Source organism: Sulfitobacter sp. R18_1, assembly GCF_017743915.1.
In the GTDB taxonomy this organism is placed as follows: domain Bacteria; phylum Pseudomonadota; class Alphaproteobacteria; order Rhodobacterales; family Rhodobacteraceae; genus Sulfitobacter; species Sulfitobacter faviae.
In genome coordinates this window covers 1-228233 of record NZ_JAGHRG010000006.1, presented here as the reverse complement: position 1 = coordinate 228233, position 228233 = coordinate 1, and the positions used below count along the sequence as shown (strand labels likewise).

Sequence of the window (228233 nt, the reverse complement as noted above, 5' to 3'; positions counted from 1 at the left end):
CGCCATCGGGCCCAAGGTCGAAAGCTGGTGCAGAAACAGATCGCCGTCATTGCCCGAAGGCACCGTGCCCCAGCTGGGCCGCATGCCGTAGACGTTGTTCCACCCCGCCGGATTGCGCAGGGAGCCCATCATGTCGGACCCATCGGCCACGGCCAGCATCCGCGCCGCCAGCGCCGCCGCCGCCCCGCCAGAGGAGCCGCCAGCCGAGCGGCCGAGGTCATAGGGGTTGCAGGTCGCCCCATGCACCGGGTTGAAGGTATGGCTGCCGAGGCCAAATTCCGGGGTGTTGGTCTTGCCGATCACAATGGCCCCGGCGGCCCGTAGACGGGCCACCGCCGGGTGATCCCGCGTGGCCGGGGCCGCGCCGAACAGCGGCGAGCCCTGCGAGGTGGGCAGCCCTTCCGCATCTGCCAAATCCTTGATCGCCATGGGAATGCCGTGCAGCCAGCCCCTGCGCGGGGCCGCGTCGGCGGCCTCAGACTCGGCCAGCAAAGCGTCGCGGTCGCGGAGGGAGACGACCGCATTCACCCTGCCGTTCACCGCCTCGATCCGGTCCAAGGTCGCCTGCATCAACTCGACCGCGGAAATCTTTCGCGCGGCCAGCGCCTCGGACAGTTCTGAGGCGTCCCAATTTAGCAATTCCATCATGTCCCCCTATTGATCACTGTCATTCCATGAAGGGGACAGCATGGGCTCAGTCGCCCTGCGCCTCGGCCCGGCTTTTGCCCGAGACTGCCAACGCCAACGTCGCCCCCATCAACCCGTCGAGATCGCCGTCGAGCACGCCTTTGGTGTCCGAGGTCTCGTAATTGGTGCGCAAGTCTTTGACCATCTGGTAGGGCTGCAGAACGTAGGAGCGGATCTGGTTGCCCCAGCCCGCGTCGCCTGCATTCTCATGCGCCTCGTTCACCAGCGCCGAGCGCTTGTCCAACTCCATCTGATAGAGCCGCGATTTCAGTGCTTTCATGGCGATGTCGCGGTTCTGGTGCTGCGACTTCTCCGAAGAGGTCACGACAATGCCCGTGGGGTGGTGGGTGATCCGCACCGCCGAGTCGGTGGTGTTGACGTGCTGACCGCCCGCGCCGGAGGACCGGTAGGTATCGATGCGGATATCGGAGGGGTTCACCTCGATCTCGATATTGTCGTCGACCACCGGGTAAACCTTCACGGAGGTGAAAGAAGTGTGCCGTTTGGCTGCCGAATCGAAGGGCGAGATGCGCACCAGACGATGCACGCCGCTCTCGGACTTCAGCCAGCCATAGGCGTTATGGCCTTCGATCTTATAGGTCGCGGATTTGATGCCCGCCTCGTCACCGGGGCTTTCGGCCTGAAGATCGACCTTATAGCCCTTCTTCTCGGCCCAGCGGACATACATCCGCGCCAGCATGCTGGCCCAATCGCAGCTTTCCGTGCCGCCTGCGCCTGCATTGATCTCAAGGAAGGTGTCGTTGCTGTCGGCCTCACCATTCAGCAGCGCTTCGAGTTCTTTCTGCGCGGCCTTTTCGGCCAGCGCCTTCAGCGCCGCCTCGGCGTCAGAGATGACCTCTTCGTCCTCTTCCATCTCGCCCAGTTCGATCAGTTCGAGATTGTCGGCCAACTCCTGTTTGATGCCCTCATAGGTGTCGATGGCATCGACCAGCGACTGACGCTCGCGCATCAGCTTTTGCGCCGCATCGGGGTTGTCCCAAAGGTTCGGGTCTTCGACACGGGCGTTGAATTCTTCCAGCCGGTAGGGCGCGGTCTCCACATCCAGTCGCTGGGCCAGCAATTCCAGCGATTTGCTGATCTGGTCCGCGGTATTCTGTGCCTCTGCGCGCATGTGTGCCTGCCTTTGATAAGTAATGCGGCCCCGAAAACCGGAGCCGCACGAGAGATAGACCAGCCCGCCAGCGGCGGCAAGTGGGGGGCGGCAAAGCGCAGCTTTGCCCCGCCCCCTTTGGCCTGATTAGTAAAGACCGCCCGAGCTCAGCGTGCCAAAGCTCGCCTTGGGGCCGACGGTGGCTTTCTTGCCGGTCGATGTGGTGACCTCACGCGAGGAGGAGCCACCCAATTCTTCGACCAGCGGCAGGTCCGCCCCCATGGCAAAGCCGCCATCGAAAGAGATGCCAAAGAGCGGCTCTTCGCCATCGCGGAAACATTCCGACACGACATTGGCGCCGGTGGCGCTGTCGCTCAGCCGCGCGCCGGTGAAACGGTCGATCTTGATAAAGCGGCACTGGTCGGGGACTGCGAAGTCACCGCCGCCGTATTTCTTGATCGCTTGGCTCATAAAGCGTTGGAACACGGGCGCGCAGAGCCGCCCGCCCCCCGCGCCCCGGCCCATCGGGCGCGGGGTGTCGAAACCGATGTAGCAGCCCGCCACCACGTTGGAGGAGAAGCCCACGAACCACGCGTCTTTCTCATCATTGGTGGTGCCTGTCTTGCCCGCGATCGGCACCGGCAGGTTCACCGCATTGCGCGCCGTGCCGCGCTCAACCACGCCGCGCATCATGGAGGTCAACTGATAGGCGGTCACCGGGTCCATCACCCGCTCGCGGTTGGAAATGATCCGCGGCGCTTCACCGGGGGCGAGGTTGATCTGCTCACAGTCGTAGCATTTGCGCTCATCATGTTTGTAGACGGTGCGGCCATAACGGTCTTGCACCCGGTCGACCAAAGTGGGCTGCACCCGCTCACCGCCATTGGCGAACATCGCATAGGCCGAAACCATTTGATAAAGCGTGGTTTCCTGACTGCCGAGCGCGTTCGACAGCAAGGGCGCGAGGTCGTCGTAAACGCCGAAACGCTCCGCATAGCTGCCGACCACATCCATGCCGACCTCTTGCGCCAGACGGATGGTCATCAGGTTGCGCGACTGTTCGATGCCCGTACGCAGGGGCGTCGGCCCGTAAAATTTATGCGAAGCGTTCTGCGGCCGCCAAACGCCCTGCGGCGTGTTGATCTCAATGGGCGCGTCGACCACGATGGTCGCGGGGCTATAGCCGCTGTCGAGCGCGGAGGCATAGACAAAGGGCTTGAAGCTCGACCCCGGCTGGCGCTTGGCCTGTGTGGCCCGGTTGAACACGCTCGCCTGATAGGAAAAGCCGCCCTGCATCGCGATCACGCGGCCCGTGTGCACGTCCATCGCGACGAAACCGCCCTGCACTTCCGGCACCTGCCGCAATGTCCAGCGGATGAAAGAGCCGTCGCTGTCCGAGGTCATGCGGCGGACCAAGACGACCTGACCCACCTCAAGCAGGTCGCCAGCCACCTGAGCCTTGCGCCCGAGAGAGCCGTCATCCAGCCGTTTGCGCGCCCATTGCACGTCTTTGGCCGGGATCCAGTGGCCGTCTTCGTCATCCTCGACGCCTTCGATGCCGATGCGGGCGTCATTGCTGCCGACCTCAAGCACCACCGCCGGATACCACTGGTTCTCCAGATCGATGTCGCGCGGCACCCGCAGGTCCGCCAGCGCAGCGCGCCATTCCTCTTCGCTGTCCAATTGATCGGCGGGGATCTCAAAACGCGTCCCGCGCCAGATGCCCCGCCCGCGGTCATATTGCTCCAGCTGACGGCGCAGAGCGTTGGCCGCGATAGGCTGCATCTCGTTGTCGATGGTCGCGCGCACGGTCAGACCGCCGGTAAAGAATTCCCCCTCCCCGAAATCCTCGCTCAACTGGCGGCGAATTTCGTCGGTGAAGTAATCCCGCGGCGGCAGTTCGGCCTTGAAGCTCTCGAAATCACCGTTCTGGACCGAGCGCAGCGGCTGCGCCACTTCGGTTTCATAGACCGCTTCCGAGATATAGCCGTTCTCTTTCATCTCGCGCAGCACGAAGTTCCGCCGCGCCAGCAGCCGGTCCTTGCGACGCACCGGGTGGTAATCCGAGGGCGCCTTGGGCAGCGAGGCGAGGAAGGCCGCCTCATGCGGGGCCAGCTCGCTCAAGGTCTTGTTGAAATACGTCTGGCTCGCCGCCGCCACGCCATAGGAGTTCTGGCCGAGGAAAATCTCGTTCAGATAGAGCTCGAGGATTTTCTCTTTGCTCAAGGTCTCCTCAAGGCGCGAAGCAAGGATGATCTCCTTGATCTTGCGCTCGGCCCGGCGGTCGCCCGACAAAAGGAAGTTCTTCATCACCTGCTGGGTGATCGTCGAGGCCCCGCGCACGTCGCGCCCGCGCGATTTGACCGCATCCACCGCCGCCGCACCGATGCCGCGCAGGTCATAGCCTTCGTGGGTGTAGAAGTTCTTGTCCTCTGCCGAGATAAAGGCCTGTTTCACCAGATCCGGGATGGTATTGGCCGGGGCGAAAAGACGGCGTTCCTTGGCGAATTCGTCGATCAAACGGCCTTGGCCCGAGTAAATCCGGCTGATCGTCGGCGGCGTGTATTGCGCCAACGACTCATGGCTGGGCAAATCCCGACCATACATCCAGAACACAGCCCCGATGGTCAAAGCCACCATGCCGACGCTCAGGGTCAGGGTGGTAAAGATCCCCCCGAAAAAAGACAGAACAAATCGAAACACGCGCGCGGACCACCATTGGCTAGGGACAGTTCCGAGCCTATACAGGATGCGCTGGCGCGGGTCAAAACACATGGCCGCCAGCGGGGGCGAATCTTCGCCCATCGCCACAGCGGCCACATCTTTTCATTTTACTTTCTGATCAAAGGCTTGAGCGCCGCATCCTGATCACGCCACGTCACGATCGCATCCGCCATCGCGCTCACCATCGACGCGCGCCACACCGGATCACGCAGATTGGTCAGATCGCGCTTGGAACTCAGGAACCCCACTTCGACCAAAACCGAAGGAATATCGGCAGACTTCAAGACCGAAAAACCCGCCCGCCGCAGGGGCCGGTTGTTCAACGGCCCGCCCGCCGCGCCCATGCCATCGACCAGAATCTCGGCCAGCGCATCTGAGCGCGGCTCGGTCTCTTGCCGGGCAAGGTCCAGCAGGATGCCCGCCACCTGATCATCCGAACCGGTTAAATCCGCCCCCGCGATGATGTCCGACCGGTCATGCCGCGCCGCGAGATGTTCGGTCGCCACATCGCTGGCATCATCGGAAAGGGTATAGACCGTCGCCCCGCTGGCCCCGCCCTGCGACAGGCTGTCGGCATGGAGCGAGATGAAAAGGTCCGCTTCGGCCTGATGGGCGATGGCGACCCGGTGCTCTAAGGCGACGAAAATATCCTCATCCCGGGTCAGCAAGACATCCACGCCCTTGCGCCGCAGCGCATCGCGCAGGTCGCGGGCGAAGTTGAGCATCAGGTCTTTCTCGTCCAACCCCTCGCGCTGCGCACCCGGGTCGATGCCGCCGTGGCCGGGGTCCAGAACGACGGTGAAACTGTCCTTGTCTGCCACCTCAGGTTTCGGCGACGCGGTGAGCGCGGTGGTCCAATCGGGGTCCACCGGCGCGCCTGCGGCCTCGGCAAAGATCGCAGGCTCGACCGTCTCCAAGGTAATCTCAAGCCGCGCCTTGCCGCTGCTTGCGTCCACCGGCATGCCAATCTCAGCGGGAACCATCGGCTCGGCCAAATCCGCCACCAGACGCGACCATCCGGGCTGAAACGCGCCAAACCGCAGGGCCGAGATACGGCCCGGTTTTTCCAACAGATCTCCCCGGGCGACATTTGACCAATCCGCCTCGCGGAAATCGACGATCAGGCGGGCGGGATCATCCAGCAGAAAAACCCGAAAAGGCACGCCCTGGCTCAGCGCCACGGTCAAATCGGTCTTGCCGAACCAGCGATCACTCACCGCGCTCTCAACCGGATCGACCCGCGCCAGCGCCGTCAACTCCTGCGCCGCGACGGTGACCGGCCCCGCGCAGGCCAACAAGACTGCCAGTCCCCTAAAGATTGCCCGCATGATCGATCACCCTGCCCGTTTTCGCCCTTTTATCACCTGCCGCGCGGCCAAACCAGCGCTCAGCGCGCCGCCATGAAGGCTTTGAGCCGGGCGATGCCCTCCTCCATATCCGCCGTGCTGCGCGCATAGGAAAAGCGCAGCGTCTTATGCCCCCGCGCCGGGTCGAAATCGAGCCCCGGGGTCACGGCGACGCCAGCCTTCTCCAGAATTTCCGCCGCGAAGGCGCGGCTGTCATCGGTAAAGCGCGAGACATCGGCATAGACGTAAAACGCCCCATCGGGCGGCGCGATGTCGGTAAACCCCGCCTCTTGCAAACCGGTGATCATCAAGTCGCGATTGCGCCGATAAACCGCGAGATTGGCCTGCAATTCGTCGTCACAGTCCATCGCTGCTAGCGCGGCAATCTGGCTGGCATGGGGTGCGCAGATGAACATGTTTTGCGCGATCCGCTCGACCACGCGCACCTGATCCTCGGGCACCACCATCCAGCCCACGCGCCAGCCGGTCATCGAGAAATACTTCGAGAAGGAGTTGATCACATAGCAGTCATCGGTGACCTCCAGCGCGGTCACGGCCTTCTTGTCATATTCGATGCCATGGTAAATCTCGTCAGAGATGAAGGACATGTCATTGGCCGCACAGGCATCCGTCAGCGCCGTCAAGGCGGGTCGGTCGAGCATGGTACCCGAAGGATTGGCGGGGGAGGCCACGAGCAAACCGCGCAGGTCTTGCCCCGCGAAATCCGCCGCGACGGGCTGATATCTGTTCTCCGGCGCGGCGGGCAGATCGACGGGCTGCATCCCCAAGGCGCGTAGGATCTGACGGTAGCTGGGATAGCCCGGCGCCCCGATGCCCACCCGATCCCCTGAATCGAAGAGCGCTGTAAAAGCCAGCAAAAACCCGCCCGAGGACCCGGGGGTGATCACCACCCGCGCCGGATCGAGATCGACGTTATACCATTCGCCATACATCTGCGCGATCCGCGCGCGCAAAGCAGGCAGCCCAAGCGCCACAGTATAGCCCAAAGCCCCCTCACCCATCGCCTTGGTCAGCGCGGCCGCCGCCCCTTTCGGCGCGCCCGTGCCGGGCTGGCCAACCTCCATATGAATGATGTGACGGCCCGCCTCTTCGGCGGCGCTGGCGGCCTGCATCACGTCCATCACGATAAAGGGATCAACGGCGGACCTGGTTGAATTGCGCATGGGCTTGCTCCTACTGTCGGCATGTGCTTTCACCGCGCCTGATGCCGGGCGTCAACCCTTGGCCCCTATTTCGCAGCTTTACCGAAAGGACCGCCCATGTTCGCCCGCCTCCTCGCCCCTGCCCTTGCCGGCGCAGTCACCCTTGCCGCTCCCGCCGGGGCGATGGACCTGACCGAGCTTACGGACGCCGAACGCGCGCAGTTCCGGGCCGAGGTCCGCGCCTACCTGATGGAAAACCCCGAAGTGATCCTGCAAGCGGTGGAGCAGATGCAAAACCGTCAGGCCCAAGCGCAGATGCAGGCGGATTTCGATCTGGTCTCGGCCAATGCCGATGAGATTTTCGACGATGGCTACTCTTGGGTCGGCGGCAACCCGGAGGGGGACATCACGCTGGTCGAATTCCTCGACTACCGCTGCGGCTACTGCAAACGCGCCCATGGCGAAGTGGCCAAACTGCTGGAAACGGACGGCAATATCAAACTGATCGTCAAAGAATTTCCGATCCTTGGTGAGCAATCGCTGCTGGCGTCGCGCTTTGCCGTAGCGACCAAACAGGTCGCGGGCGATGACGCATACAAACAACTGAACGATGCGCTTATGGCCTTCAACGGAGCGGTCACCCTCCCCGCCCTGCGCCGCTTGGGCGAAAGCTTCGATCTGGATGTCGCTGCGATCGAGGCCGAGATGGACAGCGACGCGGTCACCCAAGAGATCGCCCAAACCCGCGCGCTGGCCCAAAAGCTGCAGATCACCGGCACGCCCACCTTCGTCATGCAAGACGAAATGCTGCGCGGCTACCTGCCCTATGATCAAATGATGGTACTGGTGGAAGAAAAGCGCGGCTAAAGATGCGCGCCCCGGCAGTCTTGGCCGCGCTCGCGCTGGTCCAGCCCGCCGGGGCCGATGAACCCACCGCGCGTGATGCGTTTGAAACCGAGCTCCGCGCCGCGATCCTTGCCAATGGCGATGTCATCGCCAAAGCGCTGGCCGGCCCAACGCAGATGCAACGGCATATCCATAACGACCTGTCCCTGCTTGAACAGCTCGCTCCCGACCTTCTGGGGGGCCACCCCATCGCGCTTTTTACCGCAGAAGACTGCAAGACCTGCGCTGCCGCCGTCCACGAATTGACCGCAATCACAAAGCGTTACGGCATCGCCTTCATCCAACACGATCTCAGCCACCCCCAGCCCGCCCGCTGGGCCGCCGCCCTAGGGCTCACCGACGCCCCCTTCTACGTGCTGCCCGAAATGATCCTAAACGGCCACATGCCCCCCATCGTCCTCAAAAAACACCTCACCCCAAACAAGGTGAAGACGCCCCCCAACCCCCTGATTAATAAATCATTCCCACAACAGACAAAGCGCGCCAACCTCCCGGCTCACGCGCTTCCCCCCATCTTCATCCTTTTAAAAATACCTCTGCGCAGCCTCTCAACCAACGCAGCGCCAGCGGCCCAGCCCCCAACCTACTCAGCCGCCTTCACCGCCTCAGCCTCAATCTGCGCCGCGCGTTCCTCGACCTGCTCGACGATATGGTCAATCATACCCTCGTTGCCGAGCTTATGGCTTTGTTTGCCCGCCAGATAGACCATGCCGAACCCGGCCCCGCCACCGGTAAAGCCCACGTCGGTCATCAGCGCCTCACCGGGGCCGTTCACCACGCAGCCGATGATCGACAGGCTCATCGGCGTCTTGATATGCTCCAGCCGTTTCTCCAAGGTCTCAACGGTTTTGATCACATCAAACCCCTGCCGCGCGCAGGAGGGGCAGGAGATGATGTTCACCCCACGGTGCCGGAGCCCGAGGGATTTAAGAATTTCATAGCCAACCTTCACCTCTTCCACCGGATCGGCGGAGAGGGAGACGCGGATGGTATCGCCGATGCCACTCCACAAAAGGTTGCCCAGACCGATGGCCGATTTGATCGTGCCCGACATAAGCCCGCCCGCCTCGGTGATGCCAAGGTGGATGGGCGCGTCGGTGGCATCGGCAAGCTGTTGGTAGGCCGCCGCGGCCATGAAGACGTCCGAGGCCTTGCAGGAAATCTTGAACTCGTGGAAATCGTTGTCTTGCAGGATTTTGATGTGATCCAGCCCGCTTTCGACCATCGCATCGGGGCATGGCTCGCCGTATTTCTCCAGCAGATGGCGCTCCAGCGAGCCCGCGTTCACGCCGATGCGGATTGAGCAGTTGTGGTCCCGCGCGGCTTTGATGACCTCACGCACGCGCTTTTCATCGCCGATGTTGCCCGGGTTGATGCGCAGACAGGCGGCACCGGCCTCGGCGGCTTCGATCCCGCGTTTGTAGTGAAAGTGGATGTCCGCAACGATGGGCACCGACACTTCGGGAACGATCTCACGCAGGGCTTTGGACGAGTCCTCATCCGGGACCGAGACCCGCACGATATCGGCGCCTGCGTCGGCGGCGGCTTGGACCTGTGCGATGGTGGCGGCGATATCGGTGGTCAGCGTGTTGGTCATGGTCTGCACGGTGATCGGCGCGTCACCGCCCACCGGCACATTGCCCACCATGATCTGCCGGGACTTGCGACGCGGAATATCGCGCCAAGGGCGAATGGAATGAAGCGACATGAAGACACCTTTCGCGGGATCAGGGGCTTTGGCCCCCTACCTATTCAGCCGGGGCCTCATGTGCAATGGGAAGCGGCGGCCCGCGCGTTTAGCTGCCCTGACAGGGCATCGCCGCCAGAGCGGAGGGGTCGAGCGAGCCTTCGAGGTCGGCAAACATCCGGCTGAGCGATTGCTCCGCCGTCGGATCGACCGGCTCATAAAGCTCAGCCAGCGCCTGCGCGTGGAGCGGCACGTTGGAGGTCACTGCTCCGCGCGGCCCCACGGGGCCGAAACAGCCATCTGCCATGGCGAAATAAAGCGCACCGGATTCGCCCGTCCGAAGGGAGGGCGGCTCTTCAGTGACGGGGACATCCCATGTGTCGCCCTTGTTCATCACGCCTTCGAAAATCACCGTGCCGTCAGCCGCGCGCACTCGGACCCAAGAGGGGTAAGCGGCGACCATGCGCACTTTCTCGCCCAAAGGCTCCACAACCTGCGGTTTGGGCAGGTCGGTATCGGCATTGGCGAGCATCACCGCCTCGTCGATGGCGCTGGTAATGCTGTCATCACCCTCCGTCGCCTCGGCCACCACGGTGCCTTGCGCGGCGGTATCGGGGCGGTCCGGCGTCGGGAAATTGCTGACAGAGCGCGGGTCGATGGAAGCAATCGGCGCGTCACGCGCCACCAGCACCGGCACGTCAAGCGCTTGGGGGCGATAAAGCCGGTCCAGCGCCTCGGCCCGGGGGCTTTCCACGCTTTGCGGCGCGGCGGAATCGTCTTCTGTGTCAGGCGCGCTGGCCAGGGCCCCATCCAGCGGGTCGAGATCGGAAAGCACGATTGGGGTCTGATCCACCGGGGCCACCTGCACGCGCTGCACCTCTTTCAGCACGGTCCAGCCGCCAAAACCAATGGCGGAGATCAGCGCGATCAGCACCAGCGAAGAGCCAACCGCCCCCGGCTCAATCCGGCTGAGCAACCCGTCGCCCGTGGGCACGAAGGGCGTGTTGGGCCGGGCGAAAAGATCGTCTTCTTTCGGGGTCTTACGGCGTTCCTCAAAGCTCGGCTTTTTGACCACAGAGGCTTCGGCGGACATGCCATGGGCCACGGCGAAACCGGATTCCTTGCAGAAAGCGGCAAAGGCCTGATCGGGGTCCATATTGAGGTAGCGCGCGTAGGAGCGCACATAGCCCGCGATGAAGCCGGGCGTGTCAAATGCGCCGGGATCGCAGTTTTCGATTGCGGCGATATAGGAGGCTTTGATGCGCAATTCGCGCTGCACGTCGAGCAGGGATTTACCAAGCGTGGCCCGTTCGCCGCGCATGACATCCCCCAACCGCAATTCGAATGCATCGAACCCTTTGGGTTCGACTGTTTCGTCCTCAGCGGTTCTGGAGGCCCATCGCCCGATCATCAATATGCCCTGTCCCTGTTAGCCTGTAGCTTTGATCCAAACACGCCCCAACGATTCGGATGTAGCCTTTTCTTGACAAAAGGCTACCACAAGACAACGCAAAACACGAATAGCGCTGCGTTAGCCCGCAGCTTCGGCACGATTCAGCGCACAATGCGACCAGAGCACGTCCATCCCCCGGACAAGCGCGTCCATCTCTTTGGGCCCGTGCACCGGTGAGGGTGTGAAGCGCAGCCGCTCCGTGCCGCGCGGCACGGTGGGGAAGTTGATGGGCTGGACGTAGATCCCGTGATCTTCGAGCAGCATGTCCGACAGAAGCTTGGTGTGGACAGGGTTGCCCACCATGACGGGCACGATGTGACTGCCATGGTCGATGATCGGCAAGCCCAGCCCCTTCAGCCGCAGCTTCAACGCCTTGGCCTGCTGCTGGTGTTTCTCTCGCAGCTCGGGCGCGCGTTTGAGATAGGCGACCGAAGCGGCGGCACCCGCGGCGACGGCAGGCGGCAGCGAAGTGGTAAAGATGAACCCCGGGGCATAGGAGCGGATCGCGTCGCACATCTTGGCCGAGGCGGCGATATAGCCGCCCATCACGCCGTAGGCTTTGGCCAGCGTGCCGTTGATGATGTCGAGCCGGTGCATCAACCGGTCACGCTCGGCCACCCCTGCCCCGCGCGGGCCGTACATGCCAACCGCGTGCACCTCATCGATATAGGTCAGCGCGCCAAATTCATCCGCGAGATCGCAGATCTCTTCGATGGGGCCGAAATCGCCGTCCATCGAATAGATCGATTCAAAGGCGATTAGCTTGGGCGCGGCAGGGTCATCCGCCTCCATCAACTCGCGCAGATGGGCCACGTCATTGTGGCGGAAGATACGCTTAGCCCCGCCATTGCGGCGCACGCCTTCGATCATGGAGGCATGGTTCAGCGCGTCGGAATAGATAATCAGACCCGGAAAGAGTTTGGGCAGGGTCGAGAGCGTGGCGTCATTGGCGATATAGGCCGAGGTGAACAGCAGCGCCGCTTCCTTGCCATGCAGATCGGCCAGTTCGGCCTCTAGCTGCTTGTGATAGACCGTTGTGCCCGAGATGTTGCGCGTCCCGCCAGAGCCTGCGCCGGTGGCGCGCAGCGCTTCTTCCATGGCTTCGATCACCACGGGGTTCTGCCCCATGCCCAGATAGTCGTTGCCGCACCAAACGGTGATATCCTGCTGCGACCCGTCGGGTTTGGTCCAGACGGCATGGGGGAACTGACCATTGCGACGCTCGATGTCGATGAAGGTCCGGTAGCGTCCTTCGTCATGCAGGCGCGCAATCGCCGCGTCGAGCTTCTCGTTATAGTCCATGCGCGTCTCCATCTTTTGGCGCGAACAGGAGGGGACCCCTCCATATTCAGCTTTTAGAATGATTACAGATCCAAAGCCGAAGCTTCAATCTCTTATCCCGGCCCCTTTGCGGGGCGAACTGTCGCAGGCGCGGCGCGTTCTACGCTCGATTTAAGATTGTTCGCTTGTATTGCCAGCCGCTTTCATGTTTCCAAAGGACCAACCCAGAAAGGGCAGTTTGTTTTGCGCGCCACTCCACATCCCCAGCAGGACCAGCGCCTGCGGACGCTTTATAATTACGAGATTCTCGACACCCCGCGCGAGGAGGAGTTCGACGAGATCGTCGAGCTTGCGGCTGAGATCTGTGACGCGCCGATTTCAGTGATCAACCTGATCGACAAGGACAGACAGTGGTTCAAAGCCGAAGTGGGGCTGGGTGCGCGCGAGACGCCGCTCGAAACCTCGCTCTGCTCTCACGCGATTCTGGAAGAGCGCTTCGTTGAGATTCCCGACACGCTGAAAGACCCGCGCATGGCCGACAACCCGCTCTGCACCGCAGGCGACGGGCTGCGGTTTTATGCAGGTGCCCTGCTGATTGCGTCCAACGGGCTGCCGCTCGGCACGCTGTGCATCCTCGACACCAAACCCCGCAGACTGACCGCGCTGCAACGCAAGGCGATCTCTGTCTTGTCGCGTCAGGTAATGAAGCAACTCGACCTGCGCCTTTCCCTGCGCAGCCAAGCCGTGCTGATGAGCGAGGCCGACCACCGGGTCAAAAACTCGCTCCAGACACTGTCGGCCATGGTTCGGCTCCACACCCGGCAATTGGATGACACGACCACGGTCAATGTGCTGAACGACATTCAGCGCCGGGTCAACGCCATGGCAACGCTACATGGTGAGCTGCAATCCGGACAAGGGCGCGACGAGGTTGATGCGGGCAAATACCTCGACAAGGTCCTAGAGCTTTTGCAAGAAACCGCACCGGGGCATGTCAAAATCAGCTACCGGTCGGACCCTGTGACCCTACGATCCAGCACGGCTTCGTCCTTGAGGCTGATCATCAGCGAGTTTGCCGCCAATTCGATCAAACACGCCTTCCCGGATGGCGCGCCCGGCCATATCGAAATCGACCTCAGCCTGCGGGACGGGCATTTCCACCTTGAGTGCAAAGACGATGGCATCGGGGCCGCGAACGAGGGCAAAGGGCGGGCCGACAGCATTGGGCAAACCTTGATGGCGGCGGCGGCGTCGCAGTTGAATGCGCAGGTCGACAGCCAGCTTACCGCCGAGGGCAGCCGCCTCTCGCTCACCTTCTGAACGCGGGCCCTGCGGCCACTGGACACGCCCTGCCCGCCTGATACCTTCGCGCCAAATTCACAAGCGCAAGGAATTATGCCCATGTCCCTCGACGATGTTCTCGCCCGGATCGACAACGATCTGCCCGCCGCCACCGACCGTCTGTTGGACCTGCTGCGCATCCCGTCAATCTCGACCGATCCGGCCTATAAGGCCGATTGCGACCGCGCCGCCGATTGGCTGGTGGCCGATCTTACATCCATGGGCGTGGACGCCGAAAAACGCGCCACGCCGGGGCATCCGATGGTCGTGGGCCATGTGGGCGAAGGTAAGCCGCATCTGCTGTTCTATGGCCATTATGACGTGCAGCCGGTCGACCCCCTGAACCTTTGGGACCGCGATCCCTTCGATCCGGCGGTTGAGGAGACGGAGAAGGGCCGCGTGATCCGGGGCCGCGGGGCCGCCGATGACAAGGGCCAGTTGATGACCATCATCGAAGCCCTGCGCGCGTGGAAAGAGGTGAAAGGCGATTGGCCCTGCCGCATCACCTTCTTCCTCGAAGGCGAAGAAGAATCTGGCTCCCCCTCCCTCGTTCCATTTATGGAGGAGAACGCGGAGGAGTTGAAAGCCGATGTGGCGATGATCTGCGACACCGGGCTGTTCGAGAGCAAGACCCCCGCCATCGTCACCATGCTGCGCGGGCTTTTGGGCGAAGAGCTGACCGTCACCGCCCCGTCGAAAGACCTGCATTCAGGCATGTATGGCGGCATTTCGATGAACCCGATCCGCGCGCTGAGCAAGGTGATCGCCGCGCTGCATGACGACGAAGGCCGCATCACCATCCCCGGCTTCTATGACGGCGTGCCGGACCTGCCCGAGGATCTGGAAGCGCAGTGGCAGGGCCTCGCCTTTGACCATAGCGCCTTCCTCGGCGACGTGGGGCTCAGCAAACCGGCGGGTGAGCAAGACCGCACCCCGCTTGAGATGATCTGGTCGCGCCCGACTTGTGAGGTCAACGGCATCTGGGGCGGCTATACCGGCGATGGCTTTAAAACGGTGCTGCCCTCCGAGGCACATGCCAAGATCAGCTTCCGCCTCGTCGGCACGCAAGACCCGCTCGCCATCCGCGAGAACTTCCGCAAGATGGTGGCCGAGATGCTGCCAGAGGATTGCACGGTGGAATTCTCTGGCCACGGCGCGAGCCAGGCCTCGGGCGTCGAAATTGGCCATCCAATGTTCGAACCCGCCCGCCAAGCGCTGAGCGACGAATGGCAGGTGCCTGCGGCCTATATCGGCTGTGGCGGCTCGATTCCGATTGCCGGGCATTTTCAGAAGATTCTCGGAACCGAGCCGATGCTGATCGGTTTCGGCAAGGATGACGATCAAATCCACTCCCCGAACGAGAAATACGACATGGAGAGTTTTCACAAAGGCATCCGCTCCTGGGCGCGCATCATTGATGCGCTGACCTAAGCAGCTTGGCGATCGGGCCTGCCTGGTCGCCATATATTCCACTGTCAGGGCCTCAAAAGGCAACGCTGAATAAGCCTGCGCGAACTAGGGCTTAGCGCTGCACGTTACGAAATAGAGGGGGGAAAGTGGCGCGGTTGACGGGGCTCGAACCCGCGACCCCCGGCGTGACAGGCCGGTACTCTAACCAACTGAGCTACAACCGCGCGATGTGGGCGGAATAGGCCACGGGGCGCGGGGCGTCAAGCGCATTCGCGCGAGAAAATGCGCTTTCTCGAAAGAAGTTTTTTGCGTGGCATTTAAGGGGATTTGAAACGAAAAAAGGGACCTCAGAGAGGTCCCCTTTTCAGGCAGCGGTGGCGCGGTTGACGGGGCTCGAACCCGCGACCCCCGGCGTGACAGGCCGGTACTCTAACCAACTGAGCTACAACCGCCCGCTGCACTCTCCAGGTCGCCCCGGAGCGTTTGGGTGTTCTATGGTGAGGGCGCTCCGCCGTCAAGCGCGGTTTGCGCGAAAATGTGAAATTTTCGTAAGTTGTTTTGGGGGCGTTTGATGGGCTGGGTTGGAGGCGGGAAACCGGGTGGTTTTCGCTGACGGATCGCGGCGCTTTTACTTGGCCGCCCCGATGGTCAGGACTGACGAAGGCTATGGCTTGAAATACTGCGACGCTGCGTGGGAAATCCGGGCGATGGCCCAATACCAATCTCTGAACGAGACGATCGTGACAGTCTCGAACTCCCGACCCAGACTGACCGCGCAGCGGGCGGGCGTCGGTCGGGCTCACGACTAGGGCAGCCGGTTGATCCAAATAAATAGGTTGGAGGGATGGTGGGTCGTGAGAGGCTCGAACTCCCGACCCAGACTGACCGCGCAGCGGGCGGGCGTCGGTCGGGCTCACCCCTAGGGGGAACCGGTTGATCCAAATAAATAGGTTGGAGGGATGCTGGGTCGTGAGAGGCTCGAACTTCCGACCCAGACTGACTGCGCAGCGGGCGGGCGCCGGTCGGGCTCACCACTGGGGCAACCGGTTGATCCCAATAAATAGGTTGAAGAGGGATGGTGGGTCGTGAGAGGCTCGAACTCCCGACATCTTCGGTGTAAACGAAGCGCTCTACCAACTGAGCTAACGACCCGACTTGGACCTGATAGCCCAAGGTGGGGGCGGGCTTCAAGCCTATAATGTCAGCCTTTCCTGCTGGCCGTTTTCAAGACGGAAAACCACCCCCTGCCCGCCTTGCATCTCCCGCAGCGCGGCGGGCGTGCGGCCCAGTAAAATAAGGCGCAACATACGCGATGTGATGCCGTGGGTGATCAGCACATGGGGGCCGGTCAGGTTGTCCAGAAAGCGCTGGCAGCGCTTATGCAGCGCCGCGAATCCCTCCCCCTCGGGGGCCTGTTCGTAAAGATCGTAGGAATCACGCGCGGCGGGGGTTTGGCGCAGCAACGTCTCGCGCGACTGTCCGGCCCAAGCGCCGATGCCGATCTCCCCCAAACGGGGATCAGGCGCAGCCTCGAGCCCCGTCCCCGCTAGTGCGATTTCGGCTGTGACCACCGCTCGCCCCTGCGGGCTGCTGAGCGCCGAGAACCCCGCCAGATCGCAGCGTTTCAGAATCGCATTCTGCGCCGCGGCCTGTTCGCGCCCCCGCTCGGTCAGCGGGGAATCGAAATGCCCTTGGAGCCGATTGGCGAGGTTCCACTCCGTCTCCCCATGGCGCAGAATATAGAGCGTCGGGTAACGGCTCATGCGGGGGCTTCCAAGATGCGCTCGGTCCCGTTTTCCAACAAGTAGACGCAGCCTTGCCGGTTGCTGAGCCGACCGGCCTCTGCCGGATCGACGCCGCATACCTCTGCGCGAAGCACCTGCCCCCAGAGCCCGTGGGCGACCAGCACCGTGGGCGTGGTCAAACTGTCGAGCACCGCCCGTATCCGCCCGCGAAAGGCCGCCAGCCCCTCCCCGCCCGGCGCGGCGGCGTAGATCTCCAACGGGGCCGGGTCGCGGGCCGCGAGATCGGGATGCGCGGCGAATATCTCATCCCGGGTTGCCCCCTGCCAATCGCCTGCATGGATTTCTTTCAGCCGGGCATCCGTTTGAAAAGCGGCCCCATTCAACGCAATCCGCGCCGTCTGCTGCGCGCGGCCAAGGGGAGAGACGAGGATATCCGGCTTTTGCGCAAGGATCGCTGGCATGATCTGCGCCTGTCGCTCAGCCTCGGCGATGCCCTGATCGGTCAGCGGTGAATCGAGATGCCCCTGCAGACGAAACGCGCGATTCCACTCGGTCTGCCCGTGGCGCAGGAACCAGATTTTAGGATGTGCCGACATGCTCTCTCCGCCCGTGGTGCCCGTGGTATGGGCCGATGGGGATAAGGATCACTCCGACGCAGAGAAGGCAAGCCATGGGACATGGGCACAGGCTCGGAGCGGCAAGCTAATCCAACGCGAACTAGGGGGAAAATGGTGGGTGATAAGAGATTTGAACTCCTGACATCTTCGATGTGAACGAAGCGCTCTACCACTGAGCTAATCACCCTTGCGGGGCGAAGTAGCCAATTGCGGCGCGGCTTGCAAGAGGGTTTGGCGCAAAAACTGTTGCGGGATGCGGCACGGCCTGCCCCACGGTGGATACGAAAAACGCGCGCCCCGGAAGGCGCGCGTTTATGACATTCTGACAGGCCGCTCGCCTTAATGCGTGGTCGTCGCGTCCACGCCTGCGGCACGGGCCTTCATCGCGGCGGCCTCGGCGGCCTCTTGGGCGGCTTCGTCCCAATCGATCGCTTTCGGCTTGCTCACCAGCGCATGCTCCAGAACTTCGGAAACATGGCCCACCGGGATGATGGTCAGCCCCTCTTTGACGTTATCGGGGATGTCCGGCAGGTCTTTCTCGTTCTCCTTGGGGATCAGCACCGTGGTGATGCCGCCGCGCAGGGCCGCGAGAAGTTTCTCCTTCAATCCGCCGATCTGCATGGCGTTACCGCGCAGGGAAACCTCGCCCGTCATGGCAATGTCGCGCCGCACCGGGATCTGGGTCAGCACCGAGACGATCGAGGTCACCATCGCTAGACCGGCCGAGGGGCCATCTTTCGGGGTGGCGCCGTCGGGCACGTGCACGTGGATATCCAGCGTGTCGAACTTCGGCGGCTTGACCCCGATCTGCGGAGAGATTGACCGGACGTAGGAGCTGGCTGCGTCGATGCTTTCCTTCATCACGTCGCCAAGCTTGCCGGTGGTTTTCATCCGGCCCTTGCCCGGCAGGCGCAACGCCTCGATGCTCAGAAGCTCACCGCCGACGGAGGTATAGGCCAGCCCGGTCACGACGCCGATCTGGTCCTTCTCCTCGGCCAGGCCGAAGCGGTGCTTGCGCACGCCGAGGAAGTCTTCGAGGTTGTCGCCGGTCACGGTGACGCTCTCGGCCTCCTTCTTGACGATCTTGGTCAGCGACTTGCGCGCCACCTTAGCGATCTCGCGCTCAAGATTCCGCACGCCGGCCTCGCGGGTGTAGTAGCGGATCATGCCGGTCAGGGCGGAATCCTCGATCTCGAATTCCTTCTTCTTCAGACCGTGGTTCTTGATCTGTTTTTCCACCAGATGCTGCTTGGCGATCTCGCGCTTCTCGTCCTCGGTGTAGCCCGAGAGCGGGATGATCTCCATCCGGTCCAGAAGCGGGCCGGGCATGTTGTAGCTGTTCGACGTGGTCAGGAACATCACGTTCGACAAATCGTATTCCACCTCAAGATAGTGGTCCACGAAGGTGCCGTTCTGTTCCGGGTCGAGCACTTCGAGCATGGCCGAGGCCGGGTCGCCACGGAAGTCCTGCCCCATCTTGTCGATCTCGTCGAGCAGGATGAGCGGGTTCGTGGTCTTGGCCTTTTTCAGCGCCTGGATGATCTTGCCGGGCATGGAGCCGATGTAGGTCCGACGGTGGCCGCGGATCTCGGATTCGTCGCGCACGCCACCCAGCGAGATGCGGATGAACTCGCGCCCCGTGGCCTTGGCGACCGATTTGCCCAAAGATGTCTTGCCGACGCCCGGAGGGCCGACGAGGCACATGATCGGGCCTTTCATCTTGGTCGAGCGCTGTTGCACGGCCAGATACTCGACAATGCGCTCCTTGACCTTCTCAAGGCCATAGTGATCGTCATCCAGCACTTTTTGCGCGCGGCCCAAGTCTTTCTTCACGCGGGATTTCACGCCCCACGGGATCGACAGCATCCAGTCGAGGTAGTTGCGCACCACGGTGGCTTCGGCCGACATGGGCGACATGTTCTTGAGCTTCTTCAGCTCGGCCTCGGCCTTTTCGCGGGCTTCCTTGCTCAGCTTGGTCTCGGCGATCTTGGCTTCGAGTTCGGCAACCTCGTTCTTGCCGTCCTCGCCGTCACCCAGCTCCTGCTGGATCGCCTTCATCTGTTCGTTCAGATAGTATTCGCGCTGCGTCCGCTCCATCTGGGATTTCACGCGGGTCTTGATCTTTTTTTCGACCTGCAACACCGACATTTCGCCCTGCATCAGGCCGTAGACCTTCTCAAGACGCTCGGAAATACTCAGCGTTTCGAGCAGGTCCTGCTTTTGCTCGACCTCAATGCCAAGGTGACCGGCAACAAGATCGGCCAGACGTGCAGGCTCAGCGCTTTCACCAACGGCGGCGAGCGCTTCTTCGGGGACGTTTTTCTTGACCTTGGCGTAGCGCTCGAACTCATCAGCCACGGTGCGCAAGAGCGCCTGCGTGGTGGCCGCGTCGCCCGGCATCTCGGTCAGATACTCGGCGCGCGCCTCGAAGAAGTTGTCATTCTCGAGGTATTCGGTGATGCGCACCCGCGCTTGGCCTTCGACCAGCACTTTCACGGTGCCATCGGGCAGTTTCAGCAGTTGCAGCACATTGGCCAGCACACCGGCCTTGTAGATGCCAGATGTGTTGGGATCATCCTCGGCGGGGTCGATCTGGCTCGACAGCAGGATTTGTTTGTCGTCTGCCATCACCTCTTCAAGGGCGCGGACGGATTTTTCGCGGCCAACGAAAAGCGGCACGATCATGTGGGGAAACACGACGATGTCGCGCAGCGGAAGCACCGGGTAGGATGCGTTCAGTGGCTCTAACATGCTCAATTCCTTATCTTAGCAAGACATCCGGGCCCCTGTCATAGGCGGCCTCTGACATCCCCTTTTCTGGACAGGACATGTGTGCATCCCATCCGCCTGTTTCAATCCCTTGCGGGGTATTAGGCCGCCATCATCGCGCTTCGGCGGGGTGGAGGCAAGCGCGCGTTGGGTTGATTTCACCCCAATTCCGCGCGCCGTGGCACGGGGCGCCGCATGGGCGCCCCGAAATTGATCTCGCAATTGATCAGGCGTCGGCCTGTTCCAGTGTCGGGTAATCGGTAAAGCCTTCGCGTCCGCCCCCGTAGTAGGTATCGGTATCGCCCTCGTTCAGCGGCCCGTTCATCTGCCAACGGCGCGGCAGATCGGGGTTGGCGATGAAGGGGCGGCCCACGGCGATCAGATCGGCCTTGTCATTGCCCACGGCCTCAATCGCCATCTCACGGTCATAGCCGTTATTGGCCATATAGGGCCCCTCAAAGAGCGCGCGCAGGGCGGCGATGCTTTCGCCTTCGTCCAACTCACGCGAGCCGCCCGTCGCACCTTCGACGAGGTGCAGATAGGAGAGGTTGTAGCGGTTCAGCCCTTTGACGACATATTCAAACGTCTCCTGCGGATTGGCGTCTTCGATCCCATTGGCGGGCGAGAAGGGTGAGAGCCGCAGGCCGACACGTTCACCGTCCCAGACCTTTGTCACGGCATCCAGCACCTCGAACAGCAACCGCGCGCGGTTTTCCACACTGCCGCCATAGGCGTCATCGCGTTTGTTGCTGCCGGTTTTCAGGAATTGATCCAGCAGATAGCCATTGGCCCCATGCACCTCGACCCCGTCGAAACCGGCTTTTTTGGCCATTTCGGCGGCATGGGCGTAGTCCGCGACCAGACGCGGCATCTCATCCAAATCCAGCGCGCGCGGCTCTGAAGTATCCTCAAACCCATTGGCGGTAAAGGTTTTCACCCCAGCAGCGGTGGCGGAAGGCGCGACAGGCTTGGCGCCCTCGGGCTGCAGGGAGGTATGGCTGATCCGGCCCACGTGCCACAGTTGGATCACGATGCGCCCACCTTCGGAATGCACCGCATCGGTCACTTTGCGCCATGCGGCGACTTGGCCTTCGGTATGGATGCCGGGGGTTTGGAAGTACCCTTTGCCCTCGGGGCTGATCTGGGTGGCTTCGGTGATGATGATGCCCGCGCCCGCCCGCTGGCGGTAATAGTCGACATGCATGTCCGAGACTTCGCCGGTCTCATTATCCGCGCGATTGCGCGTCAGGGGGGCCATCACCAAACGGTTCTCGGCCGCGATCTCACCGGCGGTGAAAGGGGTAAAAAGCTTCTCGGTCATATTCGGGCCTTTCCTTGCAATAGAATGTGCAAGGCACCTAAGACCCTGCCACCTTGCAGCAAGGATCATCCGCACAAATTCCCGTGAGGGCGAAGCGCCCCGCCCTTCAGAGCGGGTCGATGTCGCCCTGTTCGCGGCCTGCGTGGAAATCGGCCTGCCATTGGGTGAATCGCCCCGCCGCGATGGCTGCGCGCATGCCGGCCATGATGTCTTGGTAATATTGCAGGTTGTGCCATGTCAGCAGCATGGACGAGATGATCTCTTGGCTGCGGAAGACGTGATGCAGATAGGCGCGCGAATAGTTGCGGCAGGCCGGGCAACTGCAATTCTCATCCAGCGGGCGCGGATCATCCTGATGCCGCGCGTTCTTGATGTTGAGCACGCCCCTCCGGGTAAAGACCTGCCCCGTGCGACCAGAGCGGGAGGGCAGCACACAGTCCATCATGTCGATGCCGCGCGCCACGGCACCGACGATATCGTCGGGTTTGCCCACGCCCATCAGGTAGCGCGGCTTGTCCTCGGGCAGCATATCGGTCGAGAAATCCAAGGTGGAGAACATCGCCTGCTGCCCCTCCCCCACGGCCAGACCACCGACGGCATAGCCGTCAAAGCCGATCTCGCGCAGCGCCTCGGCGCTTTCTTGGCGGAAGTCTTCTTCCAACCCGCCTTGCTGGATGCCGAACAGCATGTGACCGGGGCGGTCGCCAAAGGCCTCCCGGCTACGCTTGGCCCAACGCATCGACAGACGCATGCTTTCGGCGATGCGGTCCCGGTCGGCGGGCAGCGCCGGGCATTCATCGAAACACATGACAATGTCGGAACCCAGAAGCTCCTGAATCTCCATCGAGCGTTCCGGCGTGATCTCATGCTTGGAGCCGTCGATATGGCTTTTGAAGGTCACGCCACGTTCGGTCAGCTTGCGCAGCCCGGCAAGGCTCATCACCTGAAAGCCGCCACTGTCCGTCAGGATCGGCATGTCCCAGTTCATGAACTTATGCAGCCCGCCTAAGGCGGCCACCCGCTCTGCCGTGGGGCGCAGCATCAAGTGGTAGGTATTGCCCAACAGGATATCCGCGCCGGTGGAGGCCACGCTTTCGGGCATCATCGCCTTGACCGTCGCCGCTGTGCCCACCGGCATGAAGGCGGGCGTGCGGATCTCGCCGCGCGGGGTCTGGATCACGCCACTGCGTGCCTTGCCGTCCTGCGCGTGTTTGGTGAATCCGGTACTGGTCATACGCTGCCCTCTCTGCCTGCGACTGGCGCGATAAACCAGTGGCGGGAAACATGCAATAAAGCCGAAATAGCTCAGATTGCATGAGAATGGTATCGTTCAAAGGATAACGGGCTTAGGGCTTGGTCGTCGCCACTTAATCCCCCCCAACGCATTCCTGCGCAGGCTTTGAAGGCCGCAATCCAACTATGCGCGGCTCGCTACGCGCAAGCCCAACGCAGCCCAAAGCCCGCAAATAGCGTTTCAAAGCGCCGCGCAGCCTTGAATTGCCCGAACCCCCGCTACATTGCGCTATCCATGCAGCGGCTTGCCTTACTCTCACGCGCTTTCGCGACTGTGTTTCCTCGTTTTCTGGGGGCCTTCGTGCTGGCGATTGCGCTGCTGACGGGGGCCGCCACCGGGCAGGCGCAGGAGAAATGGTTTCAAACGACCGAGCTGAACCCCGGCCTACCGCCCCCGCCTGAGACGCTGGACCGCGGTACGCCAATGGCGGCGTTAGAAAGTTTCATCTACCTCACTGACAATGGGCACTATTCGGACGCGGCCCATATCCTTGACCTGTCAGACCTGCCCCAAGGGGATCAGGCGGTTATCGGGGCCGAGCGCGCTTTTCAACTTTCCGTCCTGATGGAGCGCAAGGTCGTCGTGCCATGGCGCAGGTTGGCAGACCGGCCCGACGGCTGGCTCTCAGGCTCGGCCGAGGACAATGACACGGGGCGCGTGCGCCGCTCGCTCTTGATCGATAGGCTGGAACTGGGCGGCCATGACGTGCCACTGCGGCTCAACCGGATCAAACCCGGTGAGGATGCCGAACCGGTCTGGGTCTTCTCGCGCCAGAGCATCGACAACATTCCGCATCTTCACGCGCAGTATGGGCCGACGGACCTTGAGACGATGCTGCCCGACTGGCTGCGCATCCGCGCCTTTTGGGGCATGTATCTGTGGGAGGTGCTGTTCCTGCCCCTGCTGGTCGTCGTCGCGCTAACAGCCGGTTGGTTCGCCTTTAGCATCATGCGCCGCCTCGGGCAGGCCGCCAAACGCCGCTGGATGCGCTTTGTGCTGCGCTCCTTCCGCTGGCCCGCCGCCATCGTGCTTTGCGCGGCGATCATCGGCACGGCCACCAGCAGGGTCTTGGTTGTCTCGGGCTTTATCGACGCGGTGCTGAGCCCGATTTTGCTGATCGCCTATGTTACCGCCGCCGCCCTCGCCATTGTCTTTACCTTTGACGAGATCTTTGACCGGATCAGCCCCAACAACGCCTATGAGCTTGCCGATCCGATGAACGCCCATATGCGCTCTATCGCCACGACAATCGCGGCGGCGCGTAAAGGGGTGATCGTAATCGCCGTGCTGGTGGCCTCAGGGGTGATCCTCGTTTCCAGCAATGCGGACAACACCCTTGGCCTGTCGCTGCTGGCCTCTGCCGGTGCGGTGACCATCGTCTTGGGTTTCGCCGCGCGTGAGGTTTTGGGAAATATCCTCGCCTCCATCCAGATCGCGCTGAACCGTTCTGCACGGATCGGGGATCAGCTGATCTTCGAAGGGCATTTCTGCACGGTCGAGCAAATTCACTTTACTTACGTGCAACTGCTCAACTGGAATGGCACCCGGCTGATCGTGCCGGTCAGCTATTTCGTCTCCGACGCTTTTGAAAACTGGTCGATCGAGGATCACGCCATGGTGCGCCCCATCATTCTGACCCTGTCGCAAAACGCTGATGTGGCAGCACTGCGCCGCGTGTTTTTTGACCTCTTGGCCCGCGAAGACCCCGATGACGTCAAACCGATGGACAAGGCCAAGGTGCATGTGCTCGACCAAGATGCCTTTGGCATCAAGGTGCGCTTCGAGTTGCCCACCGACAATGCCGCCACCTTTTGGGATATCGAATGCCGCGTGCGTGAGGAACTTCTTGCCGCCGCCGCGCGGATGGAGAAAGAAGACGACGTCCGCATGTTGCCCCCCGCCCCTGCGGATATGGGCACCCCCTGACATCGCGCCGCTTGATGCAGCCCCTGCCGCAGGTTAGGCAGGCAGACCAATGACCCAAGGAGCAGGCAATGGAAAAACTCACATTTGGTTGGGAAGAATGGGTTGCCCTGCCCGATCTTGGCCTGCCCGCGATCAAAGCCAAAGTCGACACCGGCGCGCGCACCTCGGCGCTGCATGCCCATGACATCGAAGTTTTCGGCCCCGCCTCTAAACCCAAGGTGCGATTCAACGTGCATCCCATCGCCGGGCGCGAGGATATCTCGATCACCTGTTCCGCCCCGATCATCGACCGGCGCGAGGTGACCTCTTCCAACGGCGAGTCTGAGCAACGTTTCGTCATCGCCACCACGCTTGAGGTCGGCGGCCAAAGCTGGCCCATCGACGTGACCCTGACCAACCGGGGCACCATGACCAGCCGCATGCTGCTGGGCCGTCAGGCGCTGACCGAACATATCAACATCTCCGCAACCGAACGACGGCTGCAACCTGACCTGAATTACGACGTTTACCACACCGCCAGCCTGCGCCACAAAGCGCCGCAGCGGGCGCTGCGCATCGCGGTGCTGAGCCGGGAAGACAACTATTCCACCCGCCGTCTGGTCGAAGTGGGCGAAGCGCGCGGCCATGTGGTTGAGGTGATCGACACCACGCGTTGCTATATGGCGATCAACCAACTCGCCCCCGAGGTGCATTACGACGGCAAGCGCCTTCCGCGCTATGACGCCGTGATCCCACGCATTGGCGCGTCCATCACCCCCTATGGCACCGCCGTCATCCGCCAGTTCGAGACGATCGGCACCTATTGCGTCAACGGCTCTGCCGGGATCACCGCGAGCCGCGACAAGCTGCACGCGCATCAGGTCTTGGCCGCGAAAAAGATCGGCATGCCGACCACGGCCTTTGCCGCATCGCCGAAAGACACCTCCAACCTGATGGCGTTGGTGGGCACCGCGCCGCTGATTGTGAAGCTGCTGGAATCGACCCAAGGCAAGGGCGTCGTGTTGGCGGAAACCAAGAAGGCCGCAGAGAGTGTGATCGACGCCTTCCGTGGCCTGCGCGCCAACTTCCTCGTGCAGGACTTCGTCAAGGAAGCCGCCGGTGAGGACATCCGCAGCCTCGTGGTGGCGGGCAAGGTCGTGGCCTCCATGAAACGCACGGGCGCCGAGGGGGACTTCCGCTCGAACCTGCACCGGGGCGGGTCGGCCAAGGTTGTGCGCATCTCGAAAGAGGAACGCGATACCGCCGTGCGTGCCGCCCGGGCCTTTGGCCTCGGCATCGCCGGGGTCGATCTGCTGCGCTCGGAAAGCGGGCCGAAAGTGCTTGAGGTCAACTCCTCCCCCGGGTTTGAGGGGATCGAGAATGCCACCAAGAAAGACATCGTCGGCAAGGTCTATGATGAGATCGAAGCCCGGGTGAAGCCACAGCCCGCGCGGCGTCGCAAAGGCGGCTAGCGGGGGCGGCATCGGCCCCGCCCGGCTTGGGCCCACTTTACGCCCCTGCCCGCAATCCCTATATAAAACGTCGAGAATGATGCGAGGCAAGAGATGACCGAACAGACCCAACCGCTCGAAGGGACACCGCTGATTGCGCCCTCCTCCACCGATCACCCGCTATACGAGCAGGTCGTTGAGGCTTGTCGCACGGTCTATGACCCTGAGATCCCGGTGAATATCTATGAACTGGGGCTGATCTACACCATCGACATCAACGACGAGAATGAAGTCGACATCAAGATGTCGCTGACCGCGCCCGGCTGCCCCGTGGCCGGTGAGATGCCCGGCTGGGTTGCCGATGCGGTTGAGCCGATCGCCGGGGTCAAGCAGGTCAATGTGGCACTGGTTTGGGAGCCGCCTTGGGGCATGGATATGATGTCGGATGAAGCCCGCCTTGAACTGGGCTTCATGTAAGCGCGAGCTTTACAAAGCGAAGAACAGACGCCGTCGATGCAGGGCATCGACGGCGTTTTCTTTTGGCCGCATCCCGCCGAGCGGGGCTGCCGTGGATTGTTCATTTGACTGACATGATCCGGTCGTGAAACCGTTACATCGGGCACCCATAGAAGCCCCAGAACTTCATTCACGAACGGATAACATTATGCGAACACTTGTTTCTCTCGCCGCTCTGGCCCTCGCGCCCGGCATGGCGCTGGCCCAGGCCGATGCTGCCGCGACCCCGGTCGAATACGGCCCCCGCCCGGCCTATCTGGTGGACAAGCTGCCCGAGGGCGCATTGAAGGACAAGCTGGCCTCCTGCATGGGGCAAGACGCCACCAAAACCGATTTCTCCATCGGCCACCGTGGCGCGCCGCTGATGTTTCCTGAGCATACCGTGCAATCCAACGTTGCCGCCGCGCGTATGGGCGCGGGCATCTTGGAATGCGACGTGACCTTTACCGCCGATCATGAGCTGGTCTGCCGCCACGCGCAGAACGACCTGCACACAACGACGAACATCCTTGTCTCCGATCTGGCCGAGAAATGCACCACCGGCTTCACCGCCGCGTCAGGTGACACGCCCGCCAGCGCCGAATGCCGCACCTCTGACATTACCTTGGCCGAGTTCCGCACTCTGACGCCCAAGATGGACAGCGCCGACAAGACCGCCACCACCGCCGAAGACTATCAGGGCGGTGTCGCGAATTGGCGCACCGAGCTTTACAGCGACAAGGCCGATCTGATGACCCATGCGGAATCGATTGAACTGTTCAAATCTCTGGGCGCCAAGTTCACGCCTGAGCTGAAATCCCCCTCCGTCGAGATGCCGCACGAGGGTTTCTCTCAGGAAGACTACGCGCAGAAGCTGGTGGATGAATATGTCGCCGCAGGCATTCCCGCCTCCGACGTTTGGCCGCAGTCCTTCAACCTCGAAGACGTACTGTACTGGGTTGAGAACACACCCGAATTCGGTAAGCAGGCCGTCTATCTGGTGCAATGGTCCGACGGTTTCGATGAGCAAAACCCCGAGACTTGGGCCGAAGATTTCGCCGATCTGAAAGCCAAGGGCGTGAACTACCTCGCCCCCTCGCTCAACATGATGCTGACCAATAAGGACGGCGCCATCGCCGCATCCGAATACGCCATGGCCGCGAAAGAAGCAGGGCTGACCCTGATCGCATGGACGCTGGAGCGCTCCGGCCCGCTCGCCTCCGGTGGTGGTTGGTACTTCCAGTCGGTCAATGACATCGTGAAAGACGACAGCGACTATCTGGTGGCGCTGGATGTGCTGGCCCAAGACGTGGGCGTGGCCGGTGTCTTCTCTGACTGGCCCGCGACCGTGACCTATTATGCGAACTGCATGGGCCTCTGATCGGTCCTAGCCGTTAAAACGCCATCAGGGCCGCCCCCTTTCGGGCGGCCCTTTTCCGTGGCCGGGCTTGCATGGATTTCGCCTTCCTGCGACATTGCGGGAAACAAGGGGCAAGCCATGGAAACTTGGGCAATTTTTACCGGCGATATCGTGAAATCCTCCGCGATGAGCCGGGCGGAGTTGGATGCCATTTTCGCGCGCCTCGATGACGCCTCCGAGGCGCTGACTGCTTGGCAAGGCCAGCCCGCCCGGATGACCCGTTTTCGCGGAGATGGCTGGCAGATGGCCGTGGCCCCCACTTTCACCTTCCGCGCAGCCCTCGTCCTACGCGCCACCGTGCGCCGCTGCGGCAAGACCGCCGACACCCGCTTTGGCATCGGTATCGGCCCCGCGCATTTCGCGGGGGGCGACCTATCTCGCGCGGATGGAGCGGCACTGGTCAGCTCCGGCCACGCGCTCGACAACCTGCCCCGCGCGCGACGCATGCACGCGCCCGACGCCCACCTCGCCCTGCGCACGGCCCTGCCCCTCGCCGACCGGATCGCGGGCGGCTGGACCAAGCGCCAAGCCGATGTCGCCTATTACATGCTGGCCCCCGAGCCGCCCGTCCAAGCAGAGCTTGCGAGGCAGTTTGACCTGACGCAGCAGAGCGTGCAGGGCCATGTGGAGGCGGCGGGGATCGATGAGTTGCGGGAGGTCTGCGAGGTTCTGGAAATGCATAAAACAGCCCTTTAAGCCTGTTTTATCAAATTACAGCCAAATTAGGCTGCTTAATACCATAAGAAAACGCTTGCCCCGGCTCGCCATGGCTTTTCAAATGGACGCCATCACCAACTACCGGAATTTCTATGACCGAACAGGCCATCGCCACCGCTCTCGCCTGCCTGATCGCTCACTTGCTGGCCGATTTCGTTTTTCAAACCAATGCCATGGTCGCCGCCAAGCGCAAGCCGGGGGTGCTATTGCTGCACGGCGCTATCGTCTTTGGCCTGACAACGCTGGCCCTCGGCGGCAGCCTGATCCCCGCCGCATTGCTGGCCCTCGCCCATATCGCGATCGACGCGCTCAAGACCTACGCCGTGCCAGAGCGGCAGCGCGACCGGCTCTGGCCCTACCTTAGCGACCAGATCGCCCATCTCATCACCATCGTGGCCCTTGTCCACTATGCCCCCGACGCCTTTGCCAGCGGCATCTGGGCCGACCACAGCAGCGCGCTCATCCCGCCTGCCCTGTTCATCGCGGGGCTGGTCACTGCAACGCTCGCAGGCGGTCCCGCCGTGGGTGGTTTGATGCTGACACACAAGGCGCAGGCCCAACCGGATGGGCTGGAGAATGCGGGCCGGATGATCGGCTTGCTGGAACGCGCGTTGATCTTCCTCATGGTCATGATCGGAGAGCCTGCGGGCATCGGTTTCCTCATCGCGGCAAAGTCGATCCTGCGCTTTGACACCGTCAAAAAGAACCAAAAGATCAGCGAATACGTCATTATCGGCACGCTGGCCTCATTCGGCTGGGCGCTCATCGCCGCCTTCGTCACCAAGGCCGCAATGAATTCCTTCTGACGGCTTGAGATCGCCGCGCCGCACCCCTATCTTGGCCGCATAGGAGATTTGTGATGTTTGGCATTCCCGGCAAGCAAGCCGTTACCATGACCCCCAAAGCCGCTGGCCAGATTGCGAAGTTGATGCAATCGGCGGGCCACGCCGGGCTGCGCATTGGCGTCAAGAAAGGCGGCTGTGCTGGCATGGAATACACCATGGAATACGTCGAAGCGACCGACCCCAACGATGAGGTGGTCGAACAAGACGGCGCGCGGGTGATGATCGCCCCCATGGCGCAGATGTTCCTCTTCGGCACCGAGATCGACTATGAAACCACGCTGCTCGAGTCCGGCTTCAAATTCCGCAATCCCAATGTGACCGAAGCCTGCGGCTGCGGCGAATCGATTAAATTCGACGAAAGCCTCGGCGCGAAGTAAGCGCGCTGATCGGCCCCGGCCTTGACGAAAGGCCGCGGGCCTGCGAACTGATCTGGCAACATTAACAGATCAGGACGGAACCGATGCGCCCCAAAATCGCCGCCGGCAACTGGAAAATGAACGGCACCGCCGCCGCGCTGACAGAGCTTCACAGCCTTGCCACCGGCCTGCCTGACAACCCGCCGCAGGTCGTGATCTGCCCGCCCAGCACTCTCCTCTTTCGCGCCACCGACGCCACCCATGGCAGCCCGATCCAGATCGGCGCACAGGATTGCCATGCCGAAGAAGCGGGCGCCTACACCGGCGATATCTCTGCCGCGATGGTTGCCGACAGCGGGGCCACCCATGTGATCCTCGGCCATTCCGAGCGCCGCGATGCCCACCGCGAGACCGATGCCGATGTGCAAGCCAAGGCTGTTGCCGCATGGGGTGCCGGTCTCACCGCCATCATCTGCATCGGCGAAAGCGAGGCTGAGCGGGACGCGGGCCAGACCCTCGACATTATCGGCGCGCAGCTCGACGGCTCCCTGCCCGATACCGTGGAGGCCGGGAACACCGTTATCGCCTATGAGCCGATTTGGGCCATCGGCACCGGCAAGGTCCCCAGCATTGCGCAGATCAAAGAGGTGCATGACTTCATCCGCACCCGCCTGATCGACCGTTTCGGCGCGGAGATCGGCAATGCGCTCCCCCTGCTCTACGGCGGGTCGGTAAAGGCTGCCAATGCGGTCGAAATCTTTGCCGTCGAAAACGTCGATGGCGCGTTGGTCGGCGGGGCCAGCCTCAAGGCCGAGGATTTCGCGCCCATCGTGACGGCCCTCGCCCAGTCCTAAGCCAATGCGGGGCGGCGAAGACACCCGCCGCCCCGCCCTCTTACAACGGCAGCATCGTCGTCGATTTGATCTCTTCCATCGACAAAAGCGCCGTGACGTTATGCACTTTCACCTCAGAAATCAGCGCCTGATAAAAGACATCATAGGCCCGCGCGTTCTTGACCCGCACCTTCAGGATATAGTCGATATCCCCCGCCAGACGGTGCGCCTCCTGCACCTCGGGCCGGTCTTTCAACGCCTGCAAAAACGCCGCCTGCCAAGCCGCCTCATGCTCTGACGTGCGGATCAGGACAAAGAAACAGGCCTCAAACCCGAGCGCTTCGGAATCCAGCACCACGGTCTGTTGGCCGATGACCCCGGCTTCGCGCAGCTTGCGTATCCGATTCCACACCGGCGTTTTCGAAGACCCCACTTCACGGGCAATATCGTCCAGCGATTGGCTCGCATCCCGTTGCAGCTGCGCCAAAATCTTCCGGTCGGTCTCATCAATTCGGACAGTCATTCTCTTCTCTCTCGTCCCGACAGGACGTTCATACTCAACCTGCGACTAAAGCGAACGCATGTTCTTATCTGCGCCAGCATATAGCCAATTATCGGGAATATTTCCTATATAGGAGGCCACGTCAAACAGAATACAGGGCGCATCATGGATCACTTTCCCATCTTCCTCGCCACCCGCGGGCAAAAGATCCTCCTTTCTGGCGGCGGCGAAGCCGCTCTGGCCAAGCTGCGTCTGCTGATGAAAACCGAAGCGGCGCTGCATGTCTTCGCCCCCGACCCGGCGGCAGAGATCGTAGATTGGCAAGCGGCGGGCAAGCTCACCCTGCACCACCGCGCCCTCACCGCCGCCGATCTCCCCGGCGCGCGGCTGTTCTACGCGGCGGACGAAGATGACACGCTGGATGCCGAGAATGCCGCGCTGGCCCATGCGGCGGGCGTGCTGGTCAACATCGTCGACAACCTGCACGACAGCGAATTCATCACCCCCGCCATCGTCGACCGCGATCCGGTGACCGTGGCCATCGGCACCGAAGGCGCCGCCCCGGTGCTGGCCCGCGCCATCAAGGCCGATCTGGAAGAGCGTCTGCCCGTCACCCTCGGCCCGCTGGCGCGCATCGGCAAAGGTTTTCGCAAGCTGGCCGATGCCCTGCCCATGGGCCGCGCGCGCCGTGATTTCTGGCGGGAGTATTATTTCGCCACCGGTCCCCGCGCCATGGCCGAGGGCAAGGATACCGTGCGCCCGGCGCTGAAAACCCTGCTGCACACCCACCTCACCCGCAAAGCCCGCGCTGGCCATGTGGCCTTTGTCGGCGGTGGCCCGGGCGACCCGGAACTGCTGACGCTCAAGGCCCGCCGCGCGTTGGATGAGGCCGATGTGGTGATCTACGACCGGCTGATCAGCCCCGAGATCCTCGAACTCGCCCGCCGCGAGGCACTGATGATCGACGTCGGCAAAGAGGGTTTCGGCGCCTCCACGGCCCAAGAGCACATCAACGCCCTGCTGGTCGAACACGCGCAAAGCGGCGCGCAGGTGGTGCGGTTGAAATCCGGCGATGCCACGGTCTTTGGCCGTCTCGACGAAGAGATCGACGCGGTCGACGCCCATGGCATCGGCTGGCACATCGTGCCCGGCATCACCGCCGCCTCCGCCGCCGTGGCGGGCATCGGGCAGAGCTTGACCAAACGGGGCCGCAATGCCTCAGTCCGCTTCCTCACGGGTCACGACATGAAAGGTTTCGCCGATCACGACTGGGCTGCCCTCGCGCGCCCGAATGAAGTCGCCGCGATCTATATGGGCAAGAAATCCGCCCGTTTTGTCCAAGGCCGCCTGCTGATGCACGGCGCCGACCGCGCCACACCCGTCACCGTGATCGAAAACGCCTCGCGCGCCGATCAACGGGTGCTGTCTACCACGCTGAACGATCTGCCGCGCGATCTGGCCGATGCCGAAATGACCGGCCCCGCGCTCACCTTCTACGGCCTCGCCCCGCGCGCCGCCGTCCAAGTTGCCACCGAAACCCCGCTAGAGGAGCTGGCCTGACATGCCCAAACCCTTCACCCCCAAGGTCATCACCGCCAATGCGCTGCTCGAAGGCGATGTCGTCTATCAAACCGCCACCGGCTGGACCCGCAAGCTCAGTGAGGCCGAAGTCCTCACCGATGAGGCCGACGCCGACTTGCGCTTGATCGACGCGCTGAGCCAACAAGACTTGGTCGTCGGCGTCTACCTTGCCGATGTGGCCCCCGAAGCAGGCGGCCCCCGCCCCACCCATTTCCGCGAAGAGTTCCGCGCCACCGGCCCCTCGAATTACGCCCACGGCAAACAGGAGACCGTCTGATGTACAGCTACACCGAATTCGACGACAAATTCCTCGCCGAGCGCAACGCCCAGTTCCGCGCCCAAGTCGAGCGCCGCATCGACGGCTCGCTCACCGAGGATGAGTTCAAACCCCTGCGCCTGATGAACGGGCTCTACCTGCAACTGCACGCCTATATGCTGCGGGTGGCGATCCCCTATGGCACGCTGAACAGTGCCCAGATGGAGCAACTCGCCTATATCGCCGAGCGGTGGGACAAGGGCTACGGCCACTTCACCACGCGTCAGAACATCCAGTACAACTGGCCCGAGCTCCGCGACGTGCCCGACATGCTTGATGCCTTGGCCGAGGTGAAACTGCATGCGATCCAGACCTCCGGCAACACGATCCGCAACGTGACGGCGGATCATTTCGCCGGGGCCGCCGCCGATGAGGTCGCCGATCCCCGCCCCGTGGCCGAACTGATCCGCCAGTGGTCCACCGACCACCCCGAGTTCCAGTTCCTGCCGCGCAAGTTCAAGGTCGCCGTCACCGGCGCCGCCGCCGACCGTGCGGTAATCAAAGCCCATGACATCGGCCTGCGCATCGTCGAGCGTGACGGCGAACAGGGTTTCGAAGTCATCGTCGGCGGCGGTCTTGGCCGCACCCCGATGATCGGCAAGGTGCTCTATGAATTTGTCAGCGCCGACGATCTGCTGCCCACGCTCGAAGCCATCGTCAGCGTCTACAACGTGCTGGGCCGCCGCGACAACAAGTACAAGGCGCGCATCAAGATCACCGTCCACGAGAACGGCATCGAAGACATCCGCGCCCGGGTCGATGCGCAATATGCGCTGATCCGCGACCAGTTCACCGGCGTCGACCAGCAAATGCTCTCGCGCATCGAAGCCGACTTTGCAGCGCCGCAATTCAAAACCGCATCCCTCGCGGCTTACGAATCCGCCTATACCAACGATCCGGTCTTCCGCGCCTGGGCCGACACCAACCTCGCCCAGCACCGCGCGCCGGGCTATGCCATCGTCTCGATCAGCCTCAAGGCCCATGGCGCCACGCCGGGCGACGCGACGGCAGACCAGATGCGCGTGATGGCCGACCTCGCCCGCCGCTTTGGCCATGACGAGCTGCGCATCAGCCATGAGCAGAACGTGATCCTGCCCCATGTGCACCGCAGCGACCTGCCCGAACTGCACGCCGCGCTGAAAGAGGCGAAACTCGCCACCGCCAACATCGGGCTGATCTCCGACATCATCGCCTGCCCCGGCATGGATTACTGCGCGCTGGCCACCGCGCGTTCCATCCCCATCGCGCAGGAAATCGCCACCCGTTTCGACGAGCTGAAGCTCGAACATGACGTGGGCCCGCTGAAGATCAAAATCTCCGGCTGCATCAACGCCTGCGGCCACCACCACGTGGGCCATATCGGCATCCTCGGCCTCGACCGCGCGGGCGTAGAGAACTACCAGATCACGCTTGGCGGTGACGGCACCGAGGACGCAAGCCTCGGCACCCGCACTGGCCCCGGCTTCTCGGCAGAGGAGATCATCCCCGCCATCGAACGCCTCGTGCGGGGCTATCTCGACCTGCGCAACGATCCCGGCGAGACGTTCTTGCAAGCCTACCGCCGTCTCGGCCTAGCGCCATTCAAAGCCGTGCTCTACCCCGAAGCGGCAGAGAAGGATCGAGCCAATGCCGCTTGACACCCCTGAACTTCATCCTTTCTCAAATACCGATGCGCCGCCCCCCGAGGGGCTGCGCGCGGTCGAGGAAAAGGTGGCACGGCTCAACGCCGAGTTGCGCCACCACGGGGCGACGGATGTGATCCGCCGCGCCGATGCGGAGATCGAGAACCTTACCCTCGTCTCCAGCTTCGGCGCGGAATCAGTGGCGCTGTTGCACCTCGCCTCCATGGTCTCGCGGGACATCCCGGTGCTCTTCATCGACACCGAGATGCTCTTTGCCGAAACCCTCGTCTACCAGCAGGAGCTGAGCGAGCGCCTCGGCCTGCGCAATGTCACCACCCTGCGCAGCGCCGAGATCGCAGCACAGGATCCCGATGGCACGCTGCATCAGTATGACACCGATGCCTGCTGCGCCCTGCGCAAGACCCGGCCCCTGCAAAGCGCGCTGGCGGGCTATGACGGCTGGATCACCGGACGTAAACGTTTTCAATCGGGCAGCCGCGCGACCTTGGAGTTTTTCGAGACCGAGGTCCCCAAAGACGGTGCAGCACCCCGGATCAAAGTGAACCCGCTGGCCTATTGGGCCAATTCCGATGTGGCCGACTACATCACCGAAAACCGCCTGCCCCGGCATCCGCTGGTGGCCAAAGGCTACCCATCGATCGGCTGCGCGCCCTGCACCTCGCCCGTGGCCCCGGGCGAAGACCCGCGCGCGGGGCGCTGGCGCGATCAGAACAAAGAAGAATGCGGCATCCATTTTGTGAACGGCAAAGTGGTCCGAACAGGAGACAAATCATGAGCGTACTCGTCACCGACACAGGCTTCACCGCCGACGACTGGACCCAAGGCTATCGCGAGGATGGCGCCGCGAACGATTGCCGCGCCGTCGATCTGGCCTCTGACGCCGATGCCCATGCCCTCACGCTGACCCCGGCGCTTGAGATGATCCGCGTCGATTTTCCCTCTTTCGCGGATGGGCGCGGCTTTACCATCGCCCGCGTCCTGCGCTTGCGCGGCTACAAGGGCCGCCTGCGCGCCCGTGGGCATGTGCTGGCCGATCAATATGCCATGGCCCGCCGCGCCGGGTTCGATGAGGTCGAGATCGACGAGGATCTGGCCGCCCGCCAGCCTGAGGACCAATGGCTGGCCCGCGCCGATTGGCAGGCCCATGACTATCAGTCCCGCCTGCGCGGTGCCGCATCCGGACCGGCGACCGCGGCCAAATAGGCCGCTTCATTGCCCTCCCCCCTTCCTTGCCATAAGTAGAGGCCGCAACCCGATTTGCGGAAACCATGATGACCGAGCAGAGCACAGTGAACCAAACCGCCGCCAAGCCCGTCCCGACATTGCCCGACGCCCAGACCGTGACCGCGGTCACCCACTGGACCGATCAGCTGTTCTCGTTCCGGGTGACCCGGCCTGCAAGCCTGCGGTTCCGCTCGGGCGAGTTCGTGATGATCGGCCTGATGGGCGATCCGCATCCCGAAACCGGCAAGCAGAAACCACTACTGCGCGCCTATTCCATTGCCTCGCCCGCCTGGGACGATGAGTTGGAGTTCTACTCGATCAAGGTGCAAGACGGCCCGCTGACCTCCAAACTACAGCACATCCAGCCCGGCGATCAGATCATCCTGCGGCCCAAACCCGTGGGCACGCTGGTCCATGACGCGCTGCTGCCCGGCGACCGGCTTTGGATGTTCGCCACCGGCACCGGCTTTGCCCCCTTCGCAAGCCTGCTGCGCGAGCCTGAGACCTATGAGAAATTCGACGAGGTCATCGTCACCCACACCTGCCGCGACGTTGCAGAGCTTGAGTATGGCCGCCAGTTGATCGAAGGGCTGAAGGCCGACGAGCTGATGCAGGAACTCATCGGCCCGGAAAACCTTGCCAAGATTCGCTATTACCCGACCACCACCCGCGAAGAGAGCCCCAAGATGGGCCGGATCACCAACCTCTTGCAGGATGGCACGGTGTTCAAAGATCTGGGCGTGCCCCAGATCAATGCCGCCCATGACCGTGCCATGGTCTGCGGCAGCCTTGGCTTCAACAAGGATATTATGGAGATTCTCGAAGGCTTTGGCCTGACCGAGGGTGCCAATTCCGACCCCCAGCATTTCGTCGTCGAAAAGGCATTCGTCGGCTGAGCCGAATTAAGCCTTACGAAAGGTCGCAGCGTTATAACCAAGGTGTCGGCGCAGCTTTGCCGACGCTTTGGCAGAACCCTGCGCATCCCGAAAACGCCCCCTTCCGCTGCACTGCGGCAGGGCTTAGCTGACGCCTTGCGAGCGCGGGGGACTGCCGCGCGAAACGCAACCACAGGCGAAAGGCATATCAATGGCGAGCAATGGGACCCCGACCCCAAAGAAAGTCTCCGATCTGGCAACTCAAAAGGCCGACCTGTCCAGCACGGCGCTAATCGGCATCTTCGGCAGCGACAGCACGCCCGGCGCGCTGATCCGCGAAGGTGGCGGTAAAATCTCGCGCGTCGAAGTGGGCGATCAGGTCGCTGGCGGCGTCGTCTCCGCCATCGGGCAAGGGACCTTGGTGCTGTCCAGCCGTCGCGGCAATCAAGTGCTGCGCCTGCCGCAGGGCTGAAACCTTGGGGGAGGCGCGGCGCGCGCCTCTTGACCTGCCGCGCGGGGCAGTGCACATCCCGCGCATGAGCAAGACAGCATTGATCACCGGCGCATCGCGCGGCCTTGGGGCCGCATTGGCAGAAGCCTTGGCCCCCACCCATCACATCATCGCGGTCGGTCGCACGACCGGCGCGCTCGAAGAGTTGGACGACCGTATCCAAGCCAAGGGCGGCAGCGCCACCTTGGCGCCGATGGACATCACCAACGCCGATGCCATGGCCGTGCTCTGCCGGGGCATCCATGACCGCTGGGGCGGGCTTGACCTGTGGCTGCATTGCGCCGTCCATGCCGCTCCGCTGACGCCCACCGATCACATCGACGCCAAGGATATGGAGAAATCCATCGCCGGAAACGTCACCGCCACCGCGCGGCTGATCACCTTTGTCTCGCCGCTCTTGGGGGCGGATGGCACGGCGGTCTTCTTTGACGATCCGCGTGCGGGCACGAAATTCTTCGGCAGCTACGGCGCCACGAAGGCCGCGCAGATCGCGCTGGCGACCTCTTGGCAGGTCGAGACCGCGCAGATCGGCCCCCGTGTCCATATCCTTACGCCCAAGCCGATGCCCACCGCCACCCGCGCGCGCTTCTTCCCCGGTGAAGACCGCGCGGCGCTGAGCGACACCGCCACGCAGGCCGCTGCGGTATTGGCGCAACTGTCGGAAAACTCCGCCTCCTGAACCGCGCGGCACCGGCGCGCTGCGCTTGCCGCCGGTCCGCCCCTCGCCTATCAAGGCAAAAAGGGGCCATTCATGCGTATTTTGATTACAAACGATGACGGCATCAACGCGCCCGGTCTGGCCGTGCTGCGCGCCATTGCCGAGGAACTGGCCGGGCCCAAGGGCGAGGTCTGGACCGTTGCACCTGCGTTTGAGCAATCCGGCGTGGGCCATTGCATTAGCTACACCAAGCCGATGATGATTTCGCAACTGGACGAGCGCGTCTTTGCCACCGAAGGCTCCCCCGCTGATTGCGTTCTTGCCGCGATCCACGACACGATGACCGCCGCCCCCCCCGATCTGGTGCTCTCCGGCGTGAACCGGGGCAATAACGCGGCTGAAAACGCGCTCTATTCCGGCACGCTTGGCGGCGCGATCGAAGCGGCGTTGCAGGGGCTTCCGGCCATCGCCCTGTCGCAATACTACGGCCCCGCCAACCGCGATCTGGCCGATCCTTTCGAGGCCGCCGCCCAGCACGGCGCCGAGACCTGCCGCCGCATTCTGGACCACAGCCCCAGCGAAGACGCGGCCTATGGGCTTTTCTACAACGTGAACTTCCCCCCCGTAGCGGGCGCTGATGTGCGTGGGATCCGGCTGGCCCCTCAGGGCCGCCGCCCCGGCACCGGGTTTTCGACCGAAGCACATCTGTCGCCCTCGGGCCGCCGCTTTTTGTGGATCAAGGGCGGCGATCAACGCGTGCAAACGGCACCGGGCAGCGATGCCTGCGTCAACCTTGACGGCTATGTCTCGGTCACCCCGATGCGCTGCGACCTGACGGATCACGCGGCCCTCGAAACGCTGGCGGGCATCAACGGATGAATGAGCCACCCATCTCTGAAGCGGAACGCAAGATGCAGTTCCTCTACGCGCTACGCTCCAAGGGCGTGACCGATGCGCGTGTGCTGACAGCGATGGAAGCGATCGACCGCGGCCCCTTCATCCGCGGCCTCTTTGCCAGCCGCGCCTATGAGGATATGCCCCTGCCCATCGCCTGCGGCCAGACCATCAGCCAACCCTCTGTCGTCGGGCTCATGAGCCAAGCCTTGCAGGTATCGTCGCGCGATAAGGTGCTCGAAATCGGCACCGGCTCGGGCTATCAGGCCGCGATCCTCAGCAAGCTCGCCCGGCGGGTCTATACGATCGACCGGCACCGCCGTCTGGTGCAAGAGGCGCGCGGCGTTTTCGAGGCGATGGATCTGACCAATATCACCGCGATCACCGCCGATGGCAGCTTTGGCCTTGCCGAACAGGCCCCCTTTGACCGGATCATCGTGACCGCCGCCGCCGAAGACCCGCCCGGCCCCCTGCTCGCGCAGCTAAAAGAGGGGGGCATCATGGTGCTGCCCGTCGGCCAATCCGACACGGTCCAACACCTTATCCGCGTGCGAAAGACCGCTGATGGGCTGGAATACGACGAATTGCGTGCCGTGCGCTTTGTCCCCCTGCTGGAAGGCTTGGGCAAGGACGGCTAATAGGTTACAGAGACACGGACAACGCCCCATACCGTCTGGGGGCGAAGATGAGGACTTGCAGATGCGCCAAACACGCTTGCGCCGCCCCATGCGGCTGACCCTAATGGCCGGGACCAGTGCGATACTGCTGGCAGGTTGCGAAAATCAGCCCTTGGATTACGACATGCGCAGCACCTTTGGCGATGGGTTCTCCACCGCTGAAGCCGCGCGCGGGCCTTTGGCAGACCGGCCAAAACCCGACGCGCGGGGCGTGATCTCTTACCCCAATTACCAAGTCGTCGTCGCCCGCCGGGGCGATACGCTGAAAGACGTGGCCGCGCGTGTGGGCGCCGACAGCGGCGAATTGGCCCGCTACAACGGGATTGATCAGGGCGTCCCGCTCCGCCAGGGTGAGATCATCGCCCTGCCCCGCCGCGTCTCTGAGCCTGCGCCAGGCACCAATGGCGCCGTGGACATTACCACCCTTGCCGGCAGCGCCATCGACCGCGCCCCGGCGACCCCCAGCGTGCAGACCCAAAGCCTGCCGCCCGCAGGCACCACCAGCACGCCCGCGCCGCAGCCTGCGGCACCGCAGGCGAAAGAGCCTGTGCGCCACCGGGTCGAGCGGGGCGAGACCGCCTATACCGTGGCGCGTCTTTACAACGTGCCGGTCAAGGCACTGGCCGAGTGGAACGGCCTCGGCCCCGATTTCGCGATCCGCGAGGGCCAATTCCTGCTGATCCCGGTCGAGAAACAGGCGCCCCCGCGTCAGGCGGCCAACACCGCGTCGAGCGCCGCCGCCTCGCGCCCCGTGCAGCCGGTCACCAGCGCACCCGGCGCAGGCACCCCCACGCCCACGCCGCCCTCCGCCGCCAAACCGCTGCCGCAGGATGAGACCGCACAGCCCCTGCCGCCCAAGGTCGAGCCGAAAGAGCCTGTGGCCGATGTGGGCAAGCCCACTGCCCCGGCAAAGGCGACCAAGATGACCCCGCCGGTCCAAGGCTCCATCATCCGCGCCTATTCCAAGGGCAAGAACGAGGGCATCAACATCAAGGGCAGCCCCGGCGGGCCGGTGAAGGCCGCCGAGGCGGGCACCGTCGCCGCGATCACCAAAAGTGCCGAGGGCATCCCGATCGTCGTGGTGCGCCATGCCAACAACCTGCTCACGGTCTATGCGAATGTCGACGGCGTGAATGTGGCTAAGGGCGATAGCGTCAGCCGGGGCCAGCAGATCGCCAAACTGCGCGGCGGTTCGGAATCGCATGTGCATTTCGAGGTGCGCAAAGGCTTTGAAAGCGTCGATCCGACGCCCTATATTCAGTAACCAAACGACAAAGGGCCCGCAGAATATGCGGGCCCTTTCGCTCATACCGTCCGGCGCTCAACCGCCCGAAACGGGTACGCCTTTCCGGCCAGCCAAATCCACGAAATACTGCCAAGCCACCCGGCCCGAGCGGGCGCCGCGTGTGGCCTGCCATTCGACAGCCTCGGCGCGCAATGTGTCGTCGTCGATCTCCACGCCGAAGGCATCGCAATAGCCGCGGATCATCGCCAGATATTGGCCCTGATCGCAGGGATGGAACCCCAGCCAGAGCCCGAACCGGTCAGAGAGAGAGACCTTTTCCTCGACCGCTTCGGAAGGATTGATCGCGCTGCCGCGCTCGTTCTCGATCATGTCTCGCGGCATCAGGTGGCGGCGGTTCGATGTGGCATAGAGCACGACATTCTCGGGCCGCCCTTCGATGCCCCCATCCAACACGGCCTTCAGCGATTTGTAATGCGCGTCGTCATGGCCGAAGCTCAGGTCGTCGCAAAACAGGATGAACCGCTGCGAGGCACCGCGCAGGAGGGACAGAAGCCGCCCGACCGACGGCAGGTCTTCGCGCTGCAATTCAACGATGCGCAATGCTTCATGTGATGCTTGAACATCCGCGTGTATCGCTTTGACAAGGCTGGATTTTCCCATGCCCCGCGCACCCCAGAGCAGCGCGTTGTTCGCAGGCAGCCCCGCCGCAAATTGGCGGGTGTTGGCCAAAAGCGTATCCCGCGCCCGGTCCACCCCCACCAGAAGCGGCAGGTCGATCCGCGCGACCTGCGGCACTGGCATCAGACGGTCGGGGTCGGTGTGCCAGACGAAGGCAGTGGCCGCATCGAAATCCGGGGCGGCGAGCGGCGCGGGAGACATACGCTCCAGCGCCGCCGCGATACGGTCCATCGGATCATTGATCACAGCAGGTCTTCCTCGTCTTCGTCGTCAAAGTAGCCCTCTTCGCGCAGCTTTTCGTTGCGCTTTGTCTCGACCCGGCGCACGAGGAAGATCGAGATTTCGTAGAGGCCATAGACCACCACGAAAAGGATCACCTGCGTGATCACATCCGGCGGCGTGACCAGCGCGGCCAGCACGAGGATCGCCACCACCGCATATTTGCGCACATTGGCCAGTCCTTCGGAACTGACCAGCCCCGCCTTGCCCATCAGCGTCAGCAGAACCGGGAGCTGGAAACACAGGCCAAAGGCCACGATGAATTTGATCGTGAGCGACAGATACTCCTGCGCCGAGCCTTGGAAGGCGATGGCGGCGATGCCGTTCTCACCATCCGGCCCACCGACCAACGTACCGGCCTGCTGGAAGCCAAGGAAGAAGTCGAAGGCCAGCGGCGTGACGACGTAAAAGGCGAAAGCCGCGCCAAGGAAGAACATCACCGGCGAAGAGATCAGGAAGGGCAGAAAGGCCCCCTTCTCGTTCTTGTAAAGCCCCGGTGCCACGAAGCGCCACAGCTGGTAGCTGATGAAGGGGAAGCCCAGCACCAGACCGCCCAGAAGCGAGATCGAGATGGCGACGAAGAAACCCTCTTGCAGCTTGATCAGGATCAACCCGCAATCCTCTTGCCCGCGTTCGGCCATGGCCGAGCAGAGCGGTTCGGTCAGGAAGTTGAAGATCGGGTTCCAGACGGTAAAGCAGATCACCATCCCGATGATGAAGGCGATGACCGAATGGATGAGCCGCGTGCGCAGCTCGGCCAGATGCTCGATCAACGGGGCGGAACTGTCGTCGATCTCGTCATAATCGTCGGTGGCGCTCATTCAACTCACTCTTTCTTGGCGGCAGCTTTGGGTGCCGTTGAGGTCTTGGCGGCGGCATCGTCCGATGCCGCTTGGGCCTGACCTGCGTCTTTCTCGATCACAGGCCGCGCCGGGGCTTCCTTGGCCGGGGCGGCGTCCGAAAGCTTCGCCTCTGCCGCTTCGGCCTCGGCCATAGCCTCCGCCGCTTCGCGTTGCTTGCGTTCGGCGGCGGCCCGCGCGGTGCTGGCTTGGATCTTCTTCACATCCTCGGCCTTTTGCGCCGCAAGTTTGCCGGTCTCGCTCTCAGGGTCGAAATTGGTCAGTGACCGGGTCGCATCCTTGACCTCATCCATGGCGCTGCCCAGCGGGTTGCTGGCCGTTTTGAGCGATTTGTTCAGCGACGATGACATCTCGCGCATGCCGCTTTCATCGGCGGCATCATTCATCGCTTGGCTGAATTCACGCGCCATGCCTTTGGCCTTGCCCACGACTTGCCCGACGCGCCGAAACAGCACGGGCAAGTCCTTGGGGCCGACCACGATCAGGGCCACCACGCCGATGACTAAAAGTTCCGTCCAACCCAGATCGAACATCGGGTTACACCCGGTCCTTGTCGGCCTTCAGCTCGGTCTTGGGATGGGCGCCCTGATCGGCATGTTCCGGCAGGTCAGCATGGTGCACGTCTTCGACATGTTTGATCTCGTCGCGCTTGTTCTCTTCTTCGCCTTCGCTGATGCCTTTCTTGAAGCTGGTGATGCCCTTGCCGACTTCGCCCATGAGCGAGGAAATCTTGCCCCGGCCAAAAAGCACCAGCACGACAACCGCGATCAGCAGCAGGCCCGGCAGTCCGATATTGTTCAACATGTCTGTTCTCCCATCATGTTTGGCGCAATCTCGTCGCGCCGGTCTGCACCGTGATAGCGGGCGGCGCCGGGACCATGAAGGGGCAATGCGGCGGATGGGCGGTGCTGCGGGCGAAGGACTGCCGATTTTCGGGCGTGCAATTTGGGTTGCGACATGTTTTTGTCAGGAGCGTCAGGAGGCATCATGGTATCAGCGAGAACCGAAGATCGGCTTGTCCGGCTGATTGACAGGCTGCGGGATGGGCGGCTGCACCGGGCCGAGGATCTGGCCCGGCAGTTCGGCGTTTCCCCCCGCACGATCTACCGCGATATGGGCAAGCTCAGCGCGGCGGGCCTGTCCATCGCTGGGACGCGGGGCGAAGGCTATCGGATCATCCCTGCGATCACCCTGCCCCCGCTGACCCTGACGGCGGCGGAGTTGGAGGCGCTGAACCTCGGCCTCGCTGTCGCGGCGGAGGTAGGCGACCCCGCCCTGCAAGCCGCGGCAGAGACATTGGCCGCCAAGTTCGACGCGGTGCTGCCGACCGAGACCATTGCCGAGGGTGCCGCATGGGCGCAGGCGCTGAGGTCGCAGGGCAAAGCCACGCGGGTTTTCACCCATCTGCCGGTGCTGCGTGCCGCGGTGCAGGCCCGCCAAAAGCTGCGGATTGCGGTGATCGGCGAGGCGCCGCAGGTGGTGCGCCCGCTTGAGGTGCGTAATTGGGGCCGGTTCTGGCTGCTGACGGCCTGGAGCGAGGGCGCAGCGGATTTCGTGACCCTGCCGCTTGATCAGATCGAGAGCGCTGAGCCGCTACCGGAGTTGTTCGTGGACGAGCCGAGCAGAACGCTCGCGGACCATCGCCCCTAACCCCAGATCAACGCCGCCTCAGCCCTTCAATTGCCAGCCGGTTTGCGGGGGCAAAAACGCCTCGACACTGGCCTGCGCGATCACGATGGTATCCTGTCCCGTTTCCACGTTCAGCCCGCCCTTTACCGCGCACACCTCGGCGCGACCACGGGGTAGTTTGGCCACCAGCGCGTCGACATCCACCTTCTCAGGCTCCTGCACCGCCACGGTAACCTGCACGCGCATCTGATCAGGCGTCACCTCCAGCGCGCCGAACAGCGGTAGGGAGGAATGGCGCAGGGCATCCTCGATCGCGCGGGCGGCAGCCTTGGTATAGTCCATCCCGTGCAGATCGTTGCCCATGCCCATTTCGATGATGATCCGCTGCTCAGTCATCGGCACGCTCCATCTCGAAGCCGACGGAAAGCGCCACATTGGCCATAACAGTTGGGTTCCCTTCCCCTTCGGGGCGCGGCACGTTGAGGCCGCCGTGATGCAGCTTCACCGTCACCTCGCCATAGGGAAAGACCGCGCGCAGCGCTTCGGCATCCACCAGATCCGGGCGCTGCACGCCCACGTCGAGGGTGATGCGCATGGCCGACTTATCAAAACCGAAAAGCTCGGCCAGATTGATCGAATTGTGCCACAGCGCATCCTGCACCGCACGTTTCGCGGCCTGCGTATAGTCACCGCGGCGCAGGGAAGAGCCCATGCCGAATTCCACCAACAGCGGCTTCATGAGGTCACCGGAAAGACAAAGCAACGGTCGCGGCGCACGGTCAGCCACATGACGGCGCCGGGTTGCGGCAGAAAGACATTGGGCACCGTGGCCTTGAGCCGCGATCCGTCCTCTTCCAACACAAACTCAACGAGGCTTTCGTTGCCCATGAAGCGCGCGCGTTCCACCACCGCCCGGGCCGGGGTGCCATCGGTCGCCGTGGGGCGCGGCCCCTTGCCCGCCCGGTCAAAGTCGATGCGCAGGTGTTGCGGGCGAAAGACTATATTCACCGGCGTGCCATCGGCCACACCGGGGGCGAGGAATTGGCCGAAAACCGTATCGGCCAACGCCCCGGTCACCGTGGCCTCAAGCACATTGGCATCGCTGAAAAAGGCGACGGAGGCGCGGTCGACGGGCCGCGTATAGACGTTGTAGGGCGCGCCTTGCTGCACGATCTTACCGTCGCGCATCAGCGCAATCTCATCAGCCATGCGCATCGCCTCGTCCGGCTCATGGGTGACCAGCAAAACGGCGGTGTCCTCTTCCTTGAGAATGCTCAGCGTCTCGTCGCGGATGCCATCGCGCAGGCGGTTGTCGAGGCCGGAAAACGGCTCATCCATCAGCATGATACGCGGCTGCGGGGCCAGCGCGCGGGCCAGCGCCACGCGCTGCTGCTCCCCGCCCGAAAGCTGATGCGGATAGCCGTCGATGTAGCGCAGCAGGTCCACCCGTTCGAGCAGTTCTTCGATCCGCGCGCGTTTCTCCTCACGCGTCCCTTTTTTAAGGCCAAAGCCCACGTTATCGGCCACGCTCAGATGCGGGAACAGGGCAAAATCCTGAAACATGAGGCCGATCTCGCGTCGCTCGGGCGGGACACGGAACATGGTGTCGCAGATCAGTTTGCCGTCGACATGGATCGTGCCGCTGTCTTGCATCTCCACCCCCGCGATCATGCGCAACGTGGTGGATTTGCCGCAGCCCGAGGGGCCAAGCAGGCAGGTCACCTGCCCCGGCAAAATCTGCAAGGATACGTCATCGACCACCTGCCGCCCGCCATAGGCGCGGCGCAGGTTACGGATTTCCAGACGGGGGGTGGGGTCACTCATGAAGGCTGCGGTATCCGATCAAATCGCTCGGAAACCCAGCTATCAGCCCCGCCGCGCCCCCGCAAGCACCGCCGCGAAACCGGCCAGCAGCACGAAGATGCAGATCACCAACAATTGCTCGTATTTATGCCCCTCGGGCAGAAGTGCCGCGACCCATCCCCAGCCCCGCGCGAAATAGGCCGCAGCCCCCAGCATCGCGGCGGCAAAGGCGGCAAGGTAGCTCCAGACCGGGATCGCGCGCCCCGCCACCAGCCCCACCAGCAGCACGGGGGTGAGGAACATCGAGGCGGTGCCGCTCACCGCCACGGCATCAAAGAGCGTGGCGCTGCCCCAAAGCGTCAGCAGCGCACCAAGCGCCATGAACCCCGCCATCACCAGCCGCCCGCCTCTCAGGCTGCGCGGCGCGATGCGCCATTCCTCAACCATCAGCCGCGCCGCCGAAGCCAGCGCCGAGTCGAGCGTCGAGAGGGCCGAGACCAACAGCGACAGCATCAGCGCCACGAAGATCCAGCCCGGAAACATCAGCCCCCATGTGCCGATCAGCTCACCCTCATAGGCCGCGCCGGTCAGGCTGGCTTGGATGCCGAAAAAGCCAAAGCCGATGATACAAAGCGTCGAAATCCAGAAGGCATGGAGGAAGGACACCCGGGTGGTCGCCTCATCCGCGAGAAAGCCGCGGTCCATCATCACCGGGTCATGTGCCGGGTAGGAAAAGACCTGCAACAGCGCCACGACCAAGAGCACCCAGCCGTTGTAGGGGCCAGAGACTCCCGGCGCGCTTAGCACCGCGCCAAGCTCGAACCCCGGGCTGAGCAGCAGCGCCCCGAGCGCAAGGCCGAAGACGATGAGAAAGACCAGCATTTGCACCACATCCGTGCGCAGCGCGGCGGAGAGCCCGCCCCATGCCGAATAGCCAAAGCCGAGGGCGGCGACGATCAGCACCGCCAGCGTGCCCGACCCGGGCCAGACGGCCTCGAAAATCAGCGCGACGACCAAGAGATTGGCAAAAACCTCAGACAGCAGCCGCAGCCCGATCACCAGGTTATAGGCCGCCGTGCCCGCGCCCCCGAAATGCCCCGCAAGCCAGTCCTGCACGGAGCGCGCGCCGCCGCGCCGCAGGTGGCCGACGATGAAACCGCCCGTCAGGAAAGACCCGTAATAGGCCGCATAGGCCAGCGTGCCCGCGATGCCGTAAAAATAACCCAAGATCGCCGCGTTCATCAGGCTGCGGGCGAAAATCCATGTGGTGACTTGGCTCAGCACCAGCACCCAAAGCCCCGGCGCGCGGCCCGCCGCACTGGCGCCGCCAAAGAAGCCTTCGACCGTCGCGCGGCGCGGTGCCACCAACAGGCTGGCAAGGATCACGGCAGCGAAAAGAAGGACAAGAACAGTGGTTTGCATGGGCGGCGGACCTTTTGCGAGAAGCTGATCCACAAGGGTTAGCCGCCGTCTGCAATCCGGGCCAGCACTGAAACCGCTGCTGTCAGAAAAGTGATCCGCCGCGACATGCCATGGCCGGGACACACGCCCCGGCCATGAAGGGTTTACATGGTCAGATTGGTGCCGCCGCCATCGAGCAACAGGTTCTGCCCCACGATGAAGCCCGCGTGCTGCGAACAAAGGAAGGCACAAGTCGCGCCGAATTCCTCACGGGTGCCATAGCGCCCTGCGGGGATGCCCGCCTGCCGCTCGGCGCGGGCTTCGTCCAGCGTGATGCCCTTTTGCTTGACCACATTGGCGTCGAGCGAATCCGCCCGGTCGGTCGCATGGATGCCCGGCAGAAGGTTGTTAATCGTGACCCCCTTGCCCGCCACCTGCCGCGCGGTGCCCGCGACATAGCCGGTAAGCCCGGTGCGGGCGGAGTTGCTGAGCCCCAAGACGGGGATCGGCGCGCGCACCGACTGGCTGGTGATGTTGACGACCCGGCCCCAGCCGCGCTCCATCATGGCCGGCACCAGCGCTTTGATCAGCGCGATGGGGGCCAGCATATTGGCGTCGAGCGCTTTGATGAAATCCTCGCGGTCCCAATCCTGCCACATGCCGGGAGGGGGACCACCCGCGTTGTTGACCAGAATGTCACAGCCCTCTGCCGCCTTGATGACCAGCGCCTGCCCCTCTTCCGTGGCCACATCTGCCGCGACGGTGGTGACCTCGACGCCATGTTCCTGACGGATGCGCTCCGCCGAGGCCTCAAGCGCCTCTGCGCCGCGGGCGTTCATCACAAGGTTCACCCCTGCCGCCGCCAGCGCCTCGGCGCAGCCAAGGCCGAGCCCCTTGGACGAGGCACAGACCAGCGCCTTCTTCCCTTTGATTCCCAAATCCATTTTGATTCCTCCTATGCATTTGCATATGCCTACCACGCCGCGCCGCCAATGCCAGCAAATCACCCGAGCCTTGACCCATCCGGGCCATAATTCTAGCTTAGCTCACTGGCGAAAGCCCCAGAACCAAAGGCCCGTCATGTCCCCCAGCCGCACCGCCCCCGCACAGAACCTCGTCGTCTACCGCGCCGGGCAATTCCGCGCGAGCGATGGGGCCAATATGGGCGATGCGCTATCCTTTGCCGCCGAATTGGTCCTTGATGATGTCTATGAGTTGGACCGCGCGGCAGAGCCGCAGCGCCTGTCCCTGTTGACCCTGCCCGGCGATCAATTCCGCCTTGCCGAGGATACCGGCGTGGGCCGCCCCGGCGGCGATCTGCATCTCGACAGCTTGCTGACGCTGATGTCGCCCGACGGGCAGACCCAAGAGGCGCTGCTGCTGGTGGAGGTCGATCAACACGGTCACGCGGCAGAGGTTTACCTTCTCCCGCTAGGCCCGCTGACACCGCAGACAGGCTACCGGATCGTGGGGATCGACACTCAGACCGCGCGGCAAAAGTTCGGCCAGCTCGCCTGCGTCTCTTTCACGCGCGGCACCCATATCTCGCTCAGCACGGGTGAATTGCGGCCTATCGAAGACCTGCGCGTGGGGGACCGTATCCTGACCCGCGATGATGGCGTGCAAACCCTGCGCTGGATCGGGCAAAGCACCCTGCGCGCGGTGGGCGAATTCGCCCCGATCCGCATCCGGGCAGGCACGCTCAACAACGAACACGACCTGATCGTCAGCCCAGATCACCGGCTGTTCATCTATCAACGCAGCGATGAAATGGGCGCGGGCCGGTCCGAATTGCTGGTCAAGGCGCGGCATCTGGTCAACGGCGACAGTGTGACGGTGCAGGACGGCGGATTCGTCGACTACTTCCAACTGCTCTTTGACGGGCATCAGATCATCTATGCCGAAGGGATCGCCGCCGAATCCATGTTGGTCGACAGCCGCACCCGGTCGGTCCTGCCGCCCGAAATGGCCGAAGCCTTGGGCGAGGTGATCCCCGGCCATTCCGATCTGCCCCATGCCGGGCTCGATCTGGCAGAGGCACTGCTTGACCGCCCCGACGCGGCGGCGCTGCTGCGCAAAGCCTCAACCCGTTAAGGTGCTTCGACGGCGTAGTGGAACTCCTCCCGGACGATCTTGCCGTCTTTGACGTGGTAAACGCCGATCTCTTCCATCTGGAACCGCTCACCGCTTTGCTTGTCGGTGGCATCGACCTTGAACATCGCGCTGAACTGACTGTCGCCAAAGTAGAACGGGCCGATCACTTCGGTACTATGTTCCTCCATCGCGTTTTCCCACCAGTCGTGCTTGCCATGGATTGCCTTGACCCCATGGGTCTCTCGCCCCTGCCCGCCCATATCGGCCGCCTCGACCGAGACGGCATCGTCGGCATAGAGCCGATCAAGGTTCGCACGCACCGCAGCATTTCCCGCCCGGCAGCCCGCGACCAATTCGCAGGCAATCTCTTTCAGTTCCATCGCATCCCCCCATGTACCCCTTATGTTCTCATCCTACGCCACCCAGCGATTCGCAGCAATGGCCAGATTGCGCCCGGTCGCGGCGCGGCCTATATGGGTCGGATGTTGGACACGCCGCAAAACCGCCCCGCCCTGCCGCCCGAGATCGCGCGCCGTCGCACCTTTGCGATCATCAGCCACCCTGACGCGGGCAAAACCACGCTGACTGAAAAGTTCCTGCTGTTCGGCGGGGCCATTCAGATGGCCGGACAGGTACGCGCCAAGGGCGAGGCGCGACGCACCCGCTCGGACTTCATGGCGATGGAAAAGGACCGGGGCATTTCCGTCTCGGCCTCGGCCATGTCCTTTGATTTTCATAGCGGTAACACCAACTACCGGTTCAACCTCGTTGACACGCCCGGCCACTCGGACTTTTCGGAAGACACCTACCGCACCCTGACGGCAGTGGACGCCGCCGTGATGGTGATCGACGGCGCGAAAGGCGTGGAAAGCCAGACGCAAAAGCTCTTCGAAGTCTGCCGGATGCGCGACCTGCCGATCCTGACCTTCTGTAACAAGATGGACCGGGAAAGCCGCGATACCTTTGAAATCATTGACGAGATTCAGGAAAACCTCGCCATCGACGTGACGCCCGCAAGCTGGCCCATCGGCGTGGGCCGCGATTTCGTGGGCTGCTATGACATGCTGCGCGACCGGCTGGAACTGATGGACCGCGCCGACCGGAACCGCGTCGCCGACAGCATCAAGATCGAAGGGCTGGACGACCCAAAGCTGGCCGAACACGTCCCCGCCGCGCTGCTGGAGAAACTGCGCGAAGACCTTGAAATGGCGCGCGAATTGCTGCCACCGCTGGACCTCAAGGCGATGCACGAAGGCACGTTGACCCCGATCTGGTTCGGCTCGGCCATCAACTCCTTCGGGGTGCGTGAATTGATGGAAGGCATCGCCAAATACGGGCCAGAGCCGCAAATCCAAGCTGCCACCCCGCGCCAGATCCTGCCCGAAGAGAAAAAGGTCGCAGGCTTTGTCTTCAAGGTGCAGGCCAATATGGACCCCAAGCACCGCGACCGCGTGGCCTTTGTCCGCCTCGCCTCCGGGCATTTCGAGCGCGGCATGAAAATGACCCATGTGCGCACGAAAAAGCCGATGACGGTGTCCAACCCGGTCATGTTCCTCGCCTCCGACCGCGAGTTGGCAGAGGAGGCTTGGGCCGGTGACATCATCGGCATCCCCAACCACGGGCAGCTGCGCATCGGTGACACGCTGACCCAAGGCGAAGCGCTCCGCGTGAGCGGCATCCCCTCCTTCGCGCCCGAACTGCTGCAATCGGTCCGCGCGGGCGATCCGCTGAAGGCGAAACACCTTGAAAAAGCGCTGATGCAATTCGCCGAAGAAGGTGCTGCAAAAGTCTTCAAACCCTCGATCGGTTCGGGGTTTGTCGTGGGCGTTGTCGGCCAGTTGCAATTCGAAGTGCTCGCCAGCCGGATCGAGTTGGAATATGGCCTGCCGGTTCGGTTTGAGCCGTCTCAGTTCACCTCGGCCCGCTGGGTGAACGGCACGAAGCAAGCCGTTGATAAGTTTATCGATAGCAACAAACAGCACATCGCGCATGACCATGATGGCGACATCGTTTACCTGACCCGCCTGCAATGGGACATCGACCGGGTCGAGCGCGATTACCCGGATGTGAAGCTGACCGCGACCAAGGAAATGATGGTGTAAAACGGCCCGCCCCCGGGGGCAGAAAACCTTGATTTCGGGGCCGATCATGGCATTCTAACCCCAACTGGGGAGACGCGATGACGACGACGACGAAATGGGGGCTGGTGGCCACGATCCTGGCCCCCGCAGAGGAGATACGACGCTTTGCCGCCTACCATTTGGAGGCGGGCGCGCATCGCCTCTACCTATACCTCGATGCCGAAAACCCAGAGGCTTTCGAAAGCCTGAAGGCCCATCCGAAAATCCGTGTCACCACCTGCGATGAGGCCTATTGGCAAAGGCTCTGCGGCAAACGTCCGCAAAAGCACCAAGTCCGTCAAAGCCAGAACGCCACCCGCGCCTATAACCGGGCGGATGATGTGGATTGGTTGATCCATATGGATGTGGACGAATTCCTCGTCTCTGACCGCCCGGTGCACGAGGTGCTTGCCACCCTGCCCCCGGCACAAAAAATCACCCGCATCCGCCCGATGGAGGCTTTGGCTGGGGATGGCACGGCCTTCAAAGCCTTCATTCCCAACGGCCCCGAGCGCGCCCAGATCGTCTCGGCGCTTTACCCGACCTATGGTAACTACGTCAAAGGTGGCTTTCTGAGCCATTTGGCCGGGAAAGTTTTCGTTCGCACCGGGATGGCAGAGGTACGGCTCCAGATCCACAATGCTTTTCAGGACGATACGATGATCGACGGGCCAGAGCAGCAGCCCGGCATTGATCTGGCGCATCTTCACGCGAAAAGCTGGCCGGAGTGGCTCGCCGCCTATCGCTACCGGCTGGAAAAAGGCTCCTACCGCGCCGATCTGGCCCCGAACCGCCCCCGCGATCGCGGCGGATTGTCGATGCATGAACTCTTCTCCATGATCGAATCCGAAGGGGGTGAGCCGGGATTGCGGGCCTTTTTCGATGAGGTCTGCGCCGATACGCCTGAGCTGCGTAAAACCTTAGATGCCCACGGTCTGCTGCGTCTCGCTGATCTCGACCTTGATGCAAAGGTGTCGCGCCATTTCCCAAGTTAAGCGCTTGAGAGGGCAAGTGTTTGACGGCTGGGCCGCAACTTGCTATGCGCTTTCGCAACATGCCGCGGCAAATGCCGCCCCTTGGGCCATTCGGGCCGGCTTGTATTGCTGCCGCGGGCCAAGTCAGTGTCCGCTCAACTCGGACGCACATGACAAAATTTACCGATCTGAACCTGAATGCCAAGGTCCTCAAAGCTATTGATGAGGCTGGCTACGAATCGCCCACACCTATTCAGGCGGGCGCCATTCCCCCCGCTCTCGAAGGTCGTGACGTTTTGGGCATCGCCCAGACCGGCACCGGCAAGACAGCCAGCTTCACGCTGCCGATGCTGTCACTTCTCGCCCGTGGCAGGGCGCGCGCGCGGATGCCGCGGAGCCTCGTGCTCTGCCCCACGCGGGAGTTGGCCGCACAGGTGGCCGAGAACTTCGACACCTATTCCAAGCACCTGAAGCTCACCAAAGCGCTGCTCATTGGAGGCGTTTCCTTCAAAGAGCAGGACAAGCTGATCGACAAGGGCGTCGACGTGCTGATCGCCACCCCGGGCCGCCTGCTTGACCATTTTGAACGCGGCAAACTGATCCTGTCGGACGTCAAGGTCATGGTCGTGGACGAAGCCGACCGGATGCTCGACATGGGCTTCATCCCTGACATTGAGCGGATCTTCGGCCTCACACCCTTCACCCGGCAAACGCTGTTCTTCTCGGCCACCATGGCGCCCGAGATCGAGCGGATCACCAACACCTTCCTCAGCAACCCTGAGCGGATCGAAGTGGCGCGTCAGGCGACCACGAGCGAGAATATCGAACAGGGCGTTGTCATGTTCAAAGGCTCGCGCAAGGACCGCGAGGCGAGCGAGAAGCGCAAGCTGCTGCGCCTGCTGATCGATGCCGAAGGCGAGAAATGCACCAATGCGATCATCTTCTGCAACCGCAAGATGGACGTGGATATCGTCGCGAAATCGCTGAAGAAATACGGCTATGACGCAGCCCCGATCCACGGCGATCTGGACCAGAGCCAGCGGACCCGCACGCTCGAAGGGTTCCGGGGCGGCGAGTTGCGCTTCCTCGTGGCTTCCGACGTCGCCGCGCGTGGCCTTGATGTGCCAAGCGTGAGCCATGTCTTCAACTTCGACGTGCCGAGCCATGCCGAAGACTACGTTCACCGCATTGGCCGCACCGGCCGCGCGGGCCGCGATGGCAAGGCGATCATGATCTGCCAGCCGCGCGACGAGAAGAACTTCGAGGATGTCGAGCGTCTGGTGCAAAAGGAAATCCCGCGCATCGAAAACCCGCTCGGCAAAGCCAAACCCGCCGAGGAGACCTCCGACGCACCGGCCAAGTCCGATGACAAGCCCAAGCGGACCCGCTCGCGCAGCCGCAAGGCCGACAAACCTGTCGAGGCACCCGCCGAGGACAAGCAACCGCAGGCCCAGAAGGCTGAGGCCAAGGTCGACGCTAGAACCGACGACAAAGCGCAGCCCGAAAAGGCAGAGGCCGCGCAGGACGAGCGCAAGTCGGGCCGCGGCAACAAGGACGAGAAGAAGTCGCGCGGCGGACGTGGCCGGGGCGACAAACGGGGCGGCAACGACAACCGTGTCGTCGGTCTGGGCGATCACACGCCAGACTTCATCGGTTTAAGCTTCCGCGAACGCATCTAAACCGCACCACAGCGGGCATGAATTCGCCGCCGATCCCCGCCGGGATTGGCGGCTTTTTCGTCTGTGCTATGTGAGGGGAAACCACTCACATAGGACCATCATGCTGCGCCCCGCCCTCTTCGCCCTTGCCTTTGCCCTGACCGCACTTACAGCCGCCCCCGCCAGCGCCGAACGCTGCCGGGCCGAGGTCAATGGCGCCGAAGTTGTGGTGGAAGCCGAGAATTTTGCCAATTTCGCCGAAGAGGTCGGCACCCGCGAGCGTCTGATGAATTGGCCGGCGCGGAAGTGGAGCAGGCTCTGGGGCACGCCGCCCGCCTGCGACAGCGGGGTGCTGTTCGACTACCTCGCCACCACCGTGCCGCTGGATCAGATCGACGGCTATTGCCTGACCGCCACGCCCGAAGACGGGCATTTCCTGATCCCCGGCACGCGGAACTACCGCGGCTATTGCAAGAAGACTTTCTGCGAGCGGGTGAACACCACCAAGGAAGAGACCGTCGAGATCAGCAAGAACATCGCGCGCTCCGCCGTGGACAGGCTCAGCCAGCCGGACAACCTCCGCGCCGTGGCGCATAAATCAGGGGCGTTCATTTTGACGGGAGGGGCCTCTGCCCTCAGCGCCAATTTGGCGACGACAGGCAGCACGCTGGCCACCGCACTCTCGACCCCCGCCGCCCTTGCGGCCACGGGGGTAAGCGTGGTCGCGGTGGGCGGCGCGGTCTATATGTGCAGCGGTGAGGCAGAGGTCAGCTCAGACGGCTGACCACCACGGTGACTTCGGGCTTCTTGCCGATTTCGTCATAGGACGACTGGCGCGCGACCTTTTTCAGACCGTCATTCAGCTTGTCGTCATCCCGCAGGGTGGCGGCTTTCTGACGGTTCAGCCATTGGCTGAGGTCTTGTTCCAGCACATCGACGAGCGGCGCGTTGGAGCGGCCTGCTTCCGGCAGGCCCATCAGATCGACCCAAGGCTCGCCCAAGGGCTCGTCATCTGTATCGAGGATCAGCGTCACCGTGGCATGGCCGTTCAGCGCCATGCGGATACGGTCGCGGATCACACCATCCAGCGCGCCGACCTGAACCGAACCGTCCAGATACATGCGGCCCGTGTCGACATGTTCGACGACCTTGGGCTGATTGCCCGACAGGTCCACCATCATCCCGTTCACCGCCAAAACGCCGGTGATGCCCTTGGCATCGGCGATCTTGACGTGTTCGCGCAGGTGGCGGTGCTCCCCATGCATGGGGATCAGAACCTGAGGTTTCACAATGGCATGCAGCGTTTCCAGATCGGGACGGTTGGCATGCCCCGAAACGTGGTAGAGGCCCGAGGAATCATCGACCACATCGACGCCCTTTTCCGAGAACTGGTTGATGATGCCGATCACGCCACGCTCATTGCCCGGAATGGTTTTCGACGAAAAGAGGAAGAGATCGCCGTCTTTCAACTCAATCCCCTGATACTTGCCCCGCGCCAGTTGCGCCGAGGCCGCGCGGCGCTCCCCCTGGCTGCCGGTGACCAGCAACATTAGGTTCTCACGCGGGATGGCGCGGGCGTTCTCGGGCGAGATGACGGGCGGGAAGTCTTTCATCACACCGGTCTGGATCGAGGCTTCGACCATGCGGTTCATCGCACGACCCAAAAGCACGATGGACCGCCCTGCCCGCGCACCGGCTTCGGCCAGCGTTTTGACCCGCGCCACGTTGGACGCGAAGGTGGTGGCAACGACCATACCCTCGGCGCTGCTCACGAGCTTTTCGATCTCCGGGCCGACGGTGGCTTCGGAGCGACCGGGATGGGCGGAGAAGACATTGGTGCTGTCGCAGATCAGCGCCTTCACGCCATCCTTGCAGACCTCGGCCCAAAGCGCGTCGTCAAAGGCTTCGCCGACGCCCGGCGTGCGGTCGATCTTGAAGTCGCCGGAGTGGATCGTGCGCCCCTCGGGCGTGTCGATGACCATGGCGGAGGATTCGGGGATCGAATGCGAGATCGGCAGGAAGCCCACTTTGAACGGGCCTGCGGTGATCTGCTCGGGCCATGCGCTGACCGTTGTGACCGCATCCTCGGGGTGGCCGTGTTCGGACATCTTCCGGCGGGCGATATTGGCGGTAAAGGCGCGCGCATAGATCGGCGCCTTCAGCACCTCATAGGAATGCGCGATGGCACCGATGTGGTCTTCGTGGGCATGGGTGATAAAGATCGCCTCGATCTGGTCACGGCGCTCCTTCAGCCAAGTGATGTCGGGCAGGATCAGGTCCACGCCCGGCGTGCTGTCCATGTCCGGGAAGGCGACACCGATGTCGACGACGATCAGCCGCTCTTTCCCGGGCTTGCCGTAGCCATAGACATAGGCGTTCATGCCAATTTCACCCGCCCCACCGAGGGGCAGATAGATAAATCGTTCGCTGCTCATATTATTCAGCTTTGTCCTTATTATAATCGTGGATCACGGTCAGCCCGTGCATCGTGAGTTCATCTTGATAATCATCGAACAGGTCGACTGCCTGCTGAAACAGCGGTGCCAGACCCCCCGTGGCGATAACGCGCATGGGTCTTGCACGTTCCGCCCTTATCCGCTCACATATCTCACGAACCAGCCCGACATAACCCCAAAAGACACCGGACTGCATGCAGGCCACCGTATTGGTGCCAATGACGGAGGGCGGTTTCGAGATATCGACATGCGGCAGGGCGGCGGCTGCGTTGTGCAGCGCCTCTAGGCTGAGGTTCACCCCCGGCGCGATCACCCCCCCGATATATGCCCCGTCATCGGCCACCACGTCAAAGGTCGTGGCCGTGCCGAAATCCACCACAATCAGGTCGCCGCCATAGAGGTCATAGCCCGCCACGGTGTTCACCAACCGGTCCGGGCCGACCTGCGTGCCCTCGTCCACACGCACGTCGATGGGCAGTGCACAGCCCGGTTTCCCGACAACGAAGGGCCGCGTGTTAAAGTAGCGATCCGCCAGAACACGCAGGTTGAACACCACCCGCGGCACCGTCGAGCTGATGATCATATCGGTGATGTCGGCGTCGATATTCTGAAGCCGCATCAATGTGTTGAGCCAAACGTAATATTGGTCGGCGGTGCGTTTCCATTCGGTTGACGTGCGCCATGTGGCGATGAACGCGTCCCCATCCCAGATAGAGAAAACGGTGTTGGTATTGCCGCAGTCGATTGCCAGAAGCATGGTGCCTCCCCTCCCCCGATTTTAGAAAAACACGTCCGCCGCGGTGATGGGCACCGGGCCGTCGCGGGTGCGCAGGATCAGATTGCCTGCGCTGTCTACATCTTCGAAAACGCCGGTCATCTCGTCGCGCATGGTGCGCGCGGTGATGACCTCTCCGAGCCGCGCGGCATGGGCGAGCCATGCGCTGCGGATCGTGCTGAACCCATAGGTCGTGAACTGCTCTTCCAGACCGGCGTATTCCCGCGCAAGCACGTCGAGGAACTCTTCTGCGCTCACGTTCGCCCCCGCTTCGCGCAGGGTCACCGCAGGTAAGGCGCGCGCTTCAAGGCTGTCCGCCGCCGGTCCATGGGCAAGGTTCACGCCGATGCCGATGGCCAAATGCTCACCTACGCTTTCAAGCAGGATGCCAGCGACCTTGCCCCCGCGCAGCAGAACGTCATTCGGCCACTTGAGCGCAAAAGCGTCCTCCCGCCCCGTCACAGCCACGAATGCACGGTAAAGCGCGAGCGAGGCCACGAAAGAGCGCAGCGCGGCAACGCCCGGCGGCTCTTTGCGCGGCATCATCAGGGTGGCCGCGAAATTGCCGCGGGGGGTTGCCCAGCTCCTCCCCCGACGCCCGCGCGCCGCCGTCTGCTCCAGCGCCAAGATCCAAGTCGGCGCGGTCAGCTCTTGCTGTAACCGCGCCGCCTCTGAGAGGGTGGAATCGAGCGTGTCATAGACGCGCCGGCCATAGCCTTCCGGCCAAGGGGTCATGCGCGTCTCTGGCCGATCTCGTGCCGCACCGCTCAGTTCACCAGCGATGCCGCCGCCGATGCGGCCAAGCCTTCGACGCCGAACATATTGGCAATGCCGACGATCATGATGACGGCAGAGGCCATCAGCACCACGGTCAGCACGCCGCCGTTTTGGTGGTCGAGCGTGTCCGAACGCTCTTCGCCGAAGTACATGTAAAAGACGATGCGCAGGTAGTAATAGGCACCGATCACACTGGCGATCACGCCCGCGATGGCCAGCCATGTCATATTGGCGTCATAGGCCGCGCGCAGCACATAGAACTTGCCGAAGAAGCCCAGCATCGGCGGCACGCCCGCAAGGCTGAACAGCAGCACCAGCATCGCCAGCGCCCGGCCCGGGTTGGTCTTGGCATACATGTTGAGCAGGGTGATATCGGTCACCGGCGCGCCGTCTTTCTGCATCAACAGAATAAAGGCGAAGGTGCCGAGGTTCATGGTCACATAGATCGCCATATAGACCAGCATCGCCTGCACGCCAAAGGCGGTGCCTGCGGCCAGCCCCATCAGCGCATAGCCAATATGCGCGATGGAGGAGAAGGCCATCAGACGTTTGATGTTGGTCTGACCGATCGCCGCGACCGAGCCAAAGAACATCGACAATACCGACAGCAGCGCGACGATCTGGGTCCAATCGCTGACGATCTGGCCAAAGGCGTCATGCATCACCCGGGCGAAGAGACCCATCGCCGCGACCTTAGGGGCCGTGGCAAAGAAGGCCGCGATCGGCGTGGGCGCGCCCTCATAGACGTCCGGTGTCCACATGTGGAAGGGCACGGCGGAGACTTTGAAGGCAAGGCCCGAGATTAGGAAGACCAGACCAAAGAGCAGGCCAAGCGATGTGCCGCCCGTCTGCGCCGTGGTGATGATGCCCGCGAACAGCGTGGTCCCGGCGTAGCCATAGACCAGCGATGCGCCATAGAGCAGCAGGCCCGAGCTGAGTGCGCCGAGTACGAAATACTTCAAACCCGCTTCCGTGGACTTAACCGAGTCGCGGCGCAGGGAGGCCACGACATAAAGCGCCAGCGATTGCAGCTCGAGGCCCATGTAGAGGGCCATCAGGTCGCCGGCGGAGACCATCATCATCATGCCAACGACAGCCAAGGCGACAAGCATCGGATACTCGAACCGCAGCAAGCCGCGCAGTTTCATATAGTTTTCCGACATGACCAAGACGGCCGCGGCCGAAAGCAGGATCGTCACCTTGGCGAAACGTGCGAAAGTGTCCTCGATGAACATGCCGTGGAAGGCGATATTGGTGGTGCCGTCGCCAGACATGGCCACCCAACCGGCCAGCAGCACCATCACCACCGCGGTCACCCAGACGAGCACCCCGGCGGCCTTGTCTTTCGACGTATAGACCGCGCCGAGAAGGCCAAGCAGGGCAAACCCCGCAAGGACGATCTCAGGCAGAATGATGTTCAGATCAGCGGATATCATGCGCCAAGTCCTTCTTAATGCGAGGCATCGGCGGTCTGCACGGCGGTATCAGCCGCCTCCAGCGCCATGTCGTAATTTTCAATCAGGGCCGCCACGGAGGGCCCGATCATGTCCAGCACCAGCGCCGGGTAGACGCCGAGGATCAGGGTCATCGCCACCAGCGGGGCAATGATCCACTTCTCACGCGGGGTCATGTCGGTGATCGCCTTGAGGCTTTCCTTGATCAGGTCACCCATCACCACGCGGCGGTAGAGCCACAGCGCATAGGCGGCGGAGAAGATCACCCCCGTAGTCGCCACAGCCGCCACCCAAGTGTTCACTTGGAAGGTCGCCATCAGCGTCAGGAATTCACCCACGAAACCCGATGTGCCCGGAAGGCCCACATTGGCCATGGTGAAGAACATGAAGACCAGCGCATAGGCGGGCATCCGGTTCACCAGACCGCCATAAGCGTCGATCTCACGGGTGTGCATCCGGTCATAGATCACGCCGACGCTGAGGAAGAGCGCGCCTGAGATGAAACCATGGCTGATCATCTGGAAGATCGCCCCATCGACACCCTGCTGATTGGCCGCAAAGATACCCATGGTCACGAAACCCATATGCGCGACCGAGGAATAGGCGATCAGCTTTTTCATGTCCTGCTGCACCAGCGCCACCAGCGAGGTATAGACGATGGCAATGGCCGACATCCACAGGATCAGCGGCGTCATCACCTCGGCCCCCACTGGGAACATCGGCAAGGAGAAGCGCAAGAAGCCGTAGCCGCCCATCTTGAGCAGGATCGCTGCCAGCACCACGGAGCCTGCCGTCGGCGCCTGAACGTGGGCGTCGGGCAGCCATGTGTGCACCGGCCACATCGGCATTTTCACCGCGAAGCTGGCGAAGAAGGCGAGGAACATCAGCGTCTGCATGCCGCCGACGATCTGGATGCCCAGAACCTCGAAGCTTTCGGAGCCGAAGTTATGCGTGAGCAGGCTGATCTCGCAGCCGCCGATGCAGGTGGTGCCCGCTTCGGTGAACATCGCCACCATCGCGACCAGCATCAGCACCGAGCCGAGGAAGGTGTAGAGGAAGAACTTAAAGCTCGCGTAGATACGCTCTTTCCCGCCCCAGATGCCGATGATCAGGAACATCGGGATCAGGCCCGCTTCGAAGAAGAGGTAGAAGAGCACCAGATCCAGCGCCATGAAGACGCCCAGCATCAGGGTCTCCAAGAGCAGGAAGGCGATCATGTATTCCTTAACGCGATGCTCGACGTTCCAGCTTGCCGCGATGACCAGCGGCATCATGAAGGTCGTGAGCATCACGAAAAGAATCGAGATGCCGTCGACGCCGAGGCGGTACTTCAGGCCGAGAAGCCAGTCGGCCTCATCCACGAATTGGAAATCGGTGTTCGACGGGTCGAACTCGAACAGCACGAAAAGCGAGATCAGGAAGGTGACCGTCGTGGTGATGAAGGCCAACCATTTCGCATTGCGCCCGGCGGCGGCATCGTCGCCCCGCAAGAAGACCGCGAGGATCAGCGCTGCGAATGCCGGAATGAATGTGATGATTGAAAGCAGATGCGTATCCATCAGTTCGCTCCTCCGCTCATCGTCATCCATGTCACCAGAACGGCGATGCCGATCACCATGGCGAAGGCATAGGTGAAGATATAGCCCGTCTGAGCCTTACCCGCGAGGCGGGTGAAGAAGGGGATGATCCCCATGGCGACGCCATTGAGCGTGCCGTCGATCACAGTGCCATCGCCGCGTTTCCACAGGAACCGGCCGATCGTTTTGGCAGGACGCACGAAAATCACGTCGTAAACCTCATCAAAGTACCATTTGTTTTTCAGGAACAGGTAAAGCGGGCGTTGGTTTGCCGCCAGCCGTCCCGGGACGGTCGGGCTCCAGATATAGAACCACAGGGCCATGACCAGACCGGCCAGCATCGCGATGAAGGGCGAGACCTTGACCCATTTCGGCGCGGCATGGGCATCTTCCAGCACATGGTTGTCGGGTGCGAAGTAAAGCGCCCCCTCGCCCGGCGCACCGCCAAAGGCTTCGTGATGGGTGCCTGCGTCTTGGTGGCCTTCGACCAGCGCATCCGCGCCATGGTCGCCATCAACCGGACCAGTTGCGCCGTGGTCATCCTCGGCCCCTTCGACATGATCGTCGCCGTGGCCTGCCATCTCGGCCATCGGGATGCCATAGAACTTGCCGACCTGATCCGCATGACCAAAGAAGCTGCCGTACCAGATCATCCCGGCAAAGACCGAGCCGAGCGCCAGAACACCAAGCGGGATCAGCATGACCATCGGGCTTTCATGCGCATGCTCATGCGTGTGTTTGTTGCCGCGCGGCTTCCCAAAGAAGGTCAGGAAGATAAGGCGCCAGCTGTAGAAGCTCGTCATCGCCGCGGCGATCACAAGAAGCCAGAAGCCATACATAGACCCACCGCCCCAAGCGCTCTCGATAATCGCGTCCTTCGACAGGAAGCCCGCGAAACCGATATGCGTGAGCGGAATGCCGACGCCGGTGATGGCCAGCGTGCCGATCATCATCGCCCAGAAGGTATAGGGGATTTTCTTCCGCAGACCGCCGTAGTTGGTCATGTCTTGCTCGTGGTGCATCGCGTGAATGACCGAGCCCGCGCCCAAGAACAGCATCGCCTTAAAGAAGGCGTGTGTGAACAGGTGGAACATCGCCGCCGAGTACATGCCCACGCCCGCCGCCACGAACATATAGCCAAGCTGCGACATGGTCGAATAGGCGATCACACGTTTGATGTCGGTTTGCACAAGGCCGATGGTCGCCGCGACAAAGGCGGTGGTGGCACCGATCACGGTGACGAATGCCATCGCTTCGGGTGCGAATTCCATCACCGGCGACATGCGGCAAACAAGGAAGACACCCGCGGTCACCATGGTCGCCGCGTGGATCAGCGCCGACACCGGGGTCGGGCCTTCCATCGCGTCGGGGAGCCAAGTGTGCAGGAACAGTTGCGCCGATTTACCCATCGCCCCAAGGAACAGCAGGAAGGCGATCAGGTTTGCCGCATTCCAATCGTTCCACAGGAAAGTCACCGTCTGCTCGGCCAAGTCGGGTGCCGCGGCAAAGATATCGTCAAAGCGGATCGAGTCCGTCAGCATATAGAGGCCGAAGATACCCAGCAGGAAAGCAAAGTCCCCCACCCGGTTGACGACAAAGGCTTTCATCGCGGCGGCATTGGCGCTTGGCTTGCGGAAGTAGAAACCGATCAGCAGGTAGGAGGCGACACCGACGCCCTCCCAACCAAAGAACATCTGCACGAGGTTGTCGGCTGTCACCAGCATCAACATCGCGAAGGTAAAGAACGACAGATAGGCGAAGAACCTGGCGCGATAGCTCTCGTTATCGCGGAAGTTCTCATCGTGGGCCATGTAGCCGAAGGAGTAGAGGTGCACGAGGCTCGATACCGTGGTGATGACGATCAGCATCAGCGCGGTCAAACGGTCCATGCGGATCGCCCAATCGGTGCTCAGCGTGCCGCTTTCGATAAAGCGCAGGATCTGGATTTGCTCGGTCGGGCCGTCCAGCGTCAGGAACACCACCCAAGACAGGAAGGCGGCAAGGAATAGCAGCCCGGTGGCGATCCACTGGGCGGCCTTCTCACCGGTGATCTTCCAGCCGAAACCGCAGAGGATGGCACCCACCAGCGGGGCGAATAGGATCGTGGTTTCCATTGCCTCAGCCCTTCATCACGTTGACATCTTCCACCGCGATCGAGCCACGGTTGCGGAAGAAACAGACCAAAATGGCGAGGCCGATGGCAGCCTCGGCGGCAGCGACGGTGAGCACGAAAAGCGTGAAGACCTGCCCCGTCAGATCGCCAAGGAAGCTGGAAAAGGCGACGAGGTTGATGTTCACCGCGAGCAGCATCAATTCGATGCTCATCAGCAGAATGATCACGTTCTTGCGGTTCAGGAATAGCCCGAAGATGCCGATGACAAACAGCGTCGCCGCCACTGTCAGGTAATGCTCAAGTCCGATCATGTCGTCCCTTACGTTCCCGCCCCTTGATGGGCTTTGGTCGCGCCCCATCTGAGGGGGCTTTTAGTATCACTTTGCCCCGGCTGCCACCGGGATTGCCGAGGGTTTAGCCGATAAAGCTGTAGCCGCCGAAAAACACGACGATCAACACCACGACCAGTACCACGATTGTTGTTCTCGACATTTCGACGTCCCTTCTCTCTCTTGGTTCAGCCGTTCTCTTTCAAAGAGAACGGCCCCGGAATTTTCAAAAAATTCCGTTTGTTACAGGCCCTGCCCCGACTTCACGTCCCGCAGCTCCATCGCCTTGGCCGGGTCGCGCATCATCTGGGCCACCACGTCTTGGCGCTTCACATCCTTACGGTGACGCAATGTCAGCACGATCGCCCCGATCATCGCCACCAGCAGGATCAGACCTGCCAGTTGGAACAGCAGGAAGTAACGGTCATAGAGCAGCAGGCCGAGGGCTTCGGTGTTGAACCGCGCGGGATCAATTGCATTGGCCCGCAGGCTCTCTGCCGCCGCGCTCTGCTCCCATGCGCCGAAGGCCATGACGAATTGCATCAAAATCACCAGCCCGATCAGCAGCGCCAGCGGCATGTAGCGCGCCATCTCGGCCTTGAGTTCGGCGAAGTCCACGTCGAGCATCATGACGACGAAGAGGAAGAGCACCGCCACCGCGCCCACATAGACGATGACCAGCAGCATCGCCACGAACTCCGCGCCGAGCAGAACAAAGAGCCCCGCCGCCGAAAGGAAGGACAGGATCAGCCAGAGCACCGAATGCACCGGATTGCGGCTAATCACCGTAAACAGCCCGCCGGTGATGACGCTGATCGCGAAGAGGTAAAATGAAAAGACCGTCATGCGCCGTCTTCCTTCTTGGTGTCTTGTTCGTCGTCAAGGACCGATTGCGCCAGTTCCAAGGCCCGGGTCATCGCGGGAAGCCCGGCAAAGACCGACATCTGGCTGATCGTCTCGACGATATGTTGTTTCGTGGCCCCCGCCTCGCGCGCGTGGCGCACGGTTTGGCGAAGGGCCATATCATTCTGCGCGCCCTGCATGGTCAGCCCCGCGAGGGTCAGAAGCAGCCGCGTCCGCGCGTCCAGCCCGCCCTTGTTGACCGTGTCGCCGAACCAGAAGTCCATCATGTCCTTCGGCATCGTGCCCATCATCGCCTCGAACCCTTTGGGCGAAAAAGCATCCATCGCTGGAAAGGCTTTCGCCATCTCCTGCGCTTGCTTCATCATCGCATCAAAAGGGTTCTTGGGGTCGCTCATCTGTAGGGCGCGTCCATTTCGAGGTTGCGGGCAATCTCGGCTTCCCAGCGTTCGCCGTTGTCCAAAAGCTTGGCCTTGTCGTAGTAAAGCTCTTCGCGGGTCTCGGTCGAGAATTCGAAGTTCGGGCCTTCGACAATGGCATCCACCGGGCAGGCTTCTTGGCAGAAACCGCAGTAGATGCATTTGGTCATGTCGATGTCATAGCGCGTTGTGCGGCGGCTGCCGTCCTCGCGCGCCTCGGCGTCGATGGTGATCGCCTGCGCGGGGCAGATCGCTTCGCAAAGCTTACAGGCAATGCAGCGTTCCTCCCCATTGGGATAACGGCGCAGCGCATGCTCCCCACGGAAGCGGGGCGACAACGGCCCCTTCTCATGCGGGTAGTTCAGCGTGGTTTTCGGCGCAAAGAAATAGCGCATCCCCAGCATGAACGCCTTGGCGTAATCTGCCAGCAGGAAATATTTCGCGGCGCGGGTGTAATCAGTCGCAGCCATATCAGCCCCCTACGGTCCAGCGGGCGTAGATGCCCCAGAACCAATCGAATTTTGCAGCGAATGCCACGAAGACCACCCAGAAGAGCGAGAAGGGAAGGAAGACTTTCCACCCCAGCCGCATCAGCTGGTCATAGCGGTAGCGCGGCGTGATAGCCTTCACCATGGCAAACATGAAGAAGACCATCAGCATCTTGATGAACATCCAGAAGAAGCCATCGGGCAGGAACGGCACCGGCGACAGCCAGCCACCGAAGAACATCAGCGACACCAGCGCGCACATCAGCACCACGGCCACCAGCTCGCCAATCATGAAGAGCAGGAAGGGCGTCGAGGAATATTCCACCTGATACCCCGCCACCAGTTCCGATTCCGCTTCCGGCAGGTCGAAGGGCGGGCGGTTGGTCTCTGCCAGCGCCGAGATGAAGAACAGGATCAACATCGGGAAATGCGGCAGGAAGTACCAGTTCAGCAGACCCCAGTCGCCATCCTGCGCCGCCACGATGGAGGAGAAGTTCATCGACCCGGTCGAGAGGATCACGCCGATGATGATCAGGCCAATCGAGACCTCATAGGAAATCATCTGCGCGGCAGAACGCAAAGAGCCCAAGAAGGGATATTTCGAGTTCGACGCCCAACCGCCCATGATCACGCCGTAAACCTCGAGCGAGGAGACGGCGAAGACATAGAGGATCGCCACGTTGATGTCCGACAGGATCCAACCGTCGTTAAACGGGATCACCGCCCAGGCGATCATTGCCATGACGAAGGAAATCATCGGCGCGAGGAAGAAGACCCCCTTGTCTGCGCCCGCCGGAACCACCACTTCCTTAACGATATATTTGAGGAAGTCGGCAAAACTCTGCAGCAGGCCGAAGACGCCCACAACGTTGGGGCCGCGGCGCATCATCACGGCGGCCCAGATCTTGCGGTCGGCATACATGAGGAAGGCCAGCGCCAGCAGCAACGGCACCACCAGCAGCAACACCTGCCCAACCGTCAGCAGGGCAATGCCAAGCCCGGTCGTGTAAAAGAAATCAGCCATAAGTCCTCACACCGTCGGAATGCCGCGTTCCGCGCATTGAAACGCGGTCACTTCGGCATCAATTGTCTTCAAGCCTTTGGGCAGGCTCGGCGAGATTGTGTAAACAGCATCTGCCCGCCATATGCCACCCTCTTCGCTCACATTTGTCCTCACATGACGCGCAAAACCGTAGCCCCGGATCAGCGTGTATTGCGCGGCGGCACATTCGGCGTAATCCGACACGTCTTGGTTCGACAACGCCTTAGTCATGGCCACGTTAAACTGCACCAAATCACCGTCCAAAAGCTGGGTTTCGACCCCCTTGTAATCGGGGATAAAATCCTCGGCCACCGGCACCTGCGGTTCGCAGGCGGCCAGTAGCATCAAGGGGGCCAGCGCCATTGTTCTCACTCCGCCGCCATCGGCTCGGCCCGGCGCGCGGCGGCCAGTGCCGACAGTTCCGCCATCAACTGGCTGGCCCGCGCGATCGGGTTGGAGAGATAGAAGTCACGCACCGCAGGCGCGAAAGACGCATTGCCCAGCTTGCCCGCAGGCAACGCGTTCCATTCGTTTTCCGGCACCTCATCGACATTCGCCAGATGCGGCACGGCCTCGACCAGCTTGCGGCGCAGTTCGGCAATGGAATCATAGCCCAGTTGCGCGCCCATCTCAGCCGAAAGTGCCCGAAGAATCGCCCAATTCTCTTTCGCCTGCCCCGGTGCAAAGCCTGCGCGCAGCGCCAGCTGCGGACGGCCCTCGGTATTGACGAAAAGCCCCGGCTCCTCGGTATAGGCCGCCCCCGGGAGAATGATGTCGGCACGATGCGCGCCGCGGTCGCCATGGCTGCCTTGGTAGATCACGAAGGGGCCTTCGCCGATCTCGATCTCATCAGCGCCGAGGTTGTAGATCACCTCCGCCGCGTTCACATCGTCCATACCGTTTTCGGCCACGGCACCGATGTCCATCGCGCCGACGCGCGAGGCGGCGGTGTGCAGGACCATCAGCTTGCTCTTGGTCTTCCCGGCCAGTTCCATCGCTTTCGCCAGAACCGCCGAACCATCGGCTTCGCGCAGCGCGCCTTGGCCCACGACGATCACCGAAGGCTGCTCCAGCACTTCGTCGAAGTCGCTGCCCATCAGCTTGTCGAGCGTGGCGCGGTCGTTGCCCAGATGGTGATGCGGATAGGTCAGATCAGCCGCTTCGCCGATCAAGCCGATCTCGGCGCCATTGCTCCATGCCTTACGGATACGCGCATTCAGCACCGGCGCCTCGACGGCGGGGTTCGTGCCGATGAGCTGGATCATCTTGGCATCATCCAGATCCTCGATCCGGGCGTTGCCGACATAGCCGAAACGGTTGCCCGCGGGCAGTTTCGCGCCATCGGTGCGGCATTCGACGACACCGCCCTGCCCTTCGATCAGCTGTTTCAGGGCAAAGGCCGCTTCCACCGGGGCCAGATCGCCAATGAGACCGGCAAGCTTCTTGCCCTTCATCGCGGCGGCGGCAGAATTCAGCGCCTCGGGCCAGCTGGCTTTGCGCAGCTTGCCGTTCTCCCGGATGTAAGGTGTGTCAAGACGCTGGCGGCGCAGACCGTCCCAAACGAAGCGGGTCTTGTCCGAAATCCACTCCTCGTTCACGCCGTCGTGGTTGCGCGGCAGGAAGCGCATCACTTCGCGGCCCTTGGTGTCGACGCGGATGTTGGAGCCGAGGGCATCCATCACGTCGATGCTCTCGGTCTTGCTGAGCTCCCACGGGCGCGCGGTGAAGGCGTAGGGTTTGGACACCAGCGCGCCCACCGGGCAAAGGTCGATGATGTTGCCCGACAGGTTGCTGTCGATCAGCGCGCCGAGATAGGTCGTGATCTCCGCATCCTCGCCGCGGCCGGTCTGGCCCATCACATGCTGGCCCGCGACTTCGGTGGTGAAGCGCACGCAGCGGGTGCAGGAAATGCAGCGCGTCATATGGGTTTCTACCAGCGGGCCGAGATCGAGATCTTCGGTCGCGCGCTTGGGCTCGCGGTAGCGCGAGAAATCGACGCCGTAGGCCATCGCCTGATCCTGCAGATCGCACTCACCGCCCTGATCGCAGATCGGGCAATCCAGCGGGTGGTTGATGAGCAGGAACTCCATCACCCCTTCGCGGGCCTTCTTGACCATGGGCGAGTTGGTTTTCACGACCGGCGGCTGGCCTTCCGGCCCGGGGCGCAGGTCGCGCACCTGCATGGCGCAGGAGGCGGCGGGCTTGGGCGGCCCGCCGACGACTTCCACAAGACACATCCGGCAGTTACCGGCGATCGACAGACGCTCGTGGTAACAGAAGCGCGGCACCTCGATGCCAACCTGCTCGCAGGCCTGAATGAGCGTCATCGCCCCTTCGACTTCGACTTCCTTACCGTCGATGATGATCTTGCGGATATCGCTCATAAGCTCACTTTGCCTTCAGTAACGAACCGATCCGGCTCGATTTTTGAATCTCTTCGCGTCCAAGCGCACAATAGCTTTGCGGGTCCGAAGTATCGACCCCCTTGGCCTTGAAAAACGCGGCGCCCCGCGCTCTCATGCGCGCTTTTTCAGCGTCACTATCAATATAGGCGTCGATCTCGGCGTCGGAGTAGCCCAGATCGGTTGCCTTGCCTTTCAAGTCCCAAGCCATCTTGACCGCGCGCAGCATCCGCGCGCTGATGTCGGGGCAGTTTTTGCGGATGATGTCGGCGACGCCCATGTCCAAGAGTGCATCGTCGATGGCGGCCACCTCGCGCAATGGCGGTTTTGCGGCGACCGGTGTCACGGTGGCGGCGGTCAGGCTCAGGCCCATCACGGCGATCATCAGGGTGCGCATATCAATTCTCCTTCATGCAGCGGGCCGGAACGGCCCGTCTGACAGATGGAGATTGCAGGCCGTGATATTCAATATCACCGCCCCCAAGGCCCGCAGGCCCGCGATATGCCGCCGATGTGATCACTGGGGGCAGCGCCCCTGAAAGGTCAGTGCCCCGCCATCGAACCGCAGCGCGCTTGCCGGGGCATCGGGGCCAAAGGTCCAGTCGATCTTCGAGTTGCCGTAGTTGCCGACACAGTATTTCACCGCCTCATAGCGCGCCGCCGCGCGGGCGCCGTCGATTGATTTTCCGGCGTCCTTGACCGTCACTTGAAAGACATCCCGCTGGCCGTCGACCTTGCGCAGTTTGGTATTGAAATACTGCCCGTCAAAGGCAATCCGCTCACCATCATTGGCGCAGCCCGCCAGCAGGGCGCTGAGCGTCAGAACCGTCAAAGCATATTTCATAGACCTACTCCGCTGCGCCATCGCCCGGCCTTGCCGATCGCCCCGCGCCTGTTGTGGACGGACGCGCCTGACGCGCGCCCGCTATCGCCGCTCCTGCGTCACGCGTCAAGCCGGTGAGGCCCGCCGCCGCGCAGGGTTTCACTCTGCCGCGACCGCGCTAACGCGGCCCGTGCGCTTGTGTTTGATCCGATCTTCGATCTCATCGCGGAAGTGGCGGATCAGACCTTGGATCGGCCAAGCCGCCGCATCGCCGAGCGCGCAGATCGTGTGGCCCTCGACCTGTTTGGTCACGTCGAGCAGCATGTCGATCTCTTCCGGCTCGGCATCGCCCGAGACCAGACGGTCCATCACCCGCATCATCCAACCGGTGCCTTCGCGGCAGGGCGTGCACTGACCGCAGCTTTCGTGTTTGTAGAACTTCGACAGCCGCCAGATCGCCTTAATCACGTCCGTCGAGTTGTCCATCACGATCACCGCCGCGGTGCCGAGGCCCGAACGCTGCTCGCGCAGGTAGTCGAAATCCATGATCGCGTCGCGCATATCCTTGCCGGGGATCAGCGGCACCGACGACCCGCCGGGGATCACCGCCTTGAGGTTGTCCCAGCCGCCGCGAATGCCGCCGCAATGCGTCTCGATCAACTCTTCAAAGGAGATCGACATCGCCTCTTCAACGACGCAGGGATTGTTCACATGACCCGAGATCGCAAAGAGCTTGGTGCCCGCGTTATTGGCGCGGCCAAAGCCCGCGAACCACTCAGGGCCACGGCGTAGGATCGTCGGCACCACGGCGATGGATTCGACGTTGTTCACCGTGGTCGGGCAACCGTAGAGGCCCGCGCCCGCCGGGAACGGCGGTTTCATCCGGGGCATGCCCTTCTTGCCTTCGAGGCTTTCCAGCAGCGCGGTTTCTTCGCCGCAAATATAGGCCCCTGCCCCGTGGTGCAGGTAGATATCGAAATCCCAGCCCGATTTGCTGGCGTTCTTGCCCACCAGACCGGCCTCATAGGCTTCATCAATCGCGGCCTGCAGGGCTTCGCGCTCGCGGATGTATTCGCCGCGCAGGTAGATATAGCAGGTGTGCGCGTTCATCGCGAAAGAGGCGATCAGGCAGCCTTCGATCAGCGTATGCGGATCGTGGCGCATGATCTCGCGGTCCTTGCAGGTGCCCGGCTCGGATTCGTCGGCGTTGACCACAAGATAGGCCGGGCGGCCATCGCTTTCCTTCGGCATGAAGGACCACTTGAGCCCCGTGGGGAAGCCCGCCCCACCCCGGCCCCGCAGGCCAGAGGCTTTCATCTGGTCGACGATCCAATCGCGGCCCTTTTGAATGATCCCGGCGGTGCCATCCCAATGGCCGCGCGCCTGCGCGCCTTTCAGGGTGCGGTCATGCATGCCGTAGATGTTGGTAAAAATGCGGTCTTTGTCCTGAAGCATGATGCCTACCTTTGGTTCTCACGGCTGGCCCGGCGGGCCTGCCACATTTGATATATCACGACCATCGCCCAGAAAAGCGCGGCCAGTGCAGCAAAGTCGAAGAGCAGCGCATAACGCCCCGGCAGGCCGAGCGCCGGGCCGGCCCATTGCATGGCCAGCCACAAGCACATGGTCACGGCAATGACCAGCCCTGCGGTGCGGCCCTTGCGGGCAAGCGCTCTGTCTTCGGCTTCGCTCATGTCTCTCTCTTACCCCGATCAGCCCTCGGCCTTGCCGTCACTGGCAAGTGCCTTGGCCTGACCGATCCAATCGTCGCGCCGGATACGGCCCTTGAAACGCAGGCGGGAATCGACCCAATCGATCTCCTCACCCTGAAGCGCCGCGATCTGGTCGAAATGGAAGATGCCCAATTCATTCAGCGTCTGCTCCAGCTTCGGCCCGATGCCGCCAATGCGCTTGAGGTCATCCGCCCCGCCCGCACGGGGTGCATCCAGCAGCGCGGGTTTTCCATCAGTCCATGCGCCACCTGTCGCCCCCTTGGGCGCGGTTTCGACGGTCTCTTCCGGGGTGGTCACCACCGCGGGCGCCTCTTCGGCTTCGACAACCTGTTCCGGGGCAGCTTCAACGGCGGCTGTGTCGGCCACGGGCGGCGTCGGCACTGTTTCCTCGGAGGTTTCGGCGGGTTCTTCCTCGCCCGTCACATCGACCTCGGCAACATCATCCGGCGCGGCCTCAACGGCAGCCGTATCGGCCACGGGCGCATTCGGCGGTGTCTCTGCCACAGGCTCAACCGGCGCGCTGGCCTTTCGCGCAGCCCCGATGCCCGCGTCACCGGCTGGGACGGTGCCTACCGCTGGCGAGACGCTGTCCGATGCCGTCGGTGCCGCCGCAACCGATGCTGCCGCCGCGCTGCGGGTGCTGTCTTGCGGTGCGGCGGCTGGCACGTCTTTGCACAGCAGGGTCATGGCCAGATAGCCCACAATCACCGCCACCAGCACACCGGCCAAAATAGACATCAACAGACCCCAGATGCCGAAAGCCAGCAACAGGAATGCCACGAGCAAACCGACACCGGCACCCAGCCACCAGCAGCGCTTGGTGCAGGCTTCTCGTTCCGAAATATCCGTCATGACTGTCCTTCTCTCCCTTGATGTGGGCGATGCGGCTTATGGCTCTGCGGGGTGGTGTGGGTGCCGTCCTTGGCCCGATGTTAATCTCCGTCTTATTCTTCTGCGAGGCGCGCGGCCTGCTCTACCCAATTGTCGCGGCTGACGCGGCCTTTGAACCCTTCGAGGTTCTGGTCGACCCAAGCGACCTCCTCAGGGCCCCATTGGGCGATCTGATCAAAGTGATAGAAACCCATGCCGTTGAGCATCTGCTCCAGCTTCGGACCGACGCCTTTGATCTTTTTCAGATCATCCGCCTCGCCCTCACGCGGGCCGTCCAATTGCGCAGGCTTTTGGCCGGGCGTCGCGGGGGTGTCGGTCTCGGCCTCGGCGGCATCGACGGTTTCACCCGCGGGGTCGCGCTTGGAACGCGGCTTGCTTTTCGAGGCGGCCTCGGCCTCCTGCTCGGTGATACCGGTCTTGTCGGCGCTTTCGCCCTCGGCGGGACGCGGCTCTTCGGCTTCGACCTCTTCCACGGTTTCAGGCTGCGGCGCGTCGGGCTTGCGCTGCCATGGGGTCAGCAGCGGCACCTCGGTGCCGTCGATGCGCTTGACCGTATCGCCGATATCGACCGCCGCTTGCGCGCTGGCGTTATACTGCGTGCGCCCGCTTTCGTGATCCGTGAGGCTGGTCAAACCGCCCAGAGGCTCGGAGGCATAGCGCCCGTTCTGAGGCCCGGGCACGGGCACGCGCCCGTCGCTCAACTCATCAAGGATTTCGTTCAGCCGCGCGGTGGTCAGGTCTTCGTAATAGTCCTTGCCGATCTGCGCCATGGGGGCGTTGGAACAGGCGCCGAGGCATTCGACCTCTTCCCAAGAAAAACGTCCGTCTGCCGACAACTCATGCGGCTTGGCGGCAATACGTTCTTTGCAGACGGCGACCAAATCCTCGGCCCCGCAGATCATGCAGGATGTGGTGCCGCAAACCTGAATATGTGCAACGGAACCAACAGGTTGCAGCTGAAACATGAAGTAGAATGTCGCCACTTCGAGGCCCCGGATATAGGCCATGCCCAGCATCTCCGAGACATGTTCGATCGCGGGGCGGGTCAACCAGCCCTCTTGCTCCTGCGCGCGCCACAAAAGCGGGATGATCGCGCTGGCCTGACGGCCTTCGGGGTATTTGGTGATCTGCGCTTCGGCCCATTCTTGGTTGGCGGGCGTGAAGGCAAAACTGTCGGGCTGGTCAGGGTGTAGACGGCGGAGCATTAGTTCGAACCTATGGTCAGGCGGAGGCCAATGATGCCCCCGGCGTAAATTTCTTCAAAACGGGGTGACGCCAGCGGCATCACCGGTCAATCTCTCCAAAGACGACGTCCATGGTGCCGATGATCGCGGCCACATCGGCAAGCTGGTGACCGCTGGCCACATGGTCCATCGCCTGCAAGTGCAAGAAGCCCGGCGCGCGGATTTTGGAGCGATAGGGTTTGTTGGAGCCATCGGCCACGAGGTAGACGCCAAACTCGCCCTTGGGCGCTTCGACGGCGCAGTAAACCTCGCCCTTGGGGACGTGGAACCCTTCGGTGTAAAGCTTGAAGTGGTGGATCAGGCTTTCCATGTCGGTCTTCATCGCGGTGCGCGATGGCGGGGTGATCTTGCCCCGGGCCAGCACATCGCCCTGCCCTTCGGGGGCGCGCAGCTTCTCGATCGCCTGCTGGATGATGTAGATCGACTGGCGCATCTCTTCCATCCGGCAGAGGTAGCGGTCAAAGCAGTCGCCGTTCTTGCCCACGGGGATCTGGAAGTCGAATTCATCGTAGCATTCATAGGGCTGCGCGCGACGCAGGTCCCAAGCAAAGCCCGACCCGCGCACCATCACACCGCTGAAGCCGTAGTTGAGGATGTCCTCCTCGGTCACGATGCCGATGTCGACGTTGCGCTGTTTGAAGATGCGGTTCTCGGTCAGCAGCTCATCGATGTCGACCATGAACTTTTTGAGGAACTGTTCACACCAAGCTTCGATATCGTCCAGCAGCGCCGGTGGCAGGTCTTGGTGGACGCCGCCGGGGCGGAAGTACGCCGCGTGCAGACGCGCGCCGCAGGCCCGCTCGTAAAAGATCATCAGGCTCTCACGCTCTTCAAAGCCCCAGAGCGGCGGCGTCAGCGCGCCCACGTCCAGCGCCTGCGTGGTGATGTTGAGAAGGTGGTTCAGAATGCGCCCGATTTCCGAGAACAGCACGCGGATCAGCGAGGCACGGCGCGGCACCACCGTGTCGGTCAGCTTTTCGATGGCCAGACACCAAGCGTGCTCTTGGTTCATCGGGGCCACGTAATCCAGCCGGTCAAAATACGGCAGGTTTTGCAGGTAGGTGCGGCTTTCCATCAGCTTTTCGGTGCCACGGTGCAGCAGGCCGATATGGGGGTCGCAACGCTCTACCACCTCACCGTCAAGCTCAAGCACCAGACGCAAAACCCCGTGTGCGGCAGGGTGTTGCGGGCCGAAGTTGATGTTGAAGTTGCGAATCTTCTGCTCGCCGGACTCAAAGTCGGTCGACCCGTCGTCAAAGGCTTTTGTGCGAATGTCGCCGTCCATTACCGTTTCTCCAGTTCTTGCAGCTTCATGCCCATCCACCACAGCAGGGCAATCGTGCCCAGCGGGATCAGACAGGCCACCGCCCAGTATTTGTTGATGCCGAAGAACGGCAGCAGTTTGACCATCGGAATGGCGGTCAGCGCCGAGAGGATCAGCCACCAAAGCCCGCCCATTACTTCGCGTCCTTGCTCACATGACCGTCGGGTGCCGACTTGTCGTCGCCGGGCAGGATGTAATCGGCCCCTTCCCATGGCGACATGAAGTCGAACTGGCGGTATTCCTGAACGAGGCTCACAGGCTCATAGACCACGCGTTTGGCGCCTTCGTCATAGCGCACCTCGGTATAGCCCGTGGTCGGAAAATCCTTGCGCAGCGGGTGCCCGCGGAAACCATAGTCCGTGAGGATACGGCGCAGGTCCGGGTGGCCGGAAAAGAGGATGCCGAACATGTCAAAGACTTCACGCTCGAACCAATCGGCACTGGGATGCACGCCGGTGATCGAGGGCACCATGTCCTTCTCCCGCGCGGCGGCGCGCAGGCGAATGCGCTGGTTCTGGTACATCGACAGGAAGTGGTAAACCACGTCAAAGCGCTTGGCCCGGCCCGGATAATCCACCGCCGTAATGTCCACCAAAGTCGAGAAGCGGCAGGTCGGATCACCTTTGAGGAACTCGACAAGCCCGGCGACATTGGCCAGCGCCACATCCATGTTCAACTCACCCTTGGTGACATCCCATCCGAGCACGCAATCGGGGCGTTTGGCTTCGATATAGGCCCCAAGTTCCTGCAGTTGTTCGCTCATCGCAAATCTTCCTTCCACGCGCCGATCAACGCCATCTCACTGTCCCGCGCCTCTGGCGCTTTGTCCTTCTGCCTGCCCCGCTTGCGGCGCAGGCGGTTGCCTTAGCGCACGATCGTCCCGGTGCGGCGAATTTTGCGCTGCAACTGGAGGATACCATAAAGCAGTGCTTCCGCCGTCGGCGGGCAGCCGGGCACATAGACATCGACTGGCACGATGCGGTCACAGCCGCGCACGACAGAATAGCTGTAGTGATAGTAACCACCGCCATTGGCGCAGGACCCCATCGAGATTACATAGCGCGGCTCGGGCATCTGGTCATAGACCTTGCGCAGCGCCGGGGCCATCTTGTTGGTCAGCGTGCCCGCGACGATCATCAGGTCCGACTGGCGCGGAGAGGCGCGTGGTGCTGTGCCGAAACGCTCAAGGTCATAGCGCGGCATGGAGCTGTGCATCATCTCAACCGCGCAGCAGGCCAGACCGAAGGTCATCCAGTGCAAGCTGCCCGTGCGGGCCCAGTTGATGATGTCTTCGGTCGAGGTCAGCAGGAACCCCTTGTCCTGCAACTCGGCATTCAGGCTCTGGGTGGCGAACTCAGGGTCCGGCCCCGCGCCATATTGGCCGTAGGCCGCAGGGGCGGAGGCACCGGATTTCACCCGTGGGCTTTGGTGGCCATCGCCCATCACCGGGGTGACGAGTGCGTCATCTTTTACTGCCATTCCAGCGCTCCCTTCTTCCATTCATAGGCGAAGCCCGCCGTCAGCACGCCCAAGAACACCATCATCGACCAAAAGCCCACCATGCTCACCTCTTTGAAGGCCACGGCCCATGGGAAGAGGAAGGCGATTTCGAGGTCGAAAATGATGAAGAGGATCGAGACCAGATAGAAACGCACGTCAAACTTCATCCGCGCATCGTCGAATGCGTTGAACCCGCATTCATAGGCCGAGACCTTCTCCGGGTCGGGATTGCGCACGGCCACGACCACGGCGGCGAGGATCAGCACAAGGCCAAGGCCAATCGCCACGGCCAGAAAAACGAGGATGGGCAGGTATTCCCGCAGCATGTCGTCCAAGGGGATGCTCCTTTCGCGGTGCGCGTCATGAGGCAAAGGCCAAAAGCCCGCGCAGACAAACTTGGAACGGGTTTAACTCTGCCCGTGGGTAGGGTCAACGGGCCAAGCCCGGTTAATGCCGCCCACGGGCCCGCAATAGAGCCATTTCGCCAAAGCCTTGAGCTAGACCACCCAAGCGGCTTTGCGCTTATCAAAGAAGGCACCGATTCCCTCGGCGGCCTCATCGGTTTCCCAACGCGCCGCGAGGGCGTTGATGGACATTTCCACCGCCTCGGGCGTGGCGATTCCACCCAAGTCTTGCGCCAGCTTCTTGGCCGCCGCCACCGCCCCCGGCGCGCAGGAGAGGTAAGGCACGGCCTCGGCCTCGACTGCCGCGTCCAACTCCTCGGCCGGTACGGCGCGGGCCAACAGCCCCAGATCGACAGCCTCCGCCGCATCGAACAGACGCGCCGACATGAAGACCCGCCGCGCGCGCCCCTCGCCCATCCGCGCCAGCACATAGGGCCCGATTGTGGCCGGGATGATGCCCAGACGGGTCTCGGTGAAGCCCATCTTCAGCGTATCGACCCCCACGGCCACGTCGCAGACCGAGGCCATGCCGACGCCGCCGCCAAAGGCGTTGCCTTGTAGCTTGCCGATCACCGGCTTCGGCAGCGCGTTGAGCGCGCCCAGCATCGTCGCCAGCTTACCCGCCTCGGCCGAGCGTGTCTCGGCATCCATATCGCGCTGGTCGCGCATCCAGCCCAGATCGCCGCCCGCGCAGAAGGATTTGCCCGCGCCGGTCAGTACCACCACGCGCACCGCGTCATCCTCGGCCAGCTTGCCCGCCGCCGCGGTCAGGTCGGCCAGCATCTGCGCCGACATGGCGTTGTGTTTCTCTGGCCGGTTCAGGGTGAGCGTCGCCACCCCGCGCGCGTCGGTTTCGATCGTCAAAGTCTCGTACATGTCAGCCTCGCATTGCCCGTGCCATTTCGGCGGCCTCCAGCACCACCGCCTGATCGACGCCGGTGTCGTAGCCAAGCGCCGTCAGATGTTCGTTCACCGCCTCGGTGGCGACATTGCCCGCCGCCCCCGGCGCATAGGGACAGCCGCCCAAGCCACCGACCGCCGCGTCGAAGACCCGCAGGCCCATCGACAATGAGGCGTCGATATTGGCCATCGCCCGCCCGTGGGTGTCATGGTAATGCCCCGCGAGCCGCCCCGCCGGGACCACGTCGCGCACCGAAAGCAGCATCCGCGCGATGCTGTCGGGCGTGCCGGCGCCGATGGTATCGCCGAGGGAAATCTCGTAGCAGCCCATGGCAAAGAGCTTGTCGGCCACGCGGGCCACTTCGCCGGGATCGACCTTGCCGTCATAGGGGCATTCCACCACGCAGGAAACATAGCCGCGCACCGGAATGTCCACGTGCCGCGCCTCTTCAAGGATCGGCGCGAAACGCTCGAAGGCCTCGTCGATGCTGGCGTTGATGTTCTTCTGGCTGAAACCTTCGGAAGCGGAGGCGAAGATCGCCACCTCGTCGGCGCGGGCCGCCACCGCATCCTCATAGCCGCGCATGTTGGGCGTCAGCGCCGCATAGCGCACGCCCTCGGCACGGGAGATCTGCTCCAGCACCTCGCCCGAACCGGCCATCTGTGGCACCCATTTGGGGCTGACGAAACTGGCGCATTCGATGCGGGCAAAGCCCGCTTGGCTCAGCTTGTCCGCCAGCGCCACCTTCTCGGCCACGGGGATCTCGCGTTTCTCGTTCTGCAGACCGTCCCGCGGGCCGACCTCGAAAATCTCACATGGTCCAAGGCTCATTGGCCGCACTCCTTCCCTGTGTGGGCCATGGTCATTCGACCGGCCATGGCGCGTAGAAATCCTTCTCGTAGAGCTTCGCCCCCTCGGGCAGCGCCTGCGCGAAGCTCTCGCGCTCCGTGATCCGTTCATACCACGCCGCGACCGAGGGGTGGTCATCCAATTTCACGAAATGCCGCGCCATGTAGACCGCCTGCCCGACCGAGATGTCGGCAGCCGAAAAGCCGGAGGTCAGCAGGTAGTCGCGGTTTTCCAGCGGCGTCGAGAGCCGCGCCTCCAGCGCATCATAGCATTTGCCGATCCGCGCGGCTTCGAGCTTCATCACGATGGGGCTGCGCATGGAATCGTCGCGCAGGGCGATGTGCTGCTGGGTTAGCGCCGCAGTGTGCTGGCTGACGGTTTCCGCAAAATGCACCCAGACCAGCCAAGCCATCCGGTCCGGGCTGCCGACAGAACGGCCCATGCGGTCGGGGCTGTAGCGTTCGCAGAGGTACTGCGTGATCGCGCCAGTCTCGAACATGCGCTCGCCGTCGATTTCCAGCGCCGGAACCCGCCCCGCGGGCGAGAGGATTAGATATTCCGGGTCGCGCAAACTGCGGTCAAAGGCATGAACCTTGACCTGAAACTCCACGTCGTCGAGTTCGTGCAGCAGCCAGAGTGTGCGCATTGAGCGGGTCTGGGGGCAGTGGTGCAGCGTAATCATGCGTCTTCCTCGGCTTCCAGCCGCACCAACGCGGCACCGGCTTCGACCTGATCACCGGGCTGTGCCAGCACCTCAGCCACCACGCCGTCGCGTGCGGCGAGCAACGAATGCTCCATCTTCATCGCCTCTAGCACCGCCAGACGGTCGCCTTTGGCAACGCTTTGGCCAACCTCGGCGTCGATGGCGCGGACCAGACCGGGCATCGGGGCCTCAACGATGTTGCCATCGCCATGGGCTGCGGCGGCCCGCGCCAGCGGATCGATCACATCAAAAGCGATACCATAGGCGTCAAAGACCGTGACCACGTCGCCAGCAACCGAGACCGCCGGCGCGACATGGCCGTCGATCTTCCAGCGTCCGCCAATCCGCTCGGCGCGCAGCTCGTGATCGGCCACGGTCCAAAGCTGCATGTCCTCGGACAGCACCCGCACCTTCAGCAAATGCTCTTCGCCGTCACGGCCCAGCATCACCTGCCGCCGCAGAGGTCGCCAGAGGTTGAACCCGGCCTCCGGTTGCGGCTGATCCAACCCAAGCGCCGCCATCCCCGCCAGCGCGAAATGCCGCCCCGGCACCTCTGGCTGCGCAGTCAGCGCGTCGATATCTCGCGCAATCAGCCCGGTGTCGACATCGCCCTTGGCAAAGCCCTCATGCCCCGCCAGTGCGCCGAGGAAGGCGAGGTTGGTGACCGTGCCGCCCACCTCGCAGCCCTTGAGCGCCGCGCGCAGGCGCGACAGTGCCACGTCGCGTGTAGGCCCGTGCACGATGACCTTGGCGATCATCGGGTCATAAAAGGGGCTGATCGTGTCGCCCGCCCGCACGCCGCTGTCCGCGCGGGTCTGGGGCGTGAAGGACAGATGCGTCAGCGTGCCGGTTGCGGGCAGAAACCCCTTCGGCACATCCTCGGCATAGAGCCGCGCCTCGAAGGCATGGCCGTCGATGTTGAGGTCTTCCTGCGCCTTCGGCAGCGCCTCTCCGGCCGCCACCCGCAGCTGCCATTCCACCAGATCGGCGCCGGTAACCAGTTCGGTAACGGGATGTTCCACCTGCAGGCGGGTGTTCATTTCCATAAAGAAGAACCCGTCGGTCGACAGCCCATCTGACCCGTCGACGATGAATTCCACTGTCCCTGCCCCGGCATAGCCGATCGCTTCGGCTGCGCGCACCGCCGCTTGGCCCATGGCCGCGCGCATATCTTCTGTCATGCCTGGCGCAGGCGCCTCCTCGATCACCTTCTGGTGGCGGCGCTGCAGCGAGCAGTCCCGTTCGAACAGATGCACCGCATGGGTGCCGTCGCCAAAGACCTGCACCTCGATATGGCGCGGCTTGGTGACGAACTTCTCGACCAATACATCCGGGTTGCCAAAGGCGGTCTTGGCCTCCGAGCGTGCCGAGTCGAGCGCCGCCTGAAAGCCCTTGGGCTCCTCGACCAGTCGCATGCCTTTGCCACCGCCGCCCGCGACGGCCTTGATCAACACCGGATAGCCGATCTTGTCGGCTTCCTTAGCCAAAAGCGCATCGTCCTGATCCGCCCCGTGATAGCCCGGCACGACGGGCACGCCCGCCTCGACCATCAGCGCCTTGGCGGCGTCCTTGAGGCCCATGGCGCGGATGGCCTTGGCCGAAGGCCCGATGAAGGTCAGCCCCGCGGCTTCGACCGCCTCCACGAAATCGGGGTTCTCGCTGAGAAACCCGTAGCCCGGATGGATCGCCTGCGCGCCGGTATCGCGCGCGGCTTGGATGATCACATCGCCTTTCAGATAACTCTCGGCCGGTGCCGAGCCGCCGATGTGCACCGCGGCATCCGCCATGGCGACATGTTTCGCGCCCGCATCGGCGTCGGAATACACTGCCACGCAGCGCACCCCCATGGCTTGCGCCGTTTCCATCACCCGGCAAGCAATCTCACCCCGGTTCGCAATCAGGATCGTGTCAAACATGCCCTACCCTTTTCATCTCTTTCTGGCTCCAAATATGGCGCGCGTTCCGGGGGGTGCCCCCCCGGAGCCGCGCGTCGATCACATCCGGAACAATCCAAATTTCGTCGGCTCGATCGGCGCGTTCAGGCTGGCCGAGAGGCTCAGGTAGAGCACGTCACGGCTCTTGCGCGGATCGATGATCCCGTCATCCCACAGGCGTGCCGAGGCATAGAGCGGGTGGCTCTGTTCCTCGAACATGTCGATCGTCGGCTGCTTGAAGGCGGTCTCTTCTTCCTCGGTCCAAGTCTCGCCCGCGCGTTCCATGGCGTCGCGCTTGACGGTGGCCAGAACCCCCGCCGCCTGCGCGCCGCCCATGACGGAAATGCGGCTGTTGGGCCATGACCAGAGGAACCGCGGCCTATAGGCCCGGCCCGACATGCCGTAGTTGCCCGCGCCAAACGAGCCGCCCACCAGCATGGTGATCTTGGGCACATTGGTTGTGGCCACCGCCGTCACCATCTTGGCGCCGTGGCGCGCGATGCCCTCGTTCTCGTATTTGCGGCCGACCATGAAGCCGGTGATGTTCTGCAAAAAGACCAGCGGGATGTTACGCTGACTGCAAAGCTCCACGAAATGCGCGCCTTTCTGGGCGGCTTCGGAAAATAGCACGCCGTTGTTGGCGATGATGCCGATCGGGCAGCCTTTGACATGGGCGAAACCGCAGACCAGCGTCTCGCCGAAGCGCGCCTTGAACTCGTCGAAGCGGCTGCCATCCACCAGCCGCATGATGACCTCGCGGATGTCATAGGGCGTGCGCAGGTCGGCGGGCACCACGCCCAGCATCTCGGCGGGGTCATAGGCCGGCTCTTCGGGGCTTGCCCAGTCCACCGTGGTGGGCTTGGTCTTGTTGAGCTGCCCCACCGCACGGCGCGCCAGTGCCAGCGCATGGGCGTCGTCCTCGGCGAGGTAATCGGCCACGCCCGACAGACGGGTGTGCACATCGCCACCGCCGAGGTCTTCGGCGCTGACCACCTCACCCGTCGCCGCCTTCACCAGCGGCGGGCCGGCGAGGAAGATCGTGCCCTGTTCCTTCACGATGATGGTGACGTCCGACATCGCGGGCACATAGGCGCCGCCCGCGGTGCAGGAGCCCATGACCACGGCGATCTGCGCGATGCCCTTGGCGCTCATCCGCGCCTGGTTGTAGAAGATCGCGCCGAAATGGTCGCGGTCAGGGAAAACCTCGTCCTGGTTGGGCAGGTTCGCACCGCCAGAGTCCACCAGATAGATGCAGGGCAGATGGTTTGCCTCGGCGATCTCCTGCGCGCGGAGGTGTTTCTTCACCGTCATCGGGTAGTAGGTGCCGCCTTTCACGGTGGCGTCGTTGCAGACCACCATGACTTCGTGCCCCTGCACCCGCCCGATGCCCGCGATCACCCCCGCGCAGGGCGCCGCCCCGCCGTAAAGGCCATGCGCCGCCGTCGCGCCGATCTCCAGAAACGGGCTGCCGGGGTCCAGAAGGTTCGCCACCCGCTCACGCGGCAGCATCTTGCCGCGGCTTTCATGCCGGGCGCGGCTCTTTTCGCCGCCACCGAGGGCGGCAGCTTCGGCGGCCTCGCGGACCTCGCTCAGGGCTTTGAGATGCGCCATCTCGTTGGCCTTGTAGGCATCCGAGGATGGCAGGGCTTGGGATGTCAGTTTCATGTTACGTCCTCATTTTCTCGCGCCGCCAGACGCTTCAACTCCTTGCGGATCACCTTGCCAGTGACGGTCATCGGCAGGTTATCCACGAATGCGATCTCGCGCGGGTAGGAATAGCTGGCGAGCCGTTCCTTCACCCAGTCCTGCAGTTCCTTTGCTTCGACCTCCGCACCCGGTTTCAGCACCACGTAGGCCTTCACGATCTCGGTGCGCAGCGCATCGGGCTTGCCGACCACGCCGCAGGTCGCCACGGCCGCGTGCGTAAGCAGGCAATCCTCGATCTCTGCCGGGCCAATGCGGTAGCCGGCGGAGGTAATCACGTCGTCCTCCCGCCCCACGAAACGCAGGTAGTCGCCCTCCCAGATGCCGCGGTCGCCGGTCAGCAGCCAGTCGCCGTGGAACTTCGCCGCCGTCTCTTCGGGCCGGTTCCAGTAGCGCAGCATCATCGAAGGCGCGCCTTTGCGCACCGCTACGTCGCCCTCCGCATCGGTGGGCTCACCGTTTTCGTCCAGCACAGCCAGTTCGAACCCCGGCACCGGCTTGCCGATGCAGCCCGGCTGCGCGGGGAAATCGACGCCACAGCTCGAGGCGACCATGTTGCATTCGGTCTGGCCGTAGAACTCGTTGATCTCAAGCCCGAAAGCCTCGCGGCCCCAGGCTAGCATCTCGGCGCCCAGAGGCTCACCGCCGCTGGCGACCGAGCGCAGACCCGGCAGCGCGACATCCGCCGCTTTCAGCATCCGCAACGCGGTCGGCGGGAAGAACACATTGCGCACCTCGCCTTTCGCGATCACCTCGGCGCAGCCCTCGACGGTGAACTTGGGCATCCGCGTCGCCACCACCGGCACGCCGAGCGCCAGCGCGGGCATCGCCACGTCGAAAAGCCCGCCGATCCAGGCCCAATCCGCCGGGGTCCAAAGGCAATCGCCCGCCTGCCCCAGATGGTCATGGCTCACCGACACGCCCGGCAGATGGCCCGAGAGCACCCGGTGCCCGTGCAACGCGCCTTTCGGCGTGCCGGTGGTGCCGGAGGTGTAGATCAGCACGGCGGGATCTTCGGGGCCGACCTCGGCGAAATCCACCGCCTCGCCCGCCACGCCCGCCTCCGCCGCGATCCACGGGGTGGCCAGATCGCCGAGCAGTTCCGCCCCTTCCGCATCGGTCAGCACGATTTCGCAGCCGGCGTCGCCCACCCGGCTGGCCAGCGCGTCCCGTTTGAACAGTTTGAACAGCGGCACCGAGATCGCGCCGATCTTCCAGATCGCCAGATGCGCCGCTGCACACCACGGCGACTGGCTGAGCAGCACGCCCACCCGGTCGCCGCGCGCGACTTGGCTTTTCATCGCACGGGCCAGACCGTCGGCCATTGCGTGCAAATCCCCGGTGGTCACATCGCGCCGCGCGGGACCGGTGAGGTCGATGATCGCCAGTGCATCGTCGGGCTGGGCGAGGCATTGCGCCGCCATGTTGCCCTGCCAGATGGGCCAGTCGCCTTCGTTCTTCATATCAGCTTCGGTACTCCGGATTTTCGAAATCGAACCGCGCGCCCGCGTCCCAGGCGTTGCGGTCGTTGCCCTCGCGCGGGTAGCCGCCCGCGTGTTTCAGCATCCGCGCCAGATGCAAGGCGTTCCATGTCATGATGGTGGTGTTGCGCTGCGTGAACTCGTTGTCGAAACCCGCGCGCTTGCCGTCCACCTCATCGCCGTAAGACGGCCCCGGCCCGGCCTCGCCGATCCAGCCACAATCGGCCTGCGGCGGGATCGTGTAGCCAAGGTGGTTCATCGCGAAACCGGTGGTCATGGCGACATGTTTGATGCCGTCCTCATTGCCCGTCACCACGGTGCCGCCGACCTTGCCGTAGAAGACCGACTGGCCCTTATCGTTGAGCTCACCGCTCATGGCATAGAGCCGCTCGATCAGCACGCGGCAGACACTGCTCTCCTCGCCCAGCCACAAAGGCGTGCCGATGATCAGAATGTCGGCGGCCAGCACCTTCTCCCAGATCGCGGGCCAGTCGTCGCGGTCCCAGCCGTGTTCGGTCATGTCCGGATAGACGCCCGGCGGCACTTGGTGGTCCAGCAGGTAGAGATGCTCCACCCCCACGCCCTGCGCCTCCATGATGCCGGCGCTGGCGTTCATCAGAAGCTGGGTGTGGCTGTCGCCCGGGGTCTTCTTGAGCGAGCAGTTGACGTAGAGCGCCTTGAGATCGGAATAGTCAGTCACGGCCAAGTTCCTTCTTCAGTTGCTCCAGTTCCCGGTCAAGGAAGTAGGAGGTGATGGAGCGGATGATGACCAGCATCAGCAGGAAGAGCAGGTCCGCAAAACGCAGGCTGATCGCGGTGTGTATCACATCCGAGACGATGAAAAGCTCCAGCCCGGCAAGGATGTAGCGCCCCAGTTCGATCCGCTCGCGGTTGGTGCGGCGCACGCGCTCCGGCCCCTTCTGGGCGATCTCGGCGATCGTCACCCCGGTCAGGAAACGTGCCGCCCCGATCAGCAGCAGAATGATGGCGGCAATGTCGATGACCGCAGCGAGGATCTCGAAACCCTCGATCAGCCAAGGCAGAAAGTGGTGCAGGACACCGCCTTCTGTCTCCAGTTCTATCAGGTTTTCCATCCTGATCCCTCCGTCCTGTTTGGCCGACACAGCGAGACGCGGTTAATAGGCCGCCCCCAAACGCAGCGCCTGTTCCCCCGTCATCTGCATCAGGCAGGCCAAGGTTGCAGGCCCGCCGCCTGTGCCACCGCCCCATTGGCTGCGTTCATAATCGCAGGCGGCATCGCGGAAGGTAATCCAAGCGCGCTGCATGTCACGCAGGGCCTCGGCCTGCGAAGGCAGTTGCGGCTGGTAGAGGGCATTCTCCTCATCGGCGGATTTCGCCTGCACCATACGGGCGCGGTAATTCTCGTTCAGCAGGCCGTCCCAAAAGGTCAACTCGGCATCAAGACACCCGCCCATGCCGACGGTCGAATAGCCGCCCGGCCCTTCCATGCAGAGGTTGGCCGAAAGGCCGATACAGGCGCGCTGGTCGGCAAACTCTTCGGCCCCGGCCAGACAGTCCGCCGTGGCGGCATCGGAATAGGTGATATCCTGCGCGGATACCGGCCCCGCCAGAAACGCGCAGGCCAGCAGGAGGGCGCGCATCACATGGACCCCATCATCTCGCGGCCCACCAGCATGCGGCGGATCTCGGACGTGCCGGCGCCAATCTCCATCAGCTTGGCGTCGCGGAAGATGCGGCCCACCGGGTTGTCGGACAGATAGCCCGCGCCGCCCATCGCCTGCACCGCCTGATGCGCCTGCACCATGGCCTGTTCGGAGGCATAGAGACAGCAGGCCGCCGCGTCCTGACGGGTCACGTCGCCCCGATCACAGGCCTGCGCCACGCTGTAGACATAGGCGCGGGCCGAGTTCATCGCGGTGTACATATCCGCCATCTTGCCCTGCATCAGCTGGAAATCCCCGATGCGCTGGCCGAACTGCTTGCGCGCGGCCATGTAGGGCATGATCTCGTCCAGACAGGCGGCCATGATGCCGAGGCCGATGCCCGCCAGCACGACCCGCTCGTAATCAAGGCCCGACATCAGCACACGCACGCCCTTGCCCTCTTCGCCGAGGATGTTCTCGAAGGGCACTTCGCAGTCTTCGAAGATCAACTCGGCGGTGTTCGAGCCGCGCATGCCGAGCTTGTCGAAATGCTTGGAGGTCGAGAATCCCTTCATCGACTTCTCGATCAAAAAGGCGGTGATGCCCTTGGAGCCCGCCTCGGGGTCGGTCTTGGCATAGACCACCAGCGTCTCGGCGTCGGGGCCGTTGGTGATCCAATACTTGTTGCCGTTCAGGCGGAAGTGATCGTTCCGCTTCTCGGCATGCAGCTTCATGCTGACCACGTCGCTGCCCGCGCCCACTTCGGACATGGCCAACGCGCCGACATGCTCGCCAGAGCAGAGTTTGGGCAGGAACTGCGCCTTCTGCTCCGGGGTGCCGTTCAACTTGATCTGGTTCACGCAAAGATTGGAATGCGCGCCGTAAGACAGCGAGACCGAGGCCGAGGCTCGGGCGATCTCTTCCACCGCGACGGTATGTGCGACATAGCCCAGCTCGGAGCCGCCGAACTCTTCCTCGACTGTCATGCCCAGAAGGCCCAACTCGCCCATTTCCTGCCAAAGCTCGGCGGGGAATTCGTTCTTGCTGTCGATCTCGGCGGCCATCGGCTTGACGCGCTCCTGCGCCCAGCGGTGCACCATCTCCCGCATGGCCGCGACGTCTTCCCCCAGATCAAACTGCATACTTGCGTTGAACACGGCTTCTCCCCCCGATTTATTGAACGCTTGTTCATTACCTACCGCCCCGCCCGCTTTGCGTCAAGCGGCGCGATATGGAACCGCCCCGCGCCGCGGCGGGTTGGCCCTGCGACCAAGCGAACACTACAACAAAGCGAGATGCAAATGAGCGATGATCTGAAAAAAGAGTTCTGGGACCGTCTGGACGACACCCGCGCCGGGATGCTGATGACCAAGACCGCCCGCGCGATCCCAATGACCCATTACATCGACGAAGACGATCGCGCGGCCGTGCTGTGGTTCATCACCGCCAAAGGCACCGATCTGGCGCAATCCGCCGAAGGACGCGCCGCCGCCGAATATCTGATCGCCAGCAAAGACGAATCCCTCTGGGCGCGGATCGACGGCCATGTTTCCGCCGTGACCAATCCGACCGAGTTGGACAAGATTTGGAACGCCATCGCGGGCGCATGGTTCGAGGACGGCAAGCAGGACCCGGACGTGCAATTGATCCGCTTTGACCTCACCGAAGCCGAGGTTTGGGCGACCGATGGTGGATTCAAGTTCCTCTATGAGATCGGCAAGGCGCAGATGACCGGCCAAAAGCCCGACATGGGCAAACACGGCACCATCCGCTTCTAAGCCTAGTCCCCTTGAAAAACGGCGCTGACCTCGGCCCGGATAATCCGCGCGATCAGGGCGCAATCCTCCAGCGAAAAGGTCAGCGGCACGCGCATGTCGATCAGCCCCGCCAGCACCGCATCGCTGGCGGGCATTTTTTCAGCCTGCGCATAGCGCCACGTGTCGTAGCGGCTGGTGAAACCCATAGGCTCGGCCCTGCCGAACCATTTCAACTCCACCCCGCGGGCGGCGCAGCGCGATAGTACCGCCTCGACATCCTCCGCCGACCAGCCCTTCAGCAGGAATTGGATCGACGAGCCAACGATGCTCTCTGCCTCGGGCCGGTCGATGACCGTGAGCCCCGGCGTGTCGCGCAGCCCCGCCTCGATAATCCGATAGCGCTCATTCCAGCGGACCACCTGTTCCGGCAGCCGCCGTAACTGCGGGCGCAGGACCGCGGCGCGCAGGTTGTCCATCCGGCCCGAGATATTGGGCGTCTCATAGCGGATCGTCTCAAAGGCTTCCGGCCCCGGCGCGGCGGCGTGGCGGTCATAGAGCATGTAAGACCCCGACAGCATGATCGCCCGCGCCGCGACCTCGGCATCATCGGTGATCAGCAGCCCGCCCTCGCCCGCGTTCACATGTTTATAGGTCTGGCAGGAAAAACACCCCAGTTTCCCCTGCGTGCCCGATGGCTTGCCGTTCCACGCCGCCCCCATCGTATGGGCGCAATCCTCGATCACCGTGATGCCGCGCGCATCGCAAAGCGCTATCAGAGCGTTCATGTCTACCAGATGGCCACGCATATGGCTGAGCAGCAGCACATCGGCCTGATCCGCCTTGGCGGCGAGGTCATCAAGATCGATCACCAGCTGCTCCGTCACGCCGACGAAAACCGGGACCGCCCCCAGCGACGCAATTGCCCCCGGCACCGGGGCGAGCGTGAAGGCATTGGTCAGCACCCGGTCGCCCGGTTTCACCCCCACCGCGCGCAGCGCCGTGGCCATGGCATAGCCGCCCGAGGCCACGGCGAGGCAGTATTTCGCCCCCGTCATCGCGGCGAATTCCTGCTCCAGCAGGGCGACCTCGGCAACCTCCCCCGGAGCTGTGTTATAGCGGTGCAACCGTCCGTGACGCATCACCGCCACAGCCGCCTCAATCGCATCTTCGGGGATCGGCTCTTGCTGCGTGAAACTGCCGGTGAACCGCTCGGCCATCAGGCGGCTTTGCCGATCAGACGTTCGATGACCTCCGGCAGGTCGGCGAAATCGTCCAACAGCGCTTCGGGCTCCAGCGCGGCCATGTCTTCGCCCGAGGGGCCGAAGGTCACCAGCACGCAAGGAACCCCTGCGGCTTTGGCGGTTTTGCGGTCGGTGTCGCTGTCGCCGATCAATACGCATTGCGCCGGATCGCCCCCGGCGCGGCGGGCGGTTTCGAACAGATGTTCCGGGTCAGGTTTGCGCACGGCCAGCGTATCGGCCCCCAGCATCGCACCGAATGCATCGCGCACGCCAAGACGGGTCAGCAGCAACTCCGCCAAAGCCTCGGGTTTGTTGGTGCAGACCGCCACGCGGTAGCCCGCGGTTTTGAGCGCGGCCACAGCCTCCATCGCGCCGGGGTACATGATGGTATGGGTGTCGATGTCCCGCCCATAGGCTTCGAGGAGCATCGGGTAATAGCGGTCGATCGTCGCCGCATCATCGGCACGGCCCAGCTTTTGCATCCCCAAGGTCAGCATCGCCCGCCCGCCGCGCAGCGCGGTGCCCGCATCCTCGGCATGGACCAGCACATCGCCCTCGCCCATGTCACGGAAACAGGCATTGGCAGCGGCGATCAAATCGCCCGAGGTATCGGCCAAGGTGCCGTCGAGATCGAAAACCACTGTCTTCACTGGATACTCCTTGGGCGGAACCCCGCCTTGCAAAATGGCATCGTGTTGCAGTCCGCAACCTAGTTTGATGGGCCGCAACCTTGCGCCTTTGTGCGAAGCGCGTAAAGAGAATGCAAGCTGAAGGACAAAGAGATTTACATGGAAACTGCATTGATCATCCTCGCCGCGGGCAAGGGGACACGGATGAACTCGGACCTGCCAAAGGTGCTGCACCGCGTGGCCTCTGCCCCGATGCTGGAACACGCCATGGCCGCGGGCGCCATGCTCGGCCCGCGCCATACGGTCGTGGTAGCCGGGCACGGCGCTGATCAGGTCCGCGCCGCCGCCACGCTTTTTGACGAAGACGCGCAGGTGGTCGAACAGACCGAGCAGTTGGGCACGGCCCATGCGGTGGCACAGGCTCGCCCGGCGCTGGACGGGTTCGATGGCATGGCGCTGGTGCTCTACGGTGACACGCCCTTCGTCCAGCCCGAGACGCTTGAGAAGATGCAAGAGGCGCTGGCGACACATGACGTGGTGGTTCTGGGGTTCGAGGCCGCCGATCCCGCCCGCTATGGCCGTTTGGTGATGCAGGGCGACGCCTTGGAACGGATCGTCGAGTTCAAAGACGCCTCCGCCGAAGAGCGCGTCATCACCCTATGCAACTCGGGCGTGGTGGCCTGCAAATCCGAACTGCTCTTCGATTTGATCGACAAGGTCGGCAACGACAACGCGTCGGAAGAATACTACCTCACCGACATCATAGGCATCGCCCGCGCCGAGGGCCGCAGCGCCACGGTCGTTACCTGCGACGAGGCCGAGACCATGGGCGTGAACTCCCGCGCCGATCTGGCGAGGGCCGAGGCCGCGTTCCAATCCCGCGCCCGCGATCTGTTGATGGAAGACGGCGTGACCTTGGTCGCCCCCGAAACCGTCTTCCTGTCGCGCGACACTTTCATCGGGCGCGATACGGTGGTGGAGCCGAATGTCGTCTTCGGCCCGAATGTCACCGTGGAATCCGGCAGCACCATCCGCGCCTTCTCGCATCTCGAAGGGTGCCATGTCTCACGCGGCGGGGTCGTCGGCCCCTACGCCCGGTTGCGCCCCGGCGCGGAACTGGCCGAAGACGTGCGCATCGGCAATTTCGTCGAGGTTAAGAACGCGCAGATCGCCGAAGGGGCCAAGGTCAACCACCTGAGCTATATCGGCGACGCCACCGTCGGCGCGCGCAGCAACATCGGCGCGGGCACGATCACCTGCAATTATGACGGGGTGATGAAACATCACACCACCATCGGCGCGGGCGCATTCATCGGGTCGAACACCATGCTCGTGGCCCCGGTGACCATCGGCGAGGGTGCGATGACCGGCTCCGGCTCGGTCATCACTTCGGACGTAGAACCCGAGGCGCTGGCCCTGTCGCGCGCCCCGCAGGTTGAGAAACCCGGCATGGCGCGCAAGATGTTCGAAATTTTAAAGGCCAAGAAGGCAAAATTGCAAAGAGGCAGCTAATTATGTGTGGAATTATTGGGGTGCTTGGCACCCATGAAGTCGCGCCGATCTTGGTCGAAGCGCTGAAACGGCTGGAATATCGCGGCTATGACAGCGCGGGAATCGCGACCCTGAATGAAGGCAAGCTTGAGCGCCGTCGCGCCTTGGGCAAGCTGGTAAACCTCTCGGACGCGCTGGTGCATGAGCCGCTGGCGGGCAAGTCGGGCATCGGCCACACCCGCTGGGCCACCCATGGCGCGCCGAGCGTCACCAATGCCCACCCGCATCAGGCGGGACCAGTTGCCGTGGTGCACAACGGGATCATCGAAAACTTTCGCGAATTGCGGGCCGAACTGGCCGAACATGGCGCGCAATTCGTGACCGAGACCGATACCGAGACCGTCGCCCTCCTGACCCAGCATCACATGGCGCAGGGCGCAGGCCCGGTAGAGGCCGCCAAACAGACGCTTGCCCGGCTCGAAGGCGCTTTTGCGCTGGCCTTTCTCTTTGACGGTCACGACGACCTGATGATTGCGGCGCGCAAGGGCTCTCCCTTGGCCATCGGCTATGGCGAAGGTGAGATGTATGTCGGCAGTGACGCCATCGCGCTTGCCCCGCTGACCCACCAGATCGCCTACCTCGAAGAAGGGGACTGTGCAGTCATCACCCGGACCTCGGTTGAGGTCACCGACCGCAACGGGGCGCTCGCCAACCGCGCGATCAAATCCGTGCAGATCGACAATACCCGCATCGACAAGGCGGGGCACAAACACTTCATGGCCAAGGAAATCGCCGAGCAGCCCGGCGTGATCGGCGCGGCCATCGGCCACTACCTCACCCCCGAGGGTGAGATCAACATCAGCGCGCAGGACATTGATTTCACGCAGTTTGACCGGATCCTCATGGTGGCCTGCGGCACGGCCTCCTATGCCTGCTTCACCGCGAAATACTGGTTCGAGCAGATCGCTCGCCTGCCGGTCGAGATCGATGTTGCCTCGGAATTCCGCTACCGCGAACCGCCGATCCCGCCCCGCACGCTGGCGGTCTTCGTCAGCCAATCGGGTGAGACTGCCGACACGCTCGCCGCCCTGCGCTATTGCGAGGGCAAGGCCGCGCGCATCCTGTCGGTCGTCAACGTGCCCGAAAGCTCCATCGCCCGCGAAAGCGATCTGGCGCTGCCGATCCACGCCGGTGTCGAAGTCGGCGTGGCCTCAACCAAGGCTTTCACCTGCCAGTTGGTCGTCCTCTTCGCGCTGGTGCTCAAAGCCGCGCGGGACCGCGAGGTGATCAGCGCAGACACCTTCGCCGATCACATCTCAGCCCTGCGCGGGCTGCCCGCGATCATCAGCACCGCACTTGAACAAAACGACGCGATGCAGGAGGCCGCGCTCAAGCTTTCCCATGCCCGCGACGTGCTGTTCCTTGGCCGGGGCCAGATGTACCCCCTTGCCCTTGAAGGCGCGTTGAAACTGAAAGAAATCAGCTACATCCACGCCGAAGCTTATGCATCGGGTGAGTTGAAACACGGCCCCATCGCGCTGGTGGATGAGCATGTGCCGGTGGTCGTCATGGCCCCGCGCGACGCGCTCTTCGACAAGACCGTCAGCAACATGCAAGAGGTCATGGCGCGCAAGGGCAAGGTGATCCTGATCTCCGATGCCAAAGGTCAGGCCGAGGCCAATGACGGCGTCTGGTTCAGCATCGAGATGCCCCCGGTGCCAGATGCGCTGGCGCCGATCCTCTATGCGGTTCCGGCGCAGTTGCTGGCCTATCACACCGCCGTGGCGAAAGGCACGGATGTGGACCAGCCGCGCAATCTGGCGAAATCGGTGACGGTGGAATGACACCCGAAACCGCATTGGAAGAGCTCGAAGCGCAGGCCAACCCGGCCCGCGCGGAAGAGATGCGCGCCTATCACAAGGCCGATCGGCGCTATCTCGGCCTGACCAACCCGCAAATCGCAACGCTTGCGCAAAGCTGGCGCGCGGCGCTGGATGTCGAAGGCCGTGTCGCCCTCGCCGGTGGGCTCTGGCAGTCCGACATTTTCGAGGCGCGTGTGGCGGCGGCCAAATTGCTGACCCAAGCGCGGCTGCGCCCCGATGATCAGACCGCTTGGGCGTTGATCGCAAGCTGGACCGCGGATTTCGACAGTTGGGCGATTGCCGATCATGCCAGCATGGCGGCGCAGAAACGTTTGGTGGCCGACCCCACCCGTTTGGACGAGGTGGAAGATTGGGTCGCCTCGGATCACCTTTGGACGCGGCGCGCGGCACTCGTCTCTACCCTGCCATGGACCAAGCAGAACAATCCTAAGCCTGAGGAACTGGCCGCGCGCGACCGCATCCTCGGCTGGGCTGCGACGATGGTGCCGGATCACCGCTGGTTCATTCAAAAATCCATCGGCTGGTGGCTGCGCGACCTGTCAAAACACGACGCTGACCGCACCCGCGCCTTCATCGCCGCCCATGGGGAGGCAATGAAACCTTTTGCGGTGAAAGAAGCCCTGCGCCTGCTGAAAAAGGCAGAAGGCGCAGGCTGACCCTTAACCTTCGGTCGAGACCTCGACCGTTGTGAGGTCGGCCAGCGACGCCCCGATCAAACGCGAGGCAGGCAGCGACATGCGGCTGCCTGCGGTTGCGGGCCCCTCCAGCGGGATCAGCGTCACGGCGGCGGATTTGCCCGTCGCGGGGTTGGTCACCCGCCCCGGCTGTTCCGCGTCGACCAGAGGCGTTTTCAACCACAGCCCCGGCTCCGTCGCGCTGCCCAAGCTGACCACGGTCGACCCCAAGGCGGCACCGGCACTGGCGGGCGCGCGGGTGGCCGCTTCGCGCTCTGCCGCCGTGGTGGTATCCAGCGCCTCAGCGCTGCTGCCCGCGGTGGCGATCGGAGAGGCGGCGGGCGGCGCTGCAGGGGCCGGTCCGCTCGGCGTTGCGACCTCAGCCGTGGCTTCGACCGATACGGGTGCAGGCTCAGACTGGCTGGCATCCATCCCGAGGCGTTCCGTCAGGTTGCTGCAACCGGCGGTGGCGGCGGCGATAAAAAGCGGTAAGATTATACGTGTCATCCGCGCAGCCTATCCGCGCCCTGCCCCCTTATCAATCGCCCAAATGGCGCTTGCCCCGGGTTGGGCGGGGCATTACCTATGAAGCATGACAGCACCCCTCATTGACCCCTTCATGCGCGCGATCACCTATCTGCGCGTCTCCGTCACCGACCGCTGCGATTTCCGCTGCGTCTACTGCATGTCGGAGAACATGACCTTCCTGCCGAAGAAGGAATTGCTGACGCTGGAGGAGCTCGACCGCCTGTGCAGCAATTTCATCGACCTCGGCGTCGAGAAGCTGCGCATCACCGGGGGTGAGCCGCTGGTCCGGCGCGGCATCATGACCTTCTTCGACGGCATGAAACGGCATCTCGACAGCGGCAAGCTGAAGGAGCTGACGCTGACCACCAACGGCAGCCAGTTGGAGCGGTTTGCCGACGATCTCTATGCCGCCGGGGTGCGCCGGGTGAATGTCTCGCTCGACACGCTGGACGAGCAGAAATTTGCGGACATCACCCGCTGGGGCCGCCTGCCGCAGGTGCTGCGCGGGATCGACGCGGCGCAGCGCGCAGGCCTGAAGATCAAGATCAACGCCGTGGCGCTCAAGGGCTTCAACGAGCCCGAATTGCTGCATATCACCGAGTGGTGCGCCGAGCGGGGCATAGATCTCACGTGGATCGAGGTCATGCCGATGGGCGATTTGGGCAACGAGGATCGTTTCGGCCAATACTGGTCGCTGCGCGACGTGCGCGCCCGTTACGCCGAACATTACACCGTCACCGATCTGGCCGAGCGTACGGGGGGCCCCGCGCGTTATGTGCGGCTGGAAGAGACCGGGCAGAAGATCGGCTTCATCACCCCGCTGAGCCATAACTTCTGCGAAAGCTGTAACCGCGTGCGGGTCACCTGCACCGGTGAGATCTTCATGTGTCTGGGCCAAGAGGACGTGGCCGATCTGCGCAAGCCTCTGCGCGATCACCCTGACACGGATGTGCCGCTACAGGAGGCCATTCGCGCGGCCATCGACCGCAAGCCCAAGGGGCATGACTTCGACTATTCGCGCCAGCGTGTCGACGGGCAGATGCCCCGCCACATGAGCCACACGGGCGGCTGAGCCTTTGGCGGTGCCGTTTCTCTACCGGGCATGGGTCGCGGCGAGCCGTGTGATCTTGCCCGTGGCCGGGCGGCGCTCCATGGCCAAACTGCGCCGCGCCGAGGTCGCACCGGAACGCGCGCGCGAAAAGCTGGGCCATGCCAGCCAACCCCGCCCCGAGGGGCAGTTGATCTGGTTTCACGCAGCCTCGGTTGGGGAGAGCCTGTCGGTTCTGGCGCTGATCGACCGGATGGGGCACGCCCTGCCGCAGGCGCATTTCCTCATCACCTCCGGCACCGCCACCTCGGCCCGTTTGGTGGGCAGCCGCCTGCCCCCGTGCACACGGCATCAGTTCGCCCCGCTCGACGCCCCCGGCCCGCTGAAGCGGTTCCTTGACCATTGGCGCCCCGATGCGGCGCTCTTCGTGGAAAGCGAACTTTGGCCGCAGATGCTGCGGCGGACCCATGCGCGGGGCACGGCGATGGCGCTGATCAACGCCCGCCTCTCGCAACGCTCAATCGAAAGCTGGCAGAAACGGCCCGCACTGGCGGGGTTCCTCTTTGGCGTGTTCGACCTGATCCTGACACAGAATGACGCGATGGCTCGGGCCATGACCACGATCAACGCCCCAGCTAACCGGGTCACGCCCGGGATCAACCTCAAGTCCATGGCAGGCCCCCTGCCGCAGGACGAGGAGACCATTGCCGAGGCGCGGGCGGCCTTGGAGGGCCGCCCTGTCTGGATCGCCTCCTCAACCCACCCGGGCGAGGAGAAAGCGGTGTTAGAGGCGCATCGCCAACTGCTGGAGCGCATCCCCGAGCTGTGCTTGATCCTTGCCCCCCGCCACCCCGAGCGCGGTGACGAGGTCGCCGGTCTCATCGCCAGCTACGGTCTGACGCATGGGCGTAGAACACGGGGCGACATGCCGCGCGAACAGGTCTATCTGGCCGACACTCTGGGCGAGTTGGGCACATGGTACGCGCTATCCGACATCGTCTTTCTGGGCGGGTCGCTGCACCCGATCGGGGGGCACAACCCCTATGAGGTCGCGCAGGCCGGGGCGATGGTGCTCTCAGGCACCCATGTCGCCAATTTCGCCGAGACCTATGCCGAGATGGAAGCCGCAGGTGCAGCGCGGCTCGTCGCCGGCACGCAGGACTTGGCGGACCGTGTGGGGGATCTGATGCGCAACGACATCGCCCGTGCAAGTGGTGTGGCGGCGGCCAAGGCCTATGCCGCCGGGCAGACCGACAAGCTCGACAGTATTGCCGAGCGCCTGATCACGGCCCTGCACCTGCGAGAGGACAGCGATGCCTGAGCTTTTCGTCACCAACTACAACCGCAATTTCACCGGGGTCTCGGCCACGGCGGCCAATGTGGTCCGGCAGCAGCTCGACCGGCATGACTTGGCGCTGGTGGGCCAGCCCCTGCCCGGCTGCCCGGTGCCACTGACCCGCGTCGCGGCGGGGCGGATCACCCGCAAACATCCCCCCCAAGGCCGCCCCTTCGCCATTTGGCATGTGCGCCGCAACACCGAAATGCGCAGCGCGCTTTGGCTGCGCGATGTGCGCGGGGCGAATATCCGGATCGTCTTTACCTCTGCCGCGCAGCGCCTGCATTCGGCCTATCCGCGTTGGCTGATCCGGCAGATGGACGCGGTGATTGCCACGACCGAACGCGCGGCGGAGTTTGTGCCACACGTCCGCGCCGTGGTGCCGCATGGGGTGGACACCGATGTCTTCTCCCCCGCGACGAACCGGGCGAACGCTTGGGAGCAGTTGGGCTTTGGCGGCACCCATGGCATCGCCACCGTGGGGCGCATCCGGCCTGAGAAAGGCACCGACCTTTTCGTCGAGGCCATGCTGCGCCTGTTGCCCCAACGCCCCGGCGCGGTGGCGCTGGTGATTGGCCGGGCGGGCGGCAAACATGAGGCGTTTTTGACCAAGCTCAAGGCGCAGGTCGAGGCCGCGGGCCTTGCCAATCGGCTGCTTTTCATCGGCGAGTACCCCGCCGCCGACCTGCCGAAACTGATGCGCGCCCTGTCGCTGGTGGTGCAACTGCCGCGCTACGAGGGCTATGGCATGGTCCCGCTCGAAGCGCTCGCCTCGGGCGTGCCTTTCGTGGGCAGCGATGCGGGCTATTACGGCGCCTTCTCGAACGGGGGGCGCGTGGGCAAGGTCGTGCCACTGGGTGCGGCGGAGGCGGCGGCCCAAGCCGCCCTGTCCCTGCTTGAGCGCGATGACCAAGCCGCCCTCTCCGAGGCCGCGCGCCACTGGGCTGAACAGCGTTTCAGCGCCCGGGCCGAGGCCGATGGGATCGAAGCCGTCTACAACGCGCTTTGGGAGCGCGGCTAGCCCCCAAAGAGAAACGCGCCCCCCGAGGGAGGCGCGCTCGCACGTCTTTCGCCGCTATTAGGCCGCCGGCATCCGCTGCTCGACGATGCCTGCCCACCAGCTACACCCCGCCGGAATGGCTTCGTCGTTGAAGTTATACTCCGGGTGGTGCACCGCCGCCGTGTCGCCGTTGCCGACGAGGATATAGGCGCCCGGACGCTCTTCCAGCATGAAGGCGAAGTCTTCGCCGCCCATGACCAGCGGCGCTTCCTCGCATTGGCCGGAGATCGAGCGCGCCACGTCAGCGGCAAACTCAGTCTGCTCCTCGTGGTTCACCATGACCGGGTAGCCGCGATGGTAGGTCACATCGGCGCTGCCGCCGAAGGTGCCCGCGATGCCGGTGCAGATCTCGTTGATCCGCTTTTCGGCCAGTTCCCGCATCTCGGCGGACATGGTGCGCACGGTGCCTTTGATCTGCACCTTCTGCGGGATCACGTTGAAGGCTTTCGAAGAGGTCTCGAAAGAGGTGACGGAGACCACGATCTGCTCCACCGGGTCGGCGTTGCGCGCGGTGATGGTCTGCAGCGCCAGCACGGCCTGCGCGGACATCACGGTGGTGTCAACGGTCTCATGCGGCTTGGCGGCATGGCCGCCGCGGCCTTCGAAGGTGATGTCGAACTGATCGGTCGCGGCAAAGAACGAGCCTGCGCGGATGCCGAAGGAGCCCGTGGGCATGCCCGGCCAGTTGTGCATGCCGTAGACTTCCTGAATGCCCCAACGCTCCATCATGCCGTCTTCGCACATCTCGCGACCGCCGCCGCCGCCCTCTTCGGCGGGCTGGAAGATCACCACGACAGTGCCGTCAAAATTGCGGGTCTCGGCGAGGTATTGCGCGGCACCTAAGAGCATGGCGGTGTGACCGTCATGGCCGCAGGCATGCATCGCGCCATCGGTCTTGGAGGCATAGTCCAGCCCGGTTTGTTCGTGGATCGGCAGCGCATCCATGTCGGCGCGCAGACCGATGACCTTGCCCGAGCCGGTCTCCTTGCCCTTGATCACGCCGACGACACCGGTGCGGCCAATGCCCTCGACAACCTCGTCGCAGCCGAAGCTGCGCAGCTTCTTGGCCACGGTGGCCGAGGTGCGGTGGGTCTCGAACAGGATCTCGGGGTTTTCATGCAGGTTGCGGCGCCATGCGGTGATGTCGGCGTGCAGCTCGGCAAATCGGTTCTTAACGGGCATTTAGGAAGTATCCTCCGGAGTTGGGTTGGGCGCTGTTTTCATGCAGTCGCATTTATCTGCCACATGCTTACGCCCTTGCCAGCCGGTCCTCAACCACCTGCGCGAACCACGAACAGCCCGCCGGGATCGCGGCGTCGTCAAAGTCATATTCCGGGTGATGGACCGTCGCCCCTTCGCCGTTGCCGATCATAATATAGGCACCCGGTCGCGCATTGAGCATATAGGAAAAATCCTCTCCCGCCATGATCGGCGGGGTGTCGCGATCGGTGCCGGGGGTGACCTTGTCGGCGGCCTCAGCGGCAAAGCGGGTTTGATCGGCATGGTTGCGGGTGACCGGGTAGCCGCGCTGGTAGTCGATCTCGGCCCGGCATTGATGTGCCTCCGCCGTCAGGCGGGTGAGGTCGTGCAGACGACGCTCGGCCAAATCCTGAACCTCCGAATCCAGCGTGCGCACCGTCCCGCGCAATAGCACCTGATGCGGCAAGACGTTGTGGCTGTCGGTGTCGCTGCGCAGGGTGCAGACCGAGACGACGACCTGTTTCAGCGGATCGGTGTTGCGGCTGGCGATGGATTGCAGCGCGATCATCACATGCGCGGCGGCGAGGTTCGTGTCCACCGCCTCATGCGGGGCCGCGGCATGGCCGCCTTGGCCCGTCAGCATGATGGCAAACTCGTCCGCAGCCGCCAGCAGCGCGCCCTCGCGGATGGCGAATTGCCCGGTCGGGTGGCCGGGCATGTTGTGCATGCCGTAGACCTCGTCGATGCCCCAGCGGTCCATCAGCCCCTCCTGCACCATGACGTTGCCGCCGCCGCCGCCCTCCTCGGCGGGCTGGAAGATCAGCACGACGCGGCCATCGAAGTTGCGCGTCTCGGCGAGGTACTGCGCGGCCCCGAGCAACATCGCGGTATGGCCGTCATGGCCGCAGGCATGCATCTTGCCGGGGGTCTTCGAGGCATGGGGCAGTCCGGTCGCCTCGGTGATCGGCAGGGCGTCCATGTCGGCGCGCAGGCCGATGGTGCGGCCTGATGTGTTGCTCTGCCCTTCGATCACCGCGACCACGCCGGTCTGGGCGATGCCGGTGGTGATGTCGGTGATGCCAAAGCTGCGCAGCTTCTCCTCGACGAAGCGCGAAGTCTCGGGCAGGTCGAACATCAGCTCCGGGTGCTGGTGCAGATGGCGGCGCCAGGCGGTGATCTCGGCATGGGTCTCGGCAAAGCGGTTCTTGATCGGCATGAAATGTCCTTTTCGAAATATGCTCAGAACGTCGGACCGAGGCGGATGGCACTGCCATCGCTGAAACGGTCGGCGCGGAATCTGCGCAGATCATGGCCCGGCGCGTCGCCCATGACCAGTGCCGAGAGCACCCGCCCCATGGCCGGCCCGATGCCAAAGCCGTGGCCCGACATGCCGGTGCCGATCACAAGGCCGGGGATCTGCGCGCAAGCATCCACTACCGGCACGATATCCGGCATCGTGTCGATCATGCCGGCCCATGAGGCGCGGGCGGTGACGGGCGGCAGATCGGGATAAAGCGCGGCAAAGCGTTTGCGCGCCCGGCGCAGGGCGCGGTGGTCCGGCATGGGGTCGAGGATGCGCATCGCCTCAAAGGGGCTGTGCGCGTCAGCCGCCCAGTTCCGGGGCGTGCGCCACGCATCGGGAAAGCCGCGCGGGGCCGCGGCGCGCAGACGCTGGCCGAAGGGGCTTTGGCGCAGTTGCGGCAGGTAGTGCCGCAGGGCGCGGAAGGCATCCGGTCCGACATAGAGATCGGGCCGCCCGCCGGGGGCGAGCGTATAGCCGCCATCGGCGCGGCGGCGGAAGGCAAGACCTGCCTCGGCGGCGGCCCCGACGTGAACCTCGGGCAGCACATTGGTGGCCAGCACGCTTTCGCGCACCGAAAGCTGCGGCAGGCTGACGCCATGGGCGCGCAGGAACAGCGCCGACCACGCCCCGCCCGCCAGCACGACCGAGGAACAACGAATCGCGCCCGCTTCGGTCACCACGCCCGCCACGTGACCGGCGCTAATGTCGAGGCGCCGCACCGCGCAATTCTCGATGATCTTCACGCCTTCGCGCGCCGCCAGCGCCGCAAGCGCGGGCACGGCGGCCCAAGGCTCGGCGCGCATGTCCGAAGGGGTGGTCAAGGCGCCCGCATAGGTTCCGGCCAGCCCCGGAAAGGCCTTGGCGACCGCGTCTGCGTCCAGCAACCGGCTGTCGACGCCATGGGTCTTGGCATGGGGCAGCCAGCCGGCAAAGCGCTGCATCTTGGCCTCGGTCTCGGCCAGATAGGTGACGCCGGTCTGCTGCAACCTGATGTCGCGGTCGAGGTCGGGGGCCAGTTCACGCCAAAGCCGCGCGGCCTCCACCATAATCGGCAATTCGTCCGGGTCGCGCCCCTGTTGCCGAATCCAGCCCCAGTTGCGGCTGGATTGCTCTGCGGCGATGCGGCCCTTTTCCAACAGCGTGACCTGCCGCCCGGCGCGGGCGAGGAACAACGCGGTGCAGACCCCGATCACCCCGCCGCCGATGACGACGACCTCGCTCTCGCGCGGCGGGGTGCGCGGATAGCTGCCGGGTGTGGCAAGGGTGATGGGAAAGGCGGACATGCGGACCCCGGGGGCTGACGCCGCGCGGCTGCACCGGGCGGCCGTGGAACGGACAGGCCCCGGGGGGCCTGTCTTCGGTCTGTCAGGGTTGGCTCAGCCCTGCAAGCGGGTCAGCAGGCGGCGCATGAAGTCGTGACCGGCCTCGAACTGCACAACCTTGATGTATTCGTTGGGCTGATGCGCCTGCGCGATGTCGCCCGGGCCGCAGATCACGGCGGAATAGCCCGCCTCCTGAAACTGCCCGGCCTCTGTGCCATAGCTGACCTTGTGGCTGGCGTTGTCCCCGGTGATCTGGCGCACGATCTGTTCGGCCTCGCCGTCCTTTTCGGGCTGCAGCGCGGGCACGTCGAAACGGGTCGAAGTCTCGATATAGGTTTCGGGCACCACGTCCTGCATCTGCTTTTCGACCTCACGGACCTTCTTGAGGTAGGCGGTGCCCCATTTGTCTTTGTCTTCACCCGGCACCACGCGGAAATCCATGGCGAATTTGCAGTCCTTGGCGGTGATGTTGTGGGCCGTGCCGCCTTCGATCACGCCGACATGGGCGGTGGTGAAGGGCGGGTCGAACATCGCCGCCGTCTCGGTCGGTTTGGCGGCCATGTTGTCGCTGTTTACGTCGTTGGCCCATTCGATGAGCTTGGCACCCGCCATGATCGCATTGACCCCGGTATGCAGCAGCGAGGAATGCACCTCAAAGCCCACAAGGTGCGTGTTAAAGCCAATGCCGCCCTTGTGGCCAGTCACCGCCTGCATGGTCGAAGGCTCGCCCACGATCACCGCCGAGCCCTTGGGCACCACGCCCTGCATCGCTTGGATCATCGGCGGCGCGCCGGTGCAGCCGATCTCTTCGTCAAAGCTGAGCGCGATCTGTAGGGGGCGTTTTACCTCTGCATAATGCGCCTCGACCAAAGCCCAGATCGCCAGCGCGTCAAAGCCCTTCATGTCGCAGGTGCCCCGGCCATAATAGCGGCCGTCTTTCTCGGTCACGGTGAAAGGGTCGGTGTCCCATGCCTGCCCGTCGACCGGCACCACATCGGTATGGCCCGACAGGACGACGGCCCCCTCCTCCCACGGGCCCGCATGGGCGAAAAGCGCATGTTTGGGCTGATCAGGATCGATGTAGCGGTGGCTCTCGATCCCGTGGGAGGCGAGGTACTCGGCCACCCAGTCGATCAGCGGGATGTTGGTGTCCCGCGACACGGTGGGGAAGCTGATGAGTTTGGTCATCAACTCAAGCGGGGTCAGGCGTTCGGTCATTGGTGTTCTTTCAATAGCCACTGTCGGTGGTCAGCACATGGTGCCCCGGCTCCACCTCGCGGTAGACCGAAGGCTCGGCCCGATAGCTGACAGGGTGGATCGGCGAGGGAATCGGTTTGAAGTTCAGGTCCTTCTCGGACTTGCGCCGGCGAGGATCGGCGATCGGCACGGCCTTCATCAGCGCTTGGGTATAGGGGTGCTGCGGGTTCTCAAACACCCGCTGGCGCGAGCCCATCTCGACGATGCGCCCCAGATACATGACGCCGACATAGTGGCTCACCCGCTCCACCACCGCCATGTCGTGGCTGATGAAGAGGAACGACAGTTCCATCTCGGCCTGAAGCTCCATCATCAGGTTGAGCACCTGCGCCTGCACAGACACGTCGAGGGCCGAGACCGCTTCATCCGCGATGATCAGCTTGGGGTTCAGCGCAAGCGCGCGGGCGATGGCGACCCGTTGGCGTTGGCCGCCCGACAGCTCATGCGGGAAGCGGCGCATGAAACTCCGCGGCAGTTCCACCCGGTCGAAGAGCATTTCGATCCGTTTGGTAATCTCGGCCCCCTTAAGGGTCGCAAAATTGTGGATCGGCTCGGCCACCTGATCGGCCAGCTGCATCTGCGGGTTGAGCGAGGCGAAGGGATCCTGAAAGATCATCTGCATGTCGAGCCGCGCGGTGCGCAGGGCCGATTGGTCCAGCGACATGATGTCGACACCATCAAGGTTCACCTCTCCCGACATCGGCTCCACCAGCCGCAGGATCGACCGTCCGGCGGTGGATTTGCCACATCCCGATTCGCCGACGAGGCTCAGCGTCTGACCTTTGTTGAGCGTAAAGGACAGGTCTTCGACCGCATGCACATTGGCCACAGTGCGGCGCAGGAAACCGCCCTGCACCGGAAAGCGCGTGGTGAGGTTTTTGACCGACAAGAGCACCTCTTCGCGGCCCTTGATCGGAACGATTTCCTTGTCCTCACTGCCCAGAAGCTTCATCGGCTCAGGGTATGGCTTGCCCGTCATCTCGCCCAGTTTCGGCACGGCGGCCAAAAGCGCCTTGGTATAGGGATGCTGCGGGTTCTCGAAAATCTCTTCGACGGTGCCTTCCTCGACCTTCTTGCCGCGGAACATAACGACGACCCGGTCAGCCATCTGCGCCACCACGGCCATGTCATGGGTGATAAACATCACCGCCGTGCCGGTTTCGCGCTTAAGACGATCCATCAGGGCGAGAATCTCGGCCTGGATGGTCACGTCGAGCGCGGTTGTGGGCTCATCGGCGATCAAGAGGCGCGGCTCGCAGGCCAGCGCCATGGCGATCACCACGCGCTGCCGCATGCCGCCTGAAAGTTCGTGGGGGTACTGCTTGAGGCGGCGCTCCGGCTCGGGGATGCGGACCTGTTTCATCAGTTCCAGCGCGCGGGCCTCGGCCTCTTTGCGGGTCATGTTCAGATGCAGGCGCAGACCTTCGGTCATCTGCTTGCCGATGGTGAAGACCGGGTTCAGCGCGGTCATCGGCTCTTGGAAGATCATGCCGATCTCATTGCCGCGAATCTTGCGCATCAGATTGCCGCCGCTGGCCGCGAGATCGACTTGGCCTTCTTCACCGCGCTCAAAAAGCAGGCGACCGCCTGCAATTTCACCGCCGCCATACTCAACCAGTCGCATCAGCGACAGGGAGGACACCGATTTGCCCGATCCTGATTCCCCGACCACGCAAACCGTCTCACCGGGATTGATGTCGAAACTGACATCCTCAACACCGACCACGGGGCCATCTTTGGTTTGAAATTCGACGCGCAGGCCCTGAATTTGGGCGATTGGCGCCCCATTGGTGTGATCCAGCATCTGTTTCCCTGTTGTTTTTATTGGCGCAGATTTTGCCCGACGCTACGGCGAATGTCACGAGACTGTCAAACCTGACGCGCAGACTTCGAGCTTTGTCATAATTGCGCCACGTCCGCCCTTGCAATTTCCGGCAAACCTGTTTCGATATAGCCCATGCGGTTTGGAAAGAGTGCTTCGATCACAGGTTGAATATTGCTTGTTTTGTTATGTTTAGCTGGCGAAGCTCATGTTCTTTCCGGGGCGACAACAACAAGGCGGGGAACATCCCGTCGACAATAAGCGGCACGCCCACGTGTCCAACATGGAGTAAGATATGAAATTGAAGACCCTATTGATGGGGGCTGTCGCATCGACGGCGCTTGCCCCTATGGCCTTTGCCGAAGCCCATGAGGGCGAGCGGGGCCGCGACGGCGAAGTCAAGATCATCTATTGGCAGGCGCCTTCGATCCTGAACCCCTATCTGTCGAGCGGCACAAAAGACGTCGAAGCCTCCTCGCTGGTTCTCGAACCGCTGGGCCGCTACGACCAGAACGGCGCGCTGGTGCCCTATCTGGCGACCGAGATTCCGACGCTGGAAAACGGCGGCGTCAGCGAAGACCTCAAGACCATCACATGGAAGCTGAAAGACGGGCTGATGTGGTCCGACGGCACCCCCGTCACTGCCAATGACGTCAAGTTCACCGCCGATTACTGCATGAACCCCGAAGGCGGCTGCGCGCAGTTGGCTAAATTTGAAGGTGTCTCCTCGGTTGATGTGGTCGACGACCAGACGGTCAAAGTTACCTTCTCCGAGCCGATGCCGAACCCCTACGGCCCCTTCATGGGCGGCCAATCCCCGATCATTCAGGCGGCACAGTTCGCTGATTGTACCGGCGCCAAAGCGCCTGAGTGCACCGAGGCCAACTTCAACCCCATCGGCACTGGCCCCTTCACCGTCACCGAGTTCCGCCCGAACGACGTGATCACCATGGCCGCGAACGAGAACTACCGCGACCCGAGCAAGCCTGCCTTCGCCACGCTGACCTTCAAAGGCGGCGGTGACGCGACAGCGGCGGGCCGTGCCGTGATGGAAACGGGTGAGTTCGACTACGCCTGGAACCTGCAACTGGCCCCCGATGTCATCGCCAAGATGGCCGAAGGCGGCAAGGGCAAGCCCATGTCGGCTTTCGGCACGCTGGTTGAGCGTCTTGAACTGAACATGACCGATGCCTCGCCAGACCTTCCCGAAGGTGAACGCGCCACAGCTAAACATCCGCACCCGATCCTGAGCGATGAGAAAGTCCGCCGGGCGCTCTCCATGGCGATCGACCGCGAATTGCTGGTCGAAGTGGGCTACGGCCAAGCGGGCCGCGCGACCTGCAACATGGTGCCCGCGCCCGAGCTTTACGCCTCGGACAACACCGACTGTCTGACCCAAGACATCGAAGGCGCCAAGGCGCTGTTGGACGAAGCGGGCTGGGTTGACAGCGATGGCGACGGGGTGCGTGAGAAGGATGGCGAGAAACTGTCCCTGCTCTACCAGACCTCGACCAACGCCGTGCGTCAGGACTTCCAAGCGCTGATCAAGGATTGGTGGAGCCAGATCGGTGTTGAAACCGAATTGCGCAACATCGACGCTTCGGTCTTCTTCGGCGGCGACCCCGGTTCGACCGACACGTTCCAGCGTTTCTATGCAGACGTTGAAATGTACGCCAACAACTTCGACGGCACCGACCCGCAGAGCTACCTTGCCCAGCGGACCTGCGCCAAGTTCCCCAGCCCTGAGACACAGTGGCAGGGCGAGAACATCAACCGCTTCTGCAACGAAGAGTATGATGCGATGGTGGCCGAACTGGGCCGCACCGGCGAAATGGAAAAGCGTGGCGAACTGGCCAAGAAGCTGAACGACATGCTGACCAAAGACAGCTACTCGATCTTGCCGCTGGTGGACCGTGGCCGCGTCTCGGCTGCTTCCAACACCCTTGGTGGCGTTGTGCTGAACACATGGGACTCCGAACTGTGGAATGCCGCCGATTGGTACCGCATGGAAGAGTGATCTAGGACGGAGGCGCGGCAGGCCCGCGCCTCCCTTCACCGACCTTCGGGGGTGTGCGTCATCCGCGCGCCCCCGTCTCGCCCCCACCCCCTCACAGACTGACCTACAAAGGCGACGCCCATGTTGACCTTCACCATCCGACGACTTCTTTTGTCGATCCCGACGCTTTTGTTTATCAGCCTGGTGATTTTCCTGCTGCTGCAACTCGCCCCCGGCGACCCGATGGCCCAAGTGCCGCTGACGGTCCCGCCCGAGGTGAAAGAGAAGATGCGCGAAGCGCTCGGCCTCGGCCAGCCGATCTATATCCAATATTGGAAATGGCTCGTGCAGGTCTTCTGGATCGAGCCGCAGGTTTTCATCGACTATCTGACCAACCACTCCGCCCTGTTCAGCTGGCTGCCCGATACGGCGCTTTCCGAAGGCAAGCTGCGCGTGATCTCTTGGCAGACCCGTTCGCCGGTGATGGACATCGTGATCCAGCGCATGCCGCAGACCCTCTGGGTCGTGGGGCTGGCCTATATCGTGGGCATCGTCATCGCGATCCCCATCGGCATCTACTCGGCCTACCGGCACTATTCGGTCTTCGATCAGGCCGGGACGTTCATCACCATGATCGGCTTTTCGATCCCGCCCTTCTTCACCGGTCCGCTGCTCATCGTGATCTTCTCGGTCTCTCTGGGCTGGCTGCCGTCGATCTACGATACGACCCATGTCGTGAACGACTGGGAAAGCTTCAAGGTGCAGTTCTTTCAGATGATTATGCCGGTGATGGTGCTGGCGCTGCAAACCACGGCGCAGATCAGCCGCTACATGCGCGGTGCCATGCTCGACAACCTGAACCAAGACTACGTGCGCACCGCCCGCGCCAAGGGTCTGAAGGAAAGCGTCGTGGTCATGGTGCATGTGCTGCGCAACTCGATGATCCCGGTGGTCACCGTCATCGCGCTCGGCATGCCCGCAATCTTTGGCGGCGCCATCATCACCGAGAACGTCTTCAAGGTGAACGGCATCGGCCAACTGCTGCTGACCGCGCTGCGCGCCAACGACCTGCCGATGGTGATGACCCTGACCTTCATCTTCGCGGTGCTGATCGTGCTGTTCAACCTGATCGCAGATATCCTCTACGGCCTGCTTGACCCAAGGATCCGTTATGACTGAGCAACCCATTCCCGCAAGCCCGGTCGAAGCCGACCTCGAGTTCATGAAGGCCCTGCAAGACAAAGGCCCGCAAAAGCCGCCGCGCAGCCAATGGCGCGACGTTTGGGACCAGTTCCGCAAACACAAGGGCGCGCTTTTTGGCGGTGGTTTCCTGATCTTCATCACGCTGGCGGTGATCTTTGGCCCCTATCTGTGGGACATCGACGCCAAGAAGCTGGACATCCGCAACAAAAACTGGCGGCCGATCTATACCCTGCTGTGGGATGGCGATGCCAAGGCGGGCTGGGCCCATCCCTTCGGCACCGACCAGTTGGGCCGCGACATCCTTGCGCAGATGCTCTTTGGCGGGCGCGTGTCGATGGCCGTGGGCTGGATGGCAATGGCGCTGGCGCTGATCATCGGCACCGCCGTCGGCGTGCTCTCGGGCTTTTTCAAACGTATGGATTTCTGGCTGATGCGGTTCACCGACCTGATCCTCAGCCTGCCGATCCTGCCTCTGGTCCTGCTTGCCGTGACGCTCTTTGGCCAACCGCTGCGGGCGCAGTTCGGGCCGGAGGGGGGCATGTTCATCCTCATCGTCTCGGTCATCAGCTTGACCTCATGGATGCAGACCGCGCGGATCGTGCGCGGCGACATTCTGGCGCTGAAAGAGCGTGAGTTCATCCTCGCCGCGCGCTCCATCGGGACGACGCCGGGCAAGATCATCCGCCGCCACCTGCTACCCAACGTGATCTCGCCCATCATGGTCTCGGCGACCCTTGGCCTCGCCACGGCAATCATCACCGAAAGCGCGCTGAGCTTCCTTGGCGTCGGCTTCCCGTCGGACTTCCCCACATGGGGCAAGCAGCTGGCCGATGCCGTGGACCGGATGCAGGAGTTCCCCGAGCGGGTGATGCTGCCGGGCATCGCCATCTCGCTGACCGTGCTTGCGGTGAACTACCTCGGCGACGGTCTGCGCGACGCGCTCGACCCGCGCATTCGCGGACGCTGAGCAAAATAGGAACCGACCGGCCCCTGCCCCCTGTGGCAGGGGCCGGTTGTTTCGCGCCCCATGACGCAGGGTGAACAGCGTCGCCCCTTTTCCCATCAATACGGAATTTAATTCACCCCTCCGGGGGTCGACCCTGTGCGCTTTCACTTGATTGTGACCCTCACCCGCTCCAAATGGGAAATAATTCCGTTTTCGAGGGTTTTCGCGATGTTTGAGTCTTTCGGCTTTGAAGAGACGACAGCAAAAGAGGCGTCCGTTCTGCTGGCGGCCCTCATCGGGCTGGCGTTCGGTGTGCTGGCGCAGCGCACGCGATTTTGCTTTCGCCGCAGCCTCGTGGGCGAAGACCGACGCCAAGCGCTCGGCGTCTGGCTCACCGCGTTGGCGCTGGCGGTGATCGGCACGCAGGCCGCCGTGGCCGCGGGTTGGATCAGTTTCGACGCGCATCGTTTCATGACCTCTGAAGTGCCGTTTCTGGCGATTGGCATCGGCGGGCTGCTGTTCGGCGCAGGCATGGTGCTCACGCGCGGCTGCATCTCGCGCCTTACGGTGCTGACAGGCGGCGGCAACCTGCGCGGGGCGCTGGTGGTGCTGGTCTTTGCCGTGGTGGCCCATGCCACCCTCAAAGGTGTTCTGGCACCGCTGCGCGTGGCGCTTGGGTCCGTGACCGTGGACATGGGCGAGAGCGTGAGCCTTGCTGCCCTGCCCGGCGGTGCGCTGGTTTGGGGCGGTCTGATCGCCGTGGCGGCGCTGGCCTATGCGCTGCGCTCGGGCAACCGTCCGGGGCAACTGGTGATGGCCGGTTTGATCGGGCTTTTGGTGCCTGCCGCATGGGTCGGCACCGGGTTTATCCTGCTGGATGAATTCGACCCGATCGCGATGGAGAGCCTTAGCTTCACCTCGCCCTCTGCCGATACTCTGTTCTGGACCATCGCCAGCAGTTCAATCCCCGCAGGCTTTGGCACCGGGCTATTGGGCGGCGTCTTTGTCGGTGCGCTGATCGCCAGCCTCTTCGCGCGGGAGTTCCGGTGGCAGAGCTTTGACGCCCCCCGTCAGACCGGGCGCTACCTGACCGGGGCCGCCATGATGGGCGTGGGCGGCGTGTTGGCCGGGGGCTGCACCTTGGGCGCGGGGCTCTCCGGCGTGCCGACGCTTTCGGTCGCGGCTATCGTGGCCATCGTGATGATCGCTTTGGGCGGTTTGGCCATGCAGGCGCTGCTCAACCGATCTTCCGCCGCAAACGGCGCAGCGTCCACCACACGCCAAGCACAACCGGCAGAGTGACGGCGGCGGTCAGCAGCCCCTTGCTGACCCCAAGTGGCGCAGCGAGCGGGTAGAGCAGATAGCCCGCCAGCGACACCGCGTAATAGCTGATCGCCACGACCGACAGCCCCTCTACGGTATGTTGCAGCCGCAGTTGCAGATCGGCGCGGCGGTCCATACTGGCAAGGATCGCTTGGTTCTGGGCCGAGCGTTCCACATCCACGCGCGTCCGCAAAAGATCCGCTGCCCGCAGTGCCCGCGCGGCGATGGTCTGCAAGCGCGTCTCGGTCGATTTTACCGTGCGCATCGCGGGCGCATAGCGGCGCATCATGAACTCCCCAAAGCCCTGCCGCCCCAGAAAACGGGCCTCACGCAGGGCCGAGATACGTTCATAGACGATGGCCTCATAGGCACCCGTGGCGGCGAAACGATAGGCGGTCTCCGCCGTCAGCGCCTCCAGTGCGACCGACACGTCCAAAAGCGCGTGCAGCGTTTCCTCAGCCGCCGTGCCCGCCCCGCTGCGCATCGCCCCCATGAGCGTCGATAGCTGTCCGTCCAAATCGTTCAGCGCCCCGGCCATGTCGCGGGCCTGCATGAACCCCAGCATCGACATCGCCTTATAGGTCTCGATCTCGCAGAGCCGCTGCACGATCCGCCCAATCCGCCGCTGGCCTGTCGTTGCATCGGTGAAAAGCGCGAGGCGCAGATGGCCTGCGGGATCAATCCGAAAGTCACTGGCCACCACCGCCGCCCCATCCAGCACCTCCGCCACGGCGAGGCTTTCGGGCACGAACCAGTCTTGCAAATGCGCCGCGATCTCATCGTCGGCTTCCGGCTTCGGCAGCACCGCAAGCAGGGCCGAGGTGATCCGCTCCCCCTGCACTTCGGCCAGCCAATCCTCTGGGAAGGCGTCGAAATCCGTGGCGGCGAAGGGCAGGCTCCGGCCTGAGGGGGCGATGACCGTATAGGTGACGAACTCGGTATGCTGCTCCCATTTCAGGGTGAAGCGGCCCATCTCTCCGTAATAATGCGTGGCCGCCGCATCGGCGCGTGGGGCGCCGTAATGGGCCAGCAGCGCGTTCAACTCGGCCTGCGGCATGGCATCGGGCGCGGGTTTTACCGCGAGAAAGGCAACCCGAGAGGGCGCGGCAAGCTGCGGAAACGGGCGCGCGTGCATTTCGCCGGTAAGGGCAAGCCGCTGCGGGTGGTCTTTGATCGGGGCCATAATGGGGTCCGCTGTTGGGTGTATCCCGTCAAGAATAGCGTCATTGCCGCCGATGAACAGTAAAAAAGTCACGCCTTTTCAACGGGTTGATGCATACCGAGGTATACCGCAAGGCCATAACGGAAAACGCCCCACCGTTTCCGGCGGGGCGCTCATGGGATGGGCGGGGAATTTTTCAAAAATTCCCGGCCGTTTTCTTTGAAAGAAAACGTCAGTCGATCAGCGGCAGCAACTTGTCGAGGCTGGCCTTCGCGTCACCGTAGAACATGCGCGTATTCTCCTTAAAGAACAGAGGGTTCTCGATGCCGGAATAGCCCGTGCCCTGCCCGCGTTTGGAGACGATGACGGTCTTCGCCTTCCAGCATTCCAGCACCGGCATCCCGGCGATGGGGCTGTTGGGATCGTCCTGTGCAGCGGGGTTCACGATGTCGTTGGAGCCGATGACGATGGCGACGTCGGTGTCGGGGAAGTCGTCGTTGATCTCCTCCATCTCCATCACGATGTCATAGGGCACCTTGGCCTCGGCCAGAAGCACGTTCATGTGCCCGGGCAGACGGCCCGCCACCGGGTGGATGGCGAAACGCACGTTCTTGCCCTTGGCGCGCAGCTTCTTGACCAGATCGCTGACAGCACCTTGCGCCTGTGCCACCGCCATGCCGTAGCCGGGGATGATGATGACGCTGTCGGCCTCGTTGAGCGCCTGCGCCACACCGTCGGCCTCGATCGCCACCTGCTCGCCCTCGACCTCCATCGCGGGGCCCGAGGTACCGCCGAAGCCGCCGAGGATGACGCTGATGAACGAGCGGTTCATCGCCTTGCACATGATGTAGCTGAGGATCGCACCCGAGGAGCCGACCAGCGCGCCGACCACGATCAGAAGATCGTTGCCGAGCGAGAAGCCAATCGCCGCCGCGGCCCAGCCGGAGTAGCTGTTCAGCATCGAGACAACCACCGGCATGTCCGCGCCGCCGATGCCCATGATCAGGTGATAGCCGATGAACAGCGCCGCCAGCGTCATGATGAACAGCGGCAGGAAGCCCCCGGTGTTGAAGTACCAGATCAGGCAGAGCAGCGAGATCACCGCCGCGCCCGCGTTGAGCAGGTGACCACCCGGCAGCTTGGTGGCCGCAGAGCTCACGCGGCCCGCGAGCTTGCCATAGGCGATGACCGATCCGGTGAAGGTCACGGCACCGATGAAGACGCCGAGGAACAACTCAACCCGCAGGATCGCGATCTCGACGCTGTCCTTCTTGGCCAGAAGTGCTGCGAAACCCTCGGTCGCCTTGCGCGCCACATCGTCCATCGCCAGCACGTTGCCCAGTTCGATATGAGCGTTGTAGCCCACGAAAACCGCAGCGAGACCGACGAGGCTGTGCATGGCCGCGACAAGCTCGGGCATCTGCGTCATTTGCACGCGGGTGGCCAGTTGGTAGCCGACGGCACCGCCGGCGGCGATTAGGATCAGCGAGAGGAGCCACAGCCCCGCCCCCGGCCCGATCAGCGTGGCGATGACCGCCAGCGCCATGCCGGCGATACCATACCATACCGCGCGTTTCGCGCTTTCCTGCCCCGACAGACCGCCGAGCGACAGGATGAAGAGAACCGCTGCGACCACATAGGCCGCTGTCGTGAATCCGTATTCCATGATGCTCGCTCCTTCAGGATTTCTGGAACATGGCGAGCATGCGCCGTGTCACGAGGAAGCCGCCGAAAATGTTGATCCCACACATAAAGACCGACAGGGCAGCAAGAAGGATCACCAGCCACGAGCCAGAGCCGATCTGCATCAGCGCGCCCAGAATGATGATCGAGGAGATCGCATTGGTCACCGCCATCAGCGGGGTGTGCAGGCTGTGCGCCACGCCCCAGATCACTTGGAAACCGACGAAGACCGCCAGAACGAAGACGATGAAGTGCTGCATGAAGCTGGCGGGGGCGACGAGGCCGACACCGAGCAGCAACGCCGCGCCGACGGCCAAGAGCGTGACTTGGTTCTTGGTCTGCGCTTTGAAAGCAGCCAATTCGTCAGCACGCTTCTCCTCCGGGGTCTTTTCTTTAACCTTTTCCTTTTTCGGCGCAGCCGCGATGGCTGCGACCTTGGGCGGTGGCGGCGGGAAGGTCACTTCTTTTTCGTGGGTGATGGTCGCGCCCCGGATCACGTCATCTTCCATGTCGTGGTTGATGACACCGTCTTTCTCGGGCGTCAGATCCGTCATCAGGTGGCGGATGTTGGTGGAATAGAGTGTCGAAGCCTGCGTCGCCATGCGCGAGGGGAAATCGGTGTAGCCGATGATCGTGACACCGTTGTCAGTGACGATCTTCTCGTCCATCTTGGTGAGCTTGCAGTTGCCGCCCTTCTCCGCGGCGAGGTCCACGATCACCGAGCCGGGCTTCATCGCCTGCACCATGTCCTCGGTCCAAAGCTCCGGCGCTTCGCGGTTGGGGATCAGCGCCGTGGTGATCACGATGTCCACATCGGGCGCCAACTCGCGGAACTTGGCCAGCTGCGCTTCGCGGAATTCGGGAGAGGAAACAGAGGCATAGCCGCCCGAAGCGGAGCCGTCTTGCTGTTCTTCCTCGAAGTCGAGATAGACGAACTCGGCGCCCATGCTCTCGACCTGTTCGGCCACTTCGGGGCGCACGTCGAAGGCCAGCGTGATCGCGCCGAGCGAGGTCGACGTGCCGATGGCGGCAAGACCCGCGACACCAGCGCCGACGACCAAAACCTTGGCCGGGGGCACCTTGCCCGCCGCGGTGATCTGACCGGTGAAGAAACGACCGAAGTTGTTGCCCGCCTCGATCACCGCGCGGTAGCCCGCGATGTTCGCCATCGACGAAAGCGCGTCCATCTTCTGGGCCCGGCTGATGCGCGGCACCATGTCCATCGCCATGACGGTCGCGCCCTTCTCGGCCGCGGCCTCCATCAACTCGGTATTGCCGGCGGGGTTGAACATGGAGATCAGCGTCTGGCCTGCGCGCAGGTACTTGACCTCATCCTCAGAGGGCGGGCGCACCTTGGCAACCACATCGGCGGCCTCGTAAAGCGCGGCGGCAGATTGCACCACCTCGACATCCGCGGCTTCATAGGCGGCATCGTCAAAGCCCGCAGCCGCCCCGGCGCCCGTCTCGATGACGCAGCTATGCCCGAGTTTTTGCAGTTGCAGCGCGCTTTCCGGGGTCATCGCGACCCGGTTCTCGCCCTCAAATATTTCTTTTGGTGTCCCGATTTTCAAACCAAGAGTCCCCCTTTGCTGGCCCGTCGCGCCGCTCTGGCGCAACTTTGTTAGTCAGAGCGATAGCGCGCGCGCAGCAATAGTACAAGCAAACCGCGGGGTGAAACGGTGCAAAATTGCTGCACCGCGACATCGGAAGAACGGTTTGCTGTTCTCGGCGCAGAGATAGAACAGCCGTTCCACCCCGCGCCAGTAGCATGGCCCGAGGGCCATGCCGAAGTGTCAAACGACGGCTAAGTCGCGATCAAAGACCGGGGATCAGACGCGCCAAGCCGCGCTGGTCAAAGGTGGTGCCACGATCCGCGCCGAAGTTGATTTCGCCGCCCAGACCGACGAAGGGCTCGGACTCGCTGATGCCGCCCACGTCCACCTTGGCAGACCCGACTTCCAAGAATAGATTGGTGGTCGGGGAAACCTCACGATCAAGCCGCATAGCAAAACGCGACAGGTCGTCTCCATCGCTGCCTAGCCGATCATAGGAGCCGCTGATGCCAAAGCCTTCCGCCAGCGCATAACGCGCCTTGATACCGCCAAGCGTGCCGTCGCCTGCATCGGTATCGACATGGGCCAGATAGCCTTCGAAGTCCCAATCTAGCATTTCATAGCCTGCTTCGAGACCCAAGATATCCGCATCTCCGCCCAAGGCTTCCTCCCGGGTGTAGAAGGCCCCGAAAGAGGTTGCTTCGTCCCAGTGGTAAATGCCGTGCAGGCCCAGCAAATGGCTGTCTTCATCGACAAAGTCGAAGTCGCTGTAACCGGCGTCGAACTGCAAGCTAAGGTTGCGGTTAAAGCCAAGCTCTACCGACCCATCAAGGCCAAGCCGGCTGAAATCGGTGTCGTCCGCGAATGCGGAATAGGAAAGCCCGACCGATCCGCCCGTCACTTCGACCGCCCGCGCTGTGGTTGCCCCAAAAGCGAGGGCTGCGGAAAGGGCGAGAACTGAAAATTCTATGTGTTTCATTTTACTGCTCCAATGGTTCTGGCAGGGCCCTGCCATCAGGTTACCCATCCGACCAGTGCGCCAAGGCGGCGAGCGCTGCAATAGTCAGGCGTAAGGCTTCCGCAAATGTGATCGGCGGGCGGCAAGATTTGGCCTATCGCCGTGCCAGCCGCCCCGAAAATAACGCCCCGTTATCAAAAGCTGCCTATTGTACTGCCGCCCCCACCGCGCCACCCTGCCCACAAAGGGGAGGCATTATGACATTGCAGAACAAACACGCATTCATCACCGGCGGTGGCACCGGCATCGGGCTGGCCATCGCGCAGGACTTGGCCGCGAAGGGCGCGAAGGTCACCATCACCGGGCGGCGTCAGGAGGTGCTCGACGCCGTGTCAGGCGATGACATCAGCGGCATGGCGATGGACGTGCGCGACGAGGCGCAGGTCACCGAGACCATCGCCCGCGCGGTCGAGGCCAATGGCCCGGTGCAAATCTGCGTGGCCAATGCGGGCGTGGCCGAAGGCCGGTCACTGCATAAAACCGACCTCGATTTCTGGCGCGACATGATGGCGACCAATCTCGACGGGGCCTTTCTCACCATCCGCGAGAGCCTGAAATCCATGCGCCAGACCGATTGGGGCCGGGTCATCGCCGTGTCCTCCATGGCCGGGCTGCGCGGCCTGCCGGGGGCGGCCTGCTACTCGGCCTCGAAACACGGGATGATCGGGCTGATCCGCGCGCTCAGCGAAGATTACATGGGCCAGCCCTTTACCTTCAACGCCCTCTGCCCCGGTTATGTCGATACCGAGATCATCGCGCGCAACACGCAGGCGATCTCCAAACGCGCCGGGCTCTCCGAGGAAAAGGCCCGCGATGTCATGGTCAATGCCAACCGCCACAAACGTCTGATCGCCCCCTCGGAAGTGGCTGCTGCGGCGGCATGGCTGGTCGGCGAAGGCTCCGAAAGCATCAACGGCCAGTCGATCGAGATCGCTGGCGGGCAAATGTAGCGGCGTTAAGGTTGCTTTAACCAAGCTGGGCCAAGCTCAGGGCCATGAAAGACAGCCCTCCATCCCATGGCCCGAACAGCTATTTCTTTACCCTGCGCCTCGCGCGGCGCGATGATGACGCGCTGCTACGGCATATCACGGCCCTGCGCCAAGCGATGCGTGAGACTTTGGCGCGCAAACCCTTCCGGATCGATGCCATCGCCATCTTGCCGGATGTGCTCCATACGGTCTGGACCCTGCCGCCCGACGATACCGATTACGGCAATCGGATCGGCATGTGGAAGGGGCGGTTTTCCCGGCATCTCCCGCCAGCCCCGCATCGCAGTCTGCGGCAGATCAAACGGGGCGAGAAAGGGATTTGGCAGCGGCGATTTTGGGAGCATCGGATCCGTGACCACGCGGATTTCGAACGGCATTGCGGCTTGGTGCACCTCAGCCCCGTGCACGCAGGCTATTGTGACCGTCCTGAGGCTTGGCCTTACAGCTCCTATACCCGCGCCTGCTCAGGTCCGCCAGCGCCTCAGGGCGCGGAGGCGGGGCCGCTAGAGGAGGACGCGGTTTTGGATGATGATGTGACGCCGCTGAACCACGCGGCCCCACCTGTTACGCCACTCAACGGGCTGCACAGTTGAAAGGCGTTGAGGCTATGCATCCGTTGACGGCGCGATTGGGGTCGCGGGGAATTGACAGAACGACTGCGTTGCGATGCAGGCTGCCGCGCCCCCCGAGAAGCGCGGCGCGCGTTTATCGAGAGTGCAACGCGCGCGCCCTGCGCCCCGCCCTACTGCGCGGCGGTCATCACCGGCATGGCCGATCCATCTGCCGCCCAAGCCCGCACTGCCGCGCCAAAATGTTCGAACAGCGGGCGCGAGACCGGGTCATTGGCCGCGTTCCACTCGGGATGCCACTGCACGGCGAGGGTAAAGCCCGGCGCGTCTTTGATATAGATCGCCTCGGGCGTGCCATCATCCGCGTGGCCGTCTATCACCACGCGCGGGCCGGGTTCCTTGATCCCCTGCCCGTGCAGCGTGTTGGTCAGCACTTTGGACGCGCCCATCACACGGTGGAACACACCACCTTCGGTAAAGCTTACGTCATGGCGTAGTTCGAACTTCTCTTCGATGGTGCCATCGGGGGGCATCCGGTGGTTCATCCGCCCCGGCAGATCGCGAATCTCAGGATAGAGCGACCCACCCATGGCGACGTTTACCTCCTGAAACCCGCGGCAAAGGCCGAGGAAGGGTTGGCCCCGCGCCACACAGGCCCGCACAAGCGCCAGCGCCACCGCGTCGCGCGCGCGGTCAAAGGCACCATGGGCCTCCGTCTCAGGCTCACCATATTCTTCGGGATGCACATTGGGGCGCCCGCCGGTCAACAGGAAACCGTCGCAGACCTCCAGCAATTCCTCGACCGAGACAAAGCGCGGATCGCTCGGCACGATAAGCGGCAGACAGCCTGAGACCTCGGCAATCGCTTCGGTGTTCATCTGCCCGCCCGCGTGGACGGGGTATTGATCGTTCAGCAGGTAGGAATTGCCAATGATACCAACGACGGGTCGGGCCATGAGTTACCTCTTGTTCACCATGGCCCGAACATAGGCGCTTCGCGCGGCGGTCTCAACCTCAGCTCTGCGCCTTCAGCTCCAACCGGCGCGCGTGCAGCACTGGTTCGGTATAGCCCGAGGGCTGTTCGCGCCCCTTCAGCACCAGATCGCAGGCCGCCTGAAAGGCCACCCCGTCAAAGCCCGGCGCCATGGGGCGATAGCTAGGATCGCCCTCGTTTTGACGGTCCACCACGGCTGCCATTTTTTTAAGCGCAGCCTCGGCTTCTTCGCGGCTGATGACACCGTGATGCAGCCAATTCGCCAGCGCTTGGGCCGAGATGCGGCAGGTCGCGCGGTCTTCCATCAGGCCCACGTCGTTGATGTCCGGCACTTTGGAACAGCCGACGCCCTGATCGATCCAGCGGACCACATAGCCCAGAATGCCCTGCGCGTTGTTCTCAATCTCGCGGGTGATTTCCTCGGTGCTGAGGTTGCGGCCTTCCATCACCGGAATGGTCAGCAGCGCATCAAGCGTGGCGCGTGCGCCGCCCTCTTTGATCTCTTCCTGCCGCGCCAAGACGTTAACCTTGTGGTAATGTGTGGCGTGCAGGGTAGCCGCGGTGGGCGATGGCACCCATGCGCAATTGGCCCCGGATTGGGGATGGCCGATCTTGGCCTCCAGCATCTCGGCCATACGGTCGGGCATGGCCCACATGCCCTTGCCGATCTGCGCGCGGCCCTGCAAGCCGCAGGCGAGACCGATATCGACGTTGCGATCCTCATAGGCGGCGATCCAAGCGCTGTTCTTCATCTCGCCCTTGGGCACCATCGGCCCGGCTTCCATACTGGTATGGATCTCGTCCCCCGTACGGTCGAGGAAACCGGTATTGATAAAGGCCACGCGGTGTTTCGCGGCGCGGATACATTCCATGAGGTTGGCGCTGGTGCGGCGCTCTTCGTCCATGATGCCAAGCTTCACAGTATATTGCGGCAGGCCGAGTGTCTTTTCCACATGGGTGAAAATCTCATCGGCAAAGGCCACTTCCTCGGGCCCGTGCATTTTGGGCTTCACCACATAGACGCTGCCGGTGACCGAGTTGCCGCCCGCGCGTTTGAGGTCATGAATGGCGATCAGCGTGGTCACCATGGCATCCATCAGCCCTTCGCCAATCTCGCGCCCTTCGCGGTCGAGTACGGCGGGGTTGGTCATCAGATGGCCGACATTGCGCACCAGCATCAGCGAACGGCCCTTCAGCGTGACCTCCCCCTCCCCATCGGGCGCGGTATAGCGACGGTCCTCGGCCATGCGGCGGGTGACGCTCTGGCCGCCTTTTTCAAAGGTCTCGGCAAGGTCCCCTTTCATCAGCCCCAGCCAATTGCCATAGGCCAGCACTTTGTCTGCGGCATCCACCGCCGCGACACTGTCTTCGCAATCCATGATGGTCGAAAGCGCGGATTCGATGATCACATCCGCAACGCTGGCGGGGTCGTCCTTTCCAATGGCATGCTCGGGGTCGATCTTGATCTCGATATGCAGACCATTGTTGCGCAGAAGTACCGCGTCGGGCGCCTCCGCCGCGCCTTGGTAGCCCGCGAACTGCGCCGGATCGGCCAAGCCGCAGGGCGCGGCATCCTGCGCCATCACAGCTTCAAGGTGCCCATCCACAACGCGGTATCCCGCCAAATCTGCATGGCTGCCCGCCGAGAGCGGCACGGCGTCATCCAAAAAGGCTTTTGCCCGCGCCACCACCCGCGCGCCGCGTTCTGCGTCATAGCCCTTGCCCACCGGCAGATCGCCCAGCGCATCGGTGCCATAGAATGCATCATAAAGGCTGCCCCAGCGCGCATTGGCAGCATTGAGCGCAAAGCGTGCGTTGGTGATCGGGACGACAAGCTGCGGCCCGGGCACCTGCGCGATTTCGGGGTCTACGTTTTGCGTCTCAATCTGGAACGCCGGGCCTTCGGGCAGAAGATAGCCAATCTCGCGCAGAAAGGCGGTGTAGCTTTCCGCGTCATGGGGCTGGCCTGCGCGCGCGCGATGCCACTCATCAATCTTGGCCTGAATTTCGGCCCGTTTTTCAAGCAACGCACGGTTCTTGGGCCCGAGGTCATGCACAAGGTCCGACAGCCCCGCCCAAAAGACATCCGCGTCTACACCGGTGCCCGGCAGCGCCGATCCTTCGATGAAGTCGACCAGCGCGGGCTCTACCTGCAAACCGTTCTTGTCAATTCTACCCGTCATTCTCCGCCCTCTCCCGCGCTGGATACCTTTGTGAAAGGTCTAGCAGAAAGGCAAAGCGGCGCAAGCGCGGGCAGGCAGGCGGTAGTGGCGCTAGTCGGCAACCGGCTCCGGAGTGGCGATCACCGGCTCGGCGTCCGCCGGGCCATCGACGGGCTGCACCTCACCTTCCGGCGAGGGGTCGGTGGCCTGCAACACCGCGTAGACGATGCCGGCAATCATCAAGAGCGCCCCTGCGATGATCGCGGTTTTGATACCGATCAAAGCGGGGCGATGACGTTTCTTCTGCGTTTCGGTATCGGTGTCGGGGGCGGACATGGATACACCTCATTGCTCGAAGTTGGGGCAGCTCGGCTTGCAGGCCGCCTTCTGGAGACATAACATTTCCCAGACCAATTACGTTCCCGCGACTGGAGGCCCAATGCGCGACGCCACCCCCCAAACGATCTATCTCAGTGACTACCAGCCCTTCGGCTTTCTGGTGGATGAGGTGGCCCTGACCTTTGACCTCGATCCTCATAAGACACGGGTCAAAAGCCGCATCGCCTTTCGCCCCAACCCGGCGGCGCAGGAGGCTGAGTTTTTCCTGCATGGCGAGCAACTCAAGCTCATCTCCGCGCAGATTGACGGCAAGCCGGTCACCCCGAAGGTGACGGAACGCGGTCTGACCTGCGATGTGCCCGACGGCCCCTTCGTCTGGGAGGCCGAGGTCGAGATTGACCCAAAGGGCAACACCGCTCTCGAAGGGCTTTATATGTCGGGCGGCATGTATTGCACCCAATGCGAGGCCGAAGGCTTTCGCAAGATCACCTATTACCCCGACCGCCCCGATGTGATGAGCGTCTTCACCGTGACCATCAACGGTCCGCATCCCGTTCTGCTGTCCAACGGCAATCCGGTCGCGCAGGGGCAGAACCATGCCGAGTGGCATGACCCGTGGCCCAAGCCTGCCTATCTTTTCGCGCTGGTGGCGGGCGATCTGGTCGCCCATTCCGACCGTTTCACCACCATGTCGGGCCGCGAGGTCGATCTGAACCTCTATGTGCGCCCCGGCGACGAAGGCAAATGCGCCTTTGGGATGGAGGCGCTCAAAGCCTCGATGGAATGGGACGAAGAGGTTTACGGTCGTGAATACGACCTCGACATCTTCAACATCGTCGCGGTGGATGACTTCAACATGGGCGCGATGGAGAACAAGGGGCTGAACATCTTCAACTCCGCCGCCGTTCTCGCCTCCCCCGAAACCTCGACGGATGATAATTTCGAGCGGATCGAAGCGATCATCGCTCATGAGTATTTCCACAATTGGACCGGCAACCGCATCACTTGCCGGGATTGGTTCCAACTCTGTCTCAAGGAAGGGCTGACCGTCTACCGCGACGCGCAGTTCACGTCGGACATGCGCTCTCCGGCGGTGAAACGCATCGGCGATGTGATCGACCTGCGCGCGCGTCAGTTCGCCGAGGATCAAGGCCCGCTGGCCCACCCGGTACGGCCCGAAAGCTTTCAGGAGATCAACAACTTCTACACCGCCACCGTCTATGAGAAGGGCGCCGAGGTGATCGGCATGCTCAAAACCTTGGTGGGCCATCACGCCTATGCCAAGGCGCTGGACCTCTATTTCGAGCGTCACGACGGCGATGCGGCGACGATCGAAGATTGGCTGAAGGCCTTCGAAGACACCACGGGCCGCGATCTGACCCAGTTCAAACGCTGGTATTCGCAGGCGGGCACGCCGCGTCTTTCGGTGGCAGAGGCTTGGGATGCGGGCAAGGGCATCTTTACGTTGACCTTCACCCAGCACACCCCGCCCAGCACCGCCACGCCTGAGCCGAAACCGCAGGTTCTGCCCATCACCGTGGGGCTGATCGGCGCGGACGGGGCCGAAGTGGCCCCCTCTCGCGTGTTGGAGATGACCGAGGCCGAACAGAGCTTTACCTTCGACGGGCTGGATGCGCGCCCCGTGGCCTCGGTGCTGCGCGGTTTCTCCGCCCCGGTGGTGCTGGAGCAAGACCTCTCGAAAGAAGAGCGCCTGCTGCTGCTCGCCTATGACAGCGATCCTTTCAACCGGTGGGAGGCCGGGCGCACCTTGGCGCGGCAATCCTTGCTGGCGACGATCACCGAAGGCAGCGCACCGGATGCTGAATGGCTTGCCGCCCTGCGGGCCGTGTTGGAGGATGAAACGCTTGAGCCTGCCTACCGCGCGTTGATGCTGGGGCTGCCCAGCCATGCCGATCTGGCCAGCACCCTTCATGACGCAGGCAAAACGCCGGATCCGGCGGCGATCCATCAGGCGGTGGAGGCCACCCGCGATGCCATGGCCGAGCGTTTTGCCGCGCTGCTGGGTGATCTCTATGACCGCCACAGGGTCGACGCCCCCTATCAGCCCAATGCGGCGCAATCGGGCAAACGCGCCTTGACCAATGCAGCACTTGCCCTGCTGACCCGCGTTGAGGGACCAGCGCGCGCGCAAGCGCAGTTCGACGATGCCGACAATATGACCCAACAACTCAGCGCCCTCGCCGCCCTGCTGCGTGCGGGCCAAGGCGACAAGGCGCTGGTTGCCTTTGAGGCGCAGTGGCGCGATGACCGGTTGGTGATGGACAAATGGTTCGGGCTGCAAGTCAGCCAAGCCGCCCCAGAAGAGGCGGCCGAAGTGGCGCGCAGGCTTACCGAGCATGCCGATTTCAATTGGAAGAACCCCAACCGCTTCCGCGCGGTCTTTGGCAGCCTTGCCATGCATCACGCCGGGTTCCACCATGAAAGCGGCAAGGGCTACGCCCTGCTGTCCGACTGGCTGATCAAGCTTGACCCGGTGAACCCGCAGACCACGGCGCGGATGTGCTCGGCCTTCCAGACATGGCGACGCTACGACATGGCGCGGCAAGAGATGATCGAGGCCCAACTCGACCGCATCCTCGCCAGCCCCGATCTCAGCCGGGACACCTCTGAGATGCTCAACCGTATTCGCGGTGCCTGACACGCCTATTCAGACAAAGGGCATGGCGGCCTATACCTACCGCCGCCATGCCCGCAACCGAACGGCCCTTTTGCTGTTGCCCGTGATCTGGCTGGCCCTCGCGGCGGCGTGGCTCTGGCTCGACGCCTCGGGCTGGATCATCGGGATGCTGGGGCTCTTTACCCTGCCCGCACTATGGGAGATCTTCAGCAATCCAGCGAGCGGCCTGACGCTCGACCAGCACAGCCTGTCGTGGTTCACCGGCAAACGGGATGCGAAAATCGCGCTGGCGCAGGTCGACCGGGTTCGGCTCGATACGCGCCTTGATATGTCCGTGCGCGCCACGGTCATTCTCCGCACCGGGCGCAAGATCAACCTGCCCTTCGAGGCCACCCCGCCGCACCGCGCATTGGAAGCCGCGCTTCAGGCGCGCGGCATCACGACGGAACGGCATCACTTCACGCTGATCCAGTAATCTACGGGCGGCTGCGGGGCCGGGTCGCATTCAACGGTTTGCAATAGGACTGCCGCCGCAGCCAGCGGGACATATCCGCCCGTTTGGACGCGCTGCGCATCGGCCCCCAATCGGCCCCGACGCCGCGCCGCCCGTTTCCGGCGATCACCCCATCGCGCGGCACGGTCGTCGCCATGATGCGCACGGCACAGCTGAGGTTCGCGGCGCCGTTCTTGAGCGCATCACCGCTGCCGACATTGCATTTATACCCCCGCGCGGTGCCCGGCAGAATTTGCAACAAACCGTACCAGCGGCCCCCGCCACCCACGGCCCAAGACCGATAGGTGCTTTCATGTTTGGCCAGCGCCGACATGAAGCCGACCCAAAAGGCGCGGCGTTGACTGTCGGATGCCGTGGGATAGGCCGGGCACCACTCCGCCACATCACCGGGCACCATATCCACCAAGGGCTTGCCATGGGATTTCAGCGCCGAGATCGCCGCGCGGGTCCAAAGCGAATGCCCCCGCATATGCTGCCAGCGCGTGCGCGGCAGGTTGCCCGGACGCGCGGGCGGGCGCAGCGTTGTGGTAAAGGGCGCGGTTTCAAGCGCGGGCGGTTCGTCCTCGGCCTCGACCTCATCGGGGAAGGACAAAGACGTGGCGGCGGTCTGCACCACATTATCCACCTCCACCACCGGGGCGGGCTGTTTGGGCAATTCGGCCCAAATCATGGTGGGGCCGGCGCAGAGCAATAGGGCAATCATGGCAGGTTTCATGGCGCGCATAAGACCGCCCCAAAACGCGCTTGGCAAGCGCGGCAGGGGCGCGGGATCGGCAGATTTCCTCTGATCGGGAAACAGCGCGCGCCGCGCCGCCGGATTGTCGCGAAGGATCGCCCCCGCCTGCCCGACTGCGCTGCAGAATTTTCCCGAAAGCTCCGCACGCCGGACACGGTTCCGCCCCATTGCCCGGTCAAACCTAAATCATCGACAAACAGCAGGCAGGACCGGCCCCAGATGAAGAAACTCTCGCATATGATCCCGTCCGCCCTGCAAGCGTTCTTTGCCAAGCCCGCACCGCAAGCGCCCGAGTTCGAGCCGCTGGAAATGCCGCTTCTGCGCCGCCGCGCGCCGCGCGACGCGCTGCTGCGCATTTCCTGCCCCGACCCCACCGCCGAAGAGATGCAACGCGACCGTCACCAGTACCGCGCGCAATGGCTGGTCCGCCAAGAACGTTGGGAGGAGATGGCAGAGCTTTTGCAAGAAGCCGACGAGAACCGCGAGATGACACCGGGTGCGATGCCGGTGGCCGAGCTGATGGCCTTTGGCGCGCGGGCGGATGTGATTCTCGCCGCGGAACACGCGCTTTACGACGGCAAACCGGCCAGTGACGCGCCCCTGATGGCCGGGATCGAAGCGCTGGAACATGTGTTGGAAGATCACGCCGGGAGCGCCATGATCGCCGCCATCGTGGCGCAGGCGCATATGGACATCGGCTGGGCGTGGCGCGGCACGGGCTGGGACAGCGACGTGCCTGCCCGCAACCACGCGGCCTTTGCGGCGCATTTTGAACGCGCGGAGCAGATCCTCGCGCCATTCGACAAGGACACAGCCGCCTCGCCCCTGCTCGCGGCGACGCACTGTGCCCTTCTGGGGGGAACTGGCGGTGACGCCCGCGCCGTGGCCGACCGCTACGCCCGGCTCATCGACCTGAACCCCGAAAACCCGCGCCCCATGCGGGCCATGGGCAACCACCTTCTGCCGCGGTGGCATGGCTCATATGACCAATTGGAACTCGAAGCCCGTCGCACTGCCGCGCGGACCGAAGAGACATGGGGCGCGGGCGGCTATACATGGGTGCAATTCGACGCCATCAGTTGCGATGCGCGGGCCTGTGCCAATCTTGATGTGCCGTTTTTCATCGAAGGGCTGCGCGATATCCTCGCGCGTCGCCCCGATCCGCATAGCGCCAACTTGTTGGCCGCCTATTGTGCCAGCGCCATCGGTCAGGCCACCCCGTCCGAGGATGCCGCAGGGGCCGTGCGCGCCGAGATCGCCGATTGCGCCCGCTGGATCGTCCGGGATCATATGACGGAATTGCACCCGATGCTCTGGGCCCATGCCGCACGCGGCTTCGACAACAATCTGCGCGTCCGCTCCGCCCGGCGCTTTGCCGCCTCGGGCCGGGATGAGGCGATGCGCATCATCACCGGCCTGTTCCAACGCGAGATCGAAGCGGGCAAACGGGTCATTTTCACCGAAGGTCGCCGCCAGATTGCCATGCCGAGCTAAGCCTGCCTCTTGAAGCGCGTGGTGCGCTCCAGTATGACCGGCCAAGTTCCAATTGACCGAAGGCGGCCGCGATGCTTGATCTGAGTTACGACACCCCGAAACCGCGCGTGATTGCCGGTGCCAAACATGACTGGGAACTGGTCATCGGGATGGAGGTGCACGCGCAGGTCGCGTCGAACGCGAAACTCTTCTCCGGCGCCTCGACCAAATTCGGCGCGGAGCCCAACAGCAACGTGGCCTTCGTCGATGCCGCGATGCCCGGCATGCTGCCGGTGATCAACGAATATTGCGTCGAACAGGCCGTGCGCACCGGGCTGGGCCTCAAGGCCGAGATCAACCTGAAATCCGCTTTCGACCGCAAGAACTACTTCTACCCCGACTTGCCGCAGGGCTATCAGATCAGTCAGCTTTATGAGCCCATCGTGGGCGAAGGCGAAGTGCTGGTCGAGATTGGCGACGGCACCGCGCGGCTCGTGCGGATCGAGCGCATCCATATGGAACAGGACGCGGGCAAATCGATCCACGACATGGACCCGAATATGTCTTTCGTCGACCTGAACCGTACCGGCGTCTGCCTGATGGAGATTGTCTCGCGCCCCGACATTCGCGGCCCCGAAGAGGCCGCCGCCTACCTTGGCAAACTGCGCCAAATCCTGCGCTATCTGGGCACCTGCAACGGCGACATGCAGTCCGGCGCGATGCGTGCTGACGTGAACGTGTCGATCTGCCGCGTGGGTCAATATGAGAAGTATCAGGAAACGCAGGACTTCTCGCATCTCGGCACCCGCTGCGAGATCAAGAACATGAACTCCATGCGCTTTATCCAGCAGGCCATCGAAGTCGAAGCCAAACGCCAGATCGCGATTGTCGAAGCCGGTGGCGAAGTGGTGCAGGAAACGCGCCTTTTCGACCCAGACAAGCAAGAAACCCGCTCCATGCGCTCCAAAGAAGAAGCGCATGACTACCGCTATTTCCCCGACCCCGATCTGCTGCCACTGGAAATCGAGCAGGCCTGGGTGGACGAGATTGCCGCAAACCTGCCGGAACTGCCTGACCAGAAGAAAGCGCGTTTCATCGGTGACTTTGGCCTGTCGGACTACGACGCCTCCGTGCTGACGGCTGACCTCGACAGCGCGGGCTACTTTGAGGCCGTGGCGCAGGGGCGCGATGGCAAGATGGCGGCGAACTGGGTGATCAACGAACTCTTCGGGCGTCTCAAGAAAGACGACAAGGGCATCACCGAAAGCCCGGTCACCCCGGCGCAGCTTGGCAGCATCGTCGATCTGATCGCGTCAGATGCGATTTCCGGCAAGATCGCCAAGGAAGTATTTGAAATCGCCTATACAACCGGGCGCGAACCGGAAGAGATCGTGGAGACTGAGGGCCTCAAGCAGGTGACCGACACCGGCGCGATTGAGACGGCAGTGGACGAGATTATCGCCGCCAACCCCGCGCAGGTCGAAAAGGCCCAGCAGAACCCGAAGCTGGCGGGCTGGTTCGTCGGTCAAGTGATGAAAGCCACGGGCGGCAAGGCCAACCCTAAGGCCGTCAACGAAATCGTGTCGCGCAAGCTCGCCCAGCAATGAGCGACGCCCCGGCCCCCTTCCGTTCGGACGAGATGACGGTTCTCCCCGAATGGATCGATTTCAACGGCCATTTGAACATGGCCTATTACAACGTCCTGTTCGATCAGGGCGTTGACCAAGCCTATGGCGAAATCGGTCTGGGGCCGGAGTATCAACGCACGGGTTGCACCACCTATGTGGCTGAATTCCACGTCTGCTACCTGCGCGAACTGCATGAGGGTGACCGCGTCCATACCACCTTCCAATTGCTCGACCATGACGAGAAGCGGTTTCACAGCTTTCAGGAACTGTGGCATGTCGACGGCTGGCTTGCCGCCACCGCCGAGGGGCTGACGCTGCATGTGGACCAGTCCGGCCCGCGTGTGGCCCCCATGCCGGACCATATCCTGACCCGTCTTGACGCGATGCGCCGCAGCCATGCCAAACTGCCCAAGCCGGCGCAGGCCGGTCGCAGCATCGGCATCCGCCGCAAATCCGCCTGAAACTCACCTGACGCGGCTTATGTCGCCAACCCAGCCGAGGCCCCTATGCGCTACGAATACAAGATCCTTCCCGCCCCCAGCAAAGGGCAGAAAGCCAAAGGTCTGAAAGCCCCCGAAGCGCGTTTCGCCAAAACCTTGGAAGAATGCCTGAACGAACAGGCCGCCGAGGGCTGGGAATACCAGCGGGCCGAGACCTTGCCTTCGCAAGAGCGGTCGGGCCTGACTTCGACCACCACGGAATGGCGCAATGTGCTCGTGTTCCGCCGCTTGGCGACCGCCGCGGGCCAGCAGGAGGATGGCGATCTGCTGCCGCCCGCCACTGCTGCCGCAACGCCCGCCTTGGCCGCCACGATCGAAGGCGAAGACACCGCGCTTCAGGCCGATGCGCCCGCCTCTATCACGCCCGAGGATGACGCGCCCGCGAAAGAGGGACCCGCCAAAGCGGCGACGCCGCCTGCGTTTCTGTCCGGCCCCTCAGCGGATGAAGCTTCGCCGCAGGGCAGCGACGAAGACGACGATAAAACAAAGCCCTGAACGCGGCGCTTATTCGTCCAGGTCAAGCGCCAGCGCGTGAATGCGCCCCATCAGATCCGGCCCCAACGCGCTGTGCACCGCCCGGTGCCGCGCCAGCCGGTTTTGGCCCTTGAAACGCTCTGACCGGATGCGCACGTTAAAGTGGCTTTCGCCCCCCTCCTGAAATCCGGCATGACCGCGATGGCTTTCGCTGTCATCCACCACCTCCAGTTCACGCGGCGCAAAAGCGGCTTCCAGCCGATCCGAAATCTCTTGTGTTGTGGACATGTTTTTACCCCCGGCCCCCTTCAATCCTGCGACGCAGGGTATATGGTGACCGGCCTGAGTCGGAAAGGTCTATCCACATGCCAAAACCTGATCCCTTCGGATTCGACATGTCCGTGTCGTCCTCCAAAAAGAAAAACCCCCGCGGCCGCCGCGGCATGTCCGGTGCGTCGGAAACCTCGACCCGGATTTGCGACCACGAAGGCTGCGACGAGCCGGGCAAGTTCCGCGCGCCCAAAGCGCCCGATGTGCTGGATGACTACTTCTGGTTCTGCCAGAAACACGTGCGCGAATATAACGCGAAGTGGAGCTTCTTTGACGGCACCACCGAGGCCGAGATGAACGCGCAGATGTCCAAGGACAAGGTCTGGGAGCGCACCACCAAACCACTGGGCGACCCCGAGCAGCGCGCATGGGCCCGTCTTGGCATCGAAGACCCGCATCAGGTCTTGGGCAAGAACGCGACCCAGAACCCCGGCAAGGGCCAGCAAGCGGGCCGCCGCCTGCCGCCCACCGAACGCCGCGCGATCGAGATTCTCGAAGCCAAGGACACTTGGACAAAGCCCGAGGTTCGCAAAGCCTACAAAGCGCTGATCAAGGTGCTGCACCCGGATATGAACGGCGGTGACCGCAGTCAGGAAGAGCAGTTGCAACTGGTCGTTTGGGCATGGGACCAGATCAAGGGCAGCCGCAACTTCAAGGACTGATCCCGCGACCGGACCAGCGGCCGGTTGCGGATAATGCCAGTTGCCCCCTTCCCCTTGCGGATATGCACGATATGTTGCACCAGATACGCGCGCGGCCCCGACCGCGCGCCTAAGGAAAAGGATGACGAGCGATGGCCGACGGTGCACTGGAACATGACATGAAACCCACCGAAGAGGTCTCGGTGCGCGATGTCTTTGGCATCGACACCGATATGGTCGTCAAAGGTTTCCCGCAGCGCACCAGCCGCGTGCCGGACATCGACAGCACCTATAAGTTCGACCCTGATACCACGCTGGCGATCCTCGCAGGTTTCACCCACAACCGCCGCGTCATGATTCAAGGCTATCACGGCACGGGCAAATCGACCCATATCGAACAGGTCGCCGCTCTGCTGAACTGGCCCACCGTGCGCGTCAACCTCGACAGCCACATCAGCCGGATCGACCTCATCGGCAAAGACGCGATCAAACTGCGCGACGGCAAACAGGTCACCGAATTCCACGAGGGCATCCTGCCTTGGGCCCTGCGCAACCCGACCGCGATTGTCTTTGATGAATACGACGCGGGCCGCGCCGATGTGATGTTCGTGATCCAGCGCGTGCTGGAGCATGACGGCAAGCTTACGCTGATGGATCAGAACGAGATCATCACCCCGCACCCCTATTTCCGTCTGTTTGCCACCGCGAACACCGTGGGTCTGGGCGACACCACCGGCCTTTACCACGGCACCCAGCAGATCAACCAAGCGCAGATGGACCGTTGGAGCCTTGTCGCCACGCTGAATTACCTCAGCATCGACGCCGAGACCGCGATCGTGCTGGCGAAAAACCCGCATTACAACACTGAGAAGGGCCGCAAGACCCTTAAGCAGATGGTCACCGTGGCCGACCTTACCCGCACCGCCTTCATGAACGGCGAGCTTTCGACCGTGATGAGCCCGCGCACCGTGATCGCTTGGGCGCAGAACGCCGAGATCTTCCGCAACGTGGGCTATGCCTTCCGGCTGTCCTTCCTCAACAAATGCGATGAGCTTGAGCGCCAGACCGTGGCCGAGTTCTATCAGCGTTTGTTCGACGAGGAACTGCCCGAAAGCGCGGCCAGCCTGAGTTTGGGCTAAGCCGCCCCGGCGGGTTCGCCCGCCGCCCTGCAGGACGCGTTTCGGCACGCAAAGGCGCCCTGCCCTTCCCAGACGCGCGCCTGCCTGACAGACAAGGGGACCGGCATGAGTAAACAAAGCGACAACCCCGCTGACGCGTTCAAAAAGGCGCTGGCCGAGGCGACCAAGGTCATGGCCGATGACGCCGAACTGACGGTCAGCTACTCGGTCGACCCCTCGGGGCTTTCGGGCGATGCGATGCGCCTGCCGCAAGTGAGCCGCCGGATGACCCGCGAAGAGGTGCTGCTGGCGCGCGGCACCGCCGATGCGCTGGCTCTGAACCGCCGCTACCACGATGCCGCGACCCACGCCCGCTATGCGCCGCAAGGCGACATGGCGCGCGAGCTTTACGAGGCGATGGAGACCGCGCGTTGTGAGGCCATGGGCGCACGCGACATGCCCGGCACCGCCGGCAACATCGACGTCAAGATCAAGCACGAGGCCCTGCGCCGGGGCTACGATCAGGCCAAACAGGCCAGCGACGTGCCGCTTTCTGTCGCGGCGGGCTATATGGTGCGGCATCTGGCCACCGGACGGGACCTGCCCGCGGGGGCCGAGAACGCCATGGAACTCTGGCGCGGCTTTATCGAAGATCAGGCGGGCGGCACGCTCGAAGGGATCGACGGCAGCCTTGCCGATCAGGCGGATTTCGCGCGGCTGGCGCGCAAGATGATCTCGGACCTCGGCTATGGCGATCAGTTGGGCGACGATCCCGACAGCCAAGATGAGGATCAAGAGGATCAGGCCGAAGAGGGCACCGAAGAAGAGCAGGATCCCGACAGCACCGGCCAAGACGATCAGGACGAGGAAGAGGCCGAAGGCACCCCCGAGAACAGCCAAGAGCAGCAGCAGGACGAAAGTCAGGCGCAGGTCTCGATGGATGACGAGGCCGATCAGGAGCTGGGCGACGAGGCGGAGATGCCCGAGGGCGATGCGCCGATGGACCCGCCGCCGCCGCCGCCCGTCTCAGACGCCGACCCGGAATACCGTGTCTATCAGGGCGAGCATGATGAGGTGATCGGGGCCGAGGAACTGGCCGAGCCAATCGAATTGGAACGCCTGCGCGCCTATCTGGACCAGCAGCTCGAGCCCCTGAAAGGCGCTGTGGGCCGTCTGGCGAATAAGTTGCAACGCCGATTGCAAGCGCAGCAAAACCGCTCGTGGGAATTCGACCTTGAAGAGGGCACGTTGGACGCGGGACGTCTGGCGCGGGTGGTGGCCAACCCCACGACTCCTCTCAGCTTCAAGATCGAAAAGGACACCGAGTTCCGCGACACCGTGGTGACGCTGCTGTTGGACAACTCCGGCTCCATGCGGGGCCGCCCGATCTCCATCGCCGCGATCTGCGCCGACGTGCTGGCACGCACGCTGGAGCGCTGCAACGTCAAGGTCGAAATCCTCGGCTTTACCACCCGCGCGTGGAAGGGCGGACAGGCCCGCGAGGCTTGGCTGAACGATGGCCGCCCCGCCCAGCCCGGACGGCTGAACGACCTGCGCCACATCATCTATAAAAGCGCCGACGCCCCATGGCGCCGGACGCGCGACCACTTGGGTCTGATGATGAAAGAGGGTCTGCTGAAAGAGAATATCGACGGGGAGGCGCTGGAATGGGCCCACCGGCGGATGCTGGCACGGCATGAGGCGCGCAAGATCCTTATGGTGATTTCCGACGGCGCGCCGGTGGATGACAGCACCCTGTCGGTAAACCCGGCCAACTATCTGGAAAAACACCTGCGCGACGTGATCGCCATGGTCGAGAAACGCCGCGCGGTTGAGCTTTTGGCAATCGGGATTGGCCATGATGTGACGCGTTATTACGACCGCGCCGTCACGATCACGGATGTGGATCAGCTTGCCGGGGCGATGACGGAACAGCTTGCAGCGCTCTTTGACAGCGATCCGCGGAAACGGGCGCGTGTCATGGGCATGCGCCGCGTGGGCTGAACCGTCGGATCGGTATTTGAAAAAGGATGAAGGAGGGGCCGCGTGTTCCAGAGTTTCGAGGTCACCGCGCGTCCGGAACAGGGTCCCCCGCGTTTGGCGGCGCTGCGGGCGGAGTTGCAGGCGGCGGGGTTGGACGGGTTTCTCGTGCCGCGCGCCGATGCGCATCAGGGTGAGTATGTTGCCCCGCGGGATGATCGGCTGGCTTGGCTGACGGGGTTCACCGGCTCTGCCGGGTTCTGCGCGGCGCTGCGCGATGTGGCGGGGGTTTTCATCGACGGGCGCTATCGGACGCAGGTCAAAGCGCAGGTGGCGGATGTCTTTACCCCGGTGCCTTGGCCCGAGGTGTCTTTGGCCGATTGGCTGAAGGATCAATTGCCCGCGGGCGGCGTGGTTGGTTTCGATCCGATGCTGCATACGCCCGCGCAGATGGATCTTTTGTTCGAGGCCTTGGCGGGGTCTGGCATCGAGATGCGGCGCGTCTCGAATATGGTCGACCGTATTTGGGAAGACCAACCCGAGGCCCCGATGGGCAAGGTGGCGGCGCATCCTGAGCGTTTTGCCGGGGAAAGCCATGAGGCCAAGCGCCGGCGTTTGGCCGCGGATTTGCGCGCGGCGGGGCAGAAGGCGGCGTTGATCACCCTGCCCGACAGCCACAACTGGTTGCTGAACATTCGCGGGCAGGACATTCCGCGCAACCCGGTGGCCCATGGTTTTGCCGGGTTGCATGACGATGCGCGGGTCGATCTGTTCATGGCGGCTGAGAAACTGGTGGATGTGGAGGACCATCTGGGGCCAGAGGTGGTGCAGCGGGATCCTGAGGGGCTGCCCGATTACCTGCGCGCAATCGACGGGCCGGTGCGGCTTGATCGGCAGTCGGCCCCGCTGTTGTTCGCGGATTTGCTGGGGGATCGGGCGCAGGCTGGTGAAGACCCCTGCGCCTTGCCCAAGGCCTGTAAGAATGACGCCGAGGTTGCCGGGGCGGCTGAGGCGCATTTGCGCGATGGGGCCGCGATGGTCGAGCTGCTCGCCTGGCTGGATGCGCAGGCGCCCGGCACGGTCACCGAGACGCAGGTGGTGCAGCAGCTGGAAGGCCTGCGCCGCCGCGACCCTGCGCTGCGCGACATCAGTTTCGAGACGATCTCGGGCACCGGGGCGAATGGGGCGATCATCCATTACCGGGTGAATGAAGAGACCGATACCGTTTTGCAGGAGGGGCATCTTTTTGTGCTCGACAGCGGCGGTCAGTATCTGGACGGCACCACTGATGTTACCCGCACCATCGCCATCGGCAGCCCCGATCCGGAGGCGCGCGCGGCTTTCACCCGGGTGCTTTCGGGGATGATTGCCATGAGCCGCCTGCGCTGGCCGCGCGGGCTTGCGGGCCGGGATATCGAGATGCTGGGCCGTTTGCCGCTTTGGATGGCGGGGCAGGACTTCGATCACGGTTTGGGCCATGGGGTGGGCGCCTATCTATCGGTCCATGAGGGGCCGCAGCGGTTGAGCCGGATGAGCCATGTGCCGCTGGAACCGGGTATGATCCTCAGCAATGAGCCGGGTTATTACCGCGAGGGGGCCTTTGGCATCCGGATCGAGAACCTATTGGTGGTGCAAGAGGCGCGCGCCCTGCCCGGCGGGGACGCGCATCGCAAGATGCTCGATTGGCGCACCCTGACGCTGGTGCCGATTGATCGGCGTCTGATTGATGTGGCGGCGCTCAGCCCCGAGGCGCGGGATTGGCTAAACGCCTATCACCGCGACGTGGCGGAAAAGATCGGGCCGCGGGTATCACCTGTTACAAAACTGTGGTTGGATGCGGCAACGGCGCCCCTGTGAGCGTCCGATTTAAGTAAAGGGGGGTACGGCATGGCCGACCATATCAAGATTACTCCGGCTGAGGGCACATGGGTTGTTCGCGCTGGCGGGGCCGTATTGGGCGAGTCCACCGGCGCGCTGGAACTGCACGAGGGGGACTATCCGCCGGTGATCTATTTCCCGCGTGGCGACATCGCCATGGCTTTCCTCGACGGCACGGATAAGACCAGCCATTGTCCGCATAAGGGCGATGCGACCTATTTCTCGGTGGTGACCAAGAACCGCACCTTGCAGGACGCCGTTTGGTCTTATGAAGACCCGAAAGCCGATGTGGCCGCGATCAAGGGCTATTTGGCTTTCAACCCGATGGAAGAAATCGCCATCGAACGGATCTGAGCGCGGCTCAGGAATGCTCCTCTGCCGCCGTGGCGGCGAGGGCGCGGTTATAGGCCTTCAGCGCATCGACATGGAACAGCGCGCCCAGCAATTCGGGCGGCGCATCCGCGCTGAGGGTGACCACCGGGATGAAATTGGAATGGGTCTGATCGAACAGCGGCAAAGCGGCCTCTAGCGTGGCGCTGCCGTCGATATAGGTGCCCTTGTCGATCAAATCCCAACAGGCGTCTTCCGCCGCCGCGTCTTCATCATCGGGGCGGCGCATGATGCGGCCCACCATGAACATCGAGAGCAGATAGGCCTGCGGACCTGCGGCCAGATGAATGCCGCGCCGCTCCATCTGGGTGAGGAAGAAGGACCGGTCGACCAGCCGGGAGGCCAGCGCGGTCGACATGCTGACGGCGACCATCACCGCCAGTCCGGTCTGCCAGTCGCCCGTCATCTCAAACACGATGAGTGTGGTCGAGATCGGCGCGCCCAGCACGGCGGCGGCCACCGCGCCCATCCCCGCCAGAGCATAGAGCGAGGAAGACCCCGAAATCTCGGGGAAGACACCGGTGGCGATGATCCCGAAGCCAAGGCCGGTCAGGGCGCCCAGCATCAGCGAGGGCGAGAACACCCCGCCGCCCATCCGCCCGCCAAGCGTGATCGCCACGGCGGCGACCTTGAGCACGGCAAAAATGATCGCCTCATGCAGCACCAGTTCGCCGACCAGCGCGCGGGAGGTCGTCTCATAGCCCACGCCGATGATATGCGGGAACCAGAGCGCGATGACGCCGAGGATCGCCCCCGCCACCGCCGGGCGCAGCCAGCGGGCAAGGCCGGTGCGGGCTTGCAGATAGTTGCCGAAATCCTCGGCCCAGAAGATCGCGCGCATCAGCACGACCGACACCAGACCGCAGGTCAGCCCCAAAAGCAGGAAGGCGGGCAGTTCGACGTAGAATTGCACGTCGCCAAGGCCGGGCAAGACGAATTCCGTGAGCCCGCCGAACTCCAGCCGGTTGATCACCGTGCCTGCGGCGGAGGCGATGACGATGGGGGCAAAGGCATGGACGGCGAAATGGCGCAGCACCACTTCGAGGGCGAAGAGCGCCCCGGCGATCGGGGCGTTGAAGCTGGCCGAGACCGCCGCCGCCACGGCGCAGCCCAAGAGATCCCGCCCGGTGATCCCATCGGCCTTGATGAAGCGGCTGACCTTGGTCGAGATCACGGCGGCCAGATGCACCACCGGCCCTTCGCGGCCCGAGGAGCCGCCCGTGGACAAGGTGATAAGCGAGGCCAGCGCCGAGGCCACCCCGGCGCGCGTCTCGACCCGACCGTCGTGCATGGCAGCGCCGAGGATCACATCGCCCACGCTGCGTGCGCGCCCGTCGCGGGTGAAACGGTGCAGGATCAACCCCACAAGGAGCCCGCCCAAGGTCGGGATCAGCACCACCCAATACCACGGCAGCCCGGCAAGGAAGCTGTGCAGGAATTGCACATCGTCCGTGCCGTAAAGCGTGGCCTGCAACCAGTTGATCCCCTTGCGGAAGAACAGGGCGGCAAAGCCCGCAGCGATGCCCACCAGCAGCGCGATAAACCAAAATGTCACTTTGCCCGGGCCGCGGGTGCGCAGCACCGTCCAGCCCTGTTTGCAGCCGCCAAGCGCCTGCTGAAGTTGTTGGGAAAAGAAAGCGTTATCTTGCGAAGGCATGGGACTAAGACCAGTTGAACCCTTTCTGTCTAGGGCAAGCTGACCTTGGGTAAAACCGCCATTTAAGAAGTCGTCGCGCCCTGTTGCCCGTTGAGCAATGCCTCCGCCGCCGCGCGGGCGGCATCGGTGATGGTATCGCCCGCGAGCATTCGGGCGACTTCATCAACGCGCTCTTCGGCGGCAAGGGGGGTGACGGTGGAGGTGGTCATGCCCTTGGTCACCGATTTCGCCACACGCCAGTGATGCGCACCAAGGGCTGCGACCTGCGGCGAATGGGTGACGACCAAGACCTGCCCCTCGGCGGCCAATGCCTTCAGGCGGCGGCCCACGGCATCGGCGGTGGCGCCCCCTACCCCACGGTCGATCTCGTCAAAGATCAGGGTGAGGCCGGATTGGGTCTGGGTCAGGCAAACCTTCAGCGCCAAGAGGAACCGGCTCAACTCCCCGCCCGAGGCGATTTTGCCCAAGGGTCCGGCAGGCGCGCCGGGGTTTGTGGCGACGGTGAAAGAGACCGCATCGCGCCCCTCGGGGCCTGCGGGTTCCTCGGTCAATTGCGTCTGGAACACTGCGCGTTCCATCTTGAGCGGGGCAAGCTCTGCCGCCACGGATTTGTCGAGCTTGGCGGCGGCCTTGCGCCGCTTCTCGGTCAGCGCAGTGGCCCGTTCGTCGTAAAGCGCCTGCGCGTCGCGAACGGCTTTCTCCAGCCCCTCCTGCGCCGCTTCGCCCGCATCGAGCGCATCGAGCTTGGCGCGCAGCGTGTCGGCGAAACCGGCCAGTTCATCGGGCTGCACGTCATGTTTGCGCGCGAGGCCGCGGATTGCAAAAAGCCGCTCTTCGCAGGCTTCCAACTCATAGGGGTCGAACGACATGCCGTCGATCGCATCGGCCACGCCGGACATCGCCTCGTCCAATTCCACCATGGCGCGGTTGAGCGCGGCGAGCGGGCCCTCCAGCGCGCCTTCGGCCTTGTCGGCCACCCCGTCGAGCCAGCGCAGCGCGTCGCCCATGGCCGTCTCTGCCCCGCCTTGGCCCAACAACTCATAAGCGTTGACCACATCACGGCGAATTTTCTCGGCCCCCTGCATCTGGCGGCGGCGGGTGTCGAGGGTGGCCTCCTCCCCCGCTTCAGGGTCGAGCTTGTCCAACTCGGCCACGGCGTGGCGCAGGAACTCTTCCTCAGCGGCGATGGCCTCGCGTTCGGCGGCAGCGGCGGCGGCGGCTTTGCGCGCGGCGCCGAGGGCGTTCCACGCCTCGCGCAGCTTGGCAATCGCCCGGGCATTCCCGGCGTAATCGTCCAAAATGGCGCGGTGTCCCCGCGGGTTGAGCAGGCCGCGGTCATCATGCTGGCCGTGCAGTTCCACCAATGTTTCGGACAGGCGGCGCAGCACCTCACCCGAACAGCGGCGGTCATTGACCCACGCGGTCTTGCGCCCGTCGGAAGTGTTGATGCGGCGCAGGATCAATTCGTCACCAGCGGGAAATCCCGCCTCTTCCAGCACCGCATGGGCCGGGTGGCCGGGCGGCAGATCGAACCACGCGGTCACCTCACCCTGTTCGGCCCCTTGGCGCACCAGATCTGCACGCCCGCGCCAGCCCAGAACGAAACCGAGCGAATCCAGCAAGATAGACTTGCCCGCGCCCGTCTCACCGGTCAGCACGTTCAGCCCCGGCTGGAAGCCAAGCTCCAGCCGGTCGATGATCAGCATGTCTGAAATATCAAGTCCGCGCAGCATCTAGAACCGTCGGGTGGGCGATCCCACCCCCCTTAAAGCCACTCGCCCTTGATGGTCTGGCGATAGGCTGCACCCAGCCAATTGTCTTTGTAGAAGGCAGGCTCAAGGCCGCGCCCGGTCAGCAGTTTGTAGCTGTCCTCATACCACTCGGAGCCCCGGTAGTTGTGGCCAAGGATGGCGCCCGCCGTCTGCGCCTCATGGTTCAGGCCGAGCGAAAGATAGGCTTCGACCAGACGGTGCAGCGCTTCGGCGGTGTGGGTCGTGGTCTGGAAATCCTCGACCACGACGCGGAAGCGATTGATCGCGGCGGTATAGTGATCGCGGCGCAGGTAGTAGCGGCCAATCTCCATCTCCTTGCCCGCCAGATGGTCGAAGGCGAGGTCGAATTTCAGGATCGCGGAGCGGGCATATTCGCTGTCCGGGTAGCCTTCGATCACGGCGCGCAGGGATTGCAACGCTTGGAAGGTCAGCCCTTGGTCGCGGCCCACTTCGTCGATCTGGTCGTAATAGCTCAGCGCCAAGAGGTACTGCGCATAGGCGGCATCGTCATCGGCGGGGTAGAAATCAATGAAGCGCTGCGCGGCGGAGCGGCTGTTGGGATAGTCCTGATCCTTGTGATAGGCGAAAGCCTGCATGATCAGGGCGCGTTTGGCCCATTCGGAATAGGGATAAAGGCGCTCGATCTCGGCGAAATAAAACGCCGCCTCACCGGGGTTGTTGTTGGTCAACTCATATTCGCCGCGCTCAAAGATTTGCTCGGCTGAATAGGTCTCAAGCGGGATTTCCTGCGGGTTGAAAAAGCTGCCGTCCGATCGTCCGTCACCACTGCCGCAGGCTGCCAATGTCGCGACCAGAAGCACCGCACTGATCGTCCGCTTGCGCGATCCCGCTACCGTCATGCCCGCACCCCTTGCATCGTCCAACCCATGGTCTTTGACCCTCTTGCGCATGTGACTAGCACAATAAACTGCGTTGCAAAACGCCCATTCCGCCCCCGTCCGCAGGCGGCTGCGCGGCGGCGCATCGCTGGGTTAGGCTTGTCACTTCGGCTTAGTGAATACAAGGCATTGGCAGGGCGTTCAATGGCACTTCGCCGCCTAAGCGCCCTGCGCTTTGCGGTACTGCTCCCCTGCCCCGGGATCAGGCAACCTGCGGGATTTCGTCCCAGATCAGGCCGGAGCCGGGCAGCCGCGCCGTTTGCGCCGCATCGCAGGCCACAAGACGCACGGCATCCGGTGTCGCAAAGAGCGCGCGCAGCAGCGTGTTGGTCAGCGAATGGCCCGCGCGTTTGCCTTCGTAATGGCCCAAGAGCGGTGCTCCGGCCAGCGCCAGATCGCCGAGCGCGTCGAGCATCTTGTGGCGCACAGGTTCATCCGCGTGGCGCAGGCCGCCGGGGCTGACCACGGCATCGCCGTCGAAAACCACCGCGTTCTCGCCCGCTTCACCGCCGAGCGCCAGACCATTGGCCTGCATCGCTTCGACATCGGCCTGACGGCAGAAGGTGCGGCTGTCGCAGAGTTCGCGCGCGAAAGAGCCGTTGTTCATCACCAGCGACTTGCGCTGCTGGCCGATGGCGGCATCGGCAAAATCGATCTCAAAGTCGATGCGCAGCGTATCGGCGGGAGAGATGGTCGCGACCGCGTCGCCATCCTGCACGGTGACGGTTTTCAGCACTTCGAAGGCCATCACGGGGGCTGCAAGCTGGCGCAGCCCGCGCTGCATGATACCGCGCACGAAAGGCACGGAGGAGCCATCGAGGATCGGCACTTCGGGGCCGTCGATCTCGATCAAAAGGTTGTGGATGCCACAGCCCGCCACGGCGGCCATCAGATGCTCGACGGTCGAGATCGACAGGCCAGTGGGGTTTTCCAGCTTGGTGCAGAGCGGCGAGCGGTTCACCGCGTCCCAGCGGGCGGGGATCAGACGGTCACCGACCGCCACATCGCTGCGCGAGAACCAGATGCCGTGATGGGCCGACGCCGGGCGCAGTGTCACCGTCGCAGGCAGACCGGAGTGCAGGCCTGTGCCAGTAAAACTTACCGCTGATCTGATCGTTGTCTGCACCGGGTCATCCTCAAGCTTCGAACATCTTCTTGTGTGTTAAACTCTGGATTAAGGGGCGGGTTCGTTTTGCTCAACTCAATCTTTGCAACGGTCTGAAACATCACTGCAACATTTGAGCACGGCTACGCTCACCCGGAGGCAAGGCGTTGTTCTAAAAAGAAAAAGGGCCGCCCCAAGGCAGCCCTTTCGTCATCTATCGTGATCAGTTCAGTTGGCCTGACGGCGCAGGAACGCGGGGATTTCGATGCGTTCTTGATCGGGATCGTTGTTTTCCTGCGGCTGCGGCGCGGCGGCAGAGGCGCGGGTTTGCACCGGCGGCTGCTGACGCGCGGGGCGGGCCTGCGCTTCACCTTCGGCGTGGCCGGTCATCCGGTTGATTAGGGAGTTGATGCCGAAACGGCCCTTGTCGCCCTGCTCACCCTGCTGCTGCTGCGCCTGACGGTGCTGCTCGGGCGCGGCTTTCTGTGCGGCGGCGCGCAGGCGGGCCAGCGCTTCGGGGGACGGCGTGCCGGGTGTCGGGGCGCGCGGTGCAACGAAGGCTTCGGGCTCGGCCTCAATGGCTTCTTCCTGACGCGGCTCGAATGCGGCGACCTCAGGCTGGTAGGCCGGTGCGGGCAGACCGTCGTCGTCTTCGACAACGTTCTCGTCCTCATACTGATCCTGCTCGCGCTGTGTCGGCTGGAGGTCTTGGAACAGAGCTGCCTGCTCAACTTCCTGCGGCGCTTCGGCGGCCACGGAGGCAGCGACCGGCGCCTGCGCGGCGGACACCTGCGCCACATCGTCAACCGATACGTTCTGACGCAAAGGCTGGCTCATAGAGCGGCGCGGGACCGGGATTTCGGTATTCACATCAGTGGCGTCGATGCCGGTGGCGACAACGCTGACGCGCATCAGGCCACCAAGGCTTTCGTCCAGCGTGGAGCCGACGATGATGTTCGCTTCGGGGTCCACTTCCTCGCGAATGCGGTTGGCCGCTTCGTCGAGTTCGAACAGGGTAAGGTCCTGACCGCCGGTGATGTTGATGAGCACGCCCTTGGCACCGCGCAGGCTGATTTCGTCCAGCAGCGGGTTGGCGATGGCTTTCTCGGCGGCTTGGATGGCGCGATCTTCGCCCTCGGCCTCGCCTGTTCCCATCATCGCCTTGCCCATCTCGTCCATCACGGCGCGGACATCGGCGAAGTCGAGGTTGATGAGGCCCGGACGGACCATCAGGTCGGTCACGCCCTTCACACCTTGGTACAGCACGTCATCGGCAAGCGAGAAGGCTTCGGTGAAGGTGGTCTTTTCGTTCGCCAGACGGAAGAGGTTCTGGTTCGGAATGATGATCAGCGTGTCGACGACCTTTTGCAGCGTCTCAACGCCGTCTTCGGCCTGACGCATGCGCTTGGCGCCTTCGAATTGGAAGGGCTTGGTCACGACGCCGACGGTCAGCACGCCCAGTTCACGCGCGGCCTGCGCGATGATCGGAGCCGCCCCGGTGCCGGTGCCGCCGCCCATGCCAGCGGTGATGAAGCACATATGCGCGCCAGCAAGGTGGTCGACGATCTGTTCGATGCTCTCTTCAGCCGCGGCGGCGCCGACAGAGGCGCGCGCGCCCGCGCCCAGACCTTCGGTCACTTTGATGCCCAGCTGCACGCGGTTCTCGGCCTGCGCCTGCTGCAGCGCCTGTGCGTCGGTGTTGGCCACAACGAAATCAACACCGTCAAGTTGCTTTTCGATCATGTTGTTGACCGCGTTGCCGCCTGCCCCGCCAACACCGAAGACGGTGATACGGGGTTTCAGATCATCATGTCCTGGCATTGAAAGGTTGAGTGTCATGTGCTGTCCGCCTGTCCAGTTATCCGCGTTCTGCGGGAGTTTTTCGACCAAATTTACCCGACCCTACCGGGCTAGGGCCGCATCGTCACCTAAAAAACATCGTTTTGACGCTAAATATGGGCAGAAACTTGCCAGTTTCCGCCTCATCTCGGGCTTCTCACCCGATATTGGGGTCACCAGTTGTCTCTAAACCATTTCACCGCGCGTTTGAGCGAGCGGGATGGGTAGCGATCGGCGGGAATGTCGAAATCCCACCATTCGTCCTGCGGATGCGCCGCGAAAAGCGCAAGCCCCACGGCAGAGGCAAAGCCCGGCCCTGTCGCGGCCTGCGGCAGCCCATGCACGCGCAGCGGGCGTCCCAGACGAACCTGCTGGCCAAGGATCTTGCTGGCCAACCCGTCAAGGCCCGGTATCTGACTGCCCGCCCCGGTAAGCACAATCTGTTGGCTTGGCAAGTGGTCGAAACCGGCGGCATCCAGCCGAACGCGGACCTCTTCGAGGATCTCTTCGACCCGCGGGCGCATGATGCCGATCAACTCCGCCCGGCTGGCGGTGCGGCGGTCGTGTTCGTAATCACCGGTCTCGCCGCCGATCTCGATCATGTCGCGGTCGTCCATACCGGTGGCATGCACCCCGCCGTAGAAGGTCTTGATCCGCTCGGCATTGGCCATCGGCACTTGCAGGCCCATGGAGATGTCGGAGGTGACGTGATCCCCGCCCATCCGCACCGTATCGGCATAGATCATATGTTTCTTGATAAAGATCGACAGGCCGGTGGTGCCACCGCCAAAGTCGATACAGGCGGCACCTAGCTCCTGCTCATCCTCGACCAGCGCCGAGATGCCCGAGGCGTAGGAGGAGGAGGCGATCCCGGCAAGTTCCAGATCACAGCGTTTGATGCAATGGGCCAGATGCTGCACCGTATCGGCGTCGACGGTCAGCATATGCATGTCCACGGACAGGCTGTTGCCCAACTGGCCGCGCGGGTCGGCCAGGCCGCTTCGGTGATCCAGCGCGAAGTTCACCGGCTGGGCGTGCAGCACCTCGCGGCCCTCGCCATATTCCGGCACGTCGCAGCCCGCCAGCACCCGCGCCACGTCCTGCTCCGAGACCGATTGCCCCTCCAACTCGACCGAGGCGTCGAGCCCATAGCTGCGCGGCTCCCCGCCCGAGAAACAGGCGATGACGTGATCGACGCGAATACCAGCCATCTTCTGCGCGGCCTGAAGGGCGGTGCGGATCGCGCGCTCGGTCTCGCCCATGGCGCAAATCTCACCAAAGCGGACCCCGCGTGAGCGGGTGGTCGCCGCCCCGATGACCCGGAACCCAGACTGCCCGGCCAAGGACCCGATGTCGCCGCTGTCGCTATCAAGCCCCGCACCGTCAAAGCGCAGCACCAGACAGGCGATCTTGGAGCTACCCACATCCAAAATGGCGACCACCCCGCGTTGGATCGCCAATTTGCGCATGTGCCGCATTGAACGCTGACTGTCGTATAGGTCCATCATTTCGTTACTGTCCCGATTCCAATGGCCATCTTACTGGCCGGAAAGCTGCCTGATGTGCCACCATTCGCGGGTGGCATCTTCGTTCATTCTAAGGGTCGGTCTTGCCGCCAACCGCATGTCCACACGCGCCACATCCCGCGTAAGAACCTCTTGTGCGCCTTCCAGCGCGATCACCCGTTCCAGCGCTTGCAGCGCGTTTTCTTCGGGCAACATGATCGTTTGATCGCGGTCCAGCACCACGTCCCAGCGGCGCTGGCCGACGCGGACCAAGCCGCGCAGCCGGTCGCCCAAGACATTCGCGGCCCCGATCAGCTTGAGCGCCTCCGGCACCGCTTTGTCGGCCCCTGCCCCGGCGATCAGCGGCAGGTTGGCATGATCGCGCCGCGCCTCGATCCGTGCCACATGGGCACCGGTATTGTCCACCAGCGCCAGCCCCGTTTCACTGCGCCAGACGGCCACAGGCACACGCGGCGTCACGTCGATTTGCAGCACACCGCCGGGGCGGATGCGCACATTGGCCTGTTTCACCCCGTCGATGTCGGTGATCTTCTCACGGATTTGCGGCAGGTCGAGATCGAAGGAGGACAGCGGAAATTCCAGCGGCAGCGCAGTGCGGATTTCGGTCGAGAGCATATCGCTCGCCCCGTCGATGGCCATGAGTTTGACCATGAACTCGGGCCGCTCTTCGATGCTGGCGCGCACGTCGGCGATGGCCTGCACCACGGTGCCGCGCCGCTCTTCGTCCGCCATATAGATCGTGCCCGCCAGCAGGCTCAGCGTGAATGGCAGCCCCACGCGCAGGGCAAAGCGGAAACCCGGTGTCAGCATCAACCGCTGCATGCGCCATGACCACCGCGACGGGGCGGGATCGGCCTTGGCCGTTTCCGGGCGGCGGCGGATCAGCGATCGCATGTAGCGTCCTCCACCATCCAGGCGCAAAGCTCAGGGAATGAAATGCCGCAGGCGGCGGCCTGCTCAGGCGAGAGCGAAGTGGCGGTCATGCCGGGCTGGGTGTTGGTCTCCAACAGGATCAGCCCCTCGGACCCGCGCGCCTCGTCCCAGCGGAAATCGGTGCGGCTGATGCCTTTACAGCCAAGCGCCGCATGGGCGCGGCGGGCATAGTCGAAACAAAGTTCGGTGATCTCTTGCGGCAGATCGGCGGGCACCACATGGCGCGAGCCGCCGGGCTTGTACTTTGCGTCATAGTCATACCAGCCGGTGGTGATGATATCCGTCACCGCCAACGCCCGGTCGCCCATCACGGTGGTGGTCAACTCACGCCCCGGCGCGAAAGTCTCGACCATCACCTTGGCGGGCATGTCTTCGGAAAGTTGCGGCGGGCCGTTGTTTTCCTCGGCCACGAGGTAGACCCCAACCGAAGAGCCTTCGTTATTGGGCTTCACCACATAGGGCGGCGCCATGACATGGGCGGCCATCACATCGGCCTTGGGCGCGATGACGCTTTCCAGCACGGGCAGCCCCGCGTGGCGGAACACGTCTTTGGAGCGCTGTTTGTCCATCGCAAGCGCCGAGGCCAGCACGCCGGAATGGGTATAGGGCAGCTTGAGCCATTCCAGCAGCCCCTGCACACAGCCATCTTCGCCCCAACGGCCATGCAGGCAATTCAGAACGGCATAGGGGTCAAGATCGGCCAGAACGGCTGGAAGATCGCGGTCGGCTTCGACCTCGATCACGTTATATCCGCCATGTTCCCGCAAGGCAGCGGCGCATGCACGCCCACTGGACAGGGACACCTCACGCTCGGCCGAGGGGCCACCCATCAATACCGCCACTGTCGGGGTCTGTCCGCTCGACTTACCCACCAAAGTGCCTCTTCGCCTCGGACCGTTTGCGGCCCCTATCGTTGTTTTCTTTGCTTCTGCCGTGGCTTAGCTGCTGCGCCGCGGCTTAGCTTTGCGGCGCCGGATCGCCCAATTTCTCACCGACGCGCTTAATTTCCCATTCTAGCCTTATACCGCTTGAAGCGTAAACCTTTTTTCGCACCTCTTCGCCCAATGTCTCAAGATCATGGGCCGTGGCGCCGCCGGTGTTGATCAGGAAGTTGGAGTGTTTCGGGCTCATCTGCGCGCCGCCTACGGTGGCCCCGCGCATCCCGGCGTCGTCGATCACTTTCCACGCTTTCAGATCATGCACATCATCCGCCTTCCCGGTCGAAGAGAAGCCTGCCGGATTGCGGAAGGTGGAGCCGGCGCTGCGGTCTTTCGTGGGCTGGCTCTCATCCCGTTTGGCAAGCTGCTGCTCCATCCGGCCGTGCAGCTCTTCCGGCTCGCCCTTGGGCGGCGCAAAGGTCGCCCCGATCAGCACCGCGCCGGGGGACAGATCGCTCTGCCGGTAGCGGAAGTTGAGGTCATCTGCCGTCAGGGCCACCACCTCGCCCGCGCGGGTCACAGCCTGAGCCGAGACGAAGTGATCCGCCGTGTAGCTGCCGTAACAACCCGCATTCATGCGCAACGCGCCGCCGATGCTGCCGGGAATGGTCCGCAGAAAGGTCAGATCCAGCCCCGCATCCGCCGCCTTGCGTGCCACATGGGCGTCGAGCGCTGCGGCCCCCGCCGTCACCTGATCGCCGTCGACCTCGATCCCGTTGAAACCGCGGCCCAGACGGATCACCACCGCCCGCAGCCCGCCGTCACGCACGATGAGATTGCTACCCACGCCCATGGGGAAAACCGTCACCCCCTGCGGCAAACGCCGCATGAAAAGGCACAGGTCCTCCACATCCGCGGGTTGGAACAGGTAATCCGCAGGGCCGCCGACGCGGAGCCATGTCAGGTCGCTCAGGGCGCGATTTGGGGTCAGCCTGCCGCGCAGGTCGGGGATATTCAGCTTAATCATGGCGCCGGACTTAGCGCATTTGCACGGCAGGGCAAACCATCAAGAAGACGGCGGATCGACGCGGCTCTCGCGCCAGCGTTTGGCCACCCGCCCCGCAAGCCAGCCCAGCCCGAAACCGCCCACGGCGTAGAATAGGACGGAAAGCTGCGCCAAAAGCGCATGCGGCTCGAACACCCGCGCATCCAGCCCGAAAACCATCCATGTGGCGTTGAGCGCAAAGCCTGCCGCCAGCACGAGAAAGAACCACAGCACGCGGGCGCGAAAACCGGTCCAGATACAGGCGATCATCCAGATCGCAAAGACCGACAGCAGCGCCACAAGGGTCGGCGTCAGGGTCATTCCGCCGGGCCTCTGATCCGCCCGGCCCCTCGGCGCAGCCAGCGGACGAAATAGACCACCGGCCAGCGCAGCACCGAACAGCCCCCCGCCAGCACCAGCATGCCCAGCCATGGGCCGTGCTGCGCGGTGACGAAACCGACGATGGGGATGCCCACGGCGATCAGCAGATAGGCGCTGCGCCAGTGGAAATCCTTGCTTGGCGTCATGGCGAGGATATTGGCGATCACGAACCAGAAACAGGCGAGGATGAGAGACAGGCTCATTTCGGCAGCTCCGGATTCTGGCCCCGCAGCCGCGCCAAGAGATAGCGCAGCGGGTTGCGGAACATCGACAGGAACGCCAGCAGCGCCAGAAGCGCATAGGCCCAAGACTGGGTCACACCGATGGCGATGATCAACAAGGGCGCGGCAATCAGCAGAACCACCCCCGGCAGGTATTGAGAGCGCAGCGGCAGCATGGCCACAGTCACGGCGGCGAAGACCCAGAGGATCGACAGCCAGACGAGGGTCACGCAGCCGCCCCCTTGGCCGCGCGTAGCGCCTCGGGCAGGTCATTGGCCCAGCCGCTGATCGTACCCGCCCCAAGGCAGACCACCATATCGCCCGGGCGCGCCTCGCGCAGGACGAGCTGCGTCAGCGCCTCGGCATCCTCGACCGCATAGGCGTGGCGATGGCCGTGCTGGATCAACCCTGCCACCAGCCCGCCCCGGTCGGCACCTGGAATGGGCTCTTCGCCCGCGGCATAGACATCGGCAATGCCCACCACATCGGCATCGTTGAAACAGGCGCAGAACTCGTCAAAGTGATGCGACAGACGGGAATAGCGGTGCGGCTGGTGCACGGCGATCACGCGGCCCGCGCTGGCCTGCCGCGCGGCTTTCAGCACGGCGGCGATCTCGACCGGGTGGTGGCCGTAGTCGTCGATGATGGTCACGCCGTCCACCTCGCCCACGCGGGTAAAGCGGCGGTTCACCCCGCCGAAGCTGCCCAAAGCGTCGCGGATTTGCTCAAGCTTCATCCCAAGATGCCGCGCCACGGTCACCGCCGCCAGCGCGTTCGAGACGTTGTGATCGCCGGGCATCGGCAGGGCGCAGTTTTCAATCACCTTGCCTTCGGACTGAAGATGCACGTCGAAATGCGCCACCCCGTCTTTGTAATGCAGCCCCACGGCGCGTACATCGGCCTGCGCGTTGAACCCATAGGTCATCACCCGGCGGTCGGTGAGCTTGCCCACCAGCGACTGCACCTCCGGGTGATCGGTGCAGCAGACCGCCAGCCCGTAGAAGGGGATGTTCGAGACGAAGTTCAAAAACCCCTGCCGCAGCGTGTCGAAGTCGCCCCAATGCTCCATATGCTCGGGGTCGATATTGGTGACGATGGCGATGGTGGCGGGCAGACGATTAAAACTGCCGTCGCTCTCATCCGCTTCGACCACCATCCAGTCGCCCTGCCCCATTCGCGCGTTGGAGCCATAGGCATGGATGATGCCGCCGTTGACGACCGTGGGGTCGATACCGCCTGCGACCAGCAGTTCGGCCACCAGCGTGGTGGTCGTCGTCTTGCCATGGGTCCCCGCCACGGCGATGTTGGACTTGAGCCGCATCAGCTCGGCCAGCATCTCGGCCCGGCGGACGACCGGCAGGCCACGGCGGCGCGCCTCGTCCAACTCGGCATTGCCCGGCTTGATCGCCGAAGAGATCACGACCACCGCCGCGCCTTCGATATTCTCAGCCGCCTGCCCCTCGAAGATGCGCCCGCCCAATTCGGCCAGCCGCACGGTGATCTTGGTGGTTTTGAGGTCCGACCCCTGCACCTTGTAGCCGTGGTTCAAAAGCACTTCGGCGATGCCGGACATGCCGATGCCGCCGATGCCGACGAAATGGATCGGGCCGACATCGGTCGGCAGTTTGGTGGCGGCGGCGTTCATTGCGGGTGTTCCTCTTCTGCGGGGGTGAGCGTGCCTTGGGCGGCAAGCTGCTCAACCATATCGGCCAATGTCTCGGCCGCGTCGGGTTTGCCGACCGAAAGCGCGGCGCGCGCCATCTGCATCGCCCCTTCGGGCATCTCAAGCACGGCGAGGATCTGGTCGGTCATGATATCTGGATTGGCTTTGCGTTCGGGCACCATGATCGCGGCCCCGGCTTCGACCAAGCCGCGGGCATTGGCGCTTTGGTGATCCCCCGCCGCGGCGGCAAAGGGGATCAGGATCGACGGACGCCCGATCACCGACAGGTCGGCCACGCTGGAGGCACCGGAGCGGCTGATCACCAGCTGCGCCTCGGACATGCGGCGGGGCACATCATCAAAGAAGGGGCGCACATCGGCGCTGATGCCGGATTCGGCGTAGTAGTCCGCCACCCGCTGGCCGTCTTCGTCGCGGGCCTGATGGCTGACGCGGATGTTGCGGATCATGTTCATCGGCAGCGCGGCCAGCGCGGGCGGCACCACGTCGGACAGGATGCGCGCGCCTTGGCTGCCGCCCATCACCAGCACTTCCATCGGGTAGTCACCCGGCGGGATATAGGCGGCCCCTGCGCGGTCAAGCACAGCCGCACGCACGGGATTGCCCACATGCCAGCCCTGCACGCCCTCGGGCAGTTTCGTGGGCCATATGCCGCAGGCCACGGCGTGCACCCGCTTGGCAAAAATCTCGTTCACCCGGCCCAGAATGCCATTTTGCTCATGGATCATTCGCGGCATCCGCAGCGCCCATGCAGCGCCAAGTGCGGGGATCGACGGATAGCCACCAAAGCCCACCACGACCGAAGGCCGGTCGCGCAGCATGTTGAGGCCCGAGCGGACCACACCGGCGGCGATGCGGAAGGGCACCAGCGCCTTGGCCACCACCCCGCCGCGGGCGAAAGTGGCGCTGCTGATCTGGCTGATCTCAACCGCTTCGGGAAAGCCGCCGGTATAGCGCGCGCCGCGGGCATCGGTGCTGAGCTTCACCCGCCAGCCGCGTTTCAACATCACCTCAGCCAAGGCCTGCGCGGGAAACATATGCCCACCGGTCCCCCCGGCGGCGATGATCAACAGTGGGGCGGCCATCAGCGGCGGCCCCGGCCCAGAATATCGCTGATCTCACCCTGCGGGCGGGTCCGAGTAAAGGCCAACAGCATGCCCACGGCGATGCCGCTGGCGATCACCGAAGAGCCGCCGTAGCTCACGAAAGGCAGAGTCATGCCCTTGGCGGGCAAAAGCCGCACTGCCACACCCATGTTGATCATTGCCTGTACTCCGAATGTGCAGGCCAGCCCGGTTCCGGCCAGCCGGATGAAGGGGTCACGCTCGCGCACCAGACGCAGCAGCGACCGGACGACCACGACAGTATATAGGGCGATAATGCAGACGACCATGATCAGGCCATATTCCTCGGCGGCGACGGCGATGATGAAGTCGGTATGCGCATCGGGCAGCGACCATTTCACCTCACCCTCGCCGACGCCAACGCCGAAAAGCCCGCCCTCGCGGATGGCGTTTGTGGCATAGCCAAGCTGGGTCGTCGGGTCGACATCGACGCTGAGAAAGCCGTCGATCCGCCGCGCGAAGTGCTCGGAATTGGAATAGGCGAATGTGCCCGCCAGAACGACGAGCCCTGCCATGCCGACCAACAGCACCATCGGCGCGCCGGCGACGAAATACATCACGCCCCAGCCGAACAGCACAAGGCAAGCCTGCCCGAAGTCGGGCTGCATTGCCAGCATCAGCACGATGGAGATACAAAGCGCGAAGGACCACGATTTACCCGGAGGGCCGTTGATCTCGGTCGCGGCGGCCATCATCCATGCGGCGGCGACCATGAAACCGGGTTTCAGAAATTCGGAGGGCTGGAACGAGGCGAAACCCAGCGAATACCAGCGCGTCGCCCCCTTGCCGAAATCGGTGCCGAAGAAAGGCAACAGCGCCAGTGCCACGAAAGCCACCACAAAACCCAACACCGCCAGACGCCGCACCAGCACCGGGGACATCATCGAAGTCAGCAGCATGGCGATCAGCGCCAATCCGCCGAAGAACGCCTGCCGCTGCACATAGTGAAAAGCATCAAAGCCGTTTTTCGCGGCCAAGGGCGGGGAAGCGGCCAGCCCCAAAAGCATGCCGACGGCAAAGAGGATCAACACGCAGGACAAAGCCCAACGGTCGACCGTGCGCCACCATTTTGGAAGGATCGGTTCACCATCCCGCACCGGGACCGCGCCATAGACCATCTCTGTCATGGGTATCTGCCTTAACTGCCTCAACGGCCCCTTTGCGGGGTCTCATCCGGGCAGAATAGCCCGAATTGTCATATGAAGCTAGTGCATTTCACCCCGCTAAGGCGGGCGGGGTCAGCGGGGCTTTGCCAAGCCCCGCTGCCGGGCGATCAGCTCGCCCCTTCAACGCGCGCGATCAGGCGGCCTTATGGGTGCCGCGCACCGGGTACCCCTTGTCGCGGACGAACTTGAGGCCGTTCAGCAGACCTTCCAACTCGGGCCGCGCGAATGGCGCGTTGGAAATGTCGATGATCTGCACCTTGCCTTCGTCGTTGATGACAAAGGTCGCAGGTTCGGCGAAGGGCCGATCGGTCTCCTGCGGGCTGCGCGGGTCAGAGATGTAGAGCCCCAGTTCCGCCATCTGGTCGAGGCTGAGGTCATAGCCGATGGGCAGGGTCAGGCTGTCTTCTTCGGCCATGGCCTTGGCCTTCTCTTCGGGGTCGCCGGAAACGGCGATCACATCGACGCCGATCTCATGGAACTGGCTTTGCAGCTTTTCCAATTGCGCGAGATACTTTTTGCAAATCGGGCAGTGCAGGCCGCGGTAGACCACCACCAACTGCCAATCGCGCCCCTCTTGTGGCTGGCCCAAGGTCAGCGTGCCGCCGCCGAGTTTGGCCACGTCCATCTTCGGAAAATTTTGTTCTGCGGTCAGTTTGGTCATTCTCTGCTCCTTTCGTCAGTTGCGTTGCACCCCAGCTATGGCGCCTTGGCAAAGCGGCAACCGGTCTCACGTCTTCTTGACCAGGGCGGCACATTGAGGCAGAGCGCGCCCATGCAAGTCGATACAGCCATTATCGGAGCCGGTGCCGCAGGCATGATGTGCGCCGCCCATGCGGGCGGACGGGTGCTGGTGGTGGACCATGCCAAAGCCCCGGGCGAGAAGATCCGCATCTCGGGTGGCGGGCGCTGCAACTTCACCAATATGTATTGCGAACCGCAGGCATTTCTGAGCCAGAACCCGCATTTCGCCAAATCCGCTTTGGCCCGCTACACGCAATGGGATTTCATCGAACTGGTCGACCGTCACGGCATAGCGTGGCATGAGAAAACCCTCGGCCAGCTTTTCTGCGACACCAGCGCGAAAGAGATCATCGCCATGCTGCGCGGGTTGATGCAGCAGGCCGGGGTCGATCTGCAACTGAAGAGCAGTGCCAGCAATTTCGCGAAGGTCGATGGGCAGTTCAGCTTCGACCTGCAAACGCCTGATAAGTCGGTGAAAGTCACGGCCCGAAACCTCGTGATCGCCACCGGGGGCAAGTCGATCCCCAAGATGGGCGCGACCGGGGTCGCCTATGACATCGCGCGCCAGTTTGGGCTGAGCGTGACCGATACGCGGGCCGGGCTGGTGCCCTTTACCTTTGCCGAAGGCCGCTTTGCGCCGCTGGCCGGTGTGGCCACCCCGGCGCGTATCACTGCCGGAGAGGCCGCGTTTGACGAGGCGCTGCTCTTCACCCATCGCGGCCTCTCTGGCCCCGCCGTCTTGCAGGCCTCCTCCTACTGGCGCGAAGGCGAGGCGATCACCCTGAACCTTGCCCCCGAAGGCACCCTCTTGGACGCGCTCCGCGACCAGCGGCAACGCGCGGGGCGGCGGAACTTTACCACCGTGCTCGCCCAACATCTGCCCGCGCGGCTGGTGGAACATCTGGGCCAGGCGTTCGACCTGTCAGGCAATCTGGCAGATTGGTCCGACGCGCGGCTTTCCGCATTCATCACAGGCATTGAGAACTGGCAGCTCCACCCCGGCGGCACCGAAGGGTATCGCACGGCAGAGGTCACACTGGGCGGGGTCGATACCGACGAGCTATCCTCCAAGACCATGGCGGCGAAAGAGGTGCCGGGGCTCTATTTCATCGGCGAGGCCGTGGATGTGACCGGTTGGCTCGGCGGCTATAACTTTCAGTGGGCGTGGTCTTCGGGCATGGCCGCCGCGCGGGCGATTGCGGGCTAGGCACCGCCCTACTCCGCCAGCACCTTCTGCACCTGTGCCACGAAATCCTCGCCGCGGCGCTCGAAACTGTCGTATTGATCGAAGCTTGCCGCCGCCGGGGCCAGCAGGACGACATCGCCCTCCTCCGCCTCTGCCGCCGCCCGCGCCACGGCCTCATCCATCGTGCCGCAAACTTCGGTCTCTGCCGTGAGTTGCATGGCAAAATGCGCCGCTTCGCGCCCGATCACATAGGCTTTACGGACCGATCCTTGCGCCTCTGCCAGCCCTTTCAGACCGCCCTCTTTCTCAAGCCCGCCGCAGATCCAGCGGATGTTCTTGAACGCCGCCAGCGCCTTGGCCGCGCTGTCGACATTGGTGGCCTTGCTGTCGTTGACGTAGCGGACGCCATGCGCCTCGGCCACGGTCTGGCTGCGGTGCGGCAGGCCACCGAAACTGTGGAACGCCGCCTCGATCACCCGCGGGGCAAGGCCGAGCGCGCGGCAGGCGGCATAGGCGGCGCAGGCGTTCTGGTGGTTATGCGCGCCCGGCAGCCCTTGAATATTGCGCAGGTCGATCGCGCCGACCTGTTTGCCGCGACGATATTCGCTCAAGAACCCCTTGCGGGCAAAGACATGCCAGCCGGGGCCGGAAAGCTTGGTCTCCGCGCTGATGCGGATCACCCGGTCGTCGCTCGGCCCCTCGCTGAGTTGCCCGGCAAGAAAGCGGCCCTCGGCCTCATCCACGCCGATCACCGCGCGGTCCGGGCCACCTTCGGCAAAGAGGCGACGCTTCGCGGCATAGTAGCCCCCCATCCCCGCATGGCGGTCCAGATGGTCGGGGCTGAGATTGGTGAAGACCGCCACATCCGGCGTCAGCGCGCGCGCCAGTTCGGTCTGGTAGCTGCTAAGCTCCAGCACCACGACCTCCCCATCCACGGCGGGGTCGAGGTCCAACACCCCGCGCCCAATGTTGCCCGCCAATTGGCAAGGCCGCCCGACATGCTCAAGGATGTGGTGAATGAGCGCCGAGGTCGTTGATTTCCCGTTCGAGCCGGTTACCGCCACCACCCGCGGGGCCACGTCGTAATGGTCCCATGCCAGCGTGGCGAAGCTTTGGAAGAAAAGGCCGATGTCATTGTCCACCGGCACCCCTGCGGAAAGCGCCGATGCCACCACCGGGTTCGGCGCGGGGTAGAGATGCGGGATGCCGGGGCTGACGATCAGCCGGGCGATCTTGTCCAAGGCACCGGGGGCGTTGAGATCGACACAGGCGAAGCCTTCCCGCTCGGCCCGCGCCCGTGCGGCGGGATTGTCGTCCCAGCAGCTGACCTTGGCCCCGCCCGCTTGCAGCGCGCGCGCCGCACTCAGGCCCGAGCGGCCCAATCCCAGCACCGCCACGCGTGCGCCTTCCAAGCCCTGTACTGGAATCATCTGCAATCCCCTGCTACCCGTTGACCCCAGAATGGGGGCATGATGCGCCCATCACAAGCCAGAGGCCGCCGAAGATGTCCAGCCCCGCCAAACCTGACCTTGACGATGTGTTGCCGCGCCTCAATGCCATGATGCGCGAGGATGACCACTGGGGCGATGTGGCGGCCTATATTCCGCAACTGGCCAAGGTGGACCCGGCGCAATTCGGCATCGCCGTGGTGACGGCGGATGGCAAATGTCATGTGGCGGGCGATACGCAGGTGCCCTTTTCGGTCCAGTCCATCACCAAGGTCTTTACGCTGGCCATCGCCCTTGGCCGCTCGGGCGACCAGCTCTGGCACCGCGTGGGGCGGGAGCCTTCGGGCCGGGCCTTCAACTCCATCGTGCAGTTGGAGCAGGAACAGGGCCGCCCGCGCAATCCCTTCATCAACGCAGGCGCGATCGTCACCACGGATGAAGTCTTGGGCAACCGCGAGCCGCGCGAAGCGCTGGCCGAGATCCTGCGTTTCGTGCGCGAAGCGGCGGGGACCGACAACATCCACATCAATGACACCGTCGCCGCCTCAGAGACCGATTTTGGCCACCGAAACTTTGCGCTGGCGCATTTTCTGGCGAGCTACGGGAACCTCATTAATGCGCCGGAACGGACGCTTGGCACCTATTTCCACCATTGCGCGATGGAGATGACGGTGGAGCAACTGGCCATGGCCGGCCGTTTCTTGATCGAAGCGCCGGACGTGCCGCGCTTGGTGGCCCCCAGCCGCATCCGACGGCTCAACGCGCTGATGCTGACCTGCGGGCATTACGACGGATCAGGCGATTTCGCCTATCGCGTGGGCCTGCCGGGCAAGTCGGGTGTGGGCGGCGGCATCCTGGCCATCGTGCCGGGGCGGGCCAGCATCGCGGTCTGGTCACCGGGGCTGAACCGCTATGGCAACAGCCAAAAGGGCACCGAAGCATTGGCCCTTTTGGCACGTCACATGGATTGGTCGATCTTCTAAGGGCTTAGCGCACCTTCAACGTCGCCAGACCCAGCAGGGCGAGGATCAGTGAGATGATCCAGAAACGGATCACGATCTGCGGCTCGGCCCAGCCCTTTTTCTCGTAGTGGTGGTGGATCGGCGCCATCAGGAAGACCCGCTTGCCGGTGCGTTTGAAGTAGAGCACCTGCACGATGACCGAGAGCGCTTCGACCACGAAGAGCCCGCCGACCACTGCCAGCACCAGCTCATGCTTGGTGGCCACGGCGATGGCGCCCAAAGCCCCGCCAAGCGCCAGCGAGCCGGTGTCGCCCATGAAGACGGCGGCGGGCGGCGCGTTGTACCACAGGAACCCGAGGCCGCCACCGAAGAGACCGGCGGTGAAGATCAGGATCTCGCCCGTGCCCGGAACATAATGCACGTCAAGATAATCGGTGAAGTCGACCCGCCCCACGGCATAGGCAATGACGCCAAGCGCTCCGGCGGCGATCATCACCGGCATGATGGCCAGACCATCCAGTCCATCGGTCAGGTTCACCGCATTGGCCGAGCCGACGATCACGATGATGGCGAAAGGCACGAAGAGCACCCCGAGGTTGATCAGCGTGTCTTTGAACACCGGCAGCGCAAGCTGGTACTGCAACTCTGCCGGATGGTATTGCGCGGCCCAATAGCCCGCGATGCCCGCGATCAGAAAACCTAGCAAAAGCCGCAGCTTACCCGGCACGCCATCGGTGTTTTGCTTACTGACCTTGGCGTGGTCGTCGGCATAGCCGATGGCGGCGAAACTCATGGTGACGAAAAGCACCAACCAGACGAAAGGATTGTCGAGCCGCGCCCAAAGCAGGGTCGAGGTCAGCAAGGCCCCCACGATCAGCAGCCCGCCCATGGTGGGCGTGCCCGCCTTGGCGAAATGCCCCTCTGGGCCGTCATCGCGGATCGGCTGGCCCTTGCCCTGCCGCTTGCGCAGCACTTCAATCAGCGGTTTGCCGAAGATAAAGCCGAACACCAATGCCGTCAGAAACGCCCCGCCCGCGCGGAAGGTGATATAGCGAAACAGGTTAAAGAAATCGCCGCCATCCGACAGCAGCGTCAACCAATAGAGCATATATCGCGTCCTAACTCATCATGTGGGGTGAATCGCCGATCAGGCGGTCGGGACCGGATGGCCCATTTTGCGGATGGCGTCAACAATACCGCCCAGCTTCATCGAAAGCGACCCTTTGATCAGCACGACATCGCCGGAATCGAGCCTTGCGCGGAGTCCTTGCAACATCTCTTCGGCGGTTTCCGTCCAATCGCCGCGCTGATGTTCGGGCAGATTGTCGTAAAAGGCTTTCATCAGCGGACCGACGCAATGCACCACGTCGAGCGCGCGGGTGGCTTCGAGATCGGCCAGACCGGCGTGCAGTGCCACGGCCTCGGGGCCGAGTTCTTTCATATCGCCGACAAAGGCAATCCGCCGCCCTTTGCTGACGCGCCCGATGTCATGGGTGACTTCCGAGGCGGCCAGCACCTCAAGCGCGGCGGCCATGGAGGTCGGGTTGGCGTTATAGCTGTCGTCGATCAATTCCAGCGCCAGATAGGTGTCTACGGAGTCGAGCTGGATGCGCTCGCGCACACCGCGCCCGGCATAGGGCGACCAGCGGCCCAGCGATTGCACGGCCAGCGCCCGATCCGCGCCAAGCGCCTCGGCCACCGCCAGCGCGCCAAGCGCGTTCATCGCGAAATGCCGCCCCGGCGTGGCGATCTTGAAGATCAGCGGCGCGCCTTCGACCTCGGCCTGTGCCACGGTGGCATCGCCTTGCACCTTGACCTCGCCCAGCTTGTAGTGATGCCCTGCCTGCCCAAAGGTAGTCTCGCGCAGGCCGCGCTCCAGCGCTTTGGCCAAGACGATATCGCTATGCGCGTGGTCGGCGTTAATCACCGCCACGCCACCCGGCTCCATCCCGTCGAAGATGCTGGCCTTTTCCACCGCGATGGCGGCGACATCCTTGAAGGCTTCGAGGTGGACGGCGGCGACATTCGTCACCATCGCCGCATCGGGCCGCGCCTGTTTGGCGAGGGGGGCAATCTCTCCGGGGTGGTTCATCCCGATCTCGATCACCGCGTAATCGGTATCGCGCGGCATCCGCGCTAAGGTCAGCGGCACGCCCCAATGGTTGTTATAGCTGTCGACGCTGGCATGGGCGCGGCCCTGATCGCCAAAGATCGCCAGCAGCATTTCCTTGGTCGAGGTCTTGCCGACGCTGCCGGTCACCGCTGCCACCTCAGCCTGCGGGCCGAGCCGCGCGCGCCCTGCCCGGCCAAGCGCTTCGAGCGCCTGCTGCACATCCTCAACGATCAGCAGCGGCGCATCCGTGGCCACGCCTTCGGGGATATGGGTCACGAGCGCGGCAGCGGCCCCTTTGTCGAGCGCTTGGGCCACAAATTCATGCCCGTCCCGCGCGGCCTTGAGTGCGACGAAGAGATCGCCTGGCTGCAAGGTCCGCGTGTCGATCGAGACACCGTTGCAAGCCCAATCGCCCTGCGCCTGCCCGCCCGTGGCCTTCGCCGCTTCGCTCGCTGTCCAAAGGCTCATGCCAGTCTCCCGTCCAGTGCCGCCACGGCCACGCTGGCCTGTTCCACATCGTCGAAAGGCAGCACGTCGTCGCCCACGGTCTGCCCGGTCTCATGCCCCTTGCCCGCGATGAGCAGCGCGTCGCCCGGCTCTAGCGCATCCACACCGCGCAGGATGGCTTCGGCGCGGTCGCCGACTTCCATCGCGTCGGGTGCGCCGCCCAGCACGGCGGCACGGATGCTCGCCGGGTCTTCGCTGCGCGGGTTGTCGTCGGTGACGATGACCATATCCGCATGTTCCGCTGCCGCCTGCCCCATCAAGGGCCGTTTGGCCCGGTCCCTATCCCCGCCCGCGCCGACAATGGCGACGAGCCGGCCCATCACATGCGGGCGCATGGCGGCGAGCGCCGTGGCCACTGCATCGGGCGTATGAGCGTAATCGACGAAAACCGCCGCGCCATTGTCGCGGGTGGCGGCAAGCTGCATCCGGCCCCGCACGGTCGTGAGATGCGGCAGCGTGTCGAAGACCTCTTGCGGGTCGGCGCCGCAGGCGATGACCAGCCCTGCGGCCAGCAAAACGTTATCGCCCTGAAAACCGCCGATCAGATTGAGCCGCTTTTGATAGGTCTTGCCGCGCCAGCTAAAGCGCAGGTCTTGGCCCGTGGCATCGAACCGCTGGCCTTGCAGATGCAGATCGCCCCCGTCGCGACCCACAGTGATCACCTCACAGCCCCGCGCGCGGGCGATGGCTGCGATGTCGACGCCTTTTTCATCGTCGATATTGACCACAGCCGTGCCATCTTCGGGCAGGACACGGGCGAAAAGCGCCGCTTTGGCGGCGAAATAGGCCTCGAATGTCTCGTGATAGTCCAGATGGTCTTGGGTGAAGTTGGTAAAGCCCGCCGCCTTGAGGGTCACCCCATCCAGCCGCCGCTGGTCGAGCCCGTGGCTCGACGCTTCCATCGCGGCATGGGTGATGCCATTCGCCGCCGCCTCGGCCAGCGTGCGGTGCAGGGTGATCGGCTCGGGCGTGGTATGGGCCAAGGGGGCGGCCCATGCGCCCTCCACCCCGGTGGTGCCGAGGTTTACGGCAGGCAATCCCATCTCAACCCAAATCTGACGCACGAAGGTCGAGACGGAAGTTTTCCCATTGGTGCCCGTGACCGCGATCATCGTGGCGGGCTGGCCGCCGCACCAAAGCGCCGCCGTGCGCGCCAGCGCCTCGCGTGGGAGGTCGGAGACCACAAGCGCGGCATCCGAGCCCGCCAGTTCCTCGGCGGCGAGTTTGGCGCCCGCCGCATCGGTCAGCACCGCCGCCGCGCCCATGCGCAGGGCGTATTGAATGAACTCTGCCCCATGCACACGGCTGCCGGGCAGAGCCGCGAAAAGCGTGCCCTCGCGCACTTCACGGCTGTCGACCGCGATGCCGGTGATCATGGGGTTGGCCCCCGCCCGCGCGGTCAGCCCGAGGGAGGAAAGGGGTACGGCCCGGTCGGTCATAGAGATGTCTTTTCAGTTGCTGCTGGTCAGCGTTAGCACAGCGTCGTTCACCGGTTCAACAGCGGGGCGCAGCCCCAGCAGAGGCGCGATGCGGCGCACCATCTCGGCGGCCACGGGCACGGCGGTCCACCCTGCCGTGCGGCGCGGTTTCGGGCCCGAAGTCTCGACCGGTTCGTCCAGCGTGACGATCAGCACATATTTCGGATCGTTGATCGGAAATATGCTGGCGAAAGTGTTGATCACCTTGTCATCGTAATAGCCGCCCGTGGGCTTGGGCTTGTCGGCGGTGCCGGTCTTGCCCGCGATCTGATAGCCCGGCACCTCGGCAAAGCTGGCCGTGCCATCGGTCACCACCTTGCGCAGCATCATCCGCGCCTGCGCGGCGGTCTCTTCGGACATGACGCGGGGGCCGAGTTGGGGGGCCGATTGTTTCAGCAACGTGGGCTTTACAGCCCGCCCGCCATTGGCGATGGCGGCATAGCCCGCGGCAAGGTGCATCGGCGTGCTCGACAGCCCGTGGCCGTAGGAGATTGTCACGCTCGACAGCTCGGTCCAGCGGCTCGGCAAGAGCGGCTTGCCGCCCGAGGCTTCAACGATCTCAAAGGGGGTCGGCTCAAAGAAACCGAGGCTTTTGAGGAACTCCTGCTGCCGTTCGATACCGATTTCCAGCGCCATGCGGCCTGTGCCCCGGTTCGAGGAATGCACGATGATGTCGGCAACGCTCAGTTTGCCGTAGTTCTTGTTGCGGAATTCACCGATGCGGAAGCCACCAACCTTCATCGGGCCGGAGGTGTCGATGATCGTGTCGGCGTTGAACAGCCCCAGTTCCACCGCCTGTGCGGCGGCGAAAATCTTGAAGGTCGAGCCCAGTTCATAGACCCCCTGCACCGCGCGGTTGAACAGCGGGCTGTCGGAGGCATCGCCTTGGGTCAAAGGCCGGGGCCGGTTGTTGGGGTCGAAATCCGGCAGCGAGGCGACCGAGATCACCTCGCCCGTGTGCACATCCATCAGAATGCTGGTGGCCCCCTTGGCGTTCATCAGCTTCATGCCGCCATAAAGCACCCGCTCCGCCGCGGCCTGCACGGTGAGGTCGAGCGACAGCTCTAGGGGTTTGTTGCCATTGGCCGGGTCGCGCAGATAGTCGTCGAAATACTTCTCGGCCCCCGCCACACCGATCACCTCCGCGGCATGGACGCCTTCCTTGCCATAGCTCGCCCCGCCCAGCACATGGGCCGCAAGCGCGCCATTGGGGTAAAGACGCATGTCGCGCGGCGCGAACAAAAGCCCCGGATCGCCGATATCATGCACGGCCTGCATCTGTTCGGGGCTGATTTTCTTCTTGATCCACAAGAACTTGCGCTTGCCTGTGAAATCCTTGATCAGGCGCTCTTCTTTCAGGTCGGGAAAAATTTTGACCAGCTTTTTCGCGGCCATCTCCGGGTCGATCATGTGGCGCGGCTGCGCGTAGAGCGCGTGGGTCTCAAAGTTGGTCGCCAGCAGGTTGCCGTTGCGGTCCGTGATATCCGCGCGCGAGGCCGAGATCACGGCCCCCGGCGCATGGCCGCGCGGCTCAGACGGTTCCGACATCGCCAGCAGCCCCATGCGTCCGCCGATCACGGTGAAAGCACAAAGAAAACAGACCCCCAGCACCAGAAGCCGCCCCTCAGCGCGCATCCGCGCCTTGTCACGCATCTGCTCATGGCGGATGCGCTTGTTCTCACGTTCGATCGCATCGGGGTTTTCCCCCTTCTCGCGGGCCTCGAGGATGCGGGCCAGCGGGCGCAGCGGGGTGCGGATCATTCAATCTTCTCCTCGGAAAGACCGTTCAGCGCCTCGTAATTCATGGTCGAGACATCCACAGGATCGGTGATCGGCAGCATGGGCTGGGGCGGATAGGCGACTTGATCGACCTGACCGAACTGGCCGGGATGCAGCGGCAACAGGCCCAGACGGTCAAAGTTCAGATCCGCCAGATCGCGCAGCCGGTCCGGGCGGTTCTGAAAGGCCCATTCGGCACGCAGCACGGCCAGACGGGCATGGGCCGCGCGGATATTGGCATGCAGCCTGTCGGCATCGCTCAGCGCCTGCTGGGTCGCGTAATTCTCGCGGTAGGCCCAGAAGGCCAATCCAACCACGGCAATGGTGGTGAGGATATACATCACCGTGCGCATCACTCAGATCCCCCTGACCATCGGCATGCCGATGGTTTTCGCGTCAATCTCACCACTGGGCGCGTCGGTGCGCGTGGCGACCCGCAGCTTGGCCGACCGGCTGCGCGGGTTCTCTTCCAATTCCTGCGCGTCGGGGCCAATCGCCTTGCGGGATTTCAGCGTGAACTGCGGCGGCGCCTGTTCAAGCGCGGGGGCGAAACGGTTGGCATTGCCCCCGGCCCCGGCACGCGCGGTGAGGAAGCGTTTGACCATGCGGTCCTCGACCGAGTGAAAGGTCACCACCGCCAGCTTCCCGCCCGGCTTCAACGCCCGCTCGGCGGCCATAAGCCCCTGAAAAAGTTCGCCATATTCATTGTTCACCGCAATCCGCAGCGCTTGGAAACTGCGGGTTGCCGGATGGCTCTGGCCGGGCTTAGCGCGCGGCAGGCAGCCTTCAACCAGTTTGGCCAATTCCAATGTGGTGGTGATCGGCGCGTCTTCGCGGGCGCGGACAATCGCCTTGGCGATCCGGCGCGAGGCGCGTTCTTCGCCATATTGAAACAGGATGTTGGCGATCACCTCTTCCTCGGCCTCGTTGACCAGATCGGCAGCCGAGGGGCCATCTTGGCTCATCCGCATGTCGAGCGGGCCATCTTTCATGAAGGAAAAGCCACGCTCCGCCTGATCGAGCTGCATGGAGGAAACGCCGAGGTCCAGTACCACACCATCGAGGTCTTCGGCATACTCATCCATGCGCGAGAAAACGCCCTGTTGCATGGTGATCCGATCGCCATAGTCCCCGGCCCATGACGCCGCCATCTCAAAGGCCAGCGGATCGCGGTCGACAGCCACAACACGCGCGGCCCCGGCTTCCAGCAAGCCACGGGTGTAGCCGCCCGCGCCAAAAGTGCCGTCCAGCCAGACCCCCTCTACGGGCGCCACGGCAGATAGGATCGGGCGCAGCAGAACGGGGGTGTGAGGGGCGGAAGGGTCAGAGGCAGCAACCATTCCCTCAGATCTCCATATCACCATCAAGGAACGAGAGCGGATCGACATCGTCGGGCAGTTCCTGCTGCCATGCCTCTTCCTCGGTCTCGTAGGTTTCGGGCTTCCAGATTTGGAAGGTGTCACCGGCGGCGATAAAGAACGCCTCGCCGTTGAGTTCGATCTTGTTGCGCAGCTTGGCGGGCAGCACCAAACGGCCTGTCTCATCTACCGTCGTGGGGAAAGACTGGCCGTGGAACAGACGCTGAAGCGCCTTGCGCTGCATGGAGCCCCGCGGCATGCGGTCGATCTTGGCGTCAACCTCTTCGATGGCTTCCATGGTGTAGCATTCAAGGAAATTGCGGCGGTGGTCGCCATAAACAATGACCAGCTCGGGATTGTCGCCGTTTTTCCAGTTCGGGTCGCCAGCCTCCAACACACGCCGAAAAGAGGCTGGGATAGACACCCGCCCCTTCGTATCGACCTTGTGGTGGCTTTCGCCTCTGAACCTGCGGCTCACTTGTTGTCCCTGCCTCTTGCGCCTTTGCGCTTAAACTCGTTATTCGCCTCAATCCCCTGCCCCGGAAATGGAAACGGCGGGTTGATCTGCTGCCACTGATCAACCCGCCGCCCACGTCCCGCAGCTTGGCGGGGGAAGTCCGACTGCGCGCGCCACCTGGGGGGATGTCTGCTCGCTCGCGCGCCGGATCTCTTTGGTCTGATGAAAGCGAGGTGCCTGTATGAAACCTGCTAGGTTTTGATTTATTTTGGGGTCGTTTGCTGCCCCGTGTCCCGTTCTCATCCGATGCATTAGGGATGCCATGGGAATTGATGGGCGTCTAGATATTTTTTGGATTTCCGCCCAATATTTTGTTTTGCACAGGCTGTGAGAACAACATCTGGTATAACTTTTCGGGCGCAGCGTGGCTTAATTTGGGATCGCTTAAGTCTGAAACACTATATCTTGTTAACGAATTGCGACCTGCACAATATCCCACAGTTTCCCACTAAAATTTGCTCACATAGTTATCCACAGGACGTGTTCGTTGCCTGTTCCGCAGAATGCCCTCAGGGCGTTCGGATTGCATACCAATTCCCATGACTGCGAATCGGGTAAGACCCCCAATGAAGCAAGGGGCGCCCATGATTTCCCAGACTTCCCATGCATTCCCGCGACTTTTCCCATGACCTCCCAGCGGCCCATGCTTTCCCAGCCGCGCAGCCCCTCCCGACAGCGGTATCTTGTCCTTTCGGCCCACGCACGGCATGTAATGGCGCGAAACGGAGGGAGTGCATCATGATCCAAGCCACGGCTCTATTCACCCACGCGCTGAACATGCTTTTTCACGCGCCCTCAACCACGCTGCGGGTGATCCTGCCTGCGGTGCTTTGGGTGATGGGGGCCGCCGCCGCCGCGGGCCTGCTGGCGGGGGATGCGCTTGGGGCCATGGATCAGGTGATCGAGAACGCCGCCCCGCCGCCTGCGGGTCAACTTCTGATCCTGATCGCCTGCGGGCTGGCGGGCATTCTTGGCTATGCGCTGATGGCCATCCTCTGGCACCGCTATGTCTTGCTTGATCACGACGGGAGCGCCCTGCGCCCGGGCATGGGGCTGTTCTGGGCCTATGTCTGGCGGGCTATCGTTCTGGGCTTCGTGCAGTTTCTCGCGGCCATTCCCATCGGCCTCGCCATGCTACTTCTGGGCGGGCTGACCGGGTCGAGCCCGGCGGCACTGCTGTTGATCGGGCTGGTGGCAGGGGTGGCCTTCCTCTGGCTGGCGCTGCGGCTCAGCCTCGTGCTGCCCGCCGCCGCTCTGGGCCACGTCATGTCGGTCCGCGACAGCTGGCGCGCGACCGAGCCTTTGGCCGGCACGCTTTGGGCGCTGGCCGTATTGCTGGCGGTGGTGAATACGTTGCTCGGCGTGATCGCCAGCATGTTGCTGCCCGCCGACCCCGGCCTGCGACTGATGCTGGATTCCCTGCTCTATCTTATAGAGGGGCTGGTTTTCGTCTCGATGCTGACCACACTTTACGGCCACCTGATCGAAGGGCGCGAGCTGGGCTAACCGCCCGCGCCGCCCTCATCAGGCCATACCACCGTCGATCAAGCCCTTTGCGAGCCGGGCATAGGCATCGGCCATCGGCCCCTCGCCCGCGGCGACTGGCGTACCGCTATCCCCGGCCAAACGGGTCTCGAGATCAATCGGCAGGCTGCCCAAAAGCGGCACGCCCATCTTCTCGGCCTCCGCCGCCACACCGCCTTGGCCAAAGATCTCATGCTGAGAGCCGCAATCGGGGCAGACGAATGTCGACATATTCTCGATCAGTCCCAGCACCGGGGTTTTCAATGTGGCGAACATGTCGAGCGCCTTGCGCGCGTCGATCAAGGCCACGTCTTGCGGAGTGCTGACCACGATGGCGCCCGAAAGCTCGGACTTGGTGCAGAGCGTCAGTTGCACATCGCCGGTGCCGGGTGGCAGATCGACGAGCAGCACGTCCAGCTCACCCCATTCCACCTGCCCGAGCAACTGCTGCAGCGCGCCCATCAGCATCGGCCCGCGCCAGACGACGGCCTTGCCCTCTTCCAACATGAAGCCGATCGACATCATGGTGACGCCATGGGCCTGCAAGGGAATGATCGTCTTGCCGTCGGGGCTGGCGGGGCGCTTGTTGACCCCCATCATGCGCGGCTGGCTGGGCCCATAGATATCGGCATCCAGAAGTCCCACCTTGCGCCCGGCCCGCGCCAGCGCCACGGCAAGGTTGGAACTGACGGTAGATTTGCCCACCCCACCCTTGCCCGAGCCGATGGCGAGGATGCGCTTCACGCCGCTGGGTTTCATCGGCCCCTCTTGCGGCTTGGGATGCCCACCGACCTTAAGACTGGGCGCTTTCGGTGCGGGGCCATGCGCGGTCAACGCGACCGACACATCACCCACCCCCGGCAGATCGCGGACCACCTGCTCTGCCGCGTCGCGCAACGGTGCCATCTGCCGCGCGACATCGGCATTGGGCGCTTCGATGACGAATCGCACCTTATCGCCTTCGACCACCAGCGCGCGGACCAGATCATGGGACAGCAGGCTCTTGCCGTCGGGCAGTTGCACCCGCGCGAGCGCCGCTTCGACTTCTGCTTTGGTCACAGACATGCGCAAATTCTCCTCTATTACGGCTTCTGAAATGGCAGGTTCTGCGCCAAGCGCAAGGGGACGGCCCTTTTTGCATAGGGAAGAGGCGCAATGCCCAAGGATTACGCAGGGGTACCATGTTTTTGCCGCATAGCAGCATTGCAAAAAGAAATATTGTGCACCCGCAGCAATTAGCGCTAACTTAGGTCCATAGGCAGGGCCAAGCGCCCCGCTTTCGGAAAGACCAGACACATTCTTCCTCCTCCCGAATGTGTCTGATTTTACCAAGACTTGGATGCATCCACTCCTCCTCCCGGATGCAGGCAAGTTTGGAAAGACCAGACGCGTCCATCCTCCTCCCGGATGTGTCTGTTATTGGCGGCGACATCTACCTCCTCCCAGATGTCGTCGCCCCCTTTCCCCCCCCTCCCATATATGACAGTTTTATGACCCTGCGCCCTTTTGCCGCGCGAGCAAAACCGTTTTTTATCAATAAGTTGCGCCATTCAGAACCTATGCGATTTCTGCATAGCGGCATTGCCTTTATGCCCGTTGTGCAAATGCAGAAAGGGCGTAAATAGCAGGCAACGAGATGATCCACAGATGAAAAAAGAGGCGCCGAAATGGCTTACATGAACACAACCACCGCAAACACAACTTCCGTCTTCGCCCGTATCGGCGGCGCATTCGAAGCACTGGCGACCCGCTACAAACAGCACCGTCTGTACCGTGAAACTTTCGACGGTCTGAGCGCGCTGAGCAACCGCGAACTGGCCGACCTTGGTCTGAGCCGTTCCGAACTGCGCCGCGTCGCATGGGAATCTTCCCGCGGCTAAGCAGAGATAGAGATCGGACGTCAGAACCCCTCCCTGTTCTGTCGTCTGAAAGCCGGGGTGCGCGTCACTTTCCTCCTCCCTGAATGAGGCGGACCCCGCAAGGAGACCCGAAGCCGACCCTCCCTCGACGCTTCGGGCCGACATAGAAACGGCGGCACCTTCCTCCCAAGGTGTCGTCGTTTTTGTTTGTAAGGTCCTGTGCAGGCAGGCTTTTGGCAGCCCGCCACAGGATTTAGTTTAGAAGGGAACGTCTTTCCCGCCGGTCAAGAAACGTGAGACGACCTTTTTGGTCCCGGCCTTCTCAAAGGCGACTTCCATCTTGTCACCTTCGATGCCAATCACTTCGCCATAGCCGAATTTATCATGGAAAACGCGCTCACCCATCTCAAAAGCGGCGACCGCTTGCATGTCGATCGTCACATTGCGGCTTTCGCGCGGCTGGCTGGTGCCCCGCGCCCCGCTGCGGGATTGCAGGCGCTTCCAGCCCGGTGAATTATAGACATTCGCGCTTGCCGCGCGGTCATGTAGATCCGATTGCGGCATGGCCGCGCCAAAACCACCGCCGTAAAGCCCCGGCGGGGTCAGCACATCCACGTGTTCTTCGGGCAGCTCATCAATGAAACGCGACGGCATCGCATTTTGCCATTGGCCAAAGACCCGGCGATTGGCGGCGAAAGAGATGGTGCAAATCCGCTCCGCCCGGGTGATGCCGACATAGGCCAGCCGCCGCTCCTCTTCGAGCCCCTTCATCCCGCTTTCATCCATCGAACGCTGCGAGGGGAACAGCCCATCTTCCCAGCCCGGCAGGAAAACCATGGGGAATTCCAAACCTTTGGCCGCGTGCAACGTCATGATCGAGACCTTCTCGCCATCGCCCTCCTGCTCATTATCCATGATCAGGCTGACATGTTCGAGGAAGCCCTGCAGGTTCTCGAACCCCTCCAAGGCTTTGACCAGTTCCTTGAGGTTTTCCAGCCGCCCCGGCGCTTCGGGCGTTTTGTCAATCTGCCACATGCCGGTATAGCCGCTTTCGTCGAGAATCATCTCGGCCAATTCGACATGAGACACTTCAGGCGGGCCGTAATCCACCCGCAGCGGCGCGGCACCATCATCGAGCACCGAGTCGTCTTCGCTGATCTCGATCCGCGGACCTTGCAGCATGGATGACCAACGGTCGATCCCGTCGATCAAAAGCCGCAGTTGCGCCGCCCCTTTGCCGCTGATCCCGCCATGGGCGAGAAGGATTCGCGCGCCTTCGACAAGGTTCACCCCATGATCCCGCGCCGTGCGCTGGATTTTCTGCTGCGCCTTCTCGCCCAAACCCCGCTTGGGCGTGTTCACAATCCGCTCGAAGGCGAGATCATCATCGGGGCTGGTGACCACGCGGAAATAGGCCATGGCGTCGCGGATTTCCAAACGCTCATAGAATCGCGGGCCGCCAATCACTTTATAAGGCAGGCCGATGGTCAAAAACCGGTCTTCAAAAGCGCGCATCTGGTGGCTCGCCCGGACGAGAATCGCCATATCGTCAAGCGAGAAGGGGTCGAGCCCCCTCGTGCCGCGCTGCGCGGATTCGATCTCATCCCCGATCCAACGCGCCTCTTCCTCGCCGTCCCAATGGCCAATCAGGCGGACCTTTTCGCCCTCGGTCTCTTCGGTCCAGAGAGTCTTGCCCAAACGCCCCTCATTGCCCGCGATCACGCCCGAGGCGGCGGCGAGGATATGGGGGGTCGAGCGGTAATTCTGCTCAAGCTTGACCACATGGGCGCCGGGGAAATCCGTTTCAAACCGCAAGATGTTGCCCACTTCAGCCCCGCGCCAGCCATAGATCGACTGATCATCGTCCCCCACGCAGCAGATGTTCTTGTGCCCCTGCGCCAAAAGCCGCAGCCACAGATATTGGGCCACGTTGGTATCCTGATATTCGTCGACGAGGATATATTTGAACCAACGCTGATACTGCGCCAACACATCCGGGTGCGCCTGGAAAATCGTCACCATATGGAGCAGTAAATCGCCGAAATCGGTCGCGTTCAATTCGATCAGACGGCGTTGATATTGCGCGTAAATCTCCGGCCCGCGGTGATTGTATGCCCCGGCATCCGCGCTCGGGATCTTGTCCGGGGTCAGCGCGCGGTTTTTCCAGCCGTCGATGATCCCCGCCAGCATCCGCGCGGGCCAGCGTTTGTCGTCGATCCCCTCTGCGGCGACCAATTGTTTGAGCAGGCGCAACTGGTCATCCGTATCAAGAATCGTGAAATTGCTTTTCAGCCCCACCAATTCCGCATGCCGCCGCAGCAGCTTGACGCAAATCGCGTGAAAGGTGCCGAGCCATGGCATCCCCTCAACCTGCTGGCCCAGCATCTGGCCCACGCGGGTCTTCATTTCCCGCGCGGCCTTGTTGGTGAAGGTGACCGCCAGAACCTCATGCGGGCGCGCGCGCCCGGTGTTGAGCAGATGCACGATTCGCGCCGTCAACGCCCGCGTTTTGCCGGTGCCCGCCCCGGCGAGCATCAGCACGGGGCCATCCAAAGTCTCGACCGCGGCCCGTTGGGCGGGGTTCAACCCCTCCAGATAAGGCTGCGGACGCGCGGCCATGGCGCGGGCGGACAGGGAGGCGCCCTCAAAGGCGTCCATTTCGTCAAAATCACTCATGCCCGCAATCTAGCGCGTCCGGGGTACGAGATAAAGAGACGTTCCTTAAATGTTCTTTCGAAAGATATTCAAGTCCCGATTTGGTGCCGCCGCGAGCAAAACCGGGTGAATTTAAAATGCGGGGGAAATCTTTACCCGTTGATAATGCTTTGGCGGCAATGTGCTGACACAACGATAAACGAGAGGAACCGCTCATGTTCAGAAACGATGATACTTCGGTACTGCGCCGAGAGATTGACCGGTTCAAACTGCCGATGTTCATTGCGGAATTGAACGCCGACAGCGGGCATTTCGAACTTTTGGCCCTCAACACCGCCCATGAGGCGCATAGCGGCATGGTGATGAGTGAGGTGATAAACCGCCCCCTGCACAGTTTCATGCCCCATGAAGAGGCCGAGGCGGTCAATGAACGCTATGCGCGCTGCGTCTCGAACGCGGGGCAAATCCGCTATCGCGAGATGCTGCATATGCCACGCGGGCCGCTGATTTGGGATACCACGCTGCATCATGTGCAATCCTACCGCGGTCTTGACCGGGTGGTGGGCAGCGCGATTGTCGTGGAGCGCGTGCAGCGGGACAACCGCGATACCCTCGCTTTTGAAGATGTGCGCTATTTCGCGGCGACATCTTCGTTCAAACTCGAACAAATCTCGACGGTGCTGGATGCCGCCGAAAAGGGGCTGATCGATCCGGCGAAGCTTACCGGGTCGGCGGGGATGCTGGCCGGGCTCTGCCGCGCCATCGACAGCACCATGCAAGAGCTACGCTCAATCGCGCAGGAACGGCTGGACGCTGAGGCCAATCCGACCGTTCATCTGATTGACATGGAAGGCGCCGCCGCCAGCGAAGGCGACGAAATCGAAGCAGCCATCGCGGCGCTTGTGGATATGGCGGACAACCTACCCACACCGCCGGGCCGCAAGGTAAGCGAGGCCGCCCCCCTCGCCCGCTCGGCGTTCCGTCAGTAGGGCTCCGGCGCCCGACCAAGACGGCAGCACTCTCAACCGATTTCCGACGCGGCCGCACCATCTGGACAATCCGTAACCCTTTGGCGCAAATGCCGCCATGGACCTACATGCAACCTACCCCGCCCTTTCGGACCTTCGCAGCCGCGCGCAGTCGCGCCTGCCTAAATTCGTTTGGGAATACCTTGATTCCGCCACCGGGACGGAGGCCACCAAACACCGCAACCGCGCGGCCCTAGACCGCGTTGGGCTGATGCCCTCGGTGTTGCACGGCGAATTCACGCCTGACCTCAGCGTCGATCTGATGGGGCAAAAGCTCCCCCTGCCCTTCGGCATGTCCCCTTTGGGCATGTCCGGCCTGATCTGGCCCGATGCCGAAGCCCATCTTGCCCGCGCGGCGGATCGTGCTGGCATCCCCTTCGGCCTGTCCACCGTGGCCGCGACCTGCCCGGAAGATGTAGCGCCCCATTTGGGCGCGCATGGTTGGTTCCAACTCTACCCCCCGCGCGACCCGGAAATCCGAACCGATATGCTGGCGCGGGCCAAGGCTGCGGGTTTCACGACTTTGGTCCTGACCGTCGACGTACCGGTCGCCTCGCGCCGTGAGCGGCAGACCCGTTCTGGCCTGACCAGCCCGCCCAAACTGACCCCGCGACTGATGGCGCAGGTCGCGATGCGCCCGGCTTGGGCAATGGGCATGGCCCGCCTGGGTCTGCCGCATATGAAAATGCTCGACAAATACACCGAAGGCACGGCCACCGCGAACCTGCCGCCGACCGCGCATGTGGGCTATCTGCTGCGCACCGCGCCCGATTGGGATTATCTGCATTGGCTGCGCGACCACTGGCAGGGTCCGCTGGTGATCAAAGGCGTGCTGCGCCCCGAAGACGCCACGAAGATGGAAAAGGCCCGGGCCGATGCGATCTGGGTCTCGAACCACGCGGGCCGCCAGTTCGACGCGGCCCCCGCCAGCGCCGAGGCGTTGCCCGCCATTCGTGCCGCCACGAAACTGCCCGTGATCTTTGACAGCGGCGTGGAATCGGGCCTCGACATTCTACGCGCCTTCGCGCTCGGCGCGGATTTCGTCATGCTGGGCCGGGCCTTCCACTTTGCCCTCGCCGCCCTTGGGCCGCGCGGGGTCGATCACCTGATCGATGTGCTTGCCCGCGACCTGACCGCCAATATGGGGCAGCTTGGCGCACGGAACCTGCGCGACCTCCCTCCCCCCTTTGATCTGTCGCCGCTCTGATCGGAAAGCTTGCAGAAATGTGACAAAGACGGCCACAGCCCTCTTGCGCTGCACCGCAGCATCCCTAAGCTGCCTTTAAAACCAGCAGGGGAGACCAGCCAGTGACCGATTTTAAAAAGATCCTGATCGCGAACCGTGGTGAGATCGCGATCCGCATCATGCGCGCCGCCAATGAGATGGGCAAGAAAACGGTCGCGGTCTACGCCGAAGAGGACAAGCTGGGCCTGCACCGTTTCAAAGCGGATGAGGCCTATCGCATCGGTGAAGGTCTCGGCCCCGTCGCGGCCTATCTCAGCATTGACGAGATGATCCGCGTGGCCAAGGCGGCGGGTGCCGATGCCATCCATCCGGGCTATGGTCTGCTGTCGGAAAACCCCGAGTTCGTGGACGCCTGCGAGAAGAACGGCATCACCTTCATCGGCCCGCGGGCCGAGACGATGCGCGCCTTGGGGGACAAAGCCTCTGCCCGCCGCGTCGCGATGGAGGCGGGCGTGCCCGTCATCCCCGCCACCGAAGTGCTGGGCGAAGACATGGACGCGATCCGCGCCGAGGCGGCCGAGGTCGGCTATCCCCTGATGCTCAAAGCCTCTTGGGGTGGCGGCGGGCGCGGGATGCGGCCGATCATGTCCGAAAAGGAACTGGAAGAGAAAGTCCGCGAAGGGCGCCGCGAGGCCGAAGCCGCTTTTGGCAATGGCGAGGGCTATTTGGAAAAGATGATCCTGCGCGCCCGCCATGTCGAAGTGCAGATCCTCGGCGACAAACAGGGCGACATTTACCACCTTTACGAACGCGACTGCTCGGTCCAGCGCCGCAACCAAAAGGTCGTCGAACGCGCTCCCGCCCCCTACCTGAGCGAGGAGCAACGCGCCGAAATCTGCGAATTGGGCCGCAGAATCTGCGCCCATGTGAATTACGAATGCGCAGGTACCGTCGAATTCCTGATGGATATGGAAACCGGGAATTTCTACTTCATCGAGGTGAACCCCCGCGTACAGGTCGAACATACCGTCACCGAAGAGGTCACCGGCATCGACATCGTTCGCGCGCAGATCCTCATCGCCGAGGGCAAACCGCTGGCCGAAGCGACGGGCAAGGCGCAGCAAGAGGACATCACCCTCACCGGCCACGCTCTGCAAACCCGCGTCACCACCGAAGACCCGCAGAACAATTTCATCCCCGACTATGGCCGCATCACCGCCTACCGCTCGGCCACCGGCATGGGCATCCGGCTCGACGGCGGCACGGCCTATGCGGGCGGGGTCATCACACGCTATTACGACAGCCTGCTGACCAAGGTCACCGCCAAGGCGCCGACGCCCGAGATGGCCATCGCCCGGATGGACCGCGCCCTGCGCGAGTTCCGGGTGCGCGGGGTCAGCACCAACATCGCCTTCGTCGAGAACCTGCTGAAGCACCCGACGTTTCTAAGCAACGAATACACCACCAAATTCATCGACGAGACGCCCGAGCTGTTCCAGTTCGAGCAACGCCGCGACCGTGCGACCAAGGTGCTGACCTATATCGCCGACATCACCGTCAACGGCCATCCGGAGACCAAGGGCCACGCCCTACCCGCCGCCCATGTGCGCGACCCCAAGCCGCCCGTGCTGCGCGGCGAGCCGCAGATGGGCACGCGTAACCTATTGGAACAAAAGGGCCCCGAGGCGGTGGCCGAGTGGATGGGCCAACAGCGGCAACTGCTCATCACCGACACCACCATGCGCGATGCGCATCAGTCGCTCTTGGCCACGCGGATGCGCAGCCTTGATATGATCAAGGTTGCCCCCGCCTATGCCGCCAATCTGCCGCAGCTCTTCTCGGTCGAATGCTGGGGCGGGGCGACTTTCGATGTGGCCTATCGCTTCTTGCAGGAATGCCCGTGGCAACGCCTGCGCGACCTGCGCGCGGCCCTGCCCAATGTGATGACCCAGATGCTGCTGCGCGCCTCCAACGGGGTGGGCTATACAAATTACCCCGACAACGTGGTGCAGAAATTCGTGGCCACGGCGGCCAATACCGGCGTCGACGTGTTCCGCGTGTTCGACAGTCTCAACTGGGTTGAGAACATGCGCGTGGCGATGGATGCAGTCGTAGAATCCGGCAAGATTTGCGAGGGCACGATCTGCTACACGGGCGACATCTTTGACCCGGACCGCGCGAAATACGACCTTCAGTATTACGTCAACATGGGCAAGGATCTAAAAGCCGCCGGCGCGCATGTGCTGGGGCTGAAAGACATGGCAGGCCTGTTGAAACCCGCCCAAGCCCGCGCGCTTGTCAAGGCGTTGAAATCCGAGGTTGGTCTGCCGATCCATTTCCACACCCATGACACGGCAGGCAGTGCCACGGCCACCATCCTCGCGGCCTCCGAGGCGGGTGTCGATGCGGTCGACTGCGCGATGGATGCGCTTTCGGGCAACACGTCTCAGGCGACGCTCGGCACCGTGGTCTCGGCCCTGCAACATACCGACCGCGACACCGGGATCGACATGAAGGCCGTGCGCGAAATCTCTGATTACTGGGAAGAAGTTCGTGGCCATTACGCGGCCTTTGAGACCGGCATGCAGGCGCCCTCCTCCGAGGTTTACCTGCACGAGATGCCCGGCGGCCAGTTCACCAACCTCAAGGCGCAGGCCGCCTCTATGGGGCTGGAAGACCGCTGGCCCGAGGTGGCGCGCACCTATGCGGACGTGAACCAGATGTTCGGCGATATCGTGAAGGTCACGCCTTCGTCCAAAGTGGTGGGCGACATGGCGCTAATGATGGTCTCCCAAGGGCTGACCCGGGCGCAGGTCGAAGACCCGAATGTCGATGTCTCCTTCCCCGACAGCGTGATCGACATGATGCGCGGCAACCTCGGCCAGCCGCCGAATGGCTTCCCGGCGGGCATCGTCAAGAAGGTGCTGAAAGGCGAGACGCCGAACACCGAACGCCCCGGCAAACATCTGGCACCTGTCGATCTAGAGGCCGTGCGTAAGGAGCTTTCCGAGCAGTTGGACGGCCTGCAGATCGACGACGAAGACCTCTGCGGCTATCTGATGTATCCCAAGGTGTTCCTCGACTACATGGGCCGCCACCGCGTCTATGGCCCGGTGCGCACCCTGCCCACGCATACCTTCTTCTACGGCATGGAACCGGGGGCGGAGATCTCGGCCGAGATCGACCCCGGCAAGACCTTGGAAATCCGTCTTCAGGCCGAATCTGAGGCCGGAGAGGATGGCGAGGTGAAGGTCTTCTTTGAACTCAACGGCCAGCCGCGGGTGATCCGCGTGGCGAACCGGCTGGTCAAGGATGCCACCGTGCAGCGCCCCAAGGCCGAGGCGGGCAACCCCGATCACATCGGCGCGCCAATGCCGGGGGTTGTGGCTTCCGTTGGGGTGAAAGCGGGCCAGCCGGTCAAGGCGGGCGACCTGATCTTGACCATCGAAGCAATGAAGATGGAGACGGGCCTCCACGCGGAACGCGATGCGGTGGTAAAGGCCGTGCATGTGCAGGCCGGTGGCCAGATCGATGCGAAGGACCTGCTCGTCGAGTTAGAGTAAATCACCCCCGGGCGCGGCCCCTTGCCGCGCCCCCACAAGGAGCGAGCCGATGTACCTCTCTGCGATAACCCTGATCGTCCCCGACTATGACGCCGGCATCGCCTTTTACTGCGGCGTCATGGGGTTCGAACTGACCGAGGACGTCGATCAAGGCCGCAAACGCTGGGTCCGCGTCACCCCGCCCGGCGCCGAGACGGGGTTCGTTCTAGCCCGCGCGGAGGGAGAGGCGCAGCGCGCAGCCATCGGCAATCAGGGTGCAGGCCGTGTTTGGCTGTTCTTGAAGGTCAAGGATTTCGCGGCGGAATTTGACCGCCTGACCGCTGCGGGCGTGACCTTCGAAGAAGAACCGCGTCATGAGCCCTATGGCAAAGTGGCCGTTTTTGGCGATCCTTTCGGAAACCGCTGGGATTTGCTGGGTGATTGACCCCTCCCGCGGCTCCGCGCCGCATTGCCATTGCCCGGCCGACCGCTATCTTAGCTCTTGACTGAGCCTGAGCGATCCCATGCCCTACGAATGGACCACCCCGCCCCGCGCCAATCCGCAGCAGATGCGCCTTTGGCCGCATCAATCCCTGCCCGCGCGCGGTTTTGCGGCCTTTATGCTGGCCACATTTACGCTGGCGATGATTCCGCTTTTTGCCATGCTCGGCACCGCCCTGCTCTGGGGGCTGCTGCCCTTCGTACTTCTGGCCTTGGGAGCGGTCTATTGGGCCTTGCAACACAATCACCGCGCCCGCCAGATCGAAGAGGTGCTGACCCTCGACGACACCACGGCGCGGCTGGTGCACACCACCGCCAAAGGCGAGGTCAAGGATTGGGACTGTAACCGCTACTGGACCCAAGTGAAGAAATACGACGATGATGGCCCCGTGCCGCATTACGTCACCCTACGCGGCGAGGGCCGCGAGGTTGAGATCGGTGCCTTTCTCAGCGAAGAAGAGCGGATTGCGCTTTACGACGATCTGGCACGGCATCTGCGGAACTGAAAAGGGCCAGACCTTGCGGCCCAGCCCTCTGGTTTTTAACTCAGCCGCGGCTCAGCTCAGGCGGTCTTTGATAACCGGGCCCACCGCGCCAAAATCCATCTGGCCGGTATAACGCTCTTTCAGCAGCCCCATGACCTTGCCCATGTCGCGGATCGAGGTCGCGCCAACATCGGCCACGGCCTTATCCACCGCGGCGGCGGTTTCGGTGACGCTGAGCTGCCTTGGCAGGAATTCTTCGATCACCTCGACCTCTTCGCGCTCGCGCTCCGCAAGGTCCAGCCGTCCGCCCTCTTCATAGGCGCGCGCCGATTCCTGACGCTGTTTGGCCATTTTGCTGAGGATGCCCAGTACCTCGGCATCCGACACGCCCTCATCCTTGCCGTTGGCCCGGGCGGCGATGTCCTTGTCCTTGATCGCGGCATTGATCAGCCGCAGCGTCGAAAGCCGGTCCGCCGCCTTGTCTTTCATGGCCTGTTTCAAAGCATCCGAGATGCGCATCCGCAATGACATGGTGGTTTCCTGTGTTTCGCTAAATCCAAGGGTCGCAGCTTAGCGGCTCTCTCCGCGCGGAGCAATGGGGGGCGACCATAGGTAAACCCCTGTTCTGAAACGATATCTCATTTCCCTCCGCCTATTGACCCCGCGCCCGCGCGGGATTAGGTTGCCACCCGTTTACCCGCCCCTTTCTGCCCGGAGACTGCCCCATGTCCGCGCCCGCTCGCCCACGCCCGACCGCCTGCCTTGCCCTTGCGGATGGATCGATTTTCTACGGCATGGGTTTTGGCGCGACCGGCCAGACCGTGGCGGAGTTGTGCTTCAACACCGCGATGACCGGCTACCAAGAGATCATGACCGACCCGTCCTATGCGGGCCAGATCGTGACCTTCACCTTCCCGCATATCGGCAATGTCGGCACCAACCCCGAAGACGATGAGACCGGCGATCCGGTCGCCGCGGGCATGGTCGTCAAATGGATGCCCACCACGCCCAGCAGCTGGCGCAACATCCAGCCGCTGTCGGATTGGCTAGCCGCGCGCGGGCGCATCGCCATCGGCGGTGTCGACACCCGCCGCCTGACCCGCGCGATCCGCCAGCAAGGCGCGCCGCACGCCGCCCTCGCCCATGACCCGGATGGTAACTTCGACATCGAAGCGCTGGTCGCCGCCGCGCGCGACTTTGCCGGGCTCGAAGGGATGGATCTGGCCAAGGACGTGACCTGCGCGCAGACCTATCGCTGGAACGAGATGCGGTGGGCATGGCCCGACGGCTACGCGCCTCAGACCGAAGCCAAGCACAAGGTCGTCGCCGTGGACTATGGCGCGAAACGCAACATCCTGCGCTGCCTCGCCTCTGCGGGCTGCGATGTCACCGTGCTGCCCGCCACCGCGACCTATGACGACATCATGGCCCATAAGCCCGATGGCGTGTTCCTCTCGAACGGTCCCGGCGATCCGGCGGCGACGGGCGCCTATGCCGTGCCGATGATCCGCGAGGTTCTGGACAAGACCGATCTGCCGGTCTTTGGCATTTGCCTTGGCCACCAGATGCTTGCGCTGGCCCTCGGCGCAACCACCGTCAAGATGAGCCACGGCCACCACGGCGCCAACCACCCGGTCAAGGATTACGACACCGGCAAGGTCGAGATCACCTCGATGAACCACGGTTTCGCTGTCGACGGGCAATCCCTGCCCGAGGGCGTGCGCGAGACGCATGTCTCGCTCTTTGACGGGTCGAACTGTGGCATCCGCGTCGATGGCCGCCCGATCTGGTCGGTCCAGCACCACCCCGAAGCCAGCCCCGGCCCGCAAGACAGCTACTACCTGTTCGAGCGGTTCAGCGAGGCGATGGCCGAGCGCAGCGCGTAAAATTTTCTACATGCGCTGATTGCACAGGCGACTTTTAACTCTCGATTAACGGTCGCCTGCCAGTCTCATTCCGGAACCTCGACGGGGCACGGAATGAGCAACCTTCGCCTGAAACTCTCAGCGCCGCGGATGGCCACCGCGCCCGCCCGCCGGATGCGGTTGGGCCAGCATTTGATCGTCGCAGGGGTCATCGGCCCGCGCGATCTGCTGCACGGGCTTGACCTACAGCGCCGCATCGACGCCCCTCTGGGCGAAGTTCTGGCCACCGAAGGCTTGGTCGCCCCCGATGACATCGTCAAAGCGCTTGCCCGGCAATATGGCGCCCAACCTGTCGACCTTTTCCGCAGCCCCTGCGATCAACGCCTTGCGCCCCGGATACCCGCGCGTCTCTGTCTGCAATACGGCGCCGTGCCATGGCTGGAATTGGGGGACCGGCTTTTCGTGGCCAGCGGTCGCCCCGCGGAATTTCCTGATCTTTGCAACGCCTTGGGGGAGCGTGGGAAAACCTTGGTGTTGGTCGTCGCCGACCCCCGGCAGGTGCAGACCCAGATCGGCAGGCTCTACGCCGCGGAACTCGCGGAACATGCCGTCACCCGCGTCGCGGATGCGGAAAGCTGTCGGAACTGGGGGGTGCGCAGCTGGAAAAGGCGGGTTGCGTTGCGGGGTATTCTGCTGTCGCTCTTTGCGCTACTGGTGCTTTTCCCCTCCGCCGTTCTTACCCTCGCTCTCCTCTGCGGCGCGCTCACTCTGCTGCTGACCAGCGGGCTCAAGGCCGCGGCCCTTTGGGCCTCTCTCACCCGGCCCAAGCCCCCACGGTCGCCGCCGAATGCCGCAGAGATTAAGGGATTTCGCCTGCCCCGTGTCTCGGTCCTCGTGCCCTTGCTGCATGAGGAAGAGATCGCGCAGGCGCTGATCGCGCGGCTTTCGCGGCTCACCTACCCGAAATCGCTGCTGGAGGTGGTTCTGGTCCTCGAAGCGAGTGACAAGCTCACCCGTGCGACCATTGCCCGCACGCCCTTGCCACCTTGGATCAGCGTGATCGAAGTGCCCGATGCCGGGGCGCTCAAAACCAAACCGCGCGCGCTGAACTACGCGCTCGATTTCTGCCGCGGCAGCATCATCGGCGTTTGGGATGCCGAGGATGCGCCGGAGCCGGATCAGATCGAACAGATTGTGACCCGCTTTCATAATGCGCCCGAAAATACCGCTTGTTTGCAGGGGGTTCTGGATTTCTACAACAGCCGCGGAAATTGGATGGCCCGCTGTTTTTCGATCGAATATGCGACCTGGTGGCGGGTGATCCTACCTGGCGTGGCCCGGCTGGGGCTGGTCGTCCCGCTGGGCGGCACCACGCTGTTTTTCCGGCGCGACATCCTCGAACGGCTCGGCGCTTGGGACGCCCATAACGTGACCGAGGATGCCGATCTCGGCCTCCGGCTGGCGCGGCGCGGCTATGTGACCGAACTGATGCGCACCACCACCTATGAAGAGGCCAATTGCCGCCCTTGGCCTTGGGTGCGGCAACGATCCCGTTGGCTGAAGGGCTATCTCATCACTTGGGCGGTCCATATGCAAAGCCCACGCGCCCTGCTGAATGACCTCGGCGCCCTGCGGTTCATCGGCGTGCAGGCGATCTTTCTCGCCACGGTTTCGCAATTCGCCCTCGCGCCACTTCTCTGGTCTCTGTGGCTGAGTTTTTTCGGGCTGTATCACCCGGTCACGGACTGCCTTGCGCCACCCGCCCTGACGGCGATCTTCGCGCTGTTCATTCTGGCGGAATTGCTGAACTTCTGCGCCGCCACCATCGCCGTCTCAAACCGGGGTCAACGGCATCTGCTGCCTTGGGTCATCACCTGCCCGCTCTACTTCGCATTGGGCGCCTTAGCCGCCGCCAAAGCGCTGTTTGAGCTCTATCGCAGTCCACATTTTTGGGACAAAACCGCCCATGGCCACACCCTGCCGCGCTATGTAAAACCGCGCAAAAGGCTCAAAAATCATCCTCGCGCCGGGCCGCTTCCTGCTTCAACCGGGTCATGAAAGCGACGGAGATATGCGTGCGCAGCGCCTCATCCGCGCCATCCTCATCGCGGGCTTCGATCATCTCCACGATGCGGTTATGTTCGGCCTGCGCAATCTCCCCCCGCCCCTCCACCGCGAGGGATGAGGTCGCCATCAAGGCCATAGAGCGATGCACGAGGTCAAGCTGCTGCACCAAATAGCGGTTGTGCGACGCCAGATGGATTTGCTTGTGAAACCGTTTATTCGCCCGTGCCAGCGCGTTGGGATTGCCCGCCAGCGCGTTGTCGGCATCCACCATCTCGCGCAGCACGCGCACCTCTTCGGCGGTGGCATGGCGCGCAGCCAGCCGCGCGGCCAGCCCCTCCAACTCGCCCCGGACGACGTAAAGCTCGGCCATCTGGTTGTGATCCAGCGAGGCCACGATCAGGCTACGCCCGTCCCGCATGAGCAGGGATTGCGTCTCAAGCCGTTGTAATGCCTCACGGATCGGCGTTCGCGAGACGCCGAAACGCTCGGCCAATTCGCTCTCCACCAAGCGGTCACCGGGGCGATAGGTGCCAATGTCGATGGCCTCCAAAATCATCGAATAGGCGTCGGTCGGGCCGGTCTTGGGGTCGGGCATCAGCTATCAGTCCTTGAAAGTTGCGCCACCTTACTCACCGCGACCATTTGCGCAACCCGGCAGGGCTTGCGCGGCTGCGCGTCTCGGCCTACCTCTGCGCCATGCCGCGCGATGCTTTTTCTCATGTCACCACTTGGGTCTTCGACCTCGACCAAACGCTTTACCCGCCCGAGGCGCGGCTTTTCGACCTGATCGAAGCGCGTATGGTCGATTGGGTGATGCGCGCGATCAAGGTCGACCGGGCCGAGGCCAACCACCTGCGCCAGCATTATTGGCAGACCTATGGCACCACGCTGGCCGGCTTGATGCGCGAACACGGTGTCGACCCCGGCCCCTACCTGACCGAGGTGCATGACATTCCGATGGATCGGCTCACCCCCGACCCGCTGCTCGCTCAGGCCATTCGCGTGTTGCCGGGGCGGCGGATCGTCTACACCAACGGCTGCGCGCCCTACGCCGAACGGGTGCTTGAGGCCCGCGGTCTTTCAGGGCTTTTCGACGCGGTCTATGGTGTCGAACACGCTGATTTCCTGCCCAAACCCGAAGCCGCCGCCTATGACAAGGTCTTTGGCATCGACGGGTTCCAGACCGCATCCGCCGCCATGTTTGAGGATGATCCGCGCAACCTCGCCGCGCCCCACGCTTTGGGGATGCGCACGGTGCATGTGGCCCCGGAACGTGGCGAAGGCGATCACATCCACTACCATACGCAAGATCTTTGCGAATTCTTAACACGGGTGGCGGGCTGATGACCTTCGATTGCGATATCCTGATTTCCGGCGGCGGCATCGCCGGGCTGACCGCGGCGGCGGCCTTTGGCGCGGCGGGCTTCGATGTGATCTGCGTCGACCCCACCCCGCCCGTCACCGATGGCGCCGCCAAGGGGGCCGACATGCGCTCCACCGCGCTGCTGCAACCGGCGCGGCGCCTGCTGGAGGACGCCGGTCTTTGGGACCGTCTTGCCCCCCATGCCGCCGCCCTGCAAATCATGCGGATCGTCGATGCGGGCGGCGAAGACCCAACGCCGCGGGTCACGCGCGAGTTCGACGCCGCCGATATCTCTGACGCACCCTTCGGCTGGAACTTCCCCAACTGGCTGCTGCGGCGCGAAATCCTGACCCGGCTGAACGAATTGCCCAGCGTCGATTTCCGCCCCGGCGCCGGCACCACCACGCTTTTCACCCGCCAAAGCGAAGCGCGTGTCGGGCTAAGCGATGGCAGCCGGATCAGAACCCGGCTGGTGATCGCCGCCGACGGGCGCAACAGCCCAATGCGTGAGGCCGCGGGGATCGAAGTCACCACCCGCCGCTACGGGCAAAAGGCGCTGGCCTTCTGCGTGACCCACCCGATCCCGCATGAAAATGTCTCGACCGAAGTACACCGTTCGGGCGGGCCCTTCACCCTCGTGCCCCTGCCAGATCGCGACGGCATGCCCTGTTCCGCCGTGGTCTGGATGGACGATGGCCCCGCAACCCAAACCCGCGCCACGCTCGATCCCGCCGCCTTTGAGGCCGAGGCGACCGCCCGGTCGGCCAATCTCTTCGGCCCGCTTACCCTCGCAAGCCCCCGCGCCCTCTGGCCCATCATCAGCCAAGAGGCCAAACGTCTTTCTGCCGAACGGCTGGCCCTCGTGGCGGAAGCCGCCCATGTGCTGCCCCCCATCGGCGCGCAGGGGTTGAACATGTCGCTGACCGATATGGCGACCCTGCTGGAACTCGCCCGCGCCGCGCCCGAACGCCTCGGCGATGCCGAGATGCTTGAGGCCTATCACAAGGCCCGCCACGCCGATATCGCGCTCAGGGTCCGGGGCATCGACCTGTTGAACCGCGCCAGTCAAGCCAGCAGCCCGCTTGCCCGAGACGCGCGCGCGGCGGGGCTCAACGCGCTCTACGCCCTGCCCCCGGTGCGCAAGATGCTGATGCAAATGGGACTGGGCCTGCGCCGCTGAACTGCGGCGCAGAGGGGCTTACAGAACCTCGTCCAACACCGCCGTCAGCCGCGCCACGGTCGCGTCGACATCATAGAGCTTGTCCAATCCGAACAGCCCCAGACGGAAGGTGCGAAAATCATCCGGCTCCCCCACCTGCAACGGCACCCCGGCGGCGATCTGCATGCCATGGGCGGCGAAAGCCTTGCCGTTTTGCATATCGGGATCGGCGGTATAGCACACGACCACCCCCGGCGCGGCGAACCCTTCTGCGGCGACTGCGGTTACACCGCGGTCGGCCAAGGCCTGACGCACCGCTTCGCCCAACCGCCACTGCGCCTCTTTCAGCCGGTCGAACCCATAGTCCCGCGTCTCTTTCACCGTATCGCGGAACACGCGCAGCGCATCCGTCGGCATGGTGGCGTGATAGGCATGACCGCCCGCCTCATAGGCCTTCATGATGTCGCGCCATTTGCGCAGATCGATGGCGAAACTGTCCGAGGTGGTCTCATTCAGCCGCGCCTCGGCCCGCGCCGACATCATCACCAAACCGGCCGAGGGCGAGGCACTCCACCCCTTCTGCGGGGCCGAGATCAGCACATCGACCCCAAGCGCCTTCATATCCACCCAGACACAGCCCGAGGCGATGCAATCAAGCACCATCAGCGCGCCCACCTCATGGGCCGCCGTGGCCATTTCCTTGATATAGTCATCCGGCAGGATCATGCCCGAACTTGTCTCCACATGCGGGGCGAACACCACCTGCGGCTTCTGCGCGCGGATCGCGGCGGTGACCTCGTCAATCGGGGCGGGCGCAAAGGGCGCGGGGCTGGCATTGCCCTGCATCCGCGCCTTCATCACCTCGGCGCTATTGGTCAGATCGGCACTCTCGATGATCTGGCTCCAGCGGTAAGAAAACCAGCCGTTGCGCACCACGAGCACATCCTGCCCCCGCGCGAACTGCCGCGCCACGGCCTCCATCGCATAGGTGCCGCCACCGGGCACCAGCGCCACGGCATCGGCGTTATACACCTCACCCAGCCAGGTCGAGAGGTCGCGCATGACCTGCTGAAACTCCGCCGACATGTGGTTGAGCGACCGGTCGGTAAAGACCACGCTGAATTCATCAAGCCCCGAAGGGTCTACCGTGTCGAGCAATGCCATTGTTCTTCCTCCATCATTCGAAGCAAAGGCATATGGCCCGCCACGGCAAAAGGCAAATGCGGCTAAAGCGGCCCCGGCAGGCGCTCTTCGCTCAACAGCACATTCGCCTCCACCTCCCCCGCGCCGGGCAGGGTCATGATCCGCCGCCTAAGCACACGCTCGAAATCCGGCAAATCCCGCGCCACGACCCGCAGACGATAGTCGAACAACCCCAAAACATGCTCCACCGTCTGCACCTCGGGAATGGCCGAAACCGCCCGCTCGAAATCCTCCAAACTGACCCGCCCGCGCGTGGCCAGCTTGATCCCCAGAAACACCGTGACACCAAAGCCCAAAGCCTCGGCATTCAAGCGCAATCGCCGCCCGGCGATCGCGCCGCCCTCCTCCAGCCGTTTGATCCGCCGCCATGTCGCAGGCTGCGACAGGCCGAAACGGCGCCCCAAGGCACTGGCACTTTGATTGGCGTCCCGTGCTAGCGCCCGCAGCAAGGCGCGGTCGATGTCATCAAGCTCGATCACAGCGGCAGCCCCTCCTGCGTCTTGATCCGCGCCACATGCATCAACGCCTCAATCTCAGCGATATGCGGCAGGGTCAGGATGCGACTGCGGTAAATCTGCTGATAATGCCCCATGTCCCGCGCAATGATCGACAGCCGCAGATCAACCCGCCCCAAAAAGGTCTGCAACTCGATCACCTCAGGCACCTGCCGCGCCTCTGCCATGAAAACATCAAAAGCATTCGCCTGCGTCTTATCCAAGGTCACCCGCAAGGACACTTCCAAAGCATAGCCAAGCGCCGCCCAATCGATCACCACCCCGCTGCCCTGCACGATCCCCTGATCTTGCAGCCGCGCAATCCGCCGCGCCGCCTTGCCGGAGGTGATATTGCACCGCTCCGCCAACTCCCCGGGGCTGAGACTCGGCTCCGCCTGCCAATAGCGCAGAATACGACGATCCAGATCATCAAGCATGATTTTTCCGTTTTAGAGCTATACCACGAATAACTATCTTCATCCTTTCACAAATACCTCTACGATGACAATGGCTACTGGGCGCGACTTCGCTATGGTGAGACCCAGAACGAGACAAACCAAAGGACAAGATCATGCGCGTTTACTACGACCGCGACTGCGACGTGAACCTCATCAAGGACAAGAAGGTGGCGATCCTCGGCTACGGCTCCCAAGGCCACGCCCATGCGCTGAACCTGCGCGACTCGGGTGCCAAGAACCTCGTCGTGGCCCTGCGCGAAGGTTCCGCCTCCGCCGCCAAGGCCGAGGGCGAAGGCCTCAAGGTCATGGGCATCGCCGAGGCCGCGGCCTGGGCCGACCTGATCATGTTCACCATGCCCGATGAACTTCAGGCCGAAACTTACAAGAAATACGTGCATGACAACATCCGCGAGGGTGCCGCCATTGCCTTCGCCCACGGTCTGAACGTCCACTTCGGCCTGATCGAGCCCAAAGAAGGCGTCGACGTGATCATGATGGCCCCCAAAGGCCCCGGCCACACCGTGCGCGGCGAATACACCAAAGGCGGCGGCGTACCCTGCCTTGTGGCCGTGGACAAAGACGCTTCCGGCAAGGCGCTGGAAATCGGCCTCTCCTATTGCTCCGCCATCGGTGGCGGCCGGTCGGGCATCATCGAGACCAACTTCCGCGAGGAATGTGAAACCGACCTCTTCGGCGAGCAGGCCGTGCTCTGCGGTGGTCTGGTCGAACTGATCCGCATGGGCTTTGAGACACTAGTCGAGGCGGGCTACGCCCCCGAGATGGCCTATTTCGAGTGTCTGCACGAGGTGAAGCTGATCGTGGACCTGATCTACGAAGGCGGCATCGCCAACATGAACTACTCGATCTCGAACACCGCGGAATACGGCGAATATGTCTCCGGCCCCCGCATCCTGCCCTACGACGAGACCAAGAAGCGCATGAAAGACGTGCTGACCGACATCCAGAACGGCAAATTCGTGCGTGACTTCATGCAGGAAAACGCCGTGGGCCAGCCTTCGTTCAAAGCGACCCGTCGCATCAACGATGAGCACCGCATCGAACAGGTCGGCGAAAAGCTGCGCGAGATGATGCCGTGGATTTCCGCAGGCAAGATGGTGGACAAGGCCAAGAACTGAGCCAAATCTCCCCCAAAGATAAGACGACATCGACCCCGGCCTCGCGCCGGGGTCTTTGCCTTTACGCCGGAGCCCCGATGAACACCACGCCTCAAATCACGCTGATAAGCTGGCTGCTGATCGCCCTTTTGGGGTTTGTTTGGGGGGGCACCTTTCTTTTTACCGAAGTGGCGCTCACCGGGATCACGCCCTTCTGGCTCGCCGCCTCGCGGATCGGGTTGGCGGCGGTGGTGATGCTGGCGCTCTGGGCCCTGCGGGGGTTCACGCTTTTCACCGCGCGCCCCTCTGCCTCCGACATCCTCGTGCTGGTGACGATCGGCATCATCAGCTCGGCCCTGCCCTTTTCGCTGCTCGCATGGGGGCAGCAATATGTGACCTCGGGCTTTGCCGGGGTGACCATGGCTTCCGTGGCATTGATCGTCCTACCCATGGCCCATTTCCTGCTGCCGGGGGAGCGCATGACCCCGCGCAAGGTCGGCGGCTTTGTCATCGGCTTCGTCGGCGTCGTCGTGTTGATCGGCGGGCAAGCTTTTGAGAGCACCGGCGCTGCGATGGAAACGGCGGGGCGGATGGCCTGCGTCGCCGCGGCCTCTTGCTATGCGGTCAGCTCGATCCTCATGCGCCGGCTGCCTTCGGTGGATCCGATTGGGCTGGGGACGGTGCTGATGCTGATCGGTGCCATGGTCATGCTGCCCGCCGCCTTCCTCAGCGAGGGCCCGCCGCCCCTGCCCACGCCCAAGATACTGGCCGTGCTGGCCTTTCTCGGCCTCATCCCCACCGCGGGCGCGGCGTTTTTGCGGGTCTATGTGGTGCGCACCGCGGGGCCGGTCTTTATGTCACTGGTGAACTACCAAGTGCCGGTCTGGTCGGTCCTGCTGGGCGCGCTGGTGCTGTCAGAGCCGTTGCCAATGTCGTTGCTTTACGCGATGGCGCTGATCCTTGCTGGGGTCGGGCTCAGCCAATACGGCGCGCTGAAACGGTTGTTCCAGCGCGGGTAGAACAGCTTAGCTGCCCACCGCCGTATTCACCGCTTCGACCACGCTATCGACCGCACGCTCCATCAGTGCCGCGTCCTCATGTTCGGCCATGACGCGCACCAAGGGTTCCGTGCCCGATTTGCGGATCAACAGCCGCCCACCCTGCGCCAGATCGGCTTCGGCCTGCGCGATGGCGGCTTTGACCAGCGCGTCTTCCAGCGGGGTCTGCCCGGCGGAGAAGCGCACGTTTTTCAGCAGCTGCGGCACCGGGTCGAATTGGTAGAGCAGTTCCGAGGCAGGCCTGCCCGAACGTACCATCTCGGCCAGAAACTGCATCCCGGCCATTAGCCCGTCGCCCGTGGTCGCATAGTCGGTCATCACGATATGGCCCGACTGCTCCCCCCCGAGGTTGAAGCCCCCTTCGCGCATCCGCTCCACCACATAGCGGTCGCCGACGCCGGTCCGCTCCAGTCGCACACCGCGGTCGTTCAGGAAACGCTCCAGCCCCAGATTGCTCATTACCGTGGCGACGAGCGCCTTACCCGCAAGCCGCTCTTCCTCGGCCCAACGCGCGGCCATCAGAGCCATGAATTGATCGCCGTCACCGATGCGGCCATTCTGATCGATCAGGATCACCCGGTCAGCGTCGCCATCAAGGCAGATGCCCACATCGGCGCCATTGGCCACCACGGCCTCCGCCGCCGATTGCGGCTGGGTGGAACCGCAGCCATCGTTGATGTTGAACCCGTTCGGGTCCACGCCCACGGGGATCACATTCGCGCCCAATTCCCACAGCGCCATCGGCGCCACATGGTAGGCCGCGCCATGGGCGCAGTCGATCACCACCTTCAACCCATCAAGACGCATCTGCCGCGGGAAAGAGGATTTGACCCGTTCGATATAGCGAAATCGGCTGTCGTCGATGCGCTTGGCCCGGCCAATCTGATCCGGCGCCGATGGCTCGACCCCTTCGGCGACCAGCGCTTCGATTTCCTGCTCGACCTGATCGGAGAGTTTGAACCCATCCGGGCCGAAGAACTTGATGCCATTGTCGCTGGCCGGGTTGTGACTGGCCGAGATCATCACCCCCAGATCGGCCCGCATGGAGCGCGTCAAAAGCCCCACCGCCGGTGTCGGCACCGGCCCCAGCAGCAACACGTTCATGCCGGTGCTGGTGAGGCCCGCAGTCAGCGCGTTCTCGAACATATAGCCCGAGAGCCGCGTGTCTTTGCCGATAACCACACGGTGCACGCCGCGTTTCTCACGCCGAAAATAGCGCCCGACGGCGGCACCGATGCGCAGCGCCATGTCGGCGGTCATGGGGTGAATATTGGCGGTGCCCCGCACGCCGTCTGTACCAAAAAGCTTTGTCATATCTCTTTACCTGCCAGTGCCGAACGATAAAGTAAAATGGATTGAATGGTTTGCGCCACATCGTGCACGCGCAAGACTTGGGCCCCGTGGTTCAGTGCCGCCAGGGCCACCGCGATGGAGCCGGGCGCGCGATCTTCCCCCGCCGCGCCGCCGCCGATCGTGCCGATGAAACGTTTACGCGACGCGCCGAGCAAGATCGGCACCCCGAGGCTGTGGAACAGGCTCAGCCGCGCGAGCAGCGCAAGGTTGTGTTCCAGCGTCTTGCCAAAGCCGATGCCCGGATCGGCGATGATATTTTCGCGCGGGATGCCCTGCGCCTCAAGCGCCGCAATGCGTTCGGCCAGATAGTCATAGACGTCGAGCAGCACGTCATCATAGCGCGGGTCGCGCTGCATTGTGGCCGGATCGCCTTGGGCGTGCATCACACAGACCGGCAGCCCCTGCGCCGCGCAGAAGGGCGCAAGCGCCGGGTCAAAGGTCAGCCCCGCCACGTCATTGACCAGATCCGCCCCCGCCGCCACGGCGGCTTCGGCCACGGCGGCCTTGCGGGTGTCGATGCTGATCGCCCCTTCCCCGGCGGCCCGCAGCCCTTCGATCACCGGTCGAACACGCGCGATTTCTTCCTCCTCCGGCACGGTCTCCGCACCCGGGCGGGTGGACTCCCCGCCGATGTCGAGCATATCGACTCCCGCTGCCCGCATCGCCGCCCCCGCCGCGACCGCGACCTGCGGGTCGGCATGGCGGCCCCCGTCTGAGAAACTGTCAGGCGTGGCATTGAGGATGCCCATCACGCGGGGGCGGTCGAAACTTAGGCCAGCGATGGCCGGGCGCGGCGCGGTCAATGCATCGCGCGCGGCGGAGGGGAGCGCATCTGCCGGGATCACGCGCGGCGCCTGCCCTCGCGCCAGCACCTCAACATGGGTGAACCAGCCCCAACCGCCCGCGAGGGTCAGCGCGCCTTCGGGCCGTGCGGGGCCGATCTGAACCAAGGGGCGATGGTACTCGGTCATCAAACGATCTCCGCGCTGTCGATGTCAAGCAGGCGCATAGGCAGCGCCGTGCCCTCGGGCTGGTCTGCGCCGATCAGGACCAATTCGCAGGCCGATGAACTCTCGGCGAACCATGCGGCTAGGGCGGGTGCTGCGCTTGGCGGGGCGGCGGGGCCGTCCACCGCGTCGAGCACGATCCGCGCAGGCGCCCAGATGCTGATCTGGCCGTTTTTCATCGCCCAGTCCAATTCTGTCCGGCTGCCGACCACCGCGCCGCGCGGATCGCGGGCCGAGAGCATCCAAGCGTTCTGTTCGATCGCCAAGAGGTCAATGTGCCGCTGCGCTTTCTCATCCTCGGCCTGTGGGACGGCAATGTCCGAGGGGCCAACGCAGAGGATCACCGGCTCCGCCGCCGCTTCCAATTGATCCAGCCATTCCGGCAAACGCGTCGAGGCAATCGCCGCATTGGAGAGGTAAACCACGCGCGGCTGCGGGGCCTTTTGGGCCGCGTCATGCGCTGCCGCCTCCTCCCGCGCGCGCACGATCTCGACCCCAAGCGCACCGGGGCCCCGGTCGAGCTTTTCGATCCGCACGAAGACCCGCATCGCCTGGGGCTCGATCAGGATACGGTCAGCCACCCGTTCGGCCAGCGTTTCCAAAAGGTTGAGCCGTTCGGCGGCAAGCTCGGCGGCGATGGCTTCGGTCACGCGGTCGTAAGACAGGATACGGTCGACATCGTCGTCCACCACACCCGTCAGGGGGGCCACCTCGACCACCACGTTGAAACAGACCCGCTGGGTCACGTCCCGCTCGGCCTGAAAGGCACCGATCTCGACCTCCACGATATGATCGCGCAGAGAGATACGATCACGCGGCTCGGGGCCGGCCATCGTCTCTGCCCGCTCGGAAGGGTGGGCAAAGGCAAGTCGAATTTCGTCGTCGGACATCGGCAGCGCCTATCGGATCAGGGTAATGGCCCCACCGGGGGCGCTTCGATGCACATTTAGCAGGCCCACCGGCGGCAGGCCAGCACCCGAAGGCACATCCCGCCCCTCAGTTCGAGGCGGTCTTCCATGTGTGGCGATAGAAGAGGTGCTGCCCGATCCGCGCGGTCTTGGTATAGACCCGCGCCCAATTGGGGTTCACGGCAGTGGTGTGATAGTGGGTCGCGCCATTGGTCAGCTTCGGCGCGCTGCCGTCGATGATCGCACGCGCGACTTTTGAGACACGGGCAAAAGCGCGCGGCTCATTGATGACCTCTTTGTGGCCGTCGCAGGTGTAGGTGAACTGGCACTGATACTTGCGCCCGGTCCCTTGGTTGATCACGCCGCAAAGCGTGCCGGGGAAACGGGCGGATTTCACCCGGTTCATGATCACTTCGGCCACGGCGAACTGGCCCTTGACCGTCTCGCCGCGCGCCTCGAAATACAGCGCTTCGGCAAGGCACTGCAACTCAGCGTTGCCTTCGGCCTTGGGCTGGCTGTCGATCCAAGCCGTGGAGAATTTCACATCTGTCGCGCTGGCCGACACGGGCTGTGCGACCATCTCCTGAAGCCGCGCCGCACCGGCGGACTTCAGACCTTGAATTTCAATCTGCGCAAGATCGCTCGCACTTTCAGAGCTGGCTTGAACCGCCAGAGGGCTGCTGCACAGCGCCATGGAAAGAGCAAAAGAGATCGACCGGATAAAACGCATTATGCGCCTCGCATCATTGTTAGGGCTGCGGGGCGGATAGCCAAAAGGTTCCCGGCGGTAAACCCAACCAGACGTTATGTGCAGAAACTCGCCGAATTATGGTATAAATTGGGCTGGAGCCCGCCGCCCCTACCCGATCTTGTGGGCAATGGCGAGTTGGGCGGCGGCCAGACGTGCAACTGGCACGCGAAATGGCGAACAGGAAACATAATCGAACCCCGATTCGCGGCAAAAGGCGATGGATTCGGGGTTGCCGCCATGCTCCCCACAGATGGAAAGCGTGATTCCGGGCTGCGCCTTGCGTCCTCTTTCTGCCCCGAGTTGCAGCAATTCGCCGACCCCATCGGTATCGAGCACATGGAAGGGATCCTCTGGATAGACCCCCTGTTGCACGTAGTTCGACATGAAGCGCCCCGCGTCGTCGCGCGAGAGGCCATAGGTCATCTGCGTCAGGTCGTTGGTCCCGAAGCTGAGGAAGGCACAATGCGGCGCGATATCATCGGCGCGCAGACAGGCGCGCGGGGTCTCCACCATGACGCCAAGCCGGTAGGTAAAGCTCGCGTCACGCTCACTGCGCACGGCGGCGGCCACGGCATCAACGCTGGCTTTAACCAGTTCCACCTCGCGCCGGGCGCTGACCAGCGGGATCATGATCTCGGGCACCACCGGCTCGCCATCGCGGCTGGCCTCGATCGTGGCCTCGAAAATGGCGCGGGCCTGCATCTCATAGATCTCGGGCACCGTGACCCCGAGCCGCACGCCGCGCAGGCCAAGCATCGGGTTATACTCCGTCATCGCCGCCACGCGGCGGGTCACATCGGACATCTGAAGGCCAAGCGCCTCGGCCAATTCGCGCTGTCCGGCTTTGTCGGAGGGCAGGAATTCGTGCAACGGCGGGTCGAACAGACGGATGCAGACCGGCTGGCCCTGCATGATGCGGAACAGCTGGGTGAAATCCTCGCGCTGCATGGGCAACAGGCGTTCCAGCACGGCGCGACGATCCTCACCGCTTTCGGCAAAGATCATCTCGCGCATCACGGTGAGGCGGCCCGGCTCGAAGAACATATGCTCAGTCCGGCACAGGCCGATGCCATGGGCGTTGAAGTTGCGCGCGGTCTGGGCATCGGTCGGCGTGTCGGCATTGGCGCGAATGCCAATATCAGCCACATCCTCGGCCCAGCCCATCAGCCGGTTAAAGGTATCGTCGAGCGCCGCCTCCTGCATCTTGGCCGCCCCCGCCAGCACCTGCCCGGTTGAGCCATCGACAGTGACCTGATCGCCTTCGACAAAGACCCGCCCGTCGGGGGCGATGATCTGCCGTTGGGTCACCACAAAGCGCATGTTCGAGGCACCGACCACGCAAGGCAGCCCCATGCCGCGTCCGATCACTGCCGCATGGCTGGTGATGCCGCCGCGTTCGGTCAGCACGGCGGCAGCAGCATGCATGCCGCGAATATCCTCGGGCGAGGTCTCACGCCGGACGAGGATGCAAGGCTCGCCTCGCGCGGCGCTGGCCTGCGCGTCGCTGGCGGAAAAGACGATGCGCCCGGTGGCCGCGCCGGGGCTGGCGGCGATGCCGCGCCCGATCACGTCACGCTTGGCGCTTGGGTCGACTTGGCGGTGCAGCAGTTCCGACAGCGTGCGCGGCTGCACCCGCATCAGCGCTTCCTCGCGGCTGATGATCCCCTCATCGGCCAGCGCCACAGCGATGCGCACGGCAGCCCGAGAGGAACGCGCGACCTTTACACCGTCCAAGATATGCAGCTTACCCTGATCGATCACGAATTCGACCTGCATCTCGGCCCGCAGCCTCTTGCGCATCAGTGCTGCGTGATCCTTCAACTCGGCAAAGGCTTCGGGCACCAATTCTTCAAGCGATGGCCCGCGCGGATCGCGGGTGAGATACATCGCCGCCGCATCGCCTTCGAGCGCATCGCGCCCTTGGCTCTGGCTCAGATAGCGCCCGGTGATCTGCGGCAGGCCGGTGTCACTGTCGACCAGTTGCAACACGCCCGAGCCGCATTGCCCCTGCCCCACGCCAAAGGCCATCTCTTGCACCACCAGCCCCAGCCCCGCATCCGCAGGCGCGCCCTTGGCCTGCCGCAGCAGCCGCGCCGAGGTGCCGTTCCACGCCCGCGCCATCGAGCGCAGCACGGCCGCCAGTTGCGTTGCCGGGTCTTGGGGGAAACGCTCTTCGGTCTCGGCCTCATAGGCGCGCAGGGATTCCATCAGCGCCGCGCGGCCATCGCCGTTCACATCGTCGAACATATCCGGGTCGAGGCGGGCCACATTGACCGCGTAGGACTGCACGAAACGCGAATAAAGCGCCGCCGCTGGCCCTTCGCCGATGGTGCCTGCATAGCTTTCGAAGAGCGCATCGTTGATCCCGATGTTCAGCACCGCCCCCGGCCCGCCCCAATCGGGGTCTTGGCTGGAGGGCCGCACGCAAAGCAGCGCGCCCTTCGGGAACTGATCGACCACCGCCTGCACGTCGGGCATCTGCCCCCGCGCGATCTGCTGCACCGCATCAAAGGACAGCGCGATGGTGCGCGGCACCGGCAGGTCGAGCCGCACGAGACGTTGCAGGCATTTGGCCCGCCCGCCGTGGGTGGTATTGGCAATCGGCGCGGTGGGGGTCACCAGCGTGGTATGGGGATCGTTCTGCACTGCGGCACCTTAATCGTTCCGGTGCAGCATAGGGGTTGAGGCAGAAGGGGCAAGGGATCTTGCCCCCTCGAAGTTCAGCCGTCCAGTTTGGTCAGGTCCGCCACGGCGCTACAGATCGTGCGGATGCGGCTCAGCAGATTAAGTCGGTTGCGCCGCACCGTGGGGTTCTCGGCGTTGACCTGCACCGCCTCGAAGAAGGCGTCGATCGGCCCGCGCAATTCCGCCATAGCCGCCATCGCGGTCGAGAAATCCTGCGCCGCCATTGCCGGGGTGATCTTGGCCTCGGCTTTGTCGAGCGCGGCGAAGAGGTCTTTCTCGGCCTCCGTCTCGGCAAACTTCGGATCGGCGCCAAAGGAGTATTCCACGCCGTCGGCCTCTTCGGCTTGGCTGAGGATGTTGTTGGCGCGTTTGAAGCCTTGGATCAGGTTTTCGCCGTCGTCGGTTTTGAGCGTTTCCGACAGGGCACGGGCGCGTTTGACCAGCAGAGTGAGGTCGTCGCTGCCGTCCATGGCGATGCAGGCGTCGATGACGTCATGGCGGATGCCTTGGTCGCGGAGGTAGACTTTCAGGCGGTCGTGGATGAAGGAGAGGAGATCGCTCTGCAATTCGCTGTTAAAGTGCCACTCATGGATCGTTACACGAGTCCGACCCGCTTCAGCGAGTTCTTTGAGATCAAACTCGCCTCGAATATCCTCGGCTCGTCCTGTTCCAATAACACGCCCGTCTTCTTGAACCGTCGCGACGGCATCAGCTTCAATGGTGGCGCGGTGCGTCTGCAAAGTTTCCGACAAGGAAAGATGTAGATCATTCTCAACCAGAATCCGGATCACGCCCAAGGCCGCGCGGCGCAGCGCGAAGGGGTCCTTGCTGCCGGTGGGCTTCTCGTCGATGGCCCAAAAGCCGGTGAGCTTGTCGATCTTCTCGGCCAGTGCCACGGCGATGGAGACAGGCGCCGTCGGCACGTCATCGGACGGCCCGAGCGGCGCGTAGTGATCCTTCGCGGCATCGGCCACGGCATCCGACATCCCCGCCTTGCGCGCGTAGTAGCTGCCCATCAGGCCTTGCAACTCGGGGAATTCGTAGACCATTTCGGAGCTGAGGTCGGCCTTGGCCACCCGCGCGGCCTTTTCGGCCTCCTCGGCCTCGGCACCGACCAGCGGGGCCAACTCGCGCGAGAGGGTCGCCATGCGGTCGATCAACTCGGCCTGGGTGCCGAGCTTGTTGTGGAAGGTCACATTTTCCAGCGCTTTGACCCAAGTCTCCATGCCCGCGCCGGTGGTGACGCTGCGCAGGTCGTTGTCCCAGAAGAATTTCGCATCCGACAGCCGCGCGCCCAGCACCTTTTCGTTCCCGGCGAGGATCGTGGCGCCCTCGTCGGCGGTGGTGCGGTTGGCGACGGTGACGAACCGCTCGATCTGCCCCGACTTCGGATTGCGGACCGAGAAGAACTTCTGATGCTCTTTCATCGAGGTTTGCAGCACCTCTGGCGGCAGGCCGAGAAAATCCTTGCCGATGCGGCCCATCAGCACGACGGGGTATTCCACGAGGCCCGCGACCTCGGCCAGAAGCCCTGCGTCCTCAACCACTTCCAGCCCGGCGGCGAAGGCGAGATTGGTGGCGTCATGCCAGATCGTGTCAGCCCGCGCGGCGGGGTCGAGCACGACAAAGGCGCGGCTGAGCTTGTCCTGATAATCCTCGAAACCCGCGACTTCGATCTCGTCGGGGGCGAGGAAACGGTGCCCGCGCGTGGTGTTCTCGGCGGTGATCCCGTCGATGGTCAGCGGCACCACCTCGGCCCCGGCCTCATCGCTGATGACGCAGAGGATGGAATGCAGCGGGCGGACCCATTTCAGGCTGCCGCTGCCCCACCGCATGGACTTGGGCCAAGGGAAGTTGCGGATGGTCTGTTCCAGCACCTCGGCCACGATCTCAGCCGCCGGACGGCCCGGCTTCTCGATCTTGGCGAAGAGCACCTTGCCCTTGGGGGTCTCGCGTTCCTCAAGCTGGTCGCGCGTCAGACCCGCGCCGCGCAAAAACCCTTCGATGGCTTTCTCGGGCGCGTCGGCCTTGGGGCCCTTGCGCTCTTCCACCTGTCGGGGGCTGGCGGCGAGCATGTCGCCAAGCGCCAGCGTCAGGCGGCGCGGGGTGGTGAAGACGGCAGCGGAGCCATAGGTCAAACCGGCCTCGACCAAACCGTTGGTCACCAGCTTTTGCAGGTCTTCGCCCGCGCGTTTCTGCATCCGCGCGGGAATTTCTTCGGAAAAAAGTTCAATCAGCAGATTTGGCACGGGCGGCCCCCAATTCTTGCCGCGACGGCGGCGTCTCATCGGGGGCTTGGATAACGAGTGCTAGGCGGAGGGTCTAGCCCCCCGTCCCGCGTTTAATCCAACAAGGTGCGGATATCCGGGTCGGAGAATTTCGGCACCACGCGGTAGCCCGCTTCGACGAAGTTATAGACCGCGAAACCGATGAGCCCCAGCCCGGCCCCGCCCAGAAGGAAGCGCCCAAAGGCCATGCCGCGCAGGTCTTGCAGCGCCTCGCCCAGACCGCCCGCCTGTTCGGGATTGGCCGTAAGCGCCGCGTAGCCCAGCGAAAAGGCGACGAGCGCGAGAATGCCGCCATAGATGACAAGGCCAATCTTCACGATGGGGTCGATGCTTTCGGTGAAATGGGTGCGCGCCAAATGGCCCTTATACTTCCCGCTCAGCCCTTTGTAGGCGTAGTAAATCCCCGCGCCCAGCAGGATCAGCGCCCCCGCGGCCACGATATAGCGCCCGGCGGGCATGGCCATCAGCTTTTGCGTCCAGTCCTGCGCGGAACTGCCGCCGGAGTTCTTGCCGCTCAGCGCCAGAGCGAGAACCGAGACGCCGATACCGCCGTGGATCAGCCCGGTCGTGATTTGCCCCAGCCGCGCGACCAGCCCCTTGGCATCGGTCCCGTGGTCTTCGACATCTTTCACACCCGCGGCCACGCGCCAGACCAGATAGGCAAGCAGCCCGATGCCGATGGCAAAGAGCGCGGGGATGCCATAGGGCTCATCCCGCAGCGCCGCGAGGGCGTCTTTCGTACCCGAGGCTTGGGTGCGTTTCAGAGCGGCCAAAAGCGCCAGCCCCCCGATGATCGTATAGATCAGCCCGCGCGCGCCATAGCCCGCGCGCATCACCCATTTCAGCCCCTCATGTGTTTTCTCTGACATTTTCGCCCCCGTTCTATGTGGGGACAAGCGTTCGGCAGCGTCAAAAGGTTCCGCCGAAAGGTTCCGGGCGCGGCGATAAGTTCAGTCGGCGGGGCGTTCCGGGCAGGCCTCGCCCACCACGGTGCCGTCATAGGACTTCTCACCACAGTCGTTCAGCTCATGCCAGATATAGCCGCGCCCATCGTCGGTCAGCGCCACGATCCGGTCGACGCCGTAGTGCACGTTTTTGCTACCGAGGAAGGTCAGCGCGCTGCCCGCCTCGATCTCAGCCGCGATGGCGGGGGCGTCGAAACAATCGAACCAGCCCGGCGCGTTGCGCGGATCGGTATGGTCGGTCATCTCATAGGTCTCGGTCGCCATGGCGAGGCTGATGTCATGCTCGAAACAGGCGCGAAACCGGATCGGGGAACTGTCGGCGTCGATGGCCTGTAGGTTCTCCGCCGCGATCTCCTCCGGCTCCTCCGTCGTCAGAGAGACGAGTTCAACTTTGGCCTCGGGCACATCGTGGTAAAAGCCGTAGATCTGAAGGTAATAGAGCGCCGCACCGGCGATCACTGCGGAGACGAGGATCACGATGCCAACAATCTTGCCGCTCATGCCGCGCTGTCCGCCTCGGGCGTCCAGCCGCCCGCACGGGTCTGCACGAAGGCATCCGCGCATTGCTTGGCCAGCGCCCGCACCCGCCCGATGTAAGCCTGCCGCTCGGTGACCGAGATCACGCCGCGCGCGTCGAGCAGGTTAAAGATATGGCTCGCCTTGATACACTGGTCATAGGCCGGATGGGCCATGACGATGCGCTTGCCGGTCTTGGGATCTTCGGCGGGCTGTTCGAGGATGAATTTGCAATGCGCCTCGGCTTCATTGAACTGATCGAGCAGCACCTCGGTGTTGGCCGTGTCGAAGTTCCAGCGTGCGAACTCCTCTTCGGTCTGTTTGAACACGTCGCCGTAGGTCAGCGGGATCGGCGCGTCGGGGCTGTTGAAGGGCATGTCCATCACATGATCGACACCCAGCACATACATCGCCAGCCGCTCCAGCCCGTAGGTCAGCTCGCCCGAGACGGGGTGGCAGTCATGCCCGCCGACCTGCTGGAAATAGGTGAACTGCGACACTTCCATGCCGTCGCACCAGACTTCCCAACCCAGCCCCCAAGCGCCGAGCGTCGGGCTTTCCCAATCGTCTTCGACAAAGCGGATGTCGTGCAGCGCCATGTCGATGCCGATGGCTTCGAGCGAGCCGAGGTACAGCTCCTGCAGATTGGGGGGGCTGGGTTTGATCAGCACCTGATACTGGTAGTAATGCTGCAAACGGTTCGGGTTCTCACCATAGCGCCCATCCGTGGGGCGGCGCGAGGGCTGAACATAGGCCGCAGCCCAAGGCTGCGTGCCAAGGCTGCGCAGCGTGGTGGCCGGGTGGAAGGTGCCCGCGCCCACTTCCATGTCGTAGGGTTGCAGCACCGCGCAGCCCTGCCGCGCCCAATAGCTCTGCAAAGCAAGGATGATCTCTTGGAAAGAGCGTGGTTTCTGCGCTGCGTCAGACATGGTGATTGCCCCTTAATGATGCGCGCCTTTCCTACGTCTGCAAACCATGGGGGTCAATCACAGCTTTATCAGAATTTCGCCCCCTTTGGCATGGCATTCGCGCCGCTTTCCGGCGTAATCTGGCTCGGATTTGGTTTTGCGAGAGTTGAGTGACGATGAAGCGAATTCTACGTGCCCCCGTGGCGATCTTCTTGGCCCTGAGCCTGACCTGGGCGGGCCTTGCGCGGGCGCAATCGGCAGAGGATGTCGTTTGGGTTCAGATCGAGGCGCAGCCGTCCTTGGCCGAAGCCACGGACCGGGCGCGCGCCTATGAGACCCTGTTGGATGACGTGAATGGCTTTGCCTTGGGCGGCGGTTGGTACGGCATCGCCGTAGGCCCCTACCGGCGCGAGGATGCGGAACTGGTGCTGCGCAGCTATGTGCGCGACGGTCTGGTGCCGCGCGACAGCTTCATCCAGCAATCCAGCCGGTTCCAGCAGCAATTTTGGCCCGTGGGCGACAACGTTCTGGAAACCGGCGTGATCGACGCGCCCGTGGGCGTAGATGGCAATGCGCCAGAGGAAGCCGCCGCAGGCAGCAGCACCCCCGATGTCACGACAACCCCGCTTGATCCCGCAGGGACGGAGGGTGAAACCGAAGCCGCAGAGGCCGAGACCGCCCCGGCCCCCACCCCGCCCGAACCGGAGGAGACCCCCGCAGAGGCGCGCCGCTCGGAACGCGCCCTTTCGGCGCAGGAGCGCAAAGACCTGCAAATCGCCCTGCAATGGGCGGGCTTTTACGACGCCGCGATTGACGGTGCCTTTGGCCGCGGCACCCGTGCCTCCATGCGCGCGTGGCAAGGGGCCAACAGCTATGAGCAGACCGGCGTGCTGACCACCCGCCAGCGCGCCGCGCTGATGGCCCAGTATAACGCCGTGCTCGACGGGCTGGGCCTGCAACTGGTGCGCGACGAGAAGGCCGGGATCGAAATCATGATGCCCACCGCCGAAGTCGACTTCGCCCGCTACGAGCCGCCCTTTGCCCATTACGACAGCAGCGGCAACATCGGCGCGCGGGTCTTGTTGATCAGCCAGCCGGGCAATCAAGATACGCTCTATGGCCTTTATGACATCATGCAAACGCTTGAGATCGTCCCCTTAGATGGCCCGCGCGAGCGCAAGCGCAATTCCTTTGAGTTGATCGGCGAGAACGGCAGCATCATCAGCCAGACGCAGGTCTCGTTGGAGAACGGTCAGATCAAGGGCTTCACCCTGATCTGGCCCGCCGGGGACGAAGACCGCCGCCGCCGCGTGGTGGCCGAGATGTCGAAAAGCCTCACGCGCCTGCCCGGCGTGCTCGACGCCGGCGCAGGCAACAGCGACGCGCAGGCGATCAATCTGGTCGCCGGCCTGCAAATCCGCCAGCCCAAGATCGCCCGCAGCGGCTTTTTCATCGATGGCAATGGCGCGGTCGTCACCACCAGCGAAGTCGTGGCCTCTTGCGGGCGGGTGACGCTGGACGCCGATACCGATGCCACGGTAGTCGCCACCGATGAGGCGCGCGGCCTTGCGCTGCTCAAGCCCGAAAGCCGCCTCGCCCCGCTGGCCGTGGCCGAGTTCAGCAACGCGGCCCCGCGCCTGCAATCGGAAATCTCCGTCGCGGGCTACTCCTACGAAGGCGTGCTGAGCGCCGCGACACTGACCTTTGGCGCGCTGTCGGACCTCAAGGGGCTGAACGGAGATGAGACCCTCAAGCGCCTCTCGGTCAAGGCCCAGCCCGGCGATGCCGGGGGTCCGGTATTCGACGAGAATGGCCATGTCGTGGGCATGTTGCTGCCCCAGACGGAAGCGGACCGCAAACTGCCCGAAGACGTGAGCTTTGCGCTTGATGGTGATGTGATCCTCAAGGCGGCGCAGGAGGCCGGGCTGGGCAGCAAACACGCGCAGGGGGCCACAGGCCCGATCGCGCCCCGCGACCTGACCCTGCGCGCGCAGGGGATGACCGTCTTGGTCAGCTGCTGGGAATAACGTGGGGGGTTCAGCCCCAAGCGACAAAGACAAAGGGCGGTGCCATCGGCGCCGCCCTTTTACGTTTCAAGCGCGCCAGAACTTGGCGGTGAACATGACGTAGACCGCCATCAGCTCCAGCCGTCCGATCCACATGGCGATGATCAATATCCACTTCGCCGTGTCATTAAGGCTGCTGAAATTCCCGGCCGGGCCGATGATCTCTCCCAACCCCGGGCCGATGTTCGCCAGCGCCGCCGCCGCCCCCGATACCGAGGTGACGAAATCCAACCCCGTCAGGCTCAGCGCGACCGAGATCAGGCCGAGCGATACGACGAAGAACATGAAGAAGGACATCACCGAGCTTAGCACGTCCGCCCCCACCGGGCGGCCATCGTAGCGCGGGGTAAAGACACCGTGGGGCGAACGGATCCGCCGCAGCTGCGCGCGGATCGACGCAAAGAGCAGTTGATAGCGGAAGACCTTGATCGAACAGGTGGTCGAGCCCGCGCAGCCGCCGATCAGGCCGATGAAAAAGAACAGCGCCACGGCAAAGCTGCCCCATTGCATATAGTCCGCCGAGGCATAGCCGGTGCCAGAGATGATTGAGGTGATGTTGAACAGCGCTTCGCGCAAGACCCGCTCGGATTCGTAGGTCGTGCCGCTGCGCAGAACGAAAAAGACGATCACCACCAGAAAGGTCATCGTCATGAAAAAGCCGCGCACCTGCGGGTCGCGGTGCAGGGCCACGGGGTTGCCGTTGATCAGCTGCACATAGCGTACGAAGGGCAGCGCGGCGAGGATCATGAAAATCACGGCGACATATTCGGCGGGGCCGGAAAAGGTGCTGAAGGAGGCGTCGTAGTTAGAAAAACCACCCGTCGAGACCGTGGTCAGCGCATGCACGGTCGCGTCAAAGGTAGACATCCCAAGGGCCAGATAGCTCAGCATGCAGGCCAGCGTGAGCCAGAGGTAGATCACCGAGATCTGCGTTGCGATCTGCCCTGCGCGGGGCAGGATTTTCCCGAAAGTGTCAAAGGATTCGGATTTGAAGATCTGCATACCACCGACCCGCAACTCAGGCAGGAAGACCATGGCGACAACGACGATACCGATGCCGCCCAGCCATTGCAGAATACCGCGCCAGATCAGCAGACCTTTGGGCAGGTCTTCCAACCCGGTCAGCACCGTGGCCCCGGTGGTCGTCAGCCCCGACATCGCCTCGAACATCGCGTCGGTGACGCTGGCCTCGGTCGCGCCCAGCACGAAGGGCAGGGCCCCGAAGAGCGGCAGCATCAGCCAGACGCCGGTGGTCAGCATGAATGTCTGTTGAATGGTGAGCCCTTCGCGGACTCCATTGGCGCTGGCGAGGGCGATCATACCGCCACCCAGCGTCGTGATCAGCGCACTTTCGACGAAGACCCACCACTGGCCCCGGCCTTCGGCCAGATCGACCAAGATCGGGATGATCATGGCAAGGCCGAGCACGGCCACCAAAAGGCCCACGACATATCCGACAGGTCGTATATCCAACATGCGCGCAGCGTTGGCTTGGCCGCTCGTCGCTGTCAAGCCGAGACGGGACCGGGGCGCGATTTGGCCCCGGTCCGTGTCGTCTTAGATGTAGTAGAGGTCTTTGAAAACGTGGTGAACGATGTCGTCACGCTTGATGCCCATGGCGGCCAGTTCTTCGTCGCTTTTCGCTTGCAGGCCTTGGACCTGCTCAAAACGGCGTTGGGCGGTGGAGCCCATCATGATGCCATGGCCGATCCCCGCGAAAAAGCGGCGCAGACCGGCGCCGGCGCGCCGCAGCCCTTCGAGGGGAGAGACGGAGTGGGCGGGGTGAGCAGTGCTCTGGTAGGTCATCTGATTGCCTTTGCAATTTCCAGTATTTCGATGACCGTTAGATAGGCAATGCTGCGCCGCAGCAGAACCGACGTTTTCGCATAGCCGCTGGTCGGGACTTGCAGGGCTGACAGGGCGACATTCGTAAATTGTGCGCTAAGACAGGCGGAATGCGCCGCAAAGGGGCGCGGCGCGGGCTGCGAACAACCCTCGGGCGATTGTCGGGCCGTGCCGGATCAGCCGACGTGAAAGAGCGTGTTGAAAAGCTTGGGGTCAATGCTCTGCGCTGCAAAGGTCTCACCTTGGGTCAGCACGCTGATCGCATCGTGGCTGTGCAGGCTTTCTTGATGGCTGGCGACGATGCGGAAATCGCCCACCCGGCCATCGGCCAAAAGCTGTTCGCAAAACAGCCGCGCGGCATCCTCGACAAAGATCGGATTGGCGGCATTGAGTTCTGCGAAAGCCTGTTCGTCCTCGCGCTTGACCATGACCTGTGTCTCGGTCGGCACGGCGCGGCGGCAAATTTCGATGAGGTCTTCGAACCACAGGCAATCGCCCTCGTCCTGCGTCTCAACCGAAATGCGTGCCACGGAACGCTGCGAATGCGGCGTGGCCAATTGCCCCCGCGTTTCCCGCGCATGTTCGCTGAGTTCCAGCGAACAGGGGCAGGTGCTGGAATAGACGTAATCGAGATGCACGATCTTTTTGCGCTCTCCGTCCTGCTCAACCAGCTCCAGCGCGATGTCATAATACTGATAGCCCGTCAGCCCCGAGCGCAGGCTGGCGATTTTCATCGGGAAAGAGAACCGCATCTGGATCCGCGCGTCCAAGCTCTCAAGGTCGGTCTTATAATCATCCAGCGCCGCTTCGATCACCTCAAAGCTAAAGGTCGCCTCAGCATGGCGGTAAAAGCTGCGCATGATGCGGGACATGTTGATGCCCTTCTTTTCCGCATCAAGCGACACCGAACCGGTCACAGAGGTTTCCAGCCGCATATCCCCGCCCTCGCGGCTGCGATAGCGGATCGGCAGGCGAAAGTTTGAGATGCCGACATGCTGGATCAACTGTTGCGCGCCGCGGATCAGGCTGGAGGGGCCGTTTTGCAGATCAGGCAGGCTGGCGCGGTAGTTGTCGCCCGCGGTGAAATCTTCGGGATAGGCGCGGCTAAGGGCGGGATATTCGGCGGGGGCCAGCATCCGGGCCATGGCCGGGTCCAGCGCCGCAATCTCGGCCGGGGTGGCCGTTTCCGCCCAAGCGCGCAGCGTGGCGAGCGCGGATTGCGCCGCCTCCCGGTCCGGTGTCTCGGACATCTCAGTCACGATGTTCATTGCGCGGCCCTCCGGTCTGTCGCTCTCAATGTATGATGCGCGGGGCCAAAATGCCACCGCGCCCGCGACACATCAGGTCAGTCTTGCGCCGCCGCATCCAAGGCTTGCAGCAGATCCGCCTTGAGATCACCGCTATATTCCAGCCCCACGCTGATCCGCACCAGCCCCGGCGTGATGCCCAAAAGGTCTTTGGTGTCCTGCGGCAGACGCTGGTGGGTGGTGGTGGCCGGGTGGGTGACGATGGTCTTGGCATCGCCAAGGTTGTTTGAGATCACGCCCACCTGCAACGCATTCAGGAAAGCGAAAGCCGCCGCCTTGCCACCCTTGAGGTCGATGGACAGCACCGTGCCCCCTGCCCCCATCTGGCGCATCGCCAGTGCGTTCTGCGCATGGCCCGCAAGGCCCGGGTAAAGCACCCGCGCCAATGCCGCGTGACCGTCCAGTGCCTCGGCCAGTTCCTGTGCGCTGGCCGCCTGCGCCCGCACCCGCAGGTCGATGGTCTCCAACCCCTTAAGCATGATCCAAGCCGTGAAGGGGCTCATCGAGCCGCCGGTGTGTTTCATGTAAGGCTCAAGCGTGCCACGGATGAAATCGCGGCTGCCCAGCACCACACCGCCAAGCGCACGACCCTGCCCGTCGATATGTTTGGTCGCGGAATAGACCACCACATCCGCCCCTTGCGAGATCGCGCGCGAAAAGACCGGCGTGGCAAAGACATTGTCGACCACCACCAGCGCGCCGTTGGCATGGGCAAGCTTGGACACGGCTTCGATGTCGATCACTTCAAGCGTGGGGTTGGCCACGGATTCAAAGAAAACCGCGCGGGTGTCCTCGCGGATCGCGGCCTCCCAAGCAGAGAGATCGCTGCCGTCGACGAAAGTGACCTCTACCCCGTAGCGGCCAAGGATTTCTTCCAGCACATAGATACAAGACCCGAATAGCGCCCGGGCCGAGACGACATGATCGCCCGCCTTCAGCATCGAGATCAGCGCGCCCGAGACCGCCGCCATGCCGCTGGCAGTGGCAAAGGCATCCTCGGCCCCTTCCAAAGTGGCGATACGGTCTTCGAACATGGCGACCGTGGGGTTGCCGTAGCGGGCATAGATGAACTCATCCGGGCCGATCTCTTCGAAACGCGCCTCGGCCTGTTCGGCACTGTCATAGACGAACCCTTGGGTCAGATAGATCGCCTCGCTCACCTCGCCATATTGGCTGCGGCGGGTGCCTGCGTGGATCGCTTGGGTGCGCGCGTGACGGTCGTTGCTCATGTATCTCATCCTTCCGGCCCGACCTTGCGGGCATAAAAAAACCCCAGACGCGGCCAAGCGAAAGGGGTCTTTCATCCTGACCTTTTAGCGGCATGTTTAACGTGGCCCACAATCCGGTAACAAATCGCCACGCAGGGTGGATTACGCCGCGCGACGCTACAGGTCAACAGTTTCGCGGGGGGCCTTCGTTAAATTTGAGCGGATCAGCCTTGGTCTTTTTTCTCGCCGTAGGCTTCGAACAGCTTGCCTTGCGCCATGAAGAAAACGAAAATCGCCGCCGTCAGACCGAAAGTTTTGAAGTAGACCCATGTGTCGGTCGAGAAGAACCGCCAAATCACCTCATTCGCCAGCGCCAGACCAAAGAAGAAATACATCAGCCGTTTGGTCAACAGCATCCAGCCCTCATCGCGCAGCGGCATCATCTCTTCCATGACGTATTTCAGATAGGACTGCCCGCGCAGCAGGCCGACCGCCAAAAGGCCGCCGAAGAGCACATAGATCAGCGTCGGCTTCATCTTGAAGAAGCGGTCGTCGTTCAGCCAGACCGATAGCCCGCCAAAGATCACCACCAGCACCACGGTGGCGACCTGCATCCGGCTGAGCTTGCCCGTCAGCGCCCAAAGCGCGCCGGTCGACAGCACCAGCAGCGGCACGAACATCGCGGTGACGACGATAAAGCCGTCATACTCCGTCCCGCCGAAAGTGTAGGTGTTATCCTTGAGCCACAGATAGGCCACGAGGAAGGCCAAGACCGGCCCGTATTCCAAGCCTGCCCGCAGCATTGGGTTGATCTCTCTTGGTTCTGACATGCCTGTTCCTTCAGCCGCCCATTTCAACAATCACCGCCCCGGCTGCGATCAGCGCCATCAGCGCGATGCGGCGCGGGCCGACGGTTTCTTTCAGCATCAGCACCCCGATCAGCGCGGCAAAGACGGTCGAGGTCTCGCGCAGCACCGCCGCCTCGCCCACCTTGTCGAGCCGCGTGGCCAGCATGACCGACCCGAAACTCGCAAAAGCGATGATCCCGCCGATAAAGCCGCGCAGCATCAGCGGCGCCACCTCGGGTGGGTTCTCCATCGCGTGCCAGCGCCGCCATGCGATCACCGGCATCACCAACCCGTCGATCATGAAAAACCATGCGAGGAAGGTGAAAGGATCCGCCGTGGCGCGGATGCCGTATGCGTCATATGTGGTGTAAAGCGCCACGAACAAGCCCGTCAGCACCGCCAGCCCGAGCGCTGCGTGCAGCGTATCGCGCGCGGCGACCAGATTGCGCAGGTTATAAAGAGCAAGGCCGAAGATGCCGCTGAGCAGCACCGCCACGCCAAGCCATTGCACCGCATTGAACCGCTCACCAAAGATCAAATATGCGCCGACCACGGCAAAGAGCGGCCCCGTGCCGCGCACCACCGGGTAGACCACCGTATAGGCGCCCTTGGTATAGGCCCATGCCTGCAACAGCTTGTAGATCACATGGATTACGAAAGCCCCGAGGAAGATCACCCACATATGCGGCTCGGGCCATGGCACGACGAAAAGCGCAAAGGGGGCCGCCATCACGCCATAAGAGACATCGATCGCCCCGCGCGTGAGCCACGGATCATGCCGCCCCTTTTGCAGCGCGCCGAAAACCGCGTGCAAGAATGCTGCGGAAAGCGCCAGCCACAGGGCCGCGGTATGGCCCGCGGGGGTGCCTTCGATCGACAGGATCCAATCGGTCATCCCGGAACCACCACCGCGGCGAGAGGTTTATTCCTCAAAGCCTTTATCACCAACGGAATTTCCATGTTTGAAAGCCTGATCGCCGATCTCACCCACAGTTTTTCCAAAGTGCCGGTTACCGTGGCCGCGGCGCGGCTGCTGATGGCCGCCTTTCTGGCGGGTGTCGTCGGGTATGAGCGCGAACGGCGCGACAAGCCTGCGGGGCTGCGGACCCATATCATGGTGGCCATCGCCGCCTGTCTCTTCATCATCATCGGGCAAGAGCTTGGCAGTCTGGAGTTCGGCGATGGCGACCAGATGCGTTTCGATCCATTGCGCCTCATCGAGGCGGTGACCGCAGGCGTCGCCTTCCTCGCGGCGGGGATCATTTTCACCTCGAACGGCGAGGTGCGCAACATCACCACCGGCGCGTCGATGTGGCTGGCCGGGGCCATCGGCCTGTCCTGCGGCGCGGGGCAAATCCTGCTGGCCTGTCTGACCGCAGGGGTCGTGGTGCTGGTTCTGACCGTTCTGCGCTGGATCGAACGAAAGCTTGGCACCCATGACTGAACAGGGCGGCTAGGTTCGGCGGCCAGTGTACTCCTAGCCATCCGTGCCCACCAAGGCGGCGGCGAATTCATCCGGGTCAAAGGGCGACAGATCGTCAATCTGCTCGCCCACGCCTACGGCATGAATGGGCAGGCCAAAGCGATCCGCCAGCGCCACCAGCACGCCACCCTTGGCGGTGCCGTCAAGCTTGGTCATCACCAGACCGCTGACATCGGAGATCTCTTGAAAGACCTTCACCTGATTGACTGCGTTCTGCCCCGTCGTCGCATCCAGCACCAATAGGGTGTTATGCGGCGCGGTCTCATCCTTCTTGCGGATGACGCGGACGATCTTGGCCAATTCCTCCATCAGGTCGCCCCGGTTTTGCAAACGGCCCGCCGTGTCGATCAGCAGCAGGTCCGCCCCCTCTTCCTGCGCGCGGCCCATGGCGTCAAAGGCAAGGCTCGCCGGGTCGCTGCCCTCGGGCGCGGTCAGCACGGGCACGTTTGCGCGTTCGCCCCAGACCTGCAACTGCTCGACCGCCGCGGCGCGGAAGGTATCCCCCGCGGCGATCACGACCTTCTTGCCCGCCGCACGGAATTGCGAGGCCAATTTGCCGATAGTGGTGGTCTTGCCCGAGCCGTTCACACCGACCACCAGCACCACTTGCGGGGTCTTGGAATAGATCGGCAGGGGCCGCGCCACAGGCTCCATGATGCGGCTAACTTCGCTGGCGAGCAGTTGTTTGATCTCTGCCACCGACAGTTTCTTGCCAAAGCGCCCTTCGGCCATATTCGCGGTGACCCGCAGCGCCGTATCGACGCCCATATCGGCACTGATCAGCAGCTCTTCGAGCTGTTCGAGCATCTCGTCATCCAGCGTCCGACGCACCACCGGCTGCGCGGCACCGCGCCCCATGAGACGGCCCAAAAGGCCCGGTTTGGCGGCGGCGGCCTCGGCTGGGGTTTCGTCCAGCGCCGGGGCGACGGGGGTCATCGCTTGGCGCAGGTCGGTCGCCGCGGGAACTTCCTCCGGGGTCGGGGCGGGCTCAGGATCAGCGGCGGGGGGTTCCTGCGCGGGCCTGGGGTCCGGCTGGGGCTCAGACGGTTCGGGCTGCGGTTCAGGCGCGGGCTTCGGCTCGGGTTCTGGGAGCGTCTCAGGCTCGGGTTCCGGGGCGGGTTCAGGCGCGGGGGTCGGCTCTTCCGCCTCCCGCTCTGCCGCCAACATCGGGCCGCTGTCCTCCTGCCTATCGGGCATCACATCAGAGGCCGCGCCGGGCTGGTCCATCACCGCATCCACGGGGGCCGCTTCAGCCTCCGCCTCTCCGCCATCGCTGACGATTGCCTCCAACCCCTCGTCGAGTTTGGACGAGGATTTGAACAAGCGGTCCTTGAGCTTCGTGAAGAAGGCCATCGGCGTCTCCCATGCAGTTTGGTCTTGATCTATAGGCTTGCCCGCGCAGATGGAAGGGCGCCCGGGCAGATCAAGCCCGCCGGGAGGGGGCGGGGTCAGATTTCATCGGGGAAATGCTGCATCACCAGCCGGATCGGGTTCGGCGCCGCCTGCCCCAGCCCGCAGATCGAGGCATCGACCATGGCGGTCGACAACTCTTCCAGCAGAGATTGGTCCCAGCGGTCCTCCTGCATCAGCTTCACCGCCTTTTCACAGCCGACCCGGCAGGGCGTGCATTGGCCACAGCTTTCATCCTCGAAAAACCGCAGCATGTTGAGGGCGGCGGCCCGTGCGCTGTCGTGTTCCGACAGGACAACCACCGCCGCCGAGCCGATGAAAGACCCATGCGGCTGCAACGTGTCAAAGTCCAACGGCAGATCCGCCATCGACGCGGGCAAAAGCCCCGAGGACGGCCCACCCGGTTGATAGGCTTTGAACATATGGCCCTCTGCCATGCCCCCCGCCGCTGCGATGATATCGGTGATGGTCGAGCCTGCGGGCAGCAGATACATCCCCGGGCGCGCCACACGGCCCGAAACAGAATAGCTCCGCAGCCCCTTTCGGCCATTCTTTTCGACCCCATTCAACACCTGCGGCCCCTCGCGGCAAATGCGGGCGATCCAATGCAGGGTCTCGACATTATGCACCAAGGTCGGGCGGCCAAAGACACCGACCTGCGCCACATAGGGCGGGCGGTGGCGCGGCAAGCCGCGCTTGCCTTCGATGCTTTCGATCATGGCGCTTTCCTCGCCGCAGATATAGGCGCCCGCCCCGCGGCGCAGATCCACATAGCCGGGCGCGATGAGGCCCGCACCTTCCAGAGCGGCGATCTCACGGCGCAGGATCTCCAGCACCGCCTGGTATTCGTCGCGCATGTAGAGAAAGACCTTCTCCGCCTCCACCGCCCAAGCGGCGATCAACATCCCTTCGAGGAAGAGATGCGGCCTGCGTTCGAGATACCAGCGGTCCTTGAAGGTGCCCGGCTCGCCCTCATCGCCATTTACCGCCAGATAGCGCGGGCCGGGGTTGCCGCGCACGAAGCCCCATTTCTTGCCCGAGGGGAAACCCGCTCCACCAAGACCGCGCAGCCCGGCATCTAACAATTGCTCCTGCACCGCTTCCCAATCGCCCCCCTGACGCAGGTTCAACAGCGCGTCGTAACCCCCTGATGCCGTGTAGGTTTCGTAAGCCTCATAGTCGGGCAGCTGGGCATGGGTATCTCCGGCGCCAATGGCCGCCAGCACTTTCTCGGGCGTCGCGTGGTCGATATGGTTATGCCCCAGTTCCAGCACCGGCGCCGTGTCGCAGCGCCCCATGCAGGGCGCACGCAGGACGCGCACTTCGGTCGGGTCCAGCCCCTCTTCCAACGCGGTTTTCAGGGCCTGCGCCCCGGCCAACTCGCAAGACAGCGAATCGCAGACGCGGATGGTCAGGGCGGGCGGCGGGGTCTCGCCCTCTTTCACCACGTCGAAATGGGCGTAGAAACTGGCGACCTCATAGACCTCGGCCATCGACAGACGCATCTCTTCGGCCAGGGCGCGCAGATGCGCGGCCGAGAGGTGGCCAAAGCGGTCTTGGATCAGATGCAGAAACTCGATCAACAGATCGCGGGCGCGCGGGCGGTCGCCCAACAGCGCGCGGACCTCCTCCCACGCCGTATCCTGCAACTGCCGCCCCTTGGGGTGATGCCGCCCCTTGCCCTTGCCGGATTTCCAAACGCCCTTTCGCGGCTCCCCCGCCGCAGCCTTGCCGTGATCGTCCAGCGCCATGTCTCTCCCCCCCTTGCTTTCCGCCTTGGTAACAAATCCAAAGCCCTAGGCGCGATCAAAAAGCGACAATCGCGCGGGTGTTTGCGTTGTGCACGGCCCCTGCGGCGGGCAGAATGCGGGGGCCGAGCCGATTGGCGCGGGGTCGCAGGGGAAAACGCATGCTGTGGTATGTGATCGCAAGTCTGACACCGGCGGTGCTGATCGCCGCCGCCGCCCTCTGGGGCGGGGTCTGGCCCGTGCTGGCGCTTTTGTCGATCACGGTGCATGTCGCCTTTATGGACCGGTTGGGCCGCGCGCTGCACCTTTCCGACAGTTCAGGCCGCGCCCTGACGCTGACCTTGGCCGCCGCGCATTTCCTGCTGATGCCGCTCGGGGTCTGGGCGATTGGCGCAGCCCCGCATCTTGAGGGGTTGGACCGCGCCCTGATCTTTGCCGCCCTTGGCCTGTTTCTGGGCCAGATCAGCAATTCCAACGCCCATGAGTTGATCCACGCCAGCCGCCGCCTGCCCCGGCGGATCGGCACGGCGATCTATATCTCGCTGCTGCACGGGCATCACGTCTCGGCCCATCTGCGGGTGCATCATCCCGCCGCCGCCACCCCGGCTGATCCCAACTCCGCCCCCAAGGGCATGGGGTTCTGGCGGTTTCTGCTGAGCGCAAGCTGGGGGGAGTTTCGCGCCGGGTGGCAGGCCGACAGCGCGCAGCGCGCGCGCAAGAGGGGGCCGCAGGAGCTGCACCCTTACGCACTCTACCTCATTGGCGCGGCGCTGGCGCTGCTCACGGCGCTGCTGCTGGGCGGGGTCGCCGGGCTGCTCGCCTATATCGGGCTGGCGGCCTATGCGCAGATGCAACTGCTGCTGTCGGACTATGTGCAGCACTATGGGCTACGGCGAGAGCAGCGCCCCGATGGCCGGTTCGAGCCGATGGGCCCGCAGCACAGTTGGAACGCGCCGAAATGGTACTCTGCCGCGATGATGCTGAACGCCCCGCGCCATTCGGACCACCACATGCGCCCCGCCCGCGCCTTCCCGGCGCTGGATGTGACGCCAGAGATGCCGAAACTGCCCTATTCCCTGCCCGTGATGGCGGTGATTGCCCTCGTTCCCCCGCTGTGGCGGCGGATGATGGACCGGCGCGTGGCACGGTGGCATCGGCGCTGACCCCACTGGCGCGGGGCGCGGGCTTCTGGCAGGCTGGTGGCATGAGACATGCCTTCGCCCTGATCTGCGCCTTCCTTCCGCTGCCTGCCTTGGCCGAGATGTCGGCGGCGGAGTTCGAAGCCTATACGGAAGGCAAAACGCTCTACTTCGGCCAGTCCGGCGCGCCCTATGGGGCGGAAATCTATCACGAGAACCGGCGCGTGCAGTGGTCCTTTCTGGATGGCCATTGCAAAGAGGGGCGCTGGTATGAGGCCGAGGGGCTGATCTGCTTTGTCTACGAAGACGACCCCGCCCCGCAATGCTGGAGCTTTAGCGAAAGCCCGACCGGGCTGGTCGCGCGGTTCGAGAATGACCCGACCGAAACCGCGCTTTATGAGGCGCGGGAAATGACCGAGCCGCTGCTGTGCCTTGGGCCGGAGGTCGGGGTCTAGGCCAGTTCAGCCCTCGCCTTCGACCGGCAGCCGACCGTCGGCGAATTCGATCTCCAGATGCGCCGCCTTCTTGGCGGCCTCCGCACTGGTCACCACGTCACCGTCGCCCCGCACCACGGCGAAACCACGGGCCAGCGTTTCGCGATAGCCGAGCGTGCCGAGCGTGCGGCCCATCGCGTCGATCTGGCGGCGGCGGCGGTCCTGATCGGCACGGCCTGCGCGCGCCAGCCGGGCCAGCACCTCTTTCAACCGTTGGTCTTGGCGTGACAGGTCGCGGCGCAGAACCTCGGGGCGGAAGGTTTGTGTGCGGTCCAAAAGCCGCTCCCGGCGACGGAGGATCTGACGGTGCAGCACCTCGGGGTGGAACCGGTCAATCCGCGCGGCCAGCCGGTCGCGCTGCCCGGCCAAATTGCGTTGCCACGCAGGGTCGAGCCGTGCCGAGAGCTGCGCCAGACGTTGGCGATCCGCCTCCAACTGGCGGCGCAGGGTGCCGGGGCGCAGAGCGCCGGACATATCGGCCAGCTTGACGCGGCGACCTTGGACGCCTGCGATCAGCGCGGGGGCCAGTTTCTCCCCCCCGCGATCAAGGCGCTGGCGCGGCCCCTCCAGCAGCGTGTCGGCCCGCGGCAAAGCCCGCGCCAGATCCCGCATCCGCTGGCTGCGACGGGTTAGCCCTTGGCTCAGCGCCTGCCGCATCCTCGCGCCCTGCCCCTCCAGCCATGCCGCCAGCTCATGCCGCACGGGCACCGCCAATTCCGCCGCCGCCGTGGGCGTAGGCGCGCGTTTGTCCGAGACGAAATCGATCAGCGTCGTGTCGGTCTCATGCCCCACGGCGGAGATCAGCGGAATGTCCGAGGCTGCCGCCGCGCGCGCGACGCTTTCCTCGTTAAAGCCCCAGAGGTCTTCGACCGAGCCACCGCCGCGGGCCACGATGATCAACTCGGGCCGGGGCAACGCGCCACCGGGGGTGAGCCGGTTGAACCCTTGGATGGCGCGCACCACCTCTGGCGCGCATTTCGCGCCCTGAACAGCGACCGGCCAGACCAGCACCTTGCGCGGGAAACGATCCCGCAGCCGGTGCAGAATGTCACGGATCACGGCCCCCGAGGGCGAGGTCACAACGCCGATAATCTCGGGCAGATAGGGCAGCGGGCGTTTGCGTTCGGGGGCGAAAAGCCCCTCCGCCGCCAGCGCTGCCTTGCGTTTCTCCAACAGCGCCATCAGCGCGCCCATGCCTGCTGGTTTGATATCCTCGATGACGATTTGGTATTTCGACTGCCCGCCAAAGGTGGTGATGCGCCCGGTGGCGATGACTTCCATCCCCTCTTCGGGCTGGGTCTCAAGCCGCGCGGTCACGCCTTTCCAGATCACGCCCGAGATGACCGAGCGGTCATCCTTGAGGTCGAGATAGACATGCCCCGAGCGCGGGCGGCTGACACGGCCCACTTCACCGCGAATCCGCACATGGCCGAACTCCCCCTCGATCACCCGTTTAATCGCGCCCGAAAGCTCGGTCACCGTGAATTCGGGGCTGTTGCCACCGGGGGCGGGGTCGTCGAACAGATCCATCTGGGCACCTTGTGTCTGTGGGCTCCCCAGCTTAGAACGCGGAGCAACGAAGTCCAAGGGAGTGCGCGGCATGAATATCCTGATCCTCGGCAGCGGTGGCCGCGAACATTCACTTGCTTGGGCGGTTATGCAGAACCCCAAATGCGACAAGCTGATCGTGGCACCGGGCAATGCGGGCATCGCCGCCATCGCGCAATGCGCCAAGCTCGACATCATGGATGGCGCGGCGGTTGTGGCCTTCTGCGAGGGCAATAACATCGATTTCGTCATCATCGGCCCCGAAGCGCCCCTCGCCGCGGGCGTGGGCGACGATCTGCGCGCGGCGGGTTTCGATGTCTTTGGCCCCTCCAAAGCAGCGGCGGCTTTGGAAGCTTCCAAAGCCTTCACCAAGGAAATCTGTGACGCCTGCGATGCACCCACGGCGGGCTATGGCCATTTCACCGATGCCGCCAGCGCCCGCGCCTATGTCGAAAAGCAAGGCGCGCCGATTGTGATCAAGGCCGACGGTCTGGCGGCGGGCAAGGGTGTCATCATCGCCATGACCGATGCCGAAGCGCTGGCCGCCGTGGATGAGATGTTTGACGGCGCCTTTGGCGAGGCGGGTGCCGAAGTGGTGATCGAAGAGTTCATGGAAGGCGAAGAGGCATCCTTCTTCCTGCTTTGCGACGGGGAGACGGTGCTGCCCATCGGCACGGCCCAAGACCACAAGCGGGTCGGCGAAGGCGACAGCGGCCCCAACACCGGCGGCATGGGCGCCTATTCCCCTGCCCCGGTGCTGAGCGACGAGATCGCCGAACGCGCGCTGAATGAGATCATCCGCCCCTGTATGGCGGAGATGGCCAAGCGCGGAATGCCCTATCAGGGCGTGCTCTACGCCGGTTTGATGATCAAGGACGGCCAGCCGCGGCTGGTAGAATACAACGTCCGTTTCGGCGACCCGGAGTGCCAAGTCCTGATGATGCGCCTCGGCGCGCAGGCTTTCGACCTGATGCAGGCCTGCGCCAAGGGCACGCTGGCCGATATGCAGGTGACCTGGGCCGAAGATCACGCGCTAACCGTTGTGATGGCCGCCAAAGGCTACCCCGGTGACTATGAAAAGGGCAGTGAGATCAAGGGCCTCTCCGCCCTGCCAGAGGACAGCGCGAATATGGTGTTCCACGCAGGCACCAAGGCGCAGGACGGGGCGATCTTGGCCAATGGCGGGCGGGTGCTGAATGTCACCGCACGCGGAGCCACGCTGGCCGAGGCGCAAGAACGTGCCTATGCGATGGTCGATGGAATCGATTGGCCCGAAGGGTTCTGCCGCCGCGACATCGGCTGGCGCGCGCTGAACTGACGGGTGGCGGCTCTACCAGAGCCGCAGCCGCCCCTCATTCACAGGCCAGCGCCTTGGCAAAGCTCTCGCCCCCCGCGAAGGGGCCGATATCGCGCCGCGCAAGCTGTCCGCCTGTCAGGCGCACCCCCACCACACGTTCCCAATTGGCAGCCGCCAGCACCATCTCCGGCCCTGCCCCACAATCGCGCAGACCGCCTGAGATATGCCGCTCTCCGATGCGGTGATTGGTCAGCCCCGTCATTTGCGCGACTTCGCTGAGATGCCCATCGGCAAAGCGCCAGACCCGCAGCACCCGCGCCAGATGGGGCCGGTCGACATAGGCGATCTCGACCGCGCCATCGCCATCCAGATCGGCGGCACCTATGGGGGCGAGCCATCGGTTGCTTTGGCCGATATGCGGGGTCTCGGTGATCTTGCCTTCGGGGCCGTAGATCGCCAGCGCCGCGCCACGATTCACGTCGGTCTCGATCACCAGAACCTCGGGCGCGCCATCGCCGGTCACATCCACGAGCCGGGGGGCGATATCTTCGAAAACATGGTCACGCGGCAGATGGAAGCGCCGCGCACCGCCGTCTGTCAGAGAGACCTGCAAGCCGCCCCATTCCAGCGCGTCGCCAAGAATGCCATGGGCGTAGCGCCCCGTAGGCGCGATGTAATGCGCGGCGGTAATCGTCTCCGCCGCCGCACCCGTTGCGATCAGCGCCAGCAATGCCGCGCCGATCGCCCGCATCAGATTTGCTTTTCCGGCATCTGCACGCGCAGACCGTCCAGCGCATCGGTGACCTTGATCTGGCAGGTCAGACGCGAGCGCGCGGGATCGGGCTCGAAGGCGAAGTCGAGCATGTCTTCTTCCATGTCGTCCATCGGCGGCAGTTTTTCGGCCCAAGCCGGATCGACATAGACATGGCAGGTGGAGCAGGCGCAGGCCCCGCCACAGTCGGCTTCGATGCCGGGAATGTTATTGTCCCGCGCGCCTTCCATGACGGTGAGACCATTGGCCACCTCGACCACATGTTCGGTGCCGGAGTGTTCGACATAGGTGATTTTGGCCATGATGATGCCCTTTCGTCCTAAAAGTTCGGCCTTGTTTAACGGGCTATGGCAGCCGGTTCCAGCCCCCTTTTCGCAAGGTCACGGCGCGCCCGACATTGCGGTGGGCAAGGCCCACGCATCCGGCTAGTCTGCCCCCGAACAACAGGCGAGCCCGAGAGACCGGCATGACACAGCCCCTCCCCCCCAGAACCACGCGGCGCTGCGCCGCTTTGCTGCTGACCGTCGCGGCCTTGGCGGGTTGCGAGACGGCAGCACCGGCCACCCCCCGCCCTGAGCCGGGGGTGCTAGAGGCCACCCGCCACGGCCCCGCAGGCGCGCCGGAAGGGAGCTGCTGGGGCCGCACGGTCAGCCCTGCGGTGATCGAGACGGTGACCGAACAGGTCGAAGTGACCCCGGCAAAGATGAACCCCGATGGCAGCATCGCCAAACCGCCCGTCTACAAGACCGAGACCCGGCAAGAGATCGTGCGCGCACGGGTCGACAATTGGTTCGAAACCCCCTGCCCCGATGTGCTGACGCCCGAGTTCAACAGCAGCCTGCAACGGGCGCTAGAGGCGCGCGGGTTCTACGCGGGACCGATCACCGGTGAGATGGACAGGGCAACTCGGGCAGCCGTTCGCCGCTATCAGGCCCAAGAGGGGCCGAATAGCGAGGTCTTGTCGCTGACCACCGCCCGGGCGCTCGGGCTGGTCGCGGTGCCCCGGCAAGGCGGCTGACCGCCAACGAAAAAGGGCGCCCGCAGGCGCCCTCTCCAAACCGTTCCGGCAGATCACTCCGCCAATGACAGCGCCACGAAGCGCGGGTCGCCACCCCGGCGCACCAGCAGCAGCAGAGAGCGGCGGCCCGCCTCTTTCGCCGCGGCGATCCGGGCTTCGAGATCAGCAATGCTCGACACCTGCTCCTGCCCCGCTTCGGTGATGATATCGCCCATGCGCAGGCCCTTCTCGAAGGCCTCCGATGTTTGATCCACATCTGTCACGGCAAGGCCGGTCATATCGTCATCGGCCCCGAGTTCCGCGCGCAGGTCGTCCGTCAGCGGCATCAGGGTCAGGCCCATCAGCATGGTCGACTGCGGCTCGGCCTCGGCCCCCTCATCAGCATTATCGTCCATACCGGCGGGAACTGCGCCATCGGCCTCTTCGCGGCGGCCCAGCACGACCTTGATGGTCTGGGTCTTGCCGTCACGCAGCACGGTCACGCGCACCGTCGCGCCCACGGGGCTGTTGCCCACCTGACGGACGAGACCACGGGTATCGACCACTTCGACACCGTCGAAGGATTTGATCACGTCGCCGGTTTTCAGCCCCGCTTCACGCGCAGGCCCCTCGGGCACATCGGTGATCAGGGCGCCGACGGCTTTCTTGAGGCCCATGGCGTCGGCCACGTCATCGGTCACGTCCTGAATGCGCACGCCCAGCCAGCCGCGGCGGGTCTCGCCGTATTCCTGCAGTTGGTCGATCACGCGGGTGACGACATTCGACGCCATCGAAAAGCCGATGCCGATGGAGCCGCCGTTGGGCGACAGGATCGCGGTGTTCACGCCGATCACCTCGCCATCCATGTTGAACAGCGGACCGCCGGAATTGCCGCGGTTGATCGCGGCGTCGGTCTGAATGTAATCGTCATAGGTGCCCGACAGTGCCCGGTTGCGCGCTGACACGATCCCAGCCGAGACCGAAAAGCCCTGCCCGAGCGGGTTGCCCATGGCAATCACCCAGTCACCCACCCGCGCGGCGTTGCTGTCACCGAAAGAGACGAAGGGCAACGGCGCCTCCGCTTCGACCTTCAAAAGCGCGATGTCGGTCTTGGGGTCGGTGCCGATGACCTCGGCGACCAATTCCTCGCCCGAGAAGAATTCGATGGTGATCTCATCCGCGCTTTCGATGACGTGATTGTTGGTCACCACATAGCCGTCTTCGGAAATCACAAAACCCGAGCCGAGGGCCGAGGAACGGCGGGGCCGGTTGCCCTCACCATTGTTGCGGTCCTGAAACTCACGAAAGAAGTCTTCGAAGGGCGAGCCTTCGGGCACGATGCCCTGCGGCCCGGTGCGGCCCTCAACCGTGGTGGAGGTGGTGATATTGACCACCGAAGGGCTGATTTTCTCGGCCAGCGGGGCGAGGCTTTCGGGTTTGGCCAGCGCCATGCTGGCTTGCAGGATCAGGAGGGTCAGCGCCATCACCCCCATTGCCATCGCTCGCATCCATTGGGTGTGTTGTGCTGTTGTGGACAGGGAAACCGCCTTGGCCTGCATTCATCGTCTCCTGATTGTTCCTGTTGTTGCCAACGTGGGCAGAGTGCATTCCGAAAGGACGCGCTGCAACAGCAAAGATGGGGCCGATCACGCGCATTTCAACGGGTGGGAGTGTGACGATTTGCGACCCCGGCCTGCGAGGTCGTGGGCAAAACGGACGCCGTTTCACCCCGCCCGCGCGGTGTCAAAACCCCAGTTGAAAGGCGAGCCAAACCAAGATCAACCCGGCCACCACCGCCAGCGCGCAAAGCTGGCGCAACACGGCCTCTGGGATGCGGCGAAGCATTTCGAGCATCTGTTCCAAAAACGAAGGGGCCAGTGCGTACACTAGCCCCTCGAAAATTAGAACCGACCCTAGAGCCAGTAGAACCAGCGTCATTCTTCCAGCGCCGCTGGCAGATCTGTCTCAGCCTCCGGTGCGGCGGGGGCTGGCGTGGCGGGGGCCGCAGGGGCGGCCTCCTCCTGCGTATCCTCTGCGGCGGCGGCGTTATCTGCCTCCGGCGACGGCTCAGCCGCGGGCGCATCGGCGGCAGGGGTCTGCGGCGGTGCAACCGCATCGACCGAGGTCGTGGCGCTGCGGTCCGACCGCAGGTAGTTAAAGAACTCACTGTCAGGCGACATCACCATGGTGGAGTTCTGCCCCTGCAACGCCTGTTCATAGGCACTGAGCGAGCGGTAGAATTCAAAGAATTCCTGATCCTTGCCATAGGCCTGCGCAAAGATGTTGTTCCGCTGCGCATCCGCCTCACCTTCGATGATCCGCGCGTCACGACGGGCCTCCGAGAGGATCTCTTCGTAGGTACGATCAGCAAGGGCGATGACACGCTGCGCGGCTTCGCGGCCACGGGCGCGTTCGTCGGTCGCTTCACGCTCACGCTCGGCGATCATCCGTTGCAGGGTCGCGTCAAAGTTCTGCTCGGGCAGGTTTGTCTGACGCAGACGCACATCCACCACCTTGAGGCCAAGCGCCTGCGCGCGTGCATCGGCGCGGACACGGATCTGCTCCATCAGGTCGGCCCGTTCGGGCGACAGGATGGTGTTTGAGGTCACGCCCTGCGAGCCGAGCACGGCACGGATTTGGCTTTCCATGATGCCGCCCATCTCGCTTTCGGCCTGACGTTCGCCGCCCGCACCCAAAGCTTGCCGGTACTGCACCATATCGTCGATGCGGTAGAGCACAAAGGCGTCGATCTCAAGGCGCCGGTCATCGGCGGGGGTGACTTCGATCACCGGGGTTTCCAGCGACAGAATGCGGTCTTCGTAGCGCACCACCTCATCCAAAAGCGGGACTTTGAACCCAATGCCCGGCTCGTTGCGGACCTGTTTGATCTGGCCAAAACGCAGCACCAGCGCCTTCTCGCGCTCGTCCACCACAAAGACAGCCGACAGGATGCCCACGATGGCGATCACCACGATGGGGATGATAAGACTTGTTTTCCGCATCAGTTCGACCCTCCACCGCGCCGCAATTCATTGAGTGGCAGATAGGGAACGACGCCCTGCCCACCTTGGCCGCTGCCGTTTTCGAGGATGACCTTATCCACGTCGCCCAGCACCTTTTCCATGGTCTCAAGATACAGACGTTTGCGCGTCACATCGGGGGCGTTGCGGTATTCTTCCAACACGGCTTCAAAGCGGCTGGCCTCACCCACAGCGTCGTTCACGACGCGGGCGCGGTAACCTTCGGCGGCTTCCAGAAGCTGCGCGGATTCACCGCGTGCTTCAGCGGTACGGCGGTTGGCATAGGCGTCGGCCTGACGCTCCACCCGGTCACGCTCCTGCTCGGCGGCTTGCACGTCGCGGAAGGCATCGACGACCGACTGCGTGGTGGTGTTGCCATTGGCATCGGTGACCTGCACGGTCTGGCTGGGCGGGTCGACCTTGTTCACGTTGACACGCAGCACGTTGATGCCGGTATTGCGGTTGTCGAGGGTGTTTTGGATCAACTCCTTCACCCGATCCGCCACCGCGCCACGATCCCGGTTGAGGATCGGCGCCAGTTCGGATTGCGCGATGACTTCACGCATGGCGGATTCCGAGATCGCCCTTACCGAAGCTTCGGGATCGCGCAGCGAAAATTTGAAGTCGCGCGCGTTCTTGATGTTCCAGACCACTTGGAAGTCGATGTCGACGATGTTCTCGTCCGTGGTCAGCATCAAGCCTTCGTTGCCGCCGCCGCCGCGCCGCACGCCCAACTCCTCGGTGCGGTTGGTGGTGACGTCGAATACCTCTGCCGTGACCAGCGGCCATGGGGCAAAGTTCAGACCCTCGGTGCCGATGCCGGAAAATTCACCCAAGAACAGTTCGATCGACTGCTGTTCGGGCCGCACGGTGTAGAAGCTGGCAAAGCCCCAAAGCGCCACACCCGCCAAAAGCGCGATGCCAAGGGTCGAACGTGTCACGCCCGGCCCACCAGTGCCGCGACCGCCGCCGCCGGTGCCATTGCCCCGGTCGCCACCACGCCCCCCCATCAAGACGCGCAGCTGCTCTTGCCCCTTGCGCACCAGATCGTCGATCTCGGGCATCTGGGGGCGGTCACCGCCCTGCCCGCGTGGACCCTGCGGCCCGTCGTTGCGACCCCCGTTGCCCCGGTCTCCGCCGTTGCCCCGGTTGCCGCCTCCGCCGCCCCCCCAGGGGCCTTGCGAATTTCCTGCCATTGATATGTTCCCCTCTGGGCCGCCCATGCGGCCTATCGTTCCAAAAATTGTACGCTTTCGCGTGATATTCAAGCCGTGCGGGTCGGATTACGCATCGTCACCAGTTCTTCGGACATGGTCGGGTGCACCGCGCATGTGGCGTCGAACTGCTCTTTCGTGGCGCCCATCTTGACCGCGATGCCGACCATCTGGATCAATTCGCCCGCGTTGGGTGCGACGATATGACAGCCCAGCACCACCCGCGTCTCGGCGCAGACGATCAGCTTCATCAGCACCCGGTCAGCCTTGCCCGCAAAAGCGCCCTGCATCGGTTTGAAAGAGGTCGCATAGACCTCAATCGGCCCCGCCTCCCGCGCGGCCTCCTCGCTCAGCCCCACCGTGCCCATCTCGGGCTGGGTAAAGATCGCCGAAGGCACGAGATCATGATCTACCGGCGTCGGGTTGCCGCCAAAGACGGTTTCGACAAAGGCCATGCCTTCGCGGATCGCCACGGGGGTGAGGTTGATGCGGTTGGTCACGTCGCCGATGGCATAGACGGAAGGCACCGCCGTCTGGCTGTATTCATCCACCTCGATCTCACCGCTGCGGCCCAGTTTCACGCCCAGGTCATCCAGCCCCATGTCATCGCTGTTGGGGCGACGGCCCGTGGCAAAGAGCACTTGGTCGAACATCTTTTCGGTGCCGTTGGTCGGCTTGACCTTCATCGGGCCGCTGCCGTCTTCGTGGCTGGGCGTCATCTCCAGAATGTTGGTGCCAAGATGCAGGTCGATCCCCTTTTCCTGCATCATCTCGGCCACCATGCCGCGGGCTTCGTCGTCAAAGCCGCGCAGGATCTGCGCGCCGCGGTAATATTGCGTCACCTCGACACCCAAGCCGTTGAGGATACAGGCAAATTCACAGGCGATATAGCCGCCGCCGATGATCAGGATCGACTTGGGCAACTTCTCCAGATGGAACAGATCGTCAGAGACCAGCCCCAGTTCCGCATTCTCGATCTCGGGGCGCACGGGGCGGCCGCCGCTGGCAATGAGGATGTGTTTCGCGGTCTTCTCGGTGCCGTCGGACAGGGCCACGGTATGGGGGTCCTTGATCCGTGCGCGCGCGTCGAATGTGTCAACGCCGGAGTTCTTCAGAAGCTTGCGATAGACACCTTCGAGGCGGTCCAGCTCGGTGTTCAGACGGCCTTTGAAGTCATGCCAGTCAAACGGCCCGGCCTTGAGATCCCAGCCAAAGCATTTCGCCTCATCCACCACATCGGCATAGCCCGAGGCAAAGACCATCAGCTTTTTGGGCACGCAGCCCCGGATCACGCAGGTGCCGCCATAACGGTCTTCCTCGGCCAGACCGACCTTGGCGTCATGTTCGCCCGCCGCGACACGCGCCGCGCGCACACCGCCCGAGCCGCCACCGATGACAAACAGGTCGTAGTCGAATTCATTCTTGGCCATTTGGCGCCTCTCTTAGTCGTTTTGAGTCTTGCGCGGGATCGCGCATATTTCGGTGTTGCGCGGGGTCGCGCGTGTCTCGCTTTGTGGGCGTTAATCGCTCAGGTCGGAAAACAGGTTGTCGGTCTCGACGAATTCCAAACGGTCGGTCGCCACGGTGCCTTCATTTATGTCGCGCACCTCTACCCTGCCATCCCCGTAGCCGATCACAACCGCGTCACAGATATCTATGAACAGGCCGTTTTCCACCACGCCGGGCATCTGGTTCAGCACCAGCGCCAATTGCCGTGCGTTGCCGATGCGCCCCAGCCGCAGGTCTAGGATATAGTTCCCCTCGTCGGTGATAAAAGGCACCTCGCCATTCATCCGCAGGGTCGAGCTTTGGCCCAGCACATCCATCGAGATCAGCGTCTCTTCGACCAGCGCCTGCGTGGTCTGCCAGCCAAAGGGAATCACCTCAATCGGCAGGGGGAATGCACCCAGATGATGCACCTCCTTGCCGATATCGGCGATCACCACCATCTGGTCGCTGGCCGTCGCCACGATCTTTTCTTGCAGTAGGGCCCCGCCGCCGCCCTTGATGAGGTTCAGGTCGCCATCGAATTCATCCGCCCCGTCAATCGTCAGGTCGAGCCATTTCGCCTCATCGAGAGAGATCACCTCGATCCCTACATCCCGCGCCAGTTGCGCGGTGCGCGAGGAGGTCGGCACGCCTTTGATCCGCAGCCCATCGTCGCGCACCATCTCACCCAGACAGCGCACCAGCCACGCCGCCGTCGATCCGGTGCCAAGCCCCACGCGCATCCCGTCTTCCACGAATTCGCACGCCCGTTTCGCGGCCACGAATTTGGCCTTGTCGATCGGTGATAGGTCTCCGGACATCGGGTGCTCCCTCTCAGGCGTTTGCCGCGTTATAGGGCGAATTGGCATAGGGTGCGAGGGGCAAGTCGGCGGTTTTTGGCGGTGCCGCACGCCGACAGGACGGGCAGAGCGCACGCCCTGTCGCTTTCGGCGCGCCACGGGGCGGCGGGAAATGGTTGGATCGGGCCTAGGTCGCTTGCAATGCGCCAGAGGTCTGGGCGATACCCGTCCCACCGCGCCCGCCACCCGCAACCATAAAAGGGTCCGCCACCTGATGTTTCTTTCGGTCTTCGACATGTTCAAAGTGGGCATCGGCCCCTCGTCTTCGCATACCATGGGGCCGATGGTGGCGGCGGGGCGTTTTCTTGACCAGATGCGCGCATCGCCCTTCCAATTCGCCGGGCTGCGCGCCTCGCTGCACGGCAGCCTCGCCTTTACCGGCGTCGGCCATGCGACCGACCGCGCCACGATCCTCGGCCTCGCCGGGTTCACGCCCGAGGACTATGACGCCGATGCCGCCGAGAAGGTGTTGGAAGAGATCAAACAGACCCGCCGCATCAGCGTCGATGGACTGCCCGAACTGCGTTTCGACCCTGAGCGCGACATGATCTTTGACTACGACACCAAGCTTGCAGGCCATGCCAACGGCATGATGCTGATGGCCACCGACGCCCAAGGCGACGTTGCCTTGCGCGAAACCTATTATTCCATCGGCGGCGGCTTCGTGATGACTGAAAAGGAACTCGCCGCAGGCAAAGACACGGATGAAGGCGCGCCGGTGCCCTTCCCCTTTAAGTCTGCCGCCGAAATGCTTGAGATGTCGGCCAAATCCGGCAAGACCATCGCGGGTATGAAACGCGCCAACGAAGAGGCGCGTGGCGGGGCCGAGAACCTGCGCGCGGGCAGCAAACGGCTTTGGCAGGTGATGCGCGATTGTATCGACCGGGGGCTGACCTCCGAAGGCACCCTGCCCGGCGGCTTGCAGGTGAAACGCCGCGCCAAGGGCATCTACGACGCGCTGATGGCGGAGCGCGGACAGAACCAATCCGCCCCGCATACGATCAACGATTGGATGAGCGTCTATGCCATGGCTGTGAACGAGGAGAACGCCGCTGGCGGGCAGGTCGTGACCGCGCCGACCAACGGGGCCGCAGGTGTGATGCCCGCCACCCTGCGCTATTACCTCGACCATGTCCCCGGCGCGTCTGAGGCGCATATCGAAGACTTCCTGCTCACCGCCGCCGCGATTGGCGGGCTGGTGAAATACAACGCCTCGATCTCAGGCGCCGAGGCGGGCTGTCAGGCCGAAGTCGGCAGCGCCGCCGCCATGTCCGCCGCCGGGCTATGCGCTGTGATGGGCGGCACCCCGCAGCAGATCGAAAACGCCGCCGAAATCGCGCTGGAGCATCACCTCGGCATGACCTGCGACCCCGTCAAAGGGCTGGTGCAGGTGCCTTGTATCGAGCGCAACGGCTTGGGCGCGATCAAGGCGGTCTCGGCGGCCTCTCTGGCGCTGCGCGGCGACGGCACGCATCTTGTGCCGCTCGATGCCTGTATTGAGACCATGCGCCAGACCGGCGCGGACATGAGCGAGAAATACAAGGAAACTTCCCTCGGCGGGTTGGCGGTGAATGTGCCGAACTGCTGAAGCTGCGCAAATTTGCACAGGCCCCGTTCGCCGGGGCCAATTGTTGAGGTGACCGCCGCCCCCTATCTTCTGAGCAACTGCAAAGGAGAGCATCATGTCCCTCAGACCCACATTGGAAACCCGCCGCGCCACGCCCACGATGGAAGGCGCCGGGGTGAAACTGCACCGCGCTTTCGGCTTCCACGACCCGTCGGAGCTTGACCCCTTTCTGCTGTTCGACGACTTCCGCAACGAGCATCCGCGCGACTTCGAGAAGGGCTTCCCTTGGCACCCGCACCGCGGGATCGAGACGATCACCTATGTGCTCGAAGGCACCGTGGCCCATGCGGATTCGCTCGGCAATACCGGTGATTTGAACGCGGGCGACGTGCAGTGGATGACCGCCGGATCGGGCATTCTGCACCAAGAAATGCCGCGCGGGAACGACAAGGGGCAGATGCACGGTTTCCAGCTTTGGGGCAACCTGCCCTCGGCCCAGAAGATGACCGCGCCGCGCTATCAGGATATGAAATCCGCCGATATCCCGGTGGTGACCGATGACGACGGCACAAGGGTCAAGATCATCACGGGCGAGTTCTGGGGCAAACGCGGCCCCGTCGATGGCATCGCCGCCGATCCGCAGTATCTGGATATCTTCGTGCCTGCGGGCGTGAAAAAGACCTTTCGGATCGACACCTACCGCAGGGCCTTTGCCTATGTTTTCCAAGGTGCGGGCGCTTTCGCCGATGCCTCCGCCCCATCGGGCGTGCTGCTTGAGAAAGAGGTCGCCGGCGAGGAGGTCAACATCCGCGACATGTCCGGGGACCGCACGCTCATCCGCTTTGGCACCGGGGATGAGGTCACGGTGCAGGCCGGTGAGGAAGGGGTGCGTTTCCTGCTGATCTCGGGCGCGCCGATTGAAGAGCCGGTGGCGTGGCACGGGCCGATCGTGATGAACACCCGCGCCGAGATACAGCAGGCGATGCGGGATCTGAACAACGGGACCTTCATCCGCCCCGCCCATTGACCCAAAGGGCCGTGGCCGCTTAGGCGGTCACGGCCTTGCGCACCATATCCCAATACTGCGCCACGACCTCGTCCAGCGAAAGCCGTCCGCCCGCGCGGTACCATGTGTTCACACCCGTCAGCATCGCGATGATCGCCAGCGTCACGATCTTGGTATCGGCAACGGCGAAATCGCCGTTGGCGACCCCAGAACGAAGGATCGCTTCCAACCGGTCTTCGTAGTCGCGACGCAAACGCTCAATCACGGCGAAATTCTCCTCCGTCAGATTGCGCAATTCCATATAGGCGATGAAAACCTCATCAGGCCGATCCGCGTGAAAGCGGATGTGGAAGGCCACGAAGTCCTGCAACTGCTGCACGGCGGATCGGTCTGCACTGTTGGGCGTTTCGGCCAACAGGTCGGTCATATGCGCCTGCATCAGGTCAAACAGCAGGCTTTGTTTATCGGGCGTGTAGTTATAGAGCGCCCCGGCCTGCACGCCGACTTCGGCGGCGATGGCACGCATTGATACGGCGGCATAGCCACCCCGTGCGAAAAGCCGCAGCGCGGCTGCGCGGACACGCGGGCCGGTGATATCGGAGTGGGAGCCTGTGGTTCTTGCCATGGCGTCAATTTAATGAACAAGCGTTCAAAAGCAAACCCCGCTTGCGCGAAGATCGCCACTGGGGCAGAACGAGGCATGACCCAAGCGCGCCCGCCCCGCCCCCTCTCGACCATCGCCCTGTTTCTGGGCGTCTCGCTGCTGGCGGGCTGCACGCAGTTTCCCGAACTCGACCGCACCATCACGCCCGCGTTGGAGGCCGCGCCCTACCCCGATCTGGTCCCGATCGACCCGCTTTTGGCCAAAGCCACCGCCGGGCGGATCGACCCGGCGCGGACCGAAGCGGCGCTCACGGGGCGTGCGGCCAATCTCGAAGCCCGCGCGGCGCGCGTCAGCCGCACAAGCGCCCAATCCGCCAGTGCCGCGCGGGTGGCGCGGCTCAGGGCGCGCGCCGCCGAGCTACGGCGCGCCCGCCAAGCCGCCGAGGACAGCGAAAGCGCTGAATAAACGGGCATCCCCGTGATGCGTATGCGCGTTGCACGCAGGCGCCGAACCCGCTACATCGCGGCTATGCCCGGCCCCGCCTGCCGGGCCTTTCGGATCAGACCAGAAGGACCACCGCCATGTCTAAGCCGCTTCGCCTCGGGATTGCCGGATTGGGAACCGTGGGCGTGGGTGTGCTGCGCATTCTGCGCCAGCAGGCCGCCCTGTTAGAGGCCCGCACCGGCTGCGCGATGACGGTCTCGGCGGTTTCGGCCCGCACGCGGAACAAGGATCGCGGGCTGTCGCTGTCTTCCTATGATTGGGAGGATGACCCCGTCAAATTGGCCACCCGCGACGACGTGGATGTTTTCGTCGAGCTCATGGGCGGCGCGGACGGCCCCGCCAAGGCCGCGACCGAAGCCGCGCTGGCGGCGGGCAAACATGTGGTCACCGCCAACAAGGCAATGCTGGCGATGCACGGCCAAGCGCTGGCCGAACAGGCCGAGGGCGCGGGCGTGGCCCTGCGCTATGAGGCGGCTGTGGCGGGCGGCATCCCGGTCATTAAGACGCTGATGGAGGGGCTCGCCGGGAATGAGATCACCCGGATCATGGGGGTGATGAACGGCTCGTGCAATTACATCCTCACACGGATGGAGGACTCGGGCAAAACCTATCAAGAGATTTTCGCCGAGGCCGATGGGCTGGGCTATCTCGAAGCCGATCCGCAATTGGACGTGGGCGGCATCGACGCGGCGCATAAGCTGGCGATCCTGTCCTCCATCGCCTTTGGCACCAAGATCGACTTTGACGGCATCCAGCTTGAGGGGATCGAGCGGGTCGCCATCGAAGACATCCGCGCCGCCGCCGACATGGGCTACAAGATCAAACTGCTGGGCGTGACCCAGAAAACCGGCCGCGGGCTGGAGCAGCGGATGATGCCCTGCCTCGTGCCGCAGACCTCGCCTTTGGGGCAGCTTGATGGCGGCACCAATATGGTGGTGATCGAAGGCGATGCCGTGGGCCAGATCGTGTTGCGCGGTGCCGGTGCGGGCGAAGGGCCAACGGCCAGCGCCGTGATGGCCGATGTCTGCGACATCGCGCGCGGGCTGCGCGGGCCGGTCTTTGGCCAGCCTGCCGAGACGCTTGAGCGAACCACCCCCGCCAGCAGCCAGCGCCCTGCCCCCTACTACCTGCGCATGGCGCTGGTCGACAAACCCGGTGCGCTGGCGAAAATCGCCACGGTGCTGGGCGAAGCGGGTGTGAGCATCTACCGGATGCGCCAGTATGAACATGCGGATGTCTCGGCCCCCGTGTTGATCGTGACCCACAAGACCAGCCGCGACGCGCTGCTGGAGGCGCTGGCGAATATGGACAAGACGGGCGTGCTGGCCGGTGAACCGGTAGCGCTCAGGATCGAAGAGGTCTGAGAATTTAGGCTGAGGGCCATCGCCTGCCCGCGGGCGGGCGATGGCCCTCAGCCTAAATTCTCAGACCTCTTCGATCCTGCTGTCTCTT

Annotated in this window: 210 protein-coding genes, 4 tRNA genes, 1 pseudogene and 1 riboswitch (1 of these 216 running past the window's edge); of the genes and pseudogenes, 77 read left to right on the top strand and 138 right to left on the bottom strand. The window is 63.5% G+C overall.

Annotation, left to right across the window (positions count from 1 at the left end; all coding sequences use genetic code 11):
• The 5 genes from J7392_RS13705 to J7392_RS13685 form a co-directional block, all read right to left on the bottom strand.
• Positions 1-645, bottom strand: partial view of an amidase gene (locus J7392_RS13705; RefSeq protein WP_209218076.1) — the 5' portion only. The gene continues 765 nt to the left of window position 1, outside the view; 645 of the gene's 1410 nt are visible here — the first part of the coding sequence; the start codon lies at positions 643-645; its stop codon lies off the left edge, out of view.
• 49 nt (positions 646-694) lie between these two features.
• A complete protein-coding gene (prfB, locus tag J7392_RS13700; RefSeq protein WP_067268656.1) occupies positions 695-1819 on the bottom strand; it encodes a peptide chain release factor 2 in 1125 nt (374 codons plus the stop codon).
• A gap of 126 nt (positions 1820-1945) precedes the next feature.
• Positions 1946-4501, bottom strand: a complete 2556-nt coding sequence (locus J7392_RS13695; RefSeq protein ID WP_209218074.1) for a penicillin-binding protein 1A — start codon at positions 4499-4501, stop codon at positions 1946-1948.
• A 128-nt stretch (positions 4502-4629) separates the two neighbouring features.
• Entirely contained in the window at positions 4630-5850 is a 1221-nt protein-coding gene (locus J7392_RS13690) for an N-acetylmuramoyl-L-alanine amidase (RefSeq protein WP_209218073.1), read from the bottom strand.
• A 59-nt stretch (positions 5851-5909) separates the two neighbouring features.
• Positions 5910-7052 (bottom strand): aminotransferase class I/II-fold pyridoxal phosphate-dependent enzyme, encoded by a 1143-nt coding sequence (locus tag J7392_RS13685; protein ID WP_209218071.1) that lies wholly within the window; start codon positions 7050-7052, stop codon positions 5910-5912.
• Between the two features lie 96 nt (positions 7053-7148).
• On the opposite strand from J7392_RS13685, the gene J7392_RS13680 reads away from it, so the two are divergent.
• Positions 7149-7898 carry a DsbA family protein gene (locus J7392_RS13680; RefSeq protein ID WP_209218069.1) on the top strand — a complete coding sequence of 250 codons (750 nt, stop codon included), beginning with the start codon at positions 7149-7151 and terminating at the stop codon, positions 7896-7898.
• On the opposite strand, the gene J7392_RS13675 is transcribed toward J7392_RS13680, so the two are convergent.
• The 4 genes from J7392_RS13675 to hemA form a co-directional block, all read right to left on the bottom strand.
• Entirely contained in the window at positions 7895-8236 is a 342-nt protein-coding gene (locus J7392_RS13675; protein ID WP_209218068.1) for a hypothetical protein, read from the bottom strand. The two genes, J7392_RS13680 and J7392_RS13675, sit on opposite strands and share 4 nt — an antisense overlap.
• A gap of 284 nt (positions 8237-8520) precedes the next feature.
• Positions 8521-9645, bottom strand: coding sequence for a flavodoxin-dependent (E)-4-hydroxy-3-methylbut-2-enyl-diphosphate synthase (gene ispG / locus J7392_RS13670; RefSeq protein ID WP_209218067.1), 1125 nt, complete (start codon positions 9643-9645; stop codon positions 8521-8523).
• An 88-nt stretch (positions 9646-9733) separates the two neighbouring features.
• Entirely contained in the window at positions 9734-11035 is a 1302-nt protein-coding gene (locus J7392_RS13665) for a RodZ domain-containing protein (protein ID WP_209218065.1), read from the bottom strand.
• 120 nt (positions 11036-11155) lie between these two features.
• On the bottom strand, positions 11156-12379 hold the full coding sequence (gene hemA / locus J7392_RS13660) for a 5-aminolevulinate synthase (protein ID WP_067265045.1): 1224 nt from the start codon (positions 12377-12379) through the stop codon (positions 11156-11158).
• 222 nt (positions 12380-12601) lie between these two features.
• Between hemA and J7392_RS13655 the strand changes: the two genes are divergently transcribed.
• Together J7392_RS13655 and J7392_RS13650 are read left to right on the top strand one after the other, a co-directional pair.
• Positions 12602-13678, top strand: coding sequence for a histidine kinase dimerization/phosphoacceptor domain -containing protein (locus J7392_RS13655; RefSeq protein ID WP_209218063.1), 1077 nt, complete (start codon positions 12602-12604; stop codon positions 13676-13678).
• Positions 13679-13759: 81 nt separating this feature from the next.
• Positions 13760-15130, top strand: a complete 1371-nt coding sequence (locus J7392_RS13650; protein ID WP_209218061.1) for a M20/M25/M40 family metallo-hydrolase — start codon at positions 13760-13762, stop codon at positions 15128-15130.
• Positions 15131-15256: 126 nt separating this feature from the next.
• Here J7392_RS13650 and J7392_RS13645 read toward each other — a convergent pair.
• From J7392_RS13645 to tgt, 9 genes are all read right to left on the bottom strand, one after another.
• Positions 15257-15333 (bottom strand) — tRNA-Asp (locus tag J7392_RS13645).
• Positions 15334-15484: 151 nt separating this feature from the next.
• A tRNA-Asp gene (locus J7392_RS13640) sits at positions 15485-15561 on the bottom strand.
• 624 nt (positions 15562-16185) lie between these two features.
• Positions 16186-16261: transfer RNA gene (locus J7392_RS13635), tRNA-Val, on the bottom strand.
• Positions 16262-16302: 41 nt separating this feature from the next.
• Positions 16303-16872 (bottom strand): histidine phosphatase family protein, encoded by a 570-nt coding sequence (locus tag J7392_RS13630; protein ID WP_209218060.1) that lies wholly within the window; start codon positions 16870-16872, stop codon positions 16303-16305.
• Entirely contained in the window at positions 16869-17450 is a 582-nt protein-coding gene (locus J7392_RS13625; protein WP_209218057.1) for a histidine phosphatase family protein, read from the bottom strand. Before J7392_RS13625 ends, J7392_RS13630 begins: the two co-directional genes overlap by 4 nt.
• A 133-nt stretch (positions 17451-17583) precedes the next feature.
• A tRNA-Val gene (locus J7392_RS13620) sits at positions 17584-17658 on the bottom strand.
• A gap of 152 nt (positions 17659-17810) precedes the next feature.
• Positions 17811-20222, bottom strand: coding sequence for an endopeptidase La (gene lon / locus J7392_RS13615; protein ID WP_209218056.1), 2412 nt, complete (start codon positions 20220-20222; stop codon positions 17811-17813).
• Positions 20223-20466: 244 nt separating this feature from the next.
• The gene (locus J7392_RS13610; RefSeq protein ID WP_209218055.1) at positions 20467-21561 is read right to left on the bottom strand and encodes an alkene reductase; all 1095 of its coding nucleotides are present in this window, start codon (positions 21559-21561) and stop codon (positions 20467-20469) included.
• A gap of 106 nt (positions 21562-21667) precedes the next feature.
• Positions 21668-22795 (bottom strand): tRNA guanosine(34) transglycosylase Tgt, encoded by a 1128-nt coding sequence (gene tgt / locus J7392_RS13605; RefSeq protein WP_209218054.1) that lies wholly within the window; start codon positions 22793-22795, stop codon positions 21668-21670.
• Between the two features lie 294 nt (positions 22796-23089).
• Here tgt and J7392_RS13600 point away from each other — a divergent pair, with 294 nt between their 5' ends.
• The 8 genes from J7392_RS13600 to tpiA all read left to right on the top strand — a co-directional run bounded on the left by J7392_RS13600 (position 23090) and on the right by tpiA (position 30898).
• Positions 23090-24781, top strand: coding sequence for a mechanosensitive ion channel domain-containing protein (locus J7392_RS13600; protein ID WP_209218053.1), 1692 nt, complete (start codon positions 23090-23092; stop codon positions 24779-24781).
• 68 nt (positions 24782-24849) lie between these two features.
• The gene (gene rimK, locus J7392_RS13595; protein WP_209218052.1) at positions 24850-26232 is read left to right on the top strand and encodes a 30S ribosomal protein S6--L-glutamate ligase; all 1383 of its coding nucleotides are present in this window, start codon (positions 24850-24852) and stop codon (positions 26230-26232) included.
• A 93-nt stretch (positions 26233-26325) separates the two neighbouring features.
• Positions 26326-26688 (top strand): SUF system Fe-S cluster assembly protein, encoded by a 363-nt coding sequence (locus J7392_RS13590; protein ID WP_209218051.1) that lies wholly within the window; start codon positions 26326-26328, stop codon positions 26686-26688.
• 187 nt (positions 26689-26875) lie between these two features.
• Entirely contained in the window at positions 26876-28087 is a 1212-nt protein-coding gene (locus tag J7392_RS13585) for a glycerophosphodiester phosphodiesterase family protein (RefSeq protein ID WP_209218050.1), read from the top strand.
• Between the two features lie 117 nt (positions 28088-28204).
• Complete coding sequence (locus J7392_RS13580) at positions 28205-28822, top strand: hypothetical protein (protein ID WP_209218049.1); 618 nt, start codon at positions 28205-28207, stop codon at positions 28820-28822.
• Between the two features lie 113 nt (positions 28823-28935).
• Entirely contained in the window at positions 28936-29649 is a 714-nt protein-coding gene (locus J7392_RS13575; RefSeq protein ID WP_209218048.1) for a DUF3307 domain-containing protein, read from the top strand.
• 53 nt (positions 29650-29702) lie between these two features.
• Positions 29703-30065, top strand: coding sequence for an iron-sulfur cluster assembly accessory protein (locus tag J7392_RS13570; protein ID WP_067265014.1), 363 nt, complete (start codon positions 29703-29705; stop codon positions 30063-30065).
• An 83-nt stretch (positions 30066-30148) separates the two neighbouring features.
• A complete protein-coding gene (gene tpiA, locus J7392_RS13565; protein WP_209218047.1) occupies positions 30149-30898 on the top strand; it encodes a triose-phosphate isomerase in 750 nt (249 codons plus the stop codon).
• A 40-nt stretch (positions 30899-30938) separates the two neighbouring features.
• Here tpiA and J7392_RS13560 read toward each other — a convergent pair whose 3' ends face one another.
• A complete protein-coding gene (locus J7392_RS13560) occupies positions 30939-31400 on the bottom strand; it encodes an Lrp/AsnC family transcriptional regulator (protein WP_067265010.1) in 462 nt (153 codons plus the stop codon).
• Positions 31401-31544: 144 nt separating this feature from the next.
• Between J7392_RS13560 and cysG the strand changes: the two genes are divergently transcribed.
• The 11 genes from cysG (at position 31545) to J7392_RS13505 (ending at position 41022) form a co-directional block, all read left to right on the top strand.
• Positions 31545-32939 carry a siroheme synthase CysG gene (cysG, locus tag J7392_RS13555; RefSeq protein WP_209218046.1) on the top strand — a complete coding sequence of 465 codons (1395 nt, stop codon included), beginning with the start codon at positions 31545-31547 and terminating at the stop codon, positions 32937-32939.
• Position 32940: 1 nt separating this feature from the next.
• Positions 32941-33237 (top strand): DUF2849 domain-containing protein, encoded by a 297-nt coding sequence (locus tag J7392_RS13550; protein WP_136720162.1) that lies wholly within the window; start codon positions 32941-32943, stop codon positions 33235-33237.
• On the top strand, positions 33237-34913 hold the full coding sequence (locus J7392_RS13545; protein ID WP_209218045.1) for a nitrite/sulfite reductase: 1677 nt from the start codon (positions 33237-33239) through the stop codon (positions 34911-34913). Before J7392_RS13550 ends, J7392_RS13545 begins: the two co-directional genes overlap by 1 nt.
• The gene (locus tag J7392_RS13540; RefSeq protein WP_247744580.1) at positions 34903-35694 is read left to right on the top strand and encodes a phosphoadenylyl-sulfate reductase; all 792 of its coding nucleotides are present in this window, start codon (positions 34903-34905) and stop codon (positions 35692-35694) included. The genes J7392_RS13545 and J7392_RS13540 overlap by 11 nt, the downstream gene beginning before the upstream one ends.
• Complete coding sequence (locus J7392_RS13535) at positions 35691-36122, top strand: DUF934 domain-containing protein (RefSeq protein WP_209218044.1); 432 nt, start codon at positions 35691-35693, stop codon at positions 36120-36122. Before J7392_RS13540 ends, J7392_RS13535 begins: the two co-directional genes overlap by 4 nt.
• A 68-nt stretch (positions 36123-36190) precedes the next feature.
• On the top strand, positions 36191-37039 hold the full coding sequence (locus J7392_RS13530; protein ID WP_209218043.1) for a ferredoxin--NADP reductase: 849 nt from the start codon (positions 36191-36193) through the stop codon (positions 37037-37039).
• A 190-nt stretch (positions 37040-37229) separates the two neighbouring features.
• Positions 37230-37490 (top strand): pilus assembly protein PilZ, encoded by a 261-nt coding sequence (locus J7392_RS13525; protein WP_067267925.1) that lies wholly within the window; start codon positions 37230-37232, stop codon positions 37488-37490.
• Positions 37491-37554: 64 nt separating this feature from the next.
• The gene (locus tag J7392_RS13520) at positions 37555-38208 is read left to right on the top strand and encodes an SDR family NAD(P)-dependent oxidoreductase (protein ID WP_209218042.1); all 654 of its coding nucleotides are present in this window, start codon (positions 37555-37557) and stop codon (positions 38206-38208) included.
• A gap of 72 nt (positions 38209-38280) precedes the next feature.
• Positions 38281-39066, top strand: coding sequence for a 5'/3'-nucleotidase SurE (gene surE, locus J7392_RS13515; protein WP_209218041.1), 786 nt, complete (start codon positions 38281-38283; stop codon positions 39064-39066).
• The gene (locus tag J7392_RS13510) at positions 39063-39719 is read left to right on the top strand and encodes a protein-L-isoaspartate(D-aspartate) O-methyltransferase (RefSeq protein ID WP_067267929.1); all 657 of its coding nucleotides are present in this window, start codon (positions 39063-39065) and stop codon (positions 39717-39719) included. The genes surE and J7392_RS13510 overlap by 4 nt, the downstream gene beginning before the upstream one ends.
• Before the next feature lie 61 nt (positions 39720-39780).
• Complete coding sequence (locus tag J7392_RS13505) at positions 39781-41022, top strand: M23 family metallopeptidase (protein ID WP_247744579.1); 1242 nt, start codon at positions 39781-39783, stop codon at positions 41020-41022.
• 57 nt (positions 41023-41079) lie between these two features.
• Here J7392_RS13505 and J7392_RS13500 read toward each other — a convergent pair whose 3' ends face one another.
• From J7392_RS13500 to J7392_RS13485, 4 genes and pseudogenes are all read right to left on the bottom strand, one after another.
• A complete protein-coding gene (locus J7392_RS13500; protein WP_209218040.1) occupies positions 41080-41928 on the bottom strand; it encodes an ATP-binding protein in 849 nt (282 codons plus the stop codon).
• On the bottom strand, positions 41925-42782 hold the full coding sequence (tatC, locus tag J7392_RS13495) for a twin-arginine translocase subunit TatC (RefSeq protein WP_067267932.1): 858 nt from the start codon (positions 42780-42782) through the stop codon (positions 41925-41927). Before tatC ends, J7392_RS13500 begins: the two co-directional genes overlap by 4 nt.
• A 125-nt stretch (positions 42783-42907) precedes the next feature.
• Positions 42908-43354, bottom strand: a pseudogene (gene tatB, locus J7392_RS13490) (Sec-independent protein translocase protein TatB); the annotation flags it as partial.
• Positions 43355-43358: 4 nt separating this feature from the next.
• Positions 43359-43625: a twin-arginine translocase TatA/TatE family subunit gene (locus J7392_RS13485; protein WP_209218038.1), complete on the bottom strand. Its 267-nt coding sequence runs from the start codon at positions 43623-43625 to the stop codon at positions 43359-43361.
• Positions 43626-43808: 183 nt separating this feature from the next.
• On the opposite strand from J7392_RS13485, the gene J7392_RS13480 reads away from it, so the two are divergent.
• Positions 43809-44471 carry an HTH domain-containing protein gene (locus tag J7392_RS13480; RefSeq protein WP_209218037.1) on the top strand — a complete coding sequence of 221 codons (663 nt, stop codon included), beginning with the start codon at positions 43809-43811 and terminating at the stop codon, positions 44469-44471.
• A gap of 18 nt (positions 44472-44489) precedes the next feature.
• On the opposite strand, the gene J7392_RS13475 is transcribed toward J7392_RS13480, so the two are convergent.
• The 5 genes from J7392_RS13475 to J7392_RS13455 form a co-directional block, all read right to left on the bottom strand.
• Positions 44490-44846 (bottom strand): Lin0512 family protein, encoded by a 357-nt coding sequence (locus J7392_RS13475; RefSeq protein WP_209218036.1) that lies wholly within the window; start codon positions 44844-44846, stop codon positions 44490-44492.
• Positions 44839-45189 (bottom strand): Lin0512 family protein, encoded by a 351-nt coding sequence (locus tag J7392_RS13470; RefSeq protein WP_209218034.1) that lies wholly within the window; start codon positions 45187-45189, stop codon positions 44839-44841. The genes J7392_RS13475 and J7392_RS13470 overlap by 8 nt, the downstream gene beginning before the upstream one ends.
• On the bottom strand, positions 45186-46274 hold the full coding sequence (locus tag J7392_RS13465; RefSeq protein WP_067268171.1) for an ABC transporter ATP-binding protein: 1089 nt from the start codon (positions 46272-46274) through the stop codon (positions 45186-45188). Before J7392_RS13465 ends, J7392_RS13470 begins: the two co-directional genes overlap by 4 nt.
• A 42-nt stretch (positions 46275-46316) precedes the next feature.
• Positions 46317-47675: a sodium:proline symporter gene (locus J7392_RS13460; RefSeq protein ID WP_209218032.1), complete on the bottom strand. Its 1359-nt coding sequence runs from the start codon at positions 47673-47675 to the stop codon at positions 46317-46319.
• A 143-nt stretch (positions 47676-47818) separates the two neighbouring features.
• On the bottom strand, positions 47819-48598 hold the full coding sequence (locus tag J7392_RS13455; protein ID WP_209218030.1) for an SDR family oxidoreductase: 780 nt from the start codon (positions 48596-48598) through the stop codon (positions 47819-47821).
• Positions 48599-48734: 136 nt separating this feature from the next.
• Between J7392_RS13455 and J7392_RS13450 the strand changes: the two genes are divergently transcribed.
• Positions 48735-49748 carry a Hint domain-containing protein gene (locus J7392_RS13450; protein WP_209218029.1) on the top strand — a complete coding sequence of 338 codons (1014 nt, stop codon included), beginning with the start codon at positions 48735-48737 and terminating at the stop codon, positions 49746-49748.
• On the opposite strand, the gene J7392_RS13445 is transcribed toward J7392_RS13450, so the two are convergent.
• Positions 49745-50128 (bottom strand): nuclear transport factor 2 family protein, encoded by a 384-nt coding sequence (locus tag J7392_RS13445; protein ID WP_209218027.1) that lies wholly within the window; start codon positions 50126-50128, stop codon positions 49745-49747. The two genes, J7392_RS13450 and J7392_RS13445, sit on opposite strands and share 4 nt — an antisense overlap.
• A 102-nt stretch (positions 50129-50230) precedes the next feature.
• Between J7392_RS13445 and J7392_RS13440 the strand changes: the two genes are divergently transcribed.
• The 4 genes from J7392_RS13440 (at position 50231) to J7392_RS13425 (ending at position 55284) form a co-directional block, all read left to right on the top strand.
• A complete protein-coding gene (locus J7392_RS13440) occupies positions 50231-51850 on the top strand; it encodes a peptide chain release factor 3 (protein WP_209218184.1) in 1620 nt (539 codons plus the stop codon).
• Positions 51851-51927: 77 nt separating this feature from the next.
• Positions 51928-52863, top strand: coding sequence for a glycosyltransferase family 2 protein (locus J7392_RS13435; protein WP_209218026.1), 936 nt, complete (start codon positions 51928-51930; stop codon positions 52861-52863).
• A gap of 149 nt (positions 52864-53012) precedes the next feature.
• Positions 53013-54521, top strand: a complete 1509-nt coding sequence (locus tag J7392_RS13430; protein ID WP_209218025.1) for a DEAD/DEAH box helicase — start codon at positions 53013-53015, stop codon at positions 54519-54521.
• A gap of 100 nt (positions 54522-54621) precedes the next feature.
• Positions 54622-55284 carry a hypothetical protein gene (locus tag J7392_RS13425; protein ID WP_209218024.1) on the top strand — a complete coding sequence of 221 codons (663 nt, stop codon included), beginning with the start codon at positions 54622-54624 and terminating at the stop codon, positions 55282-55284.
• Here J7392_RS13425 and J7392_RS13420 read toward each other — a convergent pair.
• The 34 genes from J7392_RS13420 to J7392_RS13255 form a co-directional block, all read right to left on the bottom strand.
• The gene (locus J7392_RS13420; RefSeq protein ID WP_209218022.1) at positions 55268-56935 is read right to left on the bottom strand and encodes a ribonuclease J; all 1668 of its coding nucleotides are present in this window, start codon (positions 56933-56935) and stop codon (positions 55268-55270) included. The genes J7392_RS13425 and J7392_RS13420 overlap by 17 nt on opposite strands.
• Before the next feature lies 1 nt (position 56936).
• The gene (locus J7392_RS13415) at positions 56937-57713 is read right to left on the bottom strand and encodes a type III pantothenate kinase (RefSeq protein ID WP_209218020.1); all 777 of its coding nucleotides are present in this window, start codon (positions 57711-57713) and stop codon (positions 56937-56939) included.
• Positions 57714-57734: 21 nt separating this feature from the next.
• The gene (locus J7392_RS13410; protein ID WP_209218018.1) at positions 57735-58466 is read right to left on the bottom strand and encodes a biotin--[acetyl-CoA-carboxylase] ligase; all 732 of its coding nucleotides are present in this window, start codon (positions 58464-58466) and stop codon (positions 57735-57737) included.
• Positions 58467-58498: 32 nt separating this feature from the next.
• The gene (nuoN, locus tag J7392_RS13405) at positions 58499-59944 is read right to left on the bottom strand and encodes an NADH-quinone oxidoreductase subunit NuoN (protein ID WP_209218017.1); all 1446 of its coding nucleotides are present in this window, start codon (positions 59942-59944) and stop codon (positions 58499-58501) included.
• Positions 59945-59958: 14 nt separating this feature from the next.
• Complete coding sequence (locus tag J7392_RS13400; RefSeq protein WP_209218015.1) at positions 59959-61521, bottom strand: NADH-quinone oxidoreductase subunit M; 1563 nt, start codon at positions 61519-61521, stop codon at positions 59959-59961.
• Positions 61521-63653, bottom strand: a complete 2133-nt coding sequence (gene nuoL / locus J7392_RS13395; protein ID WP_209218014.1) for an NADH-quinone oxidoreductase subunit L — start codon at positions 63651-63653, stop codon at positions 61521-61523. Before nuoL ends, J7392_RS13400 begins: the two co-directional genes overlap by 1 nt.
• A gap of 4 nt (positions 63654-63657) precedes the next feature.
• Complete coding sequence (gene nuoK / locus J7392_RS13390; protein ID WP_007119508.1) at positions 63658-63963, bottom strand: NADH-quinone oxidoreductase subunit NuoK; 306 nt, start codon at positions 63961-63963, stop codon at positions 63658-63660.
• A 261-nt stretch (positions 63964-64224) separates the two neighbouring features.
• Positions 64225-64827: an NADH-quinone oxidoreductase subunit J gene (locus J7392_RS13385; RefSeq protein WP_067268146.1), complete on the bottom strand. Its 603-nt coding sequence runs from the start codon at positions 64825-64827 to the stop codon at positions 64225-64227.
• The gene (locus tag J7392_RS13380; protein WP_209218012.1) at positions 64824-65240 is read right to left on the bottom strand and encodes a carboxymuconolactone decarboxylase family protein; all 417 of its coding nucleotides are present in this window, start codon (positions 65238-65240) and stop codon (positions 64824-64826) included. Before J7392_RS13380 ends, J7392_RS13385 begins: the two co-directional genes overlap by 4 nt.
• The gene (nuoI, locus tag J7392_RS13375; RefSeq protein WP_067263454.1) at positions 65237-65731 is read right to left on the bottom strand and encodes an NADH-quinone oxidoreductase subunit NuoI; all 495 of its coding nucleotides are present in this window, start codon (positions 65729-65731) and stop codon (positions 65237-65239) included. Before nuoI ends, J7392_RS13380 begins: the two co-directional genes overlap by 4 nt.
• Before the next feature lies 1 nt (position 65732).
• Entirely contained in the window at positions 65733-66773 is a 1041-nt protein-coding gene (gene nuoH, locus J7392_RS13370; protein ID WP_067263452.1) for an NADH-quinone oxidoreductase subunit NuoH, read from the bottom strand.
• A 6-nt stretch (positions 66774-66779) separates the two neighbouring features.
• Positions 66780-67154 (bottom strand): hypothetical protein, encoded by a 375-nt coding sequence (locus J7392_RS13365; RefSeq protein WP_209218011.1) that lies wholly within the window; start codon positions 67152-67154, stop codon positions 66780-66782.
• A 5-nt stretch (positions 67155-67159) separates the two neighbouring features.
• Positions 67160-69175 carry an NADH-quinone oxidoreductase subunit NuoG gene (gene nuoG, locus J7392_RS13360; protein WP_209218010.1) on the bottom strand — a complete coding sequence of 672 codons (2016 nt, stop codon included), beginning with the start codon at positions 69173-69175 and terminating at the stop codon, positions 67160-67162.
• Positions 69176-69179: 4 nt separating this feature from the next.
• Positions 69180-69590 (bottom strand): DUF5333 domain-containing protein, encoded by a 411-nt coding sequence (locus tag J7392_RS13355; RefSeq protein ID WP_067263433.1) that lies wholly within the window; start codon positions 69588-69590, stop codon positions 69180-69182.
• Positions 69591-69710: 120 nt separating this feature from the next.
• A complete protein-coding gene (locus tag J7392_RS13350) occupies positions 69711-70037 on the bottom strand; it encodes a hypothetical protein (protein WP_209218009.1) in 327 nt (108 codons plus the stop codon).
• 138 nt (positions 70038-70175) lie between these two features.
• Positions 70176-71471, bottom strand: coding sequence for an NADH-quinone oxidoreductase subunit NuoF (gene nuoF / locus J7392_RS13345; protein WP_209218008.1), 1296 nt, complete (start codon positions 71469-71471; stop codon positions 70176-70178).
• A 5-nt stretch (positions 71472-71476) separates the two neighbouring features.
• On the bottom strand, positions 71477-71710 hold the full coding sequence (locus J7392_RS13340; RefSeq protein ID WP_067263425.1) for a DUF5337 domain-containing protein: 234 nt from the start codon (positions 71708-71710) through the stop codon (positions 71477-71479).
• A gap of 18 nt (positions 71711-71728) precedes the next feature.
• Positions 71729-72601 (bottom strand): hypothetical protein, encoded by an 873-nt coding sequence (locus J7392_RS13335; RefSeq protein ID WP_209218007.1) that lies wholly within the window; start codon positions 72599-72601, stop codon positions 71729-71731.
• 92 nt (positions 72602-72693) lie between these two features.
• The gene (locus tag J7392_RS13330) at positions 72694-73845 is read right to left on the bottom strand and encodes an NADH-quinone oxidoreductase subunit E (RefSeq protein WP_209218006.1); all 1152 of its coding nucleotides are present in this window, start codon (positions 73843-73845) and stop codon (positions 72694-72696) included.
• Between the two features lie 79 nt (positions 73846-73924).
• The gene (locus J7392_RS13325; RefSeq protein ID WP_209218005.1) at positions 73925-75169 is read right to left on the bottom strand and encodes an NADH-quinone oxidoreductase subunit D; all 1245 of its coding nucleotides are present in this window, start codon (positions 75167-75169) and stop codon (positions 73925-73927) included.
• On the bottom strand, positions 75169-75342 hold the full coding sequence (locus tag J7392_RS13320) for a hypothetical protein (protein WP_169306047.1): 174 nt from the start codon (positions 75340-75342) through the stop codon (positions 75169-75171). The genes J7392_RS13325 and J7392_RS13320 overlap by 1 nt, the downstream gene beginning before the upstream one ends.
• Complete coding sequence (locus tag J7392_RS13315) at positions 75342-75971, bottom strand: NADH-quinone oxidoreductase subunit C (protein WP_136720172.1); 630 nt, start codon at positions 75969-75971, stop codon at positions 75342-75344. Before J7392_RS13315 ends, J7392_RS13320 begins: the two co-directional genes overlap by 1 nt.
• Before the next feature lie 101 nt (positions 75972-76072).
• On the bottom strand, positions 76073-76687 hold the full coding sequence (locus tag J7392_RS13310) for an NADH-quinone oxidoreductase subunit B (RefSeq protein WP_231886322.1): 615 nt from the start codon (positions 76685-76687) through the stop codon (positions 76073-76075).
• Positions 76678-77043: an NADH-quinone oxidoreductase subunit A gene (locus tag J7392_RS13305; protein WP_067263411.1), complete on the bottom strand. Its 366-nt coding sequence runs from the start codon at positions 77041-77043 to the stop codon at positions 76678-76680. The genes J7392_RS13310 and J7392_RS13305 overlap by 10 nt, the downstream gene beginning before the upstream one ends.
• A 162-nt stretch (positions 77044-77205) precedes the next feature.
• The gene (locus J7392_RS13300; protein WP_209218003.1) at positions 77206-77988 is read right to left on the bottom strand and encodes a crotonase/enoyl-CoA hydratase family protein; all 783 of its coding nucleotides are present in this window, start codon (positions 77986-77988) and stop codon (positions 77206-77208) included.
• A 1-nt stretch (position 77989) separates the two neighbouring features.
• Positions 77990-78844, bottom strand: a complete 855-nt coding sequence (locus J7392_RS13295; RefSeq protein WP_209218001.1) for a hydroxymethylglutaryl-CoA lyase — start codon at positions 78842-78844, stop codon at positions 77990-77992.
• Between the two features lie 31 nt (positions 78845-78875).
• The gene (locus tag J7392_RS13290) at positions 78876-79544 is read right to left on the bottom strand and encodes a glutathione S-transferase family protein (protein WP_209218000.1); all 669 of its coding nucleotides are present in this window, start codon (positions 79542-79544) and stop codon (positions 78876-78878) included.
• Positions 79541-81481, bottom strand: coding sequence for an acetyl/propionyl/methylcrotonyl-CoA carboxylase subunit alpha (locus J7392_RS13285; protein ID WP_209217998.1), 1941 nt, complete (start codon positions 81479-81481; stop codon positions 79541-79543). The genes J7392_RS13290 and J7392_RS13285 overlap by 4 nt, the downstream gene beginning before the upstream one ends.
• Before the next feature lie 78 nt (positions 81482-81559).
• Positions 81560-83164 carry a carboxyl transferase domain-containing protein gene (locus tag J7392_RS13280; RefSeq protein ID WP_209217996.1) on the bottom strand — a complete coding sequence of 535 codons (1605 nt, stop codon included), beginning with the start codon at positions 83162-83164 and terminating at the stop codon, positions 81560-81562.
• Positions 83161-84666 carry an AMP-binding protein gene (locus tag J7392_RS13275; RefSeq protein ID WP_209217995.1) on the bottom strand — a complete coding sequence of 502 codons (1506 nt, stop codon included), beginning with the start codon at positions 84664-84666 and terminating at the stop codon, positions 83161-83163. Before J7392_RS13275 ends, J7392_RS13280 begins: the two co-directional genes overlap by 4 nt.
• A 1-nt stretch (position 84667) precedes the next feature.
• Entirely contained in the window at positions 84668-85384 is a 717-nt protein-coding gene (locus J7392_RS13270; protein WP_209217994.1) for a flavodoxin family protein, read from the bottom strand.
• Positions 85377-85778, bottom strand: coding sequence for a DUF1622 domain-containing protein (locus J7392_RS13265; RefSeq protein WP_209217992.1), 402 nt, complete (start codon positions 85776-85778; stop codon positions 85377-85379). The genes J7392_RS13270 and J7392_RS13265 overlap by 8 nt, the downstream gene beginning before the upstream one ends.
• A gap of 42 nt (positions 85779-85820) precedes the next feature.
• Entirely contained in the window at positions 85821-86306 is a 486-nt protein-coding gene (locus J7392_RS13260) for a lysozyme inhibitor LprI family protein (RefSeq protein ID WP_209217990.1), read from the bottom strand.
• Positions 86306-87466, bottom strand: a complete 1161-nt coding sequence (locus J7392_RS13255; RefSeq protein ID WP_209217988.1) for an isovaleryl-CoA dehydrogenase — start codon at positions 87464-87466, stop codon at positions 86306-86308. The genes J7392_RS13260 and J7392_RS13255 overlap by 1 nt, the downstream gene beginning before the upstream one ends.
• A gap of 144 nt (positions 87467-87610) precedes the next feature.
• On the opposite strand from J7392_RS13255, the gene J7392_RS13250 reads away from it, so the two are divergent.
• Positions 87611-88087, top strand: coding sequence for a pyridoxamine 5'-phosphate oxidase family protein (locus tag J7392_RS13250; protein ID WP_209217986.1), 477 nt, complete (start codon positions 87611-87613; stop codon positions 88085-88087).
• Positions 88088-88089: 2 nt separating this feature from the next.
• On the opposite strand, the gene J7392_RS13245 is transcribed toward J7392_RS13250, so the two are convergent.
• Both J7392_RS13245 and J7392_RS13240 read right to left on the bottom strand, forming a co-directional pair.
• The gene (locus tag J7392_RS13245; protein ID WP_209217985.1) at positions 88090-89283 is read right to left on the bottom strand and encodes a DegT/DnrJ/EryC1/StrS family aminotransferase; all 1194 of its coding nucleotides are present in this window, start codon (positions 89281-89283) and stop codon (positions 88090-88092) included.
• Positions 89283-89957, bottom strand: coding sequence for an HAD-IIIA family hydrolase (locus J7392_RS13240; RefSeq protein ID WP_209217983.1), 675 nt, complete (start codon positions 89955-89957; stop codon positions 89283-89285). The genes J7392_RS13245 and J7392_RS13240 overlap by 1 nt, the downstream gene beginning before the upstream one ends.
• A 138-nt stretch (positions 89958-90095) precedes the next feature.
• Here J7392_RS13240 and glmU point away from each other — a divergent pair, with 138 nt between their 5' ends.
• From glmU to J7392_RS13225, 3 genes are read left to right on the top strand one after another with little or no spacing between them, the layout of a single operon-like run.
• Positions 90096-91448, top strand: a complete 1353-nt coding sequence (gene glmU / locus J7392_RS13235; RefSeq protein WP_209217981.1) for a bifunctional UDP-N-acetylglucosamine diphosphorylase/glucosamine-1-phosphate N-acetyltransferase GlmU — start codon at positions 90096-90098, stop codon at positions 91446-91448.
• Positions 91449-91450: 2 nt separating this feature from the next.
• The gene (gene glmS / locus J7392_RS13230) at positions 91451-93271 is read left to right on the top strand and encodes a glutamine--fructose-6-phosphate transaminase (isomerizing) (RefSeq protein ID WP_209217979.1); all 1821 of its coding nucleotides are present in this window, start codon (positions 91451-91453) and stop codon (positions 93269-93271) included.
• On the top strand, positions 93268-93966 hold the full coding sequence (locus tag J7392_RS13225; protein WP_209217977.1) for a DNA alkylation repair protein: 699 nt from the start codon (positions 93268-93270) through the stop codon (positions 93964-93966). Before glmS ends, J7392_RS13225 begins: the two co-directional genes overlap by 4 nt.
• Before the next feature lie 3 nt (positions 93967-93969).
• Here the strand turns inward: J7392_RS13225 and J7392_RS13220 are convergent, their stop codons facing one another.
• On the bottom strand, positions 93970-94491 hold the full coding sequence (locus J7392_RS13220) for a hypothetical protein (RefSeq protein WP_209217975.1): 522 nt from the start codon (positions 94489-94491) through the stop codon (positions 93970-93972).
• Between the two features lie 85 nt (positions 94492-94576).
• On the opposite strand from J7392_RS13220, the gene moaA reads away from it, so the two are divergent.
• Genes moaA through J7392_RS13205 form a run of 3 tightly spaced genes read left to right on the top strand, consistent with a single transcriptional unit; the run spans position 94577 to position 97917 of the window.
• Complete coding sequence (moaA, locus tag J7392_RS13215; protein WP_209217973.1) at positions 94577-95584, top strand: GTP 3',8-cyclase MoaA; 1008 nt, start codon at positions 94577-94579, stop codon at positions 95582-95584.
• A gap of 4 nt (positions 95585-95588) precedes the next feature.
• The gene (locus J7392_RS13210) at positions 95589-96881 is read left to right on the top strand and encodes a 3-deoxy-D-manno-octulosonic acid transferase (protein ID WP_209217971.1); all 1293 of its coding nucleotides are present in this window, start codon (positions 95589-95591) and stop codon (positions 96879-96881) included.
• Positions 96874-97917 (top strand): glycosyltransferase family 4 protein, encoded by a 1044-nt coding sequence (locus J7392_RS13205; protein ID WP_209217969.1) that lies wholly within the window; start codon positions 96874-96876, stop codon positions 97915-97917. The genes J7392_RS13210 and J7392_RS13205 overlap by 8 nt, the downstream gene beginning before the upstream one ends.
• A 57-nt stretch (positions 97918-97974) precedes the next feature.
• Here the strand turns inward: J7392_RS13205 and J7392_RS13200 are convergent, their stop codons facing one another.
• From J7392_RS13200 to J7392_RS13180, 5 genes are all read right to left on the bottom strand, one after another.
• Entirely contained in the window at positions 97975-99138 is a 1164-nt protein-coding gene (locus tag J7392_RS13200) for a M20 aminoacylase family protein (RefSeq protein WP_209217967.1), read from the bottom strand.
• Between the two features lie 67 nt (positions 99139-99205).
• Positions 99206-100372: a M20 aminoacylase family protein gene (locus tag J7392_RS13195; RefSeq protein WP_209217965.1), complete on the bottom strand. Its 1167-nt coding sequence runs from the start codon at positions 100370-100372 to the stop codon at positions 99206-99208.
• Between the two features lie 23 nt (positions 100373-100395).
• A complete protein-coding gene (locus J7392_RS13190) occupies positions 100396-101742 on the bottom strand; it encodes an FAD-binding oxidoreductase (RefSeq protein WP_209217963.1) in 1347 nt (448 codons plus the stop codon).
• Between the two features lie 93 nt (positions 101743-101835).
• A complete protein-coding gene (gene argE / locus J7392_RS13185) occupies positions 101836-102999 on the bottom strand; it encodes an acetylornithine deacetylase (RefSeq protein WP_209217961.1) in 1164 nt (387 codons plus the stop codon).
• Between the two features lie 10 nt (positions 103000-103009).
• Positions 103010-104842 (bottom strand): ABC transporter ATP-binding protein, encoded by a 1833-nt coding sequence (locus tag J7392_RS13180; protein WP_209217959.1) that lies wholly within the window; start codon positions 104840-104842, stop codon positions 103010-103012.
• Between the two features lie 313 nt (positions 104843-105155).
• Between J7392_RS13180 and J7392_RS13175 the strand changes: the two genes are divergently transcribed.
• The 4 genes from J7392_RS13175 to J7392_RS13160 all read left to right on the top strand — a co-directional run bounded on the left by J7392_RS13175 (position 105156) and on the right by J7392_RS13160 (position 110307).
• Positions 105156-106877, top strand: a complete 1722-nt coding sequence (locus J7392_RS13175) for a peptide ABC transporter substrate-binding protein (protein WP_209217957.1) — start codon at positions 105156-105158, stop codon at positions 106875-106877.
• Between the two features lie 120 nt (positions 106878-106997).
• Complete coding sequence (locus J7392_RS13170) at positions 106998-108035, top strand: ABC transporter permease (protein ID WP_067263329.1); 1038 nt, start codon at positions 106998-107000, stop codon at positions 108033-108035.
• Positions 108028-109026, top strand: coding sequence for an ABC transporter permease (locus J7392_RS13165; RefSeq protein ID WP_067263326.1), 999 nt, complete (start codon positions 108028-108030; stop codon positions 109024-109026). The genes J7392_RS13170 and J7392_RS13165 overlap by 8 nt, the downstream gene beginning before the upstream one ends.
• A 207-nt stretch (positions 109027-109233) precedes the next feature.
• Positions 109234-110307, top strand: a complete 1074-nt coding sequence (locus tag J7392_RS13160; protein WP_209217955.1) for a YeeE/YedE family protein — start codon at positions 109234-109236, stop codon at positions 110305-110307.
• On the opposite strand, the gene J7392_RS13155 is transcribed toward J7392_RS13160, so the two are convergent.
• From J7392_RS13155 to J7392_RS13140, 4 genes are all read right to left on the bottom strand, one after another.
• On the bottom strand, positions 110243-111511 hold the full coding sequence (locus J7392_RS13155) for a DUF3422 domain-containing protein (protein ID WP_209217954.1): 1269 nt from the start codon (positions 111509-111511) through the stop codon (positions 110243-110245). The genes J7392_RS13160 and J7392_RS13155 overlap by 65 nt on opposite strands.
• Positions 111512-111722: 211 nt before the next feature.
• Entirely contained in the window at positions 111723-113156 is a 1434-nt protein-coding gene (locus J7392_RS13150) for an NAD(P)(+) transhydrogenase (Re/Si-specific) subunit beta (protein WP_209217952.1), read from the bottom strand.
• A 13-nt stretch (positions 113157-113169) separates the two neighbouring features.
• Complete coding sequence (locus J7392_RS13145) at positions 113170-114744, bottom strand: Re/Si-specific NAD(P)(+) transhydrogenase subunit alpha (protein WP_209217950.1); 1575 nt, start codon at positions 114742-114744, stop codon at positions 113170-113172.
• A 244-nt stretch (positions 114745-114988) separates the two neighbouring features.
• Positions 114989-115705, bottom strand: a complete 717-nt coding sequence (locus J7392_RS13140; RefSeq protein WP_209217948.1) for a hypothetical protein — start codon at positions 115703-115705, stop codon at positions 114989-114991.
• 236 nt (positions 115706-115941) lie between these two features.
• On the opposite strand from J7392_RS13140, the gene J7392_RS13135 reads away from it, so the two are divergent.
• Both J7392_RS13135 and J7392_RS13130 read left to right on the top strand, forming a co-directional pair.
• Positions 115942-116694, top strand: a complete 753-nt coding sequence (locus tag J7392_RS13135) for an SDR family oxidoreductase (RefSeq protein WP_209217946.1) — start codon at positions 115942-115944, stop codon at positions 116692-116694.
• A gap of 44 nt (positions 116695-116738) precedes the next feature.
• Positions 116739-117326: a transposase gene (locus J7392_RS13130; protein WP_209217944.1), complete on the top strand. Its 588-nt coding sequence runs from the start codon at positions 116739-116741 to the stop codon at positions 117324-117326.
• A gap of 149 nt (positions 117327-117475) precedes the next feature.
• Here the strand turns inward: J7392_RS13130 and J7392_RS13125 are convergent, their stop codons facing one another.
• The 3 genes from J7392_RS13125 to J7392_RS13115 all read right to left on the bottom strand — a co-directional run bounded on the left by J7392_RS13125 (position 117476) and on the right by J7392_RS13115 (position 120794).
• Positions 117476-118258, bottom strand: coding sequence for a gamma-glutamyl-gamma-aminobutyrate hydrolase family protein (locus J7392_RS13125; protein ID WP_168612018.1), 783 nt, complete (start codon positions 118256-118258; stop codon positions 117476-117478).
• A gap of 58 nt (positions 118259-118316) precedes the next feature.
• A complete protein-coding gene (locus tag J7392_RS13120; RefSeq protein WP_209217943.1) occupies positions 118317-120479 on the bottom strand; it encodes a malate synthase G in 2163 nt (720 codons plus the stop codon).
• Between the two features lie 90 nt (positions 120480-120569).
• Complete coding sequence (locus J7392_RS13115; RefSeq protein WP_168612016.1) at positions 120570-120794, bottom strand: hypothetical protein; 225 nt, start codon at positions 120792-120794, stop codon at positions 120570-120572.
• 103 nt (positions 120795-120897) lie between these two features.
• Here J7392_RS13115 and pepN point away from each other — a divergent pair, with 103 nt between their 5' ends.
• Complete coding sequence (gene pepN, locus J7392_RS13110; protein WP_209217942.1) at positions 120898-123456, top strand: aminopeptidase N; 2559 nt, start codon at positions 120898-120900, stop codon at positions 123454-123456.
• 22 nt (positions 123457-123478) lie between these two features.
• Positions 123479-123910 carry a hypothetical protein gene (locus J7392_RS13105; protein WP_247744577.1) on the top strand — a complete coding sequence of 144 codons (432 nt, stop codon included), beginning with the start codon at positions 123479-123481 and terminating at the stop codon, positions 123908-123910.
• Position 123911: 1 nt separating this feature from the next.
• Here J7392_RS13105 and J7392_RS13100 read toward each other — a convergent pair whose 3' ends face one another.
• The gene (locus J7392_RS13100) at positions 123912-124853 is read right to left on the bottom strand and encodes a transglycosylase SLT domain-containing protein (protein ID WP_247744576.1); all 942 of its coding nucleotides are present in this window, start codon (positions 124851-124853) and stop codon (positions 123912-123914) included.
• Between the two features lie 51 nt (positions 124854-124904).
• On the opposite strand from J7392_RS13100, the gene J7392_RS13095 reads away from it, so the two are divergent.
• From J7392_RS13095 to J7392_RS13080, 4 genes are all read left to right on the top strand, one after another.
• Positions 124905-126179, top strand: coding sequence for a hypothetical protein (locus J7392_RS13095; RefSeq protein WP_247744575.1), 1275 nt, complete (start codon positions 124905-124907; stop codon positions 126177-126179).
• A gap of 71 nt (positions 126180-126250) precedes the next feature.
• The gene (gatB, locus tag J7392_RS13090; protein WP_209217939.1) at positions 126251-127765 is read left to right on the top strand and encodes an Asp-tRNA(Asn)/Glu-tRNA(Gln) amidotransferase subunit GatB; all 1515 of its coding nucleotides are present in this window, start codon (positions 126251-126253) and stop codon (positions 127763-127765) included.
• Positions 127762-128247, top strand: coding sequence for a thioesterase family protein (locus tag J7392_RS13085; RefSeq protein WP_209217938.1), 486 nt, complete (start codon positions 127762-127764; stop codon positions 128245-128247). The genes gatB and J7392_RS13085 overlap by 4 nt, the downstream gene beginning before the upstream one ends.
• A gap of 45 nt (positions 128248-128292) precedes the next feature.
• The gene (locus J7392_RS13080) at positions 128293-128781 is read left to right on the top strand and encodes a DUF4177 domain-containing protein (protein WP_209217937.1); all 489 of its coding nucleotides are present in this window, start codon (positions 128293-128295) and stop codon (positions 128779-128781) included.
• 9 nt (positions 128782-128790) lie between these two features.
• Here the strand turns inward: J7392_RS13080 and J7392_RS13075 are convergent, their stop codons facing one another.
• Positions 128791-129048, bottom strand: coding sequence for a BolA family protein (locus J7392_RS13075; RefSeq protein ID WP_067263286.1), 258 nt, complete (start codon positions 129046-129048; stop codon positions 128791-128793).
• A gap of 77 nt (positions 129049-129125) precedes the next feature.
• On the opposite strand from J7392_RS13075, the gene J7392_RS13070 reads away from it, so the two are divergent.
• The 5 genes from J7392_RS13070 to J7392_RS13050 all read left to right on the top strand — a co-directional run bounded on the left by J7392_RS13070 (position 129126) and on the right by J7392_RS13050 (position 135061).
• Complete coding sequence (locus J7392_RS13070; protein WP_168612010.1) at positions 129126-129752, top strand: J domain-containing protein; 627 nt, start codon at positions 129126-129128, stop codon at positions 129750-129752.
• Positions 129753-129883: 131 nt separating this feature from the next.
• A complete protein-coding gene (gene cobS / locus J7392_RS13065; protein ID WP_209217935.1) occupies positions 129884-130870 on the top strand; it encodes a cobaltochelatase subunit CobS in 987 nt (328 codons plus the stop codon).
• 105 nt (positions 130871-130975) lie between these two features.
• Positions 130976-132853, top strand: a complete 1878-nt coding sequence (gene cobT, locus J7392_RS13060; protein WP_209217933.1) for a cobaltochelatase subunit CobT — start codon at positions 130976-130978, stop codon at positions 132851-132853.
• Positions 132854-132895: 42 nt separating this feature from the next.
• Positions 132896-134686, top strand: a complete 1791-nt coding sequence (locus J7392_RS13055) for an aminopeptidase P family protein (protein WP_209217931.1) — start codon at positions 132896-132898, stop codon at positions 134684-134686.
• Between the two features lie 30 nt (positions 134687-134716).
• Positions 134717-135061 carry a DUF427 domain-containing protein gene (locus J7392_RS13050; protein ID WP_209217930.1) on the top strand — a complete coding sequence of 115 codons (345 nt, stop codon included), beginning with the start codon at positions 134717-134719 and terminating at the stop codon, positions 135059-135061.
• A 7-nt stretch (positions 135062-135068) separates the two neighbouring features.
• On the opposite strand, the gene J7392_RS13045 is transcribed toward J7392_RS13050, so the two are convergent.
• From J7392_RS13045 to J7392_RS12970, 16 genes are all read right to left on the bottom strand, one after another.
• Complete coding sequence (locus tag J7392_RS13045; protein WP_209217928.1) at positions 135069-136754, bottom strand: chloride channel protein; 1686 nt, start codon at positions 136752-136754, stop codon at positions 135069-135071.
• A gap of 62 nt (positions 136755-136816) precedes the next feature.
• A complete protein-coding gene (gene recN / locus J7392_RS13040; protein ID WP_209217927.1) occupies positions 136817-138487 on the bottom strand; it encodes a DNA repair protein RecN in 1671 nt (556 codons plus the stop codon).
• 32 nt (positions 138488-138519) lie between these two features.
• On the bottom strand, positions 138520-139386 hold the full coding sequence (locus tag J7392_RS13035; protein WP_209217926.1) for an outer membrane protein assembly factor BamD: 867 nt from the start codon (positions 139384-139386) through the stop codon (positions 138520-138522).
• Between the two features lie 241 nt (positions 139387-139627).
• Entirely contained in the window at positions 139628-140551 is a 924-nt protein-coding gene (lpxC, locus tag J7392_RS13030) for a UDP-3-O-acyl-N-acetylglucosamine deacetylase (protein ID WP_209217925.1), read from the bottom strand.
• 207 nt (positions 140552-140758) lie between these two features.
• Positions 140759-142369: a cell division protein FtsZ gene (gene ftsZ / locus J7392_RS13025; protein ID WP_209217924.1), complete on the bottom strand. Its 1611-nt coding sequence runs from the start codon at positions 142367-142369 to the stop codon at positions 140759-140761.
• Between the two features lie 173 nt (positions 142370-142542).
• A complete protein-coding gene (gene ftsA / locus J7392_RS13020; RefSeq protein ID WP_067263257.1) occupies positions 142543-143877 on the bottom strand; it encodes a cell division protein FtsA in 1335 nt (444 codons plus the stop codon).
• A 30-nt stretch (positions 143878-143907) separates the two neighbouring features.
• Positions 143908-144789: a cell division protein FtsQ/DivIB gene (locus J7392_RS13015; protein WP_209217923.1), complete on the bottom strand. Its 882-nt coding sequence runs from the start codon at positions 144787-144789 to the stop codon at positions 143908-143910.
• Entirely contained in the window at positions 144777-145700 is a 924-nt protein-coding gene (locus tag J7392_RS13010; RefSeq protein ID WP_209217922.1) for a D-alanine--D-alanine ligase, read from the bottom strand. The genes J7392_RS13015 and J7392_RS13010 overlap by 13 nt, the downstream gene beginning before the upstream one ends.
• A gap of 85 nt (positions 145701-145785) precedes the next feature.
• Positions 145786-146733, bottom strand: a complete 948-nt coding sequence (gene murB, locus J7392_RS13005) for a UDP-N-acetylmuramate dehydrogenase (protein ID WP_209217921.1) — start codon at positions 146731-146733, stop codon at positions 145786-145788.
• A 39-nt stretch (positions 146734-146772) separates the two neighbouring features.
• The gene (locus J7392_RS13000; protein WP_209217920.1) at positions 146773-147072 is read right to left on the bottom strand and encodes a hypothetical protein; all 300 of its coding nucleotides are present in this window, start codon (positions 147070-147072) and stop codon (positions 146773-146775) included.
• Entirely contained in the window at positions 147069-147335 is a 267-nt protein-coding gene (locus J7392_RS12995) for a DUF2484 family protein (RefSeq protein ID WP_209217919.1), read from the bottom strand. Before J7392_RS12995 ends, J7392_RS13000 begins: the two co-directional genes overlap by 4 nt.
• Positions 147332-147583, bottom strand: coding sequence for a DUF2484 family protein (locus tag J7392_RS12990; protein WP_209217918.1), 252 nt, complete (start codon positions 147581-147583; stop codon positions 147332-147334). The genes J7392_RS12995 and J7392_RS12990 overlap by 4 nt, the downstream gene beginning before the upstream one ends.
• On the bottom strand, positions 147580-148998 hold the full coding sequence (gene murC / locus J7392_RS12985) for a UDP-N-acetylmuramate--L-alanine ligase (protein ID WP_209217917.1): 1419 nt from the start codon (positions 148996-148998) through the stop codon (positions 147580-147582). The genes J7392_RS12990 and murC overlap by 4 nt, the downstream gene beginning before the upstream one ends.
• A complete protein-coding gene (locus tag J7392_RS12980) occupies positions 148995-150119 on the bottom strand; it encodes a UDP-N-acetylglucosamine--N-acetylmuramyl-(pentapeptide) pyrophosphoryl-undecaprenol N-acetylglucosamine transferase (RefSeq protein WP_168611994.1) in 1125 nt (374 codons plus the stop codon). The genes murC and J7392_RS12980 overlap by 4 nt, the downstream gene beginning before the upstream one ends.
• Entirely contained in the window at positions 150119-151285 is a 1167-nt protein-coding gene (gene ftsW, locus J7392_RS12975) for a putative lipid II flippase FtsW (RefSeq protein ID WP_067261784.1), read from the bottom strand. The genes J7392_RS12980 and ftsW overlap by 1 nt, the downstream gene beginning before the upstream one ends.
• 172 nt (positions 151286-151457) lie before the next feature.
• On the bottom strand, positions 151458-151985 hold the full coding sequence (locus J7392_RS12970) for a peroxiredoxin-like family protein (protein WP_209217916.1): 528 nt from the start codon (positions 151983-151985) through the stop codon (positions 151458-151460).
• Positions 151986-152096: 111 nt separating this feature from the next.
• Here J7392_RS12970 and J7392_RS12965 point away from each other — a divergent pair, with 111 nt between their 5' ends.
• Entirely contained in the window at positions 152097-153272 is a 1176-nt protein-coding gene (locus J7392_RS12965; RefSeq protein WP_209217915.1) for an NAD(P)/FAD-dependent oxidoreductase, read from the top strand.
• Between the two features lie 8 nt (positions 153273-153280).
• On the opposite strand, the gene murD is transcribed toward J7392_RS12965, so the two are convergent.
• Positions 153281-154681, bottom strand: coding sequence for a UDP-N-acetylmuramoyl-L-alanine--D-glutamate ligase (gene murD / locus J7392_RS12960; protein WP_209217914.1), 1401 nt, complete (start codon positions 154679-154681; stop codon positions 153281-153283).
• A gap of 74 nt (positions 154682-154755) precedes the next feature.
• On the opposite strand from murD, the gene J7392_RS12955 reads away from it, so the two are divergent.
• Complete coding sequence (locus tag J7392_RS12955) at positions 154756-155682, top strand: glutaminase (RefSeq protein ID WP_209217913.1); 927 nt, start codon at positions 154756-154758, stop codon at positions 155680-155682.
• A 4-nt stretch (positions 155683-155686) separates the two neighbouring features.
• Here J7392_RS12955 and mraY read toward each other — a convergent pair whose 3' ends face one another.
• The 7 genes from mraY to mraZ are packed head-to-tail and all read right to left on the bottom strand — an operon-like array spanning position 155687 to position 163374.
• On the bottom strand, positions 155687-156769 hold the full coding sequence (gene mraY / locus J7392_RS12950; protein WP_168611989.1) for a phospho-N-acetylmuramoyl-pentapeptide-transferase: 1083 nt from the start codon (positions 156767-156769) through the stop codon (positions 155687-155689).
• 39 nt (positions 156770-156808) lie between these two features.
• Positions 156809-158242, bottom strand: a complete 1434-nt coding sequence (gene murF, locus J7392_RS12945; RefSeq protein ID WP_209217912.1) for a UDP-N-acetylmuramoyl-tripeptide--D-alanyl-D-alanine ligase — start codon at positions 158240-158242, stop codon at positions 156809-156811.
• Positions 158239-159720: a UDP-N-acetylmuramoyl-L-alanyl-D-glutamate--2,6-diaminopimelate ligase gene (locus J7392_RS12940; RefSeq protein WP_209217911.1), complete on the bottom strand. Its 1482-nt coding sequence runs from the start codon at positions 159718-159720 to the stop codon at positions 158239-158241. The genes murF and J7392_RS12940 overlap by 4 nt, the downstream gene beginning before the upstream one ends.
• 12 nt (positions 159721-159732) lie before the next feature.
• Positions 159733-161520: a penicillin-binding protein 2 gene (locus J7392_RS12935; RefSeq protein WP_209217910.1), complete on the bottom strand. Its 1788-nt coding sequence runs from the start codon at positions 161518-161520 to the stop codon at positions 159733-159735.
• Positions 161517-161891 carry a cell division protein FtsL gene (locus J7392_RS12930; RefSeq protein WP_209217909.1) on the bottom strand — a complete coding sequence of 125 codons (375 nt, stop codon included), beginning with the start codon at positions 161889-161891 and terminating at the stop codon, positions 161517-161519. Before J7392_RS12930 ends, J7392_RS12935 begins: the two co-directional genes overlap by 4 nt.
• 3 nt (positions 161892-161894) lie before the next feature.
• Positions 161895-162878: a 16S rRNA (cytosine(1402)-N(4))-methyltransferase RsmH gene (gene rsmH, locus J7392_RS12925; protein ID WP_209217908.1), complete on the bottom strand. Its 984-nt coding sequence runs from the start codon at positions 162876-162878 to the stop codon at positions 161895-161897.
• Between the two features lie 4 nt (positions 162879-162882).
• Positions 162883-163374 carry a division/cell wall cluster transcriptional repressor MraZ gene (gene mraZ / locus J7392_RS12920; protein WP_209217907.1) on the bottom strand — a complete coding sequence of 164 codons (492 nt, stop codon included), beginning with the start codon at positions 163372-163374 and terminating at the stop codon, positions 162883-162885.
• A gap of 777 nt (positions 163375-164151) precedes the next feature.
• Between mraZ and J7392_RS12915 the strand changes: the two genes are divergently transcribed.
• Positions 164152-164919, top strand: coding sequence for a hypothetical protein (locus J7392_RS12915; RefSeq protein WP_209217906.1), 768 nt, complete (start codon positions 164152-164154; stop codon positions 164917-164919).
• Between the two features lie 18 nt (positions 164920-164937).
• On the opposite strand, the gene J7392_RS12910 is transcribed toward J7392_RS12915, so the two are convergent.
• Positions 164938-166002: an Mrp/NBP35 family ATP-binding protein gene (locus tag J7392_RS12910; RefSeq protein ID WP_209217905.1), complete on the bottom strand. Its 1065-nt coding sequence runs from the start codon at positions 166000-166002 to the stop codon at positions 164938-164940.
• A 602-nt stretch (positions 166003-166604) separates the two neighbouring features.
• Between J7392_RS12910 and J7392_RS12905 the strand changes: the two genes are divergently transcribed.
• Positions 166605-166817: a DUF1127 domain-containing protein gene (locus tag J7392_RS12905; RefSeq protein ID WP_067262642.1), complete on the top strand. Its 213-nt coding sequence runs from the start codon at positions 166605-166607 to the stop codon at positions 166815-166817.
• A gap of 237 nt (positions 166818-167054) precedes the next feature.
• Here the strand turns inward: J7392_RS12905 and J7392_RS12900 are convergent, their stop codons facing one another.
• Positions 167055-169472, bottom strand: coding sequence for a UvrD-helicase domain-containing protein (locus tag J7392_RS12900; RefSeq protein WP_209217904.1), 2418 nt, complete (start codon positions 169470-169472; stop codon positions 167055-167057).
• Between the two features lie 194 nt (positions 169473-169666).
• Between J7392_RS12900 and J7392_RS12895 the strand changes: the two genes are divergently transcribed.
• The 5 genes from J7392_RS12895 (at position 169667) to J7392_RS12875 (ending at position 176214) form a co-directional block, all read left to right on the top strand.
• A complete protein-coding gene (locus J7392_RS12895; protein ID WP_209217903.1) occupies positions 169667-170440 on the top strand; it encodes a hypothetical protein in 774 nt (257 codons plus the stop codon).
• A 97-nt stretch (positions 170441-170537) separates the two neighbouring features.
• Entirely contained in the window at positions 170538-171686 is a 1149-nt protein-coding gene (locus J7392_RS12890; protein WP_209217902.1) for an alpha-hydroxy acid oxidase, read from the top strand.
• A gap of 101 nt (positions 171687-171787) precedes the next feature.
• Positions 171788-175228: a pyruvate carboxylase gene (locus J7392_RS12885; protein ID WP_209217901.1), complete on the top strand. Its 3441-nt coding sequence runs from the start codon at positions 171788-171790 to the stop codon at positions 175226-175228.
• 49 nt (positions 175229-175277) lie between these two features.
• Entirely contained in the window at positions 175278-175652 is a 375-nt protein-coding gene (locus J7392_RS12880; RefSeq protein WP_209217900.1) for a VOC family protein, read from the top strand.
• Between the two features lie 79 nt (positions 175653-175731).
• Positions 175732-176214: a DUF2244 domain-containing protein gene (locus J7392_RS12875; protein ID WP_067262658.1), complete on the top strand. Its 483-nt coding sequence runs from the start codon at positions 175732-175734 to the stop codon at positions 176212-176214.
• Between the two features lie 51 nt (positions 176215-176265).
• On the opposite strand, the gene J7392_RS12870 is transcribed toward J7392_RS12875, so the two are convergent.
• Positions 176266-176724, bottom strand: a complete 459-nt coding sequence (locus tag J7392_RS12870) for a GatB/YqeY domain-containing protein (RefSeq protein WP_067262660.1) — start codon at positions 176722-176724, stop codon at positions 176266-176268.
• 194 nt (positions 176725-176918) lie between these two features.
• Between J7392_RS12870 and carA the strand changes: the two genes are divergently transcribed.
• Both carA and J7392_RS12860 read left to right on the top strand, forming a co-directional pair.
• Positions 176919-178079 (top strand): glutamine-hydrolyzing carbamoyl-phosphate synthase small subunit, encoded by a 1161-nt coding sequence (gene carA, locus J7392_RS12865; RefSeq protein ID WP_209217899.1) that lies wholly within the window; start codon positions 176919-176921, stop codon positions 178077-178079.
• 93 nt (positions 178080-178172) lie between these two features.
• The gene (locus J7392_RS12860; protein WP_209217898.1) at positions 178173-180116 is read left to right on the top strand and encodes a glycosyltransferase family 2 protein; all 1944 of its coding nucleotides are present in this window, start codon (positions 178173-178175) and stop codon (positions 180114-180116) included.
• Here the strand turns inward: J7392_RS12860 and J7392_RS12855 are convergent.
• The gene (locus J7392_RS12855) at positions 180067-180720 is read right to left on the bottom strand and encodes a GntR family transcriptional regulator (RefSeq protein WP_209217897.1); all 654 of its coding nucleotides are present in this window, start codon (positions 180718-180720) and stop codon (positions 180067-180069) included. The two genes, J7392_RS12860 and J7392_RS12855, sit on opposite strands and share 50 nt — an antisense overlap.
• 101 nt (positions 180721-180821) lie before the next feature.
• On the opposite strand from J7392_RS12855, the gene J7392_RS12850 reads away from it, so the two are divergent.
• Together J7392_RS12850 and J7392_RS12845 are read left to right on the top strand one after the other, a co-directional pair.
• The gene (locus J7392_RS12850) at positions 180822-181469 is read left to right on the top strand and encodes a pyrimidine 5'-nucleotidase (protein ID WP_209218181.1); all 648 of its coding nucleotides are present in this window, start codon (positions 180822-180824) and stop codon (positions 181467-181469) included.
• Positions 181469-182668 (top strand): UbiH/UbiF family hydroxylase, encoded by a 1200-nt coding sequence (locus tag J7392_RS12845; RefSeq protein ID WP_209217896.1) that lies wholly within the window; start codon positions 181469-181471, stop codon positions 182666-182668. Before J7392_RS12850 ends, J7392_RS12845 begins: the two co-directional genes overlap by 1 nt.
• Positions 182669-182686: 18 nt before the next feature.
• Here the strand turns inward: J7392_RS12845 and J7392_RS12840 are convergent, their stop codons facing one another.
• From J7392_RS12840 to J7392_RS12830, 3 genes are all read right to left on the bottom strand, one after another.
• Complete coding sequence (locus J7392_RS12840) at positions 182687-183811, bottom strand: aminotransferase class V-fold PLP-dependent enzyme (RefSeq protein WP_209217895.1); 1125 nt, start codon at positions 183809-183811, stop codon at positions 182687-182689.
• Between the two features lie 62 nt (positions 183812-183873).
• Positions 183874-184329 (bottom strand): Lrp/AsnC family transcriptional regulator, encoded by a 456-nt coding sequence (locus J7392_RS12835; protein WP_168611970.1) that lies wholly within the window; start codon positions 184327-184329, stop codon positions 183874-183876.
• The gene (locus J7392_RS12830) at positions 184326-184781 is read right to left on the bottom strand and encodes an Lrp/AsnC family transcriptional regulator (protein WP_168611969.1); all 456 of its coding nucleotides are present in this window, start codon (positions 184779-184781) and stop codon (positions 184326-184328) included. The genes J7392_RS12835 and J7392_RS12830 overlap by 4 nt, the downstream gene beginning before the upstream one ends.
• A gap of 134 nt (positions 184782-184915) precedes the next feature.
• Between J7392_RS12830 and ilvC the strand changes: the two genes are divergently transcribed.
• Entirely contained in the window at positions 184916-185938 is a 1023-nt protein-coding gene (gene ilvC, locus J7392_RS12825) for a ketol-acid reductoisomerase (RefSeq protein WP_168611968.1), read from the top strand.
• 77 nt (positions 185939-186015) lie between these two features.
• Positions 186016-186936: a DMT family transporter gene (locus J7392_RS12820; protein ID WP_209217894.1), complete on the top strand. Its 921-nt coding sequence runs from the start codon at positions 186016-186018 to the stop codon at positions 186934-186936.
• 6 nt (positions 186937-186942) lie between these two features.
• Here the strand turns inward: J7392_RS12820 and glmM are convergent, their stop codons facing one another.
• From glmM to J7392_RS12775, 9 genes are all read right to left on the bottom strand, one after another.
• Positions 186943-188289 (bottom strand): phosphoglucosamine mutase, encoded by a 1347-nt coding sequence (glmM, locus tag J7392_RS12815; protein ID WP_209217893.1) that lies wholly within the window; start codon positions 188287-188289, stop codon positions 186943-186945.
• On the bottom strand, positions 188286-189299 hold the full coding sequence (gene folP, locus J7392_RS12810; protein ID WP_209217892.1) for a dihydropteroate synthase: 1014 nt from the start codon (positions 189297-189299) through the stop codon (positions 188286-188288). Before folP ends, glmM begins: the two co-directional genes overlap by 4 nt.
• Positions 189299-190225, bottom strand: coding sequence for a dihydroneopterin aldolase (locus tag J7392_RS12805; RefSeq protein WP_209217891.1), 927 nt, complete (start codon positions 190223-190225; stop codon positions 189299-189301). Before J7392_RS12805 ends, folP begins: the two co-directional genes overlap by 1 nt.
• Before the next feature lie 106 nt (positions 190226-190331).
• Positions 190332-190973 carry a cell wall hydrolase gene (locus J7392_RS12800; protein ID WP_209217890.1) on the bottom strand — a complete coding sequence of 214 codons (642 nt, stop codon included), beginning with the start codon at positions 190971-190973 and terminating at the stop codon, positions 190332-190334.
• A 129-nt stretch (positions 190974-191102) separates the two neighbouring features.
• Complete coding sequence (ppdK, locus tag J7392_RS12795) at positions 191103-193640, bottom strand: pyruvate, phosphate dikinase (protein ID WP_209217889.1); 2538 nt, start codon at positions 193638-193640, stop codon at positions 191103-191105.
• A gap of 74 nt (positions 193641-193714) precedes the next feature.
• Positions 193715-195928 carry a glycine--tRNA ligase subunit beta gene (glyS, locus tag J7392_RS12790; protein WP_209217888.1) on the bottom strand — a complete coding sequence of 738 codons (2214 nt, stop codon included), beginning with the start codon at positions 195926-195928 and terminating at the stop codon, positions 193715-193717.
• A 92-nt stretch (positions 195929-196020) separates the two neighbouring features.
• Positions 196021-196836, bottom strand: coding sequence for a DUF1206 domain-containing protein (locus tag J7392_RS12785; RefSeq protein WP_247744573.1), 816 nt, complete (start codon positions 196834-196836; stop codon positions 196021-196023).
• Positions 196837-196917: 81 nt separating this feature from the next.
• Positions 196918-197433 carry a DUF6446 family protein gene (locus J7392_RS12780; RefSeq protein ID WP_209217887.1) on the bottom strand — a complete coding sequence of 172 codons (516 nt, stop codon included), beginning with the start codon at positions 197431-197433 and terminating at the stop codon, positions 196918-196920.
• Positions 197430-198377 carry a glycine--tRNA ligase subunit alpha gene (locus J7392_RS12775; RefSeq protein ID WP_209217886.1) on the bottom strand — a complete coding sequence of 316 codons (948 nt, stop codon included), beginning with the start codon at positions 198375-198377 and terminating at the stop codon, positions 197430-197432. The genes J7392_RS12780 and J7392_RS12775 overlap by 4 nt, the downstream gene beginning before the upstream one ends.
• 155 nt (positions 198378-198532) lie before the next feature.
• Here J7392_RS12775 and J7392_RS12770 point away from each other — a divergent pair, with 155 nt between their 5' ends.
• Positions 198533-200383 (top strand): serine protease, encoded by a 1851-nt coding sequence (locus J7392_RS12770; RefSeq protein ID WP_209217885.1) that lies wholly within the window; start codon positions 198533-198535, stop codon positions 200381-200383.
• A 66-nt stretch (positions 200384-200449) separates the two neighbouring features.
• On the opposite strand, the gene J7392_RS12765 is transcribed toward J7392_RS12770, so the two are convergent.
• The 6 genes from J7392_RS12765 to J7392_RS12740 form a co-directional block, all read right to left on the bottom strand.
• Entirely contained in the window at positions 200450-201898 is a 1449-nt protein-coding gene (locus J7392_RS12765) for a TrkH family potassium uptake protein (RefSeq protein ID WP_209217884.1), read from the bottom strand.
• Positions 201899-201979: 81 nt separating this feature from the next.
• A complete protein-coding gene (locus tag J7392_RS12760) occupies positions 201980-202228 on the bottom strand; it encodes a hypothetical protein (RefSeq protein WP_067262845.1) in 249 nt (82 codons plus the stop codon).
• A 215-nt stretch (positions 202229-202443) separates the two neighbouring features.
• Positions 202444-203535, bottom strand: a complete 1092-nt coding sequence (gene folE2 / locus J7392_RS12755; RefSeq protein ID WP_209217883.1) for a GTP cyclohydrolase FolE2 — start codon at positions 203533-203535, stop codon at positions 202444-202446.
• A 77-nt stretch (positions 203536-203612) separates the two neighbouring features.
• A complete protein-coding gene (gene metZ / locus J7392_RS12750; RefSeq protein WP_209217882.1) occupies positions 203613-204803 on the bottom strand; it encodes an O-succinylhomoserine sulfhydrylase in 1191 nt (396 codons plus the stop codon).
• A 64-nt stretch (positions 204804-204867) separates the two neighbouring features.
• Positions 204868-204944, bottom strand: a riboswitch (SAM riboswitch).
• 62 nt (positions 204945-205006) lie between these two features.
• Complete coding sequence (locus tag J7392_RS12745) at positions 205007-205612, bottom strand: inner membrane-spanning protein YciB (RefSeq protein ID WP_209217881.1); 606 nt, start codon at positions 205610-205612, stop codon at positions 205007-205009.
• A 10-nt stretch (positions 205613-205622) separates the two neighbouring features.
• A complete protein-coding gene (locus tag J7392_RS12740) occupies positions 205623-206525 on the bottom strand; it encodes a DMT family transporter (protein ID WP_209217880.1) in 903 nt (300 codons plus the stop codon).
• A 63-nt stretch (positions 206526-206588) separates the two neighbouring features.
• Between J7392_RS12740 and J7392_RS12735 the strand changes: the two genes are divergently transcribed.
• Positions 206589-207074: an MgtC/SapB family protein gene (locus tag J7392_RS12735; RefSeq protein ID WP_067266169.1), complete on the top strand. Its 486-nt coding sequence runs from the start codon at positions 206589-206591 to the stop codon at positions 207072-207074.
• A gap of 33 nt (positions 207075-207107) precedes the next feature.
• On the opposite strand, the gene ftsY is transcribed toward J7392_RS12735, so the two are convergent.
• Positions 207108-208466, bottom strand: a complete 1359-nt coding sequence (gene ftsY / locus J7392_RS12730; RefSeq protein ID WP_209217879.1) for a signal recognition particle-docking protein FtsY — start codon at positions 208464-208466, stop codon at positions 207108-207110.
• A 95-nt stretch (positions 208467-208561) separates the two neighbouring features.
• Positions 208562-210274 (bottom strand): NAD(P)H-dependent oxidoreductase subunit E, encoded by a 1713-nt coding sequence (locus J7392_RS12725; protein WP_209217878.1) that lies wholly within the window; start codon positions 210272-210274, stop codon positions 208562-208564.
• A 158-nt stretch (positions 210275-210432) separates the two neighbouring features.
• Here J7392_RS12725 and J7392_RS12720 point away from each other — a divergent pair, with 158 nt between their 5' ends.
• Both J7392_RS12720 and J7392_RS12715 read left to right on the top strand, forming a co-directional pair.
• Complete coding sequence (locus tag J7392_RS12720) at positions 210433-211434, top strand: alkane 1-monooxygenase (protein WP_209217877.1); 1002 nt, start codon at positions 210433-210435, stop codon at positions 211432-211434.
• A 41-nt stretch (positions 211435-211475) separates the two neighbouring features.
• On the top strand, positions 211476-211865 hold the full coding sequence (locus J7392_RS12715; protein WP_209217876.1) for a hypothetical protein: 390 nt from the start codon (positions 211476-211478) through the stop codon (positions 211863-211865).
• A gap of 6 nt (positions 211866-211871) precedes the next feature.
• Here the strand turns inward: J7392_RS12715 and xseA are convergent, their stop codons facing one another.
• Entirely contained in the window at positions 211872-213434 is a 1563-nt protein-coding gene (xseA, locus tag J7392_RS12710; RefSeq protein WP_209217875.1) for an exodeoxyribonuclease VII large subunit, read from the bottom strand.
• Between the two features lie 70 nt (positions 213435-213504).
• Here xseA and purD point away from each other — a divergent pair, with 70 nt between their 5' ends.
• Positions 213505-214770: a phosphoribosylamine--glycine ligase gene (gene purD, locus J7392_RS12705; RefSeq protein ID WP_209217874.1), complete on the top strand. Its 1266-nt coding sequence runs from the start codon at positions 213505-213507 to the stop codon at positions 214768-214770.
• Positions 214771-214804: 34 nt separating this feature from the next.
• On the opposite strand, the gene J7392_RS12700 is transcribed toward purD, so the two are convergent.
• Positions 214805-215500, bottom strand: coding sequence for a VCBS repeat-containing protein (locus J7392_RS12700; protein WP_209217873.1), 696 nt, complete (start codon positions 215498-215500; stop codon positions 214805-214807).
• Complete coding sequence (locus J7392_RS12695) at positions 215500-215823, bottom strand: 2Fe-2S iron-sulfur cluster-binding protein (RefSeq protein ID WP_067266186.1); 324 nt, start codon at positions 215821-215823, stop codon at positions 215500-215502. The genes J7392_RS12700 and J7392_RS12695 overlap by 1 nt, the downstream gene beginning before the upstream one ends.
• A 164-nt stretch (positions 215824-215987) precedes the next feature.
• On the opposite strand from J7392_RS12695, the gene J7392_RS12690 reads away from it, so the two are divergent.
• Entirely contained in the window at positions 215988-216539 is a 552-nt protein-coding gene (locus tag J7392_RS12690; protein WP_209217872.1) for a peptidoglycan-binding domain-containing protein, read from the top strand.
• A 53-nt stretch (positions 216540-216592) separates the two neighbouring features.
• Here J7392_RS12690 and J7392_RS12685 read toward each other — a convergent pair whose 3' ends face one another.
• The 6 genes from J7392_RS12685 to rpiA all read right to left on the bottom strand — a co-directional run bounded on the left by J7392_RS12685 (position 216593) and on the right by rpiA (position 223061).
• Positions 216593-218077 (bottom strand): Do family serine endopeptidase, encoded by a 1485-nt coding sequence (locus J7392_RS12685; protein WP_209217871.1) that lies wholly within the window; start codon positions 218075-218077, stop codon positions 216593-216595.
• 184 nt (positions 218078-218261) lie between these two features.
• Entirely contained in the window at positions 218262-218456 is a 195-nt protein-coding gene (locus J7392_RS12680; RefSeq protein WP_209217870.1) for a DUF2065 domain-containing protein, read from the bottom strand.
• Complete coding sequence (locus J7392_RS12675; RefSeq protein WP_209217869.1) at positions 218453-219520, bottom strand: protease modulator HflC; 1068 nt, start codon at positions 219518-219520, stop codon at positions 218453-218455. The genes J7392_RS12680 and J7392_RS12675 overlap by 4 nt, the downstream gene beginning before the upstream one ends.
• A complete protein-coding gene (gene hflK, locus J7392_RS12670) occupies positions 219520-220734 on the bottom strand; it encodes an FtsH protease activity modulator HflK (protein ID WP_209217868.1) in 1215 nt (404 codons plus the stop codon). Before hflK ends, J7392_RS12675 begins: the two co-directional genes overlap by 1 nt.
• 68 nt (positions 220735-220802) lie before the next feature.
• On the bottom strand, positions 220803-222182 hold the full coding sequence (gorA, locus tag J7392_RS12665) for a glutathione-disulfide reductase (protein WP_209217867.1): 1380 nt from the start codon (positions 222180-222182) through the stop codon (positions 220803-220805).
• Positions 222183-222272: 90 nt separating this feature from the next.
• Positions 222273-223061 carry a ribose-5-phosphate isomerase RpiA gene (gene rpiA, locus J7392_RS12660; protein ID WP_067266197.1) on the bottom strand — a complete coding sequence of 263 codons (789 nt, stop codon included), beginning with the start codon at positions 223059-223061 and terminating at the stop codon, positions 222273-222275.
• 253 nt (positions 223062-223314) lie between these two features.
• Between rpiA and J7392_RS12655 the strand changes: the two genes are divergently transcribed.
• Positions 223315-224688: an L-serine ammonia-lyase gene (locus tag J7392_RS12655; protein ID WP_209217866.1), complete on the top strand. Its 1374-nt coding sequence runs from the start codon at positions 223315-223317 to the stop codon at positions 224686-224688.
• A gap of 94 nt (positions 224689-224782) precedes the next feature.
• Positions 224783-225694, top strand: a complete 912-nt coding sequence (locus J7392_RS12650; RefSeq protein WP_209217865.1) for a pirin family protein — start codon at positions 224783-224785, stop codon at positions 225692-225694.
• A 19-nt stretch (positions 225695-225713) separates the two neighbouring features.
• Here J7392_RS12650 and J7392_RS12645 read toward each other — a convergent pair whose 3' ends face one another.
• Positions 225714-226298 carry a TetR/AcrR family transcriptional regulator gene (locus J7392_RS12645; protein ID WP_209217864.1) on the bottom strand — a complete coding sequence of 195 codons (585 nt, stop codon included), beginning with the start codon at positions 226296-226298 and terminating at the stop codon, positions 225714-225716.
• Between the two features lie 12 nt (positions 226299-226310).
• Here J7392_RS12645 and J7392_RS12640 point away from each other — a divergent pair, with 12 nt between their 5' ends.
• Positions 226311-226742 carry a hypothetical protein gene (locus J7392_RS12640; RefSeq protein ID WP_209217863.1) on the top strand — a complete coding sequence of 144 codons (432 nt, stop codon included), beginning with the start codon at positions 226311-226313 and terminating at the stop codon, positions 226740-226742.
• A gap of 116 nt (positions 226743-226858) precedes the next feature.
• Positions 226859-228145, top strand: coding sequence for a homoserine dehydrogenase (locus J7392_RS12635; protein ID WP_209217862.1), 1287 nt, complete (start codon positions 226859-226861; stop codon positions 228143-228145).
• Positions 228146-228233: the final 88 nt, after the last annotated feature.

Excerpts from the sequence above, each read along its gene's own strand:
- J7392_RS13080 (WP_209217937.1), top strand. The coding sequence starts at position 128,293 with ATGCGCTACGAATACAAGATCCTTCCCGCCCCCAGCAAAGGGCAGAAA.
- J7392_RS13590 (WP_209218051.1), top strand. The coding sequence starts at position 26,326 with ATGACCGAACAGACCCAACCGCTCGAAGGGACACCGCTGATTGCGCCC.
- folP (WP_209217892.1), bottom strand. The coding sequence starts at position 189,299 with ATGACCGAGTACCATCGCCCCTTGGTTCAGATCGGCCCCGCACGGCCC.
- J7392_RS13475 (WP_209218036.1), bottom strand. The coding sequence starts at position 44,846 with ATGACTGAGCAGCGGATCATCATCGAAATGGGCATGGGCAACGATCTG.
- J7392_RS13560 (WP_067265010.1), bottom strand. The coding sequence starts at position 31,400 with ATGACTGTCCGAATTGATGAGACCGACCGGAAGATTTTGGCGCAGCTG.
- J7392_RS13435 (WP_209218026.1), top strand. The coding sequence starts at position 51,928 with ATGACGACGACGACGAAATGGGGGCTGGTGGCCACGATCCTGGCCCCC.
- cobT (WP_209217933.1), top strand. The coding sequence starts at position 130,976 with ATGAGTAAACAAAGCGACAACCCCGCTGACGCGTTCAAAAAGGCGCTG.
- rpiA (WP_067266197.1), bottom strand. The coding sequence starts at position 223,061 with ATGTCCGGAGACCTATCACCGATCGACAAGGCCAAATTCGTGGCCGCG.
- cysG (WP_209218046.1), top strand. The coding sequence starts at position 31,545 with ATGGATCACTTTCCCATCTTCCTCGCCACCCGCGGGCAAAAGATCCTC.
- J7392_RS12855 (WP_209217897.1), bottom strand. The coding sequence starts at position 180,720 with ATGCCCGACCCCAAGACCGGCCCGACCGACGCCTATTCGATGATTTTG.
- J7392_RS13415 (WP_209218020.1), bottom strand. The coding sequence starts at position 57,713 with ATGCTTCTGGCAATCGACTGCGGCAATACCAACACCGTTTTCTCTATC.
- J7392_RS12870 (WP_067262660.1), bottom strand. The coding sequence starts at position 176,724 with ATGTCATTGCGGATGCGCATCTCGGATGCTTTGAAACAGGCCATGAAA.
- J7392_RS12720 (WP_209217877.1), top strand. The coding sequence starts at position 210,433 with ATGCTGTGGTATGTGATCGCAAGTCTGACACCGGCGGTGCTGATCGCC.
- J7392_RS12675 (WP_209217869.1), bottom strand. The coding sequence starts at position 219,520 with ATGCGGAAAACAAGTCTTATCATCCCCATCGTGGTGATCGCCATCGTG.
- J7392_RS13575 (WP_209218048.1), top strand. The coding sequence starts at position 28,936 with ATGACCGAACAGGCCATCGCCACCGCTCTCGCCTGCCTGATCGCTCAC.
- J7392_RS13685 (WP_209218071.1), bottom strand. The coding sequence starts at position 7,052 with ATGCGCAATTCAACCAGGTCCGCCGTTGATCCCTTTATCGTGATGGAC.
- J7392_RS12955 (WP_209217913.1), top strand. The coding sequence starts at position 154,756 with ATGTCCAGCCCCGCCAAACCTGACCTTGACGATGTGTTGCCGCGCCTC.
- J7392_RS12830 (WP_168611969.1), bottom strand. The coding sequence starts at position 184,781 with ATGCTTGATGATCTGGATCGTCGTATTCTGCGCTATTGGCAGGCGGAG.
- J7392_RS13115 (WP_168612016.1), bottom strand. The coding sequence starts at position 120,794 with ATGTCCGCCCCCGACACCGATACCGAAACGCAGAAGAAACGTCATCGC.
- J7392_RS13580 (WP_209218049.1), top strand. The coding sequence starts at position 28,205 with ATGGAAACTTGGGCAATTTTTACCGGCGATATCGTGAAATCCTCCGCG.
- nuoK (WP_007119508.1), bottom strand. The coding sequence starts at position 63,963 with ATGATCGGACTTGAGCATTACCTGACAGTGGCGGCGACGCTGTTTGTC.
- J7392_RS12765 (WP_209217884.1), bottom strand. The coding sequence starts at position 201,898 with ATGTTGGATATACGACCTGTCGGATATGTCGTGGGCCTTTTGGTGGCC.
- tatC (WP_067267932.1), bottom strand. The coding sequence starts at position 42,782 with ATGAGCGCCACCGACGATTATGACGAGATCGACGACAGTTCCGCCCCG.
- J7392_RS13420 (WP_209218022.1), bottom strand. The coding sequence starts at position 56,935 with ATGAGCAGCGAACGATTTATCTATCTGCCCCTCGGTGGGGCGGGTGAA.
- nuoN (WP_209218017.1), bottom strand. The coding sequence starts at position 59,944 with ATGATATCCGCTGATCTGAACATCATTCTGCCTGAGATCGTCCTTGCG.
- tgt (WP_209218054.1), bottom strand. The coding sequence starts at position 22,795 with ATGACCAGTACCGGATTCACCAAACACGCGCAGGACGGCAAGGCACGC.
- J7392_RS13155 (WP_209217954.1), bottom strand. The coding sequence starts at position 111,511 with ATGGCCCCGATCAAAGACCACCCGCAGCGGCTTGCCCTTACCGGCGAA.
- J7392_RS12905 (WP_067262642.1), top strand. The coding sequence starts at position 166,605 with ATGGCTTACATGAACACAACCACCGCAAACACAACTTCCGTCTTCGCC.
- J7392_RS13085 (WP_209217938.1), top strand. The coding sequence starts at position 127,762 with ATGAGCGACGCCCCGGCCCCCTTCCGTTCGGACGAGATGACGGTTCTC.
- nuoI (WP_067263454.1), bottom strand. The coding sequence starts at position 65,731 with ATGGCTGCGACTGATTACACCCGCGCCGCGAAATATTTCCTGCTGGCA.
- J7392_RS13540 (WP_247744580.1), top strand. The coding sequence starts at position 34,903 with ATGCCGCTTGACACCCCTGAACTTCATCCTTTCTCAAATACCGATGCG.
- J7392_RS12995 (WP_209217919.1), bottom strand. The coding sequence starts at position 147,335 with ATGAGCCTGTCTCTCATCCTCGCCTGTTTCTGGTTCGTGATCGCCAAT.
- J7392_RS12770 (WP_209217885.1), top strand. The coding sequence starts at position 198,533 with ATGAAGCGAATTCTACGTGCCCCCGTGGCGATCTTCTTGGCCCTGAGC.
- J7392_RS13015 (WP_209217923.1), bottom strand. The coding sequence starts at position 144,789 with ATGCGATCGCTGATCCGCCGCCGCCCGGAAACGGCCAAGGCCGATCCC.
- J7392_RS13035 (WP_209217926.1), bottom strand. The coding sequence starts at position 139,386 with ATGACGGTAGCGGGATCGCGCAAGCGGACGATCAGTGCGGTGCTTCTG.
- J7392_RS13275 (WP_209217995.1), bottom strand. The coding sequence starts at position 84,666 with ATGAAGAACGAAGGCGACTGGCCCATCTGGCAGGGCAACATGGCGGCG.
- J7392_RS13455 (WP_209218030.1), bottom strand. The coding sequence starts at position 48,598 with ATGGATTTGGGAATCAAAGGGAAGAAGGCGCTGGTCTGTGCCTCGTCC.
- J7392_RS13165 (WP_067263326.1), top strand. The coding sequence starts at position 108,028 with ATGACTGAGCAACCCATTCCCGCAAGCCCGGTCGAAGCCGACCTCGAG.
- J7392_RS13530 (WP_209218043.1), top strand. The coding sequence starts at position 36,191 with ATGACCGAGCAGAGCACAGTGAACCAAACCGCCGCCAAGCCCGTCCCG.
- J7392_RS13310 (WP_231886322.1), bottom strand. The coding sequence starts at position 76,687 with ATGGCAGTAAAAGATGACGCACTCGTCACCCCGGTGATGGGCGATGGC.
- J7392_RS13505 (WP_247744579.1), top strand. The coding sequence starts at position 39,781 with ATGCGCCAAACACGCTTGCGCCGCCCCATGCGGCTGACCCTAATGGCC.
- J7392_RS13315 (WP_136720172.1), bottom strand. The coding sequence starts at position 75,971 with ATGAGCGAACAACTGCAGGAACTTGGGGCCTATATCGAAGCCAAACGC.
- J7392_RS13150 (WP_209217952.1), bottom strand. The coding sequence starts at position 113,156 with ATGGAATACGGATTCACGACAGCGGCCTATGTGGTCGCAGCGGTTCTC.
- J7392_RS12875 (WP_067262658.1), top strand. The coding sequence starts at position 175,732 with ATGCCCTACGAATGGACCACCCCGCCCCGCGCCAATCCGCAGCAGATG.
- purD (WP_209217874.1), top strand. The coding sequence starts at position 213,505 with ATGAATATCCTGATCCTCGGCAGCGGTGGCCGCGAACATTCACTTGCT.
- J7392_RS13120 (WP_209217943.1), bottom strand. The coding sequence starts at position 120,479 with ATGACGGGTAGAATTGACAAGAACGGTTTGCAGGTAGAGCCCGCGCTG.
- ftsZ (WP_209217924.1), bottom strand. The coding sequence starts at position 142,369 with ATGACACTCAACCTTTCAATGCCAGGACATGATGATCTGAAACCCCGT.
- J7392_RS13510 (WP_067267929.1), top strand. The coding sequence starts at position 39,063 with ATGAATGAGCCACCCATCTCTGAAGCGGAACGCAAGATGCAGTTCCTC.
- J7392_RS12820 (WP_209217894.1), top strand. The coding sequence starts at position 186,016 with ATGAACACCACGCCTCAAATCACGCTGATAAGCTGGCTGCTGATCGCC.
- J7392_RS13440 (WP_209218184.1), top strand. The coding sequence starts at position 50,231 with ATGTTGGACACGCCGCAAAACCGCCCCGCCCTGCCGCCCGAGATCGCG.
- J7392_RS13225 (WP_209217977.1), top strand. The coding sequence starts at position 93,268 with ATGACACCCGAAACCGCATTGGAAGAGCTCGAAGCGCAGGCCAACCCG.
- J7392_RS13550 (WP_136720162.1), top strand. The coding sequence starts at position 32,941 with ATGCCCAAACCCTTCACCCCCAAGGTCATCACCGCCAATGCGCTGCTC.
- J7392_RS13205 (WP_209217969.1), top strand. The coding sequence starts at position 96,874 with ATGCCTGAGCTTTTCGTCACCAACTACAACCGCAATTTCACCGGGGTC.
- hflK (WP_209217868.1), bottom strand. The coding sequence starts at position 220,734 with ATGGCAGGAAATTCGCAAGGCCCCTGGGGGGGCGGCGGAGGCGGCAAC.
- J7392_RS13170 (WP_067263329.1), top strand. The coding sequence starts at position 106,998 with ATGTTGACCTTCACCATCCGACGACTTCTTTTGTCGATCCCGACGCTT.
- J7392_RS12735 (WP_067266169.1), top strand. The coding sequence starts at position 206,589 with ATGTTTGAAAGCCTGATCGCCGATCTCACCCACAGTTTTTCCAAAGTG.
- J7392_RS12645 (WP_209217864.1), bottom strand. The coding sequence starts at position 226,298 with ATGGCAAGAACCACAGGCTCCCACTCCGATATCACCGGCCCGCGTGTC.
- ftsY (WP_209217879.1), bottom strand. The coding sequence starts at position 208,466 with ATGGCCTTCTTCACGAAGCTCAAGGACCGCTTGTTCAAATCCTCGTCC.
- J7392_RS12760 (WP_067262845.1), bottom strand. The coding sequence starts at position 202,228 with ATGACCTACCAGAGCACTGCTCACCCCGCCCACTCCGTCTCTCCCCTC.
- J7392_RS13320 (WP_169306047.1), bottom strand. The coding sequence starts at position 75,342 with ATGGGCGGGCTTTGGTGGCTGATCCTCTCGGCGCTGACCGCCATTCCG.
- J7392_RS13690 (WP_209218073.1), bottom strand. The coding sequence starts at position 5,850 with ATGCGGGCAATCTTTAGGGGACTGGCAGTCTTGTTGGCCTGCGCGGGG.
- J7392_RS12980 (WP_168611994.1), bottom strand. The coding sequence starts at position 150,119 with ATGGCCGCCCCACTGTTGATCATCGCCGCCGGGGGGACCGGTGGGCAT.
- J7392_RS12840 (WP_209217895.1), bottom strand. The coding sequence starts at position 183,811 with ATGGCATTGCTCGACACGGTAGACCCTTCGGGGCTTGATGAATTCAGC.
- rsmH (WP_209217908.1), bottom strand. The coding sequence starts at position 162,878 with ATGGTTGCTGCCTCTGACCCTTCCGCCCCTCACACCCCCGTTCTGCTG.
- glmM (WP_209217893.1), bottom strand. The coding sequence starts at position 188,289 with ATGACAAAGCTTTTTGGTACAGACGGCGTGCGGGGCACCGCCAATATT.
- J7392_RS13480 (WP_209218037.1), top strand. The coding sequence starts at position 43,809 with ATGGTATCAGCGAGAACCGAAGATCGGCTTGTCCGGCTGATTGACAGG.
- J7392_RS13135 (WP_209217946.1), top strand. The coding sequence starts at position 115,942 with ATGACATTGCAGAACAAACACGCATTCATCACCGGCGGTGGCACCGGC.
- J7392_RS13450 (WP_209218029.1), top strand. The coding sequence starts at position 48,735 with ATGTCCCCCAGCCGCACCGCCCCCGCACAGAACCTCGTCGTCTACCGC.
- J7392_RS13610 (WP_209218055.1), bottom strand. The coding sequence starts at position 21,561 with ATGACCGAGAAGCTTTTTACCCCTTTCACCGCCGGTGAGATCGCGGCC.
- J7392_RS13070 (WP_168612010.1), top strand. The coding sequence starts at position 129,126 with ATGCCAAAACCTGATCCCTTCGGATTCGACATGTCCGTGTCGTCCTCC.
- J7392_RS13295 (WP_209218001.1), bottom strand. The coding sequence starts at position 78,844 with ATGAGCCTTGGACCATGTGAGATTTTCGAGGTCGGCCCGCGGGACGGT.
- J7392_RS12935 (WP_209217910.1), bottom strand. The coding sequence starts at position 161,520 with ATGATCCGCACCCCGCTGCGCCCGCTGGCCCGCATCCTCGAGGCCCGC.
- cobS (WP_209217935.1), top strand. The coding sequence starts at position 129,884 with ATGGCCGACGGTGCACTGGAACATGACATGAAACCCACCGAAGAGGTC.
- J7392_RS13425 (WP_209218024.1), top strand. The coding sequence starts at position 54,622 with ATGCTGCGCCCCGCCCTCTTCGCCCTTGCCTTTGCCCTGACCGCACTT.
- J7392_RS12845 (WP_209217896.1), top strand. The coding sequence starts at position 181,469 with ATGACCTTCGATTGCGATATCCTGATTTCCGGCGGCGGCATCGCCGGG.
- pepN (WP_209217942.1), top strand. The coding sequence starts at position 120,898 with ATGCGCGACGCCACCCCCCAAACGATCTATCTCAGTGACTACCAGCCC.
- J7392_RS12900 (WP_209217904.1), bottom strand. The coding sequence starts at position 169,472 with ATGAGTGATTTTGACGAAATGGACGCCTTTGAGGGCGCCTCCCTGTCC.
- J7392_RS13520 (WP_209218042.1), top strand. The coding sequence starts at position 37,555 with ATGAGCAAGACAGCATTGATCACCGGCGCATCGCGCGGCCTTGGGGCC.
- J7392_RS12860 (WP_209217898.1), top strand. The coding sequence starts at position 178,173 with ATGAGCAACCTTCGCCTGAAACTCTCAGCGCCGCGGATGGCCACCGCG.
- J7392_RS13105 (WP_247744577.1), top strand. The coding sequence starts at position 123,479 with ATGGCGGCCTATACCTACCGCCGCCATGCCCGCAACCGAACGGCCCTT.
- J7392_RS13340 (WP_067263425.1), bottom strand. The coding sequence starts at position 71,710 with ATGAGCGAAGCCGAAGACAGAGCGCTTGCCCGCAAGGGCCGCACCGCA.
- J7392_RS12915 (WP_209217906.1), top strand. The coding sequence starts at position 164,152 with ATGATCCAAGCCACGGCTCTATTCACCCACGCGCTGAACATGCTTTTT.
- J7392_RS13260 (WP_209217990.1), bottom strand. The coding sequence starts at position 86,306 with ATGCGCGCCCTCCTGCTGGCCTGCGCGTTTCTGGCGGGGCCGGTATCC.
- J7392_RS13100 (WP_247744576.1), bottom strand. The coding sequence starts at position 124,853 with ATGGGGCGGAACCGTGTCCGGCGTGCGGAGCTTTCGGGAAAATTCTGC.
- J7392_RS12700 (WP_209217873.1), bottom strand. The coding sequence starts at position 215,500 with ATGCGGGCGATCGGCGCGGCATTGCTGGCGCTGATCGCAACGGGTGCG.
- hemA (WP_067265045.1), bottom strand. The coding sequence starts at position 12,379 with ATGGACTATAACGAGAAGCTCGACGCGGCGATTGCGCGCCTGCATGAC.
- J7392_RS13180 (WP_209217959.1), bottom strand. The coding sequence starts at position 104,842 with ATGCTGGATCACACCAATGGGGCGCCAATCGCCCAAATTCAGGGCCTG.
- J7392_RS13650 (WP_209218061.1), top strand. The coding sequence starts at position 13,760 with ATGTCCCTCGACGATGTTCTCGCCCGGATCGACAACGATCTGCCCGCC.
- lon (WP_209218056.1), bottom strand. The coding sequence starts at position 20,222 with ATGTTAGAGCCACTGAACGCATCCTACCCGGTGCTTCCGCTGCGCGAC.
- argE (WP_209217961.1), bottom strand. The coding sequence starts at position 102,999 with ATGACCGAACGCCTGACCCCGCTTGAGTTGATGACCAAACTCATCAGC.
- J7392_RS13335 (WP_209218007.1), bottom strand. The coding sequence starts at position 72,601 with ATGACGGATATTTCGGAACGAGAAGCCTGCACCAAGCGCTGCTGGTGG.
- J7392_RS12690 (WP_209217872.1), top strand. The coding sequence starts at position 215,988 with ATGACACAGCCCCTCCCCCCCAGAACCACGCGGCGCTGCGCCGCTTTG.
- J7392_RS13430 (WP_209218025.1), top strand. The coding sequence starts at position 53,013 with ATGACAAAATTTACCGATCTGAACCTGAATGCCAAGGTCCTCAAAGCT.
- J7392_RS12895 (WP_209217903.1), top strand. The coding sequence starts at position 169,667 with ATGTTCAGAAACGATGATACTTCGGTACTGCGCCGAGAGATTGACCGG.
- J7392_RS13545 (WP_209218045.1), top strand. The coding sequence starts at position 33,237 with ATGTACAGCTACACCGAATTCGACGACAAATTCCTCGCCGAGCGCAAC.
- J7392_RS13265 (WP_209217992.1), bottom strand. The coding sequence starts at position 85,778 with ATGGAAAACCTGATAGAACTGGAGACAGAAGGCGGTGTCCTGCACCAC.
- J7392_RS13125 (WP_168612018.1), bottom strand. The coding sequence starts at position 118,258 with ATGGCCCGACCCGTCGTTGGTATCATTGGCAATTCCTACCTGCTGAAC.
- J7392_RS13130 (WP_209217944.1), top strand. The coding sequence starts at position 116,739 with ATGAAAGACAGCCCTCCATCCCATGGCCCGAACAGCTATTTCTTTACC.
- J7392_RS12970 (WP_209217916.1), bottom strand. The coding sequence starts at position 151,985 with ATGACCAAACTGACCGCAGAACAAAATTTTCCGAAGATGGACGTGGCC.
- J7392_RS13680 (WP_209218069.1), top strand. The coding sequence starts at position 7,149 with ATGTTCGCCCGCCTCCTCGCCCCTGCCCTTGCCGGCGCAGTCACCCTT.
- J7392_RS13525 (WP_067267925.1), top strand. The coding sequence starts at position 37,230 with ATGGCGAGCAATGGGACCCCGACCCCAAAGAAAGTCTCCGATCTGGCA.
- J7392_RS13365 (WP_209218011.1), bottom strand. The coding sequence starts at position 67,154 with ATGGCGCTGGCCCCCTTGATGCTACTGGCCGCCTGCGAACCGCAGGTG.
- xseA (WP_209217875.1), bottom strand. The coding sequence starts at position 213,434 with ATGGATCTGTTCGACGACCCCGCCCCCGGTGGCAACAGCCCCGAATTC.
- J7392_RS13195 (WP_209217965.1), bottom strand. The coding sequence starts at position 100,372 with ATGCCGATCAAGAACCGCTTTGCCGAGACCCATGCCGAGATCACCGCC.
- J7392_RS13600 (WP_209218053.1), top strand. The coding sequence starts at position 23,090 with ATGCAGCGGCTTGCCTTACTCTCACGCGCTTTCGCGACTGTGTTTCCT.
- glmS (WP_209217979.1), top strand. The coding sequence starts at position 91,451 with ATGTGTGGAATTATTGGGGTGCTTGGCACCCATGAAGTCGCGCCGATC.
- J7392_RS12940 (WP_209217911.1), bottom strand. The coding sequence starts at position 159,720 with ATGACCGACCGGGCCGTACCCCTTTCCTCCCTCGGGCTGACCGCGCGG.
- J7392_RS12640 (WP_209217863.1), top strand. The coding sequence starts at position 226,311 with ATGAACAAGCGTTCAAAAGCAAACCCCGCTTGCGCGAAGATCGCCACT.
- J7392_RS13280 (WP_209217996.1), bottom strand. The coding sequence starts at position 83,164 with ATGAAACTGACATCCCAAGCCCTGCCATCCTCGGATGCCTACAAGGCC.
- J7392_RS13410 (WP_209218018.1), bottom strand. The coding sequence starts at position 58,466 with ATGACCCCTTGGCCGGAAGGCTATGGCCGGCGCGTCTATGACACGCTC.
- J7392_RS12680 (WP_209217870.1), bottom strand. The coding sequence starts at position 218,456 with ATGACGCTGGTTCTACTGGCTCTAGGGTCGGTTCTAATTTTCGAGGGG.
- nuoF (WP_209218008.1), bottom strand. The coding sequence starts at position 71,471 with ATGCTTCAGGACAAAGACCGCATTTTTACCAACATCTACGGCATGCAT.
- J7392_RS13285 (WP_209217998.1), bottom strand. The coding sequence starts at position 81,481 with ATGTTTGACACGATCCTGATTGCGAACCGGGGTGAGATTGCTTGCCGG.
- gorA (WP_209217867.1), bottom strand. The coding sequence starts at position 222,182 with ATGGCCAAGAATGAATTCGACTACGACCTGTTTGTCATCGGTGGCGGC.
- J7392_RS12800 (WP_209217890.1), bottom strand. The coding sequence starts at position 190,973 with ATGCGTTTTATCCGGTCGATCTCTTTTGCTCTTTCCATGGCGCTGTGC.
- nuoG (WP_209218010.1), bottom strand. The coding sequence starts at position 69,175 with ATGAGCGATATCCGCAAGATCATCATCGACGGTAAGGAAGTCGAAGTC.
- folE2 (WP_209217883.1), bottom strand. The coding sequence starts at position 203,535 with ATGAACATCGTGACTGAGATGTCCGAGACACCGGACCGGGAGGCGGCG.
- J7392_RS13190 (WP_209217963.1), bottom strand. The coding sequence starts at position 101,742 with ATGTCCGCCTTTCCCATCACCCTTGCCACACCCGGCAGCTATCCGCGC.
- carA (WP_209217899.1), top strand. The coding sequence starts at position 176,919 with ATGTCCGCGCCCGCTCGCCCACGCCCGACCGCCTGCCTTGCCCTTGCG.
- J7392_RS13380 (WP_209218012.1), bottom strand. The coding sequence starts at position 65,240 with ATGAGCGACCCCAAGAACCCTTTTGATGCGATGATGAAGCAAGCGCAG.
- ilvC (WP_168611968.1), top strand. The coding sequence starts at position 184,916 with ATGCGCGTTTACTACGACCGCGACTGCGACGTGAACCTCATCAAGGAC.
- J7392_RS13630 (WP_209218060.1), bottom strand. The coding sequence starts at position 16,872 with ATGAGCCGTTACCCGACGCTCTATATTCTGCGCCATGGGGAGACGGAG.
- tpiA (WP_209218047.1), top strand. The coding sequence starts at position 30,149 with ATGCGCCCCAAAATCGCCGCCGGCAACTGGAAAATGAACGGCACCGCC.
- mraY (WP_168611989.1), bottom strand. The coding sequence starts at position 156,769 with ATGCTCTATTGGTTGACGCTGCTGTCGGATGGCGGCGATTTCTTTAAC.
- murF (WP_209217912.1), bottom strand. The coding sequence starts at position 158,242 with ATGAGCCTTTGGACAGCGAGCGAAGCGGCGAAGGCCACGGGCGGGCAG.
- moaA (WP_209217973.1), top strand. The coding sequence starts at position 94,577 with ATGACAGCACCCCTCATTGACCCCTTCATGCGCGCGATCACCTATCTG.
- J7392_RS12740 (WP_209217880.1), bottom strand. The coding sequence starts at position 206,525 with ATGACCGATTGGATCCTGTCGATCGAAGGCACCCCCGCGGGCCATACC.
- J7392_RS12685 (WP_209217871.1), bottom strand. The coding sequence starts at position 218,077 with ATGCAGGCCAAGGCGGTTTCCCTGTCCACAACAGCACAACACACCCAA.
- J7392_RS13200 (WP_209217967.1), bottom strand. The coding sequence starts at position 99,138 with ATGCCCGTTAAGAACCGATTTGCCGAGCTGCACGCCGACATCACCGCA.
- J7392_RS13625 (WP_209218057.1), bottom strand. The coding sequence starts at position 17,450 with ATGTCGGCACATCCTAAAATCTGGTTCCTGCGCCACGGGCAGACCGAG.
- J7392_RS13460 (WP_209218032.1), bottom strand. The coding sequence starts at position 47,675 with ATGCAAACCACTGTTCTTGTCCTTCTTTTCGCTGCCGTGATCCTTGCC.
- J7392_RS12655 (WP_209217866.1), top strand. The coding sequence starts at position 223,315 with ATGTTTCTTTCGGTCTTCGACATGTTCAAAGTGGGCATCGGCCCCTCG.
- nuoL (WP_209218014.1), bottom strand. The coding sequence starts at position 63,653 with ATGGAAACCACGATCCTATTCGCCCCGCTGGTGGGTGCCATCCTCTGC.
- J7392_RS12775 (WP_209217886.1), bottom strand. The coding sequence starts at position 198,377 with ATGTCTGACGCAGCGCAGAAACCACGCTCTTTCCAAGAGATCATCCTT.
- J7392_RS12880 (WP_209217900.1), top strand. The coding sequence starts at position 175,278 with ATGTACCTCTCTGCGATAACCCTGATCGTCCCCGACTATGACGCCGGC.
- J7392_RS13485 (WP_209218038.1), bottom strand. The coding sequence starts at position 43,625 with ATGTTGAACAATATCGGACTGCCGGGCCTGCTGCTGATCGCGGTTGTC.
- J7392_RS13250 (WP_209217986.1), top strand. The coding sequence starts at position 87,611 with ATGAGCGATGATCTGAAAAAAGAGTTCTGGGACCGTCTGGACGACACC.
- J7392_RS13385 (WP_067268146.1), bottom strand. The coding sequence starts at position 64,827 with ATGACGGTCTTTTCATTTTACCTCTTCGCGATCAGCGTCATCACCGGC.
- murD (WP_209217914.1), bottom strand. The coding sequence starts at position 154,681 with ATGATTCCAGTACAGGGCTTGGAAGGCGCACGCGTGGCGGTGCTGGGA.
- murC (WP_209217917.1), bottom strand. The coding sequence starts at position 148,998 with ATGAACGCCGCCGCCACCAAACTGCCGACCGATGTCGGCCCGATCCAT.
- J7392_RS13160 (WP_209217955.1), top strand. The coding sequence starts at position 109,234 with ATGTTTGAGTCTTTCGGCTTTGAAGAGACGACAGCAAAAGAGGCGTCC.
- J7392_RS12780 (WP_209217887.1), bottom strand. The coding sequence starts at position 197,433 with ATGAGCGGCAAGATTGTTGGCATCGTGATCCTCGTCTCCGCAGTGATC.
- J7392_RS12965 (WP_209217915.1), top strand. The coding sequence starts at position 152,097 with ATGCAAGTCGATACAGCCATTATCGGAGCCGGTGCCGCAGGCATGATG.
- metZ (WP_209217882.1), bottom strand. The coding sequence starts at position 204,803 with ATGAGCAACGACCGTCACGCGCGCACCCAAGCGATCCACGCAGGCACC.
- glmU (WP_209217981.1), top strand. The coding sequence starts at position 90,096 with ATGGAAACTGCATTGATCATCCTCGCCGCGGGCAAGGGGACACGGATG.
- J7392_RS12890 (WP_209217902.1), top strand. The coding sequence starts at position 170,538 with ATGGACCTACATGCAACCTACCCCGCCCTTTCGGACCTTCGCAGCCGC.
- J7392_RS12650 (WP_209217865.1), top strand. The coding sequence starts at position 224,783 with ATGTCCCTCAGACCCACATTGGAAACCCGCCGCGCCACGCCCACGATG.
- J7392_RS13665 (WP_209218065.1), bottom strand. The coding sequence starts at position 11,035 with ATGATCGGGCGATGGGCCTCCAGAACCGCTGAGGACGAAACAGTCGAA.
- J7392_RS12785 (WP_247744573.1), bottom strand. The coding sequence starts at position 196,836 with ATGTCAGAGAAAACACATGAGGGGCTGAAATGGGTGATGCGCGCGGGC.
- J7392_RS12715 (WP_209217876.1), top strand. The coding sequence starts at position 211,476 with ATGAGACATGCCTTCGCCCTGATCTGCGCCTTCCTTCCGCTGCCTGCC.
- J7392_RS13050 (WP_209217930.1), top strand. The coding sequence starts at position 134,717 with ATGGCCGACCATATCAAGATTACTCCGGCTGAGGGCACATGGGTTGTT.
- J7392_RS12695 (WP_067266186.1), bottom strand. The coding sequence starts at position 215,823 with ATGGCCAAAATCACCTATGTCGAACACTCCGGCACCGAACATGTGGTC.
- J7392_RS13000 (WP_209217920.1), bottom strand. The coding sequence starts at position 147,072 with ATGACCCTGACGCCGACCCTTGTGGCGCTGCTGTCGGTCTTTGCGATC.
- J7392_RS13095 (WP_247744575.1), top strand. The coding sequence starts at position 124,905 with ATGAAGAAACTCTCGCATATGATCCCGTCCGCCCTGCAAGCGTTCTTT.
- J7392_RS13220 (WP_209217975.1), bottom strand. The coding sequence starts at position 94,491 with ATGACACGTATAATCTTACCGCTTTTTATCGCCGCCGCCACCGCCGGT.
- surE (WP_209218041.1), top strand. The coding sequence starts at position 38,281 with ATGCGTATTTTGATTACAAACGATGACGGCATCAACGCGCCCGGTCTG.
- J7392_RS13445 (WP_209218027.1), bottom strand. The coding sequence starts at position 50,128 with ATGGAACTGAAAGAGATTGCCTGCGAATTGGTCGCGGGCTGCCGGGCG.
- rimK (WP_209218052.1), top strand. The coding sequence starts at position 24,850 with ATGGAAAAACTCACATTTGGTTGGGAAGAATGGGTTGCCCTGCCCGAT.
- J7392_RS12910 (WP_209217905.1), bottom strand. The coding sequence starts at position 166,002 with ATGTCTGTGACCAAAGCAGAAGTCGAAGCGGCGCTCGCGCGGGTGCAA.
- J7392_RS13290 (WP_209218000.1), bottom strand. The coding sequence starts at position 79,544 with ATGATTACGCTGCACCACTGCCCCCAGACCCGCTCAATGCGCACACTC.
- J7392_RS12725 (WP_209217878.1), bottom strand. The coding sequence starts at position 210,274 with ATGGCGCTGGACGATCACGGCAAGGCTGCGGCGGGGGAGCCGCGAAAG.
- J7392_RS12850 (WP_209218181.1), top strand. The coding sequence starts at position 180,822 with ATGCCGCGCGATGCTTTTTCTCATGTCACCACTTGGGTCTTCGACCTC.
- J7392_RS13175 (WP_209217957.1), top strand. The coding sequence starts at position 105,156 with ATGAAATTGAAGACCCTATTGATGGGGGCTGTCGCATCGACGGCGCTT.
- J7392_RS13245 (WP_209217985.1), bottom strand. The coding sequence starts at position 89,283 with ATGGCCGAGCGGTTCACCGGCAGTTTCACGCAGCAAGAGCCGATCCCC.
- J7392_RS13140 (WP_209217948.1), bottom strand. The coding sequence starts at position 115,705 with ATGAAACACATAGAATTTTCAGTTCTCGCCCTTTCCGCAGCCCTCGCT.
- J7392_RS13350 (WP_209218009.1), bottom strand. The coding sequence starts at position 70,037 with ATGAAATATGCTTTGACGGTTCTGACGCTCAGCGCCCTGCTGGCGGGC.
- J7392_RS13325 (WP_209218005.1), bottom strand. The coding sequence starts at position 75,169 with ATGGACGGCGACATTCGCACAAAAGCCTTTGACGACGGGTCGACCGAC.
- nuoH (WP_067263452.1), bottom strand. The coding sequence starts at position 66,773 with ATGGCTGATTTCTTTTACACGACCGGGCTTGGCATTGCCCTGCTGACG.
- J7392_RS13465 (WP_067268171.1), bottom strand. The coding sequence starts at position 46,274 with ATGAGTGACCCCACCCCCCGTCTGGAAATCCGTAACCTGCGCCGCGCC.
- J7392_RS13045 (WP_209217928.1), bottom strand. The coding sequence starts at position 136,754 with ATGCCTTCGCAAGATAACGCTTTCTTTTCCCAACAACTTCAGCAGGCG.
- ftsW (WP_067261784.1), bottom strand. The coding sequence starts at position 151,285 with ATGACAGAGATGGTCTATGGCGCGGTCCCGGTGCGGGATGGTGAACCG.
- prfB (WP_067268656.1), bottom strand. The coding sequence starts at position 1,819 with ATGCGCGCAGAGGCACAGAATACCGCGGACCAGATCAGCAAATCGCTG.
- recN (WP_209217927.1), bottom strand. The coding sequence starts at position 138,487 with ATGCTGCGCGGACTTGATATTTCAGACATGCTGATCATCGACCGGCTG.
- J7392_RS13470 (WP_209218034.1), bottom strand. The coding sequence starts at position 45,189 with ATGAAGCCGCTGTTGGTGGAATTCGGCATGGGCTCTTCCCTGCGCCGC.
- J7392_RS13300 (WP_209218003.1), bottom strand. The coding sequence starts at position 77,988 with ATGTACGAGACTTTGACGATCGAAACCGACGCGCGCGGGGTGGCGACG.
- J7392_RS13400 (WP_209218015.1), bottom strand. The coding sequence starts at position 61,521 with ATGGATACGCATCTGCTTTCAATCATCACATTCATTCCGGCATTCGCA.
- J7392_RS13330 (WP_209218006.1), bottom strand. The coding sequence starts at position 73,845 with ATGCTCCGCCGTCTACACCCTGACCAGCCCGACAGTTTTGCCTTCACG.
- J7392_RS12745 (WP_209217881.1), bottom strand. The coding sequence starts at position 205,612 with ATGTCAGAACCAAGAGAGATCAACCCAATGCTGCGGGCAGGCTTGGAA.
- ftsA (WP_067263257.1), bottom strand. The coding sequence starts at position 143,877 with ATGATGGACCTATACGACAGTCAGCGTTCAATGCGGCACATGCGCAAA.
- J7392_RS12930 (WP_209217909.1), bottom strand. The coding sequence starts at position 161,891 with ATGCGCACGGTGATGTATATCCTCACCACCATTGCCGTGGTTGGATTG.
- J7392_RS13355 (WP_067263433.1), bottom strand. The coding sequence starts at position 69,590 with ATGCGCACCCTGATGATCGCCGTGATGGGCCTGAGCCTGACCGCCGCC.
- murB (WP_209217921.1), bottom strand. The coding sequence starts at position 146,733 with ATGATTAAGCTGAATATCCCCGACCTGCGCGGCAGGCTGACCCCAAAT.
- J7392_RS12805 (WP_209217891.1), bottom strand. The coding sequence starts at position 190,225 with ATGTCCGACGACGAAATTCGACTTGCCTTTGCCCACCCTTCCGAGCGG.
- J7392_RS12635 (WP_209217862.1), top strand. The coding sequence starts at position 226,859 with ATGTCTAAGCCGCTTCGCCTCGGGATTGCCGGATTGGGAACCGTGGGC.
- gatB (WP_209217939.1), top strand. The coding sequence starts at position 126,251 with ATGCTTGATCTGAGTTACGACACCCCGAAACCGCGCGTGATTGCCGGT.
- J7392_RS13075 (WP_067263286.1), bottom strand. The coding sequence starts at position 129,048 with ATGTCCACAACACAAGAGATTTCGGATCGGCTGGAAGCCGCTTTTGCG.
- J7392_RS13585 (WP_209218050.1), top strand. The coding sequence starts at position 26,876 with ATGCGAACACTTGTTTCTCTCGCCGCTCTGGCCCTCGCGCCCGGCATG.
- J7392_RS13570 (WP_067265014.1), top strand. The coding sequence starts at position 29,703 with ATGTTTGGCATTCCCGGCAAGCAAGCCGTTACCATGACCCCCAAAGCC.
- J7392_RS13535 (WP_209218044.1), top strand. The coding sequence starts at position 35,691 with ATGAGCGTACTCGTCACCGACACAGGCTTCACCGCCGACGACTGGACC.
- ispG (WP_209218067.1), bottom strand. The coding sequence starts at position 9,645 with ATGTCGCTTCATTCCATTCGCCCTTGGCGCGATATTCCGCGTCGCAAG.